Source organism: Niastella soli, assembly GCF_017742245.1.
In the GTDB taxonomy this organism is placed as follows: Bacteria; Bacteroidota; Bacteroidia; order Chitinophagales; family Chitinophagaceae; genus Niastella; species Niastella soli.
The window spans coordinates 1,674,161-1,904,846 of record NZ_JAGHKO010000001.1 but is presented as its reverse complement, the minus strand read 5'-3'; the positions used below and the strand labels follow the sequence as shown (position 1 = coordinate 1,904,846).

The window sequence follows — 230,686 nt, the reverse complement described above, 5'->3', positions numbered from 1 at the left end:
GTATTCCATTTCCTTGCTCACGGGAATGAACTCCTGACGGCTGTCATACAACATATAACTCAATAATGACGATAACCGGTAAATAAGGTCCGATGTTCTGGGGCTGTTCTTTAGCGACAGCGAATAAATATTATTGAGTGTATTGAAGATAAAATGGGGCTGCACCTGGTTCTTTAATAATTCCAGTTGCGCAATGGCCTTATCGCGTTGTAATTCCTGGGCAAGCCGTTGTTGTTCGTACCAGGCCCTTAAAAAATAGAACATGGTATACAGAGCCACAATCAGGTAAATGTTCACCCCCTCGATCAAAAGTTTGGGAAACCACCAGTAAGAAGTGGTCTTCAACCCCTCTGGCCAATAATGGGGGTAAGTATAGAAATAGTTAAATGCACGCCGGATGAGAGTAAATGCCACCAAACCTACTACAAAACCGATGCGGAAAGCAACAATTCTTTTTTTAAGCAGGAACTTCTTTATCAATACCTCAATGGTGAACCAGGTAGCCATACCGGTAATGGGCACAATTACGGAGGCATTAATGAGGTAACGGAGATACTCACTTGAAAGTGCAGCCTGCCCCAGCCACTCGTACAAAAAGTAAAGCAGCCAAAACAAAACACTTAACCTTACATTGCTTTTGTTGTAATGCATACCCCGAATTCTTACCTAAGTTACCTAATAATCAACAAAATGCGGTACACTCTTAGACAAACGACCTATCTGTACCACGAACGGTAATTTAGTTAGGAGTTCCGGGTTCAGTGTTTCCGAGTCCTAAGTTCAGTGTTCTAAGTTTAAGTTATTAGGTTCGTAGGCCTATTTCGTTACTACTACAGCTAGCTAATGCAACCCTGTATTTGGCATCAATAAGTCAAAGAACTTCCATATGCCGACAGACTCCCACTCGTCGGTATACGAATTTCAAAGATAGATGCAAGTGATTTCCACTTTTTAATAAATGGGGCGATGTTCCCGGATCGATGGGATGAAATTCCCGATTCATGTGACGGATGGTAATTTCTTCCCGGAATTACCTTTAATGGTGTGACGGAGCGAGGAAACCGGTGTGACGAATGGTCGAAATCCGGTGATGTTTGCTATTTTCTTCTCTTTGCCTCCTCGGATCCTCCTCGATTCCCCCCCGAAAGACCTCGAATTCCGAGGACCCAAAGAGGAGGCAAAGAGGTACCAAAGAGAAACCATTGAGATAGCATTGAGGTCGGATCGAGTCCGGAAACGTGAGATTTGAAAGTATTTCCTTCAAAAAAACCTCCCGAATAAATCGGAAGGGTTGTGCATATAAAAAATTTTCAATACTTACTTAAGTGCATTAAACAACACTTCTACGGGGTGTAAGGCATGTTTACCGGTGCCATCCAGCACCTGGTGGCGGCAGCTGGTGCCGGGCGCTGCAATGATCACCTCCGCCGGTTGTTTGCGTACAGTGGGGAACAAAACCAGCTCCCCTATTTTCATCGACAGGTCATAGTGCTCTTTTTCAAAGCCAAATGAACCGGCCATACCGCAACAACCTGATGGGATGGTTTGTACCGTATAATTTTCCGGTAACGACATCATTTTTACCGATGGGGCTGTTGATGACAATGCCTTTTGCTGACAATGTCCATGCAACTGGATCACTTTCTTCTCAGTAGTAAATTGTTCTTTGCTAATAGCACCTTTCTCTATTTCGCGGGCTATAAACTCTTCGAAAGTGAATACATGCTTAGCCAGTTGCCGGGCGGCTTCCAGTTGTTCATCTGTAGCCAGGTCAATGTACTCATCCCGGAAGGTGAGAATAGCCGATGGTTCAATACCTATGAGCGGCGTTTCTGCTGAAACTATTGGGTGTAAAAGTGCAATATTTTTATTGACGATCTCTTTTGCCTTACGTAACAATCCTTTCGACAACCAGGTTCTGCCACTTTCCAAATGTTGTGGTATAACCACGTCATAACCCAGCTTCTCCAACAACTGAATGGCCTTTATTCCAATCTCAGTATCATTATAATTCGTAAACTCATCACAGAACAGATATACCTTTTTCTGTATTCTTTCTGCCTTCTGCCCGCTGCCTTCTGCCTTGTTTTTCTTATACCAGCTTTGTAAAGTGGTTTTATACAAGGTGGGCATACTGCGTTTCACCGCAAAACCAGAGAACTGTTTTATCCATTTTCCTATCACTGGATTAGTAACAGCAAAATTGTATAACCCTGGTGCAATGGCGCCCAGCTTTGCCGATGCCGAGAAATTGGCAATCAACTTTGAACGCATGGGCACACCATTCGCATCATAATACTGTTGCAAAAACTCTGCTTTCAGTTTGGCTACATCCACGTTCGATGGACATTCTGATTTGCAGCCTTTGCAGCTCAAACACAGGTCCATTACTTCATAGATCTCTTTATGATCAAAGCGATTGACCTTGTCGGAATGCGTAAGCATTTCGCGTAAAATGTTGGCCCTGGCGCGGGTAGTGTCCTTTTCATTTCGGGTAGCCATAAAGGAAGGACACATGGTTCCACCCGATAAATGCGTTTTACGGCAGTCGCCCGAACCATTACATTGTTCGGCGTGCTGCAACACATCCTGGTTATGATACCGGAACACCGTTTTAAAGGCCGGTGTTTTTTGGCCCGGCGTATACCGCAACATACTGTTCATGGATGGGGTATCCACGATCTTGTTGGGGTTGAAAATATTGTCGGGGTCCCAGGTATATTTAACCTGCTTTAGTAATTGATAGTTCTTTTCGCCCACCATTTGCGGAATGAACTCACCACGTAAGCGGCCATCACCATGTTCACCGCTTAATGAACCGGAATATTTTTTTACAAGGGTAGCTATTTCTTCAGCAATGATGCGGAACAATGCATTCCCTTCTTCCGTTTTTAAATTAATGATGGGGCGTAAATGTATTTCACCTGAACCGGCATGCGCGTAATGCACCGAATACAGGTTATGTTTCTTCAATATTTCATTAAAGTCGCGGATATAAGCTGGCAGGTCGTTTACATCTACCGCAGTGTCTTCAATTACCGGCACGGCTTTTTCATCGCCCGGTAAATTACTCAACAGCCCTAATCCCGCTTTGCGTAACGTCCAGATCTTTTTGGTATCGTCGCCAAACAGCAGTGGAAAATGATAACCCAAGCCAGCTGCCCGCATTTCTTCTTCTACTTTTTTAGCAGTTGCGGCTATTTCTTCCCGGGTGGCGCCGGCATATTCCACTACAAGGATGGCCCCGGGATCGCCCTGTACAAAGAAACGGTTCTTGCGTTGCTCTATATTATCTTTTGTGCATTCAAGTATATAATGGTCTATCAGTTCGCTGGCGCGGGGATTATATTTCAACGCGATCAAATTGGCGCGCAGCGATTCATCAATTGAATTGAAGTGTACACACAGCAACCCGGTTTCTTTGGGCGGCAGCGGCACTACGTTCAATTTTATTTCGGTAAGGAATGCCAGGGTACCTTCTGAACCGGCGATGAGGCTGCAAAAATTAAAATCGGGGCCACCCGCAGTAAATGGCGCCATCTCCAGCATCACATCCATTGCATAACCCGTATTCCTGCGCTCAATGCTTTGCTTGGGAAATTCTTTTCTGATCTCAACCTGGTTATCGTAATTGCTTAACAGGCTGCGGACAGTTTTATAAATATTGGCCTCCAGCGTATTGCCTTCGCACTTTTTATGGAATTCATCGATATCCATGGACGAAAACACGGCTTCGGAACCATCGCTTAGTAACGCTTTTACTTCAAGCAAATGTTCACGCGTGCTGCGATATATTACTGAATTGGAGCCACAGGAATTGTTACCCACCATACCACCGATCATGGCGCGATTGGCGGTTGAAGTTTCTGGGCCAAAGTACAGGCCATGCGGCTTCAGGAACAGGTTCAGCTCATCCCTGATAACCCCGGGTTGAACACGTACCCAATGTTCGGCCGAATTCAGCTCCAGTATTTGTGTAAAGTTTTTGGAAACATCTACTATGATACCATTTCCCACTACCTGCCCCGCAAGGGAGGTACCCGCCGTTCGCGGTATCAGCGAGGTTTTATGAGTATGGGCAAAGCTGATCAGCTTCTTAATATCATTTATATTTCGCGGTATGGCTACGGCCAGGGGCATTTCGCGATAAGCCGAAGCGTCAGTAGCATACAAAACCCGCATTGTTTTATCAAAATACAAGTCACCTTCGAGGTCTTTAGCCAATTGCTGTAAAGAATTGTTCATGAATCTTCTCCTTTGATTGGGGCCGCGCAAGCGGCGTGCAAATTTACTCCATTACGATTGGTTTGGGACAAACGGGCAAAATATTAGATAATTTTCAAAAATTATTTGCTTAATACTCAATTGATTAAGAAAATGTCATTTACTGGCGTTATCAGGAAATCTTATAAAGTGCCGCGCAATTACTAATTGAGGACCCGTTGCTGCACCTTTCCCCACTGCTATGGCGGCACACAGTCGCGAAGTTGCAGAGAAACAGGGCAAGGCTTCAGATGCCCGGTCAAGAGGGTCCGATCATCAGTTCTGCCATGCTCTTTACTTTCCCGGAACCTGACAAAATACTACTGATGGACCCAGCGGGGAAAACAGTCAGCCTGATGAAGCAACTACTCCCGGATCGTCAGCAATGTGACAAGCTGCCGTCACATTGCTTCTCAAAAAACTTTGTAACTAGTTATAACAACCGAAATGTGGTGATGTTTATATGGTCCCTGCTAAAAAAAGCTTAATATGATTGTCACGCAGACGTTTTTAAAATTAATTTTCATTAATACTCCCTCTTTCATACATGACATTATTTATCTTGTAGTTCCAAAACCGCAGGCGATCTATCAGGGAAAAAAATAGACAACCGCTTTACCAGAAATTTATCTTGTAATGCAACACTTACAGAAGAAATCTGGTAATACAGATATACACATGAGAAAAAATTAACTGCATAATGTTAAAACATGCTGCTTTCGTATTAGCTTTTGCGGCCCCTATACTCTCGGGGAAGGCGCAAAACAATACTCCTGCCACGTTGCCAATCATTGTTAAAGCCGGTGATGTTTATAATCCTTTTATTGAAAAACAATCCCGTTTGTATAATGGGTTTGAACACCTGGGCTATTCCTCCAAAATAAAAGGTCATGCATACTTTCTGCAAAGAGAACTGTCAACAGGCACTCTTGTATACGATGGTCTGGAGTTTGCCAATGTGTCTATGTTATACGACCAGTTAAAAGATCAGGTGGTCATTCAACACCACAACGGGTTTTCAAAAGTTGGATTGATATCAGAAAAAGTACAATCATTTACCCTGCTTGATCATCACTTCATTCTTTTAAAGGCCGATAGTGCTTCCGGGTCGCCAATTATTACTGGCTTCTACGATGAAGCATATACCGGTAATACAAAAGTGCTGGTAAAAAGGGGAAAGGTTATTGAAGAAACGATCAAGGACGAAGTAGAACGGGAGTTTATTCAAACCAATGCAGTGTTTATTAAGCAGGAAGGCAGGTTTTATTACATCAAAAATTATAAAACCCTTTTAACTGTTTTAAAAAATAAAGCGCCGCAGGTAAAACAATATCTCCGCAAGAACAGGATCAAATTCCGAAAAAACCCGGAAAACGCTATCGTGAAAGCTGCTGCCTATTATGATCTGATAAACAAGTAACATGAGAAAACTGCAACTGCTTATATTAATTAACCTTCTTTTCCTGGTTAGCCTCTCCATCTATGCACAACCTGGCTCAAAAAGAGTGAGCATTGAACTGCAGGGAGCGCCTGTTGATAGCCTGATCATGGAACTGGAAACACAAACCGGCTATCACTTTTATTATGATGCCGCCCAGTTCGACAGCCTGCGTATTAGCGTATCTGTCACCAATGTATCGCTGCAAAAAGTGCTGGAGCTGGTATTTGCCAATTCAGAATATCATTTTGCCATCCCGGAAAAACAGCACTATGTATTACTCACTAAAGGTGCTATTATAAAGACCACATTACCACCTGGTTTCTTATCTGCTCCAACAACAGATACGCTGCAAGGAGTGCCCCCCTATTATGGCGATAAAAAGAAAATCCGTGTAGACGCTTCTATAGAAAATAAACTCTTTGAGATCGGTATCCGAAATAACAATCCAGGTACAGGTTCGGTGGTCATGGCCGGTTATGTGCGAAATATAAAGACCGGGGAACCGATAGCAGGCGCCACTATTACATCCCTGAATCCTGCAGTAACGGCGGCCACAGACCAATATGGCTACTATTCTATCACCCTGCCTAAAGGCCGCAATGCGCTCTCCATTCAGGGTATTGGCATGAAAGATACACGGCGGCAGGTAATGGTATATTCAACCGGCAATTTTAATATAGATATGGATGAGCGCGTTACTTCATTAAAAGAAGTGATCGTTTCTGCACAAAAGCTGGCCAACGTTCGTAATGTGCAAATGGGTATTGACCGCCTTACCATAAAAGCCATCAAACAGGTACCAACTGCTTTTGGGGAAGCCGATATTATAAAAGCAGTACTTATGTTGCCCGGAGTAAAAACCGTTGGCGAAGCCAGCACTGGCTTTAATGTACGCGGTGGATCAGCCGACCAGAACCTGATCTTATTTAACGATGCTACTATTTACAATCCCTCGCACTTTTTTGGCTTCTTCTCCGCATTCAATCCCGAAGTGGTGAAGGATGTAGAACTTTATAAAAGCAGTATACCATCCAAATATGGCGGCCGTCTTTCGTCAGTGCTCGATATCAACAGTCGTGAAGGCAATAAAAAGGAATTTGCAGGGGTAGCAGGTATTGGCTTACTTACCAGCCGCATTACCCTGGAAGGTCCAATTAAAAAGGATAAAACTTCTTTTATTGTGGGCGCCAGAACAACCTATGCCAACTGGCTGCTACAATTTCTCCCCAATGAATACAAACACAGCAAGGCTTCGTTTTATGACCTGAACCTGAACATCAGTCACCAGTTCAATAAAAATAACAACCTGTATATAACAGGGTATTTGAGCAAGGACCGTTTTAACTTGAACAGCGATACAACATATGGTTATAGAAATACCAACGTATCCCTAAAATGGAAACACCTATTCAATAATAAACTTACCATGGTGCTTACTGCCGGGCACGATCATTACGACTACGGAATAGGCAGCGATAAAGACAGCCTATTTGCATACAAAATGAAATTCGACATCAACCAGTATAATTTCAAAACTGATTTCAACTGGTATATCAATGCCAACCATACGGTTGATTTTGGCATCAGCTCCATCCGTTACCTGCTGCATCCCGGCACGTATGAGCCCAACAGCAAACCATCGCAGATAATAGCGGATAATATGGAAACAGAACATGCCCTGGAAAGCGCCGCCTACCTCAGTGAAAAATGGAATATTACCGATGAATTGTCACTACAGGCAGGATTACGGTATTCCATCTTCAATTTTCTTGGCCCCAAAACGGTAAATGAATATGCGCCCGGCTTACCCGTAACTGATGACAACCTGCTGCAACAAACGACCTATGCAAAAAACAAATTCATTCATACCTATCAGGGGCCGGAATACCGGTTGGCGCTTCGTTACAGCATCACCCAAAGCTTTTCGGTAAAAGCCGGGTACAATTCACTACGGCAATACATCCATGTTTTATCCAATACTACCGCTATTTCTCCCACAGACATATGGAAATTGAGCGACCCCAATATTAAACCCCAATTGGGCGACCAGGTTTCGTTTGGTCTATACAAGAACTTCAAATCGAACACCATCGAAACTTCGGCGGAAGTATATTATAAGAATATAAAAAATTACCTCGATTACAAAAGCGGAGCACAGTTGGTGCTGAACCACCATATTGAAACAGATGTAATAGGCACTAAAGGAAAAGCCTATGGAGTAGAGTTGATGGTTAAAAAACAGACCGGCAAGTTAAATGGATGGATCAGTTACACCTGGTCGCGCATACTGCTGAAAATGGATGATTCTACCAAAGGTGAGTTGATCAATAATGGCAAGTATTACCCCGCCAGCTATGATAAACCAAACGATATTACCATGGTAGGTAACTACCGGTTCAGTCACCGGTTTAGTGTTTCCATGAATATCACTTATAGTACGGGCCGTCCCATTACCTTACCCATCGGGCGTTTCTTTTATTCCAACTCCTGGCGGGCTTTATATGCTGATCGCAATGCGTACCGTATTCCCGACTATTTCCGCACCGACCTGTCGATGAATATTGAAGGCAATCATAAAGTGCATCAGAAAACCCATAATTCCTGGACGGTGGGGATATACAACCTTACTGCCAGAAGAAATCCATATTCAGTGTATTATGTTTCAGAAAATGGCGCTATCAATGGTTATAAGCTGTCCATTTTCGGTAATGCCATTCCGTTCGTAAACTTTAATATCAGGTTTTAAACCATATAATAAATGAGAAAGACCGCATACTGCTGCCTGATGATGCTGCTACTTTGTTGCAAAGACAAATATGATGCGCCCGTAAAAGCACCTGTTACCGGTTACCTGGTTGTAGAAGGCTATATTAGCGCCAACGGGCCAGCTGAAATTCATTTATCCCGTTCCATTCCCCTGAACGACACAGCCAAACTCATTAACGAAACGCTTGCTAAAGTTCAACTGCAGGGGCGTGATAATTCTTCTTACAACCTTGCTGAAACACCCGGTGGTAACTATATCAACAATCTGATAAACCTGAGCCACAGCCAGCAATACCGGTTGTACATTAAAACAAAAGAAGGGAAAGAATATGCTTCAGATTATGTAAACGTGAAGATTGCGCCACTCATTGATAGTGTTGGCTGGGTAAAGGACAACGGCGGTTTGCAATTATATGTAAATACACATGACACGAAAAACAATACCTGGTATTATCGCTGGACAACCGAAGAAACCTGGGAATATCACTCCTCGTATTATACTGCCCTCGAATTTTTGAAAGACCCCACCACTCATGCTATCGTAGGGGTTAAATGGCGCAGACCTGATATGCAGCGAATAGATTCTTTTTACACCTGCTGGAACAGTCAGAACTCAACCAGCATTATACTGGGTTCTTCGGCCAAATTAGGCATTGACAGTATACATAAACCGGTGGCATTTATAGAGCCAGCCTCATACAAGCTGAGTTATTTATACAGCCTGCTTGTAAAACAATATGCACTCGGAAAGGAAGAATATGAATACCTGGATAAAATGAAAAAGAATTCAGAAGAAACCGGTAATATATTTGGCCGCCAGCCTTCTGAGCTCAAAGGCAATATTCACAGTCTGTCCAACCCCAATGAACCAGTGATCGGTTATATCGGTATTGCCAACCGCCAGGAAAAGCGAATATGGATCAACTGGTTTGAGATTCCCGATTGGAAATTTTATTTGCAATGTGAAGCAGAAATAGTAAAGGTGGAGGATATAAGAGAATTCACCCATTTAATGCCTACTATGCCGATTGACTACGGACCCGGCGGCATAGTCAGTTACCTGGGGGTCACCAATTACTGTGTAGACTGTACGTTACGTGGCGGCAATACAAAAAAGCCATCCTTTTGGCCATAACCTGTTTTCGGAACTGTTCAATCAATACAACAATATATCAGGTTTTAAACCCTATAATAAATGAGAAAGATCGCATATTGCTGCCTGATGCTTCTGCTGCTGCTTTGTTGTAAAGACAAATATGATGCGCCGGTAAAAACATCTGTTACCGGTTACCTGGTTGTAGAGGGCTATATTAGCGCCAACGGGCCAGCTGAAATACATTTATCCCGATCCATTCCCCTGAACGACACGGCCAAACTCATTAATGAAACACTTGCTAAAGTTCAATTGCAGGGGCGTGATAATTCTTCATTCAACCTTGCTGAAACACCCGGCGGTAATTATATCAACAACCTGATAAACCTGAACCACAGCCAGCAATACCGGTTGTATATTAAAACAAATGAAGGCAAGGAATATGCTTCAGACTATGTAAATGTGAAGGAAGCTCCCCCCATTGATAGTGTTGGATGGGTAAGGGACAATGGAGGTTTGCAGATATATGTAAATACACATGACACTAAAAACAATACCTGGTATTATCACTGGACAACCGAAGAAACCTGGGAATATCATTCGTCTTATTATACTGCCCTCGAATTTTTGAGAGACCCCACCACTCATGCCATCGTAGGGGTTAAATGGCGCAGACCGGATAAAAAGTACATAGATTCGCTTTTTACCTGCTGGGGCAATCAAAATTCAACCGACCTTATACTGGGTTCTTCAGCCAAATTAAGCCTTGACAGTATACACAAACCCCTGGTATATATAGAGCCGGCATCGTTCAAATTAAGTGTATTGTACAGCCTGCTTGTAAAGCAGTATGCGCTAAGTAAAGAAGAATACGAATACCTGGATAAAATGAAAAAGAATTCAGAGGAAACAGGCAACGTCTTTGGTCGCCAGCCATCTGAACTTAAGGGTAATATTCACTGTCTTTCCAATGCCAATGAACCGGTGATTGGTTATATTGGAATTGCCAACCGAATGGAAAAAAGACTTTGGATTGACCGTTGGCGGGATGTACCGGACTGGCAATATTATTTACTGTGCGATATAGTAGAAGTACCTGTGTCTGACATAAATAAATTCACAAACTATATGCCTACAACACCGCGCGACATCAGCCGCACCGGTGATATTATAAGCTATGTTGGAATTACTCCTAACTGCGTAGATTGTAGATTACGTGGCGGCAAAACTAAAAAACCATCTTTCTGGCCATAACCTACTTACCTGTTTAACAACCTGTATACATGAAAAAAATCAGCCAATATATATTCTTACTCCTGACCCTGGTGCTGTTGTTAAAAAATAAAACACAAGCACAGGAAATATTTATGGGGGTACCTGAACAGTTCAAACAATACAGCAATAGCACCCACCTTGAAAAGATGTATGTGCATACAGATAAAAACTTCTATGTAGCAGGTGAATTGTTGTGGTTTAAAATATATAATGTTGATGGCATCTTATACCAACCAGTTGATCTGAGTAAAATTGCCTATTTAGAAATCCTTGACAAGGACAATAAGCCGGTAATGCAAACCAAGGTACCCCTCACCAAGGGTAAAGGTAATGGTTCATTTTTTTTACCGGTATCTATCACGTCGGGTAATTATAAATTACGTGCCTATACTAACTGGATGAAAAATTTCAGTGCCGCTTTTTATTTTGAAAAACCGGTTACCATTGTAAATACCTTAAAAACGCTAACAGTTCCTGCAGCAGATACCACCAAATATTACCAGGTGGCCTTCTTCCCGGAAGGTGGTAACCTGGTAAAGGATATTACCAGTAAAGTTGCGTTTCAGATTACTGATCCTTCAGGCAAGGGAATAGCATGTAAGGGAATGGTATTGTCAGAAAAAAATGACACCCTGCTTTCTTTTCAATCATTCAAATTTGGCATGGGCCATTTTATGTTCACGCCTGCCAGCACCCAACCAGCTAAAGCAGTGATCACGCTGGCCAATGGCCGTACCATTGTACAAAACTTACCCGCTGTTTATGAACAGGGGTATGTGATGCAACTGGTTGAAGAAACAGCCGGCTCTATTAAGGTTACGGTTACCAGCCAATCAGCTCCTTCACAACCCGTATACTTATTTGCCTGTACCCGGCAAACTATGCAGATTGCCGAAAAACAAACCATTACCAACGGGGTGGCTACTTTTTTGATAGACAAAACTAAACTGGCAGAAGGAGTTTCTACACTCACCGTTTTCAATGAACGCCAACAACCGGTTTGCGAGCGTTTGTATTTTAAAAAACCACAACAGGTATTAGCCGTTGCAGCCAGCAGTAATGCCGCAGCATACGGAAATCGTAAACGGGTGGCCCTGGCGGTAAACACGCAACATGCGAATGCCCAAACCGGTTCCCCAGCCAATTTATCTGTAGCAGTATACCGCCTCGACTCATTGCAAACTGTAGATCCTAATTCTGTATTGAGTTATTTATGGCTTACGAGCGAACTGACAGGCAATATTGAATCACCTGGCTGGTATTTGACAACAGACAATGAAGAAGTAAAAGAAGCTGCCGACAATTTATTACTGGTACATGGCTGGCGCAAATTTGACTGGGACCACGTATTCAACGATAAACGCCCGGCATTTGAATTTGTGCCTGAATTCGATGGGCATATCATTAATTGCCAAATAAAAGGTAACGATCCTAATGCCACACTTAATGCTGCAACTGAAGCCTGGCTGTCGATACCAGGTATCCCATTGCAGTTCTATAATTCCAAAGCAAGCGAAAGGGGGAGAATATATTTTGATGTAAGGGATTATTATGGCCAAAATGAGATAATTATACAAACTGATAATCCCGACAGCAATTACCACCTGGAGGTATTAAATCCTTTTTCGGAAAAATACAACGAGGCTATTTTACCGGCATTTTCGCTGTCTGATGTTGCCCAACAATCATTAAATGAGCAAAGCATTGGCATGCAGGTGCTCAATACGTATGAAGCAAATAAAATAAGCCAGTTTACCTTACCGGCTATCGATACAACGCCATTCTATGGAAAACCGACCAAGGTGTATAAGCTGGATGATTATACGCGCTTCACCACTATGGAAGAAGTGCTGCGCGAATATGTGCCCGAGGTGGCCATACGTCGTTTTGGAGGGCAATTACATTTAAAGGTATTCGATTATGATTCCCATGATTTTTATCCTACAGACCCGCTTATTTTATTGGATGGCGTTAAGGTTGATAATAACATATTGTTGGGCTATGATCCGTTAAAAGTGAATAGGCTGGAGGTGGTTACCAATAAGTATATCAAAGGAGAATTTAATTATCAGGGTATCGTAAATTTTACTACTTATCATGGCGATATGGAAAGCCTGAAACTCGATTCCAAAGCAGTGATCCTTGATTATGAAGGACTGCAATTGAAACGCAACTTCTATTCACCCGTATATAAAACTGAACAACAGGCAAGCAGCCGCTTACCGGATTTCAGAAATCTGTTGTTTTGGGAACCCGATGTGCAAACCGACGCCAGTGGCAATGCAACTGTTGAATTTTACACCAGCGACATGAAAGGGAAATATGTTGCCGTTTTACAGGGTATAGATGAGGCCGGGTATGCAGGCAGCTACTATTTTACTTTTGATGTAACAGGCAAATAACTCTTGAACCAATTAATATTATAGGGTACAGGATGGTACTTAAAAGGCGCAGGAATCCCCCAACCTAAAACATACATCTAAAAGTCTGCCATATAGAACCGTGAAAAACAAACAACATATTTCATGAAGCACTTATGAATCTGTTCTATTATTAATTAAATAGGCAGCTTCTATAAGTGCTTCCAGTTTTTCATAGAAGTAAATATGATCATTTCGTTGCTGACCTTCCTGTGAAATGCTACGGCTGCTGCTTACAACTTCTACCATCCAGTTCCACAACGTTTGCCGCACCTCCTGCAAATGATAATACTCGAAAAAATTATCGATGACTAAGCGGGGATTCTTTACTTCTTCTTCATTTAGCCGAAGTGGTTGATTATGCCAGTCAGGATGTTTATTCAGGGATCGCATAGCAATATGGTTAATAGTGAAGGAAAAATCCATTGAAACAGGTAAAACAAGCTTAAATCAGCTCCCCTACCGTTGCAATCCCCTGATAATGCTCAAACGAAGATAATAAATATTTTAATATGATGTAGTATACCACAGCTGAAAAATTAAAAAAAAATTTCATCTTAACCCTCTAATACTATACCATTGGCTGCTAATCACCACCAGATTTTGAAAACGTTCGGCGCTAACCTGCGTCAGCTTAGAAATGAAAAGGGCTTGAGTCAGCGCGACTTATACGCACTTTGTAATATTGACAATGCTGAAATAAGTAGAATGGAGAACGGAGAGGTTAATGTTACACTCAATACACTGGCTCAATTGGCCGAAGCGTTGGATATTCCTGCTTATTTGCTTCTAAGGCAGTAATATTCAGTAGGCATTGGCCTAAATAAAGTTCCCTGTTATCGAGGGATCCAGATAATTTTGGCACCGCTGTAAAGGCCCATGGAATCCAACAAAAAAGCAGGATCATAGATATGTCCTGCTTCATTCATTGAAATGCTCAATATGTTTATACCCTTATAGGAAGCGTGTTATCTTACTTTACAAGCGTTGTAACACTAAAGGGAAGTTGAAATTTATACTACCTTTTTCACCAGGTTTTCTGCAGCCCATCGCTGTACCTTGGGAAATGCTATATTAAACCATGCCGTATACTTCTGGGGGTGCGATAATAAAGTAGCTTCTATTTCTTCAAGGCTTTTATAACAATAGTCCTTTACTTCCATCGGATCGGGCGCTATTTTACCCTCATACATCCCAATAAAAACATGATCAAATTCATGTTCCGTTAATCCATGTTCAAACTCGGCCTGGTATACAAAATCGAAGATCTTTTCCAATAAGGTAGTGAACCCCATTTCTTCATTTAGCCGTCGGGTGGCTGCCTGCAGGGTATCTTCTCCCGGGATCGGATGGCTGCAGCAGGTATTGGTCCATAAACCACCGCTGTGGTATTTACCTGCGGCCCGTTGCTGTAATAGCATTTCGCCTTTACTATTGAAAATAAAAACGCTAAAAGCACGATGCAATACGGCTTTGCGATGCGCCTCCATTTTTTCCATTATACCAATGGGCTCATCCTGTCCATTTACCAATATTACGTCTGTTACTTTACTCATTGCACAAAGTTGCTAAATAATCATGGTGTTACCATGGTTTAAAAGCATAGAAATAGCCTGTTTATTGAATAAGATAAATTCAATACTTAATAAGGGAGGTAAATGAAACACAGCCTATGGCATCGATTCCCGACAGATACAGCATATCCCTTACTGGTTTGATAACGCTATAACCAGCCTTATTAATGCCGCTCTATCTGCGTTTTCAACAGCTTACGGGCAAAGTGAATACGGCTCTTTATCGTACCCAAAGGTTCACCCAGCATATCTGCAATTTCATGGTATTTAAACCCATCAAAATATAACAGAAACGGATTCCTGAATATCTGTGGCAGGTTATGGATAGCTTCCTGAATATCCTTTAACCGCAAATTTGATTCAGCATTATTGGCAACAACACTTTGAGTCTGGTTAATCAGAAAATCATTAGGAGTACTATCAAAAATAGTATTCTGTTTAACTTTTCTCCGGTAATTGTTAATAAAGATATTGCGCATGATAGTATACAGCCACGCTTTGATATTAGTGCCTACACTATACTTGTCCTTGTTGGCCAATGCACGAAACAACGTTTCCTGAAACAGGTCTTTCGCAGCCTCTGAGTCTCTCGTCAACGTTATTGCAAACGGCTTCAAAAACTCCGCATTGTTCACCAGCATTTGATTAAATTCAACCGTCGACATAAAAAAGTTGTTTAAATAATTACATCACAAATTTAAACAGAAATCGCTTACGGAAAAAATTCAGGGAGCTTAATAATTCTATAAATAATCAAACCAGCCTCACCTGGCAGGATATGACAATACAGAAAATCCCTACCCCTATTATGATTGACGGTTAATAGGCTGAAATATTTGTTAATAAAATGAAAAAGGATTGGAAAATTTACGGTAAAATGAGAGTTACAAGGCAGCAATAAACTCTAAAACCTCTGACAATGAGCGTTTTAAAAGAACGCCGGCGGGTAATTTCTTCATATTGCAATTGGTAAGCTGACCCGAAACAATGATCTGTACCTGAGGAGCGTGTTGATGGATCTTGGTAAGAAATTTCTCAAAATTAAAATTACCGGCAATACAGGTCAGGTGGGTATACAGGTAATCGGGTTGTTTATAGGAGGTTATGAATTCCAGATCGTGAAAGGGCACATTAGCACCCAGATATATAACCTGTACACCCCGGCTTTTGAGGAGGTAATAAGTGTACAACAACCCCAATTCATGATATTCGCCCTCCGGCAAAAAAAGGATCACCTTTTTATTAACCGCAATATGAGATACCACGCTTTCGATACCAACGATCAACTTTTGGCGAATAATATTGGTAACCACGTGTTCCTGAGCCGGATGAATATGGCTGGCCTGCCATAAAATGCCTATTTTATCAAGAAATGGAAAAATCAGAAAGCTAATCACCTTATCAATACCTTTCGCCTGGATAAAAGTATCCAGCAGATCTTCAAATCTTTCCAGGTCGAGATCAATCATATATTGCAACAGATCGTTCACCAGCCGTTCCTGCTGGGCCTCAGCATGAGAAAGCGTTACAATCTTTTCCCGCACCTCTTCAGAGCTCATCTTGTCGATATGGGAAATTTTATACCCATATTTATTAAGCAGGGCAATATTGAGGACTATTTTTAATTCCTCATTGGTGTAATAACGAATATTGGTAGAAGTACGCTGCGGGCGTAAAAATGAATAGCGTTGTTCCCATATACGAATTGTATGGGCTTTAATACCAGAAAGATTTTCCAGGTCCTTTATGGTAAACGCATTCATATACAATTAAATACAAAGTGCAAGGTTAAATTGTTTAAGCTACGGCAAAGAATCTCTCCCCCTTAATCAAAACAGGAAGGTACTGAGCAATACCGAAACTTACAAAATTGATAATCAATAAGTAACCTGACTTTATATATTATATCTCAAGAGAAGGAAACATGATAGGAAAATATAATTCAATTCCCATCCGGAATAGTTTCAACCGTTTTATGATTATCCTGATGATAAGCGTGAGATATATTAAGGCCGAGACATTAAAAAGTACCCTGAACTTTCTTAAAAAATAATTTCGCATTGAGATTTGTTCAACTCTTTCCTTGCCAAGAAATACCTCTAACACTTTTTTAAACAGCGGCAATACAACTGGTATTTTATCCCAGTTCGTATATCGGACACCTTCATACCGATACCCTGAATTATAACTATCAGGGACTTGATTTTTATAATAATCCCAATTGTTACTCACCTCCGAAAAGCTGGCCAATCCGCCATCCTTTTTGCGAAAACATAAATCATAAGAACCATCCAACACAACCCATCCTTTTGAAGTTTTTGCTTCAACCAAAATATGTCCACCATACATATTACCTACTTTCATTTGCGCAATACGATTAGGGATCTTTAACTCATTTAAAATATAACTTAAAATGAATGCGTAGCTACCACACGCTCCATCAGCTGTCATCAGATCAACCGTAACAGGATGGATCAAAGCTTCCCAGGAATTCAATTTCTTATTTTGAAAAATAAACGAGCGGGTATCCCCAAGGTATTTGGAAAGATGTAAGCTTTGTAATAATAATTTTTCTTCTTTGTTTTCTGACTCAGGCACTTTCTCAACAACGTAACCAGCTATCGATTTAAAAAGCTGATTCTCATAATTATCTTCCATATAAAAATAAAGAAGACAGGCTAATAGAAAGCCATTTATAAAAAACAAAGCGTACCTGCTTTGAAGCACTTTTAATACTCGAATTACGAAGTGCGTCCGCGATTGTTTCAATGTATGGATTTAAATAGTTAACACATAGACAGAAATCCTGTCATATAATTAAAATGCAAATTATAAAGTTTATAGGTACAACCCTATAAGAAATTACACTTATTTCTTATATGTGAAAAGGACACGGCTAACACGAAGAGGATACGGTTAGCGAAAGGAAAAGGTTGGTAAAAGGAAATGGTTTTTAGGAAAAAATTACAGAGCAGGATTTAATAACAGGCCGCTATCGAGAAGAGATTGAACTGGTTCCATAATATTATGGGAAGAACGCAGGGTATTCAGATGTCGGAAATGATGGCAATCGGTGCCAAGCAGGTTTATATATCGTTTATTGATCAAATATTGGGCCAGTTGGAGGGAGGCTTTTCCATAATAGCCGGCGAGCGACAGTATATTTAACTGAAAATAGCAACCTGCATCTTTCAGTTCATCGTACCATTTTTTGTCGCTCATAAAGTATAAATACCGTTCAGGATGGGCAAGGACCGGCTGGTATCCTTTCATCTGCATGTTGAACAGTTTTTCCTTAAAATTCAGTGGCGTGGTCACGAAAGAGAACTCAACCAATACCCAGTTTTCGTGGATGGTTAGTAAGGGGGTATTAGTTTCCAATAACTCATCAAAATGTTCATCGAGAAAATATTCCGCTGCCGCCCTTATTGGAACATTTGAATTATTTTGTTGCAGTGCCTGTTGAAGTTCGCGGTGTGCGTCTCCAATAGACACTGCATCATTTTTATACATATCCCACAAAATATGCGGCGTAGTTATAAATTTCCGGTATCCCAGCTCTTGCAAACCGGCAATCAGTTGCAGGGAAATCTCTGTATCGGGTGATCCGTCGTCGATACCGGGTAATAAATGCGAATGCATATCGGTACCCACACCGCTCAGATCAAGCTGTACTTTTTTCTTCTTATTAAAAATAGAAAACATGCCAGATTAGATTGATACCGCAAACAAATCTACACCCCAACTGCGTATTGTTGTGAAAATTCTTTGTATACGCTTTCAATTCCCTCTTTTAAATTAATTTTGGCTTTCCAGCCCAAATTATGTAGTTTTTGAACATCCATCAGTTTGCGTGGCGTTCCATCGGGTTTGCTCAGGTCATGTTCAATATTACCCGTATAGCCTACAACGTCCTTAACCAGTAATGCAAGGTCTTTTATTGCAATATCATCGCCAACGCCAATATTCACAAAACCAGCCTCATTGTATTTTTGCATTAAAAAGAAACAGGCATCGGCCAGATCATCGGCATGTAGGAATTCGCGCTTGGGCGTACCGGTTCCCCACATTACCACAGCCGGCTCATTTTTCAATTTTGCTTCGTGGAATTTTCTGATAAGAGCTGGTAACACATGCGAAGTTTCGAGGCTGTAATTATCATTAGGGCCGTATAAATTGGTAGGCATTACGGAAATAAAATTACAACCATACTGATCCCGATACGCATCGCACATTTTTATACCAGTAATTTTGGCAATGGCATATGGCTCATTCGTTGGTTCCAGCAAGCCTGTAAGCAGGTATTCCTCCTTCAGTGGTTGCGGCGCCAGTTTGGGATAAATACAGGATGAGCCCAGGAACATGAGCTTTTTAACACCATTCACATAAGAATTATGAATGATATTCGACTGCATCACAATATTATCGTAAATAAAATCGGCGCGATAGGTATTATTTGCCAGGATCCCCCCCACCTTGGCAGCGGCCAAAAAGACATACTCTGGCTTTTCCTCTTTCATAAACTCCTGCACCGCCTGTTGATTACGCAGGTCGAGTTCAGAAGATGTACGTACCAATAAATTATTAAATCCTTCCTTTTTTAATTTCCGTACAAGCGCAGAGCCTACCATACCCCGGTGACCGGCTACGTAAATTTTGTCTGATTTGTTCACGATAAGACGATGTTGTATGATGAAAATTTGAATCACCCCGATAATCAGTCCTATTCGAACTGATTACGAACATAATAACCGCTCTCTTTCAATAATTGTTCCTTTTTGAATAATTCCACATCATTGGCTACCATTTCCTCAACCAGGGCAGCCAGGTCGTATTTAGGTTTCCAACCCAATTGTGTTTGCGCCTTGGTGGGGTCTCCTATCAACAGTTCAACCTCTGTAGGGCGATAATACCTTTTATCTACCGCTATTACTTCTTTTCCTATTGCAAGTTTAAATTCCGGATTTTTACAGGCTTTCACTACTCCCACCTCATTTTCATCCTTGCCTTTAAATTCCAGTTCTATCCCAACTTCATTAAATGCCATGCGAACAAATTCCCGGACCGGGGTAGTCACACCTGTAGCAATTACATAATCCTCAGGTTTTTCCTGTTGTAAGATCAGCCACATAGCTTCTACATAGTCCTTTGCATGCCCCCAGTCGCGTTGGGCATCCAGGTTACCGAGGAAGATCTTATCCTGTAATCCAAGGGCGATTTTTGCTACGCCACGGGTAATTTTCCTGGTTACAAAAGTTTCTCCACGTAAGGGTGATTCGTGATTGAACAGAATACCATTTACAGCGAACATGTTATAAGCCTCACGGTAATTCACTGTGATCCAGTAGCCGTACAATTTAGCCACTGCATAAGGAGAACGGGGATAGAATGGTGTTCTTTCAGACTGAGGCACTTCCTGTACCAATCCGTACAATTCTGAAGTAGAAGCCTGATAAACTTTGGTTTTTTTTGTTAAACCCAATAAACGAACAGCTTCCAGAATACGCAGGGTACCTATACCATCGGCATTAGCAGTATATTCCGGAGTTTCAAAACTCACATGGACGTGGCTCATGGCTGCCAAATTATAGATCTCATCAGGCTGCGTTTCCTGAATGATCCTGATCAGGTTGGTAGAATCGGTCAAATCGCCATAATGCAATTTGAATTGCACATTTGATTCATGTGGATCCTGGTATAAATGATCAATTCTTTCTGTATTAAACAAAGAGCTTCTGCGTTTGATACCGTGAACAATGTATCCTTTTTTCAATAACAGATCAGTTAAATAAGCACCATCCTGACCGGTTACCCCTGTAACCAATGCTACTTTTGCCATATTTTAATCGGGTTAAATTGTAATATTTTTCTTATTGGTTTTAGCCATGTTGTGAAGAAATAAGGTTTCAGGTTATTCAATTTCCAGGCCATGACATCTTCTTTATTAGCCCTTAACCTGTTTTTCAACGAAGCATTGCTCATACCGCCAGCCCGCATTTTCACCAATACTTCGGGAATATAGTCTGCATGAGCACCATATTTTAATAATACACGCAACATTAACTCATAATCTGCAGCCGAACGTAAAGTGGTATTAAACTTTCCACATTTTTCGTAAATATGCCGACGTACAAAAAAAGTCGGGTGTGGCGGCATCCACCCATAATAAAGATGCTTTTGCTTATACTTTCCTGACTTCCAGGTACGAGTGACAACCTGGATATTATCATGCTTTACGTATTGCAGATCGCCATAAACCGCTTCTATAGCGGGATCGTCAAAAGCTGCAGCTACTTTTGCCAATACAGTTGGATCGGTATAGAAATCATCTGAATTCAAGATCCCAATTACGTCTCCTGTAGCCAGTTGCACTCCTTTATTCATCGCATCATAAATGCCATTGTCTTTTTCACAGATCAATTTTGCTACATGCGGAAATTCTTTTACAATTTCCAGCGTATTATCGCTTGACATTCCATCTACAATAATGTGCTCTATATGGGAATATTGCTGTTTGGCAATGCAGGTCAGCGTATCCCTTACTGTACCAGCGCTATTATGAGTAGCGGTAATTATTGAAATTTTCATAAAGAACCGTTCCGGGTAATAACACAATTTTCCAGCACCAGCATATCCATATTGGTTCGCAGGTAACACTCCAGTGCATCGTGTGGTGAATTCACGATCGGTTCGTTTTCATTAAAAGAAGTGTTCAATAAAATAGGTACCCCCGTCTTCTTACGAAATGTTTCTATCAATTCATAGTATCGTGGAGTAACTACTTTATCAACTGTTTGCAAACGGCCGGTACCATCTGCATGCGTTACAGCAGGGATAAGCGAATGCTTTTCTTTTTTAATTGGAAATACTTTTTCCATAAAAGGCACTTCATCTATCACCTCAAAATATTCTCCAACATATTCTTTTAAAATAGAGGGTGCAAAGGGGCGAAAGCTTTCACGACGTTTGATCTTTGCATTTAGCAGGTCCTTGGCATCTGAACGGCGGGGATCTGCTATTATAGACCGGGCGCCTAATGCCCGGGGACCAAATTCAGCCCGGCCATTAAACCAGCCTACTACACCCGCATTGATCAACTGATCAGTTACTTTATCATATAACTCCGCATCGGTTAACCGCTTATAAGCGATGTTACGGCTTTGCAGGTATTGTTCAATTTCTTCGTTTGTCGACCGGCTACCGGTGTAAGCCGTCCAAATTGGCTCAACCCGTTGCTGTTTTAAGATCTGATTGTATACATACAACGCAGCACCCATAGAGATACCCGCATCATGCCCCGCAGATGGGATATAAACATTTTTAAAACCGGTATTACGGGTAAGCTTGCCATTGGCCACTGAATTCTGGGCCACACCACCGGCAATACAGATGTTTGTTAACCCTGTACGCTTTTGCAGGTGATTCAAGATGTGAAATATCAGCTCCTCTGTTACACGTTGTACAGACGCCGCCATATCTTTATGGTATTGCGTTAACGGTTCTTCCTTTTTACGAACAGCGCCAAATTTCTCTACCAACGCATCTGAATAGAGAGGAGCTACTACCGGGATGTGGTCCTCGCCATAGGAAACAATACCACTCTTGGCAGAACGGAAATATTTCAGATCCAATGTAAACAGGCCATCCTTCCCAAACAGTAATACATCCTTCAGTTTGTCAACATATTTTGGCTCACCATAAGGCGCCAATCCCATTACTTTATATTCATCACCATAGTGAGGAAATCCTAATAACTGAGTGAAGGCGGTATAAAACAACCCAACCGAATGAGGAAAGTCAACAGAATCGAGTACTTCAATTTGATTACCCTTTCCAATACCGGTCATGGTAGTGGTAAAATCACCTGAGCCATCGATAGATAACAAGGCAGATTCTTCAAAAGGAGAAGCAAAGAACGCCGAAGCCAAGTGGCTGCGATGGTGTTCTACCTGATGAATTTTGCTTTTTATAACGGCTTTATCTACTGTGTTGTCTAAAAGAAAAAATTCTTCTTCGAGGGAAGCCACTTTACGGGCATTCTTCAACCGGTCAACAACAGCATTCCATCCACCACCGGGATTTTTCAACAGGAACAACAGCTTTTTGTTCAATTTGGCAGAAGGGTCACGGCCAATAGCGATGTGATCTACCTGCGAAAGGCTAATGCCTGCTTCTTTTAAACAAAACTGAATGGCCATAGAAGGAAAACCCGCCCAATGTTTTTGACGACGAAACCTTTCTTCTTCTGTGGCAGCGATCATTTTTCCATCTTTAAAGATCGCTGCAGACGAATCTGCATGGTATGCATTGAGCCCAAGTATATACATCTTAACTAAATATGTTATTATAAGCTGTTTTTAATTCTGTTTGTTGAACGAATTGCCTTACAAATTGCCAGGCACCGCGTGATACCACTTCGTATGCAGCCTGATCAAGATCTACAGCCTGTTGCAAGGCCATTGTGAACTGCTCAGGTGTTTGTAATGAAATATCCCAACCCGCTTTTGCTTTTTCAAGTTGCCGCCAGGGTGTTTGATCGCTGATAAGTACCGGTTTACCGGCAGCCAAAGCTTCAAAAATCGCATGGCCAAAATTCTCGCCCTGGGTTGGAAGCGCAAAAATATGGTGTAGGGCTATTATTTTCCCCACCTGACTGTTTGGTATTTCTCCCGCAAAACGTACCTGAATTTGAGCAGAAAAGTCATTGATGATACTCTTACATTTATTTACATAAGCTTCATCTTCCGTATTGCCTACGATAGTGAGAGTAACGTCTCCTTTCACAGGTTTGATCGCCCGCAATAAAAAATCCAAATTTTTAACCGGGTGTAATCGCCCTATAAAAACCACGGATAGTTCATTGGCATTTTTAACAATACTTCCGGGATAATCTTTTATAATACCCGGAAAATTAGAGGCCATTGTTACCTGCACGTTGTTCCCAAAATATTTCTTTACATCGGTTTCTTCTGTTTTATCAGTAGCATGAAAATGCGTGAACCGGTGCAATCCTAATTGACGGAAAGCTGCCAGAAAAAACTTTTTCTTGGTAGATTTGAATTGGACGGCACTGTCTTTCAACATGCCTCGCGGTGCGAGTACAATTTTACTACTGATAATACCCAATTTCTTTATCAACAGTGGGTAAATTGAAAAATAACGCGAATACATGCTGTTAAGGTAAATGAAATCTGGTCCGATGGTTCTTACTTGCTTTTTAATATGAGCCCATGAAATATATTGGGGTGAGCAATAAAAAACTTTTACTCCTTTGTCGTATTCTATCCAGTTATCCGCCTCGACGTTAGCATATGGCGCAGAATCATTTAAATCTCTATCAGTAGTAATTACATAGATCTGATATCGGTCCTTCATCTGGTGTACAAAATGTACACAGGAACGTATGGGACCACCCGCTTTATAACCCGGTTCAAACCAGTCGGCAAAAAGTAAAATTTTTTTTCTAATATTCTCCACCTCTTATTCTATTGTTTCGTAAAAGAAATTCCCTTTTGCGCGGCGCCGAAAGTTACTCTTGAAACGTAAATATTGCTAACCCCTTGTGGCAGGTTCCGGTAAATTACAGGCTTTACACTCCGGTCAAAAGCGGTATTGTTTTCAATAAATCTGAGTGTATCGGAAATCCGGTAGGACTTGTCAGGAACTGAAATGACGTTCTTACAGGCTTCGGTATTAGCGAAGCATTGGGAATTTGAACCAAGTAAAGCATAGTGGCAGTTCCTTCCTTCTTTTATGTATTCATATGGATTCATTTTATAGTAAAAATTAATATTCCACAACAACAGATTTAAAGCCGAATTGCCAGGATTTACCGCCACCGAACCTAGCACATACATATTCATAAGGTTGATCTTACCATTAAATTCACCTATTTTAATAGTAGGCAGGCTGTCTGCACCATTCGGGGCGATCATTGCACCATCGAGACTGATTTCTCCGGAACCCTTTAATTCCAATGGCACTCTTGTGCGTCCCTCCCACCAACAATCTTTGGCAAGAAAACGGCCGCCATTATTTACAGAAAGACTTGCAAATTGCCCCCCATAACAACAAACTTTTGCAGTCCCCTTCCCCTTCCGGGTTAATAAACCTCCATTTATGTAATTTCCGGCAGTAAAAAATGAATTGTCCTTTTCTATGTATAAATAATCAAGGCCATCAACAAAAAGCGAAGTAGCTGCCATGGAATATACCTGATCAATATGCGCTTCGGAAGTGGGTTGATCGGTATTTACAAAAGCGATGGCTGCAGCTATTCCGTTATCCGACTCATGTCCTAACTGCAAATCTTTTATTGTAATATAACTGGGTCCTTCCGCCTGTATTAAGGCAGCACTGTTGAAATTACTTGCTTTATCACGCTCCAATACTGTAGCATAAATCAATCCATCGCCTATCAGTTGCAAATCACTTCCCGCAGGTATAATCAGGGTCTTATTAAGATACCAAGTGCCTACTCCAAAATGTATGATAGGACGTTGCCCTTTCAACGCTGCTGCCTGATTGATTAATTGCTGAATAATTTTACTGTCCGCGCCTGCAGGTACTTCAAACACCTTTCTGTCTTTTTTAGCAGGCACAGATTCCATTACTTTGAAGAAATCATTCGCTGTTGCAAGAATTTTATTGTTATACGTATCGCCAATCTCAAATTTCTTCAAAGGTCCATTTGCATTCCACAAGGGATCTTTCGCTTCGAACTTATTATTAATAGACAAAATTTCGTATTTGGCCGGGCACCAGCTTCCGGTATGCACCCAATAATTTTGTTTTTTGTCCTGCACCGCTGACAGTCTATTGTCCCAAAGGGTGATCTTACCAATATGGTAGAACTCGATCGGATACTTTTTAATGTTTACTACCGTATTATTTTGGAAGATTCGCTTAAATGGATTGCAGCTAACTCCATCATCTGCAGAAAAAGCAAATGCGTTTTCAGAAAAACCTCCCCGCATTGAAGTATAATAACCATTAAAATTTCTCAAGTCACTAAAGGTGGACCCGTTGAAATAGCATCTATAAGCATGATAATTACCGGAAGTGTTCTTTATGCCAAATAAGCAATTTAAAAACTGGCAATCCCATATCCAATAATCTAATGCATTATATCCATGGATCGAAATGCCGCCTTCCGTACAGTTATCGAATACACATCGCTTTATGGTCACCTCTGAATCATTAGCTCCGGTCCCATCAAAGCCGGCATCTGTGCCTCCGCTTATGCCGTTATATAATTGGCCCTTAAATATACAGTCAGCAATTTCAATATTCAAAGGAGCAAAACTTTTTGAATTACCAGTATTCCAGACATTCTTCCAGTGAATACCAATAGCTTCGATGTTTTTGTGGCCGTTTGCATCCCAACTAAGCCTTCCTATTCTAAAATAAGCAGAACCGTTGGCCCAAAACATGGTGTCTGCGTTTCCTCCAATCCATTTAATAATGGTTTTATGGGGATCTTCCCCTATAATATTGACACCAATACCACCACTCAAAACAAGGGTTTTGGAAATACAATAAGTTCCTGCAGGGAGATATACGGTCGTATAGGCTCCCTTTTGGCTGTTTGCCTTGGTTACTGAATTACAAAGTCCGTTGATTGCACTCTGAATCGCGCGTGTATCATCATCTTTACCATTTCCCTTCGCCCCGAATTGTTTTTTTATATCGGCCCAACTTGCAAATGGCCCATTAAATTCCTCTCTGCATTGTGCAAAACCAGTAAGAGAATAACAAGCACAGAGGATAAATAAAATAATTTCTAACCGTTTTATCATTAGTGTATTGAATTTTTTTCCATCCAGTATTCGAGTATTACGAATAACCACAATTCCATCCAGCGTACAGTACTGTCGTTATTTAAAAATCGCTGCCAGTAAGCAAGCAGGTCTTTACCATTTATAAAATCACGTTGCGCAATTCTTTGAAGGCGGGTTTCGCAAAAAGAACGTAGTTCGTTTTTCATCCAAATGCTCCAGGGAAACAAAAATCCCTGCTTTTTGCGATGAACAATTTCATCGGGCAATAATCCTTGCACGGACTCTACAAGCAGGCGTTTGGAATATTGGGGAAATTTTATATGATCAGGCACAGCCAAAACAAACTCTACTAGGTCATGATCAAAAAAAGGCTCTCTTGCTTCCAGCGATACTGCCATGCTAAACTGATCCATATCCTTTAACAGCGTGTGCTGCGTGTACCCTGTATATTCTGCTATGGAAACCTGGCTCAGCAAAGGGAATTTTTCAAGAGATGAAGGCAAACCGGCCAGTTCTTTCTCCAGCGAAGTAAGATCGTTTGAATTTTTTCGAACCAGAGAAGCCAGCAAGGATGGGGTTATAATTCGCCTGAATTCAGGATAAAAATAGCGGATAGAGTTAGCCGGGGCTTTCAGCAGCTGCTTCATACGAAGCGCTTTATTTGTATTACCTAAAAAAGAGCCGGCTATTGAACGAAGCCACCCGGTACCTTGCCAAATAGGCTGATACTTCTTTACTTGCAGATATTGTTTAAAAAAGGGATACCCTGCAAACAATTCATCGCCACCAATCCCCGATAACGCCACAGTTAAACCACTTTGCTTAATTGCTTTTGATACAACATACGTATTTATACCATCTCCACTAGGTGTATCCATTGCGTCAAGCGCATTTGTTAACTCGTCAAGAAAAACATCTGGCTTTAGTAATACCTGGTTATGATTTGTGTTGAATTTGCGTGAAATGATTCTGGCATATTCCGATTCGTCAAATTCCTTTTCTTCAAATGCTACATTAAAAGTATTGACGGGCGTTGAACTTACTTCTGCCATTAGCCCTACCACTACACTGGAATCAATGCCGCCAGATAAAAAAGCACCCAACGGAACATCACTGATCAATCTTCTTTCTACAGCATTTCGTAATAATAGCTGCACCTGCTTTTGTACCATTGCGGTATCACCAAAGTCAAAATCAATTTCAGGCCGACCAGTTATTTCCCAATACTTATTTATGGAGACCTTATTACCCCGAATGGTAATGTAACTCCCCGCCTCAAGCTGTACAATATTTTGTATTGCTGATTGCCCTGAACCAACTGACTGATAACTTAAAAATTCTCTTATGGCTAACGCATCTGCATTTCTTTCAACAATACCACTACCCAATATGCCTCTTATTTCAGAAGCAAATAAGAAAACATTTTCATTGGTAAAGTAATAAACCGGCTTTACCCCCATCCTATCCCTTGCAATAAACAATTCCCGTTCAGTAGTATCCCAAATTGCAAAAGCAAACATTCCTTTCAATAAAGGCAAGCATTCCGGTCCCCATTTGCTGTAAGCCGCAAGTAACACTTCTGTATCGCTGTTTGTGCTAAAGGGATATTCGGGCAGCATTTTTTTAACTTCCTGGAAATTATAGATCTCTCCATTAAAGATGATTTGGTAACGCCCCGTATAGTCTGCAATAGGCTGGTTGGCCGCAGTAGACAGATCTATAATAGATAATCGCCGGTGCCCTAAAGCAACGATTTCGTTTGTGTAAAATCCATCAGAATCAGGCCCCCGATGCGCCATAGCATTGGTCATCAGCCTGATCGTTTGATGTAAATTGACACTTTGTTTAAATGAAAAAATGCCGGCTATGCCGCACATATAATGTATGAGTTTTTTAAATATTTAATAGGATTTATTTGGCTTTTACAGGCGCCTGTTGACGGCTGTTAAGCAATTGCTTGGCACAACTGATCACCTCTGATGGAGGGATAGCCTGCATGCAAATATTGTTATCACATATTTCGCTAAAGCATGCCTCGCAGGCAATATTTGTCGCTCTGAAAACATGATTTTTTCCTGAGGGATACCATTTTCCAGGCAAATCACGACTACTGAATAATGCAATAACCGGCGTACCAACAGCATAAGATAAATGCATTGGCCCGGTATCGTTGCTTATAGAAAGGCTGCATAAACTTATTGCCGCAGCACTTTGGATAGGGGTTAATTGACCGCAGGTATTAATGACGTTTTTTGTAGTTATTAATGGCTGCACCAATTCATTTTCTTCCTTTCCTCCTATTAGTATTATGGTATATTCCCGAGAAAAATGGTCAATAACTTGTTTGAAGTAAGCTATTGGCCATCTGTTTTGCGAACGTTTGGCACCAACTACAACAGCAATAAGGTTATGTAAAGAGGAGACACCAAGTTGCTGCAGCACTTCCTTTGCATGCAGCAAATCGCACTCCAAAGGAGTAAGTATTGTCTCTGCAGTAAATGGTAAAATATTGTGTCGCTGTAGCAGTAACGACAATCGTTCCACCTCATTAGGAAATTGCAGGAACCGCGCCTGAGTTTTGCGAAACCATTTCACTTGGCTTTTGTGCCACCCAAGCCCTGCTGGGGCAACTGCTCTGAAAATTACCAGGTCTCGTAGTAAAGTAGAGAAAGTAGCATCTACCTGCGGTAATTGAATAACCAGGTCATATTTTTTTTGCCTGAGTAATTGAAAAAGCTTCCTTTTGGAATATCCGTAATAATTGATTATTTCCCGGTACAGATCTTTTTCCAATAAGTGATGCAAACCGGCCAGATTTGAATAGCCCGTATTGGTAAGTATATCAACATCAGCCAGTGGATATTGCTTTTTTATAGCCTGAATAGCAGGGATGGCACACAATGAATCGCCAAGTGAGCCCGTACGAAATATTAAGATCGAGCGAACGGTTTCCCGATTTTTTTTATAGAGAATCTTATGAAAAGAACGCAAGACCAGATTCTGGAATCTTAAAACGTTGTCTGCCAAGAGCAATTTTCCCTTCTCTTTAAAAGGCATTGCAGCTGTCACCAACTTGGCTTGCATTAACTTATTTGCAGAAGAATTTATATTGACACTCATTCAGATATATTAACATTGTAACAATAAAGCATATTATTAACAAATCAATTTAGCAAATTGGTATTCTGAAAGTTTTTGGGCAAAGCTGATGCTGATAGTTTTTTGCTTTTTGCAAACAACTTTGGAAATATTTTTAGCAACATCCAAACAAAAAAGGCCGACTTGACTAAAGAGTTAAATATTTGTAATGTATCAGACTCTGCCGAATAAGTAATTTGATAAAAAATAACAGGTATCCAAAATAACATTAATGGCAACTTTCTTGAAATGACGAATATTCGTACATAAGCCCAACGAATAAAAGCGCCAAGTACAAACATAAAGGCAATTCCACCAACGTTGCCGAAACTACCATAGGCTTCTCCTAAAGGACCAACATTGGTTGACCATCCATTAATGTTTATACCAGTATAATGTTTCATGTTAAATTGTCCACCTGCCTCCGGCTTATCGGGCCACAACAAACGGGGCACAAACGCCGACAAAAAGGACTTTCCCAGATTTACACCATTGTCGTGTGGCTCTACCGAAGGAAATCGACGCATTACCAAGGCAATATTAAATCCCTGATTTGTTCTATAATAAATAGGGAACAAGCTTCTTTCATCAAAAAAGCTCGAAGTATTTTGCAATCTTTTAACAAACAAATCTACAAACAATACAGCTTTATTTCCCTGGTAGCCTTGTATCCAGGTTGCGTTCCTGTAAGAACCTTTTACACCTTGGAGCGTAAAGATGACCACAAAGACCAATGTAAAAACAAGCAACTTTTTCAGAAAGGATATTTTATTACCCAAAAAGAAAAACGAGAACATGGTAATACCCATGTACACCAGAATGGTAAACATCCCACTTCCTAAGGCGTTCATTAGCAGAAAGGCCCCAAAGGCCAATAAGATCAGTTTTTTAAACTTAAACTCCTTGTTATAATAGATATATAAAACGCCAGAAAAGGAACTCCAAAACACCAATGTAATCACAAACTGTAAAAAAACTGGCATGTATGGCAATAAGAAAAGTGAGATTGCCCCAACGATCATCAAATACAAACCCAGCTTGGGTATAGTCAGAAGCTGCTTACTTGCTTTTTCCAATAAAACATTAATCCCTTCGCCGTGATCACTTGCATTGGTTGATGTGATTGGCCAACAGAGCACGCCTACAAAAAGTGCCATGGCAGGGAGCGCAAATGAAAAATATTGCTCTTCTGGAATCGGCATGTAACGTACCCACAATTTTGCCATTCCATTCTCCTTTGTAAAGATGGTGTAGCCCAAGGTTGGCATAAACACACACACAAATAGGCTATGCAGAGCTATCAATTCTCGTAAAATGATCCCCTTACCCAATCTGTTTAAGATCATTAGAACTGTAACGATCGTAAATATGTACGCCAATTCCCGATAATAGCTGGTAAAACAGCTAAATAAAAAGACAATCCCTGCACCGAGCGAGTACATGTATTTCCCTAACAGCAGAGAATATCGTTTACTGCCTGTTATTGTAATCTGGTATGTTCCATTCTTATTTTCGGGCATACAACATCGCACTTTTCGCATCCATTACTGTGGCTAATTTACTCATTTTGTTTTTTCCACATATAAACAGTTCAAAGCCGTAGGTCGTCAATAGTTTCTGGGCAGATCCTGGTGCCAGGTTGGCACATTTTTCAGCCCAGTCTACAAACTCAAAAAATACAGGCGGCGCATCTGCCTTTTGCAGTAATTGTTTCCCTCCTTCAAATGCAAAATACTCATACCCTTCAATATCGGCTTTTATAAAATCAATTGAATCTATTTTCTGATCCTTAATAAGTTTATCTATTGTAATGGTTTGAACCATTACTGGATCATTTGTAAAAACCGGAGACAACGAACCTTTTCCAAAATTGCCGGGATCACTATAAAAAGGCAATAATTTATCGTCAACGTTTGAGAGTGCTTTATTTATGCAGGTGACCCTAGTTTCAAGGCCATTCAGATTGACGTTTTGCTGAAGGTATTTGAATACAAAAGGTGAAGCTTCAACACACACAAAACGAAGGTCGCTTCTTCTTTTAGCCAATGGAATACAAATAGAACCAATATTTGCTCCGATATCCAATACAGTAGCATTTTGTGGAATGGTCTTCACCAGGAACTCATTTGTACCTGGTTCATATATACCATCAAAAAAAATATCAAGTGCCAGGTTTTCTTTCAGATTTGGCAGTATATACCTGCAGCCAAATTTTCCTTCCACTTCAATATTCTGATCGTTTTTTATGATTTGGGTAAAACAAACCCGACCCAGTCTTGTCTTTCCTTTAAAATGCGGTAATACCCGGAATAATTCAGAAAATTTCATATATTTTCCACTTTTTAGTATTTAGATACAGGCTATTTCTTATTAATTTTTTCCCATAGGCGACTATAAACATTTTCCGCAAGGTACATTTGGGCCGGAAGTTGTTCAATCCGTCGGGCCTCACTTTCAGATGGCAGTGTTAGGTTATCAAATTCCACGCATAATACAAAAGGCTTTTTTTCCTGTTGCTCATAAGGCATCATCCCCTTCATTCCTGGAGGGAACCATACAGTTAGTCCGGCAGCCGAATATTCAAAAAATTTATTTGGCGCGTTATAGGCATAATTAGGTGTATCTCCTTTATATAATATTACACCGATGTCATATCGCGGAAGTATTTGTGGAAGTGTATTATAGCTTACTGATTCTTTAAAAGAAATGTTGGGCGCAGCCAGCTCCTTTAAAAACGACATCACTTCAGCTTCGCAGTTATCCGAATATATATCCCAATAACATTTACCGACATTATTTGAAATGAACAATGCCATTTCTTTTGTAAACATGGTATGCATGCTTAATGCACCTACGTAAACAAAACCTATTTCAGGACGGTTATTGCGATTAACCTTTGAAGCAATTGTGTACCAATTACCTGATGGATAGTTCGGCAAAGTGTACGTGGAGAGCTTCTTCTTAATCCCGATATCATTAGTAAACAATTGCTCTCTTGTTTCATTGGTATGTGATATCCATTCTGCCCTTGCATATAGCAGGCGCTCTAAGTTATGCAACCAGCGATTTATCACCATTCCCTGTTTGTATTCTTTCGGGCTCATGTATTCGTGATAATGGATGAACAACCGGCAACGGTTTGGGCGTAGCAACTTATATATACAAGGGCCGCCAGCCGATAATGTTTCATAATACATTACAGCAATTGGCTTATGATTGAGTAAAAAACGTAAGCTCAGGCAATTGAATTGAAAGTATAAGAATAAACGCTGACTTCGGGTAAGATCATCTGACCACCTAATCAACCGATGAATGCGAATATTACCGATCTCTACGAGATCCCTATTTTTCCCTGGATGTAATGTTAATACATGAATGATGGTCTTTTTGTCTATGTGATCATCGAGGTACCGGAGAAAATTGACGATCGGCGGATACTTTTCAAGCGGTGAGAAATGAACAATACAATAATTCCTTACTTCTTCAACCATTTATACACAGCACTTTTCATTTTCTTAAATATAAATACGGGTGTCAGAATACCTACACAGGAAGACATTATGTAAATGAACAGGATGCGGGCCCGGTTGATCCAGTTTAAGTGTTTGAAGTTTTTATTTCTATAAGGATATAATCCCCCTATCAACCCCACCGCTTCCGGCAATGCCTTATTATTTTTATACTCCAATATCCAATGAGGGAAAGTTATCGAATATATCCGTTTAAATATTTTATATTCGATAGTTTGTGATGCAACACCTGCATCTTTAAATGCAGCAATAAGCACATTGATAACGGAGGGCAACCCGCCATCCACCAATTTAAAATCTTTCCATGTTTTAGCAATTACATCGCGGTAAGAATTCCTGTGCACGTCTTCTACAACGAGATCTTTCAAAACTAAGGTTTCATTTATCGAAAACAAACGTCCACCTTTTGCAACGATCAGGCAGTTCAAATACATTTGAGTGTAAATGCTACCATCGTATTTATCGGTGTTATGTTTGTTAAATGTTTCGCGCTTATAAATGAGGCCTGCTACAAAACTAAATGAGCCTGCATGTTTCAATGCTGGAAGGTAGCCGTAACCAAGTACCGCAGTTGTCTGCGCTCGCGCATAAACAATTTGGCGATTGTTATCTTCAGCATAATTGCAAAAGCCAACGTCGGGATAATTATTTTCTTCAAGAAAAGTTACTAGCCGTTCAATTACATTTTCATCAAAAAGCGAATCGTCATTACCTAATACAAAACAATATTCGCCAGATGCCAATTCGAGAGAACTCCTGAGGTTTCGATCGTATCCCATGTTCTTTTTGTGACGATGGTATACAAGCGGATACCGATAATGCTTTTGTAAGCTGGTGATTTTTTCTTCAGTATCATCTATTGAACAATCGTCGCTCACCACTATTTCAATATCTTTATAGGTTTGCCTGGAAATCATATCCAGGTTCTTTAATAAGAACGCTATCCGGTTATATTGTGGAATGCAAATTGAGATTTTCATGATTAAGGGTTCAACGAACGTGAATAAAATTCGGCCTACCTCAAATACCTAGTGAGAATATTATATAACAAGGCACTGCGGTGGAGGTAACTGTAATTAGATCTTCGGCAACGTTTCCAAGCTGCCACTTTTATTTTTTCTACTTCTTCATTGTGGGTCTTCAGGTAAACCAATTTGTCTTTTAGTTCTTCTATACAATCAAAGTAAATGGCTTCCTTATTTTCTTCAAAAAAGTTTAATTGTTCTTCTGTTCTATTGGCGATCAATACCCCCCCATAACCTGGCACTTCAAAAGTTCGCATGTTATGAGATCCTTCTTCAATATTTTGCTTACGAAGCCAATTAAATACACCCATGCTGTTGTGAATAGCCGCTTTATAATCTTCAGCATATAATGAACGGCCCGCATAACTTGATTGAATAATCTTACTGAGTTGATTGCGAGTTTTCCACTTGGCATCACCATAGATAATGATATGCTGTTCATTTAGGTCGTTTAAAAAAGCGGCCCTTTCGCTATCATAACTTCCTATAAACACCCATTTTCCTGCAGCCTCATTGGCTGAAAAAGGCGGGAAAGAAATATTATCAGAATTGGTATCATCATAACCGAATGGTATTGTATAACAGTCTGTTTTATACAATTGCTTTATATCCCTTGTGATATTTTCGGCATATGTTAGATAGAAATCGTACAAGTCAATGCTATCCTTTACATTATCATTGCCACTACCTTCGGAAAAAAAACGAAATGGGTGATCAGGATTGTAACAACAAAGGAGTTTGGTAAATTGCTTTAGTTGCTTTAATGTATCAGGGAATATCGTGTAACCTTTAAAAACAATTATCGCGTCGTATTTTTTTCCGCTTATATATTGCAATAAATCCCTGTTAATGGGTTTGAAATAAACCGCTGGCTTTATCTTATTAATTACCTTATTTACAATAGAGCGCTCTAAGGCTCCATAATAATCCCTTGTGATGTCAAAGGTTTCTATATCAGCGTTTTTAGCTAGTAGGCCCTGCACATAGTAATTTTCCAATGCCCCGTTTCCAAATGCTCCAAGCAAAAGAATCTTCATTCCTTAAATCAATTTTTAAATAGACCACACGCTGGCTTTCACCATCGGTTTATATTTTGGCTTTGTATTGGGTAAGTTTTTTTGTAATGGTTCTTTGGTTTGCCAAATCTCATTTATCGTTTCAAACCTTGGGAATCCGCAAATCAAGAAATTTATTATTCAGCGCTCAAGGGTTTATTTAATTTGCCGGCCTGTAATTGCAGTGCCTGTATCAGTTCAGCCGGCTCCCTAACCATTTTTAGAAACCTGGCAGGGGAACCTGCAAACAAGCCATACGCCTGTAGATGCCCTTTAACAACGGAATTAGCTCCAATAATAACGCCGTCCTCAATTATGGTTCCAGGTAATATAACACAACCACGTCCAATCCAAACATTATTACCAATCGTTATATTGTCCTGCTGATCGGGTTGGTAACAATAAGGAAAAGAAGTATTGTCATAGGAATGAGTTGTATCCCGGATGCTGGTATATTCACCAATCATTACATAATCTCCAATTAAAATGCATTTATTACAAGCCACTAAGGCTCCATACGATAAAGTAAAGTGATCTCCGATGTGTAATTTCGCTCGCTGGTCAATTTCCAAAGTTATTCCGGGGTATAAAGTGGCATCTTTCCCTATAACAATATCATTGCCTAAACCTTGAATAAAAATTTTACCCCGGATATGTTGTACCCAACAACGGGTATAAAAGTAAAAACGAACACTCCTAAAAAATTGTAAGATAGAATTTGGAAACCTCAGCAACAGGTAAATTATTTTTCGAAAACTATCTAAGGCTCCAAAGCGTCCAATATAACGCATTCCCCTAGCATACATGCCCATAGCAGGTTTTCAACTGTTATTGAAAAAATCAGGCCGGTTTGTTGATATGCGCTTTAATATTATAATCGCTTCGAAAAATATTATCAAATATCAATTAACCAACCAGTTTTTTCAATATTAATGCATTTTTAAACCCGATTAATTTAGCCATGCGTTGAAAATTTTTCCCACCGACTAAAGGAATTCTCTTTAATCTCAATTGACTTATTTCAAATTCAGCCTGGTTTGTTAAATCGGGGAATAATTTGTGATACAAGTAAATAAAGCCTGCGTATTGTTTTGCTATAACCTGAGCCACTCTTTCAGAATTTTCTTCCTGCCATAAATGTTCCGCTTTCTTTTCAAGTGAACGCAAAGCACCCTTTGCATGCAGGTGACTGGTTTGTTTTGAAAGGCTGGCAGAGAAAGCGTTTTTGCGATAATAATTAATTCCGTTCGGGGTAAAATATATGGATTTTGACTTTAACATTACCCGGCAAAAATATTCTCCATCTTCATCGGGTGATGGCGAAAGTGCAGTGTCCCAGATACCAGCTTCCCTGGCTAACTCGCTTGAAATTAAAAACGCATTGGGCTGTATCATTCCCTCTTTCCCATTCAAGCCGTACAGGTTTAATACAAATTCCAGCGGCTTATTAGAATCGTGCAGGAAATTCGTATCAATTTCCGGTAGATTCGGCTCACTTATCGTGTTCACAAATGTTTTTGTTCTACAAACAGCCACTGCCCATGGGTCATTATTCAACACGCTAACCTGTTCGTTAATTTTATCAGGGCTAAGGAAATCATCAGCATCGAGGTATTGTATAAACTGCCCACTGGCTAATGCCAAACCTGTATTTTTTGCTGCAGAACAACCTTTGTTCTCCTGTTTGAAGTAAATTATCCTGGGATCATTCAGATATTGATTCACAACATCATCTGTATTGTCGGTTGAACCATCGTTAATAATGATAAGTTCCCAGGTTTGCCAGGTTTGTGCCTGTACGGATTGTATTGCTTCTGCAATAACTCCCGATGCATTATAAGCGGGAATTATAATGGAGACCTTAGGGTTGTTATTCATTTATACGGGTTAAGAGTTATAAAGTTTACTGGTATTACGTTCCTAGTTGTTCAGAGAAACCAACAAACTTTAATATTATATCCAGGCCTTCTACTTCGCGGGCTGTTTAGATTTGTGTATAAGGTACGAAATTATTTAAAAATATGCCGCTTATGATACCATTTTAGATTTTTACTCATTTCAGGCGACAATGGACAAGTGATCTCATCATACTAAAAATACTTTTAAAATATAATTAGTTTATTAATATTTTTTCTTCATAAAGAAAATTGCATTCGCCAAATCACTCGATCTTAATGAAAGTTTTTTGAAAATCGTCAGGGCAAGTGAGGGATTTCTTTTTATCAGGGCAATGCGAATAAGCCGCCTTGCAGAAACTTTTCTATAATACTTAATAATTCTTTCACACTGAGAAGCTGGTAACGGGCATTCTTTCTTAGTTAGTTCACTACTAACTACAGGAAGCTCCAGTTCCAGGTAACCAGTAGAATTTTGTCCTATAACAAATTCCTGGCCTTCATGTTGTTGCCAGAATACCAGGGATGCGTACATTTTTACGACGGGAAACCTGGCAGCAAGCTTTAAATTAATTTCAAGATCACCTACGTATCTTTTTCCGCTGAAGCCGCCTATTTCTCTGAACTTTTCAGTGACAAATATCAATCCCGTTGGTCCAGTATCAAAAAGGGTACGTTTAAAAAAGTGATATTCGTAGGCTTCCTTCGGTTGTAACAGGAAAGGAAATGGCCTTTCTTCCTGATTCAATAAACCGGTAAAACCAATTGCTGCTTCAGGGTACATTTCCATACACCGCACCATTACTTTCAGTCCATGCGGATAAATAAGATCATCCGAATCCACATACTTGATATACTTCCCTTTTGCATAAGAAGCTGCTTTGTTGCGATTGTAGTAATCGCCAAGGTTCTTTTCATTGATATATAGCTTGATTCTCGGGTCTTTCAATTCATAACCGCGGGCAATCTCTACTGTTCTATCTGAAGAACCATCATCAACTATAATCAATTCGAAATTACTATAGGTAGATGCTAACACACTTTCAATAGAGGCTGCAATGTACTTTTCCCTGTTATAGGATGTCATCAGCACACTTACCAAGGGCGTCATTTTCATTTATGCTTTGAAATATTTTTTTAAATTATTAAGCGGCCTTTCGAAAGTATACCACGACAATGTTGCTACTACGAGCAACATTGCAAATTGCACCCCTACAGCCATTTTAGGTTGAAGCCATGGCATACTAAAATGCGGAATATTCAATGGGTAGGTAGTTTCTTCACCTCTTATACACCTTAACAACCACGGCATGAAATTATGATACACATACAATCCGTAGCTGATTTTTCCTAAAAAAAGTATAATTGGAAGATTCAATATTTTACCGATCCACCCTTTATAGCCTTCGCAAGCCTTTAAAATTATCAAAGCCGAAAACATGGAAACCGAAATTCCAAAGAGAAAAGGTAATCGTGCAAGAAATATAAGAATGGAGGCAATTAAAGCGCCTGTAAGAAATAATCGAAATCTTCCTTTTGCCAAAAGATGATAAGTATTTTTTTCCACTGTTATTAAAGCCAATACAGCACCAATACCAAAAGCATCGAAACAGTTAATCGGAATTGCATCGTAATAATTAAAGAAACCTTTAGTCGAATAAAAGAAGAATAACAATTTACTGACTAAACTTAAAATCACAATTCCTGGAAAAAGATATCTCAACCATTTCCAGGGAAATAAAAAGATCAACAACGGCCACACGAGGTAAAACTGTTCTTCTACAGCAAGTGACCAGAAATGCGATAACATCCCAGGCCAGTGCTGCTCTTTATAAACAAGAAAATTAGATATATATAAAAAATACCATTCTGTTTTTCCTTCAAATATGTTCTTATTGCCAATATAGATCAATATCAGCACAAAAAAATAGAGTGGGAAAATCCGTAGGGTTCTTCTAAAATAAAATGTTTTAAGCCCCTGGGGCATTGTAAACTGCGCCTGGTATATTGACTTTTTAGAGTATAAAAGATTGGTAGAGATTAGAAAACCACTAAGAACATAAAAGAAAGTCACGCCCAAAAAACCATTGGGGATCTGGTTTATGGAATTAACGGGTAACCAATGTGCAATAATGACAAGTGACACTGCAATAAACCGAAAGCTATCCAGTTGCGGTATAAATGGCAATTTTTTTTGTGAATCCACCAGTTAGTAATTGGTTTTTAAATAGGTAGCAAGTTGCTCACCAATAATATCCCAGTCATATAACTTCGTTACCAATTCGTAACCGCGTTGTTGAATATGCATTCGCTTTTCCTTGTTCCTGACTAAATCGCAAATGTTTTTAGCAAAAACTTTCGGATCATCCGCTATCAAAATATTTTCATCATGAATATATTCAATGCCTTCTGCGCCTATAGAAGTTGAGATTACTGGAACTCGTTTGCTCATAGCCTCCAGTATTTTTAAACGGGTACCACTTCCTGTTAATAATGGTACAATACTGATTATAGCCTCTTCATAATAAGGCCCTACCTGTGGAACCTGACCTACAAATGTAATAGAAGGGTCGTTTTTAAACGGATCTAACTGCCCCATTGGTTTACCACTGCCAATAATTAATAGCTTTAACAAAGGCAACTGTTGCTGAACCATTGGCCACACATCTTTAATGAACCAAAATATTCCCTGTACATTAGGTTCATAATCAAGAGAACCGCAAAACAAAATGTTTTGTGATTCAGCTGGTATTGAATTAAGATGGGGTGAACGCTTTTCGACCTGTACACCATTGGGAACAACAATCGTTTTAATTGCATTGTTATTTAACCTTTCGAAGGTCTTTCCATCATTATCGCTACATGCTAAAACAAGATCTATTGAGCCGGCCAAAGAAGACTCCGCTTCTTTAATTCTTTCTGCTTGCTCAAAGCTCATTCGTTTCTTTTCAACATCTTTTAAGGCCAAAATATAATCTACATTGTGGGCATCATATATTAAATGGCTCTTTGGAGCATATTTTCCAATTACCTTTTTTAAAAGGAGAGATGATAAGTTTTCTAATATTATAAAATCAAACTTTGTTCGGCTTAATACCTCAGTCACCACCGGATACATTAATAGAAAGTTTTCATCAGCAGGGCCTTTCAGTGATTTATTATACCAGCGATACCTTAATGCTTTCTGATACCGGTTTGGCAAAACAGAGAAAAAATCCTTGCGAACGGCCGTATCTTTTGTGCTAAATAATTTTACTTTTTTCAGGTCCGGAAACGGGATAAAGCTTTCCTTAAAACTTTCTATGTCTTGATGAACGATGGCAGTTACTTCAAAATATCTCGCTAGCTGATGTAATAAATGAAAACAACGAAGCATCCCACCATTCATTGGCGGGTATATTTTTTTATATGGGATAATGATTAAAACAGTTTTCATTTTGCTTTTACAGCTGTTAACATACCGAATGATTCTGACAACTGAGATATTTTTATTATTTCAAAACCCATTGAAGTTAATTCATTTACGAGCTTTTCAATTGTCATCTCAGGTTTTGCCCATAAATGATATTCCATTGTAATTGCACGCACGCATTTCCATAATTCAGTCATTTGCAACAATGGCCATTCGCCTCCCTCACAGTCGAGTTTCAGCAGATCAATTTGTCCGCCGGCACGTTCAATTACTTTATTAAAAGAAACTCCTAATACTGTACCTGCCTCAGATTTTATAGCTGTGGTTAGCAGATCGGATTCGCCAAATTGTAATTGCATTTTCCCATTTTGATCGGACACCGCTTCAATAAAAATCTGCGCATTCAGACTTTTTGAATTGTGGGCCAGAAAAGGGATTAACAGGGGATTGGGCTCGTAGCCCTGGATAGTTGCATGAGGGAAATTTTTTCGGGCTGCCAGTAAAAACAAACCCTGGTTGGCCCCAATATCTATAATAGTAGATACCGGTATTCTTTTTTTTATATCCTTCAAACTGTAGCAGTCTTCCAGGCATATTTCCCTGAACTCATAATTAAATGCTGCCGCTTGATGATAATGAAAACGGAATGAACGATACCTGCCACGGATCCATAATTTTGACGGGATTTTATACCACTTCGAAAACATGAATAATATTCCATAACGCAGGTTACGTGCTCTATAAACTAATCCCTGTTTTTTCTGTTCAATCCAATCTTTCATTGTGGAAATTGTTTGAATCGCTATTGCGGTAATTAAATAAACACTTGCTGTTACGTGTTAAATACGATAATAATAATAATAATACTCGAGAGATTATTGCCGTTTTTAATAACCCTATCAAAGTTCGTCAAGTATCGCTTTTAAAGATTTCAAACTGCCATAATAAAAATCGGAATAATGCTTTATAAATGTATTAAATACATCAAAGGGTGCCTTTTTACCATTGTAATCTTCCTTCATCTGTAATAACTGTGCTTCCAAATCCTGTTCATTAGAATAAACTTTAAAACAATCTGGTAAAACGCCTGGTCCCCATGGCATTGGATTATCATCTAAACGCCAGGCCATCGGCCAGCCACTGTCAGGGGTAAAAATATAAGTCCCGGAGGCAAGATTTTCGGCTAGGGGAAGCCCAAATGTTTCGGGAAAGGCCATAAAAAAAACAGCAGCTTTGCTATATATACTTCTGATTTCCTCTATAGGGTATCGTCCTTCAAGAATAATTGTTTCAATTCCCAGCTTTTTCAAAATATTTATTTGTTGCTGCCTGTATGCTTCGTATCCTTTTTGTTCAAAATCAATCACAGCGATAAATCTTTCTTTTGCAGTCGGTTTAAGCCCCGCTTGCTGAAAATTGACTCCTATAACTTTTTGTTTCGGTGTATAGGATTTTTTCTTTAACTCAATAACTGAACTCACAAATAAATTAAAATCATACCTGTCATCTGCATAATCTTCACCATCGAATAGCATTCTCCCATGTATGGGGGCTATATGAACGGACCCATCAAAATAGCTACCTACCGGTTTTTGAACTCTTTTTTTGAATTCTTCGATGGCAAGAAAATTTTTCCATAAAGCATTAGGTAAGCATTCAGCTACTATCACTATATCATATTGTTTTATTTCCTGTAATAGTTTTTGATCCTGCTTGTAATATTTTATTTTATTACGAATTCGATATTGAAGATTATTATACCAATGTTTTGGAGTTTCTTTGAAAGGCAGCAGCCGCATTAATAATGGAATCCCGTCATAAAAAATTTTAGTCTCAATTTCTAAATGGTTAAGCATATCACTAAGTCCAATAGAAATAATGTTGGGGAAACAGGGACCGGACCTGCTCAAAATAGCAACCTTCATATTCAATTAAATATCAACCTAATTTATTCCGCAAAGGCATATAAAGTATAGCCTTAAAAAACTCAAATAAAAAATTCGGAGAAAAAATCACAGCAGGAGAAATTTTGTAAGCCTCTTTAAAATAAGAAATCGAATTACCGAATTTCCCATTTATACTTTCGATTCTGCCAAATTTAATTTTTTCATTGACCAATAATTTCCTGATCTCTTTGTCTGCCATCTTGATTTCCGACAATGACAAATTCAATTTATATCTATTGATGATCTCAATAAATTCCTGGTTAAAATTACGCCAGTATTTTACCGTTTTGCTGTCATTATGCAATCTGAAATTGGCCAACACCTGATCGTTGTGTACAACAGGCTCAAACTTATTCACCACAAAACGTACCCAATACTCCCAATCAAATGAATAATGCAATTTTTCATCCATGTATCCAACCTGTTCAAGGACTTTCCTGCTCCAAAAATTACCAGGTTGATGATTTTCATTAACTCTCAACAGCCAGTCAAATACCTGGTTGTTTGTTTTTTGTTGAATGATGTATGATTCACCGGTTTCTACTCTAAAATTCCTTACAGAACCAATGATCCAGTGATGGCCTTTTTTGTATTCTTCTGCAACAAACTTAAAAGTCCCAGGTTCATAATAATCATCGCTGTTAATAAAGGCAATAATATCACCTGTAGCTTTTTTTAATCCTTTGTTAATTGCGTCGGCCTGACCTTTATCTGGTTCTGAAACCCAATAACTGATTCTATCATCATACTTTCGCAAAATATCCACCGTCTTGTCCGTACTTCCACCATCAGTTACAATATATTCGATATTAGGATAATCCTGTTTTATTACTGACAGAATAGTTTCTTCAATAAAGTCACCCTGGTTATAGGAAGGGGTAATTATTGTAATTTTTGGGAATGCTAATTCATCCATGCTGGAAAAATATCGTATCTTTTATAAGCCTCTTAATATAATTCTTACTTTTCAGTGACTTCCGCAATAACTCGGCTGAAGGCCTCGCCAAATTTTATTATGTTTTCTTTGTAATCGTAATGTTGAATAACTGGTGGGTTTCTGATAATGCTAATTAATTTTTGCGCCAATTGAACTTCATTATCGCTTTCAAAAAAATCAACATTGTGCTTTATTTGCTCTTTATTCACTGAAATATTTGAAGCAATTACAAACTTATTCATTGCTTTTGCATCTTCAATCACCGTACTCCACCCTTCAAATTTAGACGGCTGAATAACAGCCAAAGAAAGTGACATCAACTTAAGTTGCTCCTTACGGTCAATAAAACCTAAAAAGCGAACACTTTCACTTAAATCATTTTCTTTAACAAATGTAAGTAACTCATTAAAGTAGTCAGGATTTCTGCGATCTTGTTCTTTTCCAGAAAACGCTATGCAAATCTCAATTCCCTCATCCTTTATAATTTTAAGGGCTTTTAAAATTACAATATGATTTTTGTGGGCCCAGAATTGATTAGGTGAAAAAAAATAAGTTGACGGGAGGTTGTATTTTGAAAAAAGGCTGTTTTCATCCAGCTGGTTATATTCAGGATGAGAAACTGCAAAAGGAACCACTAGTGGTGTTGCCGTAGCATTGGGAAAGAAATATTCAAAAGATGTTAATGCATCATTGCTACTGAATATTATAAAACTTTTGCTATAGGCTATCCTTTTCTGAAACTCCATCCTCATATCTACCTCATCTTTTGAAAAAAAATGTGGTAAATATTTTTCCTGAAAATCAGGGATCCAAAAAACTCTTTTTTCTACCTGAGGAAAATCATCCAGGCTTAGCACCGGGAAAAGTGTAGTTGGCAAACTAATTTTCCTGTTAATGATATTTTTACCCTTAAATATCGTCCGGCTGACTTTATTTATTATTCTCTCAATTAGTGAATATTTCGGACTGGTATTTACAAACTTAAGATATTGATAATTTGTCTCACTTAAAAAATGGTCAAAATCCTGTTCTGAATTCGTTACAAGATGTATAACTGGTTTTTGATCTTCCGGTAAGGAGTTTAATGCCTTTGCCAGATTTAAAACGTAATATGTACCACCGATCCAACCATCGTTATAGAAGTAAATTAAACCAATTTCTTTTCTACCAGCCATTCAATATAGTTTTTTAGTCCTGTTTCAATGGTATATGAAGAAGTATAACCCAAACTTTTTATTTTAGAAATATCTGCCTTCCAGTTTGAAGGATCTCCTTTACGTGCAGAACCTTTAAAACTCAGGGTACCGTCCCATTTCAAAAGTTGTAAAAACAATTCAGCGACCTCTTTAATAGATATTTCAATACCATTTCCTATGTTAAAACATTCAGCATTAAATGATGCTTTATGTATTATTAGCTCAATAATGCGGGCAATGTCTTTTACATAAATAAAGTCCCTGCTTTCATTCCCCGTTCCAAAAAGTGATATAGTTTTATCCTTACTTGCCTTTTGACCCAGGTCCCAAAACAATTGCTTTGTCAATCCTTCACCATAAGCTGAAAAAATACGTACCGAGCAGGTTTTAATATTAAAGAACCGGTAAAACTCATCGCAAATCATCTCTGCATGTAGCTTGTGGTTTCCGTAAGGCGAAACAGGCTTCGCCATATCAGTTTCTTTAACAGGAAGCGAAACCGGATTACCGTAAACAGCTGCACTTGACAAATTAATAAACCGGCAATCCGGCGAATGTTTACGAATAGCCTCGAGCATTTTGTAAACATTTGCTGTATTTAGTAAAAAGTCTCTGTAAGGATGAACAAGTGAATCGGGTACATTAGCAGCGCCAGAACAATTAATACATATACCGGGATTAACCTCCTCAAATATTTCCTGAAAATCGGCATTTACAGGATCCAGCTGAAAATAGTTGTTTGCAATATAATCTACCATTACATCGCACTCATATATGTTATAACCACATATTTGTTTAAAGTGATCCGTTACATGGCTTCCTATAAACCCTTTGGCCCCTATTATAAGTATATTCTTATTTTCCAACTTCTAAGTTTTTTACAACCTTGGCAGGGTTGCCTGCTACAACTGTCCATGCCGGTACTGATTTTGTAACAACACTTCCAGCTGCTACAATTGCCCCTTCACCAACTGTTACTCCTTTTAAAATAAGTGCATTCATTCCAATCCAGGCATTATCACATATTTTAATAGGGGCAGAGTTTACAACTTCCCAGTTCTTGTTTTTAATAAAGGATTCGCCATTTCTGAAGTCGGTCAGCTGCTGAGTGATATCCTGCTGCCGATGCCTATAATCAAGTGAATGTGAATCATGATCATAAAAGCAGGTGTTCCATGCCACAAAGATGTTATTACCAAATTCTACTTTTGATCGGCAAATGATAGTACTTGCACCTATGAATACGCGGTTTCCTATTATTACCTCCCCCGTTCCAGACTCAAAAATTATGTTACAATCCAACATGTTATCATCCCCAATTTTTACACGCTTTCCAGCTGTAGGAACATCTACACGTATATAAAAATTATCCCGCAAAATAGAATTTCCCTGTTCAAGATATTTCAAGTAAGAATCCTTGGTAGTAGAATTATTCTTTTGATTATATCTAGAAACTATATAATGGGGCAATAAGTTTTTAATGATACTTTTTAAAGTCATGAAACCTACAGCTTTTCGATAGCTCTAACCATCAATGATTTTATTTTCTTTTTGAAACCTGGCTTCTGTTTTGGGCAACGTTGTGCTTCTACAAAAACTTTTTTTCCTATTCTTAACTGATCTGCCAATTGGGGCTTAGATGCGAATCCACCAATCATATGATCATACGCCTCAATTACAAATTGAATATTTCTCTCTGCGTCCTGAAGCATCCATATGCTCTCATTGTGCAATCTGTGTACGCCCATCACTTTCGGAATGTACCAAAAATCACCAAATTGGGCATTTAATAAATGAAGCGGCCAATCTCCCATCTTAAGTTTCTTGTACCAATCCGGGAAATCGCCAAATAAGTTATTCCTGAATAGTATAGAACAAGTAGGTATTAAATTTCTGTAACTTAAATCGCTAAAGGTTACAATGGTCGCTGATGGATAATTGACATAAAGAAAAGAAGCCCGTGAACTGTTACTTTCGAATCTTTCCTCCGTATTATGAAAGCATCCTACATATTTGGAGTTGGCATTTAAAACATCCACCTGTGTTTGTAGCTTCTTTTCGTCGCTCCAGTAATCATCTCCTTCCAATAATGCAACATATTTGGCACCGGATTTAAAACATCTATCGTAGGTATTCAATGCATTTGCCTGAGGACCGATATTATTTTCATTAACAACCAATTCAATTTTATCGGGATATTTTGACTCTAGGGCTTTACAAATATCGTTGGTGCCATCTTTGCTATTATCGTCACTTATGAACAATTTAAAATCAAAATTGGCTTTTTGATTAACTACAGATTCAATTGCTTGCTCAACATATTTCGCATGATTATATGTAACCATCCAAACAGCCACACATAATTTCTTGTTTGCCATTATTAAGGTTTTAAAGTCGCGTAACCAAAGCCGGTTTTTCCAAATTGATTCCCATTATAGAAAAGATAGAACTCTCCTTTGAATTCGGTAACATAAGGATATGATATCATTTCGCTATCCCACCCGGTTTCACTAATATCAATGCCACTCTGTTGATCTTTTCGTATCCAGTTTATTCCGTCAACTGACTCAGCAAAACCGATCCTGTATGAGTTGGCGGGGTTAGTTCTGAAATCAAAATAATTCCTGTAGCCAAACCACATTAAATATTTGCCATTCAACTTTATCACACTTGCACTAACCAGACCTCCTTCGTTTTCATCCTTAAAAGGTATGGCTACTATATTATCCCTATCCCAATTAATACCATCTTTTGAAGTAGCGTACTTCAAAACATATGTTGATTCTGGCTTTGAATTTACTAACTTCCATTCAACACAGCTTAAGTAATACCCTTTAAACAGATCTCCATCTTTAAAAACAAAAATGGTCCCGGTAAAAAAAGGATCAAGATGATTAACCCCTATAATAGGCCCCTCAGAATATTTTTGAAAAGTATTTCCGCCATCGTCACTTATTGCCAAACCAATTGTGTTTTGATAAGGCACGTTCTTCCGTTGAGACCAACCAATATAATAAAGTAGTTTTCTATTATTAACTGTGATTATTGAAGAGGGCATTACACCATCTTCATCAAATGTACCTAATCTGCCTAAAGACAAAAGCGGGCGATCATTTATAAACTTTATTTGTTCGGGTTTACCTGCCTCCACTTCAATAAAGCTAATGTGGCTTCTACTATTGGCATCACGCGTTGCATAATAAATTCTCCAAGTTGTCTCATCCATATGGTCAACAACCGGCACCTGAGCATGACTTTGGCTCCATTCAATACTCCCATCAGGTATAAATATCAATCCTTTCTTATTCCAGTTCATTATAAAAGCGATGTACTGAGCTTATTTTCCAGTTTCTTGGCAGGATTGCCTATATAAACACCCCATTCTTCGGTGCTTTTTGTAATGGCAGAAGCCATACCTACCAATGTTCCTTTTGCGAGTGTTATGCCATCACGCAAAGTGGCATTTACACCTAAAAAACTATTCTCCCCAATTATACAATGTCCTGACATAACAACATGTGAAGTAAAAGTCACATGATCTCTAATTTCGCCATGATGCCCAATATGGTTTCCACTCCATAAAACAACGTTATTACCTATTTTGGTAAAAGGTTGTAAAGTATTATTCTCCAAAATGAAGCAGTTATCACCAATCTCATTGTTGAACATAGTTACTTTACTGCTTATATAGCTTATGAGATTATATCCTTTTTCTTTTACCTCCCCATATATCGCTTCCCTTACCTGATTCATTTTTTTTGGCGCCATAGGAGCGAAGAATGAATAATCACATATCGGGAATTTATGTTCCACATCTTCAAAAGGAACAACCGGTAACCCTCTGAAAGATTTACTTTCAGGTATGTATTTTTCATTTACACAAAAAGCTGCTACTTCAAAGGACGAATCGTTTGTAAGATAATAGTGTGCAAGTTCTGCGTAATCCTGAATTCCAAAAATGATAACCTTATTTGCCATAAATGTGATTATTTTTTGTATATGTAAGTAGTATATTCATAAAGCCCGTAATCATTTCGGATTATGAAATTACGCGTCAACTTTGCGGTCAGAAATTTGATCAATAGATCTGTAGGAACATGGAACAAATCATCCCGTTCCCAGTCAACGGCAGTAGACATTACATTAAATGCAACACCTTTATTGGCCATTGAAAAAACTTTAGTAAGCATTTTCGTAAAGTAATCCCACATTTCTTCAAACCCTAATTCCCTTTTTTCTGTAAAAACTCCATTCATGACTATATAATCAAACCCAGTCAAAGTGTTATTATCTTTTAAAATGTCTGTACAGTAAAAAGAAGTATCGCTGAATTTTTCTTTACATAAAGCGATGAATTTCTCAGAAACATCCAGGCCTGAATAAATAATATTGTCAAACTTCTGGTCTTTAATATACTGTAACAGGTGCGCCGCCCCACATCCAAAGTCCAGGAGATTTATATTTTTTGACTTATCATCAGCCACTCTTATAATATCCAGCATTACTTTATAGCGCTTATTAACATCTTCTGCTTTTGGCCAGTCTACACCTAAATGCGAATCTCCATGCTCTTCAAGACAGTTCTCATAATGTTTAACAATTGTATCCAGGTAACTTTTTTTCATATTAATTCGTATTTAGTAAGGAAATCAATTACTTGAGGTTTCGAATTAAACATTAAAACGTCTATTATTGAAAGATAGGGCGTGAATTCATTATTATACTGATTGTAGGAATGAGAGGCAGTCTTTATGAAATTGATTTTTATTCCTTCTTGTTCAAATAGTTCTCTTGAGTAAATTTCCACTCCACCGATTGGATTGATATAATGGTGGGCATTTTCAAGTTTACAAATATCAAGTATGCGATTTTGTGCTTTCAGCTGCGCATTGTTATAAACTAATGATGAGTCAATAAAAGTGGTGGATATTCCAATATAATCAGCCGTCGATTTGATACTTAATGTTGCTAATCGGCCAATATGCGATGTCTTGGACAAAATCACGTCACTTACTAACGAAAATACATCCTTGAAAAACGGCGCCTTTTTGTAAGATTGCTCTACAGTTTTTAAAAACTTATTCTCCCAACCTGAATTTTCAATCAACTCAATTTCATTGATCAACCGGTTTTGACTCGCATCCTTCAATGGAATGGTAAATAACCAGGGCTTTCCGTTTACAAGAATATTATTCCGGTTTATCCAACCTCTTGTTATAAAATTAACATCATCGTAAATAACGAATTTATCTACAGCCGATATCAATTGAAAGTATCCAAGATAAGGGAAGATATATGGTTGCATGATCGCCAGCTTCATATCTATTTATTAAACGACTTAAACAACAGTTCAACAATCAAATCAACATCACTTTTTGCTAAATCATAGTACAACGGCAAACAAAGTACACGTCTGGAAATTGATTCGCTATTAGGGGTACTATATTTTGAAGTGATAAAAGGTAAAGTATTCAGCGAAGGATAAAAATACCGCCTTGGAAAAATTGAGTGATTTTTAAGTATAGTTGTTGTTTTAAGCAACTGCTCTTCTGTATCAAATACGATGGGGTAATAGGAATAGTTTATTGTAACATCCTCGGTAACTTTTGGACGCGCTACTGGAAAACCTTTTAAACATTCATCATAATATTCCGCAATAGCTTTTCTTTGTAATACTATCTTATTAAAATGTTGCAAGTTAGCCAGTCCCATTGCAGCATGAAATTCGGAATTTTTTGCATTAATACCCACAGAGTAATAATCATCGCCAATATGGCCAAAACTTCTATAGAAATACATTTTTTCAGCCAATTCAGCATCGTGGCATATTAAACACCCCCCTTCAACAGTATGAAATACTTTAGTAGCATGAAAGCTACAGGTACTTATATCTCCAAAGCTTAATAAAGACTTTCCTTTGTATTGGCTACCAAAAGCATGTGCCCCATCATAAATAACCTTTAGATTATGTTTTTCAGCAATAGCCTGAATCTTTTCAACGTCACAGGGAATACCGTAAACATGAGTTGCCAGAATGGCTTGCGTGTTTTCAGTAATAGCAGCTTCTATTTTATAAGCATCTATACAAAAGGTATGTGGATCAATATCAACAAATACAGGCTTACAACCTTCCCATAAAATGGTGTTTGTAGTAGCCACATAAGAAAAAGGAGTTGTAATAACTTCTTTAGTAATACCAAGGGCTTTTAAAGCCATTTGTAATACTAGAGTACCATTATTACAATAAAATAAATAATCTACAGATAGGTAATCTTTTAATTTCTTTTCCAGTTCTAATAACAACTCTCCGTTATTAGTAATCCAGGCTTTGTCCCAGGCTTTCTTGAGAATTGCAGTGTACTCTTCAAAAGGGGGCAAAAAAGTCTTGGTTACATTTATCATTATCTTTTATTCTAAATTGAATTCTAAATTCGGTCTAACAAATCCCGGCCATTTCCCGTGCCAACCACTGGCATCCCTGTTTTCCTGTACTTCAAAGGAAACAGCATTTTCATAATTATATAAAGGATATGATTTATCTGCCACAACCATCAGAGAAACTGAATAAATTCCATCGTTTAGGAGATTAGCAGGTATTTTACACACTCCTTTATGAAGTCCTTTTGATAAATTGAGTGCAGGTGTTCCTACATTAAACACACATTCCTGAGCAATGGTATAAAGATGCAGGCTCAAATTTATTTGCTTACCGTCTAAATAATTCCAAAACTCAATTTCTACATCTATAGCCGTATTAACCGTAATCGGATTTAATTCGCTTTCGAGCTGTGGGCAAACTTCTATCCGTTTAATTTTCACTAATTCATTGCCCGGTGCCTCCGCAGGATCAGCAAATGCCTGCCTTAGACTGCTGTTAACGTAATGCGACAGATAGTTATTAATTACATTATTTGTAGGCCCTACTTCAACCACCTTTCCATTACGCATATATAACACAGTATCACAAAGATTTTTTATTGCAGTCATATTATGACTCACAAACAATATTGTACGTCCCTCATTACTGCTCACATCTTTCATTTTACCTAGGCACTTTTTCTGAAACTCAGCATCACCAACAGCCAAAACTTCATCTACAATTAATATTTCAGGTTCCAAATGCGCAGCCACAGAAAAGGCAAGGCGTACGTACATTCCTGACGAATATCGCTTAACAGGCGTATCAATATATCTTTCAACGCCTGCAAATGAAACAATGTCGTCAAATTTGGTCTTTATTTCGTTTTTTGTCATGCCTAAAATGGCACCGTTTAAAAAAATATTTTCCCGGCCAGTAAGTTCGGGATGAAATCCAGTACCAACCTCGAGTAAACTGGCTACCCGCCCTTTTATTTTTACATCTCCCTTTGTAGGAGCGGTAGTACGACTCAAAATTTTCAACAATGTACTTTTACCAGCCCCGTTACGGCCAATAATGCCCATTACTTTTCCGTGCTCGACTTTAAAATCTACATTTTGCAAAGCCCATACATATTCGCTATTTCCTTTTGTTATTCGCTCATTTTCCTCACCAATTTTCATGTATGGATCATCTTTTCCCCGAATGCGATACCACCAACGGTTAATGTCATGGGCCAGGGAACCCGTACCAATTTGCCCTAACCTGTATTGCTTTGAAATATTATTAACTTCTATAACTATATTGCTCATACGTTTGTCTAGGGTTGTTAAACGGTATCCATAAAGTCTTTTTCTACCTTATTAAAAATCAACATACCTAACACAACTACAAAGATCATGAAAATAATACTGTAAAGCAATCCACCAATGCTTACTGTTGCATGCCCAAAAAGGCAATAGCGAAAAGCTTCAACAATAGGTGATAAAGGATTAACAGTAACTAACCATTCATATTTTTTAGTTGCCAGAAAAGACAATGGATAGGCTATTGGGGTGATGTACATACCAAGTTGCACTGCAAATGTGAGTAGCAGGGCCATGTCACGATATTTGGTAGTAAGTGAAGATATAATAATTCCCAGTCCGAATCCAATACCAGCCATTAGTAATACCAAAAGCGGTATGTATAACCAATAAAAGGTTATTACCATAGGTACTCCTTTAAAAGCAAACCCTATCATAAACATCAATAGCAATCCAAATTGAATTCCAAATCGTATAATATTGGAAATTACCACAGAGAAAGGTATGACCAGTCTTGGAAAATATACTTTACCAAAAATGGAAGCATTTGTTACAAAAGTTGACGAAGTACTGGTTAAACAAGCTGCAAAATAATTCCAGATTGCAATACCAGACATATAAAACAGGGTCGGTTCAATTCCATCTGTACCTATTTTTGCTACAGTGCCAAAAAGAAATAAAAATATTAGTGTCGTTAATAATGGCTGTATTATATGCCACACAGGCCCCAATATGGTTTGTTTATATTGAGCAACAAAATCTCTTCTAACAAACAACCACATTAGATCACGATAGCGCCATACTTCTCTTAAATTAAGTTTGAAAAAGCTGTTTTTGGGCTCCAGTATAATATCCCACTGCTCTTGTGCGTTGTTCAGAACTGCGTCTTTCATGACTTACACTCAGGTTAACCTAATATTTTATAATGAAATTTTCTTTAATGAACTAAATCCGTATTACTAACACTCTATCCCTCAACAGTTCAAAACAATAAGCTACACGCTGTTTTGCTTGCTATTTTTAATCTGTTTCTTCGATCCTATTGTTATCCACTTACGCCACCCTTTATTTTTTTTAGATGAATCACTTTCAAAATAATTTCCATTTCCTCCATATCCATATCCATACCCGTAACCAAAACCGCCATAACCATAATATCCTCCGTAACTTCCCCCACCTTTAATATCATTTATTATAATTGAAAGCCGGGGCAGTTTGTTCTGTTGATAGATCTCATCAATTAGCTGGAGCTGCTTTTTCAGAGTATATCCATGGCGGACAATGTATATCGAAGAGTCAGCAAATTTTGATAAAGATATGGCATCACTTACAAGACCAACAGGTGCTGTATCAATAATAATTGTGTCAAACTGTGATTTGAGTTCTCTGAACATCTTATCTACCATTTCATTAAGCAACATCTCCGCAGGATTAGGTGGTACCGGTCCGCATGGAAGTACAAATAAGTTATCAACACCAGGCACGGGATATAATACTTCATTCAAACTAACACTACCTACCAGATAATTGGTAATCCCTTTACGCTCATGCAAGCCCAGCCCGTGCATGATCTTTGGCTTCCTGATATCAAACTCAAGTATTACTGTACGTTTCCCTGATAAAGCGATTACCGAACCTATATTGGTACTAATAAAGGATTTTCCTTCGCCACTGAAGGAAGACGTTACCAACATCACCGGCTTATCAACTTTGGGCAAAATGTATTGTAGATTAGATCGTATGACCCTGAATTGCTCGGCAACAAACTTCCGGTTATTTTTTGTTACAACCAGCGCATTTCCTTCTTCTGAATGACCTATTTCACCAAGGATCGGCGCAGCTGTATTTTGCTCGATATCGCTTTTACTTTTTACTTTATCATTTAAAAACTCAAGCAGAAAAACAATACCTATAGGTATTGCCACTCCCAGGAAAAGTGCAATCATGTAAATGCCCTTTTTATTGGGGCTTACGAGTCCTCCAGCCTGCATAGCGGGCTCGATCACTTTAATATTAGAAATAGTAGAAGCTGATGCAATAGCGGTTTCCAGTTTCTTTTGTAACAGATATTGATACAATTCCTGTAAAATGCTTTGTTGGCGGGTAACTTCCAGCATTTGTTTTTCCTTTGAAGGAATGGAAGTAATCAATCGGTTTGTTTCCTGTGTTTTCCCCTGAATTTGATTTAATTCAAGCATTTGAGACTGTCGGACATTTTTCAATGTCTCAATCATATCCAACCTCATTTTGTCAAGCCTTGCCTCCATCGTTAAGATCACAGGATTACTGTGCGGTGTGTTTCTAAGAGAAGACTCCCTTTCAAGCTGCAGCTTATTATAATCCATTATTGATGGTGACAGCCCTGCATTATCAATACCCATTAAAGACGGAACGATTTTGAATCTATTCTGATCATCGCTTATATACGCTAGCACCTGATCTATCACCTTTATTTTAACACCCATCTTACCTTGCTCGGTATTTGTTTGGGTATATTCCCCTAATGATAACTGGGCCTGCATGTCCGGTTTAATTACTCTGTTCTTCTCGCGATATTTTTGCAGATTCCTTTCTACACCACCCAATTCCATAAATACTGTGTCCAGCTGGTCATCGATAAATGAAAGAGTTTGTGCAGCAATTTGTTTTTTATCCTCCAGGCTGGCCTGCTGATACTCTTTCATATATTGGTTCACAACATCTACACCCAGTTTGGTATTTTCTGTTTGAAATGACAGGTTGAGAACATTAGTAACATCGTTTGTTCTGTTTACATTTATAGCTTCACTCAAACCTAATGCTATATTTTCAACCGGTTGCCAAGAGACCATAAACTCCTCGCTTGCAAATCCACGACGGTCCCTGCCATTGGACCTGATTTTAAAAGAAACTATCGGCAAATTGATTGGCTGATCGAAATAATGTATCTGTGGTTGTTCATTTATTCTAAACTGGTTATCTCCAACCATGGTAATCAACAAGCTAAATCCTCTTGAGGAATCAGCGATCGATTGTATTTCAAAATTAAAAGGCTCATCCGATGTATGTAGAACTGTTGATTGAATTTTACCCTTATTGTACATTTGTTTTTGCAACCCAAGGGAACGTACTACCCGGGCAGCCATATTACGCGATTTAATGATCTCTATTTCATCACCCAGTTTATCAGTTCTTTGCATCATAAAGATGTCATCGAACTTATCACCACCACCACCGCTACCCATTGCATTATTAGATACCAGCAATTTACCGGCTACGTTAAATATAGGCGTTGAATAACGCAATTTTATGTAGCCCAGTAACAAAGCAAGGGATATAGATATTATTACCCAGGGAAGATACTTTATGTACCGAAAAATGATCTCTTTCGGACTTATAACCACCTTCGCTCGTTGAGTTAATATATTTTGATCAGACATAAATTTATCTTCTTAATTCCTTAACAGGCTAATAATGACAGCTGCCATAGAAACGATAGTGGCGCCAATCGATATGGTTTGAAAAGCACTTTGATTATTTACATAACCCTTGTTTTTTGCTACATCCACAATAACCAAATCATTTTGTTGCAAATAATAATAGGGTGAAAGAAACACGTTAGGGTCTTTCAAATTCAGTGTCCCAAATTGTCGAACGCCATTTGTTTCCCGAACAACCAACACGTTATCCCGCCGTCCGTACACAGTAATATCGCCAGCAAGCCCGACTGCTTCAAAAGCATTGAGCTTGTCCGTTGGTACAGCAACCGGTCCAGGTCGGTTAACTTCCCCAATAACTGTAATTTTGTAATTCAAATACCGAATCTCCACATAAGGGTTTTTTAACAGATCTTTTTGGGCGTATAAATATTCAAGGGTGTCTGCCAGTTGCTCCTTTGTGAGACCTTCCGCATGGAGCATCCCTATCTTGTATAATTCCAGATCTCCCTGTTGGTTTACCAGATAACCTGTTGTGGAAGCACTGTTTGAAGCTAGTGCGCTACTGGTTGGATTCAGATTTATGTTTGCAACCCCTCCACTTTGCCTGGTAACAGCAGCGGTGGCAATAGGATCATCGCTATATACGGTAATTCCCATCAGATCACCCTTTTGTATCAGTGCTTCAGGAATATTTATTTTGCTTAACCGTGTAGAATCAAATGACCCCTTCAGATATTGAAGATTTTTAACATTGGTACAGGAGAAGCACATGGAAATTATTAACAGCGCAATTATATTTACTGGAAAATATTTCAGGCTGTTATTCAAGTTCAGCGAAGAACTGTGTTTCAAGGATTGAAAATTTAGATTTATTAATGTGAACAGCTATAATGAACCTAGCAAAAAGCGCTATATAGTGATATTAAAATTGTACTTTCTTGCCAATCTTTCCAATCTGCCGGATAATTCTTTCACGGTCATTCTTCAGTAAGTTTATAAATGCCTTAGTAATTTGGCCGGATTACCTGCATAAATGCCTTTTTCTTTTATATCCTTTGTTACAACTGCCCCTGCGCCTACTACTACACCATCACATATCGATACCGGTAATAAAGTCGCATTAGAACCGATTGAAACATTATTTCCTATAGTAGTTGCCTTCCACCCATTTCTATCACCCACCGGACCTCCATTGGCAAATAAATCATTTGTAAACATTACCCCATGGCCTATAAAACAATCTTCACCAATGGTTACCCCATCACAAATAAAACTGTGCGATTGCACCCGGGTACGGTTCCCAATAACTGCATTGCTTTGTATTTCAACAAAAGGGCCGATAAAACAACCATCACCAATTTTACATTCATACAAATTCACAGGCTGCACCACTTTTACATCCGTTCCAAAATCAACATCCCGAATTTGAGAACTCAATAAAATTGGTTGGTTCATACAGTTATAGCTGTGCTGTAAATTTTTTCAATGATAGAAACTGTTTTTAATCCTTCCCAAGCACTGGTTGTTATGGAGCCATTATATTGCAAAACATCGATAAGATTGTCATATACCCTATCATGGTTGCTCATAGAACCCTGGTATGTGCCGTACTCATTCGCGTTATTACCACCAGACAGATCGCCAATCTTATAATCCTGTATTTGCTGATACTCCAGTTCATTAAGATATTGACCTCCTATCTTCACGGTACCCTTCTCGCCAAATATGGTTAATGAACCTTCCATGTTTTTGGCGAAGCTGTTCACAGTGTAATTAATGCCGCCTAAAGCCCCATTGGCAAATTTCAACATCACTACCCCTGTATCTTCAAACTCAATTTCAGGATGTTTATAGTTATGGATCATCGACTGAACATCTACAACATCGCCAATCATCCAGTATAAAAGATCAATAAAATGACTAAACTGAGTAAACAAGGTACCGCCATCCAGCTTTTTCGTTCCCTTCCAGGAATTGGTATAATAATCTGATCCCCTGTTCCAAAAACAATTAAGTTGAATGCTATAGATCTTCCCCAGCCGTTCTTCATCAAGGGCTTTTTTAACAGCCACTACCGGAGGGTTGTATCTGTTTTGTTTTATAATGAATAAACGCTTTCGGGATTCGTTTGCCGCCTTGATCATCAGCTCACAATCATGAGCAACCAATGCCATCGGCTTTTCACACAACACATGACACCCTGCATTTAATGCTTTTATGCTATGTTCAGCATGTAACCCATTAGGTGTACAAATTGATACTACGTCTATGCCTGTTTCTGTTTTTAGCAGCTTATCTATGCTATAATAAGCAGTGGCATTGTATTCATTTGCCAACTGATCTGCCTTCTCTTTTACTTCATCGCAAACCGCTACTAATACCCCCCTACTTCTGATATGCTCCGCATGCCTTTGAGCAATTCTTCCACATCCTATAATAGCAAATCGGATATCGCTCACATTATTGTATTCCTGATCCAATTGGTTATTTGTCAAGAAGTACAATTTTTGATTTATCAATAAAAGCTGAAAGAATAAACCCTATACTTTCAATGATTACTTCAACTTTTTTGTGCAACACTTTTTTAACTGTTCCTTCCTTACCCATCAGTATGCCACTTTGTACCATCACTTTCTTTCCCGCCTCAATATCAATAGGCCGTACTTCTACATCATGATGTTCGTTTAAAAACCGTTTGATAGCCTCGATTTCTTTCTCTTTAATATTCGCAGGCTTTCCTAACCAGTAGATAAAATTCACAACCCCCTCAGTCATCCGTACCTGGGTTTTTTCGTCTTCATTCACTTTTACAAACACGTACGACTTAAAAAGGGGTTCATCAACGATCTTTATACGATCACTCCACTTCCGGTGAACTTTATTTAGAGGACAATAACTTTCAATGCCTTTTACTTTCAGTAGCTTATGCACCTTCTTTTCCCAGCGGGGCCGGGTATAAACAGCAAACCATTTTTTCGATGTAGTTGCAGCCATAAAGGATGCCAAAAGGTAAACAATTAATCAGCCAGATTGTACTTAATACGTGAAGCCAAATGAAAATTGAACATGGCTTCGCCTCCTCAGTCACAAATTTATTCTGTAACTAATTGAATTTTAGAAAATTATAACTCAATCCTCTTGTCAACAAACACAATAATAAAAGGGCATAAGTGAACTACTTCCATGAAGTAATCCTTATACCCTTTCACTATTAAAATTATTTAGCGTAATAATTAGCGCTGACACAGGATTTCTTTCCATGTTTTTATTCTAAAGCATGGAAGTTTTAACCATTCGGTACTTCCATTGGCAAAAGCCTGCAAATGCCCGGAACGGGTGCAAATATAGGTGTTTTTTAATGTGTATAAGCATGTGTAAAAAATCTTAAACTATTATTTTTCAATTAAAAATGCCATTTTCTCAGTCCCAATCTTTTACCGATAAATTAAAAAACACATTAAAATGAATTTATATTTTATCCCAGCAGTTTTTACCGTTTGCCGCAAGGTAAATAATCATTTCTATTATCAATCTCTACTTATTTCTAAAGCACAGGTATTCTTACATCAATCAAAAACCTGATTATATACTTTAAAAAGACAAATACCCCCATTACTCACCATAAAAGAAATTTATTATTTATCCTTTTGGTCATTAGAAATTGTATGTCAGCCTATTCTATAAACAACCCCAAAACGTATAAGATTTCCTAAATATTGTTATTAGTATAAGCTACCAATTGTTCGCATAAATCCGCATGCCGTTTACAGATAGAGAATTGTCTACTAAGCTTTTAATCTCTTGTTTTCTGCTTTCAGGTTCCTTATCTTTCCTTTCAAATGTAATACCTTGCAAAAACGCTTCTATTCCCTTGATGTATTCCGGGGTGCTACGGTTGCTTTTATGATATTGGTGAATAATCCCGGAAGCTGGTCTAACCTGTATGCGCCGCTAGAACATGCGCCCTGGCATGGCTGCACCCCAACTGATCTGGTATTTCCTTTCTTTCTGTTTGCAGTAGGTAATGCGCTTGCATTTGTTATGCCACGGCTTCAGGAAGCAGGCACCGCAGCCTTTCTGAAGAAGGCAATCACCCGTTCACTCCTCATCTTTCTCATAGGCTTTTTCCTCAACTGGTCGCCCTTTATTCGATGGGAAAATGACCATCTCACCTTTAAGGCATGGGAATATGCAGGCGCCAATGGTAACCTGATTGGCATACGCATACTGGGCGTTTTACAACGCATTGCCCTCAGTTACTTTTTTGCATCGCTGATCATCTACTTCTTTAAACTACGCGGCGCCTTTGTAAGCGCTGTTGTACTGTTACTGGGTTACTGGGTGTTGTGTTTGCTTTTAGGAAATGCTGCCGACCCCTTCAGCATGAATGGTTATTTTGGAGTTAGTGTAGATAAGACCATACTTGGTGAATCACATATGTATCATGGCGAAGGAGTGGCTTTTGACCCAGAAGGTATTACGAGTACGCTTACCTCTATTGTTCAGGTGATCTTTGGCTATTTTGTTGGCCTATATATTCAACAAAAGGGAAAGAATTATGATATGCTGTCGCACCTGTTTATTGCCGGCTGTCTCCTCATCTTTACAGGTTATGCCTGGGATATGGTATTCCCTATTAATAAAAAAATATGGACTAGCTCCTATGTATTGTATACAACAGGACTAGCTATACTCGTACTTTCGATATGTATATTCCTGATTGAATTTAAAGAAGCTAAAGGAGCCTGGAGCCGCTTTTTTGATGTATTTGGAAAGAATGCCCTGTTCATATTTTTCCTGAGTGGTTTCTTACCTCGCATAATTGCGCTTTTCCGTTGGGTAGATCACGTAGATAATGGTAAAAAAGTATACACCAGCGCATTTCCCTGGTTTTATGAACATATTTGCAAACCCATATCATCCAATCTTAAAAACGGTTCCTTACTATACGCACTTTGCATGATCGCTTTTTACTGGCTGATTGTGTATTTTATGGACAAAAAGAAAATTTATATAAAGGTGTAGTTTTATATACTTATGTACATTACGGAGAATGATCTGTTACGGAAGAATAATAATTTCGGGGCACTTAGGCATTTAGCAACACTTACTGTTTTTATAAGTCACACCTATGGTATCTCAGGCATAGGATATGAACCATTAGGCCTGCTCACAGGCAATAGGTACGTACTTAGTGCATTCGGATTGAACCTCTTTTTCTGTATGAGCGGCTTTCTCGTTTGCCATAGTCTGATCACCTCACCGTCGATCAAACAATATTTACTAAATCGCTTTCTGCGAATTTGGCCAGCTTATGCTGTCAATGTACTGTTTTGTATTTTGTTTATTGGCATTCCATTTACCACGCTGCCAGTTTTGGATTTCCTGAGCAACCCGCAAACCCGTTTTTTTCTTCTCAAGAATATTTCTCTGATCGGATCTACCTTCACCTTGCCTGGTGTCATAAATAATGAAGCTATTAATTCTTCAGCATGGACTATCCCCGTTGAGTTTCGGTTATATTTTGTTCTGCTATTAATGTACCTGGTATTTAAACTCCGTTTCAATCAAATGATGCTGCTTTTGCTCATCACCTTATGGCTGGCTCAACTAGTGATACCGGTAAGTTGGCAACATGCGGCATTCAAACCGCATGTTTTGTATTCCATTAACCTGGGCCTTCATTTTCTCACTGGAGCCTGCTTTTACCTGTACAAAGACAGCATTCCGCTAAAGCTATCTATTTGGTTTATTCTGTTTGCGTGCTGGCTGGCAATTCACATTTGGCTTCCCGCCTATTGGGCAAGAACTGAACAACCGTTTTGGACATATACTATTATGTGGATGGCATTTAGATGGTATAGAGTGCCGTTTATGAAAACAGATATTAGTTATGGGGTATATTTATATGCTATACCCATACAGCTTATCATTCTGCTTACCATAGGTCAATCATTCAGCTTCCCGGTATTTTTACTGTTCTCCCTTGTATGTACGGTCGCTTTGGCCTTACTATCCTGGTACCTGATAGAGAAAAAAGCGTTATCCCTTAAAATGTTTTTTAAGAATAAACAGCCTGCAAAGGCACTATAACAAAGGATGCTTTATAGTACTATTTTCCTCAGCAGTCTGAACACCAAACAAATAGCTATATACAGCGCTGATAAGATCACCATCGAAAATTTGGTGGTGGCCATGTCATAAGCCAGCAAAACCGACCAATGCGTTGGTACATCCTGTAAGCTTTTCAACATAGCAATGTTTTCAATAACATCGCAAATACCAGCTATTATCAGCAGGTAAGTAATAAACTTACCGGTACGCATCAAGATTTCATGGCCGCTTAAACGGCCAAAGTACATACAGGCCACCGACAAGCCGGATGTATATAAAATGATAAACAGAAAATCGATGTAAATACCAATGATGGCATGGTGAAGCTTGCCATATGTTTCCCAATACTGTATTATCTTTTCTGCCACCTTTAGGTCTTTGGCCAGCTCAAATCGAACAATTTCAGCTGTCGCCAATGGCTGCATATACAGTTTTGAAGCAATAATGAAAACACAATTGATGGCCAACAGCACCCAAAACCAACGTTGTAAATTAGCAGGGGGAACAAACGATAGTTGTTTCATCTGAACTTGTATTATGTTCGCAGACAATTCTGGTAAGTTTTGATCAGACTGCCTGTTTGAAATAGTAGGGCAGGATTCAGGAGAGAACCAGGCTTTAACCGTTTTAATGCCTTGTTAACAGTCAACCGTATTGATTTATAAACGACTGTGAATTGCTATCTTACTAAAGTAATAAATTTCAGGCAATTGAAAAAACCCTGATTTTCACTTATGAAAAAGTTGTTGCAACGCTTATTTAGAAAACCGGTTATCTGGCTGGCAGAACGCCTCTCCTCCGCACCTCGAAAAGATCAGGTATTTGCCTCATTATCAGCGTTGCTCAGGAATATTCAAAACAAAAAAGAAAGCAGTGGCATTATTGTCCCATTCGAAATGCCGACCGCAAAATTTGTCATTTTTTCAGACGAACACAAGGGAGCAAGAGACAGCGCCGATGACTTTCGCCCGGCCGAAAACAACTATTTGAACGCCCTGAACTATTATTTTGATAATGGCTTTCAGTTTATTAACCTGGGCGATTGTGAAGAACTATGGGAGAATAAACCGGATATAGTAATTGAGAAAAACAAGGCCGACTTTGAGGCGGAATTACGCTTTCTCAAACAGGACCGGTACTACCGCACCTTTGGCAATCATGATCTGCAATGGAAATTTGACTTCCCACGCAATCGCTTTTTAAAACCTGTTTTTGGCGACAAGTTTATAATATACGAGGGTATTTTACTTACAACTACCTATAATGACCGTACCTATTCAGTTTTTTGTACGCATGGGCACCAGGGAGATAAAAGAAGTGACGGAAATGCTTTTAGTACCTGGTTTGTAGCAGCCATCTGGACGCCGCTGCAACGCTTCCTGGAGATCAGCATCAACTCCACTTCAGACTCGTTCGAGCTGATTGATAAACACAACATCATAATGTACGAATGGAGTGCCACTCAAAAAGACCTGGTGTTTATTTCAGGCCACACGCATAAGCCGGTATTCGCTTCGCTTGATCATATAGAACGGCTTAATAAAGCCCTGGAGAAAGCTAAAGCAAATCAGAATGCTGCAGCTATAGAAACCTTAGAAGCAGAATTGGAGAAAAGAAAAGCGGAATATGCCGGCAAACAGTTTCATAAAACCATGGTGGTCCCTTCGTATTTTAACAGCGGCTGCTGTTGCTTTGCTGATGGAGATGTAACCGGGATCGAAATAGAGGGTGATAATATCAGACTGGTAAAATGGAAAGAAGAAAGCGGACAATCGCACCGGATCATCCTGGAGCAATGCCCACTTTCTTATCTTTTTGATTTGATATCAAATACAGATATGTCAAAATTGTAAATGATTATGCCGAAGTACAACTACCTCGACATATATCATATTACTCACCGTCCATGGAATTACTTTTTTGCCACTTTTTCGGCGCCGTACCATCCATTCTAACAATCTTGGGTAAAAACTTCCCTACTACATCCACTAATGCCGATTGGCTTTTCATCACTACTTCAATATCCTTATAAGCATTTGGCGCTTCATCCAATCCACCACCCAGCAATTTTACTCCATGCCGTTGCAATTGTTCTTTCAACTCTTTTTGCGTAATGGAATTTAATGCTTTACTACGGCTCATTTTTCTCCCGGCTCCATGTGATGCAGAGGAAACCGAGGCGGTTTCGCCCTTTCCTTTCACAATAAAGCCAGGCGCAGTCATTGATCCGGGAATGATCCCTAACACATCCTTACCTGCCGGCGTAGCACCTTTACGATGAACGATCAGTTCCTTCATCCTTCCATCGGGACCGATCATCATTTCCTTCCAGGCAAAATTATGGTGGTTCTCTACCATTGTTAATGGCTGCTCGCCTATTGCTTTGGCAATTTTTGCATGAATAACGTGATGACAGGCAGACGCATAATCACCAGCCAGGTTCATCGCCATCCAGTATTCCATCCCCTCCTGTTCATCTAAATTCAACCAGGCCAAATTAGCCGCTTCACCAGCTAAGCGCCTTTTTTCTCTGGCTATTTTAGTATAGTGGTTAGCTATATTTGCTCCCAAAGCCCTTGAACCTGAATGGGTCAATAATCCGATATAAGTACCAGCATCAATACCCAATATCGCATCTTTCTCACCAACTTCTATAATCCCAAATTCTGCAAAATGATTTCCCGAACCGCTCGATCCCAGCTGCCGCCATGCCTTTGCCTGTAAAGCTTTCAATAAAGGCAATTCGTCAAACTCTTTCCGCTCCATTACTTCATGGTCAGTGGCATCATCAAACATCCCCGGACTACCAAACAATGTAGCTTCGTTTAATTCACGCGAAAAGAAATGTTCGCGTTGAATTAACTCTTTGGGATTAATTGGGAACACACTTAAACACATCCGGCAACCAATATCAACACCAACCCCATAAGGAATTACGGCATTCTCAGTTGCCAGTACACCGCCTATTGGCAAACCATAGCCGGCATGTGCATCTGGCATTAAAGCCCCTGCCACACTGATAGGTAGTCGGGAAGCCAGTTGCATTTGATGCATAGCGCCTTCTTCAATATATTCACCTCCAAACACATTAAAATGAATACCGGTAGCGTTCAATTCAATGGCTTCACCCGCTTCCGCTTCCTTTTTAGGGATCAATTGTTCCGCAATTAATCCAAGTACGGCATCATTTTCATATTCCACAGGTGCACTCAATATTTTTTTCAATAACTCCATCACATTTTCCTTTTTCTCATACTTATAATTCTTTTCCATCAGGTTCATCGCAATGCTTATCACGGGTCCTTCGGGATATCCAATTGCTCTTAATTCCTTACCTGAAATTTTTAACTTCGCCATAAATTATTTTTTAAACCCCCAGGTTGTATTCAACTTCAACCCCTTCCATTTGGGTAATATGTCTTTTAGCATGTTGTACCAGAAAATAAATGTAGTGGTACATATCTATTTTGCCCAGGTTGTTTACGCTCATCATTATTTTATATAAAGCGCCTTCACCATGAGGCATTTTGAGTAACAGCATACGACATTGCTGCAATTGTGATTCCAGCTCCCGCCGAATGTCGGCAACCCGCATTTTTCCGCGAGGTTCCATATGACCTGGCCGGTTCCATACAAATGAATTATGCTGGCCAATTACTCTTATCCGTTGCCAGTCAAGGTCGTAATCAGTCAGTCTTTCAGCATAATCTTCCTTCTTTGATTTTTCCAGCGCCTTCCTGGTGCCCTTGCTGATCAACATCAGCAAATAATGGTTCGTTAATGAAATATGTTCCAGGATCTTATTAATACTCCAACCTTTATTAGTAGGCGCATAAGTCAATAATTCCCTATCAATATTAAACCATTTGAATAATTCATCAAAGGTTTGTACGAGCTCTGTTTCAATAATGTTTATCACTTCAGTTTTCATACACTGCTTTTTACTTAAGTTATTATCGCAGGTATAAAGCAAATGATCTAAAAAAGCAGTTCCGCCCCCATGGGCGGGAACTACTTTAATTCTCAAGGCTATAAACTTACAAGCTACCTACCCGCTTTCGCGGCTGCAGGTTATTTCTGCGATACTAAAATTTGTTTTAACTGATCAATCAACACCCCATTTCCGTTAACACTGATGCTACTGATCTTGTCAGCGATCTTTTCCACATATTCCATCTCCTTCAGCTTCCACAACATGGAATTTTCTTCCATCAGTTTGGCAGTGTTCAACAGGCTTCGGGTGCTGGCTGTTTCTTCACGACGCATGATAGTGTTGGCCTGGGCCTTCTTTTCAGCTATCAGTACCTGGTTCATGATCTCTTTCACATCACCAGGCAATATGATATCACGAATACCGAAACCAGTAACCTCAACTCCCAGTGTTTCAGCTTTGGCTTTTACAGCGTCCAGAATAAAAGGGGTAATGCTTTCTCTTTTCTCCAACAGTTCATCAAATTGCAATCCACCTACATATTCACGAAGTGCCAATTGAAAGATGGCATACAGCTGGTTGCTGAACTCCTTGTTTTGCACCAGCGACTTTTCTATATCATTCACCTTGTACTGGGCCCAGGCGTTTATACGCAAACCAGCTTTGTCTTTAGTCAGAATTTCCTGCCCATTGATCTCAACCTGTTGTTGACGCATATCCAGTTTGTTCACCACAATGGAAATGCCATTCTTCCACCAGGAATACAGGCCAGGTCGCAGGGTTTGCACATAATTTCCATCCATATACAGCACCCCTTTTTCATGGCCCTCTATAGAAATGGTACGCACAAAGGGAGCCACCAGTTTATGCTGCAAGGTGGTACGGCTCATATTTTCAGTGATCTCCACTTTACTTATATCGGCACTAACAAATTCATGCTGAATAACACTTTTCCAAAAGGTGTAACGACCGGCGGTCAATACCTGTTCCAGAAAACCATTTTTATAATGCAGCACAATTTCATCGGCTTTCACTTCCACCACATGCAGCGCTTCAGCAAGTTCAGTATCCTGTAACAGGATATTCAGTTCAACAGGTGCATTGAATGGGTTTGTTACATTATATATTTTAACGGTTTCTTTTCCCCAGAACCAGTATTTTCCTTCTTTTAGCATACGCTTGTAAGCGCCCTGTTTAAATACAAGACCTACTTCGTAGGCGTTTACACGAATAGTTTTCATAATATTTTCTTTTTTCATGTTGGATTAATAAAAGCCGGGGTGTACTTACCATCCCGTAATTGCGGAAGCAGACTTTCTCTAATGTTTGTTATTCCCGTTCATCAACAAGCTGTTTACCAAAGCATCCTAATAAACAGGTCCCTGATAAAGTGATATAAACCCCATTATCGGCCATCTGCCTGCAGGCAGTTACCGGATTGCGATCCGCCCTTTGGCGGTTCACCAGTAAATAGGCCCGGCTTTTAAATTGCATCACCATTTGAGAAGCGGTGTACTTCCAAACTGCACCTTAAGCAGTTGTGGATTTCAAGTCCACATTCTATTGCTCTACCACTGAGCTATTCGCCTAGGCGAAAAGGGAGTCGAACCCTTGACCCATAGATTAAATGGCTGGCAGTACCCGATTTCAACACAGCATACAGATAGTTACTACGTCTGCACTGTTGTGCCACTATGAAACACGAACCTGGTTGTTTACGTCAGGCAAATACCAGTCTTCCCGAAGGAAGCTTTTTATACCAGGCAGCTACTGCTGCAAGCTGGTTCAATAGTTTTTATCTTTTTTTACAAAAGGCCCCTTGCTACTTCTTCAAGAATGCGCGGCAATGGCTTGTTCTTTAATACATTCTTTTCCCTTTCGCGTTCACCTTTCCACCATTTATAAACACCGCCGTCTAGCAATTTATCCAACCGGTATCTGTAGTTATTTGCATCCAGGTAATTGCGGATTTCCTGGGACCGGCTTTCAACCATTGCATCTCTTCTTCTTATTTTATCGATCACATTAGGCCGTACCCGCAATACAAAGCGCCAGGGCTCACGAAAAACATATCGCTTTACCAGTTCTTTTCTGCTATCCATTTCCCATACTTCATCAAAAAATTGCTTTTCTTCATCTGTGAATCCCATCCGATTAAACCTCCATCCATCCGGACGCAATAAGCTTTGCTTCTTCACCCGGTATTTTTTCCTTCCAAACCTTCTATATTTAACCATGAAATCCTTTCTATGACTCCAATCACAGGTGTTGATCTTTTTCAGGATATTCTCAAAGAACGCTGCATGTTTACTTGTTGCTACATCTTCGCGTAATACAAAAAAGCGGTTCCAGCCTCTTTGCACGGGTGGTTTCAATGGTTCCCAAATGATAGTGTTTTTTTGTTTGCACAGGTGAGTTTCTTCTTTATCTAACTTCAATAACTTTTTGTCAAAGTCTTCATACTGCATGCGTTTCTTCTGCCTTACAGTACGCAATCGATACGAAAGAATTTCCGAACCGTATTGCTTAACCAGTTTGCTGTCCATAATGATTGTATTTGTTTCGATCGGAAACTGCGGTGCCATTGCACCATTGCTATTCTTTGTGTCATTATGAACAGTGAACTCTTCTTCATTTTTTATTTTTTTAGAAGCTTTTCCAGAGTAATAAACTCCGGAAAAGCTTTGTTATAATTATTGAACCACCTTATTAGCACAGGTTGAACTGGCGAAAGCATGCGGTTTGGCTTTAAATACAAACCCCATCCCCATTATGTATCCCATGGCTTCTTTCAACGCATCGTTACTTTTAAAGTTGGGGTTGGTATTGATGTCGGCATGCACCTCCATATCTACGTTGTAAATAGTAAACAGGCGACACAATGCGTAAGCGATCTCAATACTTTTTGAAACCTCCGTCAACATCCGTTGTTTGATGTTCATTTTTTGCAGGGTGGTCTCATTGTGTATATACATGAAACCGCCTTTACCTTTACGAACAAATACGATCACCGTTGCAAACTCTGTTTCTTTACCCTTAACCTGACTATCGGTACCAATACATACTTTTAATGTATGTCCCATCTCTTTTTCACGCACCAATACGGCCCTTACTTCATCTTCAATAGGTCTGGTTATTCTTGTACCATCCAGTTTTCTCCAATGCTGTTGTTGCTCCATGGCATACCTCCATTCTGTGTATTTTAGTTTTGAATTACGTGCTGTCTAAATCCAATCACTTCTACCCTGCTTGCTGGTTGCTCCTTTTCATGAGGGTTGGCTATTTCTGCAATGGTCATGGGCTGATTAATAGTTGTATCAAACCCGAGATGTTTGCTTAACCTTTGGGCTTTTGCTGTACTCAGCTTCCCAAACTCATACTTCGCGATCAGCCTTCCTTTCCGCATCAGTGCGCTATCTACCAGCGTGAGCGAATTGTTGAAGGTGCATATGAGTTGTACATTCAGAAAATCGGCCAGTAACCCATCTGAAATATTCAACAGGTTTGATACTGATGAACTTGAATTGTACTTCCTATCCATGATAATATTCTCGGCATCTTCAATAACCACAACATTATTCGGGTTATTCACCAGCATATCAATGAAATTAGGGTCCATCAGATTGCAGGCTATTCCAGGCGACAAAAACAACACCCGCTTTTTTATTTTTCCTATAAGGTAGCGCAGGTAGGTTGTTTTTCCTGTCCCCGGTAACCCATGCAACAAAACAATTCCCTTGTCATTCTTCTTATTCAATCGCTGCCTGATAATCTCGTCTGTTTCTTTAAAATCATCTTCATAAAAAAGATCTATATCCAGCTTCGTACGTTTAGTCTCCATAGCCTTTAACTCGAGCCCCTCACTCCCCTGTACGATCAAATTGATCTCAAAAGGTTGTCGTCTTTGGCGCGCCTTGTACTGATTGGCTAATTCGGTTATAGTTATTACCCATTCAGGGATTGAACCATCATGCATCACTTCGCAATAGTCACTACCAAGTTCAACCATACGATTCCCTTCAAAAACAAGCACCGTCCTGTCAAATTCATATTTTTTACGCGCTTTCTTGTACCAATGGCGTTGGTGTATGTGTTTAATCTGATTGCCGAATTTTTCTTTTAATACATTGAATAATTTTTCGCCATCGACCTGGCTAATAAAATTCACACTTGGCAACTGGTTAAAATGGTACATGTATAATACATTCGCATCCAGAAAACGATGATCAAATAAACTATTAGCATTGATCACTTTCTGTGAAATCAAATTCTCCATATTATTCTTTAAAATAGTTAATAGATGTTTGCTCCTTTGCTTACAAAGAATAGCCCTTTAACTATTTCATTACACGAGTACGCATAACCTGAGTTTTTAGCACGGCCCCTTCGACTCGAACGAAGACTGATAGTTTTGGAGACTATCATGCTACCATTACATTAGGACCATATAGGTGGTGCCTCGTGGAATCGAACCACGATGAACCCGGCTTCAACGGGATGCAATAGAACCATCTCTGCCAAAGCACCTGGTAGTCTGTATGAGGATCGAACTCATCCGCCCGGTTCGAAAGACCGGTGCCCTAACCAACTAGGCGAACAGACCATTTTTTGCGGATGAAGAAAGACTCGAACTTTCAACCTATCCCTTAACAGGGGAGTGCTCTGCCATTGAGCTATTCATCCTTTTTATTCGTCGACCCGATGAGATTCGAACTCATGCTCCCCCGGTTAAAAGCCGGATACTTTAGCCAACTAAGCTACGGGCCGTATTTTGTGATGACTGACAGACTCGAACTGTCAACCGGTATCGTATCAGAATACTGCTCTACCAATTGAGCTAAGTCATCTTTATTCGTTGGCCTGACCGGATTCGAACCGGTAACCTTGAGCGTATAAGGCACCTGCTCCAACCATTGAGCTACAGGCCATTTTCCTGATACAGCAAATATGCATTTCAAACTGCGCAACACATTTGCGTATTTAAAACTATTTTATAAAAACTTATTCATTATTCTTATACAGCAAATATGCACTCCTACCTGCGCAGCATATCTGCGCATTGAATAATATTTTTTAGACGGCTTAAGAAGATTCGAACTTCTATTGCTGCGTTCGTAGCGCAGGGTTCTTCCATTGAACTATAAGCCGTTTTCGGGTGATAAGCCCGTTTCGGGTGAGCTGCGGGGTTCGAACCCTGTTCTTCCCGTTCACAGCAGGACACTTTACCAAATAAGCTACAGCCACCATTTGTTGTTGAGGCAGGGGTTGAACCTACACCGTCAGTGTCAAAGACTGATATGCTAAACCATTACACCACTCAACAATTTTGCGGTTAGTACGAGAATCGAACCCATATCATCGGATCGACAATCCGCGAACACCAACTAACCGTTAAGAGCAGCACTGGAGAGTCGAACTCCATCCTCCTGAGTGGAAGTCAGGTACGCAACCATCAACGCTTGTACTGCTTTTGTATAGGAGACAGGACTCGAACCTGCAGCCTCCCCGATCCAAACGGGGTATCCGACCAACCGGAATACTCCTATATTTTGTAGCGATCATTGCTGCCGCTACCGTTTTCATAAGGGCTTATTTTAGTTAGGCTTAATGGCCAATGAATGTTTTTGGAAAAGCATCCGCCTTTCAACGGACGCTTATTTTTCCTCCTTTTGAATACATATCATCAACGCTTGTACTGCTTTTGTATAGGAGACAGGACTCGAACCTGCAGCCTCCCCGATCCTAACGGGGTATCCGACCAACCGGAATACTCCTATATTTTGTAGCGGTCATTGCTGCCGCTACTGTTTTCATAAGGGCTTATTTTAGTTAGGCTTAATGGTCAATGAATGTTTTTGGAAAAGCATCCGCCTTTCAACGGACGCTTGTTTTTCCTCCTTTTGAATACGTATCTTGAATCTCTTTTATCGAACCTGAAATCCGGCAGGATGTCTTGCATCTACTTGTTCATCGTTTATCTGCCCGTTTATTTTTTTCTCTTTGTTTTTGTTGCCGATCAAAGACATGATCACTTTGATCATAAACACGGCTACTAATAATTGCATCATCTACACTCCTTTTTCTTCTTTCATGAAGTTTGTTTTGGTAAATAAAAAAGCCCGGTCGTTTTGTCGACCGGGCTTTTTGTTATTCGATACCTGTATTTACAGTTTCGTTTAAACACAACCTGGTCGTATGGGTATATCACGTTTCTCACCTATGCCACTATTGAAACAAATCACTGCTGACGCAATTGCACACGGGTTCCACTGGATAAACCGTCTTGTATTACCCATCGTCATACTTTGTATATGTCGCAATGATTGTATCATCAATTCCTATCTGATTAGTTAGATGTTGTTTTTAATAAATTTCATAAGCAATTACGTTTTATTGTTTACCCACTGCTCACTAACTCTTACACACAAATGAAAATAACATACCCTTTCCTTTTGGTCATACGGGTCCCTTTTCGCTGTAGTTTTATTAAACAGCCGATAAATAAAAAACCCCGCAATTCCTTGCGGGGCCTGTGTTATAGTGAATTAGTTGTTTCAACTTATTCTTCAGCGTAACACGCCCCGCAAACAGTAAAGCCCTCTATCGGACTCCAGCCGTTCAGCACAATATGTGATTGTTTGCGTAACATGTTTTTGTTGATTTGTTTATGCAAAGGTGTCAATAATTTTTCAATTACACCAAATATTTTGTGAAGTTTTTTTAAAAATATTTTTCCGGCACCATACAGCACCGTTATTTTCTTCGGCTATACGTACCCATTAATTGAAGACAACAAGATGGTAGTCAGTAGAAAAGCTTATCCGGCAACGTTATACATTACCAGGTTTGTACAGGTTGTTCTTGATAGCATAAATGATAATGCCGGCGGTGTTCTTCACTTCCATTTTTTCCATGATCTTTAACCGTAACCCTTCCACGGTGCGCACGCTCAGGAAAATCTTTTCGGCAATTTGCTTGCTGGTGAGTCCGTTACATATATCTGCAACAATATCAAGTTCCCGTTCATTGAACTCGGGTTTCGGTTTTTGCTTATATGGGTTGAATTTACTTTTGGCCACCATTTGAGCCAGCTTGTTAGAGGTATGACGGCAATAATAGGGTTGCTGCTGGTACACAGATTTAATGGCCTCTATGATCTCGTTCTTATCGGCATTTTTCAACAGGTAACCCCGGGCACCCGCTTCCAGCATATCGATGATCAGGTCCTCCTCATCAAACATAGTGAGTGCGATGATACCTACATGTGGGTAATGTTCGGCAAGATGTCGGGTTGCGGCAGCCCCGTCCATCACAGGCATTTTCACATCACTGATCACAATATCAGGTTCCTGTGATATTACCTGTTCAATCAATTCTTTTCCATTGGCAGCTTCGCCCACCAATAAAATATCCTGCTGCTTTTGCAACATTGCCCGCAATCCGTCGCGAAAAATCTCATGATCGTCAGCAATAGCAACTTTTATATTGCCATATGTTTTCATAATAACGCCTGGTTCTGGTCAAAGAGGAATTTCAATTGTATACGTGGTGCCCTTACCTACCTCAGACTGACAGGTAAGCTCACCTCCCATCACCTCGGTCCTACTGTGCAAGTTACGAAGTCCAAGGCCGGGATTGTCTTTTACCTTTGTAAAATAATCAAAACCTTTACCATTATCGGCAGTCATGAGCAAAAGATGGTTCCCTTCCGTTACAATTTTTATGATCAGCAGACTGGCCTGGGCGTGTTTTATGGTATTGTGAAGAATTTCCTGAATAATGCGGTAGATATTGACCTCTTTATATTGGTTTAGGTGTACGTCTTGCTCACATATAAATCTTATTTCTAATCCATATACATCCCGGTTATTTTCAATAAACTCGTTAATGGCTTTTTGAAGTCCCTTTCGCACCAGGGTATTGGGCATCAGGTTATTCGAGATCTCCCGCAGTTTGCGGATAATGCTGTCCAAATGGGTGCTTGATTTCCTGATCACGGCTTCGTCATCAGGGTCGGTAGTATTGAGGCTGTTGATCTGAAGTTTTACGGCAGAAAGCAGGGGGCCAAGTTCATCATGAAGGTCGGAGGCTATACGCCGGCGTTCTTTTTCCAATGTATCAATTTCAGCCTGTATTTTTTCCTTATGCAGTTGCAGGCTGCGGCGTTGATAGCGTATGATGGTGATAATAAAATAAAGCAAGGTTATACCCACTACACCAACTACTATCAAAAGAGACTGGTAAAGTTCTTTTTCCTGGGTATCCATATTACAGCTACTGCATACAAAAGATTAACCAATAAATTTGAATATACCATTATCGCCTGCAATCCCCGCCTGAATTCTCTACTGGGAACATACATGAATGTTATTCCAGTTGATGACCATACTATAAAGAATGAATAAAATATTATAATCCCCAGGCAAATCCAAAATTTTGGATTCTTGTAAATGCTGGTTCGTTCATGCACCACCATTCTGTTAAAGGTGTTTACACTGAAAAAGATCAACGCAAACGAATACAGAATGAAAAAGTACAAATTATTCTTGATAAAACTTACAATTACAATATTGGTCGCTAACCATATTACAAAAAAAACACTTGCAATGGCAATAAACGTTGATTTTTTCCTGTTAAACAGCCCCCAGTTGTGAAAAAGCCAGAGGAAAAAAAAGAAATCAACGTAAGAAAAAACATTCAATACAAAGGTAAACGCCTTCGGATGGCCTGTTACATTCCAGACCCGATTTAATAATTCTACAAATAATGCTGCAATACAATTAAAAATGAAGGGATAGTAAGATGGATCTATCCTTCGAAATCTTACTATCCCGATTATTACAGCAAAACCGATGCTTAAACTTAAAATAAAACGTACGGTACTATCCATTGTACGAGTAAAACTCGGTTATTGAATTAGGGTAATGTTGTCACTTTACTAAGGCTCGATATCACAAGGAGGATTACATTGGCCATATTCCAAGCCACCTTCATCATTAGTTGCCTGGGCACCCAAAGCTCCGTTATTATCTTTTATGTAAACATCTTTGCCGTTTTTATCCACGCCTACGATCATCAAACGCAAAGCTTTTCTTTTTTCACCGCCGGGTTTAACACCATAGTAAAATTTAAAGCCAACAACAGTGCTATCCTCTAGATATTTAACTATCGATGTCCTATTGAAGATCTCATAATCTGGGATAAAAATATCAGGATTTTTTTTCACTATGCTATCACGTTGTCCGTGAAAGTCTTTCTTATAAATATCAATGCTCATTACAGGAATGAAATGTTTTCTTTTGCCAAGGTCCGATGTGTCTTTCGGATTCTTGATGCAAACTTCATCTTTTCCTATTGTAGTGCCGCCTCCGCAGGAGCTGATCAACAATGCTCCCAGCAGGAAAAAAAGTACGAAAGGGTAAGTCAGATTAGACTTCATGTTAGTTGCCATAAATTTAATTTAGGTGTTTTACGGGGGCTAAAGATATCGGTAAATACCTGCCATAAAATCCGTAGAACTACCTAAAATCTACACAACTACTACCTGTAACATTTGGTACTTTAACGCTTGTACTTCAAGGCTGTATGAAGGAACTTTGGATCAACCAGATAAGCCATTCCCGAGTCACAGGTGAAAGTTAAGGCCCAATCGTACTTTTATAACAATTAATTTTAATTCCATGAGACAGCAACACTCCCCCGTTAGTAAATCAGACTCTGTTTCGCAAAACGAAACCGCCCACAACTCATTTCAACCTATCATGGCCGATTCAGTTGAAGTAATGGAATACTTTTACAGAGGCAAAATTCAGCAGCTGGAGCAATCACTTGCCCAACTTAACCTGTTAGACAATGCGCGGGAAATTGTCGGTTTATGCAGAGAGATTGTTCGTACCAAAGAAGTACTAAAAAAGATCATGATCAATAAAGAAGGCGGGAGCTCTTTTAATTTATCAATCAAATAACCTTCCCTGGGCACCCGGTCGCCTGAAGTTGGTCGTATCCACAACACGTTCTTCAGCGTTCATGCCATACAGTTTACCGTATTTGCGATATTGCTGGGCTATCATCTCAGCAATATCGCCTTCCCCACGCATCCGAACACCAAACCGGGTATCGTTTACCTGACCGCCATGACTCTGTTCTAACATATGCCATACTTTATCAGCCCGGTCAGGAAAGTTTTTATACAGCCAGTCGTGAAACAATAATTTAACCGATCCATTCAACCTTACAAATGTATAAGCGGTAGAAGTGGCCCCATGCTCTTTCGCTGCAAGCATTATACGCTGCATCTCGTGATCATTCAACCCCGGTATCATGGGGCCCATCATTACGCCTACCGGAATGCCTTCCTGACTTAATTCCTGTATCAGCCGCAACCGCTGCATAGAAGTAGTGGTGCGTGGTTCCATTACCCGCCGCAGGTCTTCATTGAGCGAGGTGATGGTAACCATCACAGATACCAGTTTTTTACTGGCCATTTCTTTCAAAAGATCTTTATCGCGTACCATGCCGCCGTTCTTGCTGATGATGCCTACCGGCTGGTTAAAGGAATTACATACCTCCAGTAATGACCTGGTTAACCGGTATTTTTGTTCGGCCGGCTGATAACAATCGGTATTGCCACTTAAGCTAATGGGTTCACATTCCCACTTGGGGTCCATTAAAAACTTACGAAGTAGTTGTGGAGCATTTGTTTTAACAATTATCTTCCTTTCAAAATCAAGCCCTGCACTATAACCCCAGTACTCGTGTGCATTCCGGGCATAACAATAAATACAACCATGCTCACACCCCATGTAGGGGTTCATGCTGTACGACATGCCCACATCGGGACTGGTCACTTTATTAACCAGGCTTTTTGCTTCCTGCTCCAGGTATTGGGTGGATTCCTGCTTTTCGCTCCAGTCGTCAATGCCTTCCACATGTTCCTGAACATGCTGGTTTTTTAAAAACCGGTTCTTTGTATTGATCTGGGCACCCCGGCCTCTTTTATAATTTTCAGTCTCTTCCATTTTCTTTGGGGTAACCCGGTAACTGTCCCGCTTGATCTCTTTCATATTGTACCTCTTTATTTATCACCAACCATTCGTCTTCATGAATAAGGTTTCTATATTACTGCAATCCCGCACGACACTCCCATCCCGATACTTCGGGACAGGAGGTGGCCCCATCTTTAATTTGAAAGCTTAAAACAATTCCACAACAAGGTTAACTATATAAATAATTCTCCTTGTTTTGTCGTAACGGGTAAATTCATAAATTCAAAACGTTGGGCTATTTGCCACGATTTATCACCGAGGCGTCGTTTTAGAAATAACATGTTATCTGCTATAAATGAACCAGTAAACTGGCGGTGCGAAAATTCAAGCCAACCCTTTTCATATTGCCAGGGCACCAGCCTGCGGCCAATTGCAATAAACGGTTCATCAATAAAATGCGGCTTGTGTTCATTATCCAGTTTCATTAACCGCTGCGCATCCCGGATTTCACGCACCAGGTTTTGAACAGGTGTTTTTGTAGTAACATTTATAAATATGGTATGGGCCGGAAAGCTTCCATAATCTTTCAACGAAACTTTAAATGGCTGAAACCCCATCCCTACTACTTTCAGGCGATTTATAATCCGCTCTTCCATCATTTCTAACTGAGTAAACCGTACCAGCGCAATATGCGGCTTACTAATGAGGGCAGCTGAATTTTTATACGTTTCGCTGAACTCATTTCTAACTTTTGCAATTTTATTCCGCAACTCTTCATGCGGGTTCAATACCAACATGTATTCATTTATTCTGCAACCGGGTATAGACTGAATATTGATTTTCATAATTGATTTTTAAGGATGAAATAATATCAGGCCACTTCACTGAAGGATTTATGGTTAGTTGGTAAAAAACGAAATACGTTTATGGTTTTAGCGGCAGCAAAGGGATGGTCACGACCGAGCAAAACCAGTTCTGTAGCCATAAAATGGGCCCGAAAAGTTTTACGGGAATACACGGGCAGGCTTTTATGGTAAACAGATTCTGGTAATTCACTGGCCAGGGCAATATGCGGTATGCGGTCAATGCTATTGCTGGCCATGGCATGCACATGATTATCAAGCATTTTTAATTGACTGGCCAATTGCTGCATCGGCTGGTGGTTTTGTATGCGCAGGTAAATACTGTGTTGAGGAAAACCACTATAATTATTAAGTGTTACATCAAAGCTGTTGTGCTGGCTGCAAATACGTTGTATCCACCGGATCAATGTTTCTTCCATCCCTTCACCTGCATAAAAACCAGCCACCATTATATAAGGAAATGATTTTGTCACATTCTCTACTCCATAATTCATAAAGAATCGCTGTTTTTCAGCCATAATCTTTTCATATACAACGGTATCAGGATATATGACAAGTTTATATTCCCGCTGACCGCTGCCATTCCAGGCAAATGGGGTATTTTTTACTAACCCGGTATTCATAAAACAATTTTTATTGGATTATAAATTTAGCATAAATTTACTAAATAATTTAGTACACCAAAAATTAAATTATATGGAGGGGGATTATTTTAACGGAACATCGTACCGGGGAACAAAAAAGTTCTCGCAACAGGATGTTAAGACAGCCGATGCCACTGGCTTCGGCGCTGCGGCGGATGATTATATGGAACGCGGCATTGACCTGAATGAACAACTGATCCGTAATAAACCGGCCACTTTCTTTATGCGCGTACGCGGCGAAGCTATGACCGGCGCCGGTATATATGATGGCGATACCATTATTGTAGATCGCAGTATAAAGGCCGAAAGCGGTAAAGTAGTGGTGGCCGTGCTTAATGGAGAAATGTTCATCAGACGGCTCGAAAAAACATTCAACAAACTGCGGCTGCTATCAGAAAACAACAAGCACGCAACCATTGAGGTAGATGCATCCTGCGATTCACTGGGCATTTGGGGAGTAGTTACGTACTGTATTCATTTGGTTTAAATCGCTTTTACCGCTATTTAGCAAGCACCAACATAATTAAACCATTCCATTAAGCCATCCTTTGCGCTCATTGAGCCGCTCCGGTTTGCGGGGCGGCTCCCAACCCAAAAGCATAGTTTGTTATGAAAGCAATTGTTGATTGCAACAGTTTCTATTGTTCCTGCGAACGATTGTTCAGACCCGATCTGCAACACAAGCCGGTAGTGGTACTAAGTAATAACGATGGGTGCATCGTTTCCCGCAGCGATGAGGCCAAAGCGGCTGGAGTGGACATGGCGGCCCCTTATTTCGAATCAAAGCCACTTATTCAAAAACACAACATTTCAGTATTTTCTTCCAACTATAATTTATATGGCGATCTCAGCTGGCGGGTTATGGAAACATTACGCATGTTATTGGGCGACGCCAGCAAGGTAGAGGTATACTCCGTTGATGAAGCTTTTATTGATCTTGGTGATGTGTCTGAGGAAAAGCTGTATGACACTGCCATGAATATTCGGCTTACCGTTGAACAATGGACCGGCATTTCGGTATCCATCGGTGTGGCGCCAACCAAAACGCTGGCAAAGCTGGCGAACTATCTTGCCAAGAAAAACAAAGCTGCTACGCAATGTGTGTATGTGCTGGCCAACCGGCAACAACAGGTAACAGCCATGAAGCAAACCCGCGTGGGCAATGTATGGGGTGTTGGCTATTCCTATGCGCAAAAGCTCGTAAACCTCGGCATTACCAGCGCCTGGGAGTTAAGTACTATGTCTGAGGAATGGGCATATGCCAATATGGGTGGCGTAACCGGCGCCCGCTTAATCAGGGAATTAAACGGATTGCCTTCGCGCGAAATGGAAAAGCCCCTGGTTAACAAAAAAATGATCGCCACCACGCGCATGTTCGGGCAACCGGTGACGGATCTCAATGATATTAAGGAAGCTATTGCTACTTATATATCCAGAGCCGCTGAAAAATTACGCCGGCAGCACAGCGCCGCCAAAGTGATCAGTGTCTTTATTGTACCCCGGGAACAGAACTATGAAGTAAGTTTTCGCCGGGGCGCCACTGTAAGCTCTTATGTTACTTTACCTGCCGCCACCAGCAGTACCAGTGAATTAATAAAACCCGCCGTGCAGTTGGTAGAGTCGTTATACGAACAGGGTAAAGTGTATAAAAAAGCAGGGGTTATGCTGGCTGGGCTGGAACCGGATGAATCTATTCAGGGTAATTTGTTTTCGGCTGGTCCGCAGAAGTATCAGCGTCTGTTAATGGGCATGATGGATAATATTAACTTCAGCATGCGCGACGATGTGTTGAAGTTTGCTGCTTCCGGATTGGCGCGCAACTGGAAAATGCGGCAGGAATTACGCAGCAAACGATATACTACACGATGGGAAGAATTATATGAGGTCAGTTAATGGCCTGGTAATCGTTGAAGATTTAAGAACCCTTTTTTAATCGAAAAAGGTTATTTGCGTTCCGGCTGCCTGCCCTTCCGGTTCTATAAAATGCGGTTGAGCTAACTGCAAGCCGCAAGCTGCATTCAGTTTGTCGGTCAGGTAAATGATCAGTTCCGGGGAATACAATTCATCTTCCATATGCACAAAAAAATACAGTTCTTCCAATCCCTGCTCAATCCAGTTAATGATTCGGGCTATCCAGGCATCCAGGCGGATATAATCTGTAGGATGCATGCTATTGGCCACAAACCGTACAAAAGCTTTGGGAATGGTAAGATGCATATGGGCGCAGTCCCTGCGGCCTGATGTATCAGTTATAACAGCGCCTTTTTTGAGTAAATACAAAGTATTGAAGAATTCCTTTCGAATGGCTTCGTATGCAAACCAGTCGGGGTGACGCACTTCTAAAAAGAAGGTCACATCGGCGGGCAATGATTGCAGAAATGCAAACAATTCTTCTTTTCGAGCGGGGCCAAATGAATCACTCAATTGTATAAATACAGGCCCAAGGTGCTCTTTAAATGCTTTTACGCCCTCTAAAAACTCCCTGACCGCATTTTGCCTGCCCAGTAAACCACCCTGATGCGTAACGCCCTGGTACAATTTGGGACAAAAGATAAAATCCCGGCCACTGGCTTTATCGGCCCATTTGGCAATGGCGGTTTCATCATAAATTTTATAATGTGTGGCATTCAGTTCAATGCAATTGTAATGTTGTACGTAGTTGCTTAAAAAATCTTTCTCCTTTGCTTTCGCCGGATATATTTTCCCAAGCCAGCCCGGCACGCCCCACTGGGGACAGCCAATTCGTATGTTTACGGTGGGCTTTTTCACGCCCCCCAGGATCTTTTTATTGCCGGCAGGCTCCGACGGAAGTGTAAAATCCACCCTATCTAATTCACTTACAGGCAGTTTTCCAAACTTCATAGTAAAATAATTAACAGGCTTACAAGGTAATAAGTTGACAGGATTTTTCCATTTTTTAGCCATATCAACCCGCCAATCAGTTATCCGGTCAACTTTTTTTACCATCTTTAAAATATTGCTAGGCGCAGGCCGTCTACTCAGGTATAATACATGAAGGAGACGCTTACGATAGCATCTGGCATGACGGCAGACAGGAGACGCAATATAACGCAGGTCATTACCGACTACAGCAAACGCCTCATGGGCTTTATCCGCAAACGGGTAAACAATGAAGCCGATGCGGAAGATATATTGCAGGATGTGTTTTACCAGTTTGTTGGTAACACGCAGCCTATTGAGCAAATGACTGCCTGGTTGTTTACGGTAGCTCGTAATAAGATAATCGACCGGCAACGAAAAAAACGTCCAGAAGCCCTGGAAGACCTGTTTGGGGAAGAGGAAGGAGAAGAAGGCGGACTTAACTGGACTGAATTTTTATTTGATGCCAGCGACAACCCCGAGAAAGATTACCTGCGGACCCTCTTCTGGGAAGAATTGAACAATGCGCTCAATGAATTGCCCGAGGAACAAAAGCAGGTGTTTATATTAAATGAACTGGAAGGAGTACCATTTAAAGAAATTGCCGAACGGACCGGTGAAACGGTGAACACCCTGCTTAGCCGCAAACGCTATGCAGTGCTTCACCTGCGTAACCGGTTAAGTGTGCTCAAAGATGAATTATTAAACTATTAAACAACGTGTAACATGAAACGAAGATTCTGGTTTGGCAAAGCTGTTATGATCCTGGTATTCTGTACCACCTTTGTCATGTTGTTCAGCTATATAGTAATGAGATTGTGGAACGGTATATTGCCCGATGTATTGGGCGTAAAAACAATCACCTTCTGGCAGGCACTGGGCATACTGGTATTATCAAAAATATTATTCAGTGGCTTTGGTGGCTTTCACCATAAAAAAGAACAGTTCAGAAACCGCTTCCGGCAAAAAATGCTGGACAAATGGGAAAAGATGACACCTGAAGAAAAACAGCGATTCAAAGATGAATGGAAAAACCGCTGCAGCAGCTGGCGGAGAGGCCCTTTTAATGACCGGGATTTCCCCACCCACGAACCCGAAGCCGAGAACAGGTAAACCCGCTTTTTTAATAAAGCTTATAGGTTATGGAAGTGCTTGTATTTAAAACCAACCTGCGCTTTAAAAAGCAGATCAACGCGGTAACTCCCCATATCAACAACCTGCAGGGCATTGCCCGGTGGAATGTTGACCTCGACGATACCGACAAAATACTTCGAATTGAATCCGTTGATCTTAGCCCCCGCTCTGTTGAAGTTACGCTACAACAGGCTGGTTATTTTTGTGAAGAGCTGCAATAAGCTATAGGTATCTGCGCGAAAGATCGAACAGGATCTTTTTATCATCATCAGTTAATGCCTTGATCATAACAGTATCCTGCGGTACAAAATGCAACTTGAACGAACGGATGGCGGCCAGGGTATCTTTCACATTATAACCAATAATACGTAAGGCCTGGGTTGCATTAAAATAATCAGGCACTACTACGGCCGTAGTATCATACCACAAACCAAAACCGCGTTGCGACAATGTTTGCCAGGGAAAGAAATTACTGGGATCATTTTTGCGGCTTGGCGCAATGTCGGCATGACCAATAAAATTTGCAGCGGGTATGGCATAATGTCTCTTCAGCGTATCCAGCAATTTTACCAAACTGGTTATCTGTGCATCGGGAAATGGCTCAGTGCCGTTATTATCCAACTCAATACCAATGCTGCTTGAATTGATATCGGTAAAATTCCCCCACTTGCTCACCCCCGCCTGCCAGGCACGCAGGTAATCGTTCAACATATGGTGAATGGTACCATCCTTACAAATTACATAATGGGCACTTACTTTCGTACGCTCCAGCGTAAATGTTCTTAATGTTTGCGCGCAGGAGTTTTGCGCAGTATGGTGTATGATAACAAAGTTTGGTTTACGCAAATCGAAGTTGGTAGTACCTACTGCATAAACCGGCATAATGGCTGAATCAAGCAGGAGTTTATTAGGGACCGGTCTCAAATTGCTGGCTAACTGTTTTGCTTGCTTTTTGTAGAGCTTGTTGGTTTTGGCATAGGGATTATGCGCACAACTGTAAACAAGGGTCGAAATTATTATAGCCAAAAACAAACTACCTGCAAATACACGCATAGTGAACGGTTTTTTTACAACCTGTGCAAAGTAGTGAAGTTAGCTGTTAAGCAAAAAAAAATCCTCCCCGGTTAAGAGGAGGATTTTTTTATTTGGCATCCCTGATTATTTATTTAGGAGAACCACCGCCTATTCCACCACCACTATCATTGGCACGCTTGTTCTCTTCTTCTGCGCCTGTTTTACGTTGACGCGCTGCTTTCACCTGGCTGTTACCAAACCTGTACGTAAAGTTCAGCTTAAGCTGACGGCTTTCAAAGTTACCGCTTGCCACTGTGTGCTGCCCGGCATAATTGCTGGTGCCTTTCCATTTCAGCGTATGGAAGATATCACTTACCGATGCTTTGATATTACCCATTCCTTTCAATACAGTTTTCTGGAAACCTCCATCTACGCTCCACAGACTGTTACTTTTAATAGTACCCTGCCAAATAGATGGAGAAGTGAAGAACCCGCTCATTTCACCCGTCCAGCCTTTACCTAACTTAAATGTTTGTTGTGCAAAGAAGTTAAAGGCATACACATCCAGGTCAATTTTTCTTTCAGGACCATTGTCAGCCTTGTATTTTGAATAGTATGCATTCAAATTACCAAAGATGCTATACCATCTATACTGGAAGGGATAGCTGACGTTCAGGCTTACGATATCCTGGGTGGCCAGGTTCTTTTGTGAAATGAATGCTTTTGACTTTTCCGTTACATCAACCAGTTGTGAAAAGATATCTTTTACATGGCTATAGTTCAGGGTAGTGTTTAACCGGTATTTATAGGTATGGGTAAGTCCCACGCTGTTGGTATACTGCGGTCTTAACCCGGTGTTACCCTTTCTGTACGTATACTCATCCAATTTAAATTCAAAAGGATTCAGGTCCTGGTAATTAGGCCTGTCTATACGCCGGCTAAAGGTTAAACTATACTGGCTCATTGGCTTTTTGTTCAAAGTAATGGCCGCGCTGGGGAACAGGTTGGTATAATCCCGGGTAAAGGTAGAATCGTATGGAATGTATTTAAGCTGGTTGGCATCCCATGAGAACCCTTGTGACCTGCCCGTAGCGTGGGTATTTTCAACCCGCACACCGGCCTGTATCATAAAACCTTTGAACTGTCTGTTGTAATTAATATAACCGGCACTGATATTCTCCTTATATACAAAGTTGTTGCTGCGTGAAGTATCATAGTACTTTGTAACTCTGTCATTCGGGTCAACATCATACCGCTTGAAGTCATTGTTGCTTTCTACATATGAAAGCTTACCACCCAAACCTAAACGGCCTTTCTTTAAGTTTTGCTCATAGTCAGCCTTTAAGCTGTACAGATCAATGTCAGTAGGCGCATTCATGAAGTAAATACGACTGTAGATCGGTTTTGCTTCGTCGGTTGGATTGTAATAATCGTTTGGCTGATATTGATCGCTTTTGTTACGATAAGCGCCATAATCCGCATCGATATTCAACTCATGGCCCGAAGAATCGGCATACCGATAGTTCAGGTTTCCATTGATGTTATTCTTCTTATTCTTACTGGTGTTATTGGCTACCAATATCCGGTCAACAACCTGAGTAGGCATATAAGAAATAGGCGTACGGGCGTAGTTGTTGATGTCCTGATCGGTAAAAGAACCATTGGCCATAATACCGATCGTACTTCTTTTGTTAATGAAATAATCCATCCCTCCTTTAAAGTTATGGCTCTGGTTACCTACATTGATCTTTGTTTTTCCGTTAAACAGGGTATCATCTACCTCACGATGCAGGTTAACATTATTTTCGTTTGGATTATCATTATAGTTATAATTGCCAAATACGTTTACATACTTATTGCGGTTGTTGAGGGAGAAACCGCCATTGTACTTCGGCGTAATACCTATATTATAACCTGCGTTTACGCTTCCATTTGTACCATAGCTTTTGTTCTTCTTCAGCCTGATATTAATGATACCGGCATTACCGGCTGCTTCATACTTGGCGGAAGGGTTGGTAATGATCTCGATAGCTTCAATGGATGAAGACTGAATGGTCTTAAGATAATCTGACAGATCCTTTCCGGTAAAAGGGGTTGGACGGCCGTCTACATATATCTGCACGCCGTTTTTACCGCTTATGGTCAGGTTATCGTCTTTATCAACCATTACACCCGGTGATTTACGCAACAGGTCAAGGGCATCCTGACCTACTGAATTAATAGTCCCTTCTACATTCAAAATAGTTTTATCGGCCTTAACTTCTACCATAGGCTTACGGGCGGCTACCACTACCTCCTTTAAGTTACCAGCAGTTTTGGTTAACATTACTTCAGGAACTGTTACATCACCGGTCCCATTTACTTCAAATGAAGTAGATGTTCTTGATGCATAACCAGTAAAGGAAATCGCTACAAAATAGCTACCTGCGTTGACACCGGTAAATGAATACTGACCGGTTGCATTGGTAGCTGCCAGCTTAACCAGTGCGGAGTCTTTTACTTTTTTTAGTGTTACTGTTGCTCCGGATAAAGCTTTTCCTTGATCATCCTTAACATTACCCGTTATTTGTTGTGCCCTGGTAGCAGCTACACACAATAACAAAGGCAACATTATCAATATCAGCTTTTTCATGAATTAAAATATTTGCAGTTTTAGTCGGCAAAAGTATCTGCGCGTTACAGTGATCTTGCTTCGTATACACCAACGGCAAATAATAACTTTTAACGGTACGCTATAACTCAATGCTTCATAATTTGTTGTTATATCAATTCTATTTATTAAGTAGAATAATAAATGTTTAATCATTGAGTAAACTACGCTTACTTACAATTGTTTGTATGCATCATTGCGTACTACTACGTATTATATTTCAGTAGATAACTTTAGCATTTCACCACGCTGATACTTACTTTCACATGCATAAATCAGCAGTTCACACACATTGGTAACTATAAAATGAAGCTTCCGGTTATTTTTGTTTGCTGGCTGATCGTACGTAGTTCTTTATATAATGAAATGTTTGTCGATTCACACCTTCAATAGGAAGCGCAGGAGAATTGCTGGTAATAGATCCGTATTGCTACAGGGCCCCCGGAGTAAATATCCTTAGTTGGATACGGTCGTTCGCCGTGCACCTTTTGCGAACGTCTTGTATGCTGTTGAAAAACCCAAACCGGAAAAATAAATGAGGCCCCAACCTGAACCCACAAGCATCTGGAAAAGTTATCACAGCATGGAGTGACTGGGCTGGTCACTCCCCTGCGCTCCAATTTTACATTTCATTATACCTCTAAACTCTATAACAGTAAGTTCATCATAAAACGGGGTTCCATAAAGTCCTGCTTCGGCAGGATTTTTTTTGGTAAATGGTGAGTGAAACGGCAATCGGCAATCTCCGACTAATAGCCAGACTCGCTTTAGGCAGCAGTAAGACGTGAAAGGTGAAAAGTGAAATAAAACCAGGGCATATCACTGCGTTCGATGCAAAAACACCTTCGCTGCGCTCAGGAATACGTTCCGGCTGTTGAGATTAATAATTATTTTGCGGCGCCCAATCCTACTTCCTTCGGTCGCCGAAGCCTTGGCGTAGGTTACCTACTTCCTATTGACCGCGACACGCGCAGCGTGGAGCATCCCACTGTATTCCATTGACCCTGCCGATTGCCGTAGCGAGGCTCAAATGTCGTGACCTCTTTCACGTTTCACGTTTCAGAATTGCCTATTAGCAAATAATTGCTAACTTTGTTAGCACATGAAACGCTCCGGTACCGCTGATCTTCCTTTACATTATGGCGCAGTTCCACCCTGGCTGGCAGAACGCATGGCCAAACTGGGCCGGGCCATTACAGAGGTGATCCTGATGGAATATGGGAAGGCCGACTACATTCGCCGGCTGAGTGAGCCCTGCTGGTTTCAAAGCCTGGGCGCCGTAATGGGTATGGACTGGCACTCATCGGGTATTACTACTTCGGTATTAGGTGCATTAAAAAAAGCGCTCAATCCACTCTCAAAAGAGCTGGGCATTTATATCTGTGGCGGAAAGGGAAGTCATTCCCGCCAGGTGCCAAATGAATTGTTGGCTATTGGCGAACAAACCGGTTTGAATGCACAACAGCTTGTTCGCTGCAGCAAGTTGAGCGCCAAGGTAGATAACACCGCCATACAGGATGGGTTTCAATTATACCTGCATAGCTTTATAGTTAGCAATGAAGGAGAATGGACGGTAATACAACAAGGCCTAAATGATGCTACCGGCACAGCAAGACGCTATCATTGGCATTCCCAACAATTGCAATCATTCGTAAACGAGCCGCACACTGCCATCTGTGGTTTGCAGGCTGGTAATATTCTAAACCTGGTTGATAAAGAAGCAGCCCCTACCCGTTCCGGGATACTCACCCTGTCAAATAACGAATCACCCAACGAGCTGTTAACCGAAATAAATCATCTTGTTATGCCAGCCCACCACGAGGTGCAGGCAAAAGATGTTGACCTGAAAAGACTGGGCGCCATGCTTTGGTTAACGCATGAGAAGCAGCCTGCCGATTTTGAAGAGTTGTTATTGCTGGAAGGTATGGGCCCGCGCACGCTGCAATCACTGGCCCTGGTAAGTGAAGTGATCCATGGTACCAGCACCCGGTTTAAAGATCCTGCCCGATTTGCGTTTGCACATGGAGGAAAGGACGGACATCCGTTCCCTGTTCCCACTAACGTTTATGATGAAACAATCAATACCTTACAAAAGGCAGTAGAAAAAGCAAAGATCGGGCAAAGCGATAAACTGCAGGCTATAAAGAAACTTACAGAACTGGCTCAAAAAGCCGAGGAGAATTTTATTCCCAATAATAACTTTGAACAGCTCATAGAAAAAGAACGCAATGAATCCTGGCGTTACGGTGGCAGAACGGTTATGGGAAAAGAAAAGCCCCCATCCAAACGATCGAAGGGGGTTCAAATGAGGCTCTTTTGAAATAAATGGCCAGTTATTAAGTTCTAAGTTATTGTTCTTGACTTTTTCTAACCTATAGAACTGGTTAACTGATCACCCCTGTCAACGTGTTAACCAGTCAACCCTATCAACTATTTCCGCCTGGGTTTCCCATGATGATGATACCTTCTATTACCACCTTTACTCTTTGGACGTAACCTCGGCTGGTACTCAGGTGTTTTACCCAATTCCTCCGGAACAGCAGCCTTTTCAACCTCTTTACCTATCAGCTTTTCAATAATGGCAAACTTGTTCTGTTCAGGCTCACTCACCAGTGTAAACGCCATACCATCGGCTTCCGCCCGGGCCGTTCTACCAATACGATGCACATAATCTTCTGCATCGCGTGGCACATCATAATTGATCACCAGGTCAATGGTATCAATATCAATACCGCGGCTTAAGATATCTGTAGCAGCAAGTATGGGGATACGCCCACTGGTAAAACCATTCAACACATCTTCCCGTTGCGACTGCTCCAGATCGCTGTGAATCTCTGCAATCTTGAACTTCGCGCGTTCCATATCCCGCACCAATAATTTTACACTTTGTTTGCGGCTGCAAAAGATAAGTGCGCTCTTGAACGGAATGGTTGTTAAAATATGTTTAAGTAAAGGAAGTTTTTGTGGTTCATATACTACAAAAGCTTTCTGTACTATTTTCTCTGGTGGTTTCGATATAGCTATGTTGATCTCAGCAGGGTTGGTCAGGATCTTTCTTGCCAATTGCCTGATCTTCTCGGGCATAGTGGCAGAGAATAATAAAGTTTGCCGTTTGGCAGGCAACGCCCCAATGATCTTGTTGATATCATCCTGAAAACCCATATCCAGCATTCGGTCAGCTTCATCCAGCACGAGGAATTGCAGCTGTTTGAATTGTACATAGCCCATATTCAGGTGGGCGATCATCCGACCTGGTGTGCAGATCACAATATCAGTACCTGTTTGCAAGGCCTTTTTTTCAGCAACAAAGTTGCTACCGTCATTTCCGCCATATACAGCAATTGAACTCAGATTGGTAAAGTAAGACAGCCCTTCCAGGTGCTGGGCAATTTGAATGGCCAACTCACGGGTAGGCACAATTACCAGCGCACCAACCTGACCGTCAATGCGGTGAGTTAACAAGCGATTGATAAGCGGAAGTAAAAAGGCCGCTGTTTTACCGGTACCTGTTTGGGCAGAGGCGATAATATCTCTGCCAGCCAATATGGGTGGTATTACCTGCTCCTGTACAGGAGTAGCATTTTCGTAATTGCTGGCTTCAATGCCTTCTAATAAGTCAGGGTGAAAGCCGAATTCTGTAAAGCGCAAGATGTCAATTTATTTAGGTGTTTGCGGAGCATGGTCCTGCAGATATAATTATATACTAGCAAATATAATGGAATTTGGTCATGTAAATCAACAAAGTAGAAGCAATTCGTCCGGGCACATCCTTTGCCATACTACCTAAAAGTAGTATTATGGAAAAAAGAGCATTAGGTATTATACTCGCACTAATTGGCGTAGTGGGACTTATACTGGCCGGTGTAAACTTTATGAATGGGGGTGCCGGTACGCATAACATAAAGCAAATCATTATGTATGGCATACTGGGCGCCATCTTTTTCTTTGCCGGGGTAGGCCTTATCCGCAATACACGCGATAAAGCAACCTAGCAAAATGTGGAATTAGGTTCTCAATAATTGTTACTTTTTTCATAAAACCGGCTACCACGTTCTCTTCCTGCTATTCTGTTAATCCATAAATAGCCGATCTTATTTATGCCTGAAGGACCCAGCATTATCATTCTCAAGGAAGCCGTACAACTGTTCAAAGGCAAAAAGGTCCTTTCAGCAGCCGGTAATACCACCGCCCTGGATAAGGAAACCCTGGTCAATCAAAAAATTATTGACTTCAAAAGCTGGGGAAAACACTTTCTCATCTGTTTACCAACAATTACTTTGCGTATCCACTTCCTGTTATGGGGATCGTACAGCATTAATGAACAAACTAAAAAGAATCCCCGGTTGCATTTACACTTCAATAACGGCGATCTTTATTTGTATAGTTGTTCTATAAAGATATTAGAGGAAGAACCCGATCAGGTGTACGACTGGAGTGGCGATGTACTTAATAACACCTGGGACGAAAAAAAAGCCAGAAGAAAATTGAAGGCTCAGCCTGATCAACTGGTATGCGACGCCTTACTCGATCAAAACATCTTTGCCGGTGTAGGAAATATCATTAAAAATGAAGTATTGTTCCGTATCCGGGTTCACCCCGAAAGTATTATCAAATTGTTGCCTCCACGTAAACTCACCGAACTGATCAGGGAAGCCCGTATTTACAGCTTTGATTTTCTGGAATGGAAAAAAGCATTCGTGTTAAGAAAACACTGGCTGGTACATACGAAAAAGATCTGTCCGCGATGTAACATCCCGATCATAAAGCAACACCTTGGAAAAACGAACCGTCGTACCTTCTATTGCGAGAACTGCCAGGTGCTATATGCAGAAGCCCTGGCGAAGGCGGGCAGAACGCTTGCCCGAACGAAACCGCCAGCTGGCGGAGAAGGCGGGCGGAACGCAGCAACCTTAAACCGGAAAGCTAAAAGTAAATATCTCAAGGTAAAGAAGTCCTCAAAAAAGAAAGTCCGGAATCATTCCCTTTAAAATAATTTCCGGACCCTGTTAGCGTTCAGTACTACGGTCCTTACTCATATCGTAAAGCCTCAATAGGATCTAACCGCGACGCTTTTTGCGCCGGGTAGTACCCAAAGAATACCCCCGTTATAGCGCACACCATAAACGAAAGCATGATGGACGATTGTGATACCAATGTGGGCCACGATAAAAACAGTGTTACCAATCTCGAAGCTGTAATGCCAAGAATTACTCCTAAAATACCACCGGTAATACTGATCAAGATCGCTTCAATTAAAAACTGAAACAGGATATCGGTTCCCTGGGCACCGATACTCATACGCAACCCGATCTCCTTGGTACGTTCAGTAACCGACACATACATGATGTTCATAATGCCTATCCCCCCCACTACCAGTGAAATACCGGCTATGGCGGCCAGTAATACGGTTAACAACTGACTGGTTGAACTAAAAGTATTGATAAGCTCTGCCTGCGTACGCACCATGAAATCATCTTCATCTGTTGCTTTTAATTTATGCGAAGTACGAAGAATATCAGTTACCTCTGTCGTGGCCTGCGCACTGCTGTTTTCGTCTACTGCAGAAGCGTATATATTTTGAATATAAGGGATGGCCAGTATCCTTTTTTGTACGGTAGTATAAGGCGCAATAATAATATCATCCTGGTCCTGCCCAAATGCGTTCTCCCCTTTTTCCCCTAATACCCCAATAACCTTAAATGGTATTTTATTAAACCGGATGATCTTGCCTACCGGGTCTTCTGAGCCAAAAATATTTTCCACTACGGTTTGTCCTATCAAACAAACTTTATCAGCTGTATTCACATGCTCTTGTGTGAATGTGATACCATCTTTCAACGGCCAGTCACGAATGGTTAAATAATCGGGGCTTACTCCCTGAATAGTAGTAGGCCAGTTCAGGGCACCGTTAATGGCCTGTCCTCTTGATTGCACCGCCGGTGACACAGCGGTAATGTAGGTAGCCTGCTTTTGAATGGCTTTTACATCATCCAGCGTCAGCGATTGCAAACCCGATGCATCGAGTCTGGCCCCGCCACCTACGGTTTGATTACTGCTGGGGCGTATGGTGATCATATTCGAACCCATGCTGCTTAACTGGTCCTGGATGCTTTGTTTGGAGCCCTGCCCTATGGCCACCATAGCGATCACAGCTGCCACGCCTATAATTATTCCCAGCATGGTCAAGAATGCACGCAGCTTATTACGCTGTAGTGCTTTCAATGCAATTCGTATGAGGTTAAAAAGTTTCATTGTAGTAAGTATCAGTTAGTAATCTGCTGCTATCGGTAATTGTGCCAGCATTTCACGGGCAGAACGCACCTGTGTATTCGTGCTGTCTTTTACCACTTTACCATCTTTTAAAGTGACTGTTCTGCTGCTAAATGCCGCGATATCAGGTTCGTGCGTAACAAACACTATTGTTTTGCCCTGCTGATTTAACTCCTGGAACAGGGCCATAATTTCATAAGAGGTGCGCGTATCAAGGTTACCGGTTGCTTCGTCGGCCAGTATCATTACCGGTTCATTTACGAGCGCGCGGGCAATGGCTACCCGTTGTTGTTGTCCACCCGATAACTGATTCGGTAAGTGATCAAGCCTGTCGCCCAGCTTAACGGCTTCCAGGGCTTTTACGGCCCGTTCATGCCGCGTCTTGTGTGAAATACTTGAATTGTATAACAACGGCAACTCTACATTTTCCAATGCCGATGTACGCGCCAGCAGGTTATAAGCCTGGAACACAAATCCGATTTTATGGTTGCGCAATACGGCCAGCTCATTGCGCGATAGCTTCTGCACATCAACACCATCGAGCAAATAACTGCCCTCACTCGGTTTATCCAAACAACCCAGAATATTCAGCATGGTTGTTTTGCCCGAACCGCTGCTACCCATGATGGTTACAAACTCACCTGGTTCCACATCAAATGAAACCCCTTTCAATGCCCGCACAATCTCCACTCCCATCTTAAATTCACGCTTCAGGTCGTGTATGGATACTATTTTGTTTGACATACTTTTGTTTTAATTATGGCATTTTCAACCTTACTTCCTTCGGTCGCCGAAGCCTCGGCGTAGGTGACCTACCTCTTACTTCCCACTGACAGCCCTTCGACTCCGCTCAGGGTCTGGTCAACTTCCTACCTCGACCCACCACTACGGTTGCCTCCAGTACCACCGCCTCCGCCTCTGTTACCTCCACTGCCACCTCCCCGCCTTTGCGGCATAAACGGACTTCTTGGTGTACCAGCCCCCTTGTCTGCTGTTTCCAGTTGGTGTGAACCTGATACCACAACATCATCTGTAGTTAAACCAGCTAACACCTGCACGTTGGTATCATCCGTTAACCCGATCTTTATTTTACGCCGGGTAAGCGTGCTGTCCTTTTTCACCCATACCATTGCGGTCTTTCCTGTTTCAACTGTTTCCGAGGCATCGCGTCTTCCGTTGTTTTTCATAGCCGAACTATCTTTTGGTGCACTACTGCCTATGCGCATCGCTCCATTACGCTGGCCATCTTTAAAATTGCCACCCTCGATCGTATATTTATTATACAAGCTTGAGTCAGGCCGGAAGCGTATAGCTTTGGCGGAGACCAGCAGGGCATTGGAGATCTCCTGGGTGAAAACAGTGATGTTGGCTGTCATCCCTGGCTTTAGTTTCAGATCACCATTCGGCGCATCTATGATGGTGGAATAAGTTACCACGTTTGAGGATACACTTGGCCGCAACCGCACCTCATTTACATGGCCCTCAAATACATTATCAGGAAAGGCATCTACGGTAAAGGTCACTCGTTGTCCGTTTTTTACATTGCCTATATCGGCTTCATCAACTGCGGCCTGCACCTGCATTTTAGTTAAGTCTTTGGCAATTACAAACAAGGTTGGCGTATTCAAACTGGCAGCTACTGTTTGACCCACACTCACATTTCTTGTCAACACAGTTCCATCTATGGGCGAGTAAATATTTGCATAGTATAAATTTTGTTGGGCTGCTTTTAATTGCGCAGCAATACCACTCACATTATCATTGGACGCATTAAACTGATTTAATGCGATCTCATAATCTGCCCGACTGATAGCGCCCACGTCGAGCAATTGTTTTTGACGGTCAAAATTGCTTTTTTGATAATCCTGATTGGCCCTTGCCTGCCGCAGGTTGGCGCTGATCTGATCGCGCTGGGCCGATAAGATCGTCTTATCTATTTCAGCGATCAGTTGTCCTTTCTTTACTTTATCATTAAAATCAACATATACTTTACTGATGGTGCCAGACACCTGCGTACCTACCGAAACGGTATCTACCGGTTGAACGGTGCCGGTGGCCGTTACGCTGGTGGCAATTGTACCATAATAAGGCTGCTCGGTTTCCAGCACAACAGGCTTTTCTTTTTCCCTGAATTTCCAAAACCAGATGCCAACACCGGCAGCAACGATGACCAGCACCCAGATCAGCCATTTATATTTTTTCGTTTTCATGTATTTCCATTTATTATTAAAGATTCTAAAGGGCTACAGGTACGCCTGTATAGAATTCGTAGATCTTTTTATTAAGAATGGTATTGTATTTTGCCTGCACATATGCCTGCAATGCCTGCACATACAGGTTCTTTTGCGTAAGCAGGTCAATGGTATTAAAGGCGCCTAACCGCATCTGCTCATTGGTAATGTGAAAACTTTCCTGGTTGATCTTCCATTGTGATTCGGCCGACGTTAGTTGCGCCTCTGCATTCAATACATTGATATATGCCTGCTCAACGGCCTGATCGAGGGTGGTCTTAGTGCCCTGTAACGACAACTTAGCCTGCTCAATTTGTATTTTCGATCGCTCTATATTGCTCTTATTTATGCGGTTGGCAAAAATGGGGATTGACAGGGTTACACCCAATCGCTGATAGAAGTTATTATTTATCTGGTTAAAATATTTCAGGTCATTGTTATCTGAATAACCGGTTGAAATACCTGCCCCTATACTTACCACCGGTAAAGCGCCAGCGCGGGATTTCTCCAGTCCTACCTCTGCCGACTTCACGCCCAACTCACCATTCTTTATTTCAGGTCTTGAACTGACCGCCGCCGTTTCGGCTTCCGGCAACGAGATCACTGTTTGGGTAGTGACCAGGGTATCGGGTTGCACAATATCGAAACGAATTGAAGAGGGCAATTGCAATATTTGTTTTAACGTAACCAGATTGGTGCGGTGTGCATTGATGGCTGTGGTAAGATTATATTTATCATTAGCCAACGTGGCTTCCAATTGCAAATAATCCTTGCGCGACAGGCTGCCGGCATCAAACCTTTGTTTGCCCAGTGTTAACTGCGACTCCGAAGAAGTCACCAATTCCTGCAGGTAAACGATATTCTCCTTTTGTAATAATATATTGAGGTAGGCCTGGGTGATCTGCAGCGTAATGTCGTTCTCCGCCTGTTGTACATTTAACTGGGCACTTTCCAGTAATAGGTCTTTTTGCTTTACATCATTGTTCAGTAAACCGCCATTATAAACGATCAGGTTGGAACTCAATCCATAATTACCCGAGGCATTGGCCTGTGTGGCAAAACCACCCACTACCGGGTTGGCATTGTTGCTATTTACAACTGACTGGGTGAGGTTGGCTGATAAGTTGGGTAGCCTCGCTGCTCTTGCCTGTAAAAGGTCCTGCTCACTGGAACGCGCCCCCCAACGCAGGTCCCTGATGGTAATGTTATTCTTTTTAGCATAATCGAGACAGGTTTGCAGGTCCCATTTAAGCGGCCCAGCGGCCGTGTCCTGTGCATTCAGCGGAGTAATAATGCCTGGTAAAAGGCCGGCTATTAGTAAAAAATATTTCCACATACCCTTTATATTTATTTAAAATAGTATTGGTACTCTTATTTGAAGTGTTTAGAAAACATTTCCAGTGGTTAGTTAAAAGGTTTATCAACAGCTTAACATTTCATTTATCCCCTTCTATATTTCAACTGATAAACGGCACGGCAACCTGATAAATGGGAGTAATAAAAATGCCACGCTGACCTTTAAATGAAAGGCCTGCGTGGCATTAATTAATCTTATTTTAATGAGGAAATTATTCTACATAAGAAACTGAAGTAGGAAGTACGAGGTAGGGATTTCCGGTTCTTCTTACCTCTTACTTCTTACCTCCTAATTCCTACTTCAGTTCTCAAAATCGCTCCGTCAATTTCTTACTTACATATTCCTACGATACTGCCCTCCTACTTCAAACAAAGCATGGGTTATTTGACCCAATGAGCAATACTTAACTGTCTCCATCAGCTCTTCAAAAATATTTCCATTTTCAATGGCAACTTTTTTCAGGCGGCTCAACCTATTGGCCGATTGGTTCTCGTTGCGTTTCCAGAAGGCATGCAGGTTTTGTATCTGTTGTTCTTTCTCTTCTGAAGTGCTGCGAATTACCTCGCCTGGTAATACGGTAGGACTCCCCTTCTTGTTCAAAAATGTATTTACGCCAATGAGGGGTAATTCACCGTTATGTTTCAAACTTTCATAATACAGGCTTTCTTCCTGGATCTTATTGCGCTGATACATACGCTCCATAGCGCCCAGTACACCGCCACGTTCGGTAATGCGATCGAACTCAGCCAGTACGGCTTCTTCAACCAGGTCGGTCATTTCTTCAATAAGGAAGGAGCCCTGGATAAAGTTCTCGGTCTTTGCGCTGCCCAATTCGCGGTTAATGATCAACTGTATAGCCATAGCCCTGCGCACACTTTCTTCGGTAGGCGTTGTAATAGCTTCATCATACGCGTTTGTATGCAGGCTGTTACAATTGTCGTAAATGGCGTACAGGGCCTGCAGGGTGGTCCTTATATCGTTGAAATCTATTTCCTGGGCATGCAGACTTCGCCCTGATGTTTGAATATGGTATTTCAGTTTCTGGCTACGGTCGTTGCCTTTATATTTAAATTTCATGGCTTTGGCCCAAATGCGACGCGCCACGCGGCCAATTACGCTGTATTCAGGGTCCATACCATTGCTGAAGAAGAACGACAGGTTTGGCGCAAACTCATCGATATGCATGCCGCGGCTCAGGTAGTACTCTACGTAAGTAAACCCATTCGCCAGTGTAAAGGCCAGTTGAGTAATAGGATTGGCACCCGCTTCTGCAATATGATAACCGCTAATACTTACGCTGTAAAAGTTACGCACCTTTTGCTGAATGAAATATTCCTGCACATCTCCCATCAGCTTCAAAGCAAACTCGGTACTGAAAATACAGGTGTTCTGTGCCTGATCTTCTTTTAAGATATCTGCTTGCACCGTGCCACGTACCTGCGCCAGTGCTTCTGCTTTTATTTTTGCATAAACGTCGGCAGGCAACACTTCTTCACCCGACAGACCTAATATAGCAAGCCCTAATCCATTATTGCCCTCAGGCAGTCGTTCAGGCGCCGATGGATTGTAATAACCCGGTTTGGGCAGGTGTTTGAACTTTTCTGCTATTTTAGCATTTACCAGGTCCCACTGGCCATTTGCCTCGATCCATTTCTCACACAATTGATCAATAGCCGCATTCATAAAGAACGCGAGTATAATGGGAGCCGGCCCATTAATGGTCATGCTCACCGATGTTTTGGGATCGCAGAGATCGAAGCCGCTGTATAATTTTTTTGCATCATCTACTGTGGCAATGCTTACACCGCTATTACCTACTTTACCATAAATGTCTGGTCGTTGTGCAGGGTCTTCACCATACAGGGTAACACTATCGAATGCAGTAGACAATCGCCGCGCAGGTTGATCGAACGACACATAGTGAAAGCGTTTATTGGTACGCTCGGGACCGCCTTCACCGGCAAACATACGAGTGGGATCTTCCCCTTCGCGTTTCAGGGGGAACACTCCCGCGGTAAAAGGATATTCACCCGGAATGTTTTCCTGCAACTGCCACTTTAAAATATCACCCCAGTCGTTATACTTTGGTAAAACAACCCTGGGGATACGCGTACCACTGAGCGATCTGGTGGTCATTGATTGTTTGATCACTTTATCGCGCACCTGGTATTCAAAGAAGTCGGCCTTGTATTTTGTAACAAGCGCAGGCCATTGTTCAACCAGCTTTTTACATTCAGGATGTAATTGATCTTCCAGTTTCTTTTTAATGGCGGTTAATTCCTCTTTTACAACAGCAGACAATGTGTTAACTGCATGCAAAGTCCCATTTATTTGATATAACTGGGTTGCCAGCGCAGCCTGTTCTTTCACCCATACATCATATCCCCGGTTGGTATCGGCAATTTCTGAGAGGTATCGGACCCGTTTGGGCGGAATGATCTGTGATTTGGTAGTGGTGTCTTTTACATGTGCATGTACATCTATTTGCCCGAACTCAACGCCCGTTTTTGTTTTTATGGTAACTACCAGCTTTTCAAACAGCTCATTGATACCAGTATCATTGAATTGGGCGGCAATGGTGCCGATCACGGGCAGTTCCTCATCTTTGGCACTCCATAGACCATGATTGCGTTTGAACTGTTTGCGTACATCGTGCAGGGCATCCAGCGCACCGCTTTTATCGAATTTATTGATAGCAATTACATCGGCATAGTCGAGCATATTGATCTTCTCCAACTGGCTGGCCGCGCCATATTCAGGCGTCATTACATACAGGCTCACATCGCAATAGTCAAGTATGCTTACATCGCTTTGCCCAACCCCGGCCGATTCCAAAATGATAAGATCAAAAGCAGCTTCTTTACATACATCGATGGCTTCCTGTACGTGTTCGCTCAATGCTACATCGCTGTCGCGGGTAGCCAGCGAACGCATGTAGGCGCGGGGAGAATGTATGCTGTTCATCCGGATGCGATCACCCAACAGGGCGCCACCGGTTTTCTTTTTAGAGGGGTCAACAGAAATAACGGCCATTGTTTTTTCGGGAAAAGCATTCAGGTACCGCCGAACGACCTCATCCGTAACTGATGACTTACCAGCACCGCCAGTGCCGGTGATGCCGAGTACGGGAATACCTGTGGTCGATTTAGCAACAGGCTTTGCCCCGTTCATGTTATTTTCTGCATTGGAAATGGAACGTGAAATTTTCCTGATGTCTTTCCATTCACCCAGTTTCATTCCATTCTTAAAATTGGCCGGGTCGCCATTGACGGAGAAATCGCAGAGATGGATCACCTCTTCAATCATTCCTTCCAACCCCAATCTACGTCCATCGTCAGGACTGTAGATCCTGGTGATGCCATAGTTATGAAGCTCGGTAATTTCCTGGGGCAGAATGGTGCCACCCCCACCACCGAAGATCTTAATATGTCCACAGCCATTTTCCTCCAGCAGGTCTTTCATGTATTTAAAAAACTCCACATGGCCACCCTGGTAGCTGGTAATGGCAATACCCTGGGCATCTTCTTCAATAGCGCATTCAACGATCTCCGCTACTGACCGGTTATGACCCAGGTGAATGATCTCAGCCCCCTTCGACTGTAAAATGCGCCGCATTATATTAATAGCAGCGTCATGACCATCAAATAGGGAGGCAGCTGTAACTATCCTTACTTTATTAACAGGCATATAACTCATAATAGCATGCATTACATAATCGGCCTAAAGTTAGTTCAAAAACACTAATGATCGTTAGTATTATCTCGGACTTCCAACCAATGCTGATTTTCTTGCATAAAAGAGGTAACAAAATGCAAAAGTTCCGGGAACGATACCGGAAATTTTCGTTTGGTTTGCAGTGAAAATGAAATAGTTTCGGCCAACAAAAAAACATACCGGTAAAATGAAGCTTATACGTTTTGGAAAATCAGGGCAGGAGAAGCCTGGGGTGGAATTACCCGATGGAAAAAGAATTGACACCAGCGCTTTTGGTGAGGATTACACGGAGCAGTTCTTTACGAACAATGGTATTGCCCGTTTGGCTGCCTGGTTACAATCAAACCAGTCTACTTGTCCGGTAGTTGATGCCAGTGAGCGTTTGGGCGCCCCCCTGGCCCGGCCTTCAAAAATTATTTGCATTGGATTGAACTATGTTGATCATGCCAAAGAAACCAATGCGGCGATACCTGCTGAACCAATTGTATTTTTTAAGTCTACTACTGCCATGTGCGGTCCTTTTGATTCAGTAGTGATCCCAAAGAACAGTACCAAAACAGATTGGGAAGTAGAGTTGGCTGTAGTAATTGGTAAAAAAGCCAGTTACGTAGAAGAAAAAGACGCCAACGATTATATAGCAGGTTATATGCTGCACAACGATTATAGCGAGCGGGCATTTCAGTTGGAGCGCAATGGACAATGGGTAAAGGGTAAAAGCTGCGATACGTTTGCACCTTTAGGTCCCGTTCTTGCTACACCAGATGAAGTAAAAGACATTCATAATGTACGCTTGTGGCTTTCAGTAAATGGTAAAATGATGCAGGATGGCAATACCAGCAACCTGATCTTCAAAATACCGTTCCTGGTCTCTTATCTGAGCCAGTTCATGACCCTGCTCCCAGGCGATATCATCAGTACGGGAACGCCTGCTGGTGTAGGTTTAGGTCAAAAACCTGAGCCTTTTTATATAAAGGCTGGCGATATTATTGAGTTAGGCATTGATGGGCTGGGTACCAGCAAACAGGTAGCTGTAGCTTATAAATAGTTTATACTATGAAACGATATTGTCTTGCCCTGGACCTGGTTGACGATCCGGCATTGATTGCCGAATACGAGCGCCATCACGATACCATCTGGCCCGAGATCGTGGAGAGCATTAGATCGGCTGGCATCGAGGTGCTGGACATCTATCGCACGGGTAACCGGCTTTTTATGATCATGGAGGTCAATGACCATTTCTCTTTTGAAGAAAAAGGAAAAGCCGATGCCGCCAACCCCAAGGTACAGGAATGGGAAACCCTGATGTGGAAATTCCAACAGGCGCTTCCCTGGGCCAAACCCGGTGAAAAATGGATACTGATGGAAAAGATCTTTGGTCTTCCCTGAAAAAAGTAAATGCCATAACACATGAATACGAAAAAACAATACGCTGCTGCCTTCGACGATGCCAATGGTGGTGATCAACAGCAAGTAGCTGTGATCGATTCACATGTTCACTTCTGGAAATACGATAAAAAAACCTACGACTGGATAGACAATTCCATGAAGACCCTGCAACAGGATTATCTTCCGGAACACCTGGCGTTGGTTTCAAAAAGAAATAATGTAGATGGCGTGGTGGCCGTACAGGCAACCCAGTCAGAAATGGAAACCCATTTCCTGGTTGAACTGGCCAAAACCCATTCCATTATCAAAGGGGTGGTAGGTTGGATAGATCTGCAAGCCGATAACATCGCAGAGCGCCTGCAGTATTTTTCGCAGTACCCTACTATCAAAGGGTACCGGCATGTAGTGCAAGGCGAACCCATGGATTTTTTGGCCAGACCCAATTTCCGTCGTGGCGTGGCTGCATTGAAGGCATACAACTATACGTACGATATTCTCATCTTCCATAATCAGTTGCCACCTGCCATTGATTTTGTAAGGGCTTTTCCCGATCAACCATTCGTGATTGATCATTGCGCCAAACCCGACATCCGTCATAAAAAGATCGATGATTGGAAAGCAGGCATACAGGAGATAGCCAAATTCCCGAACGTGTGTTGTAAGCTGTCTGGTTTGTTTACCGAAACCAATTGGAAAGAGTGGAGTGCAGCCGATTTCTTCCCCTACTTCGATGTGGTGTTTGAAGCATTCGGCACTAACAGATTGATGTTCGGCAGCGATTGGCCTGTTATGTTGCTTAGTGGCATTTATGTACAATGGAAGAGTTTGCTGGAGAAATACATGGAAAGCTTTTCTGCAGAAGACAGGGAAAAAGTATTTGGCAGTAATGCCATTCAATTTTATAATTTATAACTAACATGGATTTACATCTCACCAACAAAGTATTTATTGTTACCGGAGGTGCCAAAGGGATTGGTGCTGCCATCAGCAGTTCATTGGCTGCTGAAGGTGGTATTGTAGTAATTGCAGGAAGAAATAAAACAGATAATCAGGCTAAAGTTGATGAAATTATAAAAGCTAAAGGGAAAGCTACCAGCATTGAAGCCGAACTGGCTGACCCTGCTGCCTGTAAAGCAGTAATAGATTTTACAGTGAAAGAATATGGCCGCATCGATGGCCTTATCAATAATGCCGGCATGAACGATGGCTGCGGGCTCGAAAGCGGTTCACCAGAAAAGTTCATGAAGTCGCTGCAAATAAACCTCAGCCATATTTATAACCTGGCGCACTATGCATTGCCTTACCTGAAAGAATCAAAAGGTACTATCACCAATATCGGGTCAAAAGTAGCAGACACCGGTCAGGGAAATACTTCAGGATATGCAGCATCAAAAGGCGGTATCAATGCATTGACCCGTGAATGGGCCGTTGAATTGCTGCCTTATTCAATCCGTGTGAATACGGTAATTCCCGCTGAAGTATGGACACCCCTGTATGACAAATGGATCAAAACTTTGCCCAACCCGAAAGAGAAACTGGAGCAGATCGTTTCTAAAATACCATTGGAAAAACGCTTCACAACATCAGAAGAAATTGCCGATATGACGGTATTCCTGGTGAGCGATCGTTCAAGTCATACAACCGGACAGATCATTTATGTTGACGGCGGGTACACCCATCTCGACCGTTCATTGACCTAATACATTACAAAGCCCCTGAACGAAAGTTTGGGGGCTCAATCTATAAATCCAAACTAAAATTCCCGATTGCATGGCCCTACCATCATCATCCAGTGCATCCCTCAATCAAGAACAGCGTAAGGGATATCTGTTCCCTTTCATTTTAGTGACCAGCCTGTTTTTCTTTTGGGGCTTTGTACATAACCTTGACCCGGTATTAATACCGCACCTGCGAAAAGCTTTTACATTAAACTATTTGCAATCATCCCTGGTCGATTTCTCAGTATTCATCGCCTATTTCGTAATGGCATTACCAGCAGGGTTTATAATGAGAAAGTATGGTTATAAATCGGGGATCCTGTTGGGATTATTACTTTTTGGTCTTGGCTCCTTATTATTTATACCCGCTGCCAATACCAGGGTGTATGCTTTATTTTTAGGCGCCCTGTTTATCATTGCCAGCGGACTTACATTCCTCGAAACTGCAGCTAATCCATATGCAAGTTTACTGGGACCAGCAGAATCCTCAACACAACGGTTAAACCTGGCACAGTCATTTAACGGACTGGCTGTTGTATTAGCTCCTGTAATCGGCGGCGAATTCATTCTATCTGGGAAAAATTTAAGCGATGTACAAAAAGCCGCTATGACGCCTCAGGCTTTAGATGCCTATCTGGCCTCAGAAGCAGCCACGGTAAAAGGGCCTTATTTAATTTTGGGCGCTATTATCCTGGTGGTGGCTGTGATCTTTGCATTTACAAAGCTGCCCGAAGTAAAGGAGGAAAAAGGTAAGCCATCGAGCTTTGCCCATGCAACTCGCCATAAACACCTAATATGGGCCGTAGTAGCGCAATTCTTTTATGTAGGTGCACAGGTTTGTGTTACCAGCTTTTTTATCAATATAGCGATGAAAGCCGCTAATATCGATGAAAAAACGGCTTCAAAATTCCTGGGGTATGGATACGGCATCGCATTTGTGGTTGGCCGGTTTGCCGGTACCTTCTTTATGAAATATATCAGTCCCAATAAACTGCTGGTGATTTACTCAGCAATAAATATTGTTTTATCTGCCATTGCCATTGTGAGCACCGGCATGATAACAGTATACGCGCTTATTGGGGTTGGATTTTTTATGTCAATCATGTTCCCCACCATTTTTGCACTGGGCATAAAAGGATTGGGCGCCGACACCAAAATAGGTTCAAGCCTGATCATTATGTCAATTGTAGGTGGCGCATTAATTCCACTTGGCATGGGCCGTATTGCCGATATCACCCATAATATTCAGAACGGTTATATTATTCCATTGATCTGTTTTATCGTGGTATTATTTTTCGGCTGGAAGGGATATAAAACAAATGCGGCTTAATGCCTCATTCTAACATTAAAACAATTTAATCATAACGGCCAGGCCAAACAGGTTTGGCCGTTAATACATAACTTGCGATCATGTTTCGACTCGACAATAAGACAGCCATCATTACCGGTGGCGGAAGCGGTATTGGAAAAGCCATTGCTACTGTATTTGCCCAACAGGGAGCCAGCGTACATATTTTAGATATGGATGAACAGGGTGCTACCAACGTGGTGAAAGAAATTACAACAGCTGGTGGTAAAGCGCAATTCTACAAATGCGATGTATCAAAACAAGCCGATGTAAAACAGATCGTTGATGGCATTGCTGGTAGTGGCACTATCGATATTCTCATCAATAATGCCGGTATTGCACACATTGGTACCGCCGACACTACTCCTGAAGCCGATTTTGACCGGTTGGTAAATGTAAATGTGAAAGGTGTTTACAACTGCTTACATACAGTTATTCCGCACATGAAACAAAACGGCGGTTCTATTCTTAATATGGCTTCCATTGCCTCACTGGTGGGTATACCCGACCGCTTCGCCTATTCCATGACCAAGGGCGCGGTAGTGGGCATGACGTTATCTGTTGCCAAAGATTATCTTAAATACAATATCCGCTGCAACTGTATTTCTCCGGCCCGTGTACATACCCCGTTTGTTGATGGATTCCTGGCAAAGAATTATCCTGGTAAAGAAGAAGAGATGTTTGAGAAATTATCGAAAACCCAGCCTATTGGCCGCATGGGCAAACCCGAAGAGATCGGTTACCTGGCCTTATACTTATGCTCCAATGAAGCATCCTTCATTACTGGTTGCGATTACCCCATCGATGGCGGCTTTACTAAGTTGAACAATTAAGAAATACTCGCTTAAAAGTATTTTATTATACATATTAAGTATCTGAAGTAGGAAGTATGAAGTAAGAAATTCGTACTTCCTATTTTTTTATACCGGCTGCCCCTGTCAACTTATTAACCCATCAAGCTACCCCTTCCCTACCATAAATCTGATAACCACCTCTATTTCAACTCACTACGAACATTTCCCCTACCCAACACCCAAATTCTACCGCCACCAACGGACATTTGACAGGGAGCTTACCCGCACCTTACAGGGATTTTCTCCCTTTGAGGTCCTTGTTAGGTCCTTGTGAGGTCCCTGTTAGGTCCTTGTTAGGTCCCTGTGAGGTCAAAAGGCAACCAGCAAAAATCTACCGTACAGTCTGCAGTAGATCTGTGTCCGGGTATAAGCCCAAAAGATGATGAAAAACCAGCCAATACCTAAAATATTTTAGCTTACAGCATTTTCGTATTTCAAATTGTCTTATTTTGTAGTAACTCAAAGCTAATTGTACCTCGGGTGAAACGAGCTGCTGCCATATTGCTGCTTCTCATCTTTCTTTTTAACTGGTTTGGATATCGGTTGCTGTCCGATTATCTGCAACACCGGGGAGATATCCGATTGGAGGCACAACTCGATCAACAACAATACAATGATGCTAACCTCATAGAAATTCGCGTCCCGCTTAACATGCCTTACCAAAGCATTTCTTCCAGTTTCGAACGGTACGATGGTCAAATTGAATTCAATGGCATTCACTATAAATATGTAAAACGTAAAGTAGAGAACGGCGAACTGGTATTACTATGTTTGCCCAACGAAAATCGCATGCGGTTACAAAACGCCCGCGATGAGTTCTTCAAACTGGTGAATGACCTGCAACATAATTCCCAAAGTAAAAATTCCACCCCAGCCAGCTCCATCAAGAACCCGGTAACCGAATACTGGGAGCAACAAAACAACTGGCAGGTAGAAGCCCTGGCAGCACAGCTGCATCATTACACGGGCTATAATAATGTAATTCCTTCCTTTCCCTTGCGCACAACACCTGCTCAACCTCCCGAGTGTTGATATTTACCGGATACAAAGCACAGCCTTTAACGGGTCATGGTTACGTGTCTTTACGTGTGCGAGCTAAGCTTTAGCGAAGGCGGATGCCTGGCTTCGCCCGACGGAGCTCTAGCCAAGGCGGGTGCCTCTATTCAGATTTATTATTAATTGAAGTATATCATGCGTTATTTTTTGTTTGCCATTCTATTGGCAGGAGTTGTCTCCTGCAAACAACGTGCTGTAGATTACCAACTCGTATTGCACAACCCTGTATTGTATAGTAAAGTGACCGGCCAGCTAACAGATGTCATAACATACGACATCTTCACCCCACCAGTGGCCAGTCGTATTTATGCCTATTCCCACCTGGCTGCCTACGAAGCCATGGTGCATGGCGACAGCAGCTATACTTCGCTCAAAGGCCAGTTAAAAGGTTTCGATTATGTGCTTCCACCCGACTCCGGTAAAATTGTTGATTATCCCTACGCAGCCCTCATGGCCTTTATGGAAGTGGGCAGGACCCTGACCTTTTCAAAAGATCAGACTGATAAAATAGTCGACAGCTTAAAAATGCTGGCAACCGAACATGGCATGCCCGCAGACATGAAAAAGAATTCTGAAGAATATGGCGTAACCGTTGCCAAGGCCGTTATGGCCTGGAGCAAAAAAGACAATTACGCACAAACCCGCTCCGCTGCCAAATACACCGTGCCCAATGATGAGGGTAAATGGATCCCCACCCCGCCGGGGTATTTTCAGGCAGTTGAACCACAATGGAAAACCATTCGCACCATTGCTATGGACAGCAGCAGTCAGTTTTCGCCACCTACCCCCTGCGCCTTTGGCAAAGACTCCACCTGTGCATTTTATAAAATGGCCAAACAGGTGCAGGATACTGGCGTGCTGCTTACCGAAGAACAAAAAGCCATTGCCAGTTTCTGGGATTGCAATGGTTTTAAATTGAACGTAGTAGGACATACGATGTATGCAACAAAAGCCATGACCCCGGGTGGTCACTGGATGGGTATTACCGGAATTATTTGCGATAACAAAAAAGCTGATTTCGAAAAAACAGTTTACACGTACACAACAGTTTCCTTTGCGGTAATGGATGCGTTTATTGCATGCTGGGATGCCAAATACACCTTTAACGTGATCCGCCCTGAAACAGTGATCAACAAATACATTGATGCCAACTGGAAACCATTCCTGCAAACCCCGCCGTTCCCTGAGTATACCAGCGGTCACTCTATCATTTCAACTGCTGCATCTACGGTGCTGGAACATATCTATGGCGCACAAACGCCCTTCCGCGACAGCACGGAACGCCCCTGGGGTTTTCCCGACAGAAATTTTCAAACTCCCCGCCAGGCCGCAGATGAGGCAGGTATAAGTCGCTTTTATGGCGGTATTCACTATCGGCCTTCCATATTGGTAGCGCGCGACCAGGGCGAAAAAGTTGGAAATTATATTTTCTCAAAACTAGCTATGAGAAAAGAACAGCTAGCCAGTAAATAAATTCAACCAAATACAACCATTCTAACTATTATGAAGAAGCTTGCCATCTTATCGATCTTATACTTATTGCTAACGCATCAGGCGCAATCACAGGGTTGCGTTGCCATTCGCAGTACTGGTGGCTTTTGCACCCGCGACCAGGCCGCCAACCACGATTCTACCAAATGGATGCTGTCGGTAAGCAACCGCTATTTTAAATCGTTCCGCCACTTTGTAGGGACCGAAGAACAGAAACAACGGCTGGAACAGGGCACCGAAGTGATCAATCATTCTTACACACTTGACCTGACGCTGTTCCGGAATTTAAAAAATGGCTGGTCTATAGGGCTCGATGTGCCCGTTATTTCCAACGCCCGCTCTTCCCTGTATGAGCATGGAGGCAATGGCGCCAAAAATGCCCGGCATTCCACGCATTCATTTGGTATAGGGGACATCCGTATTGCTGTATATAAGTGGCTAATAGACCAGTCAACCATGCCAAAAGGAAATATACAGGTAGGGCTGGGACTTAAACTGCCTACCGGTGATTATCGCTACCAGGATTTCTTTATAAAGAACGATACCACCAAAGTATTAGGCCCCGTAGATCAGTCGATACAACTGGGTGATGGTGGAACCGGTTTCACTACAGAGATAAATGCTTTCTACAATTTCAACGAACATTTTGGCGTGTATGGCAACTTCTTCTATTTGATCAATCCCCGCGAACAAAACGGCGTATCAACAGCCCGCGGTGGCACTACCGTTTCTGCTGATGCCATTAATTACGGTACCAGTGTAATGAGCGTGCCCGATCAAATGATGGTCCGCGCCGGTGCCAGCGTCACCTTTGATAAATTCACCTTCTCTGCCGGAGTGCGTGATGAGTGCCAGCCTTCAAAAGATTTGATCGGTGGCAGCAGCGGTTTTCGCCGCCCTGGTTATATTATTTCCATTGAACCGGGTGTGAATTACCAGTTCAAAAAAGCTACGGTATACGCTTATGTACCATTTGCAGTTAAACGCAACCGTACCCAAAGCAATGCAGACAAATTAAAAACCGAAGCCACTGGTGTGCATGCTCAGGGCGATGCCGCCTTTGCCGATTACCTCGTAAACATTGGCTGCTCTTTTAAATTTTAATATAACTAACTAACTGTTTTATGAAACGATCCAGTAAGACCTGCCTGCGGTATTGCAGTTTGCTTTATCTGCTGATAGCAGGCATACACTCCGCATCGGCCCAAACAGACATAGATGGTATTATGATGGCTAAAAAGAACCTCTGTATAGGGCCCATGTATGGGTATAGCAGCTGGAAAAATTACTGGGAGGGGTCCCTTAAAAGAGAGAACCTGAACCTGGGCACAGTTTCCACCCAAATGTATGGTGTAATGGGCGCTTATGGCGTGACCCATAAACTGAACATCCTGTTCTCAGCTCCTTATGTAACCACCAAAGCCTCTGCCGGTACCCTGCATGGCATGAAGGGTTTTCAGGATGGTTCGCTTTGGGTAAAATACCAGCCCATTGAAAGCAAGATCGGCAAAGGCGATCTTTCATTATATGGCCTTGCAGGTGTTTCAGCCCCGCTTAGTAATTACGTAGCCGATTACCTGCCCCTGTCATTGGGATTGCGTAGTAAAACACTCTCGCTAAGAGCAATGGGCGATTACCAGATTGGAAAACTATTTGCCACCCTGTCTGGCACTTATGTTTTTCGCGACAATATAAAAATCGATCGCGACGCCTACTACACTACTGAAATGCATTATACGAACAAAGTGAATATGCCCAATGCCCTGTCGTTCAACTTCAGGGCTGGTTACCGGCACAATGATATTGTAGCAGAGGCCTTTCTCGACAACTGGACCACCCTGGGCGGTTTTGATATAACACGCAACAACATGCCTTTTCCCAGTAATAAAATGAATGCAACGCGGCTGGGCGCCAATGTAAAATATCATACCAGGAACCTGAGATGGCTTCAACTGGTGGTCAATGGCAATCATGTTATAGCAGGGCGCAACGTAGGACAATCAACCAGTATTAATGCTGGCCTGTTTATCGTATTCGATTTCCTTAAAAAACAAGCCCCTGCTTCAACTACTCAAAATGTACAACCATGAAAAAGTTATTATACTACAGCCTACCGCTGCTGTTGATCGCCACTGCCGTTGTTCCTTTTGGCTGTTCTAAAACAGAAAAGGGCCGCACCGATGAGCTGCCAGCTTTACAACCTTCAAAAACCGATCTCGATGCCGGCAGCTGGAAACCCATTCTGCTTACATCGGCCAATGAGTTTTCCATTTCAGCCCCAATAGCCACCAATACCCCGGAGTATATTGCTCAGATGAACGAGATCAAAGGCTGGCAGGCGTCATTGACTGATGATGAAAAGAATATAGTAAAATACTGGAGCGCCGGTGCTGTGCTGCGCTGGAATGAAATTTTGCGGGAGCTGGTGGCCAAACACAACCTGCCTCCTTATCAGAACGAAGACGGCACTTATCCCGCGCCCAGTGCTAATAACCCATTGGCATATCCGCAATTTCCGTTTGCCAATCCGCCTTATGCAGCGCGGGCCTATGCCTATGTTAGTGCAGCCCAATACGATGCATTGGTAGCCGCTTACTATTATAAAAAACTGTACAACCGACCGGCGCCTTATAAAGTGGACGCCTCCATCAAGGTATTGGTTCCGGAAACGGACCTCCCGTCTTATCCTTCTGAAGATGCAGTAGTGGCAGGGGCTGCCGTTGAAATGATGAAGCTGTTATTTCCCGGCGACCAGGATTATATTCAACAAAAAGCCGAAGAACACAAACGGGCCCGCATTATTGCCGGCGCCAATGTACGCAGTGATATAGAAGCAGGGGAAGCGCTGGGCAGGGCCGTTGCGCAGAAATTTGTGACGCGCGCCCGGGGCGATCGTGCCGGTTCAGCTGGTGGCACCCCAACCGATTGGGCCAAACTGGAAACCGATTGTATTGCCCGTGGTGAAACGCCGTGGTACAGTTTGGAAACACCCAAACGCCCACCCATGTTGCCACTGTTTGGTAAAGTAAAAGCATTTCTGTTCGATTCACTTACGGCAGTTTCCTTACGGCCAGGTCCGCCCCCACTTACTGCCAGCAAAAAAATGCAGGATGAAACAGATGAAATTTACAGTCTGATCAAGAACGATACCCGGGAGCATTATCGCATTGTTCACTACTGGGCCGATGGCGCCGGTACCAGCACCCCCTCTGGTCACTGGGATGCTATTGCCGCTGAAGATTTCATTCAAAAGAATTACAGTGAAGTGCGTTGGGCACGCAATATGGCATTGTTAAATATGTCGTTAATGGATGCTGCTATTGTTTGTTGGGATACCAAGTTCTTTTATTTCAACCCACGACCCTGTCAATTGAACCCTAAGATCAAAACGCTGACCGGTGTTCCTAATTTCCCCGCATACATTTCTGGCCACTCCACTTTCAGTGGCGCTGCAGCTACCATTCTATCCTATATAGTGCCCGAACGGGCAGGCGCCTATGATGATCTGGCCAGGGAAGCCTCCCTGTCTAGAATGTATGCCGGTATACACTACCGGGCCGATTGTGAAGTTGGTTTGGAAACAGGTAAAAAAGTAGGCGATTACGCTGTACAGAAAGGTAAAGCCGATGGCGCGGGCAATTAAATCACCGGACACTTATCAAATCTGAATGAAATATTTTCTTACAATATTAACCTTTATCCTTTTTATTAACTGTATAGGTCAAACGTCAAAAACCATTACCGGATTTATACAGGACAAAACCGGTTCACCGCTGGAAGGGGTGACCATTCTTATCAGGGGTACCAATCTGGGTACCGCTACCGATGCCAGCGGTCGTTTTACACTCAATCAACTGGCAATGAACACAGCCGTACTGGAGTGTTCCAAGATCGGGTATGAAACACAGCAGATCGCGGTTCAGTTAAATGACCTACCATCAACCTCGCTGCATATTGTTTTGCTGGAACGGGTCACTGCCTTACGTAGTGTTACCGTTTATTCCAACAAGAATGTGCTAAACCCGGTTGAACAAATGAATGATGAAACCGATGGCCGGTTACTGGCCGGTAAAAAGAATGGCGTCATTAGTATCAGCAATGCCAATTCAAACCTTTCTACAAAAATAGGCCGGGAGTTATTTGCCAAGATCCCTGGCGTGTTTGTGTATGATATGGATGGTTCAGGCAATCAGGTAAATATTTCCACCCGTGGACTTGATCCCCATCGCAGCTGGGAATACAATGTGCGTCAAAACGGGGTTCTCCTCAATTCCGATATGTATGGTTACCCCGCCAGCCATTACAGCGCACCCATGGAATCGATAGAAAAAGTTGAAATGATCAGTGGTACCGCCGCATTGCAATATGGCGCACAGTTTGGCGGTCTCATCAACTATGTTACAAAAAGCGCCGATAGCGGTAAAGCATTTAGTTTTGAGAACCTGAGCACAGCTGGTTCGTTTGGATTGTTCAGCACCTATAACGCAGTTGGCGGAAACGTGGGCAAATGGTCCTATTATGCGTACCTCAGCAAACGCGTGGCCGATGGCTATCGCAAGAATTCCGAATCAAATGCCGATGCACATTTTGCATCACTGCAATACAACTTCAACAGCAACCTGTTTATAAAAGCGGAACTGGGGCATTCAAAATACCGGTACCATATACCAGGCCCTTTATCTGATGACCTATTTGCCCAGGACCCACGGCAATCGAACCGCAGCCGTAACTGGTTCAGTCCTGATATGTATATCCCCTCTGTTACCCTGAACTGGAACGTAAGTTATAAAACTACGGTGGTGCTTACTTCTTCAGCCGTTATTGGCCGCCGTAACAGCGTACAGTTCATTGGTTTTGCCGACGCCCTCGATACCATTGACCGGGCAACCAATAGTTATAAGCCCCGGCAGGTTGACATCGATCGCTTTAACAGCTACACCAATGAAGCACGTATTAACCATCGTTTCCACATCGGGAATATGGCTACTACTATTGCGGGAGGCGTACAACTAATGACAAACGATCTGCATCGCACCCAACAAGGCAAGGGCACTACCGGTAGCGACTATGATCTTTCATTAATAACACCAGGCTGGGGCCGCGACCTGCATTATAAAACTAATAACATTGCCGTTTTTGCAGAGAACACGCTGTACCTGACACCTGCCTTTTCTGTATCGCCTGGTTTCCGGTACGAAAGCGGCATTACGCACATGACTGGTAACATTGCCTATTACAATGCGGATAAAACCCCATTGTCAATCGATCACCGTTTCCCATTATTTGGTATAAGCACGCAATACCGGTTCCGGAACAGCCGTCTGTACGCAGGTATTGCCCAGGCCTACCGGCCTATGATCTTCAAGGATGTTATTCCTGCATCAGCATTGGAAGTTATTGACCCAGCCCTGAAAGACGCCAAAGGATATACTACCGAAGCCGGGTTCAGTGGTAAATGGAAAGGGACCATTAGTTACGATATTTCCCTCTTTCATATTATCTATAACAACCGTATTGGTGGTTTGATCTTACAGGACAATGCTGGCAATTACTACAACTATAAAACCAATATCGGCAACAGTGCTACTGATGGCGTTGAATTATATGCAGAATGGATGCCAGTAACCAGTACCAACTTTCAGTTTTCGGTATTTACTTCCACCTCCTGGATGAATGGCCGTTATACAAAAGGGACCGTGGCAACGGGTAACAGCAATGCCGATATCAAGGGCAACAAGTTGGAAGTGGTGCCTGAATGGATCACCCGTAATGGCATTAACGCTGGTTACAGGTCCATACACGCTTCGCTGCAGTACAGCTATGTGAGCAAAACTTACTCTGATGCACTAAATACACCTATCCCTGCTGCCAATGGGTCAAAAGGACCGGTTCCAGCCTATGGCTTGTGGGATATGAATATAACGGTGCATTTCCTGAATAATTACCAGTTAAAAGGTGGCATTAACAACCTGGCCAATAAGCACTATTTCACCAAACGGCCCACCTTTTATCCCGACCCCGGCATTTGGCCATCTGATGGACGGTCATTGTATATAACCGTGGGGTGTAGATTCTGAGCGCCGAAAATAAAAACGATCAATCTTTTTTTTTGAGAGCATAAATAGAAGTCAAACGTCACCGTTCCGATTCTTCGGAACGGTTTTTTATTTATTACATTTGATATAGGAATAACCTGGTCAATATTCATCTGATCAGGGGGAAATAAATATTTGCAGATGAAAAAATTCTTTCTGTGCCTGCTCATCAGCTGGCAGTTTGTAAGTACGAATGCACAACCGCCAGCCACTCCCGATAAAATTTATGGCGATTTATTCCGTGATGTGCAAATGGGTAAAGTATTTCCCGATGGAAAAACTTTTGTTGACTGCGTGCCAAAGAAAAATCCGAAGAATATAGTAGCCGAGTACAACCAGCAAAAAGGCACGCCAAAATTTGATCTGAAACAGTTTGTACAGAACAATTTTGAAATGCCGCATACGCCGCAACTCAACTATATTACCCAGGAAAAGGATGTGGTGATGCATATCAAAAACCTGTGGGGGGTACTGCGCCGTATCCCCGATACGGTTGTTATAGGTAGTTCATTACTGCCTTTGCCTAACCCATATATAGTACCCGGCGGCCGCTTTAGGGAAGTATACTACTGGGACAGCTATTTTACCATGCTGGGCCTGATGGCCAGCGGCGAAGGTGAAATGATAGAGAACATGGTAAAGAACTTTGCCTGGATGATAGATATTTATGGCCATATTCCCAATGGCAACAGAACGTATTACCTCAGTCGCTCGCAGCCACCATTTTTTGCTTTGATGGTAGACCTGCTGGCCAATATTAAAAGCGACAGCACCTACCTAACGTTTATGCCTGCGCTGGAAAAAGAATACGCCTTCTGGATGGAAGGCGCCGCCAAATTAAAGACCGGACAGGCATTTAGAAGGGTGGTTAAATTAAATGACACCCTTGTTTTAAACCGCTATTGGGACGACTACCCTTCCCCCCGCCAGGAAGGTTATAAAGAAGATGTAGAAATTGCCAGGAGATCGGGTCGGGATGTAAAAGAGATGTATACCAACCTGCGGGCCGGCGCCGAAAGCGGCATCGACTTCAGCAGCCGCTGGTTCAAAGACAAAAAGAACCTTACTACCATCGCTGTTATCGATATGGTGCCCGTTGACCTGAACAGTTTATTATATGAGCTGGAAACCGTACTGTCAAAATGTAAATTTATGGCCCACGATGCAAATGCAGCTGCCGACTATGCCCGCAAGGCCGAAAGAAGAAGAGTGGCCATTGATAAATATTGCTGGAACAAAACCCTGAAATATTATACCGATTATAACTTCAGGACCCGTAAAATCTCGGATGTGGTTACACCCGCAGGAATGTATCCATTTTGCCTGTACACAAAAAACCTGGATTATATGAGCCTGCTGGCCCGTCAGGCAGCAGAACAGATAAAGTCAAAACTATTACAACCCGGTGGTGTAACAGCTTCTCCCTTTAACACCGGTCAGCAATGGGACGCGCCCAATGGCTGGGCGCCCCTGGAATGGATGACCATTTGGGGGCTTGACCGTTGCGGCCAACGCGAATTGGCACGCGATATAGCCGAACGCTGGATCAAATTGAATGTGGAGGTGTTTAAAAGGACCGGCAAGTTGATGGAAAAATACAATGTGGTTGACCTGAACCTGGAAGCCGGCGGTGGCGAATACCCCTCTCAGGATGGTTTTGGATGGACCAATGGAGTACTATTAGCACTTATCAATAAGTTTGGTCTCCCGAAATAAAATGGCAGCCAGTTCCTGGTTATTAGGTTATTAAGTTCTTGAGTTATTTAGTTTTTAGGTTCTAAAACTAAATAACTTAATAACTAATGAACTTGCCCGTTTGCCTTACTTTTGCGCAAATTTCCACTATGCTTAAATGGATCACAGCCGGCTTTTTAGTTTCCCTAACCTTAGCCGCCTGCTCACCCAATAATGTAACTGTTGATAACAGCCTGAAAAAATATTTCGACCAAAATAAAGTTACTGGCTGCTTTGGCCTTTTCGATAATGGACAGGGGCACTTTTCCATTTATAACCTGCCGCGGTTTAGCGACAGTGTGTATACCCCCGCCTCTACCTTCAAGATCGTTAACTCCCTCATTGGGTTGGAAGAAGGAATAGTAGCAGATACCAATACCGTTTTTAAATGGGACAGCGTTAACCGCCCACGCACCGAGTGCAACCGCGACATGACCATGTGGGATGCCTTCCGCATTTCCTGCCCACCATGGTACCAGGAACTGGCCCGCCGTATTGGCCAAACCAAAATGCAACACTGGATAGATACCCTGGGGTATGCACGCCGGCGCGATACCTTTAAAATAAAGAACAACCTCGATACCTTCTGGCTCGATAATTCCGCCAAAGTAACCGCCGATGAAGAATTAGGACTGGTAAAGAAATTATACTTCGACCAACTGCCTTTTCAAAAAAGATCACAACGCATTGTACGCAGTATGATGTTGTGGGAAGACAATTCCAACTACAAACTGAGTTATAAAACAGGCTGGAATACGACACCACAGGGCAACCAGCTCGGCTGGATAGTAGGCTGGATAGAAGAAAATAAACACCCTTACTTTTTTGTACTACAGGTAGAATCACCCGACCCTAATATCGATTTCAAATCTATCAGAATAAACCTGTTGAAGCAGATCCTGAAAGAATATGGCTTCTTTGAAGGGAAGAAATAACTAATTGGCTAATGCATGTCCGCCATAGCCGCCAACCGGCGGAGAAGGCGGATGATAAAAAATAAATGCCGCCTGCGCTTTGCGTGCTGGCGGCATATTTTTTAAAGCAATAGTTTGAATTTGTTAATTATACGAAGTACTTTAACTAACAATTTAAAGCATTAATACTTAAATTTAGATAATTGCTAATTTGGTCTAAATCTTGCATTTATTCGCCAACTAATTAGCACATTAGCTAATTAGTAAATTATCACATTAACTATCGTGTTTCGTTTTCAACATATCGAGTACCTCACCGCCCTGGCCGCCATTCCCCTCTTGGTAGCATTGTATTTTCAGTTAATGTACTGGAAAAAAAATACCATCAAAAAGATCGGGGACGCTAATCTCGTCCAGGCCCTTATTGCCAATTATTCGCCCACTAATTTTTTACTGAGGTTCGTGTTTTTCGCCGTGGCTCTTACCGCCGTTATTATTGCCGCAGCCAACCTGCAAAAGCCAGGCGCTATGGACAATGTACAACGCAAAGGGGTAGATGTAGCGATTGCCATCGATGTTAGTAAAAGCATGCTGGCAGAAGATATAAAACCAAACCGCCTGGAGAGGGCTCGCCAGTTGGTATATAAGTTAATGGATCAACTGCCCAACGACCGGGTAGCCCTGGTACTGTTTGCCGGCAGGGCTTATTTGCAAATGCCATTGACCACCGATCACAGTGCAGCCCGTATGTATATTCAGCAGGCTGGTCCGCAGGTAGTACCTACCCAGGGTACTGTGATCTCAGAAGCATTACGCGCCAGTAATTCGGCTTTTAATAGTAAGGAAAGAAAGTTTAAATCAATAGTATTGATCACCGATGGTGAAGACCACGACCCACAGGCCGTTCCCCTGGCACAACAACTGGCCCAGGATGGTGTAATGATCAATACTATTGGTATTGGTTCGGCAGAAGGCGCTCCCATTATGGACCCCGCCACCAACGAATACAAAAAAGATGCAGCCGGAAATACCGTTGTATCAAAACTGAATGAACCCGAATTACAGCAACTGGCCGCTGCTACCAAAGGCGTGTATGTGAAACTGGATGATGTGGATGCCGCAGTAGACACCATCACCAAACAATTAGAAACCATTGAATCCAACATCCTGGATGATAATTCATTCAGGGATTATAAAAGTTATTTTCAATGGTTTCTGGCCATTGCCTTGGTATTCCTGTTGATAGAATTCTTTTTACCTGAACGGAAATTAAAAGCAGCTTGAAAAAACTCTTCTACATATCGCTAATGCCATTGTTGCTATTGTTACCTGTACTGGTAAAAGCGCAGGATGAGAATGCCGCCATTCGCGAGGGTAATAAATTATATCACAACCGGCAATTTGAAAAATCATTGCCTGCCTATCAAAAAGCAGTAGAACAGAACCCCAAAAATTTAACCGCCCGGTATAACCTCGCCAATGCGCGTTTCCGCACCGGCAATATGCCCGATGCAGAAAAATCGTACGATGAACTGATAGAGAATACCACTGAAAATAAATACAAGGAAAAAGGATATTACAATAAGGGCGTATCATTAACAAAGCAACAAAAGCTACAGGAAAGCATTGATGCCTACAAGAATGCTTTAAAACTCGATCCCACCGACGAAGACGCCCGCTTTAACCTGCAAAAAGCATTAACAGAACAGAAGAAGCAAAATCAATCCCAGCAGCAACAGCAAAAACAACAGCAGCAGAAACAACAAAAACAAAAACCCGAGAATAACAAGCTGGATAAAAGAAAGATTGAACAATACCTGAAATCGCTTGAACAAAAAGAACAGGACGTTCAGCGAAAAATGCAGGAAAACCGCGCCCGCTCAGTAACCCAGCCTGAAAAAGATTGGTAATCGGTGAGTCGCCTACTGCCTTTTTGACCGCGAAACGCGCAGCGTGGAGCATCCTATTGTATTCCATAAACGTCTGCCGTCTGCCGTCTGCCGTCTGCCGTCTGCCGTTTGCCGTCTGCCGTCTGCCGTTTGCCGTCTGCCGTCTGCCGTTTGCCGTCTGCCGTCTGCCGTTTGCCGTTTGCCGTCTGCCGTTTGCCGACTTGTATTTCCCTATTGCCCATTGCCCATTCCCATTGCCTTTCCATTTGGTTAATTCTTTGCCGTTTCACGTTTGCCGTTTCACGATTTCGTAATTTCGCAGTCAATTTGCCCGTATTTAACTGGCAATCACCTTAAATCTGAATTTATACAATGCAGCTTTACTGCGACTCATTGACAGAATATAAACGCCTGGCAACCCGTGAAGTACGAATTGGAGACTTGCTGCTTGGCAACTTCAACCCTATCCGTGTTCAAACCATGACCACTACCGATACTATGGATACCATCGCTACGGTGGAACAAAGTATCCGTTGTATAGAAGCTGGTGCTGAAATGGTGCGTATTACTGCACCCAGCAAAAAAGAAGCTGAGAATTTATTGAATATAAAGAACGAACTGCACAAAAGAGGGTATAAGACCCCGCTGATTGCTGATATTCATTTTACTCCCAATGCAGCCGAAATAGCGGCCCGCATCATTGAAAAAGTTCGGGTGAACCCGGGCAATTACGTAGATAAAAAGAAGTTTGAACAAATAGATTATACCGACGCGGAATATGCCGAGGAGATTGATCGTATTCGCGAAAGATTTACCCCTCTGGTGAAGATATGTAAAGAATATGGCACTGCCATGCGCATTGGTACCAACCACGGTTCTCTTAGCGATCGCATCATGAGCCGGTATGGGGATACCCCCATGGGGATGGTAGAAAGCGCTATGGAGTTCCTGCGCATTGCCCGCCATGAAAGCTATCACAATATCATCCTGAGTATGAAAGCCAGCAATCCCCAGGTAATGGTTCAGGCCTACCGGTTGCTGGTGAACGTAATGATGGATGAGTTTGGTGAATGTTATCCATTACACCTGGGAGTAACAGAAGCCGGTGACGGGGAGGATGGAAGAATAAAATCAGCCATCGGTATTGGCACTCTACTGGAAGATGGACTGGGCGATACTATCCGCGTGTCATTAACGGAAGACCCTGAATTTGAAATTCCTGTTTGCCGCGACCTGGTAAAGCGCTATACAAATCGGCAATCGGAATTAGAGAAAAAACAGTCTGGTATTCCGGAGATCATTAAAGTCCCTTATTCTCCATTTGAATACACAAGAAGGAGCACCGGCACCGTTTCGAATATTGGCGGTAAACAGGTGCCCGTAGTAGTTGCAGACTTTATGAAAGCAACTACCATCCGCCATGAAGATCTACAGGCCATTGGCTATACCTATAACACCGAAACGGATAAGTTCACCATTGCTGATGCAGCAGCAGATTACCTGTATACCGGTAAAAAAATACTGGACTTTGCATTGCCCGGCACACTGAAAGTAATTTGCGACCATGCTACCTGGTTAAACGCATCAGACAAGGAGAAATATTATCCGTTATTTCAATCAACCGAGTACCTGAAAAGCACCGATCATTCAGGCTTACTGAACTTTGTTGCGGTAGATGTAAATGAACCAGCTTCGGGGGAACTGTTACAGGAAATTCGTAATGATGATTCCGTTGTGTTGTGTTTGTATTCATCCAACGCACACGCCATGCCATCGGTAAGGCGTTACATTATTGAACTGGTGAACCAGGGCATTACCTGCCCGGTAATACTGGCAGTTGAAAGTCACGATACCACCATTGATGAGCAGTTGATCCATTTCTCAACAGACAGTGGCGCATTGCTACTCGATGGTATGGGCGATGGCGTTTGGCTGATGAATGAACCTGAAAAGCTCCAGAACCAGAAAGTAAGTGGCCGTACTTACCTGGAAACAAAGAACAATCACCAGTTCATCAACAATACCTCCTTTTCTATTTTACAGGCCACCCGTACCCGTATTTCCAAAACCGAATATATTTCATGCCCTTCCTGCGGCCGTACGCTGTTCGACTTACAGGAAACCACTGCAAAGATCCGTTCGATGACCCATCACCTGAAAGGCATTAAGATCGCTATCATGGGTTGTATTGTAAACGGTCCTGGAGAAATGGCCGATGCCGATTTTGGCTATGTAGGCAGTGGTGTTGGCAAGATCACTTTGTATAAAGGAAAAGAAATTGTAAAACGCAATGTCGATAGCACCATTGCAGTGGAAGAATTGATTAATTTATTGAAAGAAAACGACGCCTGGGTGGAGAAGGCGTGAAACGTCAAACGTGAAACGTGAAAGGGTTCGCGATTATATAAAACTAATACGCGAACTTGCGTCGCCGGAAATTTTCTGCCGTCTGCCGTCTGCCGTCTGCCGTCTGCCGTCTGCCGTCTGCCGTCTGCCGTCTGCCGTCTGCCGTCTGCCGTCTGCCGTCTGCCGATTTACAACTTGAAACCCAACATATTCAATCAATAACCTTAGCTTTTAGTGAACCGAATTGACCGACTTCATGCTATTCTCACCCACCTGCAAAGTAAAAAAAGGGTAACTGCGCAGGAGGTAGCCGATCGTTTTAACATCAGCTTACGTACCGTATACCGCGATGTTAAAGCATTGGAAGAAAGTGGTGTGCCGGTGATCGGTGAGGCGGGAAGCGGTTATACCATTATGGAGGGCTACCGCCTGCCACCGGTAATGTTCACCCAGGAAGAAGCCTCTGCCCTGCTGTTGGGTTCTAAACTCACTGAACATCTTACTGATGAATCGATAAAGAAACATTTCAACGCTGCCTTATATAAGATCAAAGCGGTGCTCCGCACGACCGACAAGGAGCACATGGACCAGCTAAATGATAACATTGCGGTTTTGTCGCGTTTGCCGGCCGATGATTCAGCAGGTCGCCACCTTACCGAACTGCAAAAAGCCCTTGGTGATAAAAGGGAAATTCATATCCGTTACCAATCGGGTGAAGATGCCGTAACGGAACGCAACCTGGAACCTATAGGTTTATGTCACTATGGCCAGGCCTGGCACCTGATCGGCTGGTGTAAACTCCGTAATGGTTATCGCGATTTCAGGGTAAGCCGTATACAGCAATTACAAATTCTTGATAATACCTTTGACCCTGAATCACACCCCTCCCTGCGGGAATATCTGCAAACCATGATCAATCATAGCGAACTGCAGGAAGTGTGTGTCCGGTTCACCCGCGCTGCCGCCCGGCACATCGGCAATCAAAAGTATTATTATGGTTATGTTCGGGAAGAAGTAAAAGACGACTTTGTTCTTATGTACTATGTCACTTCTTCGCTGGAGTATTTTGGCCGCTGGCTGTTGATGTATACCCACAGTGTATCAATTGAATCGCCCGAAGCCCTTCATAATGTGATGAAAGACCTCACCGAAGAAATTCGCCTGCATTACCTGCCTGTAGAGCAATAACGCGAAGTAGGTCCTGAGCCGTCCTGAGCGTCCTGAGCGGAGTCGAAGGATCGAAGGATCATTACTTAAGCGTTGAGCGCGTGACCGCCTTTTGCGGAAAGTCGAAACGCGCCCTTCCTTATCAAGTCCCCAAAATATTTTTGACTTTTTGTAGGGCCTACTGACATACTGTTGTCACATACTGCATGTTACTTTGGTTTTACAACCTTCACACATTAAATATTATTCAAATGATACGCACTATTCATGACTTTCTCGACCGTTGGAAAGAAGAAACCGAAGCAACCCTGAAGATCTTTCGCAATCTTACCGATGACTCATTGCAGGTTGCCATTCCCGGTGGACGCACCCTGGGCCGGCTGGCCAATCACATTGTTGAAACAGTGACTGAAATGCCCCACAACCTGGGTTTACCAATAAAAGAAGAGTATGTTACCTATAATACGGTACAGGAACTGGTAACAAACTACAAAAAATATGCTGATCAGCTGGTGGCAGCTATCATCAGCTACTGGACCGACGAAACATTGGAACAGGAACAAAACATGTATGGCGCTACCTGGAAAAACGGGTTCTCCCTGTGGGTCCTGATAACCCATCAAACACACCACCGAGGCCAAATGACTGTGCTGATGCGTATGGCCGGGTTAAAAGTGCCAGGCGTATATGGCCCCAGTAAAGAAGAATGGGAAGCATGGGGAAAGGAAGCATTGGCATAAAACCGAGATATGAAGTAAGGTCGGACTCAAAAACTCCGCATTCTTCTGCTTCGTACTTCGAATTTCATCCTTTATACCTTTTATTTCCTTTTTCAGGAAAAAGCTGTCCAATTGAACCATTCCCAATCGTTATTATACAGTGCAGCGTGGTTATTAATTCACTTTAAAAGTAATTTGTATGCATATCAAAACTTATCCGCCGTTAACGGTATTAAGCAGTATACATCAAACTACCATCTCTCAAATTCATGAGTTTGGTCCGGTTATGGCTGAACTCTATGCAGAAGCCGGCCGTAAAAGCTTTATCAATGGTCCGCTGCATTGGATCTATTATGGAATGGATGGGAATGCCGATACCCTGTTCACCCTGGAAATAGCCATTCCGATAAGGAAGGCATTCCAGTCTTCCAGATTTCAGGTAAAGGCGCTCGACTTTTTCAAGGCCATCACTTTTCCGCATGAAGGTCCCTGGGAACAATTACCGGGCAGTCATGCTCAGATCATGGAAAGGCTGGCCGAACATCATATACCAGTTACCAATGAGTGCCGGGAAGTATTTCTGAATATAAACTTCACAGAGCCTGAAAAGAATATGACCGAGATTCAAATTGGAGTATCGCCAGGAAAAACACAAAACCGGTCAGGCGCCAAAAAACGGCTCCTGCCGGTTTACATCTGATCGTTTTAACCGTGCTACGGTTTGGAACCGTGGCACGGTTAACTAGTTATGACAATATATTTGTTCCATCCTCTATCTGGGTCACATACACCTCAGGTGTTATCCTGAACAACCCATTAAATGCAGACTGGATCTTTTGAATAAAGGTATCAACCGCTTCTGCCTGTACAATATTGATAGTACAACCACCAAATCCTCCCCCCATCATGCGGGCGCCAACTACTCCGGTAATATGCTGGGCGCATTCAGCCAGAAAATCCAACTCAGTGCAGCTTACTGAATACTTTTTGCTCAACCCTTCATGCGTGGCAAACATCAGTTTGCCAAAGGTGGCCAGGTCGTTTTTCTTTAAAGCCTCGCAACCAGCCAGCAATCTTTCTTTCTCATATACTATAAATGAGCAACGATCAAATACAACGGGTGGTAATTCAGCCTGGTGTTGCAGCAATTGCACCGGTTCCACATCCCGCAAAGATTTGATGTCGGGATAATGCTTTTGTAAAATTGCCACGCCCTCTTCACATTGCTGACGGCGAACATTGTATTCACTGCCCGCCAAAGAATGGCTAACCATGCTGTTCACCAATACGATCTTGTAACCAGGAAAATCAAATGGAATGTATTCATATTCGAGGCTGCGGCAATCGAGTTTCATTACATGGCCCTTTTTTCCATGCAGGCTGGCAAACTGGTCCATGATACCACACTTAACGCCTACGAACGTATGTTCGGTTTTTTGTCCAATAAACGCCAGGTCCATCCGGCTCAGGCCCAATTGAAACAATTCATTCAAAGCAAAACCGTAAGCCGAACATAAAGCTGCAGAAGAGCTCATGCCTGCTCCAACCGGAATATCGCCATCGATCACCAGGTCAACCCCGCCTATCTTTTTTCCCTGTTGTTGAATATGATAGCTCACGCCCAGCAGGTAGTTCATCCAACCTTTTTGCGGACTTGTTATATCTAAAGAAAATGAATATGACTCATTAAACTGACTGGCAAAAACATTTACTGTATTAGTTCCATTAGGAGCAATAGCAACATAAATCCTCTTATCTACAGCGCCAGGCAACACAAAACCATAGTTATAATCTGTGTGTTCTCCAATAAGGTTCACTCTGCCCGGGGCTCCAATGATCAGCGGTTCTTTATTAAAACGTTCACGAAAAGCCTGTTGAATTTTCTTGGTCATGCTACAATATCGTTAGATGAATTAATTTTAAAAAATTTTCCGTAGTTCCTAAATTGAATACTATGAGTTTTAATGTTTCCCGCATTACCGAGAACGGGTTATCATTGGTTAAGCTGCAAGATAAGGCAACAAATACAATCATTACGATTCTACCAGAATATGGCGCGATGTTACATGGCTTTCAGATACCCGTAAATGGAGAGCACCTGAACATTATTGATAACTATGCCAACCGCGAACAGGTGGAGCAGGAATTGGGTGTTTCCTTTAAAAGCAGCAAGTTATCGCCCTTTGTTTGCCGGGTGCGGGATGGAAAATACACGCTTGAAGAAGAAGACTTCGAGTTTGCCAGCAAATTTTCCGATGGCAATGCCATTCATGGTCTCTTATACAACAAGCCATTTAATGTTGTAAATGAATTTGCCGACGACAAACAGGCATCGGTAACACTCAGATATCAATTTAAACGGGAAGACCCCGGTTATCCCTACGAGTACAATTGTGAAGTTCGGTACACCCTGTTCCCACGTGGCATATTACAGGTTGAGACCATTGTGCTAAACCTCGATAGCCTGTCGATCCCCATTGCAGACGGCTGGCATCCCTATTTTAAACTGGGCGGCGTTATCGATGACTATGAAATGCAGGTGAGCACCGAAACTATGGTAGAATTCGATGATAAATTAGTTCCTACCGGCAAACTCATAGCTGACAGATCGCTGGGGGAAGGGATCCTTATCGGCAACCGCCAATTCGATAATTGTTTTGTTGTGCAACCGGTTGACCAGCGCCCCGCCGCGGTCCTTTACAATCCTGCCAACGCCGTGTTTGTTTCAATTTTTACCAATAAACTGTATCCGTACATCCAGATTTATACGCCACCACACCGCAAAAGCATAGCTATTGAAAACCTCAGCGGGGCGCCCGATTGCTTTAACAATGGCATGGGACTGCAACTTTTGACGCCCAGCCGTTCGCAAACATTTACGGTTTGGTACCAGGCCGGAGTGGCTGAAAACGATTAACTTGCCATAAATCACCTGTAATGAAGAAGTTTTTCAAATATGTCCTGACTGTAGCGATCTGTGTATTTTTTGTTAGTTGCTACGAAGTGAATGAAGAGATCGAGATCAAAGCCGATGGCACTGGCACCTATGTTACCAAAATGGATATGGGTCAACTCATAGAGATGATGCAAACCTTTGCGGGCGAGGAAGAATTAAAAAAAGACGGATTGGATAAAGTATATGACACTACCATTCTTTTTAAAAACATGCTTGATTCAGCCAAAGACATGACCCCTGAACAAAAGGAGTTGATGAAAGATGGCAAGATGAAAATGCAAATGAATATCAAGGAAAAGGTATTCAAAATGGATATGGACATCCCCTACAAAAATCTGAACGGCCTGCAAAAGTTAATGAGCGGACAAGGTGGCAACGGACCCGGTATGGCCAATGCATTTAAAAATTTATTTGGAAACCCTCAGGCCGGTGACGATCAACCAGGTATGCCTAAAGGACCCGATATGGGCGATTTTGCAGGTATTTTTGATGTTACCGTAAAAAATGGCCTTATTGAAAGAAAAGTAAACCAGGAAAAATACAAAGCCCTCACCGAACGCCCGGAAATGGCCCAAATGAAACAATTAACTTCTTCGGGTATGGAGATCCTGTACACAACAACTATTAAATTACCCCGCGCCGCCAAAAAAACCGATAACCCAATTATCAAATTATCTGAAGACAAAAAAACAGTGACCATGAAATACAATTTGCTTGAGTTACTGGATAACCCTTCAAAATTTGCTTACACCATTCAATATTAAGCCGGTGGGCATTACATTGGATTAAAACGCATTTTTAACTAGGTTTGAGGTTTCGGAAATAATATGCAAACTGATTTTCTTGTTATCGGCTCCGGTATTGCCGGATTGACTTTTGCACTAAAGGCAGCTCAACGTTACCCAGATAAAAAAGTACTGGTCATTACCAAAACACAGGCTGATGAAACCAATACTAAATATGCCCAGGGCGGTATAGCCGGTGTAACGGATTTTGAAAAAGACAGCTTCGACAAACATATTGAAGACACCTTGATTGCTGGCGACGGCCTGTGCAATAAGCAGGTGGTTGAAATAGTAGTAAAGGAAGGTGTTGACCGCATTCAGGAATTAATTGACTGGGGTGCCCGTTTCGATAAAGAATCAGATGGCGATTATAAACTAGGTAAAGAAGGCGGTCACAGCGAATTTCGCATTCTGCATCATAAAGATGTTACGGGCAGGGAAATGGAGCGGGCTATGTTGGAAGCGGCCCAAAGCCAGCCCAATATCGAGATAGTTAAACATTGCTATGTGGTTGACCTGCTTACCCAGCACCACCTCGGTTACCTGGTCACCAAAAGCACTCCCCATATTGAATGTTACGGTGTGTATGTGCTGAATCTGAAAACCAATCAGATGGAAAAGATACTGGCCAACATTACCGTTTTAGCCAGTGGCGGCAATGGCCAGGTTTATCGCTCTACCACCAATCCCGGTATTGCAACCGGCGATGGCATTGCCATGGTATATCGGGCCAAGGGACGTATCGAGAACATGGAGTTCATTCAGTTTCACCCTACAGCTTTGTATGAACCAGGCGTACGCGGACAATCATTTTTAATTTCAGAAGCCGTACGCGGCGACGGTGGTATCTTGCGCAACACAAATGGGGAAGCCTTTATGGAACGATATGATCCCCGTAAAGACCTGGCCCCACGCGATATCGTAGCCCGCGCAATAGATAGTGAAATGAAGATCACCGGTACCGAGCATGTGTACCTCGATGTTACCCATATTCCCACCGATAAATTCATTGAGCATTTTCCAAACATTTATGAGAAATGCCGTTCAATAGGTATTGATGTATCTACTCAGTATATACCCGTGGCTCCGGCCGCCCATTATAGCTGCGGTGGCATCAAAACTGATGAATGGGGACGCACTTCCATAAAAAATTTATATGCAGCGGGCGAATGCGCCAGTACCGGGTTGCATGGCGCCAATCGCCTGGCCAGTAACTCCCTGCTGGAAGCGATGGTTTTTGCCCACCGTAGTTTTGTTGATGCCGCCGAAAAAATTAAAACGATCGAAAAATCGGCAGAAGCGCAGGCCATCCCCGACTGGAAGGCAACCGGCACTACACAACCAAAAGAAATGATCCTTATTACCCAAAGCCTGAAGGAACTGCAACAGGTAATGAGCGATTATGTAGGTATTGTGAGGACCAATATCAGGTTGGAGCGCGCGGCCAAACGCCTCGATCTGTTGTGGGAAGAAACAGAGGCCCTGTATCAAACAACTGCCCTGTCGCCCCAGCTTTGTGAACTGCGTAATATGATCACCGTAGGTTACCTGATCGTAAAATGTGCCGCATTCCGCAAAGAAAGCCGTGGATTGCATTTTAATACCGACTACCCATACAAGAGTACGCTGGTACAGAATATTGTATTATAATCATACAACGACAATGAACAATTTGCAAGGCATGATCTTCGCCGCTGGCCTGGGTACCCGGTTCAAACCCTGGACCGACAAACACCCCAAGGCGCTGGCAATGGTGCATGGTAAAAGTTTATTGCAACACAATGTTGAATACCTGCAGCATTACGGCATTACCGATGTAGTAGTAAATGTGCACCATTTTGCCGACCAGATTGTTTCTGCTATTGAACAGAACAAAGGCTGGGGCAGCAACATCACCATCAGCGATGAAACCGATGAAGTGCTGGAAACTGGTGGCGGTATTAAGAAAGCAGCCGCTTTGTTCTCTGCAGATACCATTGTGGTGATCAATGTAGATATACTGACCGACCTGGACCTGGGTAAATTCATATCCTATCACCAGCAATTGAATCCCGTTTCAACATTGGCAGTAACCAATAGGACCACTTCCCGTTACTTTTTATTCGACGAAGCCAACACGTTGTGCGGCTGGCGCAATACCAAAACAGGCGAAGAAAAGATAGCCCGTACAAACGCCAACTACATCCCAAAAGCATTCAGCGGTATACATGTAATCAGCAAACAATTATTGTCCTTGATACAGCGCGAAGGAAAGTTCTCCATGGTAGATGTGTACCTCGATCTGGCCAAAACACATACCATAAAAGGTTTCGACCACAGCGGCTCGCGGTTTATTGATGTGGGCAAACCCGATTCAGTAGCACAGGCCGAATTGCTATTTAGTAAATAGCCCTGAGCGCGTGCCCGCCTTTGGCGGAAAGTCGAAACGTGGCCTTATTATAATAAGACAAACGGTTGCGCAACATCATATTATATTAAAAAATTATTAAGCAACTTCGGCAAGGTAGCAATACAGTATCTTTATTGCCTTAGATACTGAACATGAGAAAGATCCCATTTATAGCTTTTCTTTTATGCCTGTTAAGCGCCACTATAGCAATTGCACAACCAACCCCCTACAATGCCAATACACATGTGCGGGTTACCCTTTCGAACGGGTGGCATTTAACACCTGTTGGCCGGTCATTACCGCTGGGCGATCTGCCATTGAACCTGGTTGTGTCCCCTTCTAAAAAATACCTGGCCGTTACCAATAATGGCCAAAGTGTTCAATCGATACAACTGATAGATGCAAAGACCGAACAGGTTTTACACAGCGAGGTTATCCCAAAAAGCTGGTACGGATTGAAGTTCTCTGCCGATGAGAAATTTCTGTATGCATCGGGCGGTAACGACAACTGGATCCTGCAATATGCCATTACCGATAAAAAACTGGTGGTCACTGACAGCATCAGGCTGGGTGACAAATGGCCTACCAAAATTGCTCCCGCCGGCATTGAGATAGATGATGCAAAGAAATTGATGTACGTAGTAACCCGGGAAAACAACAGCATTTATATCATTGATCTGGCTACAAAGAAAGTAGCACAACGCATCCAATTATCAGCAGAAGCTTATGCCTGCCAGTTATCACCCAGGAAAAACGAACTGTATGTTTCCTTATGGGGTGGCGATAAAGTAATTGTATTCAATACCGCCAGCAAAACAATTACAGATTCTATTGCTGTAGGCGATAACCCCAATGAGATCTGTCTAACCAAAAACGGCAAACGGCTGTTTGTAGCCAATGCCAACGACAACTCAGTTTCGGTAATAGATGTAGCACAACGTAAAGTAATTGAAACATTCAATACCGCCTTATACCCCGATGCGCCCAATGGTTCAACCACCAATGGATTGGCATTAAGCGCCAATGAAAAAACATTGTACATAGCCAATGCCGACAATAACTGTTTGGCTGTATTCGATGTAACAAAACCAGTTGCCAGTTCATCAAAAGGATTTATACCCACTGGCTGGTATCCTACCAATGTAAAAGTGATCGGCAAAAAAATATATGTAGCCAATGGTAAAGGCTTTTCTTCCATGGCCAATCCCAATGGGCCCAAGCCGGTTAAAACCCAGGAGGAGGTGAACTATCAGCAGGGCGATAGCAAAAAGCCCACCACCGTACAATACATTGCAGGTTTGTTCAAAGGCACATTGAGCATTATTGACGAACCCTCTGAACAACAAATGAGCAGTTATTCAAAACTGGTATACGACAATACCCCTTACAATAAAGAAAAAGAACTGCAAACACAGGGCGAACCGGGCAACCCCATCCCCATGAAAATTGGCGATGCCTCCCCTATCAAATATGTGTTTTATGTGATCAAGGAAAACCGCACCTACGACCAGGTGCTTGGCGATATTACCACCGGAAATGGCGATCCCAAACTGGTTTTGTTTGGTGAAAAATACACCCCCAACCTGCATGCCCTTGCAAAAGAGTTTGTGCTGCTGGATAATTTCTATGTTGATGGCGAAGTCAGCGCCGATGGCCACAACTGGACCATGGGCGGTTATGCTACCGATTACCTGGAAAAGACCTGGCCCACGAGTTATGGTGGCCGTGGCGGTACCTATTCGGCTGAAGGGAACCGGGAGATTGCCAATAATAAAAAAGGCTTTTTCTGGGACCACTGCAATCGTGCAGGTGTAAGCTACCGTACCTATGGCGAGTTTGCTGATAATTACAAACCCAACATTCCGGTTTTAAAAGATCACTTCTGTGCTTCTTATACCGGTTGGGACCTCGCCACCCGCGATACGGTTCGCTTTTACCAATGGAAAAAAGATTTTGATTCCCTGCTGGCCATCAACCAATTGCCCCGGTTTAACTCAGTTCGCTTTGGTAACGACCATACCGAAGGGTTACGCAAAGGCCGGCCAACTCCTTACGCCCATGTGGCCGATAATGACCTGGCAGTAGGTATGTTTATAGAATACCTGAGCAAAAGCCCCATTTGGAAAGAATGTGCCGTATTTGTTATTGAAGATGATGCACAAAATGGCGCCGACCATGTGGATGCGCATCGCAGCACGGCCTATGTTGCCGGTGGATTTGTAAAGCGCCGATTTATTGATCATACCATGTATTCCACCACTTCTATGTTACGCACCATGGAATTGATCCTGGGTATTCCTCCAATGAGCCAGTACGATGCGGCGGCTACCCCCATGTGGCGTTGCTTTACTACTACAACCGATTTGACCCCATTCAGATCGCTGCCCACCAATATTGACCTGAATGAGAAAAATGTGGCCCAGAATAAATGGCAACAACGCTCTGAAGCATTTAACCTGAAAAAGGAAGATGCGGTGCCCGACCTGGAATTCAATATTGTATTATGGCATGGCCTCAAAGGCGATAACATCCCATTCCCCGGTCCCAAAAGGGCAGCCTTTGTAAAGCTGAATAAAGAAGCCGAAGATGATGATGATTAGTTAAGTTCTACATAAATTATTTTATATCCCTATAACTAATAACAGAGTTATAGGGATTTTTATTTAGATAGCTTAATTGGGGAAAATTTAACTGCGTTTTTATGCGCCCGACCAGAAGTTATTGCGTTATTTTTACTGACCTAATAAACTATGCAATCAATAATCGACGGAATCAATAAGCTCTACAGTGAGTGGAGCGGCACAGCCTGTGATCGTATAGAAATACTGCCTCAATCCGGCTCTGACAGGCGGTATTTTCGTATCCATTCAAATAAAGGAACTTGTATAGCCACTCATGGCCACAACATTCCCGAAAATGAGACCTTCCTGTATTTCTCCCAACACTTTTATAACCAGCAGCTTCCGGTTCCCGAGATCTTTGCATTGGGGGAAGATAAAACCATTTACCTGCAGCAGGACTTTGGCGATGTTTCATTATTGAACCGCCTCGAAGCAGAAGGTTTTACTGACGACATATATGATCTTTTTAAAAAGAGTTTGCACGAACTGGCCCTCCTTCAGATAAAGGGCCACGAAGGGCTTGATTATACCCGCTGTCTGACCAACCAGGAATTTGGCAAACAGGCCATTATGGCAGATCTGTTGTACTTCAAATATTATTTCCTGGATGCGTTGCGTAAACCCTACGACAAGCAAAAACTGATTGACGATTTTGAAGCGTTGAGCAATTACCTCACGCACACAGAATATAAGTATTTCATGTTCCGCGACTTTCAAAGCCGTAACATCCTGGTGTCGTCCAATGACTCAGTACACTTTATCGACTACCAGGGTGGTATGCAGGGCGCTCCGCAATACGATGTGGCCAGTATGATCTGGCAGGCACGTGCCAACCTACCCGATAATTGGAAGGATAGCCTGCTGAACGACTATATCGATTCTTTTGAACATATAGTAAATGAACACGTAAATCGTGATCTCTTCAAAAGCCAGTACAATGGATACGTGCTCATCAGGTTGTTACAGGTGCTGGGTGCATATGGTTTCCGGGGTTTGTTTGAACGCAAAGCCCAGTTCCTGACCAGTATACCCCAGGCATTGAAGAACCTTCGTTCTTTCATCAACGACCAAAGCCTGGGTATTGCCGTACCGGAATTCAGCAAAGTGTTGCAGGTTTGCGTAAGCGATGAGATCATCGATCGCTTCACTCCTTTGATAGCAGATGAAGAAACGCCACTGGTTGTAAAAGTGCATAGCTTTTCATTTAAAAAAGGCATTCCACAGGACGCTTCAGGAAATGGGGGTGGGTATGTATTCGATTGCCGCGGCATTTTAAATCCGGGCCGGATAGATCAATTCAAATCACAAACCGGTCGCGATAAAGGAGTTAAGGATTACCTGGAACAACAAACGCGTATGACGGAGTTCCTGAACAGCGTATTCGATATTGTTGACATCTCGGTTGAAGATTACATTCGGCGTGGTTTTGAAAGCCTAAGCGTAAGTTTTGGTTGTACCGGCGGCCAGCACCGCAGCGTGTATGCAGCCGACGCCCTGGCCCGCCATCTCCGCAATAAATTCAAGGTAAAAGTTGAATTGAAGCATGTGGAACAGGATGCCAAGAACTGGGTGAATGGGTAGAAGAAGGCATGCAGTCGTTTTTGTATCTTTGCAATCCATGTATTACATAGTTTACGGTCTTTTGTACCTGGTGTCGTTGTTACCCCTGCGTGTATTATATATTCTGTCAGATGGTTTTTATCTACTGGTATATCGCCTTTTAGGATATCGCCGCAAAGTAGTGTTGGATAACCTGCAATTGGTATTTCCAGAAAAATCGCTGGCGGAACGCAGGAAAATAGCCAGCAAATTCTACCATAATTTTATTGATTCGCTTTTTGAGACCATCAAAATGGTTTCAGCAAGCGATAAGTATATCCAGAAAAGAGTAACTGGGAACTGGGAAGTTTTGAATGATCTGTACAAGACCGGACGCAGTTGCCAGGTGCACCTGGGCCATACTTTTAACTGGGAATGGGCCAACCTTGCCTGCGCCAAAGAAGTACAATACACTTTTCTGGGTGTATATATGCCTATAAAGAACCAGGCATTTGACCGGTTGTTCAGAAAGATCCGAGCCAAATCGGGCACCGTTTTAATACCTGCCACTGATATGCGTCATGCCATGATGCCCTGGCGTCACAGACAATATTGTATTGGACTGGTAGCCGATCAGGCACCAGCCAACCCCGAAAGATGTTTCTGGCTGAGCTTTTTTGGAACCCCCACTGCATTTGTAACCGGTCCTGAAACCGGAGCACATGGCGGAAACATTCCCGTAGTTTTTGCCAATATTGAAAAGCCAAGCCGTGGTCGCTATAAAGTAGTATTGACATTGGCAGAAGACCAACCTGAAAAATTAAAAAGAGGAGAACTCACCCTACGTTACGTACACTATCTCGAAAAAGCCATCAAAGAACAACCCGATATGTGGTTGTGGAGCCATCGCCGCTGGAAACATGCCTGGAAAGAAGAGTACCGAAAATTGTGGATTGGAAATTAATCACCACTTAACATTGAATTTACCTGTTGCCTTTTCTAACGGCAACAGGATTTATTATGCCGTTCTTAAAAACTGATCTTTGTCATCATTGAAAAAAATCACTTTCCTTTCAACAACTTACACTTAACCATTTGATTAGTGAATAAAACATGATCTTGCTCAGTAAAAAACAGTTCCCTTCTTTTTAGCGTCACAACAACAGAACTCTTAATCCAGATCAATTTCTCTCTAGGCTTATAACAATAACCGTAACGGATAAGGGAAATGGGCAGATTTAACATTGCAGGATATGAATGAATATATTAATTTTGAATAGGGTATCGCCAAAGCAGAGCGAGCCTAATTAGTCGGTGCACAAATCACACTTGCCAGTATCCCATCAATAGTACCTACAGTAATTCTTTCCCTACCCTTTTTGTCCTTTTTGTCACCATAAACCCTTAACCATTATGCTAAAGACTAATGCCGGCGTGGCTTATGTAGATGACCACATTCTGCTACGCAATGGACTTGCAAATCTTTTCAGAGGCCTTGAAACTTACGCGATCCTTTTTGAGGCGAACAATGGAAAAGATTTTATCAAACAGTTACAACCCAGGTACTTACCGGACATCGCATTACAGGACATCAATATGCCGGAAAGAGATGGTTATGAAACAGCCCTGTGGCTTAAACGGTCTTACCCTGGTATCAAGATCCTTGTCCTTTCCATGTACGATAATGAGCATTCAATTATGCGCATGATGAAAAACTGCGCAAAAGGTTATATTCTGAAAGATATAGATCCCATGCAGTTCCGCCGCGCGCTTGATTCGCTTGTACGAAAAGGTTTTTACTACTCAGAACTGATCACAGGTAAATTAATACATGCTGTTAGTCAATTAGATGAACCGGATGAACCTATAAAAAACATTGTTTCACTGAATGCGCGTGAAATTGATTTCCTGAAACTGGTTTGTTCGGAAATGACCTATAAGGAAATAGCTGAAAAAATGTTTCTGAGTGCCCGCACTATCGATGGTTATCGCGATGCTTTATTTGAAAAATTGAATGTAAAAAGCAGGGTTGGTCTTGTGTTGTTTGCAATCAAGAACAATATTGTGAACGTGTAACGTTCATAGGCGGAAAAGGTATTCAGACTGTGGTGTGAGTTTATGTAAACAAAAAACCTATAAGGGTTTAGCTATGCTAAAATACCTTATAGGTTTTTACGATGATTTACAACCCTAATTCAATACACTGCTATCTTTCACGATCTCAATGCCTTGCTGTAAACGAATGGCATTAAAACCACCCAATACATTCCGCAGGTTATGTATTCCCTGGCGCTTCATCAGCGAAGCTGCAATTACACTACGGTAACCGCTGCCGCAGTAGAGATATAAATTCTGGTTCTCTTCAATATTGGCCATAGAACCAGGATCGGTGAGTTCATTTAAAGGAATGTTCACAGAACCGCGTACGTGACCATCGGCAAATTCGGTTTCACGCCGTACATCTATCGCTACCAGGTGATCGTCGTAAGGCAGGTCCATCGCCAACTCATCTACTTCTACATCTATGATAAGGTCAACCTCTTCACCGGCCCGGCGCCAGGCTTCTAACCCACCAGCCAGATAACCATGTATTTGCGAAAAACCAACCCGGGCTAACCGTACCACGCTTTCCTTTTCCTGTCCTTCGTCGGTGACCAGCACGATCGGTTTATTAAATGGCAACAAGCTACCAGCCCATTCTGCAAAACGGCCTTCAAGGCCAATGCTTATTGAACCGGGCACAAAGCCTTTGGTGAATTCACCGGCGCTGCGGGTATCAAGCAGGATGGTGTCTTCATCCTGGGTCCATGTTTTGAGTTCGGCCACGCTCAAAGGAGTTAGCGCCGTTTCTAAGATCTTCTCGAGGCTGTCATAGCCCTCTTTATTGATCTTTGCATTGATGGGAAAGTACAATGGAGCAGCCGGTAAATCGGCTAATACGGCCTTTACAAACTCTTCCCGCTTTTGGGGTTGCAGGGCATAATTGTTTTGTTTTTCCTCACCAATAGTGCTTGAGGTGGCGGGTCCCAGATTCTTACCACAATTGCTGCCAGGGCCATGGGCGGGATAAACAATTACATCATCGGGTAAAGTGGCAATCTTTTGGTTCAGGGAATCGAACAGCATGGAAGCCAGTTCTTCCTTGTCTATTTCGCCACTGCTCAGGTCAGGTCGGCCAACTTCCCCAACAAACAGGGTGTCGCCGGTAAATACCGCATGGGCTTTACCGTTTTCATCGCGCAGCAGGTAACAGGTGCTTTCTACCGTATGGCCAGGCGTATGCAATACCTCTATAGCCGCCTTGCCTAAGGGAAAGGTCTCACCATCTGTTGCCAGGTGAATAGGGAAACTTGTTTCGGTCTTTGGGCCGTAAACAATGGGAGCGCCGGTAGCTTTTTGCAGATCGAGGTGACCACTTACAAAATCGGCGTGAAAATGAGTTTCGAAGATGTATTTGATCTCAGCATTCCGTTCCCGGGCAAGCTGAAGGTAACCGTCAATGTCCCTGAGGGGGTCCACAATAGCTGCAACTCCATCACTTTCAATGTAATAGGCTGCTTCACTCAAACAGCCGGTATACAATTGCTTTATAAACATGTAGTCTTATTTTGAAGCAAAAGTACACCATAACAAGTTAACCCGTAGCCTTTTGAGCTACAGGTTACCTGTTTTACAAATTTGATGTCTCCGTCTTATCAGATGTTGAGGTCGTCCACGCATTTCATGATATGAGCCACCCGTGAACTGTTTACAGAATAGTAAATGAATTTACCATCCCGGTCAGTTTTCACGATGCCTGCTCTACGTAAAATGGCGAGGTGCTGGGAAGCAACGGACTGTTCCAACCGCAGACGTACATAGATCTCCGTCACGGTAAGACGCTTGTTCTCATCGATCAGTTTGACGATCTGTTGACGCAGCTTGTGGTTCAAGGCACGAAGTATCATCGCAGCCTTTTTCAGGTTCAGGAAGTCAACTTTTACCGATTCACCATCCCCACCATCTGCATTTAAGACCATGGAGTAATTGGTTGTTACGTTCATGTGCACATCAGAGCTTTTAAGATATTTAATAGGATAACGCTAAAGATCAAATTTACAAGAAAATTGATATGCTAGGGATGAAAGGAGGATAAAAGTTTCATTTGGTCATTTTTTGATATAAGTGTAAAATTCTTTTAGATAAACGGGTTCAGTGTACGCCAAGTTGGCAAAATTCTGCGTGAAATGCAAGTGGGAAGCGATTTTAGCCAAAGATTTAGCAATATCAATTTTTTCATCTATGAATAGAATGTTAGGATACCTGCTCACATTTTTCCACTTAAGACTGCCATTTCCAAAGCATATCAGTGATAAATTATTTAACTCTTCTTTAAAAGATAATTCATCAAGGATCATTGCTTTAGGGGTTATGATCTCATTCAGCTTCTCATCATACACCGCAGTAAACACTTCCATTCTACGGGCATCTATCATTGGGCAATAACACAGCGGTTGCGCCATATGCGCAGTTGCGCTACCCACTTGATCGATGGCCGCCTGCGCCATTGCCTGCAGCGTATTAATTGTTATGAGCGGTATTTGTAGTGCAAAACACAATCCTTTTGCAGTAGCCATACCAACCCGTAAGCCAGTATAGGAGCCAGGTCCAGCGGTTATACCTATGGCCTGTAACTGCTGCATGGTAATCCCTTTTTGCTGTAACAAAGTATGTATGGCCGGTTGTATCCAGGCGGCATGATCCTTTTGGTTATCGTTAGTGAGCGTACCTATTACTTCTCCATTTTGAGAAAGGGTCACACTTGCCTGGTCAGTTGCAGTATCTATGCTTAATATCATTCTTCTTATATAAAAAATTACTTCCTGGTTTTAAAGTATCGGCTGCAAACTGCACGCCCCATGCCTATTGCCCATTGCCTATTGCCCATTGCCCATTGCCCATTGCCTTTTGCTTTGTTACTACTTCAATAAGCAAAGGTGCTGGTATATAACGATTATCAACATGGCTTAATTCAGTTAATAATTCATACACCCGCAACAATCCTATTTTATCACTCCATTCAAAAGGACCATATGGGTAACTGGTGCCCAGTTTCATGGCAATATCAATTTCCTCCCGGCTGCTTACCGCTGCACCCAACGTATAATACGCCTCATTGATAATGGCCGCCAATACCCTTGCGGTGATCAGCCCGGGAATATCTGGCGCCACCACATATTGCCATTGCCATTGTTCAAAGATCTCTTTTATGATTGTTTCATCCATACCGGAAGGCAATGCTATTTCGGTTATAGACCGCTGTAACAAACCCGGCCAGGCATTAATGCGAATAAAATCGGCGCCAATCTTTTTTGTCGACCAGGGCACTGCATGTACGATCACTGGTTTGGGCAACAATTTTTTCAGGTGCTGTGTTCTTTCCGTATTCTGTTCAAACAGCAGGTCCATATACACATCAGCATCTGCAATGGCTAATGAACGGATGGAATCGACCCAAACTACGGTGATGGCTTCCGGAAGCTTTTTTGTCAATAATTCCTTTTTTAATACCTCATCGGCTAAAATGGCCACTGTCATGGGCTTTCTGAATTTACCCGCAAAGAAAGGAAGAAAAGGCAGACGGCAGAAGGCAGACGGCAAAAAGAAATACGGCGAGCACCGTCTATTATGCCCGTCGACAACGTGCCGCCAAAGCTTTAACGGAGGCGCAAGCCATGCTTTGCCCTCCGAAAACCCTTTAACGTTTCAGGTTTCATGTTTCACGATTGCCCATTAAATTTGCTTATGCAAAAAAACATCATCAATACCACCCAGGCGCCAGCTCCCATCGGCCCCTATAGCCAGGCTGTACAGGCCGGTAATTTGCTATTTATTTCTGGCCAGGTAGCCCTTAACCCTGCTACCGGCACCATTGAAGCAACTGATGTGGCCGGTGAAACCGACCAGGTCATGAAGAACCTGCAGGCGGTCTTGACCGAAGCAGGCTACGACTTCAGCCATATTGTAAAAACTACCATTTTCCTGAGCGATATGGCACATTTCACTACGGTGAATGAAGTATATGGAAAGTATTTTACCGGCAATTACCCGGCCCGGGAAACTGTTGCTGTTAAAGGTTTGCCCCGTAACGTGAACGTGGAAATAAGCATGATCGCAGCTAAATAAGGAAGCAACACGCCATCTCGACTACGCTCGATGGCATCCCGATCCGCCAAAGGCGGACACGCGCTCAGGGCTTGTAATAAAAAGTCCGGAAGATGCATTTCCTGGTGCATCTTCCGGACTTGTATAATATTGACAGGTATTACCCTGTTAACGTTCTTACTTATTAATTGGCGGTAGCTGTTTTCAACACGCCCAGTTCTTTTCCAATTTTGGCAAAGGCTGCGATCGCTTTATCCAGGTGTTGTTGTTCATGCGCTGCACTCAATTGCACCCGAATACGTGCCTGTCCTTTGGCCACCACAGGATAAAAGAAGCCAATAACATAGATCCCCTCATCGAGCAGGCGGGCTGCAAAATTCTGGGCAATAACGGCATCATATAACATAATAGGCACTATTGGATGGTCGCCCGGTCTAATATCGAAACCGGCTTCGGTCATTTTGCTGCGGAAGTATTTGGTATTGTATTCAAGCTTATCACGCAATTCGGTGGTTTCGCTCAACAGGTCCAGTACGGCAATGGAAGCGCCTACAATACCCGGCGCCAGCGTATTGGAGAACAAATAAGGCCGTGAGCGCTGACGCAGCATCTCGATCACCTCTTTACGCCCACTGGTAAAACCACCCGATGCACCGCCAAGAGCTTTACCCAGGGTACCGGTGATGATATCAATTTTTCCCATTACGCCCCGATATTCGTGTGTACCGCGGCCTGTTTTTCCCAAAAAGCCGCTTGAGTGGCTTTCATCGATCATAACGGCCGCATCATATTTTTCAGCCAGTGCTACAATAGCATCCAGTTGAGCAATAGTTCCATCCATGCTAAAAGAGCCATCGGTAACAATAACCCGATTACGGCAACCTTGCGATTCTTTTAGTTTCTCCTCCAGATCGGCCATGTTATTGTGTTTATAACGGAACCGTTGGGCTTTACACAAACGCACCCCATCGATGATAGAGGCATGGTTTAACTCATCGGAAATAATAGCATCCTGCTCGTTATACAAGGGCTCAAATACCCCGCCGTTGGCATCGAAGGCTGCTACATACAGTATTGTGTCTTCAGTACCCAAAAAGGCCGATATTTTCTGTTCCAGTTCTTTATGAATATCCTGGGTCCCGCAAATAAACCGTACACTACTCATACCGTAACCTCGATGGTCAACATACTTCTTGGCGGCTTCTATTACTTTGGGATGCGATGACAGACCAAGATAATTATTAGCGCAAAAATTAAGCACCGTTTTACCATTCACAGTGATCTCGGCGCCTTGAGGCGACTCAATAATACGCTCTGTCTTAAATAAACCGGCAGCCTTTATTTCAGCCAGTTCATCGGCGAGGCGTTTTACAAATTTTTCGTTCATGGAGCATGTAGTTTTTTGTAAGGCCACAAATGTAATAATTTGGGCATGTAAAAATAAGTTGCCTTATTTTCCCAATTACTGTTTCAACAATAACAGCCTAAAACACTCATATCGTATAACTTAATTTTTTCATCCGGCAAAACCGACATACCACTTTATGGTAATTCTAACTTTTTATTAAAAAAACTGTAACAAAAGTCCAATACCTTCGTCTTATAATACAAAACGATGCATTATGTGGAAGAAAACCTTTATCCGTTCAACCCTAATACTATTGGTGGCCTTGGCTGGAATATTTGTTTTTGCCACAACGCATACTTCAAAAAAACCGGTTAGCCGGGATTGCCTGAAATCAGTTAAGGATTGCTGTAACAGTAACAATAAAAGCCAGAGTGATTTTCTTATCTGGGAATCGCTGAGCCGGGCTTTTGCAGCAAATGCTCAATTTTAAACTTATGACAATCAACGTTTTTATATAAGATCCCCCGACTAGTCGGGGGATTTTTTTTATTTTTCTGTAATTCCCTGTAACTTTTAACAGCCCTGGTACGTACCACCTTTACACAAATAGATTAATAGTCAGGTTCTGCTTATGACCGAGAAAGAGTATAATCAATGCGTAGCTGAGTATGCGGACAACGTATACCGGTTCATCCTTAAAAATCTTCGCCATGAAGAGGATGCCCGGGATGTTGTTCAGGCGGCGTTTGAGAAAATGTGGCGGAACCGGGCAGATGTGGATAATGCCAAATGTAAAAGCTACCTGTTTACGGTAGCCTATAACCAAATGATCGATCATTTGCGCAAAGCAAAACGGGTTCACTTACGCGATGAGTTCAAAGAAGAGACCCAGGTCCTGGACAAACCTATGTACAACACCCGGAAGATCCTGGAAGAAGCATTAAGCCGGTTGAACGAAACACAACGGTCACTGGTATTGTTGAAAGATTATGAGGGGTATTCTTATGAAGAGATCGGACAAATTACCGGGTTGAACGAAAGCCAGGTAAAAGTGTATCTTCACCGCGCCCGTATTCAATTAAAAAACTATTTGGTAAAACCTGAAAATGTCATTTAACTGTTACCATATAAGAACAGCTGATTACAACTCCGGCAGCGGTGGTGGCCAGGTGACTGTGATTACCCGCGACAACTACGAAGCTTACCTTGTAATGTATGTGGATGAGGAGCTGAAGGCTGCTGAACGCGAAGCAGTGGAACAGTTTATTCAACAAAATCCTGATCTGGAAGAGGAACTGGTGATGTTGCAGCAATCGGTTTTACAACCCGATGAAGGTATTGTATTTGAACAAAAGGAAAGCTTATTCAGAAATACAGCAGTTGATGGCATTAATGAAAGTAACTGTGAAGAATACTTTGTTTTATACGGTGATGATGAATTAACAAATGAAGAAAAAGATAAAGTAGAACAGTTTGTTTATAAACATCCTCAATACCAGGCAGATTTTGAATTTATACTACAGGTGAAGCTGGTGCCCGACAACTCCCTCAGCTTCCCGGACAAAGCCTATCTGTTCCGTTCAGAAGAAGAAGACAACAGGGTGATCGCATTCCCCTGGTGGCGCTTTACTGCAGCTGCTATTGCCTTACTATCTATTGGTAGTATGGTTTTCTATTTTTCAACCCATTTTGTTGCTAATAGAGAAACCGCGGGTGTATTACCACAAACAAGATCAACAGAGAAAACACAACAGCCAGCTGCTGGCAATAACAATACACAATCACAGGCTGATGTTGTGGTGGTTCCACCGCATGAAGATAACAGCGTTGCTGCACAGCCTGTACATGCTGATCAGGCCGTTGCCAAAACCAGCATTACAAAAAATATTTCAAAACAAAGTAACATTCAGCCACCATCATACGTACAACAAGTAAATACGCAACAACCGGAAGATGTTCCTGCAGGCTACAACGAAAAATTCTTATCCGCCCGGTCGATTGCTGTAGTTGTAACAAATCAGAATGAGCAACCAGAAGTTAAAAGCACAGCTTATAAAAACACGGTCAGTAATTCAATAGCAAGCAATACAGCATACGTTCCACCCATTGAAGAACCCGATCAATCAGCTATAACAGCAACGGTGAATAAAACACCATTAAGAGGTTTTTTTAGAAAAGTATCGCGGGTAGTTGACAAAGTTACTGGCCCCGATGAAAATGGCAAAGCAGGCATACGTATAGCCAACCTTGAATTTGCCTTACAATAATTCAAATTAAAATAGTTAAAACCAGCAAAGATGAAACAGGTAATTATACTCCTGATTGGGATTAGTATGTGCTTAACCGGCCTGGCCCAAACAGATTCCACGGCCAACACAACCGATTCTACAGCAAGGCCCGAAAACGAAAACGACACCATTCGCGTAGGCGGCATGATCATTATTAAAAAGCACAAGAATAACGAAGGTGATAACAACCAGGCCAAAACCTATAAACGCAGTAAACCATCGCGGGTAAGCACCAACTGGTGGATCATTGACCTTGGTTTTGCCAACTATAACGACCAAACCGATTATAAGAGCAGCGCCATACAAGGGCCCGACGGGTTCGCTCCCGGTCTTGGTAAAGATCAGTTTAAATTACGCGCCGGCAAATCAGTGAACGTAAGCATTTATCCCTTCATGCAAAAACTAAACATCTACAAAGGCGCGATAAACCTTAAATACGGTCTGGGTATTGAATTGAACAATTACCGCTATAATGAACCCATCCTGTATCATACCAGTCCTACCCAGGTAGTGTTGGACCTGGACCGGAACTATTCAAAAAATAAACTCGCCGCCGATTATGTAACCCTGCCCATTATGCTGAACTTCAATTTCACGCCACACCGCGTTAAACAGGGTTTTGGATTTAGTATAGGCATGAGTGGCGGGTACCTGTATTCGAGCCGGCAAAAGACCATCACCAACATCGATGGTAAAGAAAAAAATCACGACGATTTTGACCTACACCAATGGAAACTTCAATATATAGCTGAATTAGGCCTGGGCCCGGTAAAATTATACGGGTCGTATGCCACAGAAAGTATGTTCGCTAAAGGCCTCGATCAACGCCCTTACAACTTCGGTCTGCGATTAAGCAATTGGTAATTTTAACATAGCCATGATCAACAAACGTTCCCCCGGCTGAGCCGGGGGGACGTTTTTTTTATTTGATTTTCAATGGCCTTATTTTTGCGATCTGAAAATCACAAAAAAGTTCTGTTAAAAGACCATTCAAAAAGAATAAATGGGACGTCAGTATCGTTTTGAAGTGTGAAGTAATCCATTTATCCACACTTAGCTGGCGAAAAAATTATTATTTAGTTTTAAACCCATTAATCATTTGCTTGGTCTTTACGCTTAAAACCAGGTTACTTATGAAATCTAAATGGCTTATCGCAGGCCTTGTTGTTGTTGCTGTTTCCGGATTAGCAGCTTTTAAAACCATTGAAAGAAGGGTTTTTAAAAAGAATTTATTAAGATCGAAGCCCGTGGGTGAACTGTATTTAATTGTTGACAAATCTGATTATGAACTGAAGGTGTATGACGCGGAAGGATGGTATGCAACCTATCCCGTTGTATTTGGCAATAAAGATCTTTCCGACAAACTCATAGAAGGCGACCGCCGTACTCCCGAAGGCACCTTTAAAATATTATCCAAACGACCCCACCAGAAATGGCATAAGATGCTTATGCTGGATTACCCTACAGCAGAAAGCTATGCGAAATTCAAAGAACGCAAAACAAAAGGAATAATTCCGCAAAGCGCTAAAATTGGTGGCGGTATCGCTATACATGGGACCTGGCCACACGACGACCTGGTGGTGGATGATTTTACCAACTGGACCAATGGCTGTGTGGCATTAAAGAATGAGGACCTTGACGAGCTGGATGCGATTGTGGACATTGGCACCAAGGTGATCATTCAACGATAATTTTGTGTATCAAATACCACATGGATGTGAATTCGTAAACACCCAGTGGCCAGGTGCATATCTGTACGCCCATTAAAGGCTTTTTACGAAGCCGACATAGTACTATTACTGGTTTATCTTCTTTTTTTAGGACAGCAGCAACTTTCCAGGTTACTTTATTGTCATGTTGATATCTATTAGGGGGGTTAACCCAACCTAGTTATCTATTTGGATCGTATATTGCATATGCAACTATCTCGCTTTGGCGGGACATAACATTGTGAGACAAAACAATCCATACAGGACATTGGCTTTAGAAAACGGTCAATGTTTCCGTCTCTATGAAGACCCCACATACTCCAGCCAGTGGGGTTTTCTTTTTTCATTACCCGCCTTATAATTCCTTTCTCTATATTTTTTAGTGCAAAAAAAATCCACCAAAAGAATGATTCCTTTGGTGGATAGTAGTATTTATTCAAACAGGACTAGTAACCCGGGTTCTGAACTACATTCGGGTTATTGTCAAGAATGTATGGCGGAATTGGCCATAATGCATTTTTAGTGGGGTTATATCCCTTGGGAGCTAATACCTCTGTTGCTTTATTCCACTTAACCAATTTGGCAAAACGTTGTCCTTCGCGATACAATTCATTTTTCCATGTATCCCGTACCGCATCTCTAGCCTGAGCATTATCTGTAAAGGTAACCGATTGCTTCCCCCGGCGATTAAGCAACAGGTTTACATTGGTAGCATCCAGCTCGCCCATGTTTACGCGTGCTTCTGCATTTATCAGTAATACTTCTGCAAAGCGCGTTACAGGAAAGAAAGTGCTGTTTTGGATACTGAAATAAGGAGCGTATGCTCCAACAAAGCCCGTTACCATATTCCAGATGATCTCAGTATTCTCGTCGCTTATAAGAATATTATCTGCAGCTACCAGTGAATACCTGCCGCTTTGCATCAATTCACCGGATAATTGCTTTGCCCGGGCATAATCATCCTGCGCCATAGCAACACGGGCAAGCAACAGCTTACATGCATCTGCGTTGATCCGGCGATGATCGGCACCAGTGAAACGGCTGGGCAAAACGTTCATGGCCGCTGTAAGATCGCTTTTTATAAATGTGTAGCTATCAGTTAAGGAAGCGCGTACCTGGTTGTCATCTGGTATACCACTTATTAATGGCACTCCGCCATAATAAGTTGCCAGTTGTAAGTAAACAAACCCGCGTAAACCCCTGGCCTGACCAATCAGGTTATCTGATTCAGCTGCTGGTAAATTTAATAATGGAACGTTCATGATCACTCTGTTCAAACTGGTTATATACCGGTAAGCAGCCTGCCATAAGCTGGTAGCAAATGAAGTAGGAGGGTCGGTAAAATTATCCAGGCTACAAAAATTGTCCATTCCACTACAATCTGCATCATCACTCATAATACCATCCATTATTGTTTTCTGCTGATGCCAAAAACCTATATCGGTATTTAAATCATCCAAAAATTGCTGCGCGGCTGCTTTGCTGGCAAACGGTGCAGCCAGGTGATTAAATTTATATCCTATGAAAGAAGTAACCTGTGCAGTTTTATTACCGGTTACAGTTACTTCAAAAGGAATGAAAGTTTTATCGTTTGCATCAATCCTCCCATCCCCATTGGCATCCAGGAAAATAAAATCACCTAATAAGGTACCATACAGGTTGGGCGTTGCATTTACCTGGCTTCCGGTCTGAAAAACACCCAATGGTTTATACGCAACAAGAACCCCATTTCTAATAACTGGCTCACAATAATTTGCTTTATCATCTTTCTTTACAACCAGGTAATATGTACCGGGCGCCACTTTTGAAAAAGATATTTTACCGGTAGCAGTTGTTTTACCAGTGAAAGCAGGCTGAGCGTTGTTGGCAAAATCATCGCGGCTTTTATATAAAGTTACGGTTGCATCTCCCGTTGCTTTTCCAAGGGTATCAGTTTTTGACCATTGTGTGGCATCCATAACAGTTACTTCAATATTACCAGGCTTTTTACACAACACATCAGCAATGGAACATATTACCTGAAGGCCATCTTCCTTGATATTCAGGATAGGCACTCCATTGATCAGGATCTTATCCCCTTCAATAGTTACCAGTAGTTCCTTTCCACTAATGGCAATCAGTTTTTTGCCATTAGTAAGGTCGCTTTTTTTAATAACCCCTTTTACCACATGGTCTTTTACCTCATCAACACTTAAAGAAGCAGCCTCTACCCGGGCATTGGGATCGTAGGCGGTAATAGCATTGTTTACAGGAGCAAATATGGTAAGGCCACTACTCACATCCGCTTCGGCAAAAGTTGCCGCCTGAAATGAGGTGCCAAATGAATTCAGATCTGTTGTTTGCGAAAGGTAATCCTGTACTGCTTTAACAGAAGGGTTCAGCGGTCGCGTTTCGTTGTCCCCGCCCTTGTCCTTTTTGGTACAGGATAGCGCCAGCATAAACAGGGCGCATAGTGCCAGGAGCTGATTTTTAAACATAGGTTTGAATTATTGTCGGTTTTTGGTAACAGATTAAGAAATGTACTGTGCACTTTAAGAAATTCCCGTCTCCCTTTAGGTAAGCCACCACGTGACCTATCAGAAACGCTCAATATTGTGCAAAAGTATCCTGGGTTTTTGGCAGCCGCAATAGTATTAAAGTGGTATTTTTTAATATCAGGCCAGTTACATATATCAATATCACTTATACCAAAACGAAAAACTCCGTCTGGCCTAAGCGCAGACGGAGTTATGTAGATTTAAATTATTTTTTAATCGCTTTATAATTTGCCTTTGGCAATTTCTTCCACTACAGCCGGGTCTAATAACGTAGAGGTATCGCCCAGCTTATCCAGTTCCCCTTCGGCAATCTTGCGTAAGATGCGGCGCATGATCTTACCGCTTCTTGTTTTGGGCAGCCCGCTTACAAATTGAATTTTATCAGGCTTTGCAATGGCGCCAATGATGCGGGAAACGGTTTGGGTAATATCCTTACGGGCCAGGCTTGCATCGTCACCATGCGCCCCCTGGTATATTACAAAGGCATAAATACCCTGCCCTTTGATATCATGTGGATACCCTACCACCGCACTTTCCACCACACCAGCGTGCATATTGATGGCATTCTCTACTTCAGCCGTACCAATACGGTGACCGCTCACATTCAATACATCATCAACCCGGCCGGTTATCCGATAATTGCCTGCCTCATCGCGTAAACAACCATCCCCGGTAAAATACAGGTTTTCGTATGTAGCAAAATAATTCTGGCGGCAACGTTCATGATCGCCATAGGTAGTACGCAACATACCCGGCCAGGGGAATTTAATACAAAGATTTCCGCTTACTGAATTGCCGGTGATTTCCTTTCCATTCTCATCTACCAGTACTGGCTGTACGCCTGGTAAGGGCAAAGTGGCGTGAGCAGGTTTGGCCGGTGTTACACCCGCCAAATTTGAAATAAGGATGCCACCGGTCTCTGTTTGCCACCAGGTATCAACAATAGGGCATTTCTTTTTTCCGATATGCTCATCGTACCAATGCCATGCTTCTTCATTGATAGGCTCACCTACAGTACCAAGTACTTTCAGGGAGTCGAGGCTACGGTCTTTTAACGGATCGAGTCCAAAGCCCATCAGGGAGCGAATGGCAGTGGGCGCCGTATACAATATATTTACTTTGTATTTATCTACTATTTGCCAGAACCTGCCGGCGTCGGGCCAGGTAGGTATGCCTTCAAACATCAGCGAGGTACCACCTGCACTTAATGGGCCATACACAATATAACTATGACCGGTTATCCAGCCAATGTCGGCAGTACAGAAATATACATCGCCCGGTTGGTATTGGAACACATTTACAAAACTATAATTGGTATACACCATATAACCGCCAACAGTATGTACTACTCCTTTTGGTTTACCGGTTGAGCCGGAGGTGTATAAGATAAACAGCATGTCTTCCGCATCCATTTCTTCGGCCACACATTCAGGATTGCCTTGTGTTTCCACCCGTTTGATCTCATCTTCCCACCACACATCGCGGCCTTTGATCATAGATACCGGCGTGCGGGTCCGGGTTAACACGATCACCCGTTTTACAAAGGAGCATTGTACCAGCGCATCGTCAATCACACTTTTTAACGGAATTTCTTTATTACCGCGGAAAGCGCCATCGCAGGTTATTACAAACTCAGCTTTAGCATCCTGCAGGCGGTCGGCAATGCTTTGTGCACTAAAACCACCAAATACCACAGAGTGGATGGCGCCAATGCGTGCACAGGCAAGTACAGCAATGGCCAGCTCAGGCACCATACCCATATAAATACATACCCGGTCGCCTTTTTTAACGCCATTGTTCTTTAAGACATTGGCAAACTGGCAAACCTTGGTGTACAGTTCGCGATAAGTTAACACCCGATGATGTTCTTCCGGATCGTTCGGTTCCCAAATGATAGCAGGCTTATTGCCTAAAGTGTCGAGGTGACGATCGATACAGTTCTCGGTGATATTGAGTTTACCACCGGCAAACCATTTTATGGTAGGCTTTTTAAAATCCCACTCCAGTACTTTATCCCATTTTTTACGCCAGAGGAATGATGACGCGATCTCACTCCAAAAGCCTTCGGGATCGTTTACACTTTTTTCGTACGCAGTTTTGTATTGGTCTGCTGTTCTTATCTGATAAGGATATGACATAACAATCTGTTTCCCTTTTAAAATTAAGGTGTCAAATTACGAATAAAAGAGGCAAGCGCCAAGAATCAAGGCACAAGAAGAAAGCATTAGCTCTAATGATAATGGATCAGGTAGAAAGCTTGCAAGAAGAGATGCATTGAATGAAGACACAAAGCACACGAAGAAAAACGCAACAATCGAAAAACGGCAAATGGCAAACGGCAGACATGACTCGCGACCGTTGAGATTAATGATAAGGTTGAAAAGGTTGACAGAGTTGATATGGGGGCCGCGACGCGGATTGCGGATTGCGGATTGCCGATTGCCGAATATAATTTTACCCACTGCCCATTGCCTTTATTGTCTGCCTTCTGCCGTTTGCCGTCTGCCTTCTACCGTCTCCTTACACTTGTTAGTATCTTAACACAATCGTTTGTAGTTTTTAAGTTGTGTCTTGTATCTTGAACCTTGTACCTTATATTTATAGCTTAAAGAACCCGCTTCCCATATGACGCAACCAACAGAATCAAAAAAAATCTGGCAGGTTATTGCTGCCTCCTCTGTAGGCACCTTAATTGAATGGTACGACTTTTACATCTTTGGTAGTCTGGCAACAGTTATTGCCGATCAGTTTTTTCCAAAAACAAATCCAACAGCCGCCCTGCTTTCAACACTGGCCACCTTTGCCGCCGGTTTTATTGTTCGCCCATTTGGCGCCCTGGTATTTGGCCGGTTAGGCGACCTGATTGGTAGAAAATACACCTTCCTGCTGACCCTGATCCTTATGGGCGGTTCCACCTTTGCCATTGGATTAGTGCCCGGGTATGCTACTATCGGTTTTGCTGCCCCGCTGCTGGTGTTACTGCTACGCTTATTACAGGGGCTTGCCCTGGGTGGCGAATACGGTGGCGCCGCTACCTATGTCGCCGAACATGCCCCACCGCACCGGCGTGGGTATTATACCAGTTGGATCCAAACGACAGCCACGCTGGGTCTATTCATTTCTCTTGGGGTAATTTTGATCACCCGACACTACCTTGCACCCGATCTCGATACCTCCATTAAACGCTTTAACGACTGGGGATGGCGTATTCCATTCTGGGTATCTATTCTGCTGGTGATCGTATCCATATACATTCGTTTACGGATGAACGAATCGCCGCTGTTCGCCAAACTGAAATCAGAAGGGAAGGTATCTGTTAACCCTTTAAAAGAAAGTTTCGGCCATAAAGCCAATCTTAAAATGGTGTTACTGGCGTTGTTTGGCGCTACCATGGGCCAGGGTGTGGTGTGGTACACCGGCCAGTTTTATGCACAAAGCTTTCTGGAAACCGTTTGCCATATCGATTTCGATCAATCCCGAACTATTATCCTCTGGGCTATTTTATTCGCTACCCCCTTCTTTGTAGTGTTTGGTGGCTGGAGTGATAAAATTGGCCGTAAATGGATCATGTTGATCGGTATGCTGGTGGCCATCTGCTCCTATCAATATATTTTTAAACAATTCATTGATCTAACTCAGCCTACCGGAAAAACGGAGTTGACTGAACATAGAAAATTTTTAGGTGAAAAAACGATCCTGCTGCCGAAAAGCAAAACCGATTCTCTCCACCTGCGCACCTGGGAAGTGCATTATACAGATGGCGCCGTTTTTCATGAAGTAAAACAGGACACGCTGTGGACCGATGCGGCCAAAGCTGCCCTTACAAAGACGGCCACAGTATACAATGAAAAAAAGCTCAACACCTGGGCTTATCGCAAAATTGTGGGCTGGATGTTTGTACTCATTCTTTATGTGACCATGGTGTATGGACCTATTGCCGCCTTCCTGGTGGAAATGTTCCCTACCCGCATCCGGTACACCTCCATGTCACTCCCCTATCATATTGGCAATGGCGTCTTTGGCGGATTAACACCTTTTATTGCTACCCTGCTCACTACTATTTATGTAACAGATAAATTATCGGGTTTGTGGTATACTATCATCATTGGTGCTGTATGTTTTTTCATCGGTGCCGTGTATATCTCCAACCGCATAGATGCCGATGTTAACGATTAAATAATATTAAACGCAAGCATATGAATCAATTGAAAAAATGGCTGGGTATTGTATGGATGCTGTTGGGGCCTGTGGCCATCTATTATCTTATTAAAACTGCCGCAGGAGAAATTGAAAAAAATCCGGTTACCAATACAATAATACAATGGGCCGTATTTGTAATAATATTTATACCTATTGCCATCGGCCTGATAATATTCGGCTATTACGCCTTTAAAGGCGAATATGAGCACCTGCCGGAGAGTTCTAAAGAAATTTAAGAAATTCCTTCCGCAAACTTTATTCAACCCCGCTTGTAGAACATAGTATACAGGCGGGGTTTTTATATAGTTTGAACACAGATTTATGGGCGGTTTGCTTAAATATTATTTATTGCATAATTTTTGTGGACTATTATTACAATTGTTAAGAAAATTTAACGTTTGTCACCTGAGGTTTGATCCCTTATTTTTGCATAGTTATTGTCACTCATGAAAAAAGCAATACAAAAAGATTATACTGTGTCTGCCGCAAAAAGGATCGTGGCCATCGCCATGATGCTTTTACTGGTTTGGATAACCGGTATTAATTTTTTGTATCTATCAAAAAGCGCCAGTTCTGCATTGGTCACCTGCACCACTACCGATGGAGATGAAGACGCTAACAGTGGCAACAACAACCCTGCGGGCCCCGATGAAAAATCGCCCGACGCTCCCATTACACTTTCTGAAGAATTCATACATGAGTATCACAATCCGGTAAATCCTGATTGGATCAGTATGTTGTTCCAGCATAAAATTCACGAGACTGAAAAACTCTGCATTTTTCACCCGGAATCCTTTTCACCCCCTCCGGAAGCCTAACATTTTTCCCATTTAATCTTTTATTGATTTTTTATTGATCCGCCACCGGCGGAAATGATTGCTTTGTTGATATGAATTGTACAGCTGGCTGGAGATCACCGTTTCCAGATGCCAACCTTTTATTCAACCTGGTATCTTATTGTCAACCGGGAAAGCCATGTGCTTCTCATAAAAACATTTTATATGGTTCAGAAAGTTAAACAGTACGCAAGCGCATTGCGATACGACTTCCCGTCTTCTGTGGTAGTTTTCCTGGTAGCGCTTCCCCTTTGTTTGGGTATTGCATTGGGTTCAGGGGCTCCGTTGTTTTCAGGTATTATTGCCGGCATTGTAGGCGGGATAGTGATCGGTGCTTTAAGTGGTTCGCAATTAAGTGTTAGCGGACCCGCAGCCGGTTTAACAGCCATTGTAGTGGTGGCCATTGGTAAATTACAGGTATTTGAAGCCTTTTTACTGGCAGTAGTGCTGGGTGGTATTTTCCAGATCATCCTGGGCTCTTTAAAAGCAGGGATCCTGGGTGATTATATTCCTTCCAGTGTTATCAAAGGAATGCTGGCAGCCATTGGTCTTATATTGATCTTAAAACAATTCCCCCATATGGTGGGATACGATAAAGATTATCCCGGCGATGAAACTTTTTCTCAATCCGGGGGCGATAATACCTTTAGTGCCTTGTTTGGTTCACTCGGACATTTATTACCAGGAGCACTGATGGTGGGTATTGTTTCCCTAATAATTATGATCGTTTGGGAAAAATACATTGCCCCCAAAAGCCGGTTCCTGAAACTGGTGCCCGGACCATTGATCGTGGTGGTAATTGCCGTGGTCATCAATGAAACCCTTAGATCGGTAGCGCCTGAACTGGTTATTAAAGAATCACACCTGGTAAAAATACCGGTAGCTGATTCCGTTGACGGGTTCTTATCATTCTTTACATTTCCGGATTTCAGTCATATTACCAACCCGGTGGTATGGACCACCGCTATAACCATAGCCATTGTGGCCAGTCTTGAAACCTTATTGAATATTGAAGCAGCCGATGACCTTGATCCCTATCAACGGGTAACCCCAACCAACCGTGAGTTAATGGCACAGGGAGCTGGTAACATGCTTTCAGGTTTAATTGGCGGTCTGCCCATTACTTCAGTGGTAGTGCGTACCTCGGCCAATATCAACGGCGGCGCTAAAACAAAAATGTCTACCATTTTCCATGGCATGTTGTTGCTGCTGTCTGTTTCCTTTATACCTACTGTGCTTAATCTTATTCCGTTATCGGCATTGGCAGCCATCCTTATTTTCACTGGTTATAAACTGGCCAAACCATCACTGTTTATAAAATTCTATAAAAAAGGCTGGGACCAATTCTTACCATTTGTGCTGACTGTAGCAGCTATTTTGCTTACCGACCTGTTAAAGGGTATTTTAATAGGCTGTGTGGTTGGATTGTTCTTTGTTATCCGCAGCAATTTTAAATCGGCAGTACTTGTTGTAAGCGATGCCAATAAATATTTGTTCCGTTTGCGTAAGGATGTATCATTCCTGAACAAACCCATCATCAAGAACAGATTGGAAAAGGTACCCGCTAATTCTTCTGTGCTGATTGACGCTACCCGGGCTGATTTTATTGACAAAGACATAGTGGAAGTGATAGAAGACTTTTTAAAACACGCTCCATTGAAAGGCATAACTGTTGAACTGAAAAAAAGCCACTTTAAAGACCAGGGATTTTCAGGTAATGGCAGTAAAGTTGTAGCAAAAGCAAAACCATTTGTTCCTGAAAAGGAAATGGCTGAAGCATAAAAAGAAAGAACGGCCTGTGCTAATTTGTAAACACCACCCTTGGTTTATAATAACAAGGACATTTAATTAAAAAGTTCAAAAAGACTGACCATGGAATCATACGAGAAATTATTATTGGAGAATAAGGCCTGGGCTTCAGAGAAAGTAAATGATGACCCCGAATATTTTAACCGGCTCGCGCATATCCAAACACCGGATTTTTTATGGATCGGCTGTAGCGATAGCCGCGTACCGGCCAATGAAATTACGGGTACACAACCAGGTGAAATATTTGTACACCGCAATATTGCCAACATGGTAGTGAATACCGATGTGAATTTGCTGAGTGTACTCGACTATGCCGTTAACCACCTGAAAGTGAAACACGTTATTGTTTGTGGCCACTATGGTTGCGGCGGGGTTAAAGCAGCCGCTACTTCACACGATTTTAAACCTGTATTGAATATGTGGCTGCGAAACATAAAAGACGTATATCGCCTGCACCGTGAAGAGTTAGATGTTATTAAAGATGAAGAAAAAAAGGCCGACAGACTGGTGGAGCTGAATGTGCGCGAACAGGTAAATAACCTGGCCAAAACATCCATTATTCAACGGGCCTGGAAAGAAGGAAATAAACCCGATCTGCATGGCTGGGTATACGGATTAAAGGATGGGATCATAAAACCCGTATTTGAAATGAGGGCCAGCACCCATATTGACCCGTTATATGAATTTGACAATTTGTAAGACAGGGCACACTTTAATAAATAGGATAACGCCACGCCCCGACGATACCGTCGGGGCTTTTTTGTGCCGGTAAATTCCCTAATTTGCGCAGTAATTATGTCAATTGAAGTAAAAAATCTCACCAAGATCTATGGTGAGCAAAAAGCCATCGATAACATAACCTTTACAGTTAATAAAGGCGAGATCGTTGGCTTTTTAGGGCCTAATGGCGCTGGCAAATCCACTACCATGAAGATCATCACCGGTTACCTGCAACCAGATGGTGGAGAGGCTATAGTGTCAGGTATTGCCGTAAAAAAACAACCCCTGGAGGCCAAAGCCACCATTGGTTATCTGCCGGAAGCCAACCCACTGTACTACGACCAGTATGTGCGCGAATACCTGGATTTTATTGCAGATGTGCACCAGGTCCCTGCCAAATCAAAAAAAGAACGCATAGAAAGCGTGATCCAAACTGTTGGATTAAGCCTCGAAAGCAATAAAAAGATCGGCCAGTTATCAAAAGGTTATAAACAACGCGTGGGACTGGCTGCTGCTCTTATCCACGATCCGGAAGTGTTGATCCTGGATGAACCAACCACCGGATTAGACCCCAACCAGATCGTAGAGATCAGGGAAGTGATAAAGAACCTGGGGCAAAACAAAACCGTGCTATTTTCCTCACATATATTACAGGAAGTGGAAGCCATTTGCGACCGGGTGATCATCATCAACCGGGGCAAACTGGTTGCCAACGACAAATTAAGTAACCTCCGTCAGCAGGTTGATAACAATAACCTGTTACGTGTATCCTTCAAAGAACCCCTGGAAGCGGCCTGGCTTCAAAGATTGAGCAGCGTACAAACAGTAAACAAGATCAGCACCCACGATTGGGAACTGGTGTGCGATAACGTAAAAGATGCTCAGCGACAGGTAATGGAACTCGCGTTGCAGGAAAATCTCAACATTATTTCCCTGCAATCTGGTGGACAAAGCCTCGAAGACGTATTCAGAAGTTTGACCAATACGAATACTAACGCTTGACAGCTTACGTAAAAATAAGGTCCTGAAAAGTAGATTGTACTGCAAACTTTGTTTCTTTGCACCTCGGCAAACGCCAGTTGCCTTCTTTTATATCTAATATTAAATACCTTATTATGGGAGCCTGGGGACATACAAATTTCGATAATGATACCGCCCTGGATTTTATAGGGGATGTAGAAGAAGAGGGCATTGACCGGATAGTTTCGGCTATAGACGTGATCAACACGATAGAAGAAGACGCTTATGTCGATGCGGACCTCGCCACTGAAGCATTAGCCGCCATCGAGTACATCGCTACCGCGAAAGACCGCATGGCTGAAGATTTTCCCGAAGATGCAGCCGACTGGGTAAAGTCACACAAAGCCCAATTGCTGATCATCCGTGGTATTGTTGGCAAAAGCCAGCGGGCCATCGACCGCATAAAAAACAACTCAGAACTGAAAGAACTGTGGGAAGAAACCGAAGACTTTGAAAAGTGGAACAATGTTCTGGATGACCTAAATACCAGGATCAGCTCATAAATAATTCCAATAGACAATAATTTAAACTAATACCAATCATGAGTTACATTGCAGACATTCATGCCCGCCAGATCTTAGACAGCCGCGGCAATCCCACTGTTGAAGTAGATGTAGTTACCGATAGCGGATTTTTGGGAAGAGCAGCCGTACCAAGCGGTGCTTCTACCGGTAAACACGAAGCGGTTGAACTGCGCGACGGCGACAAGAAAACCTACATGGGTAAAGGCGTTTTACAGGCAGTAAAAAATGTAAACGACATTATTGCAGATCAACTGATTGGTATTGAAGTAGTAAAACAAGCCTACATCGATGACCTGCTGATCAAGATCGATGGAACTGAAAATAAGGCCAAACTGGGTGCTAATGCTACCCTGGCTGTTTCTATGGCCGTAGCCAAAGCTGCTGCTGAAGAAACCAACCTGCCTTTGTACCGTTACCTGGGCGGCGTAAATGCTACCGTGTTACCAATGCCCCTGATGAACATCCTGAATGGCGGTGTACACGCAGATAACAAGATTGATTTCCAGGAATTTATGATCGTTCCCATCGGCGCTCCTTCTTTCAGCGAAGGCTTACGCTGGGGTGTTGAAATATTCCACCACCTGAAATCTATTCTGAAAAAGAAAGGATACGGCACCAACGTAGGTGACGAAGGTGGTTATGCTCCTGATATCCAAAGCCCCGAAGAAGCTATTGAGACCGTACTGGCAGCTATTGAATCAGCCGGTTACAAAGCAGGTGAGCAAATTGGTATTGCCATGGACGCAGCCAGCACAGAAATGTACGACGAAAAAAGTAACACCTATAAGTTCTATAAAAGCTCAGGCAAAACCATCAGCAGCGATGAAATGGTGGCTTATTGGGCTGAATGGGTTAAAAAATACCCCATCGTTTCTATTGAAGATGGTATGGCCGAAGATGATTGGAATGGCTGGAAAAAGCTCACCGACGCTATTGGCACCAAATGCCAGCTGGTAGGCGACGACCTGTTCGTTACAAACGTTAAACGCCTGCAGGAAGGTATCGACAAAGGAATTGCCAACAGCATCCTGGTTAAAGTAAACCAAATTGGTACCATTACCGAAACCATCAATGCCGTTCAACTGGCACAAACAAGTGGTTATACGTCTATTATGAGCCACCGCAGCGGTGAAACTGAAGATACTACCATCGCTGATCTGGCCGTAGCGTTAAACTGCGGACAAATAAAAACTGGTTCCGCCAGCCGTAGCGACCGTTTGGCAAAATACAACCAGCTCCTTCGCATTGAAGAAGCCCTGGGTGAAAATGCTATTTATCCAAAAGGAAGAATTAAATTTGGCAAATAACCAATAGTTGCACGTTTCAGGTTACAAGTTACAGGGAATCATAGCTCAGCATTCCTTGCAATTTGTAACCTGCGACCTGTAACACTGAAATACAACACTTGAAGCTTCTTAAGAACATACCCATTCCTGCCTGGTTGAAGAACAAATACATCCTCACCCTACTGGTGTTCTCAGTATGGTTATTGTTCTTTGATGACCGCGACATCATTACTACCCACTTCAAGTACCGCAACGAACTTAAACAGCTGGAACAAAGCCGGGATTACTATCTGCAACAGATAGATACCACAAAAAAAGAGCTGGAAGGCCTTAAACAGAGCCCCGATAAGCTGGAAAAATACGCCCGCGAAAAATACCTCATGAAAAAGGACAATGAAGATTTGTTCATAATACCTGAATAAGTTGTTTCGGTGCCCCCTATTGTATCATTCACCGGCTTTTTCTATCTTGTCATCGAATTCTCAGATTCCTATCCAATCTCCTGCACAATAAGAGAAACCTAATATCGTTTTATAACACGGACGGACTCCGAAATTGACTCTTTCGGAATTTTATAAGGACATAAATGGTTTGCCTATGACTATTCTCTTTACACCGGAGGAACTTTTACGCTATTTGTACAAAGAAACCTCACCGGCAATGAATGCCGCTATTGAAGCCGCATTAGAGGAAGACTGGACGCTTCGCGAAAAATTAGAGGTATTGAAAGCATCTGCACGAAACCTGGACAAGATCGTTGAATCTCCCAGAATGGAAGTTATTATGAACGTTTTGCAATACGCCCGTGAATCGGCGACTGCAACTGTTTAAAGCTTCCGGCAGAACAAGTACCCCCAATAATGTAATAATCATTGGGCTACATTAATCCACTCCCTTAATTTCGCAGTCATTCTAAGTGAAAGAATGACCAGAAAACAACGTTACCAGTTCGTAATCGACTATTTTTTGCATCATGCACCCGATGCGGAAACAGAGTTGCTGTATGATAATCCCTACCAGTTACTGGTGGCGGTGATCCTGTCGGCACAATGTACCGACAAACGGGTAAACATGACTACACCGGCTATTTTTGAAAAATACCCGGACGCGGACAGTTTGTCAAAAGCCACTTTTGATGAACTGTTCCCGTTAATAAGAAGTATCTCATACCCAAACAACAAGACCAAACACCTGATTGGGATGGCCCAAAAACTTCAAACGGAGTTTAATGGCCAGGTCCCTCTTACGGTAGATGAACTGATTACGCTCCCCGGCGTAGGCAGAAAAACAGCTAATGTCATTACTTCGGTAGTTGACCAGCAACCTAATATGGCGGTAGACACCCACGTCTTCCGCGTAGCAGCCCGTATTGGCCTTACCCTAAATGCCAAAACACCCCTGGCTGCCGAAAAACAACTCATTCAACACATACCCAAAGAATTGGTGCATATTGCTCACCACTGGCTTATTCTACATGGCCGGTACATCTGCGTGGCCCGCAATCCCAAATGCGATAAATGCGGTATTACGGCGGTTTGCAAGTACTATCAGAAACTGAATAAGGGTTAACCAGGGCATCTAAACAAGCCAGATCGGTTCCTGTAAAGTAACTTCAGGATTATCAGCTGCTTATCCATATTTGGTAGGATTTATTCCTCATCTGTATAGCTCTTCCAGGACAAGTGCTGCCCGAATGGTCATTAGCCTGTAGGGGAATGCTCAGGAAGTGGTCAGGAAGTTGTCTGAATATTGTCTGGTAGTTGTCTTGGAACCGGTTCCAAGAGCATATCTGGAGCATCCGTAGAGCATCCGTAGAGCACCCTGAGACAATATGCAGGCCATTAGGCTACCACTTTACCACAATTACTACACTACCAATGTGCCACTACAAGCACCGTTCCCAGGCGTCTGGTTGAAGTAAAGCGCCTGGGTATTGCCTGCGTATTGCCTACGTATTGCCTGGCGTACTAGTGAGCTCCAGGCAATCCCTGGAGTATACCTGGGGTATATCCAGGCCATAACATTACAACTCCAGTACTATATCGATACCCATTCTGCCCAAGCTTCCAGTTGCCCCTTGCCCAGTCAACTCACTAACTCATCAACTAAGCCACTTGTCAACCTGTTAACGTGTCAACGTGTTAACGTATCACTTGTCAACCCTTACCCATTGTAGACGATTTTCTACACTAGCATCAAAAGGCTATTGGTATCCAATTCCTTCCCTATCCTCCCCCGCCCATGGCACCAGATTTTGACATATAGCCGACGGTCATTAAATTTTTTTATGCATTACAGATCCACTTGTATTTTATGCCTTTTCATTGTTCTCATAAACAGCCATTGCACCCAATCAACCAATGGCGGTCATGCATTTAAAAGTCCTGAGGGCTACAATCTCAAAAAACCTTTCTTATTAAAACTACCAGTAGAGCTCGATGAAATTTCCGGTCTGGCCTTTTATGCAAAAGACACCAGCGTATTTGCTGTAGGGGATGAATTCGGCTGGTTGTATAAGATACCGTTAACCGGCGGCAGGCCTATTCACAAATGGAAGTTTTCTGGTGAGGGTGATTATGAAGACCTGGTAATGGTTGATAAGGTCTTTTACGTGCTGCAAAGCAATGGTGATATAACGGCCTTTACGTTCGACGACCATAACCAGATCCTGACCCAGCAGGAACAATTTCCATCATCCGGTAATGAATTCGAGATCCTTTATTTCGATCCGCACCTGTTTAAATTGACGATGCTCTGTAAGGACTGTGAAAGCGACAAAAAGAAAGCACTAACGGCTTTCCATTTTAATCTGTTGAACAAACGGTTCGACGATTCCGCTTCTATAAATGTAACGGCAATTGCCAACATGGTAGGAGAAAAAAAGATCAAATTCAAACCTTCGGCCGCAGCCATTAATCCGGTTACCGATGAATTGTACATCCTATCGTCAATCAATAAGCTGTTGGTAATAGCAGACCGTCAGGGCAATCCGAAACAAGCCTATCCTATTAATGAAGGCCTGTTTAAACAACCGGAAGGAATTACTTTTACCCCGGAGGGGGATATGATCATCTCAAACGAATCAGCAAAAAGTGGAGTAGCAAACCTCCTATTTTTTAAATATAACAAGAAAGCGAAATCATGAAGTACTTGTTTGCTCTTTTTATGATCTTAATTGGCCATGTACTATTAGCTCAAACAAATGACTCGATAATCTCACGGATCATCTTGATTGGTGATGCCGGTGCATTGGTCAATGGCAAACATCCGGTTGCTTCTGCTGTGAAAAACCACCTGCATCCCGATAAAAAAACAACCATCGTTTACCTGGGCGATAACCTGTACCAGTTCGGTCTGCCCGATGAAGGCAACAGGAATTATGTTTTATCAAGAACAGTGCTCGATTCGCAAATGACCGTAGCCGCCAATACATCGGCTCATGTGTATATGATCCCCGGTAACCACGACTGGGCCAATGGCCGGCCTTATGGCTGGGAAACCCTGTTGCGCCAGGAAGCCTATGTAAATCTGATGAAAGAAAAAAACGTTGAGTTCATTCCAAAAGAGGGTTGTCCCGGCCCGATAGAAGTACCCATTGGTAAAGATGTGGTCATGATCGTTTTCGATAGCCAGTGGTTTTTGCATCAGAACGATAAGCCCGGTGTTGAATGGGATTGCGATTGCAAGACGGAAAATGAATTCATGATCCAGCTTTCTGAAATGCTCCGCAAAAACTATAATAAGCTGGTGATAATGGCCTGCCATCATCCCTTTATGAGTAATGGGATCCATGGTGGTTATTTTGGTTTAAAACAACACGTGTTTCCTTTTACCGACATGAAAAAGAATTTGTGGATCCCTCTTCCGGTAATAGGTTCCATTTATCCCATCAGCCGTAGTGTATTTGGCAGCCCCCAGGATATCAGCTACCCTGCCTACACCAATATGGTGAATGCCATTCGGGCCGAAACAAGATTACATCCCAACATTATATATGCAACGGGACACGACCACAGTTTACAACTGCTAAAAGATACCAGCCATTATTATATTGTAAGCGGGTCCGGATGCCATACCAGCCGGGCTGAAAAAAGTAAGAACTCACTTTATATTAATGCCGATTCACTGGGCTTTGCCGTTTTGGAAATATCAAAAAACAAAACCGTAACGTGCAAGTTCTATACCGTAGATGTTGACTCTGCTACTGCAAAAGAATCTTTTTCAAAGAACATCATCGACTTTTCAAAACCACCAACCCTGAAGGAAGACACGGCCAAATTACAGATACCGCCCTACACCGACTATTATGAAGCCGCTGCCGGTCTGCATTATAAAGAAAAGGCATCTGGGTTAAAACGATTGGTACTTGGTAATAATTACCGTGATGTGTGGGCACAACCGGTGAAGCTGAAAGTATTCCGGCTTAAAGAAGAACACGGCGGTTTCAAGATAAAAAGCATGGGTGGCGGTAAACAAACCAAATCGCTGACCCTCGAAGATAAAAATGGCAAGGAATGGGCCTTGCGTACTATTGACAAAGACCCCGAACAGGCATTGCCCGAAAACCTGCGTAATACAATGGCCTCAGAAATAGTGCAGGACATGATCTCAGCCGCACAACCCTATGCGCCATTACCTATTGCCTCATTGGCTGCTTCTGCGCATATTGCACATCCAACCCCACAGTTTTTTCTGGTGCCCGATGACCTGGCCTTTGGTGTATACCGGCCCATGTTTGCTAACAAGGTTTGTATGCTGGAACAAAAGAATGCCAGCTGGGATGGCACCGATACCAAGGGCTCTATAACCGTTTTCAATGACATGACCGAAGACAATAACAAACGGGTTATACAAACAGAAGTATTGAAAGCCCGCCTGCTGGATATTATGATTGCCGACTGGGATCGCCATATGGACCAATTTAAATGGGGGGTTCGTGATACCGGCCGGGGTAAATTATTCTATCCCATACCCAAAGACCGCGACCAGGCTTTCTTTCATTCAGATGGTTGGCTAATTGCCTGGATCTCGCGCAAACGTTTACCCTTCCTGAAAGGACTGAAATATAAGATCCATGATATAAATCACCTGACAGCCGTGTCAAAAGATTTTGACCGCCTGTTCCTGAACGACATTGATAAAAAAGAATGGGATTCGGTGACCACTGTTTTCAGACGGCAGATGACAGATACCGCCATTCAAAGAGCAGTGAAACAAATGCCACCCGAGATATATACCCTCGATGGCAAAGAAACTGCCGATAAATTGATCAGCCGCCGCAATGACCTGGGCGTAAAATCATTGAAATATTACGACTTTCTTGCCAAACAGGTAACTGTACTGGGCAGTAATAAAACAGAATTATTTAAAGTATACAATGAAGGAAAAAATGTGCGCGTACAAGTGCTGGCGCATGAAGGAAAAGACTCAGGCTTTGTGATGTACGACCGCCTGTTCGATCCCACTAAGACAAAAGAGATCCGTTTATACGGATTGCGCGGTAATGATAAGTTTGACATTTCAGCCAATGCACCTAACAGAACATTCCTGAGAATTATTGGTGGCAAAGGCAATGACACCTTTCATATAAATGGTAATATTAAAAACTATCTGTACGACCTCAACACAGAAAAGAATTATATTGATAAAGGCAGGTCCAGCCGGAATCGCTTTAGCAGCCATACCGATGTAAATGAGTATGATTTTACTGATCAATACCAGTACAACATTTTTCATTTTCCCCGGATCAATCTGGGTTACAATGCCGATGACGGATTTATGTTCGGCTTTGGTTTGTGGCACCGTAAATATGCGTTCCGCAAAACACCTTACTCATCAGAGCAACGGCTTTCTGTGCTGTTTGCAACCAGTCAAAAAGCTATGCAGGTAAAATACCGGGCATTGTTTGTAGATGTGCTGCCTAAAACAGATGTCGTTGTCAATGCCGAAGTAATGAACCCGGCGCTGAATAATTTTTTTGGCTTTGGTAACAACACAAAGATCAATGACGATTCAACTATAAAATATTACCGGGCCCGATATAAAAATATAGCTGGCGATTTTTTATTCAGGTATAAGGTTGCGTCTGTGTTCAGCGTGTTTGCCGGCCCGTCTATTTACCGGTACTGGAATAGCCAGGAAAATAACAAAGATTACATTCTGGGCAAACCATCGCACATAGGGCTCGATTCCACCGACGTATATTCAGTAAAAGCATATGCAGGCGGTAAAGCGGGATTCCTGCTCTACAATCTCAATAATGAATTATTCCCTACCCGGGGTATAAACTGGTTAACAACCTTTACCCAATTACAACCGCTGAATAAAGCCAGCTCGCCATTAAGCAAGCTGGAATCAGATATGACCGTATATGCCAGCATGAGCTTTCCGGCCAAATGGGTAACCGTGCTGCGATTAGGCGGCGGCCACATTTTCAGCGACAGCCTGGAATACTTTCAGGCCCTCACCCTGGGCGCGAACAACTATTTACGCGGCTTTAGGAAGAACCGCTTTTCAGGCAGTTCCCTCGCTTACGCCAGTCTTGAGTTTCGGGTAAAATTATTCGATAGCAAATCGTATGTGCTGCCTGGTCAGGTAGGACTGGTAGCCTTTAACGATGTTGGCCGGGTTTGGCTAAAAGGGGAAAACAGTAAAAAATGGCATTACGCTTATGGTGGCGGATTTTATTATGTACCCTATAATATGGTGTTAGTGTCTGCTACTGTTGGCTTTTCAAACGAAGAACATCTCGTGAACTTTACACTGGGCACCAAATTGAATTTAACCTTTTAATTCTGTTCGTATGTCAACTTATAATGCGCTGCTCCTGGATACAGAAAGTTATGTAAGGATGTTGTTCAAACAACACAACCATACCAACCTGGTATTTCATAACCTGCAACATACTGTAACTGTTGTAGAGCGCGTATATGAAATTGCAGCGCATTACAAATTGCCCGATAAAGAGTTGCTTGAATTAGTGATTGCCGCCTGGTTTCACGATACAGGTCACCTCGTCAGCGACCCCAGCCATCATGAAGAAAAAAGTGTGGCATTGATGACAGAATTCCTGACATCCAAAATAGATGATAATGAAATGATCAATAGATCAGCAGCCCTCATCCGCATGACCCAATTACCTCCATCGCCCCAGTCGTTACAGGAAATGATCATCTGCGATGCAGATACCTATCATTTTGGCCTGCCCGAATTTAAGGAAACCAATAAGGCCATGAAGAAGGAATTGATCCTGCGCAACATGAATACCCTGGTAATGGATTGGGAACGGAATAGCCTCGACCTATTGGAGAAACACCAGTTCTATACTTCCTATTGTATTGGTCTGTTGCAAAAAGGAAAGGAAAAGAATATGCGTAAGCTCAATAAAAAAATAAATAAGGATGTAGAAGGCCCCAACGTAAGTGAAACCTTATTGCTGCCAGAAGAAGAGGCCAAAGACCCTGCAAGCAAGCGCAAGAACTCGCTTGTTGCACGTGGTATACAAACCATGTTGCGGTTAACCTCAGAGAACCATGTTGAACTCAGTAGAATGGCTGACGGGAAAGCCAGTATTCTGATCAGTGTAAATGCCATTATTATTTCAGTGATCTTGTCTGTGCTCATTCGCCGTATAGAAGTGGAAAGACATCTGACCATTCCTACATTTTTATTCCTGGCTTCTTCACTCACTACTATTATCATAGCTATTATGGCTACGCGGCCAAAAGTATCTACCGGTAATTTTAGCCGGGAAGATATCCTGAATAAAAACACCAACCTGTTATTCTTTGGAAACTTCTATAAAACAAAAGTGAGTGAGTATAAATGGGCCATGAATACCATGATGCGCGATCCGGATTATTTATACAGCTCATTAATTATGGACATTCACCAATTGGGAGTGGTGTTGGCACGAAAATACAAACTCATCAGACTGGCTTATACCGTATTTATGATCGGGATATTTATTTCGGTACTGGCATTTATGGTTGCCATAATGGTGCATACACCACAGCAACCGGTCATAAACTCATCATCCGTTTCACCTTACAGCTCCTGAATATGAAAGCCTTTGGTCATCGCATAGTGCTCAAATTAGGCGCCATCAGCAGGTACCGGATAAAGCTGATGGTGATGACCGCGCTATTCTGGACTATCATCGACACAGGCGTTTATTTATATAAATTCTTCCGCGATCATATTAACGAAGCAATAGATCCGTTCGACATGCATACATCTGCAGTATTATTATTGCGGACCGGACTGGTATTTATTATCTGCCTTGCCATGGCTTACCTGCTTATTTACCAGTTAAAACATCTGGTAAGGAATCTTCCTTTAGGGTTAGGGCTGTTAATAAAAAGCATTCTATTGGTAGGCGCAGCCTTTTTGTTGAACTATATTTTACACTATACCTATATCTGGTTAATAGAAAAAGAACCGCTCACCACTGAGTTGGGGCATAACTACTATAAAACATTTCAATCCTCTCTTTTCTTCAGTCAATGGATCCGCTGGCTTATCACCTTTCTGGTTACCATTCTTATTATTGAAGTTAATGAAAAATACTCCCCCGGTGTTTTTCTTGATATCCTGGCCGGCCGGTACTTAACGCCTAAAAATGAAAAACGAACAGTCATATTCATCGATCTGGTAGATTCAACTACCATTGCCGAACAACTGGGTCATAAAAAATACTTTCGCTTCATTCGCGATTTCATTTATTTCATCTCAATAGCCTTGCTGGAAAATGATGGCCAGATATACCAGTACGTAGGCGATGAAGTGGTGGCCTCCTGGGTAGTCAAAAACAGTAACGCCAATAAAAAATGCCTGCAGGCATTACTGGATTGTAAGCGATTATTAAAACGTAACAATAAATACTTCAAAAGACAATATGGTTTTGTGCCCGAATTCAGGGCGGGTATCCATACCGGCGAAGTAACTATTGGGGAAATAGGCGTTATTAAAAAAGACCTGGCCATGAGCGGTGACACCATGAATACCGCAGCCCGGTTGCGTTCCGCCACCAGTGAATTGAATCAGCAGGTGATCACCTCCAAAGCTTTTGTTAGCCAAACCAATTTAAAGAACTGGCAATTCGCCAACCTGGGCCTCGTAGACCTGAAAGGAAAAGAATCGGCTATGGAATTGTATGCATTGAAGTTTTAACGTTCATAGCGTTGCACATTTTCCACATCCTACCCTGTTAGCACAGCACTTTCCTCATTGCATAATTATTGCTTATAGTACCATAAACCATATGAATAGACTCCAACAGTTTATGGCTATTACTGGCACTGCATTGATCATTACAAGCTGTCAGGATAGCAACACTGAAAACAGGGATACGAATGCTGTGGCCGATCAACAAAATGTGGTTGATACAATTCCCCAAAAATCTGATGCAACAACATCACAATACGTTGATCTGAAAACAGGCGCCCCGGTTGATCTTTATTATGATCCTGCGTCACGAATGACCTATTCGGCAGTTACCAACGAGCCAATAGAATTTTATATCGACGTGCCTTCAGGCGACACCATTTATGGAAGAGGCAGATATGTTGTAAACAATTACGTGATCAAAGCTGATGACGGCGTATACAAACTGAACGCAGATAAAATAAAAATAGACAAAGACGAGATCAAGATCAAAGACGGGGACAAGAAATTTAAAATGGATAACAGTACTATGAAGTTGAAAGACGGCAATTCAAAAATGAAAGCCGATTCGATCAGCGGGAAGATAAAGACGGGAGATCTGAAAAAGAAAATGGAAGGTGACAGATCAAAGACTAAGAGTAATTAAATACCTGTTCAATAAAAAGCAGGAGATAAAAAAATCCCGTCCTCTATACTAACCCAGGGACGGGATTTATAATTTATTACAGTTATTGTCTTAATTCACGCGACCCAGCATTTCCTGTAGTTTCATTACCAACTCAGTTTTGGTAATGGGCACACCCATGATCTTGTTATAGCCTTTCGCATCAACAAAGTACTGGTCACGAATGATCCTGATCAATTGTCCGTTATTGATCTCAGGGATCAATACCTGATCGAAGTTCTTCAGAATAGTGCCCAGGTTTTTAGGGAATGGACGTACATAACGTAAATGGGCATGACTAACAGCATACCCTTGCATTTGCATTTCAGCCACCGCACTTTTTATGGCGCCATAGGTACTACCCCATCCCAGCACCAGGATCTTACCGGTTTCAGGGCCGCTGTCTAATGTTTGTTCGGGTATATAATCAGCTATTTTATCAACTTTCTCCTGTCTGATCTTCACCATCAACTGGTGGTTCTCAGGATCGTAACTTACGTTACCAGTATTGTTTTGTTTTTCCAGACCACCAATGCGGTGTTCTAAACCAGGCACACCGGGAATAGCCCAGGGACGCACCAGTTTCTCATCACGCAGATAAGGCTGGAATTTATCTTCTCCATGACCCAGTTCGGTCTTGAATTTAACTGTTATAGCGGGCAGGTCATCGCTCTTGGGGAAACGCCAGGGTTCGGCACCATTGGCAATATATCCATCGCTCAGGAAGATCACCGGCGTCATATGTTGAACAGCTATACGTACCGCTTCATACACCGCATCAAAACAATCACTGGGGGTGCTCGCCGATACTATAGGCATGGGGCATTCGCCATTACGTCCATAATACGCCTGCAACAGGTCGCTTTGTTCTGTTTTGGTAGGCAAACCCGTTGAAGGTCCGCCACGTTGAATATCGCAGATCACGAGCGGGATCTCTAACATTACAGCCAGACCCATTGCTTCTCCTTTTAATGCCATACCAGGACCGGAAGTAGTGGTAACACCCAGGTTTCCGCCATACGCAGCGCCAATGGCCGAAGAGATACCGGCAATTTCATCTTCTGCCTGGAAGGTCTTTATTCCAAAGCCTTTGTGCCGGCTCAGTTCATGTAAAATATCCGAAGCAGGGGTAATGGGATAAGTACCCAGGAACAAAGGCAACCCACTTTTTTGCGAAGCGGCAATAAGGCCATAGGCCACGGCCTGGTTACCCATAATGGAACGGTATTCACCGCTATCCATACGCGCTTTATCAACTTTATAGCGGGTAGTAAACGTTTCAGTGGTATCACCGAAATTATAACCAGCCTGTAACACCTTTACGTTGCTTTCAAGGATCTCAGGCTTTTTATTGAATTTGTCTTTCAGGAACTGGATGGTGTTTTCCATATCCCGGTTATACATCCAGTACAGAAAACCCAGCACGAACATATTCTTTGCACGGTCCTTTTCTTTCGTGCCCATGGTAATTTCTTTCAGCGCCTCGCGGGTCATTTTAGTAACATCCATTTTAATGACCTCATAATTGTCGAGGCTGCCATCTTCCAGGGGATTTATACCATCAGGATAATTGGCCAAACGCAGGTTCTTTATATCAAAACCATCGGTATTGGCTATTATCTTTCCTCCTTTCTTCAGGGATTTCAGGTTGGCTTTCAACGCGGCGGCATTCATTGCTACCAGCACATCACATTCATCACCGGGGGTAAAGATCCGGTCGCTCGAAAACCTCAATTGGTAACCGCTTACACCAGGCAGGGTTCCCTGGGGGGCACGTATTTCGGCCGGAAAATCAGGAAAAGTGGCAAGGTCAATGCCAAGCAAAGCAGTATTGTTAGTGAACTGAGTGCCTGTTAACTGCATCCCGTCTCCGGAATCACCGGCAAATTTTATCACTACATCCTGCAGGACCTGTTGTTTACGAATCATTGGAGTCTGTTGTTCTAGTTAATTTGCAAAATTACTATAAGTTAAGACAGATTGTTGACTTAATTGCTATTGGTTTAAGCCTATACGGGCAATCCCTACCTCCGGATGCCCACGGAGCAACGATTTAGGGGCATTTACGATAAGCGGAAAATGATACACCCCCTTGATTTTCTGCTATTTCCATGAAATTAGTACTTTCCCGCTATTGTCATTTTAGTGCTTTTACCTATCCATAGTTCAGTCTCAGCACGCTGAATCCGCCCCAGCGGAGCAGGGAGGCCTCGCCATCTCTGCCCGCTGCCTTCTGCCCTTTTCCCGATTTATGCATTCTTTAACCAAAACCCACTTTATAATACACTACCCGCATTATAATTTCATACAACAAAATCCCCACAACATTTATGGAAACAAATGCTGAGGAAGGCGATAATAATACCGCCGCCTTCTTTTATCGGCCCCTTATGCTCTTACTGGTATTAATAACAACCACCAAAACCACCCGCGAGGGTAAAATCAATCCCATTCACGACAAAGTGCCCAACGACCAGCCAAAAGAAACGGTCAGGGCATCGCCCCCAAAAAAGAAAAAGAAGAAGATCTACCTCACCTTTGATGATGGCCCTAACAAAGGCACCCGCAAAGTTTTACGAATTGTACAACAAGAACAGGTCCCAGTTACCTTTTTTATTATTGGCGAACATGTATTTGCCAGCACTTCACAACGTGCAACCTGGGACAGCCTGCACACCTCCGACTCTATTGAAATCTGCAACCACAGTTACACACATGCGCTGCACAATCATTACGAACGGTTTTATCAAAAACCCGATACCGTAGTAAAGGATTTCCAACGTTGTTACGACAGCCTGCAGTTGGGTAATACTATTGTACGAACGCCGGGCAGGAACATCTGGCGGATCGATACACTCACCTTTACCGATCTGAAGAAAAGTGCCGCAGCAGCCGACTCCCTGCAACAGGCAGGTTTTACCATTATGGGGTGGGACCTGGAATGGCACTACGATCACAAAACATTCACTCTTAAAAACAACTCAGCGTACCTGCTGCAGGAGATCGACAGCCTGTTTGCCCATAACAAAACAAGGATGCCCGAGAACCTGGTATTACTGGCTCACGACCAGGTGTATGATGATAGTGATGACAGTTGTGAATTGCACGAGTTGATCAAACTCCTGAAAAAGCGGGAAGAATATGAACTGGTAGTAGCAAGTAAGTATCCGGGCGTGAAATAACTGGCTGCAAACCTGTAAGGTGAACAGCATTAGCGGGAATAAGTAAAATGTTGAGTTCACCTGACAGGTTGAATTTGTACAAGATAAGACCTGTCAGGAGCACATAATCTTGCTGATTAAGCAAGCTCAAAAAGTGCACCTTACAGGTCTTTTATCAGCACCTGTACTGTTACCAGCAATTGTCCGGTATGACGCATGGTGTGTTCAGCGGCATGAAAAAGCAATCCTAATACGGTAGAAGGTAATTGTTGACGGCCAACGCCTCTGAATTGAGTAAGCGTGGTATCATCGATGGCCCTCAACGCTTCCAGAGAAGCGGTTATTTGTGTATCCAGTTTAACAAGCAGAAAGGTTAATGTATCCTGTTCCTCACGTACTTCTTCTGCTTTCAAATAATCCAGCTGAGTGGGAGAAAGCGGCTGTCCAGCAGCATAGGTAAATAACCGGTCAAGCACACCCGCCATATGCTTTAAATGAAATCCGGGCGAAGCAACACCCGCCGGTCGTTCCCAAAGCAAGGCATCGGGGAAATTGGCCATCTTGTTATGGATCTCATCCTTTGCCTGTAATAAAGCATGTGCTACCGGCTGCACCCCTGCCGGAATGCCGGGCAATGCCCCACGCAGCCATACTTCGGGTTGTTTGCTTTGTGCCATGATATAAAGTAATTAAAGTATTTTCAAAGTGGATGACTGTTTAAAATGAACCTATTGAGAATATAGGTAAAAGAAGTAAGAGGTAGGTGGTAAGATTTTTAATTTCTTACTTCCTACCTCTTATCTCTTACTTCAGCCTTTTAATTACAATCAGGCTCCAAATTAGTTCAGTATAAACTTAGTAAGGCTTCATACTCTGATAAATAGCCTCCTGTACCTTAGGCCTGATGCTCATGCGCAAAAACTTATTTACATCGGGGCTGTTTACCCGGTTGCTTAGGAAAACAAATATCAGGTTATTCTTGGGGTCAACCCAGAAACAGGTGCCGGTAAAACCGGTATGCCCAAACGTTTGTGGGGAAGCAGATGCACAGGGATAGGGTTCTGATCGAAAAGCGTTGTCCTTTTCAGGTTTATCAAAACCAAGCCCCCGGCGGCTGATCTCACTATGGTATTGATTAAAATAATCTACTGTTTTACGACTAAAAAAATTCTGTCCATTCAGTACGCCGCCATTCAATAACATTTGCGCCAGCACGGCCACTTCATAGCCATTGCTGAACAAACCGGCATGACCGGCCACGCCACCAAACATAGCTGCTCCCGGGTCATGCACATCGCCATGCAACAATTGATTGCGGAAACCTTTTTCCATTTCAGTAGGTGCAATATAATCGAGGGGGAAACGCTCGGCTGGTTTAAAGCCTGTTTCCAGCAGGTTCAACTTATCGTAAAATGTCTTCTTTACATATACATCAAGGGGCATTTTGGTTATAGCCTCTACGATCTTACCCAGAAAAATATAATCATTATCGCTATAAATGTATTTACCCTTTGGCTCCAGGGCGCTGTTTAAAATGCGCTTCATGATAGTATCTTCCCAATCTTTACGAATGTACAGGTTGGCAGCCACCCGTATACTATACATCGTATCGGGACTAGTGCGATACACAGCCGGCAAAGGATTATTGGAAGCATCCATCGTTTCGCGATAAAAAGGAATAAATGCTTTTAACCCAGCCTGGTGCAATAAAATATCCCACAGCTTCAATGGCGCTTTATTGGTACCACGAACCACCGGAAGATAATCGCCCAATGTTTTTTGAATATCCAGTTTGCCTTCATCGTATAATTTCATTACCGATAAAGTAGTGGCCATTATTTTAGTTACCGAAGCCAGGTCATAGATGGTTTCAGGATACACCGCCTCAGTGCTATCATAGGTTAAATAACCAAACGCTTTTTCATAAGCGATCTTACCATCTTTGGCCACCACCACTACAGCGCCGGGAATGGCACGTTGTGCTATGGCATCATTCACAATAGAGTCAATGGCTGCAGTCATTTTAACAGCATTGAAACCAAGCTTATCGGCAGGGATCGAGGGCATTAATCTGCGAACAATGATGCCATCACCATATTTAAATTCGGGACATACAGTTACCGGCAATTTACCTTTTGGCAGAAAACGGCCATGCAACAGATCATTCGCTGTAGCCTGGGTCACATCGTCATCTTCATAAGCGGCAATGAGCACGGGCGCAGTGCACATGTTTTTGATAGCATATGGATTACCAAATACTACTGTAATAGATTTTTGCTGTTGCTGTATTCCCTGTACCAATTGAAGGGCAGCATTACTAAGTCCGAAGTTATTGGCGGGATAGCGCCCCAATTTGTGCACCCCGATAATTACCACATCAAAGCTGTCTTTCAGCTTTTGCAATAAAGGAGCAACAGCGGTGCTGTCTTTTTTATAATCGAAATAATATACCTGCGCATCAAACCCTTTTCGAACCTGCGTTGCAAAAGCATTGTCCTGCGTTAAACCCATGCCCACATAAGCAATACGGCGGCCCTTGGTAAGCGGGAAGATAGCCGGTTCGTCATTGCGCAACAGAGTAAGCGCATTTTCGGCAATGGACCGACGCGTGGAAGCCACTTTGCTGTTCAGGTCATTCAACAGGTTAGCCGTATCAATTGGTCGCCAGTTGGCCAGCCCGTATTCATACTTGGCATACAGCACTTTTCTTACATGCTCATTAATATCCCGCCAGTGCAGTTTTCCTTTGCGAATGGCTTTACGCACTTTTTTAATACTGCCAGGGATATCGCCAGGCAAACACAGCATATCGTTACCGGCAATCAACGCTTCCCGGGAGGCTTCTCCATCAGGATAAAATTTGGCCACCCCCTTCATCTCCAATGCATCGGTAAATGTAAGCCCGTTATAATTAAGCTCTTTGCGCAGCAGATTGGTAACGTTGTTATAAGAAATAGAAGTAGGCTTATGTGCGGCACTATCAATTACCGGGATCGACAAATGCGCTATCATTACACTGCCCACACCGGCCCTGAAGATCTGGTTGAAAGGATACAGCTCCAGTGAATCGAGCTGAGCCCTTGTTTTATTAATAACCGGCAGATCGAGGTGGGAATCTACATCCACATCACCATGGCCGGGAAAGTGTTTGGCGCAACCCATTACTCCAACATCCTGCATCCCCTTCATGTAGGCAATGCCATATTCGGCCACTTTGTATTTATCTTCCCCAAACGACCGGTCGTTGATAACCGGATTATTAGGGTTATTGTTGATATCAACTACAGGCGCATAATTCACCTGAATGCCTATTCGTTTACACTGTTCTCCTACCACCCGGCCATATTCATAAATAATGGAACGATCCTGAACGGCTCCCATCATCATTTGGCGGGGCAGTCCCAATACACTGTCCATACGCATGCCCACGCCGTTTTCGGCATCGATGGTGACCAGTAAGGGGGTTTTGGCAATGGCCTGCAAATGGTTAAGGATGGCAGCCTGTTTTACAGGTCCGCCCTGAAAAAGACAAAGCCCACCAATATTATATTTATTGATGGCCTCCTCCACCTGTTTATCATAAAATACCACCGTTCGGTCGGCGCCAATAGACGACACCCTGACCACCATCAACTGGGCTATTTTTTGATTTTTCGATAATGTTTTGAAAACGCTGTCAACCCAATGATCGGCAGCGGGGTTACCCGAACGCTGCGCCTGAACTTTGCTACAAACCAAACCGATCAAAAGAATAAAACCAATAGTTTTTAACGAGTTCCTCATGTACATGAAGTGATTTTAGTTGGCTCTGACGGAGTCTGATACTTGCCAGAGTGAACATCAAATTTACTGTTAATAAGGGGTTTGGGCTATTAAAATTCTTCTAATATTGGGTGCGTTTTTGTGCGGACGAAAGCCACCAAGCTCAGTGTTTACGGCACTTTAAGGTAAATGTTTTTACTAATTATTGGTAAAGATCATTATCCACAGGCTTTGTTTTACTGCATGCTTTTGAGCGCTGGAATATGCAATCAAATAATCTTACATTTGCGAACCCAAAATCAGGAGAGTAGCCTTGGCGGATATCATTCATTTATTGCCCGACAATATTGCCAATCAGATCGCGGCCGGTGAAGTAATTCAACGACCAGCAAGCGCCGTAAAGGAGTTGCTGGAAAATGCTGTTGATGCCGGTGCCACTGAAGTTAAATTAATTGTCCAGGATGCCGGTAAACAGCTGGTCCAGGTAATTGATAACGGCAAAGGAATGAGCGAGACCGATGCCCGCATGAGTTTTGAACGCCATGCCACCTCCAAGATCCGTAATATCGACGATCTGTTCCACATTCGCACCATGGGTTTCCGGGGTGAGGCCCTGGCCTCTATTGCTGCCGTTGCCCAGGTGGAGTTAAAAACCAAACGCGCCGACGACGAAACAGGCACCTATTTAGAAATTGAGAACAGCCAGGTAAAATTGCAGGAACCCGTGGCCGCTACCAACGGGACCAGCATTGCTATGAAGAACCTGTTCTTCAATGTGCCCGCCCGCCGCAATTTCCTGAAAAGCAATGCGGCCGAAATGCGGCACATCATTGATGAGTTTATGCGGGTGGCCCTGTCGTTCCCCAATATTTTTTTCTCGCTTACCAACAACGGTACCCAAATATTCCACCTGGAAAAAGGCAGTCTTAAACAACGCATTGTTCAGGTGCTGGGCCAGCATTACAATGCCCGCCTGGTTACCGTTCAGGAAAAAACCGATTACCTGAATATATATGGGTTTGTTGGCAAACCCGACACCGCTAAAAAGACCCGGGGCGATCAATACTTCTTTGTAAACAACCGGTTCATCCGCAGCTCTTATTTAAACCATGCGGTAATGAGCGCCTTTAAGGAAATGATCCCCGCCGATAGCTTTCCTTTATACGCCTTATTCATCGACCTCGACCCTGCCCAGGTGGATATCAACGTGCATCCTACTAAACAAGAGATCAAGTTTGAGGACGAAAAGATCGTGTACGCATTTGTACAGGCAGCGGTTAAACATGCACTGGCCCAGTTCAGCATTACCCCTACCCTCGAGTTTGACCTCGATCCTACGATTCAACAACTGGATGCTTTAAATAAGCCTTTTACAGAAGATCAACAGCAGGCCGCCCGTTCTTCGGACCTGGCTAAAAATTTCCAGCAAAGAGGACAGGCGCATTTTATTCAGCCTACAGATAAAGCGGAACTGAAACACTGGAAAGACTTTTTTGAGAAAGGCGAAGGCAATCCGGCAATCAGCAATCCCCAACAAGGCGGGGCAGGCTGGCAGCCGACAATTGGTAACAATACCTCCACTGGTTATACCGATAACAGCGGGCAGAAAGAAGAGAAATTTGAATCCTTACTGGATAAACTTAAAAAACAGGAAGGCGGAGGCGATTACGTGCCAGCTGCTCAACAATATACTCCCTTTGCCAAACAACTGGTTGATGACAATGCCCTGTTGTTCCAGTTGCACGGCACGTACATTGTAGCGCCAACTTCCCGGGGCTTTATGCTCATTCACCAGCAACTGGCGCATGAACGCATTTTATACGAACGCTTTGCTGCCGCTACCGTAGGCAAAAGCATTCCCGCCCAGCGCAGTCTGTTCCCCGTTACGCTGCAGCTATCGGCATCTGATGCGGTATTGTTGCAGGAATTAGCCGCCGATCTGAACCAATTGGGTTATTTAATTGAGCCTTTTGGCGCCAATGCCTTTGTAATACAGGGCACGCCAGCCGATGTATCGGCAGGGAATGAAAAGCAGGCTATAGAAAATTTGCTGGAGCAATTCAAACATTTCAGCAGCGATCTTAAATTCTCCCGCCGGGAAAAACTGATCCGTTCCCTGGCCTGGCAACAAGCCATAAAACCAGGTTCGTTTCTTTCCCTTGATGAAATGCGTGGTCTTACCACAGACCTGTTCAAGTGTGCACAGCCAAACGTAACGGCCGGTGGTAACCCAACCTATATTGAATTTAAAAAAGATTACCTGGAGCAATTATTTAAGCGTTAATAAGGAGGCCCCTTTGGGCTGTTTCCTTTTTTTATCTTCCCAGATGTTATACCGCAGGTAAAACTGAAGGCTTTTATTTTTATCGAACGAATAGGGCGATGTGGGCGCAACCTGGATGCTTACATAATTATTAAAAGCCTGGCTGTATTGCAAGCCCACCGTAAACCGGCTCCAATAATAACTCATATCTACCAGCAGCCGCACTTCATTTTGATTCAACCGTTTCGATATCATGTCGTCCTTAAACGGAGCCATGTAAGTATCATATTTCTCTTGCGGTGGCGCTCCCTGTCTGTACTCTTTTCTTATTTCTTCATGTTGCGCCACCCCACTTAACAGGGAAGAAAACTGTAAACCAGTACCCATATAAAAGTTCTTGAGCGGGCTATGATAAATAGTAAACGGTAAATTAAAATAGTACAATTTACGGGCAGTTATAAAAGTAGATTCTTCTATAACATAGCTCCCCTGTGCGTACGTTGACTGGTTTTGGTATAACAACAATGGATGTATAAACTGGGGCGCTTTAAACTGTACTCCCGCCTGCACATACGTTTTTCTATTGAAATGGTATTGAAAATGGGGCGATGGAATATAATCTGAAACAGTATTGACGCCTCCACGGCTGTTATAAGCCAATGGCTGCTGGTCACCTATCGGGAAGCCCAGTGGCAACGATAAGCCAACCGCAAATGTTTTATCCTCATTTGTCTTGAAGGGGCTCGATTTACGACGGGCTGGTTTATTGCTGGCTGTCGCCTTATCAGGGAACATATAGTACGTAAACTCCCGTTGCACCATACCCGAGGGCGAGATTACCGTGTGGCCTGTATAATTAATTTTATAAGTAACCGGCGATTCCTTTAACCCCGATGGCACCAAACGCAGGGGCGACATGATCGTTGGCGTATAGGTTTGTGGGCTTTGTTCCACAAGAGCTTTTTGTGACCGGGCTTTATTACTCCGGTCCAACGATTTGCTTACCGCGTTATTCCCTTTTTTATTGTTACCCTTATTCGCAGCACTACCCGTTACAACTGCATTATTGCCGCCTTTAGGTTTATAGCCGCTTTTATTGTTTGCGCCGCGGTTGCTATTGTTAATGGTAGCAGGGTTATTTCCGGTTCTTTTAAAGTCATTCTTTGAGTCTGCAGCGTAAATGTTTTTTCTATCGGGAGAAGTTTTACTGTGATAGCTCAATTTGGTTGGGAGATCAGTTGACGCCCGGTTGTTATTGTTGGCGGTCACCGAACGCGTAGTATTATTGTTTCCACTACTTCGTGCTTTGGCAGCTTTATCAGTAGGGTCAGGTGCGTTATTACCTTCATTATTGGTAATGGCAATATCAGGTTGCTGGTCATTGGTAACCTCAGCATCCTTAGCGGACCTGGTAGTGGACGCATAGGCAGCCCCGGACAGGTCTTTATTTTTTGTAGCGGATTGCCCAACATTTTTATCAGTTGAAGCAACGGCTGGTGCTTTTTTGTTGTTAACGGTTTTTATAGTGCCGGCAACAGGCTGATCCTTTGTGATCAGTTGTTTGCCGCCAAACCAGGTTCCCACTAGCACGGCCACTATAACAGTGCCGGCGATCCACCAGCGGTAGTAACCACCAGGGCCGCCTCCACCTCGGGGCATATCTTTGTCAAGCAGCCCTTTCATTTGCTGCCAGTTTTGGTCAGGGTCGCCAGGAGGCGGTAGTTGCACCAGTTTTTCCGCTAAGTGTTTTTCGTATGGATGTTTCAGGTTCATCACATTTACACTTGCAAGGTTTGTAATAATTTTTGCAGTTGCTTGCGAGCCTCGCTCAGGTGCCATTTACTGGTACCCTCGCTAATGCCCAACAGGTTAGCAATTTCTCGGTGATTATATCCTTCTACTACATACAGGTTAAACACCGTTTGGGTAGCCGGTGATAACTTCTGCACGAGCAATAAAACTTCATGGGAAGACATTCGTTGTATGGCATCTGCATCAATGGCTGGTTCATCTACTTTCTCCAGTTCAATGTGCGTATGGAATTTGCTGCGCTGCCGTACAAAGTCAATAGCCGAATTAATAATAATGGTCCTTACCCAGGTATACAAAGAAGCCCGGCTCATATCATACATATGAATGTTCTTAAATACCTTCAAAAAACCATTATGCAATACTTCTATTGCATCTTCCTGGTTGCGGGTATAACGCAGGCAAATAGATGCCATGGGGCCGTAGAACTTCTTATATAAGTGTTCCTGGGCCTTGCGGTTGTTATCGATACAACCTTTGATCAGTTCTATATCAGTAGCATTGGTGGACAATCAAGCCTGTTGTATGGTGTTGATCTAATAAACCTGAATTGCTCTTTGAATGCTAAATTTCTCTAAAGTTTAACGGCCAGTTGCCAGTTGCTGATAATAATACGGAGTAGGGTAACAATACGGTTGGGGGGAAAAAGAGAAAATTGAAAACTTTGTTAATACCGGTCCCGGATCCCGTTCAGAAATGACTCAATCCGCTTGCGGATAGTACTTGCGCTGCCTGTGTGGTTATTGATCAAAACCGAGAAAATCAGCAGCTTATTCTTTTTAGTGTACAAATACCCGCTCAACGCTACAACGCCCGACAAGGTACCGGTCTTGGCAAATATATAATTACTATCCTGTTTGTACAAATTACTCAAAGTTCCTTTGCCGCCGGTAGGTAAAATACCCTGTAACCGCTTCATCCCTATTTCCTGCTGCATTTTCTGCAACAACACTACAAAGTCATTGGGTGTAAACAAGTTATAACGGCTTAGCCCACTGCCATCTACCCAACGGGGCTTTTGAGGCAGCTGGCGCAGATCGGTCTTTAATAAGGTATCAATAATTTTCCCATCATTCATTTCACCCAGTTTTACCTGGCTCACCATCAACAGCGATTGCTCGGCAAAAAAGTTATCGCTGCGGTACATCATAGGTTGTAACAAGGAATCCAGTGGCTGCGAATAAACGGTGTTCAACTGTGCAGGCTGTTTCCTGAATACCTCTCTATATTCAATTTGTTTTCCAATTGTATCGGGGAGCAGTTCAATGGCCGATTGCAGGCCATGGGTCACAAACGGAACATCCTGTTCTTTCTTTTTTTCTTTCCCTTCGCTGATCATAAACACATTATCGGCCTGGTTGCGTTGCACGAAAAAGGCCTTCCGGGTTATGCCTGCATTAAAACGTACTTTCCAGTTTATTTCGGGAATGGAATAGATGGAAGGGGTTTGATCTTCCTGGTTCTCATTACTAACGCCTTCTGCAATTTCCTGCACCCAGTGGATCATATTACCATACACCGGTAAAACACTGCGCTCAGCCATGTAACTATCGTTGTAATCATTCCACGACCAGCCGGCACCCAGCGCTTCCTCTTTCCAGTTGACATCAGTTATATACAGGTGTTTTTTTGTCTTTTGCAGAAATTCAATAACCGGCTGCTTTCTGAAATCGCTGTGCAAGAAACTGGGATCGCCGGTACCATACAGGTACATAGCAGTATCATTCTCCCAATAACGAATGCCAGGGAGGCTATCGCCCAGGTATTTCAGGGCGGCATAACAACTGAACAACTTGGTATTGGAAGCAGGAACAAAATACTTTTTACCGTTATGATTGTAGAGGTATTTATTGGCCGATGGATCAAAGAGGCTGATGCCCACGTGCGCTTGTTGTATGCTGGAATCTAAAAGCAGGTCTTTATTAGCCACTTTTGAGATCTGGCGTTGGGTAGAACAGGACGCAAGAAGCTGCAAGCTACAAGCAGCAAGCCACAAGCTTTTAAAAACTGGATTTGATCTTACAGAGAAGGAACGGTTAATTATCCGGGATCTGCTTGTGTTGCTCATGCTGAAAATTAAATATTTATTGTGACAAGCAGTTCGTTATTGGTTTTCCATATCTTATTTGCACCAGCCTTCCTGGCCGGTTTACATTTCCCGCTCCTGCGCGCGGAACCATCTTTCAGGAATTTCATTGCTGCTGGCCAGCAGGTAATCTTTGTACGAACAGGCAATGTATTTTTTATCGGGCATTTGCATCCACCAGCGGCCAGTCTTTTTGCTTTGTAAAAAAACTGTTTCTATTTCAGCAAAGGCAATAGTAAACTCATTGAACGAATCCCTGTCTTCCATTTTGGCTTCACGCTGACCCCGGTAATAGCCATCGACCACGTACCACAACATATGACTGATCTGTTTGGCCGTAAGTTGATTTTTATCCAGGTTGGGCGCATACCCATAAATACCAATGGTGCTAACATTGGCGCTTAAACCGGCATATTGCATCAGTACACAAGCCTCTTCGCCGGTTAACCCATTGGGGGTAATATGGTTGGCTGGGGCATACGCATTGGCAATGGCCGCAATATCAAAACTAAACAGCTGCGAACCGCGGATCACGGGTTCCATTTCCTCTATGTTATCCTTTACATGTCCCACCCTGAAGCAATCAAAACGCAGCTTATCCATCGTTTCCAGCATATGCGGATGCACATAATAACTTTGGAAACCTATATGATTATAATGTTTGATAAAATTGGGTTCACCGGTAAGCATTTCCATTAAAAAATTCTCCGACCGGTTGCGCGATTCCATGCTCAGGTCAATGAGCGAATCTACACAGGTAGCTTCTATGATCTGGTTCTTGCTGGTGTAGGAATGGTATTGCGCCAGGGTAAGGTCATGTGAGCCACCCAGGATCACCACGGTTTTACCAGCTCCGGTCAATTCGGCCAGCACGGTCTTAAGGGCGGCATAGGTATCATGTAAACCAGAACCCAGAATGATATTGCCCACATCCACCAGGTTTACGTCGGAATGCCATTGGTATAATGAATAGAACTGACGGCGAATGGCGTCGGGTCCCGAGATCCCGGGTTGTAAATGATTCCCCCTGACTTCATTGCACCCCAGCAACACGATATCGGCCGAGCGCAGATCGGGAATTTCTTCATCCTCATACACCATTATTTTTTTTCCGATCTGCCCATCTTTATAGCCTTCATCTTCCGATAACATGTACCGGTTTACAGGCTGCAGAAAATCACCAATATTTAATGTATCCGACATAGGACGCAAGATAAGGAACCGGCACACATGGCACAAGACCTTCCTATTGGCAGCCAGTATTTTGATCCTCACCTGGCACAAGTGGACGCTTGCGCCATTGTAGGGTAGTTATCAAGCTGCCTTTGAGGTATCAACAGGTTTTAAGGCACAAGCCCCCGTTTTGAACTCACTACTTTTTGATTTCTAACTTCCTGATCCTTGAGCGCTTACATCTTGTACCTGCGCCCTGGACCTTGCACCTTGTACCTTGTGCCTTAATACTTATATTTGCCGAATGGATGAATTGTTACAACAAATAGCAGCGTATAAACAGGAAATTGAGAGCACCCCGACCAATGGTGCCGATTCCCTGGAGGCTTACCGTATTAAATTCCTGGGGACTAAGGGTATTGTAAAGAACCTTTTTACCGAAATGAGGAATGTGCCAGCCGATAAAAAGAAAGAATTCGGGTTGATCCTGAACGACTTCAAACAACTGGCCGAAGCCAAATACGAAACCTGGAAACAGCAACTCGAAGGTTCCGGCGATGCTGGTGCTGCTGCCATTGATGTAACACTGCCTGGCGATCCGCTGCCATTGGGCACCCGCCACCCCATCAACCTGTTCCTGAACCATGTGATCAGCATTTTTAACCGGCTGGGTTTCTCTGTTGCCGAAGGCCCTGAAATTGAAGATGACTGGCACAACTTTACAGCATTGAACCTGCCCGAACACCATCCGGCCCGTGATATGCAGGATACTTTCTACATTCAACAAAATCCTGACTGGCTGCTGCGTACCCATACCAGCAATACGCAAATACGGGCTATGGAAAAAGGGCAGTTACCGATCCGCATTGTATGCCCCGGTCGTGTATACCGCAATGAAACCATCAGCGCCCGCAGCCATTGCTTCTTTCACCAGATTGAAGGATTATACATCGACGAGAACGTTTCCTTTGCCGATTTGAAACAAACCCTGTACTTCTTTGTGCAGGAAATGTATGGCAAAGACGTAAAAGTTCGGTTCCGCCCCTCCTATTTCCCATTCACCGAACCCAGCGCCGAAATGGATATTACCTGTCTGTTGTGCGGCGGCGAAGGTTGCCCTGTATGCAAACGTACCGGCTGGCTCGAGATCCTGGGTTGCGGTATGGTGCACCCGAAAGTATTGGAGAACTGTAATATCGACCCTGAAAAATACTCCGGTTTTGCATTCGGCATGGGAATTGAACGCCCCGCCCTGCTCAAATACGGAATTAATGATATCCGGTTATTCAGTGAGAACGATGTGCGATTCCTGCGACAGTTTACGAGCGCCACTTAACTAGTTTGTGGTTTGTAGTTTTCAGTTTGTGGTGGCCCGATCTTCGGAGATCCCGAAATGGATCGGTCATCCAAAAACTACAGCAGTCTACTCACCACTGACAACTCACAACTCACTACTATGGTTCAAACGATTTGCGTTTGCGGCGCAGGCACAATGGGCAGCGGTATTGCCCAGGCGGCTGCCCAGCATAACTTTTTTGTAATACTATACGATGTAAACGAAGGCATGCTTAACAAAGCCAGAACGGCTATGGAAAGCAACCTGCAAACGCTTGTGCAAAAAAACAAGCTCACTGCCGAAGCCAGCGCCAACATCCTGAGCCGTATCCGGTTTGCATCAGATACTAACGAATGTTTGGCCGATCTGGTTATTGAAGCCATTGTTGAGAAACCGGAAGTAAAAGTGAATTTGTTCAATCAACTGGCAGAAGTGAACCACAGCGATGTGGTTTTTGCAACCAATACTTCTTCTTTATCAGTTACAGAAATTGCCAAAAAAGTAGCACGCCCCCAACGGGTAGCCGGCATGCATTTCTTCAACCCCGCCACTATTATGAAACTGGTAGAGGTGGTGGCCACGCCTTTCAGCAACCAGGAAACTATTGATATTATCACCCAAACTGCCCGGCAAATGGACAAAACGCCCGTTTTATGTCAGGATGCACCGGGTTTTATTGTAAATCACGTTGCCCGTCCTTATTACCTGGAGGCGCTGAAACTGGTTGAACAGGGAGTAACCGATTTTCAAACTATCGATACCCTGCTCGAAGCATCCGGGTTTAAAATGGGTCCCTTCCGTCTTATGGACCTTATTGGCAACGATATCAATTATGCGGTAAGCTGCCAGGTGTACGACGCCCTGGGTAAACCCGACAGATTGCAACCTTCCCCCATTCAAAAAGAAAGAGTTGAAAAAGGTGAATTAGGTCGTAAAACCGGCAAAGGTTATTACGATTATTAATCCCGCTTAGCAGCCATTTTGCTAAACAAATATTTTGCATCATGCATTACCTGTTTATCCTGACTGGTTTTGTGTGAGAAAGGTTATCTTCGTGCCCTGTTAATTATTTCACTTGTTAACCAAAATACTCGTTACAGGCGGTACCGGCTTTATTGGCGCCTACATCATTAAAGAACTGGTAGAAAAAGGATATGTTGTGCGGGCCATCCGGCACAGCAGGGAATCTCCTTTTTTTATACCCGCGCACATCAACGATAAAGTTGAGTGGGTGGTCGGCGACGTACTCGATGTAGTGTCACTTGATGAGGCTATGGAGGGAGTAGACGCAGTTATTCATGCTGCCGCCAAGGTATCATTTCACGATACTGACAGAAGAACACTTAACAAAATCAATATTGAAGGCACAGCAAACGTGGTGAACCTTGCACTGGAGAACGACGTCAAACGTTTTGTGCACCTCAGTTCTGTGGCCGCTATTGGTCGCACCATAACTGGTGAAACCATCACGGAAGAAAAAAAATGGGTGCCTGGTAAATGGCATACTACCTATGCCATCAGTAAATACCACGCCGAAGTGGAAGTATGGCGTGGCGCTGCCGAAGGACTCAACATGGTGATCGTGAATCCCAGTACGGTATTGGGCTATGGCGACTGGAGCACCTCCAGCTGTGCCATATTCAAAAATGTGTACAAGGAATTTCCCTGGTTTACAAAAGGGATAAATGGATTTGTTGCAGTAACAGACGTAGCTCGGGCCACTATTTTACTTATGGAATCCGAACACAACAGTGAGCGGTTTATCGTTAACGGCGATAACTGGACCTTTCAACAATTATTTAATACCATCGCCGATGGCTTTGGGAAAAAGCACCCCCACAAAGAAGCCACGCCCTTCATGGGCAGTGTTGCCTGGCGCATGGAAAAGTTGAAAGCGATGTTTTCGGGCAACAGCCCTTTGCTTACCCGTGAAAGCGCACGTGTGGCTCAAAGCGTTACCTACTTTGATAACAGTAAATTATTAAAATCCCTCCCCGGATTTTCATTTACGCCCCTGGAAAAAGCAATTCAAAAAGATTGTGAACAATACCTGGCCCATTTGCAACCACTATAACTGACAAAAAACCGGTTATACATGCCTGACCGGCTAATATGTTAAAGAAATTTAACCCGGAAGCCCTTGCAGATGGCCACCATCTTAATACTTTCACAGCCAGTCAAACGTTTTTAATTTACAGTGCCTGGTTGTATATTGAAAAATATTGATATTCGTACTGATCCATCTTTTGAAAAATACCAATTAAGATGAAATGAGCCATAAAATTTTTCGAGCATTATAGCTCTAACCGCGATGAAAAATTTTATGGCGAATTCCATGCGGCCGAAAAACAAATAATTAATATTCGCATGAAAAATTTACTGATCCTGCTGTTATCCGTTACCTGTTATTCCGTTGCCCTTGCCCAGGAAAAAACATTTGTTGTTTTTGGTAAGGTAGTAGATGCACAAACGAAACAACCAATGGTAGGCGCCTCTGCCTATTGCCAAAATACTACACAGGGAACTATTACCAATAGCGAAGGATTATTTTATATGCGCCTGCCAAATGGCGGTTACGAAATGGTTGTAACCTATACCGGTTTTGAAAAGAAAGTAATGCGCATCAGTGCCAGTCAGCCAGCTACAGATACTTTACTTATAGAACTGGCTAAAGAAGATAAATCATTATCCGAAGTAGCAGTTGTGGCCAGTACCGAAGACCCCGATGGCTTAAATAAATATGGTAAATTCTTTTACGAGAACTTTATAGGCAATTCCGATACTACAGGTAAATGCACCATTCAAAACCCCGAGGTGCTGCATTTCTATTATTCTAAAAAAAGGAACCGCCTGAAAATTATGGCTAAGGAAGACCTCGTTGTCGTTAACTATACCCTGGGATATAAGATCCGGTATCAGCTCGACTCCTTTAGCTACGATTATTCCAGCAATATTTCCCAATACACCGGCTCACCCCTGTTTCAGGAAATGGATAGTACCGAAGAAGTAAAAAAGCAATGGAAAAAGAACCGTGCACATACCTATCTTGGTTCCCGGTTGCATTTTATGCGTTCTTTTTACGACAGTAGCTTAAAACAAGAAGGGTTTATCATTGAAAAACTAAACGACGACCCTACCATTGTAAAAAGCACCTTCATCACCAACCCATATAACGAACAGGATTACCTGGTAGATAGCGGCGATGTGGAAGTAAGCTGGAATGGCCGTTATCGTATTAGTTACGACAAGGTTTATCCCGATAAAAAATTCCTCGAAGAATATAAATTACCAGCAACGACCCGATTCCAGATCACGGTGCTCGACGTTTCCAATGGTTTTGTAATTGAAAAGAACGGCTACTTTTACGAGCAGTACGATGTGATCAATTCAGGATACTGGGCCTGGAAAAAACTTTCTGAATTATTACCATACGATTACCAGTACCAATAAACTAAACTTTTTACTTGTCAGGCGCACGCGTATTAATAAAACCTTTGCATTTTAAAATACCCGCCTAAAACCTTTTTTTATACCTTCAGACGGAATTTCAAAACCGGAGGCGCGACCGGTTATGAAAGCAACCTGTTTGCTATGGGAACTCCCGTTCCCATAGCAGTTGAACTTTCTATGATCACCAAACGCATTATTCAAACATTACTGCTTTTTACCGGTTTCCTAACTGTTTGTACTTCTTATGCCCAGGAGTATAATTATATTCATTATGATGTAAAGGATGGTCTGGCCGGCTCAACGGTATACGACGTTTGTCAGGATAAAGAAGGGTTCATTTGGTTTGCAACTGAAGCTGGTGTCAGCCGCTTCGATGGCACACATTTCAAAAACTTCACCACCAGCGACGGACTTCCCGAAACGGAAATATTAAAACTTTTAGCCGATTCAAAGGGTAGAATATGGATGGCCCCTTTTAAAAATGCTGTTTGCTACTATTACAAAGGGAAAATACACAACCAGGAAAACGATCCGGTGCTGAAAAAGATAAAACTCACTTCTGTAATAGGTATATTTCGGGAAAGCCCTGACCAGGATATCGCGTTTAATGCAGATAATTACCTGACCGTAGTAAGCGCCAACAATACTGTTAATCAGTACAGAAGCAATGCAGTCCGAAGCGCGATCTTTTTGCGTCGCTCTCCTTTCGGTAAAGGGTTCCAGTTAAATATCGACGACTCCAGTTATGTGATCTCCAATGGCAAAATGGTACCAGTACCCTTTTCCAGCGTTGGCACCATGCGCATTAACCCTAAACTGGAAAAAATAAGGTCTACCTTAAAAGTAACAGCCGAAGATTATGATCCGGATATTAATCATCCAGTGTTTACCAACACCTGGCATGGAAGTTACCTGATGGATACCGTTACCTTCGATCGTTATGAAGCCGCATTCCTAAAAGAAAAACAGGTAAGCCATGCCCTTGTTGATAGTGAAAAAAACATCTGGTTTGCCACCCTGGGCGAAGGAGTATATAAGCTGGCATCGCGGGAATTTAAGACCCACTATTTTTATAAGAGCCAGTCACAGGAGATCTTTTCGCTTACAAAGATCAATGGCAAAATATACGCAGGTACTTCATTCGGAAGAATATACTTGTTGCAGGGAACGGCCATTGATACCATCAATGCAAATAAAGAGTTTGGCACTTCATTAACCTATGGCAGTACCAACCGGGTAACCTGTCTGCAACAATTAAAAGACGGCTCATTACTCATGGGTTCCGATGGCCTGTTAGTAAAAAAGACCAGCAAAGGCAATGTATTCAACACCCGGATCTATGCAGTAAAGTCAATCGAAGCATTATCGAATGGCATGGTGCTGGTAGGTTCAGCTAAACGTACCCTGCTGATAAACCCCACTGACCTATCAATACAGGATACCATTTATCCCAATCGTACTACCTGTGTGTGTTCTTACAACAACAACTATTACATAGGGACCGTAAACGGATTGTACATGGTAAACAGCCATAAGCAACTACGCTATATGGGTGAAGCTATTCCTTCGTTACGGCAACGCATCAGTTATTTCTGCAAATCGCCCGATGGCAGTTTGTGGATCGCCACCTATGGCGCAGGTATCATTTGCCTGAAAAACGACCAGGTGGTAAAACAAATTACCACCCAGGAAGGCATTTCAAGTAATATCTGCAGAACGTTATTTGTAAATAATAATTTTTTGTGGGCCGGCACTGATAAAGGGCTGAATAAGATCAATCTCAGTCAAACACCTTACCCCGTTACCATTTATGGCACCTCCGACGGTTTGCCAACAGATATTATAAATGCTGTATACGTTGATAGCAATACCATTTATGTAGGCTCACCCGCAGGTATTACCTGGTTCAATGAAACTAAAACAGACAGTTACTCAAAATGCAATTTGCGCCTGCTCGATATTTCGGTAGGGAATAGATCACAACCACTGAAAGACAGCTACCGCCTGGGTTACCAGGAAAACAGTTTGAAGCTTCATTATGCAGGCATTTCATTTAAATCGGGCGGTTATATCTGGTATCGTTACCGGTTAAAGGGTCTTACCGATGCCTGGGATTCAACCATGCAAAATGTGTTGGAATATCCTTCGCTGCCACCAGGCAATTATGAGTTTGAACTGATAGCAATAAACAAAAAGGGGATTGTCAGCGATCCTGTAAAGATCGCATTTTTTGTAGCGGCCCCGTTCTGGCAAACATTACCCTTTCAGGTATTGATCATTGCAGTAGTTATCTTTATTACCTGGATGCTGGTTGCCTGGCGGTTTAGCATCCTGCGTAAAAAAGAACAGGAAAGAACATCTATAGAGCAAAAACTGAATGAGCTGGAACAAATGGCCCTGCGTGCCCAAATGAACCCGCATTTTATATTTAACTGTCTCAACAGTATACAAAATTTTATAATAACAAACGACCTCGAGTCTTCTAACTGGTATTTGTCTGAATTTGCCCAACTCATCAGGCAAACACTTGATAATTCAGAAAAAAGCACCATTTCCATTTCAAACGAAATAAAATATCTGAAACGGTATCTCGAACTGGAGATGATGCGCTTTGGACATTCCTTCAACTATACGATCGAAGTTGACCCCGAGCTTGATCCCGATATGGAATCTATACCAACCATGATACTGCAACCCTATATCGAAAACAGCATCAGGCATGGTATCCGGTATAGAGAAAACGGCGGAGGTGCAATTGACATAAAGTTTCAGAATAGTAATGACGGATTCATTTGCATTATCCAGGACAATGGCATCGGACGAAAAAAAGCCAGTGAATATAGATCACAAGTGCATGTTGAATACCAGTCAAAAGGGATGTCATTGACCGCCGAAAGAATAAATATTTTAAATCGTCAATTATCTGAACCTATAACGATTGAAATAAATGACCTAACCAATGCACAAGACCAGGCCACGGGAACAAGGATCACTTTGCGTTTTCCCTATACGATTACATAAACCTGTGAAAAAATGATACGAACCATTATAATCGACGACGAGCCCAATAACATAGAAGCGCTTAAGCAGCTGTTGATAAAATACTGCCCTTTGGTAGAACTGATCGGCGTAGCAGAGAACATTCGTACCGGGCAGACCCTTATTATACATACACAACCCGACCTGGTTTTTCTTGACATTGAAATGCCATTTGGCAATGCCTTTGAATTGCTGAACAGCCTGTCGCCGGTGAATTTTGAGATCATCTTTGTGACCGCCTTCGATAACTATGCCATCAACGCCATAAAATATTCTGCGCTCGACTATTTGTTAAAGCCGGTGAATATAAAAGAACTACAGGCCGCCGTACACAAAGCAGCCGATCGTATTAAAACAAAAAATATTACCAGTAAAATTGATACGTTGATGTATAATTTGTCGGTAAGCAAACCTGTTCTGCAAAAAGTAGCCTTGCCAACCCTCGATGGACTGGTTTTTGTGAACATCAATGAACTGGTTTGGCTGGAAGCAAGGGGCAGTTATACGTTTGTGTATATGCAGGACCAGCAAAAGATAATGGTTTCGCGCACGTTAAAGGAGTTTGAAGACATTCTGCCATTTGAGAACTTTTCACGGGTACACCAATCGTACATTATCAACCACTATTTTATAAAAAAATACAATAGAGGCAGGGGTGGAACGATCGAAATGGAAGACGGTACTACTATTGAAGTGTCTATGCGTAAGAAGGATGAGTTCCTGTCGAAATTTAAATAACAACCTTGAGTTTGGGAACAGCTGAAGAGAATCAAATTACAGAAGTATGAAGTAAGAGGTAAGAAGTATGAAAATCTGGAAGTTCTTACCTTTTACTTCTTACTTCGGCCGCTTAAAAAACGGCCATATCCAATTGAATTACTTGATTCCTTTTATTTTCTCCCAGATCTCTGGTATCCGTTTCACCCAAAACAGTTCTCTTTTTTTACCGGTAGCTTCTTCAGCAGGTGAGCCAAAATAAACCTTTCCACCTTCCAGTGTTCCGCCCACCCCACTTTGAGCCAGCACAACTGCGTTGTCACCAATAGTTAATGTTTTGGACACTCCAACCTGTCCCCAGAGAATAACCCCGTTACCAAGCGTTGTGGCCCCAGCTATGCCAACTTGTGCAGCCAGCAAACAGTTAGCACCTAAAACAGTATCGTGGCCAATGTGAACCATATTATCGAGCTTGCAACCCCGGCCAATACGGGTATCGTGTGAAACACCACGATCGATGGTGCAACCGGCGCCGATCTCTACATCACTTTCAATGACCACCCTTCCACCGCTTTCCATTTTCTTATACCATACAGCCCGGTCCTTTTTGGTATTGTAATAAAAAGCATCGGAGCCTATAACCGTGCCGGCCTGAATGATCACGTTATCACCAATAACACAATGATCCATAATGGTAACATTGGGGCCTATAAAACAATCCTTTCCAATGCTTACTTCATGGCCAATATAAACGTTAGGGGCTATATAAGACCCTTCGCCGATCGTTGCCGAATCACTGATTGGCTTAACAGCGGGTTTAAAAGGTCGAAAGTGACGTACTATAGTTTGATATGCCTCGAATGGATTATCAACAATTAATAGTGCTTTTCCTTCAGGACACTCAGTTTTTTGGTTTATAATGATAAAAGTGGCCTCGGAATACAGACACTTGTTGTAATATTTGGGATGATCAACAAAAACCAGGTCACCTGGTTCTACTTTATGTATCTCATTTATACCAGTAGCTATCCCTTCTGTGTTGCCTGAAAGCTCAGCACCAATCAAATTGGCTATCCATTTAACCGAAACGGGAGCAGGAAATTTCATAACCGTTTAATTTTCGCAAAAGTAACGCACGATCAGCACACCAATGGGGTAATTATTCCTTTCAGTTTCATGTTTTCTGATATATTATCACTTTCCTTAACAATATACATCGTGAATTTTCCATCAACGCATCCGTTTATTACTTAAACTGCATCAACATCCCGCCTTCAACAACGGGTCATGTCATTAAACAGACCCATACTGACCTTCTTTTAACCATTTCAATGATCTTTTTGCCAAAAAAAAAATTACCATTACCGGCGTATTCAATGGATTTTCTTACTGTGATGCATGTATAAACAGGTTGCATTGCAAACATGCGATAAACAACGATCATTTTTATCACTGAATATACAACATAGCGTACAACCCGCTGCCAGTACATGTTTCAAGTGATGTAAAAAATAAAAACAACATGGCTGTTATCATGCAGTGGAGATAAAATCATGTTCAACATTGTACATAACGATGAAATAAGCCATCGCTTTTCCCCATTACATAAAAAAAATGTGAATAAAATTTATTAGAATATTTTTTTAGATAGAAAAAATTATTTTTAATATTGTGGAGGGAAATTTATTTCCCGGTACTTACTAACCCATCCACATAATAAATCTCCCGGTTCACCGGGAGATTTTGTTTTATATGCATCGCTACTTTATTATTTATAAACCATTCCAGGTACTATCGCAATTTACTTCTGAAGAAGGTAAACACACATTGAAAACATTCTTTACTGTGCCTGCCGATGTATATCCTGTAGGCCGGTTAGATTATGACAGTGAAGGAATACTGATCCTTACCAATGACACCTCATTAAATCATCGCCTGTTAAATCCATCTTTTGCTCACGAGCGGGAATATTGGGTGCAGGTAGATGGCGATATTCATGATAAAGCAATTCAACAATTGCAATCGGGCGTTACTATAACTATTAACAGTTCAAAATACCGGACCCGGCCATGTAAAGCAACGCGTTTTACCAACACACCGCCAGTACCTGAACGCAATCCACCCATTCGCTATCGCAAAGACATTCCTACCAGTTGGATCAAACTGGTGTTAACGGAAGGAAAGAACCGCCAGGTTCGAAAAATGACGGCCCAAACCGGCTTTCCTACCCTTCGTTTGATCCGTTATCGTATTGGTAACATCACTTTAGATGGTTTATTACCGGGTGAAATGCGTGAAATGAATAAAAATGATATCTATACCCGTCTTTTTGGCTGAAAGTTGAAAGTATAAGATGTAAGGTCCATGTATTTTAAGGCTTTCGACCAGTTATAAACCCCCAAAATCGGGCTTCTCCCTTCCACCTTCTACCATTAACCTTCAACTATAATTCATTACCTTGCTAAAAAAAGGTACGTTATGTTGAAATCAATGACCGGCTTTGGAAGAAGTGAACAAACCGTGGGAGATAAAACTTTCCTGGTTGACATTAAATCACTGAATGGAAAACAATTTGAACTGTCCTTAAAGATCCCGGCTTTCTTGAAGCCTTTCGAGTTTGATATCCGAACGTTGTTATCAAAAAAACTCGGAAGAGGTACCATTGATTGTACGATCAGTCTTAAAGAAAGCGGTGCCGCCAAACCCGTAAGCATAAATACCGACCTGGCTAAAGCCTATTATCAACCTATTGCCGAATTATCGAAGGCGCTGGACCTCGATCCTTCCCATATCTTAAGCACCCTCATCAAATTACCGGAAGTGATCACCCCTACCGGTGATACCCTAACCGAGGATGAATGGGCACAATTTGAAAAGGTAATTGAAGCCGCTATGGCAAATCTTACCAATCACCGCCTTGAAGAAGGTAAAATAATGGAAGCTGACCTGCTGTTGCGCATTAACAACATTCAAAAACAACAGGACATTATTGCTACCCTGGAACCTTTACGCAAAACAAAGATCAGGGAAGGGTTAACTAAAGTACTGGAAGATAATGTGGGGAAAGAAAACTACGATCCCAACCGCCTGGAACAGGAACTGATCTACTACATTGAAAAAATAGACCTCAGCGAAGAACAGGTACGCCTGAAAACCCATTGCGAATATTTTAAAAACATCCTGACTGAGCCGGAAGAAAGTAAAGGCAAAAAACTGTCTTTCGTGCTGCAGGAAATAGGCCGTGAAATTAATACCACCGGTGCCAAAGCGTATGATTCAACTATCCAGAAATGTGTAGTATTGATGAAAGACGAGCTGGAAAAAGCAAAAGAACAGGTGTTGAACGTATTATAAAGGTTACCGGGTACCGGTTATCCCGCAAGGCGCGATAACCGGTAACTGGAAACCAGTATCTAATTATCTTTGTAAAAACATTTCGCTTGAAAAAAAGGTTTCTTACTTATAGTTCGTACATCCTGCTTCTTACTTGCTACTTCCTGCTTCCCGCCTGTGGTACCGTAGATGTTTTTGAAAGAAATGCCACCATTCCCCAGCAATCCTGGAGCAGTAATTATAAGCCAGAAATAGCTTTTACTATTGACCCCAGAGACACTTTAAGCCGGTATAATATTTTTATCGTTATAAGACATACAGATGCCTATCGTTATAAAAACATCTGGATCAATGTACATACCGAATCACCTGGTGGCGTTGTAAACAACCAGCCCCTTAACCTGCAACTGGCTACCGATAACAAAGGCTGGCTGGGCAGTGGTATGGACGATATTTTTGAACACCGGATCCAAATTACTCCGCCGCAATCTCCCGAACGGTTAAGCGCCGGCACTTACCGCTTTAAACTGGAAAATATTATGCGGGAAGACCCCTTGAAGAACGTAATGAATGTGGGTATAAGACTTGAAAAAGCACAATAAGTATTTATAAGTAGGCCACATGGACGTATTTACCAAAAAGCGATTGGCTATTGCCAGCATTGTTTACTGGTTATTGCTGTGTTACATTGTTGTAGCGCTGGTTTGGTGGTTTATTGCCCTGCAACGGCAAAACCATCAGATGATCAGCTACAAAATGAGTGAACTGAAAATGGATGATCCTACCTTTCCCGCCAAATATCAGTCACTGGTGCAGGAAAAACACATCAAAGAAATACGTAACATTGGCGAAGGATCTATTTTCCTGGCTGTGATCCTGATCGCTTCCATCTTTGTTTATCAGGCCGTACGCCGGCAGATCCGTTTACAAAACCAGCAGGAAAACTTTATGATGGCTATAACGCATGAGTTAAAAACACCCATCGCTATAGCCAAACTAAACCTGGAAACCCTGCTGAAATATTCCCTCCCCGAAGAAAAGAAACAAAAAATGCTGCAGGCCACCCTGCAGGAAACCAACCGGCTGAATACACTGGCCAGCAACATTCTGGTATCATCGCAACTCGAAGGCGGCCGATACCGCATTTCAAAAGAAGAACTGGACCTCTCTGACCTGGTAAAAACTGCCTATAACGATTTCCGCAACCGCTTCCCCGACAGACAGTTTCAAAGTGAAATAGAACCAGAGATAGATATTGACGGAGACTCCTTACTGTTACAGATACTGGTAAATAACCTTATTGAAAATGCCATCAAATATTCCCCCAAAGAAGGCATTATCACCTGCAAACTCACTCAAAAAAGCAAGACCATCCAGTTTCAGGTACAGGATGAAGGCGCCGGCATACCCGACGATGAAAAGAAACGGGTGTTCGAAAAGTTTTACCGCATAGGTAATGAGACCACCCGTACCACCAAAGGCACCGGTTTGGGCCTATACCTTTGTAAAAAGATTGTAGAAGATCATCACGGACACATCAAGGTGGCTGATAATTTACCCAGAGGCAGTATTTTTATGGTAAGTTTTACTGTAAAACACGCCCATGAGCAATAAACCATCTATATTACTGGTTGAAGACGAAGAAAACCTGCATGAAGCATTGAAGCTGAACCTGGAACTGGAGCAGTATGAAATTACTTCTGCTTATACCGGGAGTGAAGCCCTGCAAAAGATACAAAACGAATATTTCGATCTTATCATACTCGATGTTATGCTCCCCGATGTAGATGGCATCAGCATAACCGAAACCGTTCGTGTTCAAAACAACCAGGTACCCATTCTCATCCTCAGCGCCAAGAACACCAGCTCAGATCGGGTACTTGGGTTAAAAAAAGGCGCCGACGACTATCTTACCAAGCCTTTTAATCTCGAAGAGCTGTTACTGCGGGTGCAGAAACTCATTGACAAGAATAAAAAAATGCAGGACAAGGACACCGTAGGTGATACCTATCAGTTTGGTGGCCATACTATTGATTTTAATGCCCAGGAAGCACTCACAAAGGAAGGACAGCGCATTCAGCTTAGTAAAAAAGAGGCCATGCTGCTGAAGCTCTTATTCGAAAACAAGAACGATGTGGTGCCAAGGGAAAAGATCCTGCAGACGGTATGGGGTTACAATGTGTATCCCACCACCCGTACCATCGATAATTTCATCTTGAACTTTCGTAAATATTTTGAAAGCGATAGCCGAAACCCCCGGTACTTTCATTCGGTGCGTGGCGTTGGTTATAAGTATACTGAGTAGTTGATCAGTTGATCAGTTAACACGTTGACATGGCAATAAAGTGAGGATTGCCGGTAACCAGTAGCAGGTTGATAGAGGTGACGGGGTTGGTAAGGGTCGTATGAAATAAGCAAGTTGATCAATAACCAGTTTGTTAGTTATTTAGTTATTGGGTTAGTTGGTTAGTAGGTTATTGAGTTTTGAGTTGACCTGAGCGTAGCGAAGGTCGGTTTGCCGTCTGCCGTCTGCCGTCTGCCGTCTGCCGTTTGCCGTCTGCCGTTTGCCGTCTGCCGTTTGCCGTCTGCCGTTTGCCGTTTGCCGTCTGCCGTCTGCCGTCTGCCGTTTGCCGTCTGCCGTTTGCCGTCTGCCGTTTGCCGTCTGCCGTCTGCCGTCTGCCGTTTGCCGTTTCACGATTCACGATTCTCCACCAGTTCCTTCAACAAGACCTCCGCTTTATCCATCAGGCCTTCCATACTTTTTATGGATTGATCGGGCGTATACAAAGCCCATTCACATTCATCAAGTATAGCCGAGAAGTTTTTGATGGTTTCATCGGGTACACCTTTTTCAGCCAATAACTGAGTAGTGTGGTATTTATTCAATTTCGATGGCAATACCCGCCAGGTATCTCTTACAACCTGCCAAAGCGCCTGTTGCACTTCCCGGTAAAAAATGGATGGCTGGTTATTCTGCAATGCCTGTTTTGCGTTTGCCAGTAAACGGGTAACTATTTGTTGAGGCGTGGGCGTCTCTTTTATGGGAAGGGTGGCCGTAAGGCGTGCCTTTTCTTTCTTTTTTGCATTCCTTAATGAAATGACCTGGTATCCAATAACTGCAATTATTGCCAGCACGATGCCGCCAAACCAGTAAAAGGTAGGCTGAATACCTGATCCCTGATCAACACTGGCAGGGGCGCCTGCCGTTGCTTTTTTTACCCCTGCCAATACATGCATGGTAATAGAATCGCTGGCAGCTGTTTTATATTTCTTTTCTTTTGGGTCGTAATAGGGCAAATGCACTACCGGAATTATAAAGTCGCCGGTATCGGGGGCGGCAAAAGAATATTCAAACGTTTTGGAACCGCTTAAGGGGAAAATATATTTATTGATATTTTCTTTTACTGCAGGTTCAGCCGTATCAACTCCCTTCGGCCATTTTATGGCTGGCGGCGTAAGCAACGACAGGTTGCCACTACCGTTTATAGTTACCTGAATTTTCACCAGGTCGCCGACATGTATGGGTGCCGTTGGAGTTTTAACGGTCAGGGTAAACTGACCTACCGCCCCGGAAAAATCAGCTGGCTGATTAGCCGTAGGCAAGGGCTTTACGGTAATAGTTACCGGGGCTGTACGTAAAATAGTTCGGTGATCTACAGCCAGGGGATACATAGGCGTACCGCTTCGGTTATACAGTGATAGAGAACGCTTTTTACTGGCCGGTTCATTGGTTTTTACAAAGTGAACAACACTTTCTATTTCGGCAGGGTCAAGGGTATAGACGCCTTCCTGCAACGGGAACAACTGCACCTTACGCACCAGGTTGGTATAATACGAGCGGCCATTCAATTTCTCAATCTCGGGTTTGCCATCATAGGCATCCACCATTTCCATCACACTGAAACCGGTTAGAGAAGGCCGTTTTACCACCTGTGAATTGGCGTTCAGGCGGGAATAGGCTTTATAAACCACCATTAATGGCTCACCAACATAACAGGTATTCTTACTGGTCTCTACCCGCAGGAACAGGTTCTTATCTATTTTATCTTTGATATTTTCACCAGGGTGTAACAGGGATTCTTCTTCCGTATCAATATCATCGGGGTTAATGTTGTTCATACCCGGAACGCCAGCCTTAACAGCTATTGCAACGGCATTGGAACGCATTTGTTTGCCATTGATCACTGCTGTAGCGCCGGGAATGGTGAACTTTCCTTTTTTGGAAGCCATCAACACAATTATTTTGGAATAGGTGTCGAGCGACTGTCCCTGTCCAAAACTGCTTGTGCTGTAATCGAACATTTCTGCTACCTCAAAATCTTTAAACCGGGGCACTTCAAATTGACGGATGCTATTGGCACCTTCAACTATGTACTGCACCTGGAAAGTTTGGCGTACAGCAATGTCAGATTCACTGACCATTGTATAAAACTTCACCTGCGCCATCAATGGCCCGTTTATCAGGCAACAAAACAGCCCTGCTAAAATGATATGTAATAATTTCCTGATACTATTAGTTTTAACATTCGTTACCAACTGTAACAAATATAGATTTTGCCGGTTTAGGCTGGTAAAAATGATAGCGTTAAAGGTGCGTTAAAGAGATGAATGGTTATAAGGCAATAGGGAATGGGCAATGGGGATAGGAGAACAGCCGCAATCTGAAAGCCAAATACCGCTTTAGGCTGTAAGCTGCAATACACCTCTGCGCGGTAACCGCGTCGCGATTCTGCCGGCTGCTTCGCCTGCCGAATCCGCCGGCTGGCGGATAAGAGGCGAGCCATTTGCCGTCTGCCTTTTCCCATTGCCAATTCCCCATTGCCTTTAAAGATCACCTAACTGAGGCCTGAGAATTATTTCCTCCACACAAGCCTGCATCGATAGCTGTGAGGCCGCGTACACCATCCTGGCAATGTCATCCGCTTCCATAATACGTTTGGGATCAACGCCACTGCCCGCCCATGAATCGGTCATTGTAGCCCCCGGAAACACAGCCGTAACTTTTATGCCAAAAGGTTTCATTTCTTCGCGCAGGTTGGTAGAAAAACCAGCCAATGCATATTTGCTGATGCTATAAGCTCCCCCATTCGCATACGCTTTCAATGATGCAATTGAACACATATTGAAAATATGGCCACTTTTTTGAGCAATCATCTGATCAATAAGCGAGCGGGTTACATGATAAGCGCTGAATAAATTCACCGCTATCATATGTTCCAGATTGCCATCGGGCTCATTGTAAACACTGCCGGGATCAAACAATCCGGCATTATTCACCAGCACATCGACAGGAAGCTCCAATCCCAATACCCATTGGCCAAAAGCCTTCGCCTGCTCCTTTATGGAAATATCAAAGGCTTTGGCTTTCACGGTAATGGCAGGATATACAGTCATAAATTCCTGCACGGCATTATATAAAGCCACTTCATTACGGGATGATAAAATAAGATTATGCCCGTTCTGTGCAAATAAATGGGCAATGGCCTTGCCCAATCCTCTTGATGCTCCGGTAATTACAACATTCATAATTGCTAAATTAATTACAAAACACATATTTTGTAACTTGCCGAATGAAGTACCGGCATATCTTTTTCGACCTCGACCATACACTTTGGGATTTTGATGCCAACAGCCGCCAAACCCTTGAAGACCTGTACCTGACCTACGAATTACAAACAAGAGGGGTTCACAGCTTTGATAGTTTTTTTGAGCACTATACCGCGCACAATGAAAAGTTGTGGGACCGCTTTAGGAAGGGGTTTATAAAAATGGACGACCTGCGCTGGAAGCGTATGTGGCTTACCCTGCTCGAATTTAAAATAGGCGAGGAAAAACTGGCCAGGGAAATGGCTGCCCGTTTTCTCGATCTGTTGCCCACCCGCAAATTATTATTTCCATACACGGTTGAAATACTCACCTACCTCACCAATAAAGGGTACCGGTTGCATTTGATCACTAACGGTTTTGAACAAATACAACACAGCAAATTAAAATATTCGGGTATCGATAACTTCTTTATTGAAGTGATCACTTCTGAAGGAAGCAATCTCGTAAAACCCAATAAGGAGATCTTTGATTACGCTTTTCAAAAAGCAAAAGCATTACCGGAAGAAAGCATTATGATCGGAGATAATATCGAAGCTGATATCCAGGGCGCCATCAATGCCGGCATCGATCAGGTATATGTAAACCATTTACATATTGAGCCTGCAGTTAAGCCAACCTATACCGTGTATTCATTAAAAGAATTGGAAAATATATTTTAAAACAAAGGTGGCCCACCCTTGGAGAGTGAGCCACCTTCTTTATATTATTTCATGTTTGCCGTCTGCCTCGCCCGCCGAAGCTTTACCGCCGTCGCCTTCGGCTATGGCGGTCGAAGAGCGTAGGAGGGCCGACTGCCGTTTATACAGTAGCAATCACAGTTACCCCATTTTTCACTACCTCATTCAATTGTACATTCACTTTCGTACCCAGCGGTAATAACATATCTACCCGGCTACCGAATTTTATAAAACCCATCTCAGCGGCCTGATCTACTTTTTGACCAACGCTCATATAGTTTATAATCCTTTTAGCCAGGGCGCCGGCAATTTGTTTTACCAGCACTTCACCTTTTGCATAGCGGATCACCACGGAATGACGCTCATTCTCTGTTGATGATTTGGGATGCCAGGCCACCAGGAATTTACCTTTATGGTATTGATTGTATACCACTTCACCGGCCACCGGAGTGCGATTCTGGTGAACGTTGAGCGGACTCATAAATATAGAAACCTGTAATCTTTTGTCTTTAAAATACTCTTCGTCATACACTTCTTCAATAACCACTACTTTACCATCAGCTGGCGCAATAACCAGGTTGCTGCCCTGGGTGAGTTTGCGATTAGGCACCCGGAAGAAAGAAATAATGAAAAACACCAGGCCAAGAGTAAGTATAAATATTAACCAGGTTAACCAGGCCATGGAAGGGCTGAAAAAACGAAACGATGCCAGGTTAATAATAGCAAAAATTATCGCGCTGATCAATATACTCTTGTAGCCTTCTTTATGAATGGTCATTTAAAAATTTTAGGGGCTAAAATTACAAAATAGTCTCGCACTACGGTTAACAATTATTTAACCGCCATTGAAACACCAAATTTATTCCATTGTTTGTTGGCAAACTCCAGGAATGCGTCCGGCGCTTCTCCAAATTTCTTTTCCACCACCTTTTCGCCACCCAGCTTTTCAGCTCCTTTTATCACAGAGGTAGTTCCCTTTATCGTGTACAGGTCTTTGCCTTCATAAAACACCAGTTTCTTTTCCTCAGGACCAGGTTCTGATTTGCACCCCTTATAAAGTATAAAGCCCACCTCGGCAATACCATCCCCATCGAGATCGGTAATGGAAAGGGAATTGTAAAAGAAATCGCACTTCACCTCAAAAGCACACTCTTCCACCACTTCACTTATTTTCCCTATTTCTTTAAACGAATTGTCGGCCGCTTTTATGAAGTGATACGCAAATATTTTTGCGCCCCGGGTAGCATCGTAGACGTTGGACCAGTAAACACCGGTTTGTGTAAGTATCACAATGTTTTCACCGCGACTGTCTTTCCAGTGTTTGCCATCTTTTATCTTGCCTTTGTACAATTTTTTATCAATCATACCGGGCTTGAATTCCAGCAAGGGTACCGGAACTTCTTTAGGTGCGGGGGCACAGCTTAATAAAATGTAAATCAGGGTAATGATCAATGGGTAAAATTTCATTTTAGTGCCAGTTGAATATATAACCAAACAAATGGGATTGCTAACAATAATGAATCGAACCTGTCTAAAAAACCTCCATGGCCTGGCATAATATGCCCACTGTCTTTTACATTGGCCACCCTTTTCAATTTGCTTTCCAGCAAATCACCCGCCGTACCTACTACAGCAGCAATGGCAGCAATGGCAATCCAGTGACCTATACTAAGGCCATAAGCAGGTGCCGTAAAATTTCCCAACAATGCAATCACCGCTACACACAGAATAGCGCCACCAATGGTACCCTCCCAGGTTTTTTTGGGAGAGATCTTTGAAAAAGGCGTTTTCCCAATCAATGATCCAACAATGTATGCCATGGTATCATTGATCCAGATGGAAACGATGATCGCAATGGGCATCAGCTTTTGCCAGCTATCCGGATTTATCAATAACGCTTCCTTGCTTGGAGGAATAAAAGAACAACGCAAATCCATCATCAAACCCCACGATAAAGAAATGTATACCAGTCCTAATGCGGAATAACCGATGTTCTTTAGTTTTATTTCCTTCGCAAATAACAACTCTACAATGGGTAGAATAAATAAGAACAACAACCCAAGGAACCAGCCAATCTCATGCAACGGCAAGCCGAAAATGTTGAACTGGTCGTTGGTGAAATACAACACGATGCACCACCCTGCCAATTTCACGCCATATTTATGAAAAGGAGTAATTGAAGTATAATCAGGGTCAATTAATCCAACCAGTTTCTGGTATTCAGTCCAGCAACCAAAATGAACAATAGAGAACAATACAAAAAAACTCCAGTGGTTCCATAGCAGTCCGGTAAGCATTACTACTACAAATACCGCTGCGGTAAGCGATCTGGTTTTAAATGTTTTTACATTGAGCGCCATATGTGAAAGCACTTATTTTTATGCTATGAATTGATTGGTAGAAGTAAGTTCATCGGTCTCGTACACTTTGGAATAGGTAACCGTAGACTGTTTTTGAAAATACCACAGGATGGCCCAAACCACAATACCACTGGCCATGGCAGCCAGTACCGGCGTTTGAGGGTTCTTTTCAACAAACTTAGGTGCATATGAGGCGGCTATAACCTGCACCGCATTGTTGGCAAAATGCGCAATCATACTTGTATAAATACTTCCACTGAACCAGTAGAAGGCCCCCAAAACAATACCCAGGAACATACGTGGCAGAAAACCAGAAAACTGGAAGTGTAACGCAGAGAACAAAACAGCCGTTAAAATAATACCAACCCAGGGATTACGGGTTAACTGAATTACAATTCGTTGCAGTGCTCCCCTGAAAAACAGTTCTTCGCCAATAGCCGGTAATAAGGCAATAACAAAAACATTTATCACAATATCCCAAACGCTTCTTACTTTAAGAATGGCCATCAGTTGTTTCACTGTTTCTTCTTCCATCTTTGTTAAATTCTCCGGCAGGGGGATCATTTCATTAAGATGACCCAGCCAGATAACAAATGGCATAGCCAGTATAATACCCAGGATGGCAAGCATGTACATGTTTGACTTTTCAGCGTTCCTGAATCCTAAAAAGTAACCATAATTGCCGGTGAAGGAAAAACGGGCAAACAGAAAAGGCGGTACTATGAATAACAGAATGGAAGATATTGCCTGTATAACTTTTGCAACATTAACAAAGTGAACATTATTGAAGTCAGCGCTTTTAATACCACCGACTGCATATATTATCATTGAAACAGCCCCGGATAAAATGAACATCATGCAAAAAATGCCAAGCAAAGCTCCCAATTGCGACCAGGGTTTTTTTATACTTAAATGACGGCTCATAGGCTGGTGTAAACAAAGATTAGTATGTAAATTTGCAGCTTCGCAAACTCTTGCAAAAGGTGCAAGATAAACAAAAACAACATGGTACGAATCGCTGACATCTCCCTTCCCGATTTTCCCCTGCTACTGGCGCCCATGGAGGACGTAAGCGATCCGCCATTCCGTTTTGTTTGTAAGCAGAACGGTGCCGATTTGATGTACAGCGAATTCATTTCCAGTGAAGGACTCATCCGCGATGCCATCAAAAGCAGAGCAAAGCTTGACTTTAACGAATTTGAACGCCCTTTTGGTATTCAGATCTTTGGCGGTGATGAAGAAGCTATGGCCCTGAGCGCCAGGATCGTAGATACCGTTCAACCTGATCTGGTCGATATAAATTTTGGCTGCCCTGTTAAAAAAGTGGTGAGCAAAGGCGCCGGCGCCGCCGTTTTAAAAGATATTGATGCCATGGTACGCTTAACATCGGCCGTGGTAAAATCTACTTCTTTACCAGTTACTGTTAAAACCCGCCTCGGCTGGGATGATAACAGCAAAAATATTGAAGAAGTGGCCGAACGTCTGCAGGATGTTGGTATTAAAGCCCTTACGATTCATGGCCGCACTCGTGCCCAGCTGTATAAAGGCGAAGCCGACTGGACGCTGATCGCTGCCGTAAAAAATAACCCCCGTATTCACATCCCTATTTTTGGTAACGGCGACATTGATACGCCGCAAAAAGCGCTCGAATATAAAAATCGCTATGGCGTTGATGGGGTTATGATAGGCCGGGCAGCCATTGGCTACCCCTGGATATTCAGAGAAATAAAACATTTTTTGCAAACCGGCGAAATGCTGCCCCTGCCTACTATTGAAGAACGGGTAGAAATTTGCCGCACCCATGCCCATAAATCGGTTGAATGGAAAGGTGAGATAGTAGGCATTCTGGAAATGCGTCGCCATTATTCCAATTACCTGAAAGGGTTGTCGCACGTTAAAGAATTCCGTACCAGGCTGGTAACAGTAAAAACATTGGCTGAAGTGGATAGCATTCTGAATGAGATCAGGGAAAAATTCAGCGGTATTGTACTGGAAAGACAGGTTATACCTTTATCGGAAGACCAATTACCCGCCTGCGCCTGTTAAGCAGCATTTTATAAATGCCCATATATGTTAAACCTTATTTTCGCTGCAAAAAAAATAACCAAAGCGACAATGGCAGTAATGACCATTGTGGCAGCTACTACTATGCTCACCGGCTGTCCGCCCCAGAATGAGCTCAAAAAGAAGGCCGGTAACAGTAATGTGTTGTACAATATCGACAGCACCGCACTGGTCAATCAACTCGCTTATTTATCATCGGCCACTATGGCCGGTAGGGAAATAACAACCCCCGGCAACCAACTGGCGCGGGAATACATAGTACATATTTTTGATTCATTGCAAATAGGTAGGATCGGTGACACCTATTTCCAAACTTTTCCTTTTGGCAATGATAACAAACATGGAACGAATGTAATAGGTGTTATCAAAGGCAGTAATAATGAAAATAATTATCTCGCTATTACAGCGCATTATGACCACCTGGGAGTGCGGAATGGGGAAATCTATTATGGTACTGATGACAATGCATCCGGCACAGCCGCCCTGCTGTCAATAATGGCCTATTTTAAACAGCATCCGCCCAAACACTCCCTCCTCTTTGTAGCATTTGATGGAGAAGAAAAAGGATTGTTAGGATCAAAATATTTTGTTTCCCATTGTCCCGTACCGTTATCGAACGTTTTGGTGAATGTGAATATGGATATGGTAAGCCGCAACGACAGCAACGAGATCTATGCAACCGGAATTTATCATTATCCATCGTTAAAGAAGTACGTTGACAGTATACAACCTTATACGCCGGTTTATATTCGTTATGGGCATGATGGACAAAAGCCAGGAGCCGAAGACTGGACCAATCAATCAGATCATTTTCCTTTCTATCAAAATAATATCCCCTACCTGTATTTTGGCGTAGAGGACCATCCCGACTATCACCGGCCCGGCGACACCTTCGATAAAGTGAATAAAAGCTTTTACTACCAGGTTTGTACTATGATAACAGCGGTTACAGCTTTGTTAGATCAGGCGTATGTAGCTCCTTAAAGGCAGACGGCAAACGGCAGACGGCAGACGGCAGATGTCAGACGGCAGACGGCAGACGGTAGACGGCATAAAACGCTTTCGCTATCTAGTATTGTCTATCATCCTTGAGATGATTGCGAATGTATGATTTAGATATTCATCAAGATCAGTTACCTGATCAAGTTTGATAAAACCAAGTTGTATGGCTAGTTCGAACTGGGTATCAATTTCAACGCAGGAACTTCGGCTTATTTCATAAAATCTTCTTCTATCAGCAGGCGATTTCCTCGCAGCCCCTTCTGCTAAATTACTACATACTGAAACAGCTGCTCTTCTTAATTGTGAAACAATTCCAAACCGTTCGTCGACTGGAAAACCGTTTGTTAGTGTATAAACTTCTTTTACCAGATTTAAGGCTACCTGGTAAGCTTTCATTTCTTTGTGTCCTAAACTTAGCATAATTCCGTTTTTTGAGTAAAAAATTATGCTATAACCATTGCCTTACCTGTATTTCTATTGTCTGCCGTCTGCCGTTTGCCGTCTGCCTTCCACACTTACTGCCTTAATAACTTCATCGCTTAATGGTGAGATAGAAGGATCAAAATAATTTATAAGCGTTCCCTGCTCGTCAATGAGGTATTTTGAAAAATTCCAGGAAGGGGCCTTTTCATTCCAGCCATTCTTTGCTTTACTGGTCAGCCATTTAAAGATATTATTCTGATCATTTGCTTTTACCACTACGCTTTTTTTGGCCAGGGGAAAGGTAACGCCAAAGTTAATTTTGCAGAATTGGGCTATATCGCTATCACTGCCTTTTTCCTGCTCTTTAAAGTCATTCGCCGGAAAGGCAATGATCTCCAACTGATTATTAAACTGCTGATACAGCTTTTGCAGTTCATTATACTGATTGGTATACCCGCAATCACTGGCAGTATTTACCAGCAATAATTTCTTCCCTTTATAAGATTCCAAAGGCACGGTATTGCCGTTACTAAGCGGCACCTGCAATGAATAAATAGATTCAGCCGGAGGCACATGCCTTGAATTGGTTAACATCATCGTATTTCGGCCCATTAGCTTTGTGATGGCAATCCACAATGGATACACAATTTTTAATATTCTTTGCCTGCCTGTCATATCAAGTTATATTATTTTATTACCCACTTAAACAACTTCAATCGCCCCTTAAATGGCGGATATTTGATCGCCGGGTCAAACCAGGTGGGTGTTTTCATCACCGATTTGGTATTACTGAACACCTCAAAACTGTATTTGCCATGATACTTTCCTATCCCACTGTTGCCCCGGCCCCCAAAGGGCAAATGATGATTGGTAAAATGCCAGCCTGAATTATTTACACAGCCCCCACCAAACGGAATCGCCTGCAACCATTCCTTTTCTTTTTTTGCATCGGTCGTATAAATATAAAACGATAAAGGATCGGGATTGTTTTGAATAATAGCCTTTGCTTCTTCTAAGGTATTAAAAGTGAGCACAGGTAAAAGCGGACCAAAGATCTCCTCTTTCATTAGCGGTGAATCCGGTGATACATTTTCCAGAATGGTGGGTTCTATATACAACTGGCTGATCTCGTTGCGACCGCCATGTACAATGGTTCCCTGGCTTAAATAACCGATAAGGCGTTGAAACTGCTTTTCATTAATGATCTTACAATAACTATAGCTTTCCGCCGGACTAGCAGAATAAAAAGATACGATCGCCTCTTTCAGGGAAGCGATCAGCGCTGCTTTTTTGGAAGTATGCACTAATACATAATCAGGGGCAATACACATTTGTCCGGCATTGGCAAATTTTGTAACTGCTATCCGACGGGCCGCAACCTGGATGTTGGCATCGCTTTCTACCACACATGGACTTTTGCCCCCTAACTCCAGCGTAACCGGCACCAATTGTGAAGCTGCTAATTGATATATGCTTTTACCAACGGCCGTGCTGCCAGTATAAAAAACATGGTTGAAACGGAAATTATTCATGAGCGCGGGCACTAACTGGGCCCCATCACCTTCGAGATATAAGATGTATTCCGGCGGAAATATTTCCCGAACAATATTGTTCATTACTTTGGCTGTAGCAGGCGCCAGTTCAGAAGGTTTTAATACGATGCAATTACCAGCCGCTATAGCACCAATCATTGGGGCAAATAACAATTGAAATGGATAATTCCAGGGACTGATGATCAATACAACTCCCAATGGCTCCCGCAAAATATAGCTGGCTGAAGGAAGGTTTACAAGGTTGGTAGACACCCGTTGAGGTTGCATCCAGTGACGCAGGTTGCGTAATGCCTGATTTATATCTGCCATTACAACGCCCAGCTCTGTTACCCAACTTTCCTCCGCACTTCTTTTCAGATCTTTATGTAAGGCTTCATACAATGGCTGCTCATATTGGTGAATGGCCGCTTTTAATTTTTGTAATTGCTGTTTGCGAAATGCCAGCGTACGGGTAGCGCCGCTTTCGTAATAATTTCGAATGGCTTGCAATTGTTGTTTTAACTGATCAGGGTTCATATGCATACTGTTTGCCAGAAGAATTTATATGATACAGGTAAGTTACATCTTTCAGACGAAGCAACATGTATATTATTAACCCTAATACCCAAAAGAAAGGGAGCAGCGATCGGCACTGCTCCCTTTGGAAATGTTTAAGAAGGCTCAACTGGCATGCCAGTTTCGGGTGGTAATTGCAAGTGTGTTTGGTTTTTAATTACATAACAAGCTTCTATGAGCGCTTCCACTTTTTCGTAAAAATAGAAGTGATTATTTCGTTCGAGCGGTTCGCTTGAAATACTGTTAGGGCTCGAAACAACTTCTACCAGCCAATTCCAGAATTGTTCCCGAACATCATTTAAATGAAAGCACTCAAAAAAATCGTTGAAAACCAGGAACGGATTTTGACTTTCTTCTTCAGTTAACCGCATTGGTTGATTATGCCACAGCGGATTGTGGTTACAGGTTCGCATACACAAACATTAATTATGGTTAATAGAATAATTGCCGAATACTATTGATTAATGCCCCCCTTGTAGAAAAACATACAATAATTTGCTTATCGCTTGAAATTAACGCTGCCACTTTGTACATTAATTGAGAATAGTAGATACTATTTGTGCGGTAACCGGTGCAAGATGCTATTGGGAATAAGCGTGCGCTGTGAAGTGTTTATGTAATATAACGGTTACCACTATTCTCATTTCCTCGCTTGCATTTAACACTTCTAAGGTATGTCAACTCTTTCGGTTTCCCAAATTTTTTAGCAACTACTTCGCTGGTTTTCCAAATTTCTCTTATAAAATAGAACCAATTACAAGAATTCAAACTGCTATAATCCTTTAGCGAATGCGTTTGCTTTGTTTATCAGATGTATGGTATCGCTCCGGTCCAGAACTGGGTTTGACGGCAACTTTGTTCGGACTTTGTTCGGATTTCCCTCGGGTACATCCGAACATCCCCAGGGAGAGTCCGAACAACTTCCGAACATTGTCCACAGCAATACCGGCACAATACCGGCGCCAGCCCAAATAATGCCCGGTTTTCTCCATAACCATTTAAGACACTTATAGACCACTGTAGACAAAAAACAGGCAACATAAGCCCCTATAGACACGGTTAGACATGCCTGTGATTGCGGAGCAAAAAATCAGTTTTACCTTTGTATGGTATACGCGTTTATAGTTCTTTGACATAGTTTGACTTTTCAGCGATAAGCCTTTTTTACATCATTACAAGCGACAGGATGTACACCACTCCTAAAGTGGTTAAACCCATAAACAAACTGGCAAGGGTATACACCTGTAACATGGAGCGCATATCAAGCCCGGAGAATTTGGCAATCACCCAGAAATAAGCATCATTGGCATGTGATAAGGTCATGGAACCGGCACCCATTGACAAAACAGCCAGTAACCTGCCTGTTTCTGAGTCGAGCCCCAATGCGGGTAATAATGGTTGTATAATGCTGGAGGCTGTAATAATAGCCACTGTGGAGGAACCTTGTGCAGTTTTTAGTATCGCGGTTAACATAAACGGGAATAATAAACCCAATGCCTGCAGATTGACTGCATTGCTCACGTGCTGTCCTACCTGGGTAGCCGCCAGAATAGCGCCAAAAGCACCGCCGGCCCCAATAATGACCAGGATGCCGCCGGCCTTTTCTGCCGCTTCCTGTAACAGTTTACCAATCATATTTTTATTCCAGGTACGTACAGCACAAAAGGCCAGTAAAATCCCAATAGCCAGCGCTATCACCGGATCACCCGCTACCATGAATACCTGCATCCAGGCCGGAATGGATCTACCGGTCTCAATAGCCAGAAAGGATTTTATTCCAATCAGCACAATAGGTACAAGTACGGGTAAAAAAGAAAGCAACACCGAAGGGGTTTTTGTTGCCAGGTCTATAACGGGTGCTTCTGCAGGTGTTTCATCTTTTATTTTCCTGCCGGCATAACGCGCCCAGGCACGGCCTACCAGCATGGCGGGAATGGCCACAGCTATACCGGTTACAATCAACTTTCCATAATCAACACCAATGGTGCTGGCCGCAGCTGCTGCACCGGGATGTGGTGGAATAAGACAATGTACACTATATAAACCTGTTGCCAGCGAAACCGACATAATGATCACTGAAATGCCTGTTCGCCTGCATAACGATTTGTTTAATCCACTCAGGACTATATATCCTGAATCGCAGAAGATGGGTAAGCCCACAATAAATCCTGTAATACTCATGGCCAGTGGCGCCTGCTTCTCCCCTATTTTTTTTAAGATATAGGTGGCCATCACCTTGGTACTGCCGGTATGTTCCAATACCACACCAAGAGTAGTGCCTAATACAATTATAAATCCCAGGGATTGCATTATGTTCCCAAACCCCTGTTTGGTTACAGTAATAATGGATGCCGCCGGAAGCTGCACCCCCAGGCCTACCACAAAGCAGGCCATCAATAAAGCAAAAAAAGCATGTATACGAAATACGGCGGTAAGCAAAATAATAATGCCAATACCCAATATTAAAAAGATCATAACCTGTGCAAAGGAAGCTGCCATATACCAATCGTTAGGGTGATTTATCTAAGATACGTACCTTGCCCTTGCAAAACAGGTACCCCCATAGTAATTTTTGAATAAATCTATGAACGACGAATATTTTATGCAGCAGGCGCTGAAAGAGGCGCAACGGGCTTTTGACGACGGTGAAGTACCGGTTGGGGCAGTAGTGGTTATGAACAACCGCATTATTGCCCGCGGACATAACCAGGTGGAGCGGTTGAATGATCCTACAGCACATGCTGAGATCATTGCGCTCACCTCAGCCTTCAATTTTCTGGGCAGTAAATATTTGCCTGAAGGAACTATTTATATTACAGTAGAACCCTGCCTCATGTGTGCTGGTGCGCTTTACTGGAGCAAGATCAGCAAGATCGTTTGGGGCGCCGATGATGAAAAGAACGGCCACAAACGTATCACTGAACCTAACTGGCCATTTCACCCTAAAACGGAGGTAACAAAGGGGATACTAAAAGAAGAATGCGCAGAATTGATGAAGAGCTTTTTTAGAAGCAAGAGGTAACTGCTGATCTTGAAATTTAGAGATTTTGGGATCTCCTCAAATTCGAGCCTCGATAGTAAATCTCAAAATCCCGCAATCCCGAAATAAAAAGGGAAGTTCAAATAAGTAGACACACTTCTTATTTGAACTTCCAGATACAAATTAACTGTTGGTTGGTTGTCCTACTGGTCCCACCATACACGGCCATTCAGATCATCTTTTCCGCCAAGGCCGGGTTGTGAGGATATAGCTACACGGTAGTTATCGCCATTAATGTTTTGTTCTTTTACCGGATATGCCTGTCTTCTGGGAATCGGAATATTTCCGTTATTGGGTGCAGGTGTTAAAGCCGGGAATCCCGTCCTTCTCCATTCCGCCCAGGCTTCATATCCATTCATATACAGGTGTAACCAACGCTGGTAACCGATCCTTTTCAATGCATCCGTGCTATTGTAGGCTACTTCAGGTTTTGCCAGGTAAGCCGCTAGCCCGGTTGTATCGCCTTTATCGGTCGCAGAATAGGGAACTTTTTCAATCTGTTTGTCCGAGGCATCATTATATGTTTGAAAACTAAGTCTGTTCCACTGTCTGATGGAGGCTTCTATGGCAGCTTCATACCTGGTTTTTGCTTCAGCATCACCACCCGCCAACCAGGATAGTTTATTGGCTTCAGCAATGGCAAACAAAACCTGGGAATAAGTAGTAATATAAGTGGGCGCATTTTGGGTACGCACGTGTACACCAATAAATGATACACTGGCAGAAGAAATGAGCCCTACCGCATTCCCATCAAGACCATAGGGAACACCGTTATAGGCCCCACTGCCATTCTTATCTGCAAATATTTTTAACCGCGGATCATTGAGGGGCAGCATATAATCAACAATAGTTTTACTGGCCCAGTACCAGGGGCGGTTCTGTACATTTACTACATAATACCAGTAATTTTGATTATTCGGATCGGCCAGGTGCACAAATACTGCATTTTGACTGTTATCAGTAAACACCCCGCCATTCAGTGCATCAGTAAATTCCTGCTTGCCTTTTGCGGCATCTGCTTTTGATAATCGAAGCGCCATCAGCAAACGCATAGAATTGGCAAAACGTTTCCAGTTATCCATAGAGCCGCCATATAAGATATCACCACTAACACTATTGCCGTTATCTATTTGAGCCGCCGCCTCTTTCAGCTCTTTCATCAAATCGTAATAAATATCTTTTTGTTTGTCATACGCGGGGGAAAAATTTTCTTTTCCCTTCAATGAATTGAAATAGGGAATATCACCCCACCTGTCTGTCATATGCCAGAAGAACCAGGCTTTTAAAATTCGGGCTACCGCTTTTTGATTATTGGCAGAACCTTCATTTACATTAAAGTTGTCACCATTAAGGATGGTTTGCAAATTTTCAAGTGCTCCGGAATAAATCCCATAAAAATCATAGTTTACAATCGTATACCTCGAAACATCTGTATAAGGTTTCTCCGACCATTGCTGCACATATAAAATACCGGCAGACGATTCAATTACCGAAGGCATTCCGTTAATAGCGGAGGTGAGTAATTGTGCATTGGAAGCCCTGGTTGGCAGGTTGGGATTGACATTTATATCATCAGGATATTTTGTACACCCCGCCCCCATAATAAGCAATGCAACAAATAAATTTATGTTGAATAGTTTTTGCATGATGTTATTTTTAAAAGGAAACATTCAGGTTTACACCAAAAGAACGTGCTGTAGCCAATTGTCCGGTCTCGAGCCAGTTTAAGGAAGAAGCACCGGTAGCCAGCTCAGCAGGGTTCAATCCCTTCGGCGCCTTTTGCCAGATCATAAATGGGTTCCTGGTAATAAAGGCCAGGTTGATGCTTTTAAGTGGCAGTTTGGCAATATTGGCCTTTGAGAAAGTGTATCCTATTTTTATTTCACGCATTCTGATATAAGAAGCATCGAACAACCATTCTTCATAGATCTTTGTGCCCAAATTATTACGGTACCATGTTCTTGCATTTACAAACGCCGTTACTTCCTGTTTTGAACTGTTAGAGATACCGGTGATCTTTATACCACCTCCATCGGCCAACGGGTCACGAATGTTTTTACCATTCTCATTCATCGCTGCAGTTTCTGCCGCCTGTCCGCTTTTAACCGCCAGCATCTTCGTCCAGCTAAAGAACTGCCCACCCTTTTGAAAATCTATGATGGCACTCAGATCAAAGTTTTTCCAGAAAATGGTATTCTGCCAGCCACCAGTGAATTTCGGTAATACGGTACCGAAATTATGGTTGGCCACATATAGGGGCATATTACTGGCATCGAGTAATATTTTACCTGTTGTGGAGTCACGCATATAGGCATTGCCTACCAGGGAACCGAAAGCTTCATTCTTGTAAGCCATTAAGAACACATCTACACTGGCATACCGGTTCTGATCAAGGATGATAGAATTTAGACCAGGGTATATCTCCTTAATTTTATTTTCGTTATGCGCTATATTAAAGGAACTCGTCCAGGTTAACTCCTTTGATTTTACCGGAGTGCCACTCAGTGTAAATTCAACGCCTTTATTTTGGATATTACCAGCATTGATCACATAATTGGTATAACCGCTAATGCCTGATACATCTACACTTAAAACGGCATTTTCATTTTTCTGATGATACCAGGTAAAATTGAATCCCAGCCGTTCTTGCAAAAACCGCATGTCGAGCCCTGCTTCGTAGGCAGTACCCAGGGAAGGCTTGAGCCCCGGGTTTTTCAACTCATCCGGCACACTCATGGGGAAACTGCTGTTATAAGGTGTACCTAGATTGTATGAGTTTGAGGTTAAATATACCGGAATATCAGAACCAGCCTGTGCAAAGCTGGCTCGTATTTTACCATAGGTAAGCGGAGCAAATTTTAACAGTTCACTGAATACCATGGAAGCAGATACAGACGGATACAAATAATCGTTATTTGCCTCAGGCAAAGCCGATGAAATATCCCTTCTTAAGGTACCGTCGATGTAATAAGTATTATCCCAACCCAGCTGCACCGATCCATAGGCGCTCCGAACTTCTTTTTTAACCTGGTTATTGGCTACCAGGGGAAGCCCCAGTGAGTTTTTAATATTATAAAACCCGGGGGTAGCAAATCCACCCGTAGTTTCTTCCCGGAGGTATGAACTTCTTTGGGTCATTAAATTGCCGCCCAGGTTAACGCCTAAAGTAAGTTTACCAAATTCCTTATTGTATTGTGCAAGAAATTCATAGTTCATTTCCCTCGACTCATATTTGCCAATCCAGAATGAAGGCACACCACGGCCGCCTTCTGCATTTCTACCATCCAGGTTTTGAGTGTAACCATCTCTGCGGATAAAACCATTTACTTTCAACCCGGGTACAATAGTATACGACACGCCTACATTTCCGAAAAACCGGTCGCGTGAATCGTGCGAAGGATTTTCGTAGGCATCAAAGTAAGGATTGTTCCAGTCGATGGGTCTTGTTAAACCAGTGTACACACCCTGACTGTTAGGCGCGCCTACATTCCATTGATAAAAAGTTCCGTCAGCATATTTGTACTGTTTTAGTTTATCCATATCCAGGTTTCGTTGAAACCATTGGTACATATTGCGCGAACCCAGACTTTGGTATCCCTGTGAGGGCCGCTGTCCCTTATTATTGGCATAGTTCAAACTGGTGCTTATTACCAGATTTGACGTAACGTTCATGGACCCTGTGAAAGAAAGATTGTTTCTTTTTAACGAGGTGTTTGGTTCAATGCCTTTCACATCGGTATTGTTATAGGATAAGCGGAATGAGGTATTTTGGCCACCGCCTGCGAAAGAGATACTATTGTTTAAAGTATGGCCGTTTACGAAATAATCTTTTATATTGTCGGGGTGCGGCACAAAGGGTGTTTCTTTGCCAAAATCAGGGTCACCGGGATAAAAACTGTATGTATGCCTTACGGGCGTGCCATCCATTTTAGGTCCCCAGCTTTCATCCCATTCACCATCTACATATTTCGTGTCAACTCCATTAATTTTTGTTGTAGGGAAGGAAAGACTTGAACCCGCACCATAAATATCCTGCAAGGGCAAAAAATTACCGGCCTTTTCTACTGAATAAGAAGAGCTGAAATTGACAATGGGTTTCGCATTCTTTCCCTTTCGTGTAGTGATCAGTATAACGCCAAACTGCCCGCGCAAGCCATACAATGCAGAAGCCGCAGGGCCTTTGAGCACATTGATAGACTCTATATCATCTGGATTTATATCTTGCGCCAGGTTACCGTAGTCGCGCCCATTGCGATCTGCATAGTTGGCATTTGAAAGCGGCGTATTGTCAACAACGATCAATGGTTCCCCTCCGCCCGTTAAAAAGTTGGCACCACGTATTTGTATTTTTTGCGTTCCGCCCATACTGGCGCCTGAAGAACCGCTCATTTGTACCCCCGCTATTTTTCCTCCCAGGCTGCCTATTACATTCTGTTCTTTGGCAACAGTAAGGTTATCGCCTTTTATTTCCTGTGTTGAATACCCTACCGATCTTTCTTTGCGCGAAATACCCAATGCGGTTACTATCACCTCTTCCATTTTACCGGTGCCTTCTTTTAGCGCCACCGATACGTCGAGTGTTTCGTTGTCTTTTATAGTGATCTCTGTTATTTGAGTGGTGAACCCTACAGCCGATACCTGCAGTTTGTATTTACCGGCCTTTAAACCGCTTAGAGTAAATAACCCCTCTTTATTGGCTGCCGTGCCTCTATCAGTTCCCAGCACCATTACAGAAGCATTGGCCAATGTTGCACCGGTTTCATCCGTTATCCGACCGCGTACCCCCCCATCGAAAGGTATGTCATCGGTAATGACCACCCCGGCAAAGTGTTCCTCCTTTTTGATCTTCTTTATAACAATGTTTCCGTTCACCTGGTCGTAACGCAACCCTGTATGATGCAACAGGTCTAACAGCACATTGTTGACCGATGCTTTGGACGCCTGGTAATTGAGGTGGTCTACCTCAGCAACATCGGCAGTGCGATAGGTGAAGGCCAGCTGTGTAAGGGATTCTATTTTTTTGATGGCCTCTTTGAGAGATGCATTTTTAAGCTCAATGGAAATAATGATCTTGTTCAGGTCCTGACCATTGCCCGAACGGGCCATTAGTAGCCCGCTAAATGTGAGTAATATAGCCAGGATAGAAATTCTCATGAGCAGCGCTTTGTTTAACGAAAGCAATTTTGGGCGGCCGTCTGCAACAAGGCATGACGTACTATGCCTGTACGTTTTTACATACAAATTCATAGCTTTGAATTGTTTTAAGTAATTCTTTGAACGGGATTATTTTCAAACATGTGGAACCGCTTCCAGGTCGCAACTGGGGCGGTTCTTTTTAATGTATTATGGGGGTATATAGTTGGTAGTGAGCATAGCAGTTTAAGTTTTGGTATTTAGTTTCTATTGAATCACATACATATTATTCTCCAGCTTTAACCGGGTATCAGTTAAGGTACACAGCACCTTTAAGGCATTCTCTATGCCTATTTCCCGCCTGAATGAAGTGGAGATGCGTTCATTGGCCACGGCTTCGTTTTGGATGCGAATGGTAACGTCATAGTTCCTTTCCAGATCGGCCACTATGTCCTTGATGATCTCATCATCATATTGCAGGTTACCCTGTTGCCAGGGAGCGGCTTCGGTAATGGCCATCTTTTTCTGGATGATCGTATTGCTGGTGTTACTTACTTTTACTTGTTGTCCCTGAGTGAGTACCGCCATTTCTTTTTCATTGTAATTCACCCGCACTTTACCCCTGCTTACCGACACAATGATGTTTTCCCGGCCCGGATAGGCTTTTATATTAAAGGCCGTGCCCAATACCATGGTGGTCACCTTTCCCGTATGGATCAAAAAAGGTTGTTTATCGGCGTGTTTTACATCAAAATAGGCCTCTCCCGTCAGGTACACTTCTCTTTTACCCATTGCAAATTGCTGGGGGTATTCCAGGGTGCTGGCGGCATTTAGCCATACCTGGGTACTATCCGGCAATAACATATATCTGTATTCCGACCGGCCCGTCATTTTTATGGCCAGGCCTTTTATTTCTGCAGGCGGCTGCCTGGAGGGTGGGCGAAGCATCAACCAGGCAAAGCCAATTACCAATGCCATTGCCACGGCGGCAATGGCTCCAACTACCCGCATCTTTGGGGTTGTTTTTCTCCTCGTGCCAGGTTGTTCGTTCCAGTTGGGCTTCGTGACTATCAGGTTGCCGCGTTCATTAACATAAGTAAGGGAGGAACCGGGTTGCCCGCTTTCTTCGTAGGCCTTCTTTATGAGTTCCCTTATTAATTCGTTATGGGCAGCCTCGTTGATATAGGAAAAGAATTCATCGAATTCCTTCCTTGTACAGGTATTGTACAGGTATTGTTTGAACAGGTATTTGATCCTTTCTTCCATGTAAAAGGTTGTTCCTTTCATTGATAGACGAAGCAACCGGCTGGTGTTCCTATTCCGGATCGCTATTTTTTAAAAAAAGGGAAGAAAAAGACGGGCGCTCTTTTGGAGAAACAGTCGAATTGATTGCAGGGCGGTTGATAACTGGTTCTTTACCGTGTGTTTTGAAATGGCCAGGCGATCGGCTATTTCCTGGTAATTCAGTCCTTTTTCGCGGTTCAGCTGATATATGAGTTTGCGTTGTGGCGGTAGCTCATCTACCGCTTTTTGAATGATCTGGCTGTATTCCCGGGCTTCTACATGGCCTACGGTTTCATTTAAATTATCGGGTTGGTTTTTCCAGATGGATTCTTTTAGCCGGCTGTCGGCAGCCGCCTTCCGTAAAAAGTCAATTACTTTATTTTCTGTGAGGCGATACAACCAGGCTTCTACATTCTGAATGGTGTGAATCTGATAACGGTGTTCCCACAGCTTTAAAAACACTTCCTGAATAATATCGCTTGCATATTGATTGGAGCGGGTCAATTTCAGTACAAGGGTGTGTAAGCGGTACTCGTGTTTTTTAAAAAGATCAGCAAAGAGCAATTCCAGCGAATGCTCTTCATTATGATCATTTCTATGTAACACCTGATCATTCATTCAAGAAAAGTAGCTATATAAATTAGAGTTTCCTGAGCTTGATATTTTTGAACCAGATACCACCGCCATGGTCCTGTAAAGCGATATGCCCTTTTTTGGCCAGGCCATATGCTTTGGCATCTTTCCATTTACCTTTTTCTTTTAATTCCTGCCAGGCTGGGGTCCAAAACTCATACTCCACTACTTTTTTGCCATTCAGCCAGTGTTCCACATGGGCCCCTTTTACAAGGATGGTAGTGTGGTTGTATTCGCCGGCAGGTTTGGCGGCTATTTCCCGGGGCGGGTACATGGCGTAATCGGCACCGCTTTTTTGCCAGGCTTCCAGTTTTTCAGGGTAACCTTCGTCATCTATCAACTGGTATTCGGGACCAGTTACGTAGCTTGGCCCACTGGTTTCTTCTACACGATAGATAATACCGCTATTGGCTCCTTTGTCGACTTTCCAGTCGATGGACAATTCAAAATTATCGTATTGATCAAGGGTAATTAGGTCTGCCCGTTGTTTAACGTCCTTTGTTTTACAGTATAGCTGCCCGTTGACCACTTCCCAGCTATCATATGGCTTATTGTTATACGCCCGCCAGCCATGGGTATCGTTACCGTTGAATAGTAACACCCAGCCGGCTTTTTTTTCGTCAGCAGATAACGTATTGCTTTTTCCCTGTTCGGGTTGAAAAGCCCCCAAAAAAGCACTGGATAATATGGTGGCAGAAAACAGCATCAATTTATTTGTTGTAATGGTAGTCAACATATTGATTGATTTGATAAGGATTAATACGCCGTGACCGCTATCTAAAATACTACAAAATCGGCATAGTAAGCGTCAAAATTTTCCATTTGGTAAAGAGAATGAATTGGTTAATCAACCATTGACCTGTACTTTTGTTACCGTTTGAAAGGACAACCATAAAATCTTCAACAAATTAAAAACTTAGTGTTATGGCATTTACACTACCGGCGCTTCCTTATGCACACGATGCTTTGGAACCGCATATTGACGCACTGACGATGCAGATACATCATGGTAAACACCACCAGGCTTACGTAGATAACCTTAACAAAGCTATTGCGGGCACCCCCCACGAAAATAAATCGCTGGAAGAACTGGTAAAATCAGCAGGCACTATCAGTCCTGCTGTTCGTAACAATGGCGGTGGCCACTGGAACCACTCTTTCTTCTGGGAATTACTGGCCCCCAATGCTGGTGGTGCTCCTACTGGCGCCCTGGCCGATGCTATCAATGATGTATTTGGTTCTTTCGATAGCTTTAAAGAAAAGTTTAATACTGCCGGCGCTACCCGTTTCGGAAGCGGTTGGGCATGGCTGATCATCAACAACGGTACCCTTCAAATCACGTCTACTCCTAACCAGGATAACCCCCTGATGGACGTAGCCGAAGTAAAAGGCACTCCCCTGTTAGGTGTTGACGTTTGGGAACACGCTTATTACCTGAAATACCAGAACCGTCGTCCTGAATATATGGGCGCTATCTGGAATGTTATTAACTGGAATAAAGTAGCTGAAAATTTTGCCAAAGCGGCCAAATAAACAGTGCTCAGTTTATATAAAATCCCGGTTTTACCGGGATTCTTTTTTTTAACCTTTCTAAAAATAGCCCAATGAAATGTACTTTGTTTTGTACGATGATTGCCATGGTATGCTTTGCAGCCTGTTCGCCAGGCGTTGAAAAGAAAGTAAAAGTAATGGCCAGTGGTAAGATAAAAGTTGATGAAGCCACAAAAACCGTTACCCTTGAACCTGGTACTCAACACAACGAAGCTGAATTAACCCTTTCCGAAAAAGATAAAGCGGTTACTGTTAAAAGTCCTGACGGTGATCAGTCTTATGAAGTGCCTGATGCAGGTGTGTATTTACTGAACATCAAAACTGATACGTTGATCGGGCACCTGGTGAATTTTGGCAATGGCGGTCGTGCTACTTCTATCACCACTGAACAACTGGAACATATCATCGATAGCACCCAGCAATTGATAAATGGTCAAAATGCCAGTGATGCCAACAAAACATATTTCATTGTGCCTAAAACCATCAAGAAACTTACTACTAACCAGAATGCGCAGTTGATTAACCCTTACAGTACTATTCCTGGTTCAGTTAGCGTTGATAAAGACGGTAAAGCTCCTGAGATGTATAAATTCTCTACTGCCAAACAAGAAAGACAAGACCTGAGTGAACTGGTGGAAAGAATGAAGAAATAGAAAAATATTGACTTTATATAGAACCCGCCATAGGCGAGGCACGTGTCGAATGTTGAAGTAGTTATTACTTAAGCATTCGACATTTGCTTTTAATTACTTCAATAGTCAAATATTTAAAACTATGGTACCGGATCGTACCCATGACCGCCCCAGGGATGGCAACGGCTAATACGCCTGATGGTAAGCCACAATCCTTTAAATACACCATACTTTTTGAATGCTTGCAGGGAATATTGCGAACAGGTTGGAGTGAACCGGCATTTCGGTCCCAGCAGGGGGGAAATTATCCATTGATACAGCTTTATCAATGCCATGAACGGAAGGCTCAATATTCGAAGTACCAGTTTCATTTTACATCATTTACTGTTTGTAACAGTTTCTTCAACACCACTTCCACCTTTTCTTTTATCAGCGCATAGGCGGGTAATTCTTTTCCGGTGTATATTAAAAATAACGCCAGCTTTCGGTCTTTTGTTTGCAAAGCCTGTTCCAGTGGTCCTTTTTGAAGGCGATAAGCTTCCCGCATCAAACGCTTTATACGATTGCGGTCTACAGCCCGTTTAAAATTGCGGCTGCTTACACTAAAACCAGCCTGAAGGGGGACCACAAGCTGATCAACCGTTTTGTATTGCACCCGTATGGGAAAGGCAGTTACTGCCCGCCCTTCACTGAACAGTTGTTCAATGATCTTGCGGCGTTTCAGCCGTTCGTCTTTCTTTAAAGTAAATTGTTGAGCCATCGGGTTTCCTCAAAAATAAAATAGTCCCGTCAAGACGGGACTATAATTTATTTAAACTGCTGCCCAGCCTTATGCGGCGGGAACATACAGATTATTTTAATTTCCTTTCGTCGGAAACAGTCAGTTTTTTACGACCTTTTTTACGACGAGCGGCCAGTACTTTACGGCCGTTAGCATCCTGCATACGTTTACGGAAACCATGAACGGTTTTACGACGACGGCGGTGCGGTTGAAATGTACGTTTCATAATTGATTTCGTTTTTTACACATTTGAAATATGATCCGGGAGAAGCGGATCAGGTTCCAATTTTCGCAGACGGGTCACCATACCCGCCCCGCCATAAGCGGATGAAAGGACCGCAAAGGTAGGAAATGAATGGTTAAGTATGAAACGGCATGAGCAAAATGTTCTAATAAATATGGTCTACTACCGGTATACTATTATCCAGATCAACGTGATTGCTGTGCACCTCTTCCCCAAAGAATATACTGGCATGATTATCAAAATCTTCTGTTGAATCTGTGGTATTAAACAACCGGTGGCCATTTTTACTGCAGCGGTTTTCCAGCTCCGTATGGCGCTTCAGGTAGTCTTCCAGGCTATTGGCCACTATTTCGCCCTGCGATACCACTTTTACCCCGGCCGGCAAAAACTGCTGGATCTTTTCGCGCAACAGCGGATAATGGGTGCAGGCAAGCAACAGGGTATCAATATCGCGGTCGTTGGCCATTACATGATGCACATTCTTTTGTACAAAGTAGTCAGCGCCCGGTTGCATGTGTTCATTGTTTTCCACAATGGGCACCCACATGGGGCAGGCTTCCTGGTATACTTTAATATCGGGGAAAAATTTCTCGATCTCAATAAGGTAGGAGCCGGACTGAACCGTTCCATGGGTGGCCAGTATGCCTATTTTGCGCGATTTGGTAAACTCCCCAATGATCTCGGTAGTGGGCCGTATAACGCCTAATACCCTGTTATCGGGGCACAATTTGTCTAAATCGTTCTGTTGTATAGTGCGCAGGGCTTTGGCCGAAGCCGTGTTACAGGCTAGTATCACCAGCGGACAGCCCTGTTCAAAAAACCATTCAACACATTGCAAGGTATACCGGTATACCGTTTCGAACGAGCGGTTACCATATGGCGCCCGGGCGTTGTCGCCCAGGTAGGTATAATCGTACTGGGGCAACTTTTTTACAATCTCCTTCATTACCGTAAGGCCACCATATCCCGAATCGAAAATGCCAATTGGCTGCGTTGTAAGCATACCACAAATTTACCGCCTATGCAGGGAATAAAAAAAGTCCCGACGGTTGTAACCGCCGGGACTAATATATTCTAGCAAAGTATTTGCTTATGGTTTTTTGGCAGGTGCCGCGGCAGGGGCTGCAGGAGCGCCGCCACCAGCTGTAGGTAATTTAATATTCAGCTTTTTGGCAACCAGAGGCAGAATATCATCACCAGGAGGAGCTACCAGCAGGGCCTCTTTTTCAAATACATAACCATAACCATTTTCTTTGGCTACAGATTGTACAGCTTCATAAGCCTTTTTGTTGATGGGGCCCAACAAGTCCTGCTGACGTTGTTGTAATTGTTGTTGAATGCGCTCTTCTTCACCACTCAGTTCCTGACCCATTTTGGTCAACTCACCTCTTTTTACAGTTTTTACAGCAGCAGTAAATGTTGCTGAGTCTTTGTTGTATTTTTCAACAGCAGCATAGAAAGCGTTTTGCTTTTCGGTTGCGCTTTGAATTAATGCATTTTTCAGATCTTGCAGGGATGAGTCTGCTTTTCTGGTTTCTGGCATTACACTTACCAACTCCTGAGAGCTGATGTATCCAATTTTACTTTGAGCACTTACTTCACCAGCCGCTACCAGGCCCAGGGCGAACAACGTTACGGAAAAAAACTTTTTCATTGAATTTCAATTTTTCTCGCACCCTTAGCGAGTTTCCTTTGCGTAGGGGTGGTCGGTTATTTTTTTGTTTTAAGTTGAAAAAAACCTAATGGTGGTTGCTTTCCCTTTATCGTCTTATGTTTTATTTAACGCCCAGCTCTTTTAAAATATCCTCACTACGGTCCAATTTGGGGTCGGCAAATATAACAGTAATTCCTTCACTTTTATCTAAAATAAAATCCAATTGACGGTTAACGGCCAGCTTCTGGATCGCATTGTAAACCTTGTCCTGTATGGGTTTCACCAGTTCCTGTCTTTTCTTAAACAGATCGCCTTCAAAACCAAATCGTTTACGCTGCAGGTCCCGAACTTCCTTCTCCCGCACATACAATTCATCCTCCCGTTTTTTCTTTAATTCGGGACTTAGCATAACCTGCTCAGCATCAAAATCCTTGTACATTTTATCAAGTACCCCCTGTTTGGCATCCACCTCTTTTTGCCATTGTTCACTGAACTGGTCAAGTGTTTTCTGGGCTTCCTTGTATTCAGGTAATTTATCCAGAATGTATTTGGTATCCACAATGGCATACCGGCCATACTGCGCTCGCGAGGCTAAGGCCAGGGTTACCAGGCAGATCATTAATAATACTTTCTTCATGGTGTTCCTTTTAAGGTTTATTAATCGTGAACGATGAATACTATTCAGGTTCATAACCTAACATAAACGTAAAGCGTGATGCATCTTTTAAGCTGCCACCAGGTGTGATCCGGTCAAACCCTACGCCATAATCAAATCCAAGCAACCCGAACATAGGCAGGAAGAAACGCATACCCACACCAGCACTTCTACGCAGGCGGAATGGATCGTATGACTTATAGTCGTACCAACCGTTGGCGGCTTCAAACCAAACCATACCAAAGATGGTACTGCTTGGGTTGGTAGTGAACGGATACCGCATTTCAAGCGTATACTTATTAAATATAGTAAAGAACTCACGCGCGTTCTGCTGATCAGGATTGATCTTGGGATTAGAACTTTCATACACAGGGTAACCACGATGGGCAATGATATCATACCCAAGAATGTAGCTACCATTTGCCAAACCGGCATCTCCCACCTGGAAGCGCTCGAATGGCGAATAAGGCAGATCAGTATTGTACCGGCCCATGAAACCATACTTGGCTGCGGCACGCAGTACAAACTGCCGGGATTTATCGGCACCCATCGGACGGCCAATGGGAATGAACCATTCGGCATTGAGGCGCCATTTATGGAACTCAGGTAATTTATAACTATCCTGGCTGGTTGTATTCTCCCTGAATAATGAATAGGGGGGCGTAAACTGACCGCTCAGCAAAAAGTTGGAACCGCTGGTTGGGAAGATCGGGTTAGGACCAGCCGAGTTACGGTTCAACGCAATTTTAACACTCAGGTTGTTTGAGGTACCGTTTTTGAAATCCGGTGTAAACAAAGTATAGTTCTGCAACTTATACTGTGTATAGCTGAGTGAGTATACCAATGTAAAGAAGTCATCGGGCCATTTCAATTGTTTACCCAATGAAACACTGGCGCCAAAGTTTTTCAACCTGTTGGTATCGCTGAAGAAATATCTTCCGCTGGCATCAATACCACCTGTACGGAACACACTTTTATATAATGAGAAGGTCAATGAATTCCTTTTCTTACCACCTAACCAGGGCTCAGTGAATGAGAAGTTGTATGACTGATATGCACGGCCATTTGATTGTACACGCATGCTCAGTTTTTGGCCATCACCGGTAGGTAATGGGTCCCACGCCTTTTTGTTAAAGATATTCTTAATAGAGAAGTTGTTGAATGTAACACCCAACGTACCGGTTAAACCGATACCACCACCCCAACCGGCGCTCAGCTCAAGCTGGTCAGAAGATTTTTCTTCAACGGTATAGTGAATATCCACCGTTCCATCTTCCGGGTTTGGCACGGGGTTGATACCGATCTTCTCCTGATTAAAGAAGTTCAGCTGTGCAATTTCACGTTGTGAACGAATAAGGTCCTGACGGCTGAATTTTTCACCGGGCAGTGTACGCAACTCACGACGAATAACGTGCTCTTTTGTTTTTTCGTTACCCTGAATAGTTACATTCTTAATGGTAGCCTGAGGCCCTTCCGTAATACGGATCTCGAAATCGATGGTATCGTTGTATACCGCCGTTTCAACCGGATCAATACGGAAGAAGAGGTAACCATCGTCCATATAATAGCTGCTGATGTCGCCACCTTCCTGTGACATTTGTTTACCCAGCTTCTTGTTCAGGATCTCCAGGTTATAAGTATCGCCCTTGGTGATCCCTAATAATATACTAAGTACAGAATCGCTGTATTTGGTATTTCCTTTCCAGGTTACATTACCAAAATAGTATTGATGGCCTTCATCTACTTTAAGGTCTACCTTCAGGTTCCCTTTATTATTAAAGTATTGGGTATCCGCTACTATAGCGGCATCGCGGTAACCTAATGAGTTATAATATTCCAGTACTTTTTCTTTGTCTTCTTCGTACTTCTTGGTATTGAACTTGGCCGAGCTGAATAATTTAAACCGGAAATATGGATCGAGATATTCCTTTGTTTTGGTAAGAGATAAAAAGCCTGCATCGCCCAGGTATGCTTTGAAGGAAGGTTGTTTGGTTTCGCCATAAGGGCTTGCTTCTTTAGTGGGATACAAGGTGATCTTGGTCATTTCCTTGGTACCCTTCAATTGCTTTTTCAGCCTCAGTTCACTCACATTCTGATTTCCAAAAAAGCTCACGTTCTCAATACGCACCTTGTGGCCTTTTTGTACATATATATTCAGGATAATTGAGTTCGGCAGGTTGGGATCTTGTACCTCTTCAATTTTAACGGAGGCGCTTTGAAACCCTTTATCGGTATAAAATCTTTTAATTACGTCTTCGGCGTTGCGTTTGGTGTTTTCAGTAACCACCCGGCTTGGTACCAGTCCTATTTTATTTTTTAATTCGTCCTGATCTGCCTTTTTGGGACCTATAATGTGGAACTTGGACAATGCAGGTCTTTCAGTAACATTTATTTCTATAAATAATTTATTGCCTTCCAGTTTGGTGAAAAAGATCTGCATGTTCGAGAACAGGTGCTGATTCCACAGGTTATTGAGGGCTTTACTGAAGTTATCCCCCCCGGGTATCATCACTTTATCGCCCACATTTATGCCCGCAATGGATATCAGCAGTTGTTGGTCGTACCGTTTAGTGCCTGTAACCGTAATACCGCCAATAAAATATTCATGGGCAGACTTTGAGTTGAGAATATTCTCTAATTCCGGATCAATAGACGTTGGAACGGTATCGGTGGCAACCTGGGCACGGAGTGAACCGACTGTTAAACTTGCAAATACCAGTAAAAAAATACTAAAAGTACGCGAACGCTGCATTCCGGGGAGTTTAAAGTGGAGCAAATTAAGGGGGATATTTTAAAAGGGTTTGTTAAAAAGGAAACTAATCGACGGATTCATAAAATCTTCATGACCAATTCGTAATTATCCGTTTATCTGTTCCTTTTGAACCTGATCGCCGGTTTTGCCAAAGCGTCTTTCGCGCAGTTGGAAATCCAGAATGGCCTCATACAGGTTCTCCTTCCTGAAGTCGGGCCAGCGAACATTGGTGAAATACAATTCTGCATAAGCTAGTTGGTATAATAAGAAGTTACTGATGCGGTATTCGCCACTGGTGCGAATCATTAGTTCGGGATCGGGGAAGTTACTGGTTGCCAGGTATTGTTGCAGGGTGTTTTGGGTGATGGCCGCAGGGTCTATTTTCCCGGCTTTTACGTCTTCGGCAATGTGTTGTACGGCCTGTACCAGTTCCCAGCGACTGCTGTAACTCAACGCCATTACCAGGTTCAACCCGGTATTCTGGCTGGTTATCTGCAGCGATTCGTTCAGTTCTTTTTGTGCATATTCGGGCAACATTTTTACGTCGCCTATTACATGCAGCTTAATATTATTCTTATTAAGGGTTTCGGTTTCCTTGCGAATAGTTTCCACCAGCAGCTCTATAAGCCCCGTTACTTCATTTTGCGGGCGGTCCCAATTCTCGGTGGAGAATGCATATAGTGTAAGATATTCCACGCCCAGCTCGGCACATCCTTCTACGATATTGCGCACGCTCTCCACGCCATGAAAATGGCCGTAGAGGCGGTCTTGCCCCTTTTCCTTTGCCCACCTGCCATTCCCGTCCATAATAATTGCTATATGGCGAGGAAGTCGTTGAAGGTTAATTTGCTCCTTTAGGCTCTGCATACCCTTTTTTTGAAGGGCACAAAGGTACGAAAAAGTTACCTGTTACCGGTTTCCTTTCCGGGTTTCTGCGTTTCTGGTTGTAAAAGGCCTCCCGCCATTTTGGATTCAGGCATAAAAAAACCAGGTACCCCGCTGGGGTACCTGGTATCCGGTAACTGGTTACCGGTAATTATTTAATTAGCTGAAGGACAGCGATATGAAGTAAGGTTGAACGATAAAGTGAGTTCTGCCATCACATATCCGTCTTTTTGCTTGCTGTAACCGCGTTGCCGGCCTTCAATTCCTATAGCATCTCCCGTTTCATAAGAACGGTCCTGTAATAACCCGGCTGCTGAGGGCGTTCCATCGGGCAGTGGCGGAAATTTATCGGAACCTACATAGGTTTTACTCACGTCATCGAGGTAATCGGTGGTGGTGAACCGGTATACCACTTCAAAGCCCAGGTTCATCCGGTCGTTCAATGCATATTTCACACCTACCCCAATAGGTACGCAAAGGGCCATGGTATTATAGGGTTTGCGATCGGGATAAGCGGCAGTGCCCTGACCTTCGGTGCCCAGTGGCCGCAGAAAATATTTCTGGTTGTTGAGATAGGCAAAGGGATCATAACTGAATACGCCAACGCCTAGTGTTAAATATGGGGTGAAACTGTAATATGGATCGGCCGGAACAAATTTAAAGAAGTTGAAATCGCCTTGCAGCGCGAGCTCAAATATGTTCGAATTAAAGCTCAGGTTCCGACGGTGTTGATAATCGTTTTGGGTATTGTATACATCTGAATAACCCAGGCGTGCATAATGCGCGGATATACGCAATGCTGTATAGTTACCAAATTGTTTACGGAAGAATACGCCTAAAGCAGGTTTGGGCCTGTTTAATTTCGCTCTTGTATTCAGGTCACCAAAATAATGCGCTGCCCCGACCGAAATACCAAACTCACCTTGCTGAACAATACTTTCATATTGGGCAGTAACCTTTTGCACACATAGTACGGAATTAAACAGTAGTGCTGTTACAACCAATTTCTTCATAATTCGCAATTTAACATTAAGAACCGGATTTGCCGGTAATTTTACATTGTATTAAAAAGTTAATTCCTCGTATCCAAACCCCATGATAATTTGTTACGCAGGGTCTGCAGGAAATTATTTTCATTCAACCGTACCAGGCTAAGGGTAAAGGATTCGTTACGCACGGCTAATTGTACCTTTTTATCTACGAGTTCTTTACGCGAATCGAGTGCGCAAATAAAATGATCTGTCCGGCCTTCAATCTCAAATGATATAATATTATCATCTGGTACAATTATAGGTCGAACATTCAGGTTATGTGGGGCTACGGGGGTAATTACGAAACTGGAGGATTCAGGAAAAACCACAGGGCCATTACAACTTAACGAATATCCGGTTGACCCGGTAGGAGTTGCCACAATCACGCCATCAGCCCAGTATGTATTTAAAAATTCACCATTCAGATACGTATGAATTTTTATCATGGGTGATGTATCCGTTTTATGAATAGCAAATTCATTTAATCCGTATGGTACATCGCCGAATAATGGTTTACTCGCATCCAAATGAATTAACGATCGCTTGTCTATTAGTATTGTGCGCTTGACCAGGGATTGTACTGCAATGTGCAATTCTTTACTACCTATACTGGCCAAAAAACCCAACCGGCCAAAGTTGATCCCCAGCACAGGAATGTTCTTATCCCGGACCAGGGTAACGGTATCGAGTAAAGTACCATCGCCCCCCAGGCTTATTAAAAAATCAAATGCATCGGTGAGATCATTCGAGTCATTGAACAGGGTGGTTTTATCGGAGAAACGCACCGATGACTGGATCATCTCATAAAAAGGTTTGTATATAACCGGGTGAATATTTTCCTTGGCCAGTTCATCGAGCAATTGTTGCACTTTGTCATACTGGTCATCATCAATAACCCTGCTATAAATGGCTACCTTCATACTATACGGTTAAAATATTTTTTCTGACGTTTAAAAATCGCTCTTAATGTGTAAAAATAGTCCGTTTTGTCCTAATTGGTTGAAGCTGTAGTCGAGCCGCAATACGAAGTCATAGAATGTAACCAAATCAATTCCTGCGCCATAGGTATACAATGTGCGGTTCGTGAGGGAATTATTAGTAAAATTCTTATTATAAGAATAGCCCAGATCGCCAAACAGGCGGGCATAAATGCGGAAAGGTATATGGTCGTGCGATTTCGATTTTATATAGGTTGGGATACTAAATTTGAATAACTGGTGACGATAGCTTTGTCTGGTTAAAATACCGGCAGAACCGTCAATTACATAATTCTCCAGCCCGCGTAAGTACATATCGCCATACCCGAACATGCGTTGATTTATATAGGGTTGGTTAAAGGGAAACCGCAGCATCCCCACGCCATTCCAGCTAAAGAAGTCCTTCTTGCCCAATTGCCAGCCCTTGGTAGCTTTTCCATTTAACTGCCACATGTTCATTTCATGGTTGAACCCTCTTTTCACGATTGACCCGTCGGCCTGCCAGCCAGTAAGCGGGAACGCTTTATAATCAACATTTACATAACTGATGTTATACACCAGTTCGGGAAAACTGATCTCGTGGCGTTGATAGCCGTAATATTTGGGATTTAAATTATTTATGCCAGGGTCAACTTCCTGGTGAGTGTACGCCACCGAGAAGGAATGCACGGTGCGTAACCCCGGCCTGTACGTCCAGTCAATATGGCCCGACCACTGTCTTATTCCATTGCGCAAAGAGTCAACAAAAACCTGCTGGTTATCTATAGTAGCATAATTGATCTCCCGGTTAAATGAATAAGAAAACCCAACCCGGTAACCATGTTTCAACGATTTGTCGGCATATGGTTGATCATATTGGAATTGTATCTGTTGTGTATAGCCGGTGATCAACCAAAGTTTCAGTTTATCATTGCGGCCGGTAAAATTATTATAGGTGAATTTAAAGCCATAATTCACCCGGTCGAGCCCATAGCCCTGTTTGGCCCATTCGTTCAAATTTCGGTCAATAGGTTTCAGGTATGGGAGCGGGAAAATATACCATCGTTCTTTTACCTGTATAAGGATATCAACTACGTATCCACGAAATGCCTTTAAGGATATAATTACATCGTTAAATAACTGGGTATTTATCAGCTGCTGGCGAGAGATCTCAAAGCCTTTTACCAGATCGGGCAGGTAAATGGAATCGCCGGTTTTAAATGGCAGTTCCCTTGTAATGATGTAGGGCTTTGTTTTTTTATTTCCTTCAATTATTATATCGCCTACAACAAAAGGTGAAGAGTAGGTGTTATTGGTACCAGACACAACACTTGGTAAGGCTTGGGACGTGGGGTCCACAGGCGAGGGCTGGGCATGCACCAATGCCACACAACACAACAATGTTAGTATACAAAAAAAATTCTTTCCCATGCACGTGCCCTGGCAAGCAGTTGCTCTGTTTTCTAGGTTTAAAAAATAAGCCGGCCGTTTCCTACTGTTGTGCTAAATATTCAGATAATTCATCAAGTGGTCGTAATTGTTCCGCAGTTCGTTCTCGTATAATTCTTCGCCAAAATAATATTTCACATTGTACTCATACCGCTGAAATGTAGCAACAATATCGGAAATTTCGAATTTATTGATTTTAATTGCTACAAAAAAAGAACTGGTATTATTATCCCAATAACTATTTAACTGGGTTATTTGGGCATCGTTGGTTTCTACCAGTTTACTGAGTTCTGAAAAAGAGAAATTACGTTGTTCCATTTCCAGCACAATTAAACCACCAGGCTCACTTGCACCTGTGGTTTTTCCCAATTCTTTTAAAAGGTCAATGGCTGCAATGGCTCCTATAAATTCATTTTTTTCCTTATCAATAACCGGAACCAGGGAAAGATTATAGTCATTCAACATTTGTACCGCCTCAATAAAATGGGTATTGGCGTGTACGGCCACTTTCGAAAAGTGAGTATCAAGAGATTGGAGTGTAGTACGTTCATCGTGGTTCATCAGGTCTTCCTCAAATACCAAACCAAGGTATTTATCCTCTGCCACAACAGGTAATTGCATAACATGGAATTCCGACATCAGGTCCAGCGCCTGAATAACCGAATCACTCAGGTTGAGTGTGGGAATCGTGGCTGATATTAATTCTTTGTTGAGCACTGAATCAGAGTTTACCTACCTATAAAATGTTATACGATAAAAATC

201 protein-coding genes and 11 tRNA genes (1 of these 212 only partly in view) are annotated in these 230,686 nt (G+C 42.5%); 87 read left to right on the top strand and 125 right to left on the bottom strand.

The window, feature by feature from the left end; all coding sequences use genetic code 11:
• Both J7I42_RS07930 and J7I42_RS07925 read right to left on the bottom strand, forming a co-directional pair.
• A protein-coding gene (locus tag J7I42_RS07930) for a sensor histidine kinase (protein WP_209138235.1) crosses the window boundary here: on the bottom strand, positions 1–651 show its 5' portion. Its footprint begins 384 nt before the window's first position; the window shows 651 of its 1,035 coding nt (coding positions 1–651); the start codon lies at positions 649–651; its stop codon lies beyond the left edge, outside the window.
• 666 nt (positions 652–1,317) lie between these two features.
• The gene (locus J7I42_RS07925; protein ID WP_209138234.1) at positions 1,318–4,245 is read right to left on the bottom strand and encodes an FAD-binding and (Fe-S)-binding domain-containing protein; all 2,928 of its coding nucleotides are present in this window, start codon (positions 4,243–4,245) and stop codon (positions 1,318–1,320) included.
• Between the two features lie 718 nt (positions 4,246–4,963).
• On the opposite strand from J7I42_RS07925, the gene J7I42_RS07920 reads away from it, so the two are divergent.
• From J7I42_RS07920 to J7I42_RS07900, 5 genes are read left to right on the top strand one after another with little or no spacing between them, the layout of a single operon-like run.
• A complete protein-coding gene (locus J7I42_RS07920; RefSeq protein ID WP_209138233.1) occupies positions 4,964–5,683 on the top strand; it encodes a hypothetical protein in 720 nt (239 codons plus the stop codon).
• Between the two features lies 1 nt (position 5,684).
• Positions 5,685–8,450: a TonB-dependent receptor gene (locus tag J7I42_RS07915; RefSeq protein ID WP_209138232.1), complete on the top strand. Its 2,766-nt coding sequence runs from the start codon at positions 5,685–5,687 to the stop codon at positions 8,448–8,450.
• Between the two features lie 12 nt (positions 8,451–8,462).
• Positions 8,463–9,605 (top strand): DUF4249 domain-containing protein, encoded by a 1,143-nt coding sequence (locus J7I42_RS07910; RefSeq protein ID WP_209138231.1) that lies wholly within the window; start codon positions 8,463–8,465, stop codon positions 9,603–9,605.
• Between the two features lie 60 nt (positions 9,606–9,665).
• Positions 9,666–10,817 (top strand): DUF4249 domain-containing protein, encoded by a 1,152-nt coding sequence (locus J7I42_RS07905; protein WP_209138230.1) that lies wholly within the window; start codon positions 9,666–9,668, stop codon positions 10,815–10,817.
• Between the two features lie 29 nt (positions 10,818–10,846).
• On the top strand, positions 10,847–13,240 hold the full coding sequence (locus J7I42_RS07900) for a hypothetical protein (RefSeq protein ID WP_209138229.1): 2,394 nt from the start codon (positions 10,847–10,849) through the stop codon (positions 13,238–13,240).
• A 132-nt stretch (positions 13,241–13,372) separates the two neighbouring features.
• Here J7I42_RS07900 and J7I42_RS07895 read toward each other — a convergent pair whose 3' ends face one another.
• Positions 13,373–13,651, bottom strand: coding sequence for a hypothetical protein (locus J7I42_RS07895; protein WP_209138228.1), 279 nt, complete (start codon positions 13,649–13,651; stop codon positions 13,373–13,375).
• Positions 13,652–13,861: 210 nt separating this feature from the next.
• On the opposite strand from J7I42_RS07895, the gene J7I42_RS07890 reads away from it, so the two are divergent.
• Positions 13,862–14,059, top strand: a complete 198-nt coding sequence (locus J7I42_RS07890; protein ID WP_209138227.1) for a helix-turn-helix domain-containing protein — start codon at positions 13,862–13,864, stop codon at positions 14,057–14,059.
• A gap of 212 nt (positions 14,060–14,271) precedes the next feature.
• On the opposite strand, the gene idi is transcribed toward J7I42_RS07890, so the two are convergent.
• From idi to J7I42_RS07680, 42 genes are all read right to left on the bottom strand, one after another.
• Entirely contained in the window at positions 14,272–14,814 is a 543-nt protein-coding gene (idi, locus tag J7I42_RS07885) for an isopentenyl-diphosphate Delta-isomerase (protein WP_209138226.1), read from the bottom strand.
• 182 nt (positions 14,815–14,996) lie between these two features.
• Positions 14,997–15,497 (bottom strand): RNA polymerase sigma factor, encoded by a 501-nt coding sequence (locus J7I42_RS07880; protein WP_081144569.1) that lies wholly within the window; start codon positions 15,495–15,497, stop codon positions 14,997–14,999.
• Positions 15,498–15,716: 219 nt separating this feature from the next.
• Positions 15,717–16,595, bottom strand: coding sequence for a MerR family transcriptional regulator (locus tag J7I42_RS07875; protein WP_209138225.1), 879 nt, complete (start codon positions 16,593–16,595; stop codon positions 15,717–15,719).
• A gap of 139 nt (positions 16,596–16,734) precedes the next feature.
• The gene (locus tag J7I42_RS07870) at positions 16,735–17,490 is read right to left on the bottom strand and encodes a hypothetical protein (protein ID WP_209138224.1); all 756 of its coding nucleotides are present in this window, start codon (positions 17,488–17,490) and stop codon (positions 16,735–16,737) included.
• Positions 17,491–17,796: 306 nt separating this feature from the next.
• Positions 17,797–18,537, bottom strand: a complete 741-nt coding sequence (locus J7I42_RS07865; protein WP_209138223.1) for a tyrosine-protein phosphatase — start codon at positions 18,535–18,537, stop codon at positions 17,797–17,799.
• Between the two features lie 29 nt (positions 18,538–18,566).
• Positions 18,567–19,505, bottom strand: a complete 939-nt coding sequence (gene fcl / locus J7I42_RS07860; protein WP_209138222.1) for a GDP-L-fucose synthase — start codon at positions 19,503–19,505, stop codon at positions 18,567–18,569.
• A 50-nt stretch (positions 19,506–19,555) separates the two neighbouring features.
• Positions 19,556–20,671, bottom strand: coding sequence for a GDP-mannose 4,6-dehydratase (gene gmd / locus J7I42_RS07855; protein WP_209138221.1), 1,116 nt, complete (start codon positions 20,669–20,671; stop codon positions 19,556–19,558).
• Positions 20,659–21,420, bottom strand: a complete 762-nt coding sequence (locus J7I42_RS07850; protein ID WP_209138220.1) for a glycosyltransferase family 2 protein — start codon at positions 21,418–21,420, stop codon at positions 20,659–20,661. Before J7I42_RS07850 ends, gmd begins: the two co-directional genes overlap by 13 nt.
• Complete coding sequence (locus J7I42_RS07845; protein WP_209138219.1) at positions 21,417–23,159, bottom strand: carbamoyltransferase family protein; 1,743 nt, start codon at positions 23,157–23,159, stop codon at positions 21,417–21,419. The genes J7I42_RS07850 and J7I42_RS07845 overlap by 4 nt, the downstream gene beginning before the upstream one ends.
• Before the next feature lies 1 nt (position 23,160).
• A complete protein-coding gene (locus tag J7I42_RS35530) occupies positions 23,161–24,309 on the bottom strand; it encodes a glycosyltransferase family 4 protein (protein ID WP_209138218.1) in 1,149 nt (382 codons plus the stop codon).
• Positions 24,310–24,317: 8 nt separating this feature from the next.
• On the bottom strand, positions 24,318–26,630 hold the full coding sequence (locus J7I42_RS07835) for a glycosyl hydrolase family 28-related protein (RefSeq protein ID WP_209138217.1): 2,313 nt from the start codon (positions 26,628–26,630) through the stop codon (positions 24,318–24,320).
• Positions 26,630–28,489, bottom strand: coding sequence for an asparagine synthase (glutamine-hydrolyzing) (gene asnB / locus J7I42_RS07830; RefSeq protein WP_209138216.1), 1,860 nt, complete (start codon positions 28,487–28,489; stop codon positions 26,630–26,632). Before asnB ends, J7I42_RS07835 begins: the two co-directional genes overlap by 1 nt.
• 34 nt (positions 28,490–28,523) lie before the next feature.
• Entirely contained in the window at positions 28,524–29,732 is a 1,209-nt protein-coding gene (locus tag J7I42_RS07825; RefSeq protein WP_209138215.1) for a glycosyltransferase family 9 protein, read from the bottom strand.
• Positions 29,733–29,776: 44 nt separating this feature from the next.
• Positions 29,777–31,270 carry a hypothetical protein gene (locus J7I42_RS07820; RefSeq protein ID WP_209138214.1) on the bottom strand — a complete coding sequence of 498 codons (1,494 nt, stop codon included), beginning with the start codon at positions 31,268–31,270 and terminating at the stop codon, positions 29,777–29,779.
• On the bottom strand, positions 31,257–31,973 hold the full coding sequence (locus tag J7I42_RS07815) for an FkbM family methyltransferase (RefSeq protein WP_209138213.1): 717 nt from the start codon (positions 31,971–31,973) through the stop codon (positions 31,257–31,259). Before J7I42_RS07815 ends, J7I42_RS07820 begins: the two co-directional genes overlap by 14 nt.
• 137 nt (positions 31,974–32,110) lie before the next feature.
• Positions 32,111–32,854 (bottom strand): glycosyltransferase family protein, encoded by a 744-nt coding sequence (locus tag J7I42_RS07810; protein WP_209138212.1) that lies wholly within the window; start codon positions 32,852–32,854, stop codon positions 32,111–32,113.
• A 371-nt stretch (positions 32,855–33,225) separates the two neighbouring features.
• Positions 33,226–34,260 carry a glycosyltransferase family 2 protein gene (locus tag J7I42_RS07805; protein ID WP_209138211.1) on the bottom strand — a complete coding sequence of 345 codons (1,035 nt, stop codon included), beginning with the start codon at positions 34,258–34,260 and terminating at the stop codon, positions 33,226–33,228.
• 35 nt (positions 34,261–34,295) lie between these two features.
• Complete coding sequence (locus J7I42_RS07800) at positions 34,296–35,342, bottom strand: CgeB family protein (protein WP_209138210.1); 1,047 nt, start codon at positions 35,340–35,342, stop codon at positions 34,296–34,298.
• 155 nt (positions 35,343–35,497) lie between these two features.
• Positions 35,498–36,172 carry an acyltransferase gene (locus J7I42_RS07795; protein WP_209138209.1) on the bottom strand — a complete coding sequence of 225 codons (675 nt, stop codon included), beginning with the start codon at positions 36,170–36,172 and terminating at the stop codon, positions 35,498–35,500.
• Positions 36,173–36,266: 94 nt separating this feature from the next.
• Positions 36,267–37,238, bottom strand: a complete 972-nt coding sequence (locus J7I42_RS07790; protein WP_209138208.1) for a glycosyltransferase family 2 protein — start codon at positions 37,236–37,238, stop codon at positions 36,267–36,269.
• Between the two features lie 243 nt (positions 37,239–37,481).
• Positions 37,482–38,372, bottom strand: coding sequence for a glycosyltransferase family 2 protein (locus J7I42_RS07785; RefSeq protein WP_209138207.1), 891 nt, complete (start codon positions 38,370–38,372; stop codon positions 37,482–37,484).
• Positions 38,373–39,461 carry an acyltransferase family protein gene (locus tag J7I42_RS07780; protein ID WP_209138206.1) on the bottom strand — a complete coding sequence of 363 codons (1,089 nt, stop codon included), beginning with the start codon at positions 39,459–39,461 and terminating at the stop codon, positions 38,373–38,375.
• A 3-nt stretch (positions 39,462–39,464) separates the two neighbouring features.
• On the bottom strand, positions 39,465–40,691 hold the full coding sequence (locus tag J7I42_RS07775; RefSeq protein ID WP_209138205.1) for a glycosyltransferase family 4 protein: 1,227 nt from the start codon (positions 40,689–40,691) through the stop codon (positions 39,465–39,467).
• Positions 40,688–41,449: an FkbM family methyltransferase gene (locus J7I42_RS07770; RefSeq protein ID WP_209138204.1), complete on the bottom strand. Its 762-nt coding sequence runs from the start codon at positions 41,447–41,449 to the stop codon at positions 40,688–40,690. Before J7I42_RS07770 ends, J7I42_RS07775 begins: the two co-directional genes overlap by 4 nt.
• A 117-nt stretch (positions 41,450–41,566) precedes the next feature.
• Positions 41,567–42,592 carry a glycosyltransferase gene (locus J7I42_RS07765; protein ID WP_209138203.1) on the bottom strand — a complete coding sequence of 342 codons (1,026 nt, stop codon included), beginning with the start codon at positions 42,590–42,592 and terminating at the stop codon, positions 41,567–41,569.
• Positions 42,593–42,605: 13 nt separating this feature from the next.
• Positions 42,606–43,529, bottom strand: a complete 924-nt coding sequence (locus J7I42_RS07760) for a glycosyltransferase family 2 protein (protein WP_209138202.1) — start codon at positions 43,527–43,529, stop codon at positions 42,606–42,608.
• A gap of 44 nt (positions 43,530–43,573) precedes the next feature.
• Entirely contained in the window at positions 43,574–44,725 is a 1,152-nt protein-coding gene (locus J7I42_RS07755) for a glycosyltransferase (RefSeq protein ID WP_209138201.1), read from the bottom strand.
• Positions 44,698–45,612 (bottom strand): NAD-dependent epimerase/dehydratase family protein, encoded by a 915-nt coding sequence (locus J7I42_RS07750; protein ID WP_209138200.1) that lies wholly within the window; start codon positions 45,610–45,612, stop codon positions 44,698–44,700. The genes J7I42_RS07755 and J7I42_RS07750 overlap by 28 nt, the downstream gene beginning before the upstream one ends.
• Positions 45,602–46,246 carry an acyltransferase gene (locus J7I42_RS07745; protein ID WP_236065401.1) on the bottom strand — a complete coding sequence of 215 codons (645 nt, stop codon included), beginning with the start codon at positions 46,244–46,246 and terminating at the stop codon, positions 45,602–45,604. The genes J7I42_RS07750 and J7I42_RS07745 overlap by 11 nt, the downstream gene beginning before the upstream one ends.
• A gap of 5 nt (positions 46,247–46,251) precedes the next feature.
• Positions 46,252–47,124, bottom strand: a complete 873-nt coding sequence (locus J7I42_RS07740; protein WP_209138199.1) for a glycosyltransferase — start codon at positions 47,122–47,124, stop codon at positions 46,252–46,254.
• Between the two features lie 2 nt (positions 47,125–47,126).
• Positions 47,127–48,062 carry a glycoside hydrolase family protein gene (locus tag J7I42_RS07735; protein WP_209138198.1) on the bottom strand — a complete coding sequence of 312 codons (936 nt, stop codon included), beginning with the start codon at positions 48,060–48,062 and terminating at the stop codon, positions 47,127–47,129.
• Positions 48,062–48,724 (bottom strand): acetyltransferase, encoded by a 663-nt coding sequence (locus J7I42_RS07730; protein WP_209138197.1) that lies wholly within the window; start codon positions 48,722–48,724, stop codon positions 48,062–48,064. Before J7I42_RS07730 ends, J7I42_RS07735 begins: the two co-directional genes overlap by 1 nt.
• A gap of 8 nt (positions 48,725–48,732) precedes the next feature.
• Positions 48,733–49,371, bottom strand: a complete 639-nt coding sequence (locus tag J7I42_RS07725; RefSeq protein ID WP_209138196.1) for a class I SAM-dependent methyltransferase — start codon at positions 49,369–49,371, stop codon at positions 48,733–48,735.
• The gene (locus tag J7I42_RS07720) at positions 49,368–50,066 is read right to left on the bottom strand and encodes a WbqC family protein (RefSeq protein WP_209138195.1); all 699 of its coding nucleotides are present in this window, start codon (positions 50,064–50,066) and stop codon (positions 49,368–49,370) included. The genes J7I42_RS07725 and J7I42_RS07720 overlap by 4 nt, the downstream gene beginning before the upstream one ends.
• Positions 50,067–50,068: 2 nt before the next feature.
• Complete coding sequence (locus J7I42_RS07715) at positions 50,069–51,148, bottom strand: DegT/DnrJ/EryC1/StrS family aminotransferase (RefSeq protein ID WP_209138194.1); 1,080 nt, start codon at positions 51,146–51,148, stop codon at positions 50,069–50,071.
• Between the two features lie 6 nt (positions 51,149–51,154).
• A complete protein-coding gene (locus J7I42_RS07710; RefSeq protein ID WP_209138193.1) occupies positions 51,155–52,417 on the bottom strand; it encodes an ABC transporter ATP-binding protein in 1,263 nt (420 codons plus the stop codon).
• A 17-nt stretch (positions 52,418–52,434) separates the two neighbouring features.
• A complete protein-coding gene (locus J7I42_RS07705; protein WP_209138192.1) occupies positions 52,435–53,304 on the bottom strand; it encodes an ABC transporter permease in 870 nt (289 codons plus the stop codon).
• 102 nt (positions 53,305–53,406) lie between these two features.
• Positions 53,407–55,635: a GumC family protein gene (locus tag J7I42_RS07700; RefSeq protein ID WP_209138191.1), complete on the bottom strand. Its 2,229-nt coding sequence runs from the start codon at positions 55,633–55,635 to the stop codon at positions 53,407–53,409.
• Between the two features lie 207 nt (positions 55,636–55,842).
• Entirely contained in the window at positions 55,843–56,682 is an 840-nt protein-coding gene (locus J7I42_RS07695) for a polysaccharide biosynthesis/export family protein (RefSeq protein ID WP_209138190.1), read from the bottom strand.
• A 141-nt stretch (positions 56,683–56,823) separates the two neighbouring features.
• Positions 56,824–57,267, bottom strand: a complete 444-nt coding sequence (locus tag J7I42_RS07690) for an acyltransferase (RefSeq protein ID WP_209138189.1) — start codon at positions 57,265–57,267, stop codon at positions 56,824–56,826.
• A 14-nt stretch (positions 57,268–57,281) separates the two neighbouring features.
• The gene (locus J7I42_RS07685) at positions 57,282–58,325 is read right to left on the bottom strand and encodes a Gfo/Idh/MocA family protein (RefSeq protein ID WP_209138188.1); all 1,044 of its coding nucleotides are present in this window, start codon (positions 58,323–58,325) and stop codon (positions 57,282–57,284) included.
• Positions 58,315–58,824, bottom strand: coding sequence for a UpxY family transcription antiterminator (locus J7I42_RS07680; protein ID WP_209138187.1), 510 nt, complete (start codon positions 58,822–58,824; stop codon positions 58,315–58,317). The genes J7I42_RS07685 and J7I42_RS07680 overlap by 11 nt, the downstream gene beginning before the upstream one ends.
• Positions 58,825–59,679: 855 nt before the next feature.
• Between J7I42_RS07680 and J7I42_RS07675 the strand changes: the two genes are divergently transcribed.
• Positions 59,680–60,855 carry an acyltransferase family protein gene (locus tag J7I42_RS07675; protein ID WP_209138186.1) on the top strand — a complete coding sequence of 392 codons (1,176 nt, stop codon included), beginning with the start codon at positions 59,680–59,682 and terminating at the stop codon, positions 60,853–60,855.
• A gap of 12 nt (positions 60,856–60,867) precedes the next feature.
• Positions 60,868–61,923, top strand: coding sequence for an acyltransferase family protein (locus tag J7I42_RS07670; protein WP_209138185.1), 1,056 nt, complete (start codon positions 60,868–60,870; stop codon positions 61,921–61,923).
• Between the two features lie 11 nt (positions 61,924–61,934).
• On the opposite strand, the gene J7I42_RS07665 is transcribed toward J7I42_RS07670, so the two are convergent.
• Positions 61,935–62,468, bottom strand: coding sequence for a hypothetical protein (locus J7I42_RS07665; protein WP_209138184.1), 534 nt, complete (start codon positions 62,466–62,468; stop codon positions 61,935–61,937).
• A 210-nt stretch (positions 62,469–62,678) separates the two neighbouring features.
• Here J7I42_RS07665 and J7I42_RS07660 point away from each other — a divergent pair, with 210 nt between their 5' ends.
• Positions 62,679–63,797 (top strand): metallophosphoesterase, encoded by a 1,119-nt coding sequence (locus tag J7I42_RS07660; protein ID WP_209138183.1) that lies wholly within the window; start codon positions 62,679–62,681, stop codon positions 63,795–63,797.
• A 40-nt stretch (positions 63,798–63,837) separates the two neighbouring features.
• Here the strand turns inward: J7I42_RS07660 and J7I42_RS07655 are convergent, their stop codons facing one another.
• From J7I42_RS07655 to J7I42_RS07555, 21 genes are all read right to left on the bottom strand, one after another.
• Complete coding sequence (locus J7I42_RS07655; protein WP_209138182.1) at positions 63,838–65,301, bottom strand: RtcB family protein; 1,464 nt, start codon at positions 65,299–65,301, stop codon at positions 63,838–63,840.
• A 10-nt stretch (positions 65,302–65,311) separates the two neighbouring features.
• On the bottom strand, positions 65,312–65,875 hold the full coding sequence (locus tag J7I42_RS07650; protein ID WP_209138181.1) for a DinB family protein: 564 nt from the start codon (positions 65,873–65,875) through the stop codon (positions 65,312–65,314).
• Positions 65,876–66,015: 140 nt separating this feature from the next.
• Complete coding sequence (locus J7I42_RS07645; RefSeq protein ID WP_209138180.1) at positions 66,016–67,116, bottom strand: slipin family protein; 1,101 nt, start codon at positions 67,114–67,116, stop codon at positions 66,016–66,018.
• A gap of 564 nt (positions 67,117–67,680) precedes the next feature.
• Positions 67,681–68,421, bottom strand: a complete 741-nt coding sequence (locus J7I42_RS07640; protein ID WP_209138179.1) for a hypothetical protein — start codon at positions 68,419–68,421, stop codon at positions 67,681–67,683.
• Positions 68,422–68,568: 147 nt separating this feature from the next.
• Positions 68,569–69,054, bottom strand: coding sequence for a ribonuclease H-like YkuK family protein (locus J7I42_RS07635; RefSeq protein WP_209138178.1), 486 nt, complete (start codon positions 69,052–69,054; stop codon positions 68,569–68,571).
• A gap of 23 nt (positions 69,055–69,077) precedes the next feature.
• Positions 69,078–70,151 carry an AAA family ATPase gene (locus tag J7I42_RS07630; protein WP_209138177.1) on the bottom strand — a complete coding sequence of 358 codons (1,074 nt, stop codon included), beginning with the start codon at positions 70,149–70,151 and terminating at the stop codon, positions 69,078–69,080.
• Positions 70,152–70,327: 176 nt separating this feature from the next.
• Positions 70,328–70,402: transfer RNA gene (locus J7I42_RS07625), tRNA-Phe, on the bottom strand.
• A tRNA-Glu gene (locus J7I42_RS07620) sits at positions 70,403–70,478 on the bottom strand.
• 8 nt (positions 70,479–70,486) lie between these two features.
• Positions 70,487–70,558 (bottom strand) — tRNA-Asn (locus J7I42_RS07615).
• A 10-nt stretch (positions 70,559–70,568) separates the two neighbouring features.
• Positions 70,569–70,642, bottom strand: a tRNA-Lys gene (locus J7I42_RS07610).
• A gap of 7 nt (positions 70,643–70,649) precedes the next feature.
• A tRNA-Ile gene (locus tag J7I42_RS07605) sits at positions 70,650–70,722 on the bottom strand.
• An 8-nt stretch (positions 70,723–70,730) separates the two neighbouring features.
• A tRNA-Ile gene (locus tag J7I42_RS07600) sits at positions 70,731–70,803 on the bottom strand.
• Between the two features lie 149 nt (positions 70,804–70,952).
• Positions 70,953–71,023, bottom strand: a tRNA-Arg gene (locus J7I42_RS07595).
• A gap of 102 nt (positions 71,024–71,125) precedes the next feature.
• Positions 71,126–71,198 (bottom strand) — tRNA-Gln (locus J7I42_RS07590).
• Between the two features lie 73 nt (positions 71,199–71,271).
• Positions 71,272–71,343: transfer RNA gene (locus J7I42_RS07585), tRNA-Gly, on the bottom strand.
• A gap of 5 nt (positions 71,344–71,348) precedes the next feature.
• A tRNA-Pro gene (locus J7I42_RS07580) sits at positions 71,349–71,421 on the bottom strand.
• A gap of 158 nt (positions 71,422–71,579) precedes the next feature.
• Positions 71,580–71,652: transfer RNA gene (locus J7I42_RS07575), tRNA-Pro, on the bottom strand.
• Positions 71,653–71,799: 147 nt separating this feature from the next.
• Entirely contained in the window at positions 71,800–71,943 is a 144-nt protein-coding gene (locus J7I42_RS07570) for a hypothetical protein (protein ID WP_209138176.1), read from the bottom strand.
• Positions 71,944–72,705: 762 nt separating this feature from the next.
• A complete protein-coding gene (locus tag J7I42_RS07565; protein WP_209138175.1) occupies positions 72,706–73,377 on the bottom strand; it encodes a response regulator transcription factor in 672 nt (223 codons plus the stop codon).
• A gap of 18 nt (positions 73,378–73,395) precedes the next feature.
• Positions 73,396–74,142: a sensor histidine kinase gene (locus J7I42_RS07560; RefSeq protein WP_209138174.1), complete on the bottom strand. Its 747-nt coding sequence runs from the start codon at positions 74,140–74,142 to the stop codon at positions 73,396–73,398.
• A 671-nt stretch (positions 74,143–74,813) separates the two neighbouring features.
• Entirely contained in the window at positions 74,814–75,326 is a 513-nt protein-coding gene (locus J7I42_RS07555; RefSeq protein ID WP_209138173.1) for a hypothetical protein, read from the bottom strand.
• 229 nt (positions 75,327–75,555) lie between these two features.
• Here J7I42_RS07555 and J7I42_RS07550 point away from each other — a divergent pair, with 229 nt between their 5' ends.
• Positions 75,556–75,840 carry a hypothetical protein gene (locus J7I42_RS07550; RefSeq protein WP_209138172.1) on the top strand — a complete coding sequence of 95 codons (285 nt, stop codon included), beginning with the start codon at positions 75,556–75,558 and terminating at the stop codon, positions 75,838–75,840.
• Here the strand turns inward: J7I42_RS07550 and J7I42_RS07545 are convergent.
• The 3 genes from J7I42_RS07545 to J7I42_RS07535 form a co-directional block, all read right to left on the bottom strand.
• Complete coding sequence (locus tag J7I42_RS07545) at positions 75,829–76,938, bottom strand: PA0069 family radical SAM protein (RefSeq protein WP_209138171.1); 1,110 nt, start codon at positions 76,936–76,938, stop codon at positions 75,829–75,831. The two genes, J7I42_RS07550 and J7I42_RS07545, sit on opposite strands and share 12 nt — an antisense overlap.
• Positions 76,939–77,093: 155 nt before the next feature.
• The gene (locus tag J7I42_RS07540) at positions 77,094–77,705 is read right to left on the bottom strand and encodes a 2'-5' RNA ligase family protein (RefSeq protein ID WP_209138170.1); all 612 of its coding nucleotides are present in this window, start codon (positions 77,703–77,705) and stop codon (positions 77,094–77,096) included.
• Between the two features lie 26 nt (positions 77,706–77,731).
• On the bottom strand, positions 77,732–78,346 hold the full coding sequence (locus tag J7I42_RS07535; protein ID WP_209138169.1) for a 2'-5' RNA ligase family protein: 615 nt from the start codon (positions 78,344–78,346) through the stop codon (positions 77,732–77,734).
• A gap of 73 nt (positions 78,347–78,419) precedes the next feature.
• Between J7I42_RS07535 and J7I42_RS07530 the strand changes: the two genes are divergently transcribed.
• On the top strand, positions 78,420–78,854 hold the full coding sequence (locus J7I42_RS07530; RefSeq protein ID WP_209138168.1) for a LexA family protein: 435 nt from the start codon (positions 78,420–78,422) through the stop codon (positions 78,852–78,854).
• Between the two features lie 122 nt (positions 78,855–78,976).
• The gene (locus tag J7I42_RS07525; RefSeq protein WP_209138167.1) at positions 78,977–80,260 is read left to right on the top strand and encodes a Y-family DNA polymerase; all 1,284 of its coding nucleotides are present in this window, start codon (positions 78,977–78,979) and stop codon (positions 80,258–80,260) included.
• Between the two features lie 36 nt (positions 80,261–80,296).
• Here the strand turns inward: J7I42_RS07525 and J7I42_RS07520 are convergent, their stop codons facing one another.
• On the bottom strand, positions 80,297–81,229 hold the full coding sequence (locus tag J7I42_RS07520) for a DUF72 domain-containing protein (protein WP_209138166.1): 933 nt from the start codon (positions 81,227–81,229) through the stop codon (positions 80,297–80,299).
• Positions 81,230–81,379: 150 nt separating this feature from the next.
• On the opposite strand from J7I42_RS07520, the gene J7I42_RS07515 reads away from it, so the two are divergent.
• The 3 genes from J7I42_RS07515 to J7I42_RS07505 are packed head-to-tail and all read left to right on the top strand — an operon-like array spanning position 81,380 to position 82,602.
• Positions 81,380–81,961: an RNA polymerase sigma factor gene (locus J7I42_RS07515; protein ID WP_209138165.1), complete on the top strand. Its 582-nt coding sequence runs from the start codon at positions 81,380–81,382 to the stop codon at positions 81,959–81,961.
• 12 nt (positions 81,962–81,973) lie between these two features.
• Complete coding sequence (locus J7I42_RS07510) at positions 81,974–82,360, top strand: hypothetical protein (RefSeq protein WP_209138164.1); 387 nt, start codon at positions 81,974–81,976, stop codon at positions 82,358–82,360.
• A 29-nt stretch (positions 82,361–82,389) separates the two neighbouring features.
• Positions 82,390–82,602, top strand: a complete 213-nt coding sequence (locus tag J7I42_RS07505) for a hypothetical protein (RefSeq protein ID WP_209138163.1) — start codon at positions 82,390–82,392, stop codon at positions 82,600–82,602.
• Position 82,603: 1 nt separating this feature from the next.
• Here the strand turns inward: J7I42_RS07505 and J7I42_RS07500 are convergent, their stop codons facing one another.
• Entirely contained in the window at positions 82,604–83,434 is an 831-nt protein-coding gene (locus tag J7I42_RS07500) for an N-acetylmuramoyl-L-alanine amidase (RefSeq protein WP_209138162.1), read from the bottom strand.
• Positions 83,435–83,543: 109 nt separating this feature from the next.
• Entirely contained in the window at positions 83,544–86,027 is a 2,484-nt protein-coding gene (locus tag J7I42_RS07495; protein WP_209138161.1) for a TonB-dependent receptor, read from the bottom strand.
• Positions 86,028–86,876: 849 nt separating this feature from the next.
• On the opposite strand from J7I42_RS07495, the gene J7I42_RS07490 reads away from it, so the two are divergent.
• Together J7I42_RS07490 and J7I42_RS07485 are read left to right on the top strand one after the other, a co-directional pair.
• A complete protein-coding gene (locus tag J7I42_RS07490) occupies positions 86,877–87,047 on the top strand; it encodes a hypothetical protein (protein ID WP_209138160.1) in 171 nt (56 codons plus the stop codon).
• Between the two features lie 100 nt (positions 87,048–87,147).
• Complete coding sequence (locus J7I42_RS07485) at positions 87,148–88,365, top strand: DUF763 domain-containing protein (RefSeq protein ID WP_209138159.1); 1,218 nt, start codon at positions 87,148–87,150, stop codon at positions 88,363–88,365.
• 110 nt (positions 88,366–88,475) lie between these two features.
• On the opposite strand, the gene J7I42_RS07480 is transcribed toward J7I42_RS07485, so the two are convergent.
• Positions 88,476–89,693 carry a DEAD/DEAH box helicase gene (locus J7I42_RS07480; RefSeq protein WP_209138158.1) on the bottom strand — a complete coding sequence of 406 codons (1,218 nt, stop codon included), beginning with the start codon at positions 89,691–89,693 and terminating at the stop codon, positions 88,476–88,478.
• Positions 89,694–89,842: 149 nt separating this feature from the next.
• On the opposite strand from J7I42_RS07480, the gene J7I42_RS07475 reads away from it, so the two are divergent.
• Together J7I42_RS07475 and J7I42_RS07470 are read left to right on the top strand one after the other, a co-directional pair.
• Entirely contained in the window at positions 89,843–90,037 is a 195-nt protein-coding gene (locus J7I42_RS07475; RefSeq protein ID WP_209138157.1) for a hypothetical protein, read from the top strand.
• Positions 90,038–90,142: 105 nt separating this feature from the next.
• On the top strand, positions 90,143–91,033 hold the full coding sequence (locus tag J7I42_RS07470) for a DNA-formamidopyrimidine glycosylase family protein (RefSeq protein ID WP_209138156.1): 891 nt from the start codon (positions 90,143–90,145) through the stop codon (positions 91,031–91,033).
• Positions 91,034–91,073: 40 nt separating this feature from the next.
• On the opposite strand, the gene J7I42_RS07465 is transcribed toward J7I42_RS07470, so the two are convergent.
• The 5 genes from J7I42_RS07465 to J7I42_RS07445 form a co-directional block, all read right to left on the bottom strand.
• Positions 91,074–92,297, bottom strand: coding sequence for an ABC transporter permease (locus J7I42_RS07465; protein ID WP_209138155.1), 1,224 nt, complete (start codon positions 92,295–92,297; stop codon positions 91,074–91,076).
• Positions 92,298–92,312: 15 nt separating this feature from the next.
• A complete protein-coding gene (locus tag J7I42_RS07460; RefSeq protein ID WP_236065400.1) occupies positions 92,313–93,059 on the bottom strand; it encodes an ABC transporter ATP-binding protein in 747 nt (248 codons plus the stop codon).
• A 125-nt stretch (positions 93,060–93,184) separates the two neighbouring features.
• Positions 93,185–94,525, bottom strand: a complete 1,341-nt coding sequence (locus J7I42_RS07455) for an efflux RND transporter periplasmic adaptor subunit (RefSeq protein ID WP_209138154.1) — start codon at positions 94,523–94,525, stop codon at positions 93,185–93,187.
• Positions 94,526–94,550: 25 nt separating this feature from the next.
• The gene (locus J7I42_RS07450; protein ID WP_209138153.1) at positions 94,551–95,882 is read right to left on the bottom strand and encodes a TolC family protein; all 1,332 of its coding nucleotides are present in this window, start codon (positions 95,880–95,882) and stop codon (positions 94,551–94,553) included.
• A gap of 354 nt (positions 95,883–96,236) precedes the next feature.
• Positions 96,237–99,599, bottom strand: coding sequence for a methylmalonyl-CoA mutase family protein (locus J7I42_RS07445; RefSeq protein WP_209138152.1), 3,363 nt, complete (start codon positions 99,597–99,599; stop codon positions 96,237–96,239).
• Between the two features lie 205 nt (positions 99,600–99,804).
• Here J7I42_RS07445 and J7I42_RS07440 point away from each other — a divergent pair, with 205 nt between their 5' ends.
• The 16 genes from J7I42_RS07440 to J7I42_RS07365 all read left to right on the top strand — a co-directional run bounded on the left by J7I42_RS07440 (position 99,805) and on the right by J7I42_RS07365 (position 118,123).
• Positions 99,805–100,662 carry a fumarylacetoacetate hydrolase family protein gene (locus J7I42_RS07440; protein ID WP_209138151.1) on the top strand — a complete coding sequence of 286 codons (858 nt, stop codon included), beginning with the start codon at positions 99,805–99,807 and terminating at the stop codon, positions 100,660–100,662.
• Between the two features lie 8 nt (positions 100,663–100,670).
• Complete coding sequence (locus tag J7I42_RS07435; RefSeq protein ID WP_209138150.1) at positions 100,671–101,003, top strand: L-rhamnose mutarotase; 333 nt, start codon at positions 100,671–100,673, stop codon at positions 101,001–101,003.
• A 21-nt stretch (positions 101,004–101,024) separates the two neighbouring features.
• Positions 101,025–101,915 carry an amidohydrolase family protein gene (locus tag J7I42_RS07430; RefSeq protein ID WP_209138149.1) on the top strand — a complete coding sequence of 297 codons (891 nt, stop codon included), beginning with the start codon at positions 101,025–101,027 and terminating at the stop codon, positions 101,913–101,915.
• 5 nt (positions 101,916–101,920) lie between these two features.
• The gene (locus tag J7I42_RS07425; protein WP_209138148.1) at positions 101,921–102,703 is read left to right on the top strand and encodes an SDR family oxidoreductase; all 783 of its coding nucleotides are present in this window, start codon (positions 101,921–101,923) and stop codon (positions 102,701–102,703) included.
• A gap of 70 nt (positions 102,704–102,773) precedes the next feature.
• Positions 102,774–104,051: an L-fucose:H+ symporter permease gene (gene fucP, locus J7I42_RS07420; RefSeq protein ID WP_209138147.1), complete on the top strand. Its 1,278-nt coding sequence runs from the start codon at positions 102,774–102,776 to the stop codon at positions 104,049–104,051.
• An 80-nt stretch (positions 104,052–104,131) separates the two neighbouring features.
• On the top strand, positions 104,132–104,902 hold the full coding sequence (locus J7I42_RS07415) for an SDR family NAD(P)-dependent oxidoreductase (RefSeq protein WP_209138146.1): 771 nt from the start codon (positions 104,132–104,134) through the stop codon (positions 104,900–104,902).
• A gap of 501 nt (positions 104,903–105,403) precedes the next feature.
• Positions 105,404–105,955, top strand: coding sequence for a hypothetical protein (locus J7I42_RS07410; RefSeq protein ID WP_209138145.1), 552 nt, complete (start codon positions 105,404–105,406; stop codon positions 105,953–105,955).
• 159 nt (positions 105,956–106,114) lie between these two features.
• Positions 106,115–107,452 (top strand): vanadium-dependent haloperoxidase, encoded by a 1,338-nt coding sequence (locus tag J7I42_RS07405; protein ID WP_209138144.1) that lies wholly within the window; start codon positions 106,115–106,117, stop codon positions 107,450–107,452.
• A gap of 30 nt (positions 107,453–107,482) precedes the next feature.
• Complete coding sequence (locus J7I42_RS07400; RefSeq protein ID WP_209138143.1) at positions 107,483–108,574, top strand: transporter family protein; 1,092 nt, start codon at positions 107,483–107,485, stop codon at positions 108,572–108,574.
• Between the two features lie 20 nt (positions 108,575–108,594).
• Complete coding sequence (locus J7I42_RS07395; protein WP_209138142.1) at positions 108,595–109,560, top strand: hypothetical protein; 966 nt, start codon at positions 108,595–108,597, stop codon at positions 109,558–109,560.
• Complete coding sequence (locus J7I42_RS07390) at positions 109,557–111,113, top strand: phosphatase PAP2 family protein (protein WP_209138141.1); 1,557 nt, start codon at positions 109,557–109,559, stop codon at positions 111,111–111,113. Before J7I42_RS07395 ends, J7I42_RS07390 begins: the two co-directional genes overlap by 4 nt.
• A 25-nt stretch (positions 111,114–111,138) precedes the next feature.
• A complete protein-coding gene (locus tag J7I42_RS07385) occupies positions 111,139–113,547 on the top strand; it encodes a TonB-dependent receptor (protein WP_209138140.1) in 2,409 nt (802 codons plus the stop codon).
• Between the two features lie 159 nt (positions 113,548–113,706).
• Entirely contained in the window at positions 113,707–115,281 is a 1,575-nt protein-coding gene (gene treF, locus J7I42_RS07380) for an alpha,alpha-trehalase TreF (RefSeq protein ID WP_209138139.1), read from the top strand.
• A 128-nt stretch (positions 115,282–115,409) separates the two neighbouring features.
• Positions 115,410–116,234 (top strand): class D beta-lactamase, encoded by an 825-nt coding sequence (locus J7I42_RS07375; RefSeq protein WP_209138138.1) that lies wholly within the window; start codon positions 115,410–115,412, stop codon positions 116,232–116,234.
• Between the two features lie 264 nt (positions 116,235–116,498).
• Positions 116,499–117,497, top strand: coding sequence for a VWA domain-containing protein (locus J7I42_RS07370; RefSeq protein WP_209138137.1), 999 nt, complete (start codon positions 116,499–116,501; stop codon positions 117,495–117,497).
• A 23-nt stretch (positions 117,498–117,520) separates the two neighbouring features.
• Positions 117,521–118,123: a tetratricopeptide repeat protein gene (locus tag J7I42_RS07365; RefSeq protein WP_209138136.1), complete on the top strand. Its 603-nt coding sequence runs from the start codon at positions 117,521–117,523 to the stop codon at positions 118,121–118,123.
• A gap of 53 nt (positions 118,124–118,176) precedes the next feature.
• Here the strand turns inward: J7I42_RS07365 and J7I42_RS07360 are convergent, their stop codons facing one another.
• Positions 118,177–118,392 (bottom strand): hypothetical protein, encoded by a 216-nt coding sequence (locus J7I42_RS07360; RefSeq protein ID WP_209138135.1) that lies wholly within the window; start codon positions 118,390–118,392, stop codon positions 118,177–118,179.
• Between the two features lie 82 nt (positions 118,393–118,474).
• Here J7I42_RS07360 and ispG point away from each other — a divergent pair, with 82 nt between their 5' ends.
• From ispG to J7I42_RS07340, 4 genes are all read left to right on the top strand, one after another.
• Entirely contained in the window at positions 118,475–120,469 is a 1,995-nt protein-coding gene (gene ispG, locus J7I42_RS07355; RefSeq protein ID WP_209138134.1) for a (E)-4-hydroxy-3-methylbut-2-enyl-diphosphate synthase, read from the top strand.
• A gap of 213 nt (positions 120,470–120,682) precedes the next feature.
• A complete protein-coding gene (locus J7I42_RS35525; RefSeq protein ID WP_209138133.1) occupies positions 120,683–121,636 on the top strand; it encodes a helix-turn-helix transcriptional regulator in 954 nt (317 codons plus the stop codon).
• Between the two features lie 230 nt (positions 121,637–121,866).
• Positions 121,867–122,355, top strand: a complete 489-nt coding sequence (locus tag J7I42_RS07345) for a DinB family protein (protein ID WP_209138132.1) — start codon at positions 121,867–121,869, stop codon at positions 122,353–122,355.
• Between the two features lie 178 nt (positions 122,356–122,533).
• On the top strand, positions 122,534–123,034 hold the full coding sequence (locus J7I42_RS07340; RefSeq protein WP_209138131.1) for a GyrI-like domain-containing protein: 501 nt from the start codon (positions 122,534–122,536) through the stop codon (positions 123,032–123,034).
• Positions 123,035–123,080: 46 nt separating this feature from the next.
• Here the strand turns inward: J7I42_RS07340 and galK are convergent, their stop codons facing one another.
• The gene (gene galK, locus J7I42_RS07335; RefSeq protein WP_209138130.1) at positions 123,081–124,226 is read right to left on the bottom strand and encodes a galactokinase; all 1,146 of its coding nucleotides are present in this window, start codon (positions 124,224–124,226) and stop codon (positions 123,081–123,083) included.
• A 62-nt stretch (positions 124,227–124,288) separates the two neighbouring features.
• Here galK and J7I42_RS07330 point away from each other — a divergent pair, with 62 nt between their 5' ends.
• The 8 genes from J7I42_RS07330 (at position 124,289) to J7I42_RS07295 (ending at position 134,700) form a co-directional block, all read left to right on the top strand.
• Complete coding sequence (locus tag J7I42_RS07330) at positions 124,289–125,251, top strand: aldose 1-epimerase (RefSeq protein WP_209138129.1); 963 nt, start codon at positions 124,289–124,291, stop codon at positions 125,249–125,251.
• 20 nt (positions 125,252–125,271) lie between these two features.
• On the top strand, positions 125,272–126,054 hold the full coding sequence (locus J7I42_RS07325; protein ID WP_209138128.1) for a hypothetical protein: 783 nt from the start codon (positions 125,272–125,274) through the stop codon (positions 126,052–126,054).
• Positions 126,055–126,117: 63 nt separating this feature from the next.
• Positions 126,118–127,725 (top strand): L-aspartate oxidase, encoded by a 1,608-nt coding sequence (gene nadB, locus J7I42_RS07320; protein WP_209138127.1) that lies wholly within the window; start codon positions 126,118–126,120, stop codon positions 127,723–127,725.
• A gap of 13 nt (positions 127,726–127,738) precedes the next feature.
• A complete protein-coding gene (locus tag J7I42_RS07315; protein ID WP_209138126.1) occupies positions 127,739–128,464 on the top strand; it encodes a nucleotidyltransferase family protein in 726 nt (241 codons plus the stop codon).
• Between the two features lie 152 nt (positions 128,465–128,616).
• Positions 128,617–131,064, top strand: a complete 2,448-nt coding sequence (locus J7I42_RS07310; protein ID WP_209138125.1) for a bifunctional YncE family protein/alkaline phosphatase family protein — start codon at positions 128,617–128,619, stop codon at positions 131,062–131,064.
• Positions 131,065–131,214: 150 nt separating this feature from the next.
• Entirely contained in the window at positions 131,215–132,666 is a 1,452-nt protein-coding gene (locus tag J7I42_RS07305; RefSeq protein WP_209138124.1) for a RapZ C-terminal domain-containing protein, read from the top strand.
• Between the two features lie 37 nt (positions 132,667–132,703).
• The gene (locus tag J7I42_RS07300) at positions 132,704–133,588 is read left to right on the top strand and encodes a lysophospholipid acyltransferase family protein (protein ID WP_209138123.1); all 885 of its coding nucleotides are present in this window, start codon (positions 132,704–132,706) and stop codon (positions 133,586–133,588) included.
• Between the two features lie 449 nt (positions 133,589–134,037).
• On the top strand, positions 134,038–134,700 hold the full coding sequence (locus J7I42_RS07295) for a response regulator transcription factor (RefSeq protein ID WP_209138122.1): 663 nt from the start codon (positions 134,038–134,040) through the stop codon (positions 134,698–134,700).
• Between the two features lie 114 nt (positions 134,701–134,814).
• On the opposite strand, the gene J7I42_RS07290 is transcribed toward J7I42_RS07295, so the two are convergent.
• From J7I42_RS07290 to J7I42_RS07275, 4 genes are all read right to left on the bottom strand, one after another.
• Positions 134,815–136,221 carry an MBL fold metallo-hydrolase gene (locus J7I42_RS07290; protein ID WP_209138121.1) on the bottom strand — a complete coding sequence of 469 codons (1,407 nt, stop codon included), beginning with the start codon at positions 136,219–136,221 and terminating at the stop codon, positions 134,815–134,817.
• A 98-nt stretch (positions 136,222–136,319) separates the two neighbouring features.
• Positions 136,320–136,667, bottom strand: coding sequence for an ArsR/SmtB family transcription factor (locus tag J7I42_RS07285; protein ID WP_014222809.1), 348 nt, complete (start codon positions 136,665–136,667; stop codon positions 136,320–136,322).
• A gap of 105 nt (positions 136,668–136,772) precedes the next feature.
• On the bottom strand, positions 136,773–137,462 hold the full coding sequence (gene tsaB, locus J7I42_RS07280) for a tRNA (adenosine(37)-N6)-threonylcarbamoyltransferase complex dimerization subunit type 1 TsaB (protein WP_209138119.1): 690 nt from the start codon (positions 137,460–137,462) through the stop codon (positions 136,773–136,775).
• Between the two features lie 64 nt (positions 137,463–137,526).
• Entirely contained in the window at positions 137,527–138,201 is a 675-nt protein-coding gene (locus J7I42_RS07275) for a 3-hydroxyacyl-CoA dehydrogenase family protein (RefSeq protein ID WP_209138118.1), read from the bottom strand.
• 207 nt (positions 138,202–138,408) lie between these two features.
• Between J7I42_RS07275 and J7I42_RS07270 the strand changes: the two genes are divergently transcribed.
• Positions 138,409–138,789 carry a RidA family protein gene (locus J7I42_RS07270; protein ID WP_209138117.1) on the top strand — a complete coding sequence of 127 codons (381 nt, stop codon included), beginning with the start codon at positions 138,409–138,411 and terminating at the stop codon, positions 138,787–138,789.
• Positions 138,790–138,952: 163 nt separating this feature from the next.
• On the opposite strand, the gene kbl is transcribed toward J7I42_RS07270, so the two are convergent.
• Positions 138,953–140,155 carry a glycine C-acetyltransferase gene (gene kbl / locus J7I42_RS07265; RefSeq protein WP_209138116.1) on the bottom strand — a complete coding sequence of 401 codons (1,203 nt, stop codon included), beginning with the start codon at positions 140,153–140,155 and terminating at the stop codon, positions 138,953–138,955.
• Positions 140,156–140,747: 592 nt separating this feature from the next.
• Here kbl and J7I42_RS07260 point away from each other — a divergent pair.
• The 4 genes from J7I42_RS07260 to J7I42_RS07245 all read left to right on the top strand — a co-directional run bounded on the left by J7I42_RS07260 (position 140,748) and on the right by J7I42_RS07245 (position 144,095).
• Positions 140,748–141,233, top strand: coding sequence for an RNA polymerase sigma factor (locus tag J7I42_RS07260; protein WP_209138115.1), 486 nt, complete (start codon positions 140,748–140,750; stop codon positions 141,231–141,233).
• Positions 141,223–142,383, top strand: coding sequence for an anti-sigma factor family protein (locus tag J7I42_RS07255; protein WP_209138114.1), 1,161 nt, complete (start codon positions 141,223–141,225; stop codon positions 142,381–142,383). The genes J7I42_RS07260 and J7I42_RS07255 overlap by 11 nt, the downstream gene beginning before the upstream one ends.
• A 30-nt stretch (positions 142,384–142,413) precedes the next feature.
• Positions 142,414–143,268: an outer membrane beta-barrel protein gene (locus J7I42_RS07250; RefSeq protein ID WP_209138113.1), complete on the top strand. Its 855-nt coding sequence runs from the start codon at positions 142,414–142,416 to the stop codon at positions 143,266–143,268.
• 269 nt (positions 143,269–143,537) lie between these two features.
• Positions 143,538–144,095 carry a L,D-transpeptidase family protein gene (locus tag J7I42_RS07245; protein ID WP_209138112.1) on the top strand — a complete coding sequence of 186 codons (558 nt, stop codon included), beginning with the start codon at positions 143,538–143,540 and terminating at the stop codon, positions 144,093–144,095.
• Between the two features lie 464 nt (positions 144,096–144,559).
• On the opposite strand, the gene J7I42_RS07240 is transcribed toward J7I42_RS07245, so the two are convergent.
• Both J7I42_RS07240 and acs read right to left on the bottom strand, forming a co-directional pair.
• Positions 144,560–146,590 (bottom strand): RagB/SusD family nutrient uptake outer membrane protein, encoded by a 2,031-nt coding sequence (locus tag J7I42_RS07240; protein ID WP_209138111.1) that lies wholly within the window; start codon positions 146,588–146,590, stop codon positions 144,560–144,562.
• Positions 146,591–146,871: 281 nt separating this feature from the next.
• Entirely contained in the window at positions 146,872–148,788 is a 1,917-nt protein-coding gene (acs, locus tag J7I42_RS07235; protein WP_209138110.1) for an acetate--CoA ligase, read from the bottom strand.
• A gap of 487 nt (positions 148,789–149,275) precedes the next feature.
• Here acs and J7I42_RS07230 point away from each other — a divergent pair, with 487 nt between their 5' ends.
• The 16 genes from J7I42_RS07230 to J7I42_RS07155 all read left to right on the top strand — a co-directional run bounded on the left by J7I42_RS07230 (position 149,276) and on the right by J7I42_RS07155 (position 166,856).
• Positions 149,276–150,826, top strand: a complete 1,551-nt coding sequence (locus tag J7I42_RS07230; RefSeq protein ID WP_209138109.1) for an MFS transporter — start codon at positions 149,276–149,278, stop codon at positions 150,824–150,826.
• A gap of 20 nt (positions 150,827–150,846) precedes the next feature.
• A complete protein-coding gene (locus tag J7I42_RS07225) occupies positions 150,847–151,086 on the top strand; it encodes a DUF6814 family protein (protein ID WP_209138108.1) in 240 nt (79 codons plus the stop codon).
• Between the two features lie 210 nt (positions 151,087–151,296).
• A complete protein-coding gene (locus tag J7I42_RS07220; RefSeq protein ID WP_209138107.1) occupies positions 151,297–151,668 on the top strand; it encodes a hypothetical protein in 372 nt (123 codons plus the stop codon).
• Positions 151,669–151,851: 183 nt separating this feature from the next.
• On the top strand, positions 151,852–153,468 hold the full coding sequence (locus J7I42_RS07215) for a SulP family inorganic anion transporter (protein ID WP_209138106.1): 1,617 nt from the start codon (positions 151,852–151,854) through the stop codon (positions 153,466–153,468).
• A 90-nt stretch (positions 153,469–153,558) separates the two neighbouring features.
• Positions 153,559–154,194 (top strand): carbonic anhydrase, encoded by a 636-nt coding sequence (locus tag J7I42_RS07210; protein WP_209138105.1) that lies wholly within the window; start codon positions 153,559–153,561, stop codon positions 154,192–154,194.
• Positions 154,195–154,290: 96 nt separating this feature from the next.
• Positions 154,291–155,217, top strand: coding sequence for a gliding motility-associated ABC transporter ATP-binding subunit GldA (gene gldA / locus J7I42_RS07205; RefSeq protein ID WP_209138104.1), 927 nt, complete (start codon positions 154,291–154,293; stop codon positions 155,215–155,217).
• 113 nt (positions 155,218–155,330) lie between these two features.
• On the top strand, positions 155,331–155,738 hold the full coding sequence (locus J7I42_RS07200; RefSeq protein WP_209138103.1) for a DUF4259 domain-containing protein: 408 nt from the start codon (positions 155,331–155,333) through the stop codon (positions 155,736–155,738).
• Between the two features lie 38 nt (positions 155,739–155,776).
• On the top strand, positions 155,777–157,066 hold the full coding sequence (gene eno, locus J7I42_RS07195; RefSeq protein WP_209138102.1) for a phosphopyruvate hydratase: 1,290 nt from the start codon (positions 155,777–155,779) through the stop codon (positions 157,064–157,066).
• A 98-nt stretch (positions 157,067–157,164) separates the two neighbouring features.
• A complete protein-coding gene (locus tag J7I42_RS07190) occupies positions 157,165–157,467 on the top strand; it encodes an FtsB family cell division protein (protein WP_209138101.1) in 303 nt (100 codons plus the stop codon).
• A gap of 175 nt (positions 157,468–157,642) precedes the next feature.
• Complete coding sequence (locus J7I42_RS07185; RefSeq protein ID WP_209138100.1) at positions 157,643–157,876, top strand: hypothetical protein; 234 nt, start codon at positions 157,643–157,645, stop codon at positions 157,874–157,876.
• 93 nt (positions 157,877–157,969) lie between these two features.
• Positions 157,970–158,614, top strand: a complete 645-nt coding sequence (gene nth / locus J7I42_RS07180; protein ID WP_209138099.1) for an endonuclease III — start codon at positions 157,970–157,972, stop codon at positions 158,612–158,614.
• A 718-nt stretch (positions 158,615–159,332) separates the two neighbouring features.
• Positions 159,333–160,190 carry an SdiA-regulated domain-containing protein gene (locus tag J7I42_RS07175; protein WP_209138098.1) on the top strand — a complete coding sequence of 286 codons (858 nt, stop codon included), beginning with the start codon at positions 159,333–159,335 and terminating at the stop codon, positions 160,188–160,190.
• Positions 160,187–163,837, top strand: a complete 3,651-nt coding sequence (locus J7I42_RS07170; RefSeq protein WP_209138097.1) for a metallophosphoesterase — start codon at positions 160,187–160,189, stop codon at positions 163,835–163,837. The genes J7I42_RS07175 and J7I42_RS07170 overlap by 4 nt, the downstream gene beginning before the upstream one ends.
• Before the next feature lie 10 nt (positions 163,838–163,847).
• Entirely contained in the window at positions 163,848–165,104 is a 1,257-nt protein-coding gene (locus J7I42_RS07165; protein WP_209138096.1) for a Pycsar system effector family protein, read from the top strand.
• Positions 165,105–165,106: 2 nt separating this feature from the next.
• Positions 165,107–166,216: an adenylate/guanylate cyclase domain-containing protein gene (locus tag J7I42_RS07160; protein WP_209138094.1), complete on the top strand. Its 1,110-nt coding sequence runs from the start codon at positions 165,107–165,109 to the stop codon at positions 166,214–166,216.
• A 91-nt stretch (positions 166,217–166,307) separates the two neighbouring features.
• Complete coding sequence (locus J7I42_RS07155; RefSeq protein WP_209138092.1) at positions 166,308–166,856, top strand: hypothetical protein; 549 nt, start codon at positions 166,308–166,310, stop codon at positions 166,854–166,856.
• A 90-nt stretch (positions 166,857–166,946) separates the two neighbouring features.
• Here the strand turns inward: J7I42_RS07155 and J7I42_RS07150 are convergent, their stop codons facing one another.
• Positions 166,947–168,803, bottom strand: coding sequence for a 2-oxoacid:acceptor oxidoreductase subunit alpha (locus J7I42_RS07150; RefSeq protein ID WP_209138090.1), 1,857 nt, complete (start codon positions 168,801–168,803; stop codon positions 166,947–166,949).
• A 401-nt stretch (positions 168,804–169,204) separates the two neighbouring features.
• Here J7I42_RS07150 and J7I42_RS07145 point away from each other — a divergent pair, with 401 nt between their 5' ends.
• A complete protein-coding gene (locus J7I42_RS07145; protein WP_209138088.1) occupies positions 169,205–170,056 on the top strand; it encodes a polysaccharide deacetylase family protein in 852 nt (283 codons plus the stop codon).
• Positions 170,057–170,196: 140 nt separating this feature from the next.
• On the opposite strand, the gene J7I42_RS07140 is transcribed toward J7I42_RS07145, so the two are convergent.
• Both J7I42_RS07140 and J7I42_RS07135 read right to left on the bottom strand, forming a co-directional pair.
• The gene (locus J7I42_RS07140) at positions 170,197–170,712 is read right to left on the bottom strand and encodes a DinB family protein (protein ID WP_209138086.1); all 516 of its coding nucleotides are present in this window, start codon (positions 170,710–170,712) and stop codon (positions 170,197–170,199) included.
• Between the two features lie 178 nt (positions 170,713–170,890).
• Complete coding sequence (locus J7I42_RS07135; RefSeq protein WP_209138085.1) at positions 170,891–173,818, bottom strand: glycoside hydrolase family 3 N-terminal domain-containing protein; 2,928 nt, start codon at positions 173,816–173,818, stop codon at positions 170,891–170,893.
• A gap of 292 nt (positions 173,819–174,110) precedes the next feature.
• Between J7I42_RS07135 and mutL the strand changes: the two genes are divergently transcribed.
• On the top strand, positions 174,111–176,081 hold the full coding sequence (gene mutL / locus J7I42_RS07130; RefSeq protein WP_209138084.1) for a DNA mismatch repair endonuclease MutL: 1,971 nt from the start codon (positions 174,111–174,113) through the stop codon (positions 176,079–176,081).
• Here the strand turns inward: mutL and J7I42_RS07125 are convergent.
• The 4 genes from J7I42_RS07125 to J7I42_RS07110 all read right to left on the bottom strand — a co-directional run bounded on the left by J7I42_RS07125 (position 176,067) and on the right by J7I42_RS07110 (position 181,158).
• On the bottom strand, positions 176,067–177,836 hold the full coding sequence (locus J7I42_RS07125) for a porin family protein (protein ID WP_209138083.1): 1,770 nt from the start codon (positions 177,834–177,836) through the stop codon (positions 176,067–176,069). The two genes, mutL and J7I42_RS07125, sit on opposite strands and share 15 nt — an antisense overlap.
• A gap of 2 nt (positions 177,837–177,838) precedes the next feature.
• Complete coding sequence (locus J7I42_RS07120; RefSeq protein WP_209138082.1) at positions 177,839–178,381, bottom strand: RNA polymerase sigma factor; 543 nt, start codon at positions 178,379–178,381, stop codon at positions 177,839–177,841.
• Between the two features lie 155 nt (positions 178,382–178,536).
• Complete coding sequence (gene dacB, locus J7I42_RS07115; protein ID WP_209138081.1) at positions 178,537–179,865, bottom strand: D-alanyl-D-alanine carboxypeptidase/D-alanyl-D-alanine endopeptidase; 1,329 nt, start codon at positions 179,863–179,865, stop codon at positions 178,537–178,539.
• Between the two features lie 153 nt (positions 179,866–180,018).
• The gene (locus tag J7I42_RS07110) at positions 180,019–181,158 is read right to left on the bottom strand and encodes an arginase family protein (protein WP_209138079.1); all 1,140 of its coding nucleotides are present in this window, start codon (positions 181,156–181,158) and stop codon (positions 180,019–180,021) included.
• Positions 181,159–181,432: 274 nt separating this feature from the next.
• Here J7I42_RS07110 and J7I42_RS07105 point away from each other — a divergent pair, with 274 nt between their 5' ends.
• The 6 genes from J7I42_RS07105 (at position 181,433) to J7I42_RS07080 (ending at position 189,691) form a co-directional block, all read left to right on the top strand.
• Positions 181,433–182,464 (top strand): phenylalanine--tRNA ligase subunit alpha, encoded by a 1,032-nt coding sequence (locus J7I42_RS07105; RefSeq protein WP_209138078.1) that lies wholly within the window; start codon positions 181,433–181,435, stop codon positions 182,462–182,464.
• A 120-nt stretch (positions 182,465–182,584) separates the two neighbouring features.
• On the top strand, positions 182,585–183,427 hold the full coding sequence (locus tag J7I42_RS07100; protein ID WP_209138077.1) for a 3-hydroxyacyl-CoA dehydrogenase NAD-binding domain-containing protein: 843 nt from the start codon (positions 182,585–182,587) through the stop codon (positions 183,425–183,427).
• Positions 183,428–183,539: 112 nt separating this feature from the next.
• Entirely contained in the window at positions 183,540–184,538 is a 999-nt protein-coding gene (locus J7I42_RS07095; protein WP_209138076.1) for an NAD-dependent epimerase/dehydratase family protein, read from the top strand.
• Positions 184,539–184,831: 293 nt separating this feature from the next.
• Positions 184,832–185,914, top strand: a complete 1,083-nt coding sequence (locus J7I42_RS07090; protein WP_209138075.1) for a carboxypeptidase-like regulatory domain-containing protein — start codon at positions 184,832–184,834, stop codon at positions 185,912–185,914.
• A 141-nt stretch (positions 185,915–186,055) separates the two neighbouring features.
• Entirely contained in the window at positions 186,056–188,935 is a 2,880-nt protein-coding gene (locus tag J7I42_RS07085) for a sensor histidine kinase (protein ID WP_209138074.1), read from the top strand.
• A 12-nt stretch (positions 188,936–188,947) separates the two neighbouring features.
• The gene (locus J7I42_RS07080; RefSeq protein WP_209138073.1) at positions 188,948–189,691 is read left to right on the top strand and encodes a LytR/AlgR family response regulator transcription factor; all 744 of its coding nucleotides are present in this window, start codon (positions 188,948–188,950) and stop codon (positions 189,689–189,691) included.
• A gap of 138 nt (positions 189,692–189,829) precedes the next feature.
• Here J7I42_RS07080 and J7I42_RS07075 read toward each other — a convergent pair whose 3' ends face one another.
• On the bottom strand, positions 189,830–190,777 hold the full coding sequence (locus J7I42_RS07075; protein ID WP_209138072.1) for a UDP-3-O-(3-hydroxymyristoyl)glucosamine N-acyltransferase: 948 nt from the start codon (positions 190,775–190,777) through the stop codon (positions 189,830–189,832).
• Positions 190,778–191,422: 645 nt separating this feature from the next.
• On the opposite strand from J7I42_RS07075, the gene J7I42_RS07070 reads away from it, so the two are divergent.
• The 5 genes from J7I42_RS07070 to J7I42_RS07050 all read left to right on the top strand — a co-directional run bounded on the left by J7I42_RS07070 (position 191,423) and on the right by J7I42_RS07050 (position 195,308).
• On the top strand, positions 191,423–192,007 hold the full coding sequence (locus tag J7I42_RS07070) for a pseudouridine synthase (RefSeq protein WP_209138071.1): 585 nt from the start codon (positions 191,423–191,425) through the stop codon (positions 192,005–192,007).
• A gap of 141 nt (positions 192,008–192,148) precedes the next feature.
• On the top strand, positions 192,149–193,024 hold the full coding sequence (locus tag J7I42_RS07065) for a YicC/YloC family endoribonuclease (protein WP_209138070.1): 876 nt from the start codon (positions 192,149–192,151) through the stop codon (positions 193,022–193,024).
• Positions 193,025–193,110: 86 nt separating this feature from the next.
• Positions 193,111–193,605: a gliding motility lipoprotein GldH gene (locus tag J7I42_RS07060; RefSeq protein WP_209138069.1), complete on the top strand. Its 495-nt coding sequence runs from the start codon at positions 193,111–193,113 to the stop codon at positions 193,603–193,605.
• 19 nt (positions 193,606–193,624) lie between these two features.
• Positions 193,625–194,617, top strand: coding sequence for a sensor histidine kinase (locus tag J7I42_RS07055; RefSeq protein WP_209138068.1), 993 nt, complete (start codon positions 193,625–193,627; stop codon positions 194,615–194,617).
• Positions 194,607–195,308 (top strand): response regulator transcription factor, encoded by a 702-nt coding sequence (locus J7I42_RS07050; protein WP_209138067.1) that lies wholly within the window; start codon positions 194,607–194,609, stop codon positions 195,306–195,308. Before J7I42_RS07055 ends, J7I42_RS07050 begins: the two co-directional genes overlap by 11 nt.
• Positions 195,309–195,461: 153 nt before the next feature.
• Here the strand turns inward: J7I42_RS07050 and J7I42_RS07045 are convergent, their stop codons facing one another.
• The 3 genes from J7I42_RS07045 to J7I42_RS07035 form a co-directional block, all read right to left on the bottom strand.
• Positions 195,462–195,698: a hypothetical protein gene (locus tag J7I42_RS07045; protein ID WP_209138066.1), complete on the bottom strand. Its 237-nt coding sequence runs from the start codon at positions 195,696–195,698 to the stop codon at positions 195,462–195,464.
• Positions 195,695–197,548 (bottom strand): BatD family protein, encoded by a 1,854-nt coding sequence (locus J7I42_RS07040; RefSeq protein ID WP_209138065.1) that lies wholly within the window; start codon positions 197,546–197,548, stop codon positions 195,695–195,697. The genes J7I42_RS07045 and J7I42_RS07040 overlap by 4 nt, the downstream gene beginning before the upstream one ends.
• A gap of 279 nt (positions 197,549–197,827) precedes the next feature.
• The gene (locus J7I42_RS07035) at positions 197,828–198,529 is read right to left on the bottom strand and encodes an SDR family NAD(P)-dependent oxidoreductase (protein WP_209138064.1); all 702 of its coding nucleotides are present in this window, start codon (positions 198,527–198,529) and stop codon (positions 197,828–197,830) included.
• Positions 198,530–198,573: 44 nt separating this feature from the next.
• Here J7I42_RS07035 and J7I42_RS07030 point away from each other — a divergent pair, with 44 nt between their 5' ends.
• The gene (locus J7I42_RS07030; RefSeq protein ID WP_209138063.1) at positions 198,574–199,269 is read left to right on the top strand and encodes a YjjG family noncanonical pyrimidine nucleotidase; all 696 of its coding nucleotides are present in this window, start codon (positions 198,574–198,576) and stop codon (positions 199,267–199,269) included.
• 139 nt (positions 199,270–199,408) lie between these two features.
• Here J7I42_RS07030 and J7I42_RS07025 read toward each other — a convergent pair whose 3' ends face one another.
• From J7I42_RS07025 to J7I42_RS07010, 4 genes are read right to left on the bottom strand one after another with little or no spacing between them, the layout of a single operon-like run.
• Complete coding sequence (locus J7I42_RS07025) at positions 199,409–200,065, bottom strand: phosphatidylserine decarboxylase family protein (RefSeq protein WP_209138062.1); 657 nt, start codon at positions 200,063–200,065, stop codon at positions 199,409–199,411.
• 53 nt (positions 200,066–200,118) lie between these two features.
• On the bottom strand, positions 200,119–200,754 hold the full coding sequence (locus J7I42_RS07020; protein WP_209138061.1) for a M949_RS01915 family surface polysaccharide biosynthesis protein: 636 nt from the start codon (positions 200,752–200,754) through the stop codon (positions 200,119–200,121).
• Positions 200,751–201,647, bottom strand: a complete 897-nt coding sequence (locus J7I42_RS07015; RefSeq protein WP_209138060.1) for a phosphatidate cytidylyltransferase — start codon at positions 201,645–201,647, stop codon at positions 200,751–200,753. The genes J7I42_RS07020 and J7I42_RS07015 overlap by 4 nt, the downstream gene beginning before the upstream one ends.
• An 18-nt stretch (positions 201,648–201,665) precedes the next feature.
• Positions 201,666–202,571 (bottom strand): CPBP family intramembrane glutamic endopeptidase, encoded by a 906-nt coding sequence (locus tag J7I42_RS07010; RefSeq protein WP_209138059.1) that lies wholly within the window; start codon positions 202,569–202,571, stop codon positions 201,666–201,668.
• Positions 202,572–202,652: 81 nt separating this feature from the next.
• On the opposite strand from J7I42_RS07010, the gene dusB reads away from it, so the two are divergent.
• A complete protein-coding gene (dusB, locus tag J7I42_RS07005) occupies positions 202,653–203,693 on the top strand; it encodes a tRNA dihydrouridine synthase DusB (protein ID WP_209138058.1) in 1,041 nt (346 codons plus the stop codon).
• A gap of 24 nt (positions 203,694–203,717) precedes the next feature.
• Positions 203,718–204,695 carry a M28 family peptidase gene (locus J7I42_RS07000; protein WP_209138057.1) on the top strand — a complete coding sequence of 326 codons (978 nt, stop codon included), beginning with the start codon at positions 203,718–203,720 and terminating at the stop codon, positions 204,693–204,695.
• Positions 204,696–204,776: 81 nt separating this feature from the next.
• Here the strand turns inward: J7I42_RS07000 and J7I42_RS06995 are convergent, their stop codons facing one another.
• The 5 genes from J7I42_RS06995 to J7I42_RS06975 form a co-directional block, all read right to left on the bottom strand.
• Positions 204,777–205,133, bottom strand: a complete 357-nt coding sequence (locus J7I42_RS06995) for a four helix bundle protein (RefSeq protein ID WP_209138056.1) — start codon at positions 205,131–205,133, stop codon at positions 204,777–204,779.
• A gap of 54 nt (positions 205,134–205,187) precedes the next feature.
• On the bottom strand, positions 205,188–205,811 hold the full coding sequence (locus J7I42_RS06990; RefSeq protein ID WP_209138055.1) for a glutathione peroxidase: 624 nt from the start codon (positions 205,809–205,811) through the stop codon (positions 205,188–205,190).
• Positions 205,812–205,822: 11 nt separating this feature from the next.
• Positions 205,823–207,205, bottom strand: a complete 1,383-nt coding sequence (locus tag J7I42_RS06985; protein WP_209138054.1) for an aldehyde dehydrogenase — start codon at positions 207,203–207,205, stop codon at positions 205,823–205,825.
• 134 nt (positions 207,206–207,339) lie between these two features.
• Entirely contained in the window at positions 207,340–207,657 is a 318-nt protein-coding gene (locus J7I42_RS06980; protein WP_209138053.1) for a hypothetical protein, read from the bottom strand.
• 751 nt (positions 207,658–208,408) lie between these two features.
• The gene (locus J7I42_RS06975) at positions 208,409–209,743 is read right to left on the bottom strand and encodes a GntP family permease (protein WP_209138052.1); all 1,335 of its coding nucleotides are present in this window, start codon (positions 209,741–209,743) and stop codon (positions 208,409–208,411) included.
• Between the two features lie 85 nt (positions 209,744–209,828).
• Here J7I42_RS06975 and J7I42_RS06970 point away from each other — a divergent pair, with 85 nt between their 5' ends.
• A complete protein-coding gene (locus J7I42_RS06970) occupies positions 209,829–210,266 on the top strand; it encodes a nucleoside deaminase (RefSeq protein ID WP_209138051.1) in 438 nt (145 codons plus the stop codon).
• Between the two features lie 161 nt (positions 210,267–210,427).
• Here the strand turns inward: J7I42_RS06970 and J7I42_RS06965 are convergent, their stop codons facing one another.
• The 5 genes from J7I42_RS06965 to J7I42_RS06945 form a co-directional block, all read right to left on the bottom strand.
• Positions 210,428–211,930: a SusD/RagB family nutrient-binding outer membrane lipoprotein gene (locus tag J7I42_RS06965; RefSeq protein WP_209138050.1), complete on the bottom strand. Its 1,503-nt coding sequence runs from the start codon at positions 211,928–211,930 to the stop codon at positions 210,428–210,430.
• Positions 211,931–211,940: 10 nt separating this feature from the next.
• On the bottom strand, positions 211,941–215,438 hold the full coding sequence (locus J7I42_RS06960) for a SusC/RagA family TonB-linked outer membrane protein (protein WP_209138049.1): 3,498 nt from the start codon (positions 215,436–215,438) through the stop codon (positions 211,941–211,943).
• A gap of 246 nt (positions 215,439–215,684) precedes the next feature.
• Positions 215,685–216,683: a FecR family protein gene (locus J7I42_RS06955; RefSeq protein ID WP_209138048.1), complete on the bottom strand. Its 999-nt coding sequence runs from the start codon at positions 216,681–216,683 to the stop codon at positions 215,685–215,687.
• A gap of 69 nt (positions 216,684–216,752) precedes the next feature.
• Positions 216,753–217,319 (bottom strand): RNA polymerase sigma factor, encoded by a 567-nt coding sequence (locus J7I42_RS06950; protein WP_209138047.1) that lies wholly within the window; start codon positions 217,317–217,319, stop codon positions 216,753–216,755.
• A 22-nt stretch (positions 217,320–217,341) separates the two neighbouring features.
• On the bottom strand, positions 217,342–218,070 hold the full coding sequence (locus J7I42_RS06945) for a 3-keto-disaccharide hydrolase (RefSeq protein WP_209138046.1): 729 nt from the start codon (positions 218,068–218,070) through the stop codon (positions 217,342–217,344).
• A 188-nt stretch (positions 218,071–218,258) separates the two neighbouring features.
• Here J7I42_RS06945 and J7I42_RS06940 point away from each other — a divergent pair, with 188 nt between their 5' ends.
• Positions 218,259–218,867: a superoxide dismutase gene (locus tag J7I42_RS06940; protein ID WP_209138045.1), complete on the top strand. Its 609-nt coding sequence runs from the start codon at positions 218,259–218,261 to the stop codon at positions 218,865–218,867.
• A gap of 71 nt (positions 218,868–218,938) precedes the next feature.
• On the top strand, positions 218,939–219,538 hold the full coding sequence (locus tag J7I42_RS06935) for a hypothetical protein (protein ID WP_209138044.1): 600 nt from the start codon (positions 218,939–218,941) through the stop codon (positions 219,536–219,538).
• Positions 219,539–219,657: 119 nt separating this feature from the next.
• Here the strand turns inward: J7I42_RS06935 and yidD are convergent, their stop codons facing one another.
• The 12 genes from yidD to J7I42_RS06875 all read right to left on the bottom strand — a co-directional run bounded on the left by yidD (position 219,658) and on the right by J7I42_RS06875 (position 230,641).
• Positions 219,658–219,888: a membrane protein insertion efficiency factor YidD gene (gene yidD / locus J7I42_RS06930; RefSeq protein ID WP_236065399.1), complete on the bottom strand. Its 231-nt coding sequence runs from the start codon at positions 219,886–219,888 to the stop codon at positions 219,658–219,660.
• A complete protein-coding gene (gene rnpA, locus J7I42_RS06925) occupies positions 219,885–220,277 on the bottom strand; it encodes a ribonuclease P protein component (RefSeq protein WP_209138043.1) in 393 nt (130 codons plus the stop codon). Before rnpA ends, yidD begins: the two co-directional genes overlap by 4 nt.
• A gap of 91 nt (positions 220,278–220,368) precedes the next feature.
• Positions 220,369–220,524: a 50S ribosomal protein L34 gene (gene rpmH, locus J7I42_RS06920; RefSeq protein WP_081160029.1), complete on the bottom strand. Its 156-nt coding sequence runs from the start codon at positions 220,522–220,524 to the stop codon at positions 220,369–220,371.
• 163 nt (positions 220,525–220,687) lie between these two features.
• Positions 220,688–221,545: a glutamate racemase gene (gene murI, locus J7I42_RS06915; RefSeq protein ID WP_209138042.1), complete on the bottom strand. Its 858-nt coding sequence runs from the start codon at positions 221,543–221,545 to the stop codon at positions 220,688–220,690.
• A gap of 87 nt (positions 221,546–221,632) precedes the next feature.
• Positions 221,633–222,196 carry an OmpH family outer membrane protein gene (locus J7I42_RS06910; RefSeq protein ID WP_209138041.1) on the bottom strand — a complete coding sequence of 188 codons (564 nt, stop codon included), beginning with the start codon at positions 222,194–222,196 and terminating at the stop codon, positions 221,633–221,635.
• Between the two features lie 121 nt (positions 222,197–222,317).
• Positions 222,318–222,833 (bottom strand): OmpH family outer membrane protein, encoded by a 516-nt coding sequence (locus J7I42_RS06905; RefSeq protein WP_209138040.1) that lies wholly within the window; start codon positions 222,831–222,833, stop codon positions 222,318–222,320.
• Positions 222,834–222,873: 40 nt separating this feature from the next.
• Positions 222,874–225,603, bottom strand: coding sequence for a BamA/OMP85 family outer membrane protein (locus J7I42_RS06900; protein ID WP_209138039.1), 2,730 nt, complete (start codon positions 225,601–225,603; stop codon positions 222,874–222,876).
• A 105-nt stretch (positions 225,604–225,708) separates the two neighbouring features.
• Positions 225,709–226,470: an isoprenyl transferase gene (locus J7I42_RS06895; RefSeq protein ID WP_209138038.1), complete on the bottom strand. Its 762-nt coding sequence runs from the start codon at positions 226,468–226,470 to the stop codon at positions 225,709–225,711.
• A gap of 173 nt (positions 226,471–226,643) precedes the next feature.
• On the bottom strand, positions 226,644–227,501 hold the full coding sequence (gene porG / locus J7I42_RS06890) for a type IX secretion system protein PorG (protein ID WP_209138037.1): 858 nt from the start codon (positions 227,499–227,501) through the stop codon (positions 226,644–226,646).
• A gap of 59 nt (positions 227,502–227,560) precedes the next feature.
• Entirely contained in the window at positions 227,561–228,439 is an 879-nt protein-coding gene (locus J7I42_RS06885; RefSeq protein ID WP_209138036.1) for an NAD kinase, read from the bottom strand.
• A 30-nt stretch (positions 228,440–228,469) separates the two neighbouring features.
• Positions 228,470–229,864 (bottom strand): POTRA domain-containing protein, encoded by a 1,395-nt coding sequence (locus J7I42_RS06880; protein WP_209138035.1) that lies wholly within the window; start codon positions 229,862–229,864, stop codon positions 228,470–228,472.
• 114 nt (positions 229,865–229,978) lie between these two features.
• The gene (locus J7I42_RS06875; RefSeq protein ID WP_209138034.1) at positions 229,979–230,641 is read right to left on the bottom strand and encodes a CBS domain-containing protein; all 663 of its coding nucleotides are present in this window, start codon (positions 230,639–230,641) and stop codon (positions 229,979–229,981) included.
• Positions 230,642–230,686: the final 45 nt, after the last annotated feature.

Bases quoted from the DNA above. Each gene is read 5' to 3' on its own strand.
- J7I42_RS07405 (WP_209138144.1), top strand. From the start codon at position 106,115: ATGCGTTATTTTTTGTTTGCCATTCTATTGGCAGGAGTTGTCTCCTGC.
- J7I42_RS06900 (WP_209138039.1), bottom strand. From the start codon at position 225,603: ATGCAGCGTTCGCGTACTTTTAGTATTTTTTTACTGGTATTTGCAAGT.
- J7I42_RS07800 (WP_209138210.1), bottom strand. From the start codon at position 35,342: ATGAAGATTCTTTTGCTTGGAGCATTTGGAAACGGGGCATTGGAAAAT.
- J7I42_RS06955 (WP_209138048.1), bottom strand. From the start codon at position 216,683: ATGGAAGAAAGGATCAAATACCTGTTCAAACAATACCTGTACAATACC.
- J7I42_RS07565 (WP_209138175.1), bottom strand. From the start codon at position 73,377: ATGAAAACATATGGCAATATAAAAGTTGCTATTGCTGACGATCATGAG.
- J7I42_RS06975 (WP_209138052.1), bottom strand. From the start codon at position 209,743: ATGGCAGCTTCCTTTGCACAGGTTATGATCTTTTTAATATTGGGTATT.
- J7I42_RS07495 (WP_209138161.1), bottom strand. From the start codon at position 86,027: ATGAAAAAGCTGATATTGATAATGTTGCCTTTGTTATTGTGTGTAGCT.
- J7I42_RS07895 (WP_209138228.1), bottom strand. From the start codon at position 13,651: ATGCGATCCCTGAATAAACATCCTGACTGGCATAATCAACCACTTCGG.
- J7I42_RS07155 (WP_209138092.1), top strand. From the start codon at position 166,308: ATGAATAGACTCCAACAGTTTATGGCTATTACTGGCACTGCATTGATC.
- J7I42_RS06965 (WP_209138050.1), bottom strand. From the start codon at position 211,930: ATGCAAAAACTATTCAACATAAATTTATTTGTTGCATTGCTTATTATG.
- J7I42_RS07720 (WP_209138195.1), bottom strand. From the start codon at position 50,066: ATGAAGCTGGCGATCATGCAACCATATATCTTCCCTTATCTTGGATAC.
- J7I42_RS07810 (WP_209138212.1), bottom strand. From the start codon at position 32,854: ATGAGCCCGAAAGAATACAAACAGGGAATGGTGATAAATCGCTGGTTG.
- J7I42_RS07260 (WP_209138115.1), top strand. From the start codon at position 140,748: ATGACCGAGAAAGAGTATAATCAATGCGTAGCTGAGTATGCGGACAAC.
- J7I42_RS07730 (WP_209138197.1), bottom strand. From the start codon at position 48,724: ATGGCAAATAAGGTTATCATTTTTGGAATTCAGGATTACGCAGAACTT.
- fucP (WP_209138147.1), top strand. From the start codon at position 102,774: ATGGCCCTACCATCATCATCCAGTGCATCCCTCAATCAAGAACAGCGT.
- J7I42_RS07655 (WP_209138182.1), bottom strand. From the start codon at position 65,301: ATGGCGAAGTTAAAAATTTCAGGTAAGGAATTAAGAGCAATTGGATAT.
- J7I42_RS06995 (WP_209138056.1), bottom strand. From the start codon at position 205,133: ATGCTAAGTTTAGGACACAAAGAAATGAAAGCTTACCAGGTAGCCTTA.
- J7I42_RS07835 (WP_209138217.1), bottom strand. From the start codon at position 26,630: ATGATAAAACGGTTAGAAATTATTTTATTTATCCTCTGTGCTTGTTAT.
- J7I42_RS07135 (WP_209138085.1), bottom strand. From the start codon at position 173,818: ATGAGGAACTCGTTAAAAACTATTGGTTTTATTCTTTTGATCGGTTTG.
- J7I42_RS07520 (WP_209138166.1), bottom strand. From the start codon at position 81,229: ATGAAGTTTGGAAAACTGCCTGTAAGTGAATTAGATAGGGTGGATTTT.
- J7I42_RS06940 (WP_209138045.1), top strand. From the start codon at position 218,259: ATGGCATTTACACTACCGGCGCTTCCTTATGCACACGATGCTTTGGAA.
- J7I42_RS07785 (WP_209138207.1), bottom strand. From the start codon at position 38,372: ATGAAAATGACGCCCTTGGTAAGTGTGCTGATGACATCCTATAACAGG.
- J7I42_RS07010 (WP_209138059.1), bottom strand. From the start codon at position 202,571: ATGAGCCGTCATTTAAGTATAAAAAAACCCTGGTCGCAATTGGGAGCT.
- J7I42_RS07645 (WP_209138180.1), bottom strand. From the start codon at position 67,116: ATGAAAACTATTCGTGTAAACGCCTACGAAGTAGGTCTTGTATTTAAA.
- J7I42_RS07445 (WP_209138152.1), bottom strand. From the start codon at position 99,599: ATGAGTTATATGCCTGTTAATAAAGTAAGGATAGTTACAGCTGCCTCC.
- treF (WP_209138139.1), top strand. From the start codon at position 113,707: ATGAAAAAATTCTTTCTGTGCCTGCTCATCAGCTGGCAGTTTGTAAGT.
- J7I42_RS07530 (WP_209138168.1), top strand. From the start codon at position 78,420: ATGGAGGGGGATTATTTTAACGGAACATCGTACCGGGGAACAAAAAAG.
- J7I42_RS07925 (WP_209138234.1), bottom strand. From the start codon at position 4,245: ATGAACAATTCTTTACAGCAATTGGCTAAAGACCTCGAAGGTGACTTG.
- J7I42_RS07025 (WP_209138062.1), bottom strand. From the start codon at position 200,065: ATGACCATTCATAAAGAAGGCTACAAGAGTATATTGATCAGCGCGATA.
- J7I42_RS07210 (WP_209138105.1), top strand. From the start codon at position 153,559: ATGGAATCATACGAGAAATTATTATTGGAGAATAAGGCCTGGGCTTCA.
- J7I42_RS07050 (WP_209138067.1), top strand. From the start codon at position 194,607: ATGAGCAATAAACCATCTATATTACTGGTTGAAGACGAAGAAAACCTG.
- J7I42_RS07365 (WP_209138136.1), top strand. From the start codon at position 117,521: ATGCCATTGTTGCTATTGTTACCTGTACTGGTAAAAGCGCAGGATGAG.
- J7I42_RS07305 (WP_209138124.1), top strand. From the start codon at position 131,215: ATGCAATCAATAATCGACGGAATCAATAAGCTCTACAGTGAGTGGAGC.
- J7I42_RS07525 (WP_209138167.1), top strand. From the start codon at position 78,977: ATGAAAGCAATTGTTGATTGCAACAGTTTCTATTGTTCCTGCGAACGA.
- J7I42_RS07300 (WP_209138123.1), top strand. From the start codon at position 132,704: ATGTATTACATAGTTTACGGTCTTTTGTACCTGGTGTCGTTGTTACCC.
- J7I42_RS06980 (WP_209138053.1), bottom strand. From the start codon at position 207,657: ATGCGAACCTGTAACCACAATCCGCTGTGGCATAATCAACCAATGCGG.
- J7I42_RS06885 (WP_209138036.1), bottom strand. From the start codon at position 228,439: ATGAAGGTAGCCATTTATAGCAGGGTTATTGATGATGACCAGTATGAC.
- J7I42_RS07540 (WP_209138170.1), bottom strand. From the start codon at position 77,705: ATGAAAATCAATATTCAGTCTATACCCGGTTGCAGAATAAATGAATAC.
- J7I42_RS07760 (WP_209138202.1), bottom strand. From the start codon at position 43,529: ATGGATGAATTAGCATTCCCAAAAATTACAATAATTACCCCTTCCTAT.
- J7I42_RS07680 (WP_209138187.1), bottom strand. From the start codon at position 58,824: ATGGCTGCAACTACATCGAAAAAATGGTTTGCTGTTTATACCCGGCCC.
- J7I42_RS07465 (WP_209138155.1), bottom strand. From the start codon at position 92,297: ATGAAACTTTTTAACCTCATACGAATTGCATTGAAAGCACTACAGCGT.
- J7I42_RS07560 (WP_209138174.1), bottom strand. From the start codon at position 74,142: ATGGATACCCAGGAAAAAGAACTTTACCAGTCTCTTTTGATAGTAGTT.
- kbl (WP_209138116.1), bottom strand. From the start codon at position 140,155: ATGAACGAAAAATTTGTAAAACGCCTCGCCGATGAACTGGCTGAAATA.
- J7I42_RS06960 (WP_209138049.1), bottom strand. From the start codon at position 215,438: ATGAGAATTTCTATCCTGGCTATATTACTCACATTTAGCGGGCTACTA.
- J7I42_RS07105 (WP_209138078.1), top strand. From the start codon at position 181,433: ATGGATGAATTGTTACAACAAATAGCAGCGTATAAACAGGAAATTGAG.
- J7I42_RS07880 (WP_081144569.1), bottom strand. From the start codon at position 15,497: ATGTCGACGGTTGAATTTAATCAAATGCTGGTGAACAATGCGGAGTTT.
- J7I42_RS07170 (WP_209138097.1), top strand. From the start codon at position 160,187: ATGAAGTACTTGTTTGCTCTTTTTATGATCTTAATTGGCCATGTACTA.
- J7I42_RS07395 (WP_209138142.1), top strand. From the start codon at position 108,595: ATGAAACGATCCAGTAAGACCTGCCTGCGGTATTGCAGTTTGCTTTAT.
- J7I42_RS07490 (WP_209138160.1), top strand. From the start codon at position 86,877: ATGCAAAAACACCTTCGCTGCGCTCAGGAATACGTTCCGGCTGTTGAG.
- J7I42_RS07160 (WP_209138094.1), top strand. From the start codon at position 165,107: ATGAAAGCCTTTGGTCATCGCATAGTGCTCAAATTAGGCGCCATCAGC.
- J7I42_RS07870 (WP_209138224.1), bottom strand. From the start codon at position 17,490: ATGGAAGATAATTATGAGAATCAGCTTTTTAAATCGATAGCTGGTTAC.
- J7I42_RS06905 (WP_209138040.1), bottom strand. From the start codon at position 222,833: ATGAAGAAAGTATTATTAATGATCTGCCTGGTAACCCTGGCCTTAGCC.
- J7I42_RS07555 (WP_209138173.1), bottom strand. From the start codon at position 75,326: ATGGCAACTAACATGAAGTCTAATCTGACTTACCCTTTCGTACTTTTT.
- J7I42_RS07450 (WP_209138153.1), bottom strand. From the start codon at position 95,882: ATGTGGAAATATTTTTTACTAATAGCCGGCCTTTTACCAGGCATTATT.
- J7I42_RS07085 (WP_209138074.1), top strand. From the start codon at position 186,056: ATGGGAACTCCCGTTCCCATAGCAGTTGAACTTTCTATGATCACCAAA.
- J7I42_RS07215 (WP_209138106.1), top strand. From the start codon at position 151,852: ATGGTTCAGAAAGTTAAACAGTACGCAAGCGCATTGCGATACGACTTC.
- J7I42_RS07110 (WP_209138079.1), bottom strand. From the start codon at position 181,158: ATGTCGGATACATTAAATATTGGTGATTTTCTGCAGCCTGTAAACCGG.
- J7I42_RS07475 (WP_209138157.1), top strand. From the start codon at position 89,843: ATGGAAAAAAGAGCATTAGGTATTATACTCGCACTAATTGGCGTAGTG.
- J7I42_RS07145 (WP_209138088.1), top strand. From the start codon at position 169,205: ATGGAAACAAATGCTGAGGAAGGCGATAATAATACCGCCGCCTTCTTT.
- J7I42_RS07735 (WP_209138198.1), bottom strand. From the start codon at position 48,062: ATGAACTGGAATAAGAAAGGATTGATATTTATACCTGATGGGAGTATT.
- J7I42_RS07670 (WP_209138185.1), top strand. From the start codon at position 60,868: ATGTACATTACGGAGAATGATCTGTTACGGAAGAATAATAATTTCGGG.
- J7I42_RS07140 (WP_209138086.1), bottom strand. From the start codon at position 170,712: ATGGCACAAAGCAAACAACCCGAAGTATGGCTGCGTGGGGCATTGCCC.
- J7I42_RS07255 (WP_209138114.1), top strand. From the start codon at position 141,223: ATGTCATTTAACTGTTACCATATAAGAACAGCTGATTACAACTCCGGC.
- gldA (WP_209138104.1), top strand. From the start codon at position 154,291: ATGTCAATTGAAGTAAAAAATCTCACCAAGATCTATGGTGAGCAAAAA.
- J7I42_RS07795 (WP_209138209.1), bottom strand. From the start codon at position 36,172: ATGGGCATGTATGCTAGGGGAATGCGTTATATTGGACGCTTTGGAGCC.
- J7I42_RS07710 (WP_209138193.1), bottom strand. From the start codon at position 52,417: ATGAGCAATATAGTTATAGAAGTTAATAATATTTCAAAGCAATACAGG.
- J7I42_RS07545 (WP_209138171.1), bottom strand. From the start codon at position 76,938: ATGAAAGAGATCAAGCGGGACAGTTACCGGGTTACCCCAAAGAAAATG.
- J7I42_RS07345 (WP_209138132.1), top strand. From the start codon at position 121,867: ATGATACGCACTATTCATGACTTTCTCGACCGTTGGAAAGAAGAAACC.
- J7I42_RS07070 (WP_209138071.1), top strand. From the start codon at position 191,423: ATGCATCGCTACTTTATTATTTATAAACCATTCCAGGTACTATCGCAA.
- J7I42_RS07805 (WP_209138211.1), bottom strand. From the start codon at position 34,260: ATGAAAATCTCAATTTGCATTCCACAATATAACCGGATAGCGTTCTTA.
- J7I42_RS06985 (WP_209138054.1), bottom strand. From the start codon at position 207,205: ATGAACCCTGATCAGTTAAAACAACAATTGCAAGCCATTCGAAATTAT.
- J7I42_RS07820 (WP_209138214.1), bottom strand. From the start codon at position 31,270: ATGCCCGAAAATAAGAATGGAACATACCAGATTACAATAACAGGCAGT.
- asnB (WP_209138216.1), bottom strand. From the start codon at position 28,489: ATGTGCGGCATAGCCGGCATTTTTTCATTTAAACAAAGTGTCAATTTA.
- J7I42_RS07310 (WP_209138125.1), top strand. From the start codon at position 128,617: ATGAGAAAGATCCCATTTATAGCTTTTCTTTTATGCCTGTTAAGCGCC.
- ispG (WP_209138134.1), top strand. From the start codon at position 118,475: ATGCAGCTTTACTGCGACTCATTGACAGAATATAAACGCCTGGCAACC.
- J7I42_RS07000 (WP_209138057.1), top strand. From the start codon at position 203,718: ATGTTAAACCTTATTTTCGCTGCAAAAAAAATAACCAAAGCGACAATG.
- J7I42_RS07185 (WP_209138100.1), top strand. From the start codon at position 157,643: ATGACTATTCTCTTTACACCGGAGGAACTTTTACGCTATTTGTACAAA.
- J7I42_RS07030 (WP_209138063.1), top strand. From the start codon at position 198,574: ATGAAGTACCGGCATATCTTTTTCGACCTCGACCATACACTTTGGGAT.
- idi (WP_209138226.1), bottom strand. From the start codon at position 14,814: ATGAGTAAAGTAACAGACGTAATATTGGTAAATGGACAGGATGAGCCC.
- J7I42_RS07635 (WP_209138178.1), bottom strand. From the start codon at position 69,054: ATGGAGCAACAACAGCATTGGAGAAAACTGGATGGTACAAGAATAACC.
- J7I42_RS07505 (WP_209138163.1), top strand. From the start codon at position 82,390: ATGGAAGTGCTTGTATTTAAAACCAACCTGCGCTTTAAAAAGCAGATC.
- J7I42_RS07065 (WP_209138070.1), top strand. From the start codon at position 192,149: ATGTTGAAATCAATGACCGGCTTTGGAAGAAGTGAACAAACCGTGGGA.
- J7I42_RS07075 (WP_209138072.1), bottom strand. From the start codon at position 190,777: ATGAAATTTCCTGCTCCCGTTTCGGTTAAATGGATAGCCAATTTGATT.
- J7I42_RS07470 (WP_209138156.1), top strand. From the start codon at position 90,143: ATGCCTGAAGGACCCAGCATTATCATTCTCAAGGAAGCCGTACAACTG.
- J7I42_RS07150 (WP_209138090.1), bottom strand. From the start codon at position 168,803: ATGATTCGTAAACAACAGGTCCTGCAGGATGTAGTGATAAAATTTGCC.
- nadB (WP_209138127.1), top strand. From the start codon at position 126,118: ATGCAAACTGATTTTCTTGTTATCGGCTCCGGTATTGCCGGATTGACT.
- J7I42_RS07550 (WP_209138172.1), top strand. From the start codon at position 75,556: ATGAGACAGCAACACTCCCCCGTTAGTAAATCAGACTCTGTTTCGCAA.
- J7I42_RS07535 (WP_209138169.1), bottom strand. From the start codon at position 78,346: ATGAATACCGGGTTAGTAAAAAATACCCCATTTGCCTGGAATGGCAGC.
- dusB (WP_209138058.1), top strand. From the start codon at position 202,653: ATGGTACGAATCGCTGACATCTCCCTTCCCGATTTTCCCCTGCTACTG.
- J7I42_RS07515 (WP_209138165.1), top strand. From the start codon at position 81,380: ATGAAGGAGACGCTTACGATAGCATCTGGCATGACGGCAGACAGGAGA.
- J7I42_RS07165 (WP_209138096.1), top strand. From the start codon at position 163,848: ATGTCAACTTATAATGCGCTGCTCCTGGATACAGAAAGTTATGTAAGG.
- J7I42_RS07325 (WP_209138128.1), top strand. From the start codon at position 125,272: ATGAAGAAGTTTTTCAAATATGTCCTGACTGTAGCGATCTGTGTATTT.
- J7I42_RS07865 (WP_209138223.1), bottom strand. From the start codon at position 18,537: ATGTTTTCTATTTTTAATAAGAAGAAAAAAGTACAGCTTGATCTGAGC.
- porG (WP_209138037.1), bottom strand. From the start codon at position 227,501: ATGAAGAAATTGGTTGTAACAGCACTACTGTTTAATTCCGTACTATGT.
- murI (WP_209138042.1), bottom strand. From the start codon at position 221,545: ATGCTTACAACGCAGCCAATTGGCATTTTCGATTCGGGATATGGTGGC.
- J7I42_RS07460 (WP_236065400.1), bottom strand. From the start codon at position 93,059: ATGTCAAACAAAATAGTATCCATACACGACCTGAAGCGTGAATTTAAG.
- J7I42_RS07440 (WP_209138151.1), top strand. From the start codon at position 99,805: ATGAAGCTTATACGTTTTGGAAAATCAGGGCAGGAGAAGCCTGGGGTG.
- J7I42_RS07330 (WP_209138129.1), top strand. From the start codon at position 124,289: ATGAGTTTTAATGTTTCCCGCATTACCGAGAACGGGTTATCATTGGTT.
- J7I42_RS07510 (WP_209138164.1), top strand. From the start codon at position 81,974: ATGAAACGAAGATTCTGGTTTGGCAAAGCTGTTATGATCCTGGTATTC.
- J7I42_RS07755 (WP_209138201.1), bottom strand. From the start codon at position 44,725: ATGGCTGGTAGAAAAGAAATTGGTTTAATTTACTTCTATAACGATGGT.
- J7I42_RS07230 (WP_209138109.1), top strand. From the start codon at position 149,276: ATGACGCAACCAACAGAATCAAAAAAAATCTGGCAGGTTATTGCTGCC.
- J7I42_RS07920 (WP_209138233.1), top strand. From the start codon at position 4,964: ATGTTAAAACATGCTGCTTTCGTATTAGCTTTTGCGGCCCCTATACTC.
- J7I42_RS07570 (WP_209138176.1), bottom strand. From the start codon at position 71,943: ATGATGCAATTATTAGTAGCCGTGTTTATGATCAAAGTGATCATGTCT.
- nth (WP_209138099.1), top strand. From the start codon at position 157,970: ATGACCAGAAAACAACGTTACCAGTTCGTAATCGACTATTTTTTGCAT.
- yidD (WP_236065399.1), bottom strand. From the start codon at position 219,888: ATGAAACTGGTACTTCGAATATTGAGCCTTCCGTTCATGGCATTGATA.
- J7I42_RS07790 (WP_209138208.1), bottom strand. From the start codon at position 37,238: ATGAATAACAACCCTAAGGTCTCCATTATAATTCCCGCTTATAATGCA.
- rpmH (WP_081160029.1), bottom strand. From the start codon at position 220,524: ATGAAACGTACATTTCAACCGCACCGCCGTCGTCGTAAAACCGTTCAT.
- J7I42_RS07415 (WP_209138146.1), top strand. From the start codon at position 104,132: ATGTTTCGACTCGACAATAAGACAGCCATCATTACCGGTGGCGGAAGC.
- J7I42_RS07665 (WP_209138184.1), bottom strand. From the start codon at position 62,468: ATGAAACAACTATCGTTTGTTCCCCCTGCTAATTTACAACGTTGGTTT.
- J7I42_RS07485 (WP_209138159.1), top strand. From the start codon at position 87,148: ATGAAACGCTCCGGTACCGCTGATCTTCCTTTACATTATGGCGCAGTT.
- J7I42_RS07015 (WP_209138060.1), bottom strand. From the start codon at position 201,647: ATGGCGCTCAATGTAAAAACATTTAAAACCAGATCGCTTACCGCAGCG.
- J7I42_RS07020 (WP_209138061.1), bottom strand. From the start codon at position 200,754: ATGAAATTTTACCCATTGATCATTACCCTGATTTACATTTTATTAAGC.
- J7I42_RS07905 (WP_209138230.1), top strand. From the start codon at position 9,666: ATGAGAAAGATCGCATATTGCTGCCTGATGCTTCTGCTGCTGCTTTGT.
- J7I42_RS07035 (WP_209138064.1), bottom strand. From the start codon at position 198,529: ATGAATGTTGTAATTACCGGAGCATCAAGAGGATTGGGCAAGGCCATT.
- J7I42_RS07630 (WP_209138177.1), bottom strand. From the start codon at position 70,151: ATGGAGAATTTGATTTCACAGAAAGTGATCAATGCTAATAGTTTATTT.
- J7I42_RS07225 (WP_209138108.1), top strand. From the start codon at position 150,847: ATGAATCAATTGAAAAAATGGCTGGGTATTGTATGGATGCTGTTGGGG.
- J7I42_RS07270 (WP_209138117.1), top strand. From the start codon at position 138,409: ATGCAAAAAAACATCATCAATACCACCCAGGCGCCAGCTCCCATCGGC.
- J7I42_RS06970 (WP_209138051.1), top strand. From the start codon at position 209,829: ATGAACGACGAATATTTTATGCAGCAGGCGCTGAAAGAGGCGCAACGG.
- J7I42_RS07240 (WP_209138111.1), bottom strand. From the start codon at position 146,590: ATGTTTAAAAATCAGCTCCTGGCACTATGCGCCCTGTTTATGCTGGCG.
- J7I42_RS07430 (WP_209138149.1), top strand. From the start codon at position 101,025: ATGAATACGAAAAAACAATACGCTGCTGCCTTCGACGATGCCAATGGT.
- J7I42_RS07100 (WP_209138077.1), top strand. From the start codon at position 182,585: ATGGTTCAAACGATTTGCGTTTGCGGCGCAGGCACAATGGGCAGCGGT.
- J7I42_RS06895 (WP_209138038.1), bottom strand. From the start codon at position 226,470: ATGCAGAGCCTAAAGGAGCAAATTAACCTTCAACGACTTCCTCGCCAT.
- J7I42_RS07295 (WP_209138122.1), top strand. From the start codon at position 134,038: ATGCTAAAGACTAATGCCGGCGTGGCTTATGTAGATGACCACATTCTG.
- J7I42_RS07915 (WP_209138232.1), top strand. From the start codon at position 5,685: ATGAGAAAACTGCAACTGCTTATATTAATTAACCTTCTTTTCCTGGTT.
- J7I42_RS07250 (WP_209138113.1), top strand. From the start codon at position 142,414: ATGAAACAGGTAATTATACTCCTGATTGGGATTAGTATGTGCTTAACC.
- J7I42_RS07640 (WP_209138179.1), bottom strand. From the start codon at position 68,421: ATGGACAGCAAACTGGTTAAGCAATACGGTTCGGAAATTCTTTCGTAT.
- gmd (WP_209138221.1), bottom strand. From the start codon at position 20,671: ATGGCAAAAGTAGCATTGGTTACAGGGGTAACCGGTCAGGATGGTGCT.
- J7I42_RS07845 (WP_209138219.1), bottom strand. From the start codon at position 23,159: ATGTATATACTTGGGCTCAATGCATACCATGCAGATTCGTCTGCAGCG.
- J7I42_RS07770 (WP_209138204.1), bottom strand. From the start codon at position 41,449: ATGAAAGATTGGATTGAACAGAAAAAACAGGGATTAGTTTATAGAGCA.
- J7I42_RS06945 (WP_209138046.1), bottom strand. From the start codon at position 218,070: ATGTTGACTACCATTACAACAAATAAATTGATGCTGTTTTCTGCCACC.
- J7I42_RS07435 (WP_209138150.1), top strand. From the start codon at position 100,671: ATGAAACGATATTGTCTTGCCCTGGACCTGGTTGACGATCCGGCATTG.
- J7I42_RS07500 (WP_209138162.1), bottom strand. From the start codon at position 83,434: ATGCGTGTATTTGCAGGTAGTTTGTTTTTGGCTATAATAATTTCGACC.
- eno (WP_209138102.1), top strand. From the start codon at position 155,777: ATGAGTTACATTGCAGACATTCATGCCCGCCAGATCTTAGACAGCCGC.
- J7I42_RS07910 (WP_209138231.1), top strand. From the start codon at position 8,463: ATGAGAAAGACCGCATACTGCTGCCTGATGATGCTGCTACTTTGTTGC.
- J7I42_RS07850 (WP_209138220.1), bottom strand. From the start codon at position 21,420: ATGAAAATTTCAATAATTACCGCTACTCATAATAGCGCTGGTACAGTA.
- J7I42_RS07740 (WP_209138199.1), bottom strand. From the start codon at position 47,124: ATGGCAAACAAGAAATTATGTGTGGCTGTTTGGATGGTTACATATAAT.
- J7I42_RS07875 (WP_209138225.1), bottom strand. From the start codon at position 16,595: ATGAATGCGTTTACCATAAAGGACCTGGAAAATCTTTCTGGTATTAAA.
- J7I42_RS07375 (WP_209138138.1), top strand. From the start codon at position 115,410: ATGCTTAAATGGATCACAGCCGGCTTTTTAGTTTCCCTAACCTTAGCC.
- J7I42_RS07340 (WP_209138131.1), top strand. From the start codon at position 122,534: ATGCATATCAAAACTTATCCGCCGTTAACGGTATTAAGCAGTATACAT.
- J7I42_RS07220 (WP_209138107.1), top strand. From the start codon at position 151,297: ATGAAAAAAGCAATACAAAAAGATTATACTGTGTCTGCCGCAAAAAGG.
- J7I42_RS07660 (WP_209138183.1), top strand. From the start codon at position 62,679: ATGAAAAAGTTGTTGCAACGCTTATTTAGAAAACCGGTTATCTGGCTG.
- J7I42_RS07200 (WP_209138103.1), top strand. From the start codon at position 155,331: ATGGGAGCCTGGGGACATACAAATTTCGATAATGATACCGCCCTGGAT.
- J7I42_RS07175 (WP_209138098.1), top strand. From the start codon at position 159,333: ATGCATTACAGATCCACTTGTATTTTATGCCTTTTCATTGTTCTCATA.
- galK (WP_209138130.1), bottom strand. From the start codon at position 124,226: ATGACCAAGAAAATTCAACAGGCTTTTCGTGAACGTTTTAATAAAGAA.
- J7I42_RS07390 (WP_209138141.1), top strand. From the start codon at position 109,557: ATGAAAAAGTTATTATACTACAGCCTACCGCTGCTGTTGATCGCCACT.
- J7I42_RS06935 (WP_209138044.1), top strand. From the start codon at position 218,939: ATGAAATGTACTTTGTTTTGTACGATGATTGCCATGGTATGCTTTGCA.
- J7I42_RS07775 (WP_209138205.1), bottom strand. From the start codon at position 40,691: ATGAAAACTGTTTTAATCATTATCCCATATAAAAAAATATACCCGCCA.
- tsaB (WP_209138119.1), bottom strand. From the start codon at position 137,462: ATGATATTAAGCATAGATACTGCAACTGACCAGGCAAGTGTGACCCTT.
- J7I42_RS07080 (WP_209138073.1), top strand. From the start codon at position 188,948: ATGATACGAACCATTATAATCGACGACGAGCCCAATAACATAGAAGCG.
- J7I42_RS07715 (WP_209138194.1), bottom strand. From the start codon at position 51,148: ATGATAAATGTAACCAAGACTTTTTTGCCCCCTTTTGAAGAGTACACT.
- J7I42_RS07825 (WP_209138215.1), bottom strand. From the start codon at position 29,732: ATGAGTGTCAATATAAATTCTTCTGCAAATAAGTTAATGCAAGCCAAG.
- J7I42_RS07425 (WP_209138148.1), top strand. From the start codon at position 101,921: ATGGATTTACATCTCACCAACAAAGTATTTATTGTTACCGGAGGTGCC.
- J7I42_RS07285 (WP_014222809.1), bottom strand. From the start codon at position 136,667: ATGAACGTAACAACCAATTACTCCATGGTCTTAAATGCAGATGGTGGG.
- J7I42_RS07315 (WP_209138126.1), top strand. From the start codon at position 127,739: ATGAACAATTTGCAAGGCATGATCTTCGCCGCTGGCCTGGGTACCCGG.
- J7I42_RS07245 (WP_209138112.1), top strand. From the start codon at position 143,538: ATGAAATCTAAATGGCTTATCGCAGGCCTTGTTGTTGTTGCTGTTTCC.
- J7I42_RS07400 (WP_209138143.1), top strand. From the start codon at position 107,483: ATGAAGAAGCTTGCCATCTTATCGATCTTATACTTATTGCTAACGCAT.
- J7I42_RS07700 (WP_209138191.1), bottom strand. From the start codon at position 55,635: ATGGGTAGCGGTGGTGGTGGTGATAAGTTCGATGACATCTTTATGATG.
- J7I42_RS06910 (WP_209138041.1), bottom strand. From the start codon at position 222,196: ATGAAAAAGTTTTTTTCCGTAACGTTGTTCGCCCTGGGCCTGGTAGCG.
- J7I42_RS07765 (WP_209138203.1), bottom strand. From the start codon at position 42,592: ATGAAGGTTGCTATTTTGAGCAGGTCCGGTCCCTGTTTCCCCAACATT.
- J7I42_RS07090 (WP_209138075.1), top strand. From the start codon at position 184,832: ATGAAAAATTTACTGATCCTGCTGTTATCCGTTACCTGTTATTCCGTT.
- J7I42_RS07705 (WP_209138192.1), bottom strand. From the start codon at position 53,304: ATGAAAGACGCAGTTCTGAACAACGCACAAGAGCAGTGGGATATTATA.
- J7I42_RS07900 (WP_209138229.1), top strand. From the start codon at position 10,847: ATGAAAAAAATCAGCCAATATATATTCTTACTCCTGACCCTGGTGCTG.
- J7I42_RS07275 (WP_209138118.1), bottom strand. From the start codon at position 138,201: ATGACAGTGGCCATTTTAGCCGATGAGGTATTAAAAAAGGAATTATTG.
- J7I42_RS07290 (WP_209138121.1), bottom strand. From the start codon at position 136,221: ATGTTTATAAAGCAATTGTATACCGGCTGTTTGAGTGAAGCAGCCTAT.
- J7I42_RS06950 (WP_209138047.1), bottom strand. From the start codon at position 217,319: ATGAATGATCAGGTGTTACATAGAAATGATCATAATGAAGAGCATTCG.
- J7I42_RS07650 (WP_209138181.1), bottom strand. From the start codon at position 65,875: ATGAAAACTGAAGTGATAAACATTATTGAAACAGAGCTCGTACAAACC.
- rnpA (WP_209138043.1), bottom strand. From the start codon at position 220,277: ATGGCTCAACAATTTACTTTAAAGAAAGACGAACGGCTGAAACGCCGC.
- J7I42_RS07055 (WP_209138068.1), top strand. From the start codon at position 193,625: ATGGACGTATTTACCAAAAAGCGATTGGCTATTGCCAGCATTGTTTAC.
- J7I42_RS07745 (WP_236065401.1), bottom strand. From the start codon at position 46,246: ATGACTTTAAAAAGTATCATTAAAAACTTATTGCCCCATTATATAGTT.
- acs (WP_209138110.1), bottom strand. From the start codon at position 148,788: ATGTCATATCCTTATCAGATAAGAACAGCAGACCAATACAAAACTGCG.
- J7I42_RS07725 (WP_209138196.1), bottom strand. From the start codon at position 49,371: ATGAAAAAAAGTTACCTGGATACAATTGTTAAACATTATGAGAACTGT.
- J7I42_RS07455 (WP_209138154.1), bottom strand. From the start codon at position 94,525: ATGAAAACGAAAAAATATAAATGGCTGATCTGGGTGCTGGTCATCGTT.
- J7I42_RS06990 (WP_209138055.1), bottom strand. From the start codon at position 205,811: ATGACAGGCAGGCAAAGAATATTAAAAATTGTGTATCCATTGTGGATT.
- J7I42_RS07385 (WP_209138140.1), top strand. From the start codon at position 111,139: ATGAAATATTTTCTTACAATATTAACCTTTATCCTTTTTATTAACTGT.